The sequence below is a fragment of the Flavobacterium erigeronis genome, from assembly GCF_054075165.1.
The window spans coordinates 1-230,686 of record NZ_JBSKGP010000005.1; the positions used below are offsets into that span (position 1 = coordinate 1).

Annotated in this window: 212 protein-coding genes and 5 tRNA genes (1 of these 217 cut by a window edge); 117 read left to right on the plus strand and 100 right to left on the minus strand. The window is 33.9% G+C overall.

What is annotated here, in order from left to right:
• The 19 genes from ACWA1F_RS10890 to ACWA1F_RS10980 form a co-directional block, all read left to right on the plus strand.
• The coding region (locus ACWA1F_RS10890; RefSeq protein ID WP_456893777.1) for a T9SS type B sorting domain-containing protein at positions 1-2,596 on the plus strand (2,596 nt) is incomplete at its 5' end.
• A gap of 48 nt (positions 2,597-2,644) precedes the next feature.
• The gene (locus tag ACWA1F_RS10895; protein WP_306159703.1) at positions 2,645-3,556 is read left to right on the plus strand and encodes a PorP/SprF family type IX secretion system membrane protein; all 912 of its coding nucleotides are present in this window, start codon (positions 2,645-2,647) and stop codon (positions 3,554-3,556) included.
• An 8-nt stretch (positions 3,557-3,564) separates the two neighbouring features.
• Positions 3,565-5,577, plus strand: coding sequence for an OmpA family protein (locus tag ACWA1F_RS10900; protein WP_456893778.1), 2,013 nt, complete (start codon positions 3,565-3,567; stop codon positions 5,575-5,577).
• Positions 5,578-5,860: 283 nt separating this feature from the next.
• On the plus strand, positions 5,861-6,286 hold the full coding sequence (locus ACWA1F_RS10905; RefSeq protein WP_456893779.1) for a CBS domain-containing protein: 426 nt from the start codon (positions 5,861-5,863) through the stop codon (positions 6,284-6,286).
• 154 nt (positions 6,287-6,440) lie between these two features.
• Positions 6,441-8,732: an NADP-dependent malic enzyme gene (locus ACWA1F_RS10910; RefSeq protein ID WP_456893780.1), complete on the plus strand. Its 2,292-nt coding sequence runs from the start codon at positions 6,441-6,443 to the stop codon at positions 8,730-8,732.
• A 79-nt stretch (positions 8,733-8,811) separates the two neighbouring features.
• On the plus strand, positions 8,812-9,393 hold the full coding sequence (ruvA, locus tag ACWA1F_RS10915; protein WP_306159694.1) for a Holliday junction branch migration protein RuvA: 582 nt from the start codon (positions 8,812-8,814) through the stop codon (positions 9,391-9,393).
• Between the two features lie 25 nt (positions 9,394-9,418).
• Positions 9,419-16,618: a T9SS outer membrane translocon Sov/SprA gene (sov, locus tag ACWA1F_RS10920; RefSeq protein WP_456893781.1), complete on the plus strand. Its 7,200-nt coding sequence runs from the start codon at positions 9,419-9,421 to the stop codon at positions 16,616-16,618.
• Between the two features lie 86 nt (positions 16,619-16,704).
• Positions 16,705-17,085, plus strand: a complete 381-nt coding sequence (gcvH, locus tag ACWA1F_RS10925) for a glycine cleavage system protein GcvH (protein WP_294782401.1) — start codon at positions 16,705-16,707, stop codon at positions 17,083-17,085.
• Positions 17,078-17,461: a VanZ family protein gene (locus ACWA1F_RS10930; RefSeq protein ID WP_306159690.1), complete on the plus strand. Its 384-nt coding sequence runs from the start codon at positions 17,078-17,080 to the stop codon at positions 17,459-17,461. Before gcvH ends, ACWA1F_RS10930 begins: the two co-directional genes overlap by 8 nt.
• Positions 17,462-17,573: 112 nt before the next feature.
• Complete coding sequence (deoC, locus tag ACWA1F_RS10935; protein WP_456893782.1) at positions 17,574-18,317, plus strand: deoxyribose-phosphate aldolase; 744 nt, start codon at positions 17,574-17,576, stop codon at positions 18,315-18,317.
• 19 nt (positions 18,318-18,336) lie between these two features.
• Positions 18,337-20,460, plus strand: coding sequence for an energy transducer TonB (locus tag ACWA1F_RS10940; RefSeq protein ID WP_456893783.1), 2,124 nt, complete (start codon positions 18,337-18,339; stop codon positions 20,458-20,460).
• Between the two features lie 157 nt (positions 20,461-20,617).
• A complete protein-coding gene (gene cyoE / locus ACWA1F_RS10945; RefSeq protein ID WP_456893784.1) occupies positions 20,618-21,520 on the plus strand; it encodes a heme o synthase in 903 nt (300 codons plus the stop codon).
• A 2-nt stretch (positions 21,521-21,522) separates the two neighbouring features.
• Positions 21,523-22,107, plus strand: coding sequence for a cytochrome c oxidase subunit 3 (locus ACWA1F_RS10950; protein ID WP_456893785.1), 585 nt, complete (start codon positions 21,523-21,525; stop codon positions 22,105-22,107).
• Between the two features lie 42 nt (positions 22,108-22,149).
• The gene (locus ACWA1F_RS10955) at positions 22,150-23,133 is read left to right on the plus strand and encodes a cytochrome c oxidase subunit 3 (protein WP_095927908.1); all 984 of its coding nucleotides are present in this window, start codon (positions 22,150-22,152) and stop codon (positions 23,131-23,133) included.
• Positions 23,134-23,151: 18 nt separating this feature from the next.
• Positions 23,152-23,502: a cytochrome C oxidase subunit IV family protein gene (locus ACWA1F_RS10960; protein ID WP_306159682.1), complete on the plus strand. Its 351-nt coding sequence runs from the start codon at positions 23,152-23,154 to the stop codon at positions 23,500-23,502.
• A gap of 79 nt (positions 23,503-23,581) precedes the next feature.
• Positions 23,582-24,223 (plus strand): hypothetical protein, encoded by a 642-nt coding sequence (locus ACWA1F_RS10965; RefSeq protein WP_456893786.1) that lies wholly within the window; start codon positions 23,582-23,584, stop codon positions 24,221-24,223.
• 11 nt (positions 24,224-24,234) lie between these two features.
• Positions 24,235-24,921 carry an SCO family protein gene (locus ACWA1F_RS10970; RefSeq protein WP_456893787.1) on the plus strand — a complete coding sequence of 229 codons (687 nt, stop codon included), beginning with the start codon at positions 24,235-24,237 and terminating at the stop codon, positions 24,919-24,921.
• A 2-nt stretch (positions 24,922-24,923) separates the two neighbouring features.
• Positions 24,924-25,466, plus strand: a complete 543-nt coding sequence (locus ACWA1F_RS10975) for a DUF420 domain-containing protein (protein WP_306159676.1) — start codon at positions 24,924-24,926, stop codon at positions 25,464-25,466.
• A gap of 37 nt (positions 25,467-25,503) precedes the next feature.
• Positions 25,504-25,716: a hypothetical protein gene (locus tag ACWA1F_RS10980; RefSeq protein ID WP_306159674.1), complete on the plus strand. Its 213-nt coding sequence runs from the start codon at positions 25,504-25,506 to the stop codon at positions 25,714-25,716.
• Positions 25,717-25,737: 21 nt separating this feature from the next.
• On the opposite strand, the gene ACWA1F_RS10985 is transcribed toward ACWA1F_RS10980, so the two are convergent.
• Positions 25,738-27,144 (minus strand): DUF4403 family protein, encoded by a 1,407-nt coding sequence (locus ACWA1F_RS10985; protein ID WP_456893788.1) that lies wholly within the window; start codon positions 27,142-27,144, stop codon positions 25,738-25,740.
• Between the two features lie 178 nt (positions 27,145-27,322).
• Between ACWA1F_RS10985 and ACWA1F_RS10990 the strand changes: the two genes are divergently transcribed.
• The 7 genes from ACWA1F_RS10990 to tsaB all read left to right on the plus strand — a co-directional run bounded on the left by ACWA1F_RS10990 (position 27,323) and on the right by tsaB (position 35,290).
• Entirely contained in the window at positions 27,323-28,024 is a 702-nt protein-coding gene (locus ACWA1F_RS10990; protein WP_306159670.1) for an ABC transporter ATP-binding protein, read from the plus strand.
• Entirely contained in the window at positions 28,017-29,261 is a 1,245-nt protein-coding gene (locus tag ACWA1F_RS10995; protein ID WP_456893789.1) for an ABC transporter permease, read from the plus strand. The genes ACWA1F_RS10990 and ACWA1F_RS10995 overlap by 8 nt, the downstream gene beginning before the upstream one ends.
• A 2-nt stretch (positions 29,262-29,263) precedes the next feature.
• Positions 29,264-30,529 carry an ABC transporter permease gene (locus ACWA1F_RS11000; protein ID WP_306159666.1) on the plus strand — a complete coding sequence of 422 codons (1,266 nt, stop codon included), beginning with the start codon at positions 29,264-29,266 and terminating at the stop codon, positions 30,527-30,529.
• Positions 30,530-30,566: 37 nt separating this feature from the next.
• Positions 30,567-31,688 carry an efflux RND transporter periplasmic adaptor subunit gene (locus tag ACWA1F_RS11005; protein WP_125722708.1) on the plus strand — a complete coding sequence of 374 codons (1,122 nt, stop codon included), beginning with the start codon at positions 30,567-30,569 and terminating at the stop codon, positions 31,686-31,688.
• A gap of 85 nt (positions 31,689-31,773) precedes the next feature.
• Positions 31,774-33,225 (plus strand): TolC family protein, encoded by a 1,452-nt coding sequence (locus ACWA1F_RS11010; protein WP_456893790.1) that lies wholly within the window; start codon positions 31,774-31,776, stop codon positions 33,223-33,225.
• 6 nt (positions 33,226-33,231) lie between these two features.
• A complete protein-coding gene (locus ACWA1F_RS11015) occupies positions 33,232-34,524 on the plus strand; it encodes an efflux RND transporter periplasmic adaptor subunit (RefSeq protein ID WP_456893791.1) in 1,293 nt (430 codons plus the stop codon).
• A gap of 94 nt (positions 34,525-34,618) precedes the next feature.
• Positions 34,619-35,290, plus strand: a complete 672-nt coding sequence (gene tsaB / locus ACWA1F_RS11020; RefSeq protein ID WP_456893792.1) for a tRNA (adenosine(37)-N6)-threonylcarbamoyltransferase complex dimerization subunit type 1 TsaB — start codon at positions 34,619-34,621, stop codon at positions 35,288-35,290.
• Positions 35,291-35,465: 175 nt separating this feature from the next.
• On the opposite strand, the gene ACWA1F_RS11025 is transcribed toward tsaB, so the two are convergent.
• Together ACWA1F_RS11025 and ACWA1F_RS11030 are read right to left on the minus strand one after the other, a co-directional pair.
• The gene (locus tag ACWA1F_RS11025) at positions 35,466-36,278 is read right to left on the minus strand and encodes a mechanosensitive ion channel family protein (protein ID WP_456893793.1); all 813 of its coding nucleotides are present in this window, start codon (positions 36,276-36,278) and stop codon (positions 35,466-35,468) included.
• Between the two features lie 119 nt (positions 36,279-36,397).
• A complete protein-coding gene (locus tag ACWA1F_RS11030; protein WP_456893794.1) occupies positions 36,398-36,775 on the minus strand; it encodes a YtxH domain-containing protein in 378 nt (125 codons plus the stop codon).
• 266 nt (positions 36,776-37,041) lie between these two features.
• Here ACWA1F_RS11030 and ACWA1F_RS11035 point away from each other — a divergent pair, with 266 nt between their 5' ends.
• A complete protein-coding gene (locus ACWA1F_RS11035; RefSeq protein WP_456893795.1) occupies positions 37,042-38,415 on the plus strand; it encodes a hypothetical protein in 1,374 nt (457 codons plus the stop codon).
• Positions 38,393-38,887 (plus strand): hypothetical protein, encoded by a 495-nt coding sequence (locus ACWA1F_RS11040; RefSeq protein WP_456893796.1) that lies wholly within the window; start codon positions 38,393-38,395, stop codon positions 38,885-38,887. The genes ACWA1F_RS11035 and ACWA1F_RS11040 overlap by 23 nt, the downstream gene beginning before the upstream one ends.
• A 49-nt stretch (positions 38,888-38,936) precedes the next feature.
• Here ACWA1F_RS11040 and ACWA1F_RS11045 read toward each other — a convergent pair whose 3' ends face one another.
• The gene (locus ACWA1F_RS11045) at positions 38,937-39,836 is read right to left on the minus strand and encodes a NifU family protein (protein WP_456893797.1); all 900 of its coding nucleotides are present in this window, start codon (positions 39,834-39,836) and stop codon (positions 38,937-38,939) included.
• Positions 39,837-39,979: 143 nt separating this feature from the next.
• Here ACWA1F_RS11045 and ACWA1F_RS11050 point away from each other — a divergent pair, with 143 nt between their 5' ends.
• The gene (locus ACWA1F_RS11050; RefSeq protein ID WP_456893798.1) at positions 39,980-40,969 is read left to right on the plus strand and encodes a PorP/SprF family type IX secretion system membrane protein; all 990 of its coding nucleotides are present in this window, start codon (positions 39,980-39,982) and stop codon (positions 40,967-40,969) included.
• A gap of 10 nt (positions 40,970-40,979) precedes the next feature.
• Entirely contained in the window at positions 40,980-41,495 is a 516-nt protein-coding gene (locus ACWA1F_RS11055; protein WP_306159644.1) for a gamma carbonic anhydrase family protein, read from the plus strand.
• A 90-nt stretch (positions 41,496-41,585) separates the two neighbouring features.
• Here ACWA1F_RS11055 and ACWA1F_RS11060 read toward each other — a convergent pair whose 3' ends face one another.
• The 6 genes from ACWA1F_RS11060 to ACWA1F_RS11085 form a co-directional block, all read right to left on the minus strand.
• Positions 41,586-42,302 (minus strand): LytR/AlgR family response regulator transcription factor, encoded by a 717-nt coding sequence (locus ACWA1F_RS11060; protein WP_456893799.1) that lies wholly within the window; start codon positions 42,300-42,302, stop codon positions 41,586-41,588.
• A gap of 106 nt (positions 42,303-42,408) precedes the next feature.
• Positions 42,409-43,119 carry a dioxygenase family protein gene (locus ACWA1F_RS11065; RefSeq protein WP_456893800.1) on the minus strand — a complete coding sequence of 237 codons (711 nt, stop codon included), beginning with the start codon at positions 43,117-43,119 and terminating at the stop codon, positions 42,409-42,411.
• A gap of 12 nt (positions 43,120-43,131) precedes the next feature.
• Positions 43,132-44,262 (minus strand): sensor histidine kinase, encoded by a 1,131-nt coding sequence (locus ACWA1F_RS11070; protein WP_456893801.1) that lies wholly within the window; start codon positions 44,260-44,262, stop codon positions 43,132-43,134.
• Entirely contained in the window at positions 44,263-44,589 is a 327-nt protein-coding gene (locus tag ACWA1F_RS11075; protein WP_456893802.1) for a DUF4907 domain-containing protein, read from the minus strand.
• Complete coding sequence (locus ACWA1F_RS11080; protein ID WP_456893803.1) at positions 44,579-45,586, minus strand: Kelch repeat-containing protein; 1,008 nt, start codon at positions 45,584-45,586, stop codon at positions 44,579-44,581. The genes ACWA1F_RS11075 and ACWA1F_RS11080 overlap by 11 nt, the downstream gene beginning before the upstream one ends.
• A gap of 14 nt (positions 45,587-45,600) precedes the next feature.
• Positions 45,601-46,443 (minus strand): DUF6268 family outer membrane beta-barrel protein, encoded by an 843-nt coding sequence (locus tag ACWA1F_RS11085; RefSeq protein ID WP_456893804.1) that lies wholly within the window; start codon positions 46,441-46,443, stop codon positions 45,601-45,603.
• A gap of 231 nt (positions 46,444-46,674) precedes the next feature.
• Here ACWA1F_RS11085 and ACWA1F_RS11090 point away from each other — a divergent pair, with 231 nt between their 5' ends.
• Both ACWA1F_RS11090 and ACWA1F_RS11095 read left to right on the plus strand, forming a co-directional pair.
• Positions 46,675-48,003: a DUF4270 family protein gene (locus tag ACWA1F_RS11090; RefSeq protein ID WP_456893805.1), complete on the plus strand. Its 1,329-nt coding sequence runs from the start codon at positions 46,675-46,677 to the stop codon at positions 48,001-48,003.
• A complete protein-coding gene (locus ACWA1F_RS11095; protein ID WP_456893806.1) occupies positions 48,004-49,239 on the plus strand; it encodes an aromatic hydrocarbon degradation protein in 1,236 nt (411 codons plus the stop codon).
• A 4-nt stretch (positions 49,240-49,243) separates the two neighbouring features.
• Here the strand turns inward: ACWA1F_RS11095 and murI are convergent, their stop codons facing one another.
• The 8 genes from murI to ACWA1F_RS11135 form a co-directional block, all read right to left on the minus strand.
• The gene (gene murI, locus ACWA1F_RS11100; RefSeq protein ID WP_306159627.1) at positions 49,244-50,020 is read right to left on the minus strand and encodes a glutamate racemase; all 777 of its coding nucleotides are present in this window, start codon (positions 50,018-50,020) and stop codon (positions 49,244-49,246) included.
• Between the two features lie 148 nt (positions 50,021-50,168).
• Positions 50,169-50,672, minus strand: a complete 504-nt coding sequence (locus tag ACWA1F_RS11105; protein WP_170830271.1) for an OmpH/Skp family outer membrane protein — start codon at positions 50,670-50,672, stop codon at positions 50,169-50,171.
• Positions 50,673-50,686: 14 nt separating this feature from the next.
• The gene (locus ACWA1F_RS11110; protein WP_456893807.1) at positions 50,687-51,724 is read right to left on the minus strand and encodes an OmpH/Skp family outer membrane protein; all 1,038 of its coding nucleotides are present in this window, start codon (positions 51,722-51,724) and stop codon (positions 50,687-50,689) included.
• A gap of 42 nt (positions 51,725-51,766) precedes the next feature.
• A complete protein-coding gene (locus tag ACWA1F_RS11115) occupies positions 51,767-54,514 on the minus strand; it encodes a BamA/OMP85 family outer membrane protein (RefSeq protein ID WP_456893808.1) in 2,748 nt (915 codons plus the stop codon).
• Positions 54,447-55,187 (minus strand): isoprenyl transferase, encoded by a 741-nt coding sequence (locus ACWA1F_RS11120; protein ID WP_306159708.1) that lies wholly within the window; start codon positions 55,185-55,187, stop codon positions 54,447-54,449. Before ACWA1F_RS11120 ends, ACWA1F_RS11115 begins: the two co-directional genes overlap by 68 nt.
• A 1-nt stretch (position 55,188) precedes the next feature.
• On the minus strand, positions 55,189-55,884 hold the full coding sequence (porG, locus tag ACWA1F_RS11125) for a type IX secretion system protein PorG (RefSeq protein WP_306159622.1): 696 nt from the start codon (positions 55,882-55,884) through the stop codon (positions 55,189-55,191).
• A gap of 173 nt (positions 55,885-56,057) precedes the next feature.
• Positions 56,058-56,942, minus strand: coding sequence for an NAD kinase (locus ACWA1F_RS11130; protein WP_306159620.1), 885 nt, complete (start codon positions 56,940-56,942; stop codon positions 56,058-56,060).
• A 98-nt stretch (positions 56,943-57,040) separates the two neighbouring features.
• Positions 57,041-57,703, minus strand: a complete 663-nt coding sequence (locus ACWA1F_RS11135; RefSeq protein ID WP_306159618.1) for a CBS domain-containing protein — start codon at positions 57,701-57,703, stop codon at positions 57,041-57,043.
• 115 nt (positions 57,704-57,818) lie between these two features.
• Here ACWA1F_RS11135 and ACWA1F_RS11140 point away from each other — a divergent pair, with 115 nt between their 5' ends.
• The 3 genes from ACWA1F_RS11140 (at position 57,819) to ACWA1F_RS11150 (ending at position 61,755) form a co-directional block, all read left to right on the plus strand.
• Complete coding sequence (locus ACWA1F_RS11140; RefSeq protein WP_456893809.1) at positions 57,819-58,532, plus strand: pyridoxine 5'-phosphate synthase; 714 nt, start codon at positions 57,819-57,821, stop codon at positions 58,530-58,532.
• 78 nt (positions 58,533-58,610) lie between these two features.
• Positions 58,611-60,884, plus strand: coding sequence for a TonB-dependent receptor plug domain-containing protein (locus tag ACWA1F_RS11145; protein WP_456893810.1), 2,274 nt, complete (start codon positions 58,611-58,613; stop codon positions 60,882-60,884).
• Between the two features lie 4 nt (positions 60,885-60,888).
• Positions 60,889-61,755, plus strand: a complete 867-nt coding sequence (locus tag ACWA1F_RS11150) for a DUF4249 domain-containing protein (RefSeq protein WP_456893811.1) — start codon at positions 60,889-60,891, stop codon at positions 61,753-61,755.
• 39 nt (positions 61,756-61,794) lie between these two features.
• Here the strand turns inward: ACWA1F_RS11150 and ACWA1F_RS11155 are convergent, their stop codons facing one another.
• A complete protein-coding gene (locus ACWA1F_RS11155) occupies positions 61,795-63,156 on the minus strand; it encodes a hypothetical protein (RefSeq protein WP_456893812.1) in 1,362 nt (453 codons plus the stop codon).
• 214 nt (positions 63,157-63,370) lie between these two features.
• On the opposite strand from ACWA1F_RS11155, the gene ACWA1F_RS11160 reads away from it, so the two are divergent.
• From ACWA1F_RS11160 to ACWA1F_RS11185, 6 genes are all read left to right on the plus strand, one after another.
• Positions 63,371-64,135, plus strand: coding sequence for an alpha/beta fold hydrolase (locus ACWA1F_RS11160; protein ID WP_456893813.1), 765 nt, complete (start codon positions 63,371-63,373; stop codon positions 64,133-64,135).
• A 52-nt stretch (positions 64,136-64,187) separates the two neighbouring features.
• A complete protein-coding gene (locus ACWA1F_RS11165) occupies positions 64,188-64,532 on the plus strand; it encodes a phage holin family protein (protein ID WP_306159611.1) in 345 nt (114 codons plus the stop codon).
• Between the two features lie 112 nt (positions 64,533-64,644).
• Positions 64,645-65,967, plus strand: a complete 1,323-nt coding sequence (locus tag ACWA1F_RS11170) for a trigger factor (protein WP_306159609.1) — start codon at positions 64,645-64,647, stop codon at positions 65,965-65,967.
• A 320-nt stretch (positions 65,968-66,287) separates the two neighbouring features.
• Positions 66,288-66,962: an ATP-dependent Clp endopeptidase proteolytic subunit ClpP gene (gene clpP, locus ACWA1F_RS11175; RefSeq protein ID WP_306159607.1), complete on the plus strand. Its 675-nt coding sequence runs from the start codon at positions 66,288-66,290 to the stop codon at positions 66,960-66,962.
• 168 nt (positions 66,963-67,130) lie between these two features.
• A complete protein-coding gene (gene clpX, locus ACWA1F_RS11180; protein WP_306159605.1) occupies positions 67,131-68,363 on the plus strand; it encodes an ATP-dependent Clp protease ATP-binding subunit ClpX in 1,233 nt (410 codons plus the stop codon).
• 322 nt (positions 68,364-68,685) lie between these two features.
• A complete protein-coding gene (locus ACWA1F_RS11185) occupies positions 68,686-69,321 on the plus strand; it encodes a murein L,D-transpeptidase catalytic domain-containing protein (RefSeq protein WP_456893814.1) in 636 nt (211 codons plus the stop codon).
• 20 nt (positions 69,322-69,341) lie between these two features.
• Here ACWA1F_RS11185 and ACWA1F_RS11190 read toward each other — a convergent pair whose 3' ends face one another.
• Both ACWA1F_RS11190 and ACWA1F_RS11195 read right to left on the minus strand, forming a co-directional pair.
• Positions 69,342-69,815, minus strand: coding sequence for a hypothetical protein (locus ACWA1F_RS11190; protein WP_456893815.1), 474 nt, complete (start codon positions 69,813-69,815; stop codon positions 69,342-69,344).
• Positions 69,816-69,875: 60 nt separating this feature from the next.
• A complete protein-coding gene (locus ACWA1F_RS11195; protein WP_456893816.1) occupies positions 69,876-70,841 on the minus strand; it encodes a GlxA family transcriptional regulator in 966 nt (321 codons plus the stop codon).
• Positions 70,842-70,981: 140 nt separating this feature from the next.
• On the opposite strand from ACWA1F_RS11195, the gene ACWA1F_RS11200 reads away from it, so the two are divergent.
• The 7 genes from ACWA1F_RS11200 to serB all read left to right on the plus strand — a co-directional run bounded on the left by ACWA1F_RS11200 (position 70,982) and on the right by serB (position 75,163).
• Positions 70,982-71,395: a VOC family protein gene (locus ACWA1F_RS11200; protein ID WP_306159597.1), complete on the plus strand. Its 414-nt coding sequence runs from the start codon at positions 70,982-70,984 to the stop codon at positions 71,393-71,395.
• Entirely contained in the window at positions 71,392-71,808 is a 417-nt protein-coding gene (locus ACWA1F_RS11205; protein WP_456893817.1) for an SRPBCC domain-containing protein, read from the plus strand. The genes ACWA1F_RS11200 and ACWA1F_RS11205 overlap by 4 nt, the downstream gene beginning before the upstream one ends.
• A 14-nt stretch (positions 71,809-71,822) precedes the next feature.
• Positions 71,823-72,227, plus strand: a complete 405-nt coding sequence (locus ACWA1F_RS11210; RefSeq protein WP_456893818.1) for an SRPBCC family protein — start codon at positions 71,823-71,825, stop codon at positions 72,225-72,227.
• A gap of 214 nt (positions 72,228-72,441) precedes the next feature.
• A complete protein-coding gene (locus ACWA1F_RS11215) occupies positions 72,442-72,852 on the plus strand; it encodes a VOC family protein (protein WP_456893819.1) in 411 nt (136 codons plus the stop codon).
• Position 72,853: 1 nt separating this feature from the next.
• Positions 72,854-73,291, plus strand: coding sequence for an SRPBCC family protein (locus ACWA1F_RS11220; RefSeq protein ID WP_456893820.1), 438 nt, complete (start codon positions 72,854-72,856; stop codon positions 73,289-73,291).
• Between the two features lie 51 nt (positions 73,292-73,342).
• On the plus strand, positions 73,343-73,777 hold the full coding sequence (locus ACWA1F_RS11225) for a VOC family protein (RefSeq protein ID WP_456893821.1): 435 nt from the start codon (positions 73,343-73,345) through the stop codon (positions 73,775-73,777).
• Between the two features lie 156 nt (positions 73,778-73,933).
• The gene (gene serB / locus ACWA1F_RS11230; protein ID WP_456893822.1) at positions 73,934-75,163 is read left to right on the plus strand and encodes a phosphoserine phosphatase SerB; all 1,230 of its coding nucleotides are present in this window, start codon (positions 73,934-73,936) and stop codon (positions 75,161-75,163) included.
• Positions 75,164-75,610: 447 nt separating this feature from the next.
• On the opposite strand, the gene ACWA1F_RS11235 is transcribed toward serB, so the two are convergent.
• The 3 genes from ACWA1F_RS11235 to ACWA1F_RS11245 all read right to left on the minus strand — a co-directional run bounded on the left by ACWA1F_RS11235 (position 75,611) and on the right by ACWA1F_RS11245 (position 77,998).
• Positions 75,611-76,150 carry a hypothetical protein gene (locus tag ACWA1F_RS11235; RefSeq protein ID WP_456893823.1) on the minus strand — a complete coding sequence of 180 codons (540 nt, stop codon included), beginning with the start codon at positions 76,148-76,150 and terminating at the stop codon, positions 75,611-75,613.
• Between the two features lie 9 nt (positions 76,151-76,159).
• Positions 76,160-76,402 carry a redox-active disulfide protein 2 gene (locus ACWA1F_RS11240; RefSeq protein ID WP_456893824.1) on the minus strand — a complete coding sequence of 81 codons (243 nt, stop codon included), beginning with the start codon at positions 76,400-76,402 and terminating at the stop codon, positions 76,160-76,162.
• 84 nt (positions 76,403-76,486) lie between these two features.
• Positions 76,487-77,998, minus strand: a complete 1,512-nt coding sequence (locus ACWA1F_RS11245; protein WP_456893825.1) for a GH3 auxin-responsive promoter family protein — start codon at positions 77,996-77,998, stop codon at positions 76,487-76,489.
• Positions 77,999-78,240: 242 nt separating this feature from the next.
• On the opposite strand from ACWA1F_RS11245, the gene ACWA1F_RS11250 reads away from it, so the two are divergent.
• The gene (locus ACWA1F_RS11250) at positions 78,241-79,035 is read left to right on the plus strand and encodes a DUF2797 domain-containing protein (RefSeq protein ID WP_456893826.1); all 795 of its coding nucleotides are present in this window, start codon (positions 78,241-78,243) and stop codon (positions 79,033-79,035) included.
• Between the two features lie 254 nt (positions 79,036-79,289).
• Complete coding sequence (locus ACWA1F_RS11255; RefSeq protein ID WP_456893827.1) at positions 79,290-80,336, plus strand: glycosyltransferase family 9 protein; 1,047 nt, start codon at positions 79,290-79,292, stop codon at positions 80,334-80,336.
• Positions 80,337-80,460: 124 nt separating this feature from the next.
• On the opposite strand, the gene ACWA1F_RS11260 is transcribed toward ACWA1F_RS11255, so the two are convergent.
• The 3 genes from ACWA1F_RS11260 to sppA all read right to left on the minus strand — a co-directional run bounded on the left by ACWA1F_RS11260 (position 80,461) and on the right by sppA (position 85,949).
• A complete protein-coding gene (locus ACWA1F_RS11260; protein ID WP_456893828.1) occupies positions 80,461-83,064 on the minus strand; it encodes an AsmA family protein in 2,604 nt (867 codons plus the stop codon).
• 167 nt (positions 83,065-83,231) lie between these two features.
• Positions 83,232-84,179 (minus strand): alpha/beta hydrolase family protein, encoded by a 948-nt coding sequence (locus ACWA1F_RS11265; RefSeq protein WP_456893829.1) that lies wholly within the window; start codon positions 84,177-84,179, stop codon positions 83,232-83,234.
• Positions 84,180-84,191: 12 nt separating this feature from the next.
• On the minus strand, positions 84,192-85,949 hold the full coding sequence (gene sppA / locus ACWA1F_RS11270; protein ID WP_456893830.1) for a signal peptide peptidase SppA: 1,758 nt from the start codon (positions 85,947-85,949) through the stop codon (positions 84,192-84,194).
• Between the two features lie 138 nt (positions 85,950-86,087).
• Here sppA and folK point away from each other — a divergent pair, with 138 nt between their 5' ends.
• Positions 86,088-87,224 (plus strand): 2-amino-4-hydroxy-6-hydroxymethyldihydropteridine diphosphokinase, encoded by a 1,137-nt coding sequence (folK, locus tag ACWA1F_RS11275; RefSeq protein ID WP_456893831.1) that lies wholly within the window; start codon positions 86,088-86,090, stop codon positions 87,222-87,224.
• Between the two features lie 143 nt (positions 87,225-87,367).
• Here the strand turns inward: folK and ACWA1F_RS11280 are convergent, their stop codons facing one another.
• From ACWA1F_RS11280 to ACWA1F_RS11295, 4 genes are all read right to left on the minus strand, one after another.
• A complete protein-coding gene (locus tag ACWA1F_RS11280; RefSeq protein ID WP_456893832.1) occupies positions 87,368-87,721 on the minus strand; it encodes an MmcQ/YjbR family DNA-binding protein in 354 nt (117 codons plus the stop codon).
• Positions 87,722-87,840: 119 nt separating this feature from the next.
• The gene (locus ACWA1F_RS11285) at positions 87,841-90,846 is read right to left on the minus strand and encodes an Ig-like domain-containing protein (protein ID WP_456893833.1); all 3,006 of its coding nucleotides are present in this window, start codon (positions 90,844-90,846) and stop codon (positions 87,841-87,843) included.
• Between the two features lie 106 nt (positions 90,847-90,952).
• The gene (locus ACWA1F_RS11290; protein ID WP_306159562.1) at positions 90,953-91,495 is read right to left on the minus strand and encodes an RNA methyltransferase; all 543 of its coding nucleotides are present in this window, start codon (positions 91,493-91,495) and stop codon (positions 90,953-90,955) included.
• 74 nt (positions 91,496-91,569) lie between these two features.
• A complete protein-coding gene (locus tag ACWA1F_RS11295; protein ID WP_109191880.1) occupies positions 91,570-92,001 on the minus strand; it encodes a DUF1573 domain-containing protein in 432 nt (143 codons plus the stop codon).
• A gap of 159 nt (positions 92,002-92,160) precedes the next feature.
• On the opposite strand from ACWA1F_RS11295, the gene mutS reads away from it, so the two are divergent.
• From mutS to ACWA1F_RS11315, 4 genes are all read left to right on the plus strand, one after another.
• A complete protein-coding gene (gene mutS / locus ACWA1F_RS11300) occupies positions 92,161-94,767 on the plus strand; it encodes a DNA mismatch repair protein MutS (protein ID WP_456893834.1) in 2,607 nt (868 codons plus the stop codon).
• Between the two features lie 162 nt (positions 94,768-94,929).
• Positions 94,930-95,002, plus strand: a tRNA-Gly gene (locus tag ACWA1F_RS11305).
• Between the two features lie 15 nt (positions 95,003-95,017).
• Positions 95,018-95,103: transfer RNA gene (locus ACWA1F_RS11310), tRNA-Leu, on the plus strand.
• Between the two features lie 184 nt (positions 95,104-95,287).
• Positions 95,288-95,671 (plus strand): DUF1508 domain-containing protein, encoded by a 384-nt coding sequence (locus tag ACWA1F_RS11315; protein ID WP_456893835.1) that lies wholly within the window; start codon positions 95,288-95,290, stop codon positions 95,669-95,671.
• A 129-nt stretch (positions 95,672-95,800) separates the two neighbouring features.
• Here the strand turns inward: ACWA1F_RS11315 and ACWA1F_RS11320 are convergent, their stop codons facing one another.
• Together ACWA1F_RS11320 and ACWA1F_RS11325 are read right to left on the minus strand one after the other, a co-directional pair.
• On the minus strand, positions 95,801-96,016 hold the full coding sequence (locus tag ACWA1F_RS11320) for a PG1828 family lipoprotein (protein WP_008467260.1): 216 nt from the start codon (positions 96,014-96,016) through the stop codon (positions 95,801-95,803).
• Positions 96,017-96,353: 337 nt separating this feature from the next.
• On the minus strand, positions 96,354-97,583 hold the full coding sequence (locus ACWA1F_RS11325) for a 3-deoxy-D-manno-octulosonic acid transferase (protein WP_456893836.1): 1,230 nt from the start codon (positions 97,581-97,583) through the stop codon (positions 96,354-96,356).
• A gap of 135 nt (positions 97,584-97,718) precedes the next feature.
• Between ACWA1F_RS11325 and ACWA1F_RS11330 the strand changes: the two genes are divergently transcribed.
• The 5 genes from ACWA1F_RS11330 to ACWA1F_RS11350 all read left to right on the plus strand — a co-directional run bounded on the left by ACWA1F_RS11330 (position 97,719) and on the right by ACWA1F_RS11350 (position 101,453).
• Positions 97,719-98,849, plus strand: a complete 1,131-nt coding sequence (locus ACWA1F_RS11330) for a DegT/DnrJ/EryC1/StrS family aminotransferase (protein ID WP_456893837.1) — start codon at positions 97,719-97,721, stop codon at positions 98,847-98,849.
• Positions 98,850-98,892: 43 nt separating this feature from the next.
• Complete coding sequence (galE, locus tag ACWA1F_RS11335) at positions 98,893-99,909, plus strand: UDP-glucose 4-epimerase GalE (protein ID WP_456893838.1); 1,017 nt, start codon at positions 98,893-98,895, stop codon at positions 99,907-99,909.
• Positions 99,910-99,994: 85 nt separating this feature from the next.
• Positions 99,995-100,900, plus strand: coding sequence for a DMT family transporter (locus ACWA1F_RS11340; RefSeq protein ID WP_456893839.1), 906 nt, complete (start codon positions 99,995-99,997; stop codon positions 100,898-100,900).
• A gap of 50 nt (positions 100,901-100,950) precedes the next feature.
• Complete coding sequence (locus tag ACWA1F_RS11345; protein ID WP_456893840.1) at positions 100,951-101,148, plus strand: hypothetical protein; 198 nt, start codon at positions 100,951-100,953, stop codon at positions 101,146-101,148.
• Positions 101,136-101,453 (plus strand): hypothetical protein, encoded by a 318-nt coding sequence (locus ACWA1F_RS11350; RefSeq protein ID WP_456893841.1) that lies wholly within the window; start codon positions 101,136-101,138, stop codon positions 101,451-101,453. The genes ACWA1F_RS11345 and ACWA1F_RS11350 overlap by 13 nt, the downstream gene beginning before the upstream one ends.
• Positions 101,454-101,553: 100 nt before the next feature.
• Here ACWA1F_RS11350 and fabD read toward each other — a convergent pair whose 3' ends face one another.
• Positions 101,554-102,426, minus strand: a complete 873-nt coding sequence (fabD, locus tag ACWA1F_RS11355; protein ID WP_456893842.1) for an ACP S-malonyltransferase — start codon at positions 102,424-102,426, stop codon at positions 101,554-101,556.
• A 74-nt stretch (positions 102,427-102,500) separates the two neighbouring features.
• Entirely contained in the window at positions 102,501-102,863 is a 363-nt protein-coding gene (locus tag ACWA1F_RS11360; RefSeq protein WP_091492477.1) for a DUF983 domain-containing protein, read from the minus strand.
• Positions 102,864-103,042: 179 nt separating this feature from the next.
• On the opposite strand from ACWA1F_RS11360, the gene ACWA1F_RS11365 reads away from it, so the two are divergent.
• Positions 103,043-103,906 (plus strand): helix-turn-helix domain-containing protein, encoded by an 864-nt coding sequence (locus ACWA1F_RS11365; RefSeq protein ID WP_456893843.1) that lies wholly within the window; start codon positions 103,043-103,045, stop codon positions 103,904-103,906.
• Positions 103,907-104,045: 139 nt separating this feature from the next.
• On the opposite strand, the gene ACWA1F_RS11370 is transcribed toward ACWA1F_RS11365, so the two are convergent.
• The 4 genes from ACWA1F_RS11370 to ACWA1F_RS11385 form a co-directional block, all read right to left on the minus strand.
• Positions 104,046-104,579: a YceI family protein gene (locus ACWA1F_RS11370; protein WP_306159539.1), complete on the minus strand. Its 534-nt coding sequence runs from the start codon at positions 104,577-104,579 to the stop codon at positions 104,046-104,048.
• Positions 104,580-104,880: 301 nt separating this feature from the next.
• Positions 104,881-105,597 (minus strand): pirin family protein, encoded by a 717-nt coding sequence (locus ACWA1F_RS11375; RefSeq protein ID WP_456893844.1) that lies wholly within the window; start codon positions 105,595-105,597, stop codon positions 104,881-104,883.
• Positions 105,598-106,006: 409 nt separating this feature from the next.
• Positions 106,007-106,366: a hypothetical protein gene (locus ACWA1F_RS11380; RefSeq protein WP_456893845.1), complete on the minus strand. Its 360-nt coding sequence runs from the start codon at positions 106,364-106,366 to the stop codon at positions 106,007-106,009.
• A 6-nt stretch (positions 106,367-106,372) separates the two neighbouring features.
• Complete coding sequence (locus ACWA1F_RS11385; RefSeq protein ID WP_456893846.1) at positions 106,373-107,854, minus strand: helix-turn-helix domain-containing protein; 1,482 nt, start codon at positions 107,852-107,854, stop codon at positions 106,373-106,375.
• Between the two features lie 209 nt (positions 107,855-108,063).
• Here ACWA1F_RS11385 and aceB point away from each other — a divergent pair, with 209 nt between their 5' ends.
• Positions 108,064-109,665, plus strand: a complete 1,602-nt coding sequence (gene aceB / locus ACWA1F_RS11390; protein ID WP_456893847.1) for a malate synthase A — start codon at positions 108,064-108,066, stop codon at positions 109,663-109,665.
• A gap of 258 nt (positions 109,666-109,923) precedes the next feature.
• Positions 109,924-111,204 carry an isocitrate lyase gene (gene aceA / locus ACWA1F_RS11395; protein ID WP_456893848.1) on the plus strand — a complete coding sequence of 427 codons (1,281 nt, stop codon included), beginning with the start codon at positions 109,924-109,926 and terminating at the stop codon, positions 111,202-111,204.
• A 107-nt stretch (positions 111,205-111,311) separates the two neighbouring features.
• On the opposite strand, the gene ACWA1F_RS11400 is transcribed toward aceA, so the two are convergent.
• From ACWA1F_RS11400 to ACWA1F_RS11435, 8 genes are all read right to left on the minus strand, one after another.
• Complete coding sequence (locus ACWA1F_RS11400) at positions 111,312-111,887, minus strand: Crp/Fnr family transcriptional regulator (protein ID WP_066032734.1); 576 nt, start codon at positions 111,885-111,887, stop codon at positions 111,312-111,314.
• The gene (locus tag ACWA1F_RS11405; protein WP_456893849.1) at positions 111,887-112,207 is read right to left on the minus strand and encodes a DUF6370 family protein; all 321 of its coding nucleotides are present in this window, start codon (positions 112,205-112,207) and stop codon (positions 111,887-111,889) included. The genes ACWA1F_RS11400 and ACWA1F_RS11405 overlap by 1 nt, the downstream gene beginning before the upstream one ends.
• A 2-nt stretch (positions 112,208-112,209) precedes the next feature.
• Positions 112,210-113,370, minus strand: coding sequence for a formate-dependent phosphoribosylglycinamide formyltransferase (gene purT / locus ACWA1F_RS11410; protein ID WP_456893850.1), 1,161 nt, complete (start codon positions 113,368-113,370; stop codon positions 112,210-112,212).
• A gap of 906 nt (positions 113,371-114,276) precedes the next feature.
• Positions 114,277-116,145, minus strand: a complete 1,869-nt coding sequence (locus tag ACWA1F_RS11415; protein ID WP_456893851.1) for a peptidase U32 family protein — start codon at positions 116,143-116,145, stop codon at positions 114,277-114,279.
• A 128-nt stretch (positions 116,146-116,273) separates the two neighbouring features.
• Positions 116,274-116,873 carry a hypothetical protein gene (locus ACWA1F_RS11420; RefSeq protein WP_456893852.1) on the minus strand — a complete coding sequence of 200 codons (600 nt, stop codon included), beginning with the start codon at positions 116,871-116,873 and terminating at the stop codon, positions 116,274-116,276.
• Between the two features lie 133 nt (positions 116,874-117,006).
• Complete coding sequence (locus tag ACWA1F_RS11425) at positions 117,007-117,462, minus strand: ferritin-like domain-containing protein (RefSeq protein ID WP_456893853.1); 456 nt, start codon at positions 117,460-117,462, stop codon at positions 117,007-117,009.
• A gap of 423 nt (positions 117,463-117,885) precedes the next feature.
• A complete protein-coding gene (locus ACWA1F_RS11430; protein ID WP_012023823.1) occupies positions 117,886-119,076 on the minus strand; it encodes a pyridoxal phosphate-dependent aminotransferase in 1,191 nt (396 codons plus the stop codon).
• Positions 119,077-119,153: 77 nt separating this feature from the next.
• Positions 119,154-120,251, minus strand: a complete 1,098-nt coding sequence (locus ACWA1F_RS11435; protein WP_125722780.1) for a fatty acid desaturase family protein — start codon at positions 120,249-120,251, stop codon at positions 119,154-119,156.
• Between the two features lie 107 nt (positions 120,252-120,358).
• Between ACWA1F_RS11435 and rsmG the strand changes: the two genes are divergently transcribed.
• Positions 120,359-120,988 (plus strand): 16S rRNA (guanine(527)-N(7))-methyltransferase RsmG, encoded by a 630-nt coding sequence (rsmG, locus tag ACWA1F_RS11440; RefSeq protein ID WP_456893854.1) that lies wholly within the window; start codon positions 120,359-120,361, stop codon positions 120,986-120,988.
• Positions 120,989-121,051: 63 nt separating this feature from the next.
• Here the strand turns inward: rsmG and ACWA1F_RS11445 are convergent, their stop codons facing one another.
• The 8 genes from ACWA1F_RS11445 to map all read right to left on the minus strand — a co-directional run bounded on the left by ACWA1F_RS11445 (position 121,052) and on the right by map (position 130,903).
• Complete coding sequence (locus ACWA1F_RS11445; protein WP_456893855.1) at positions 121,052-121,783, minus strand: hypothetical protein; 732 nt, start codon at positions 121,781-121,783, stop codon at positions 121,052-121,054.
• A gap of 415 nt (positions 121,784-122,198) precedes the next feature.
• Positions 122,199-123,824, minus strand: coding sequence for an L-glutamate gamma-semialdehyde dehydrogenase (gene pruA, locus ACWA1F_RS11450; protein ID WP_456893856.1), 1,626 nt, complete (start codon positions 123,822-123,824; stop codon positions 122,199-122,201).
• 153 nt (positions 123,825-123,977) lie between these two features.
• A complete protein-coding gene (gene apaG / locus ACWA1F_RS11455; RefSeq protein WP_008467225.1) occupies positions 123,978-124,364 on the minus strand; it encodes a Co2+/Mg2+ efflux protein ApaG in 387 nt (128 codons plus the stop codon).
• Positions 124,365-124,443: 79 nt separating this feature from the next.
• The gene (locus ACWA1F_RS11460) at positions 124,444-125,697 is read right to left on the minus strand and encodes a type IX secretion system plug protein (RefSeq protein WP_456893857.1); all 1,254 of its coding nucleotides are present in this window, start codon (positions 125,695-125,697) and stop codon (positions 124,444-124,446) included.
• Between the two features lie 75 nt (positions 125,698-125,772).
• Positions 125,773-128,676: a DEAD/DEAH box helicase gene (locus ACWA1F_RS11465; RefSeq protein ID WP_456893858.1), complete on the minus strand. Its 2,904-nt coding sequence runs from the start codon at positions 128,674-128,676 to the stop codon at positions 125,773-125,775.
• Positions 128,677-128,794: 118 nt separating this feature from the next.
• Positions 128,795-129,568: a class I SAM-dependent methyltransferase gene (locus ACWA1F_RS11470; RefSeq protein WP_306161432.1), complete on the minus strand. Its 774-nt coding sequence runs from the start codon at positions 129,566-129,568 to the stop codon at positions 128,795-128,797.
• 45 nt (positions 129,569-129,613) lie between these two features.
• Positions 129,614-130,009 (minus strand): GxxExxY protein, encoded by a 396-nt coding sequence (locus ACWA1F_RS11475; protein ID WP_456893859.1) that lies wholly within the window; start codon positions 130,007-130,009, stop codon positions 129,614-129,616.
• 75 nt (positions 130,010-130,084) lie between these two features.
• A complete protein-coding gene (map, locus tag ACWA1F_RS11480) occupies positions 130,085-130,903 on the minus strand; it encodes a type I methionyl aminopeptidase (RefSeq protein WP_456893860.1) in 819 nt (272 codons plus the stop codon).
• A gap of 237 nt (positions 130,904-131,140) precedes the next feature.
• Between map and ACWA1F_RS11485 the strand changes: the two genes are divergently transcribed.
• On the plus strand, positions 131,141-132,391 hold the full coding sequence (locus ACWA1F_RS11485) for a DUF445 domain-containing protein (protein WP_456893861.1): 1,251 nt from the start codon (positions 131,141-131,143) through the stop codon (positions 132,389-132,391).
• A 271-nt stretch (positions 132,392-132,662) separates the two neighbouring features.
• Here the strand turns inward: ACWA1F_RS11485 and gpmI are convergent, their stop codons facing one another.
• Both gpmI and ACWA1F_RS11495 read right to left on the minus strand, forming a co-directional pair.
• The gene (gene gpmI, locus ACWA1F_RS11490; RefSeq protein WP_456893862.1) at positions 132,663-134,180 is read right to left on the minus strand and encodes a 2,3-bisphosphoglycerate-independent phosphoglycerate mutase; all 1,518 of its coding nucleotides are present in this window, start codon (positions 134,178-134,180) and stop codon (positions 132,663-132,665) included.
• 140 nt (positions 134,181-134,320) lie between these two features.
• A complete protein-coding gene (locus ACWA1F_RS11495; RefSeq protein ID WP_456893863.1) occupies positions 134,321-136,756 on the minus strand; it encodes a DUF5916 domain-containing protein in 2,436 nt (811 codons plus the stop codon).
• Between the two features lie 301 nt (positions 136,757-137,057).
• On the opposite strand from ACWA1F_RS11495, the gene ACWA1F_RS11500 reads away from it, so the two are divergent.
• Entirely contained in the window at positions 137,058-137,783 is a 726-nt protein-coding gene (locus ACWA1F_RS11500; RefSeq protein ID WP_456893864.1) for a murein L,D-transpeptidase catalytic domain family protein, read from the plus strand.
• Here the strand turns inward: ACWA1F_RS11500 and ACWA1F_RS11505 are convergent.
• Together ACWA1F_RS11505 and ACWA1F_RS11510 are read right to left on the minus strand one after the other, a co-directional pair.
• Positions 137,772-139,355, minus strand: coding sequence for a L,D-transpeptidase family protein (locus tag ACWA1F_RS11505; protein WP_456893865.1), 1,584 nt, complete (start codon positions 139,353-139,355; stop codon positions 137,772-137,774). The genes ACWA1F_RS11500 and ACWA1F_RS11505 overlap by 12 nt on opposite strands.
• Before the next feature lies 1 nt (position 139,356).
• Positions 139,357-139,794 carry a GNAT family N-acetyltransferase gene (locus ACWA1F_RS11510; protein WP_456893866.1) on the minus strand — a complete coding sequence of 146 codons (438 nt, stop codon included), beginning with the start codon at positions 139,792-139,794 and terminating at the stop codon, positions 139,357-139,359.
• 135 nt (positions 139,795-139,929) lie between these two features.
• On the opposite strand from ACWA1F_RS11510, the gene ACWA1F_RS11515 reads away from it, so the two are divergent.
• Together ACWA1F_RS11515 and ACWA1F_RS11520 are read left to right on the plus strand one after the other, a co-directional pair.
• Positions 139,930-140,002: transfer RNA gene (locus tag ACWA1F_RS11515), tRNA-Gly, on the plus strand.
• A 98-nt stretch (positions 140,003-140,100) separates the two neighbouring features.
• Positions 140,101-140,173 (plus strand) — tRNA-Gly (locus tag ACWA1F_RS11520).
• Positions 140,174-140,304: 131 nt separating this feature from the next.
• On the opposite strand, the gene pepE is transcribed toward ACWA1F_RS11520, so the two are convergent.
• Positions 140,305-141,012 (minus strand): dipeptidase PepE, encoded by a 708-nt coding sequence (gene pepE, locus ACWA1F_RS11525; RefSeq protein WP_456893867.1) that lies wholly within the window; start codon positions 141,010-141,012, stop codon positions 140,305-140,307.
• A gap of 197 nt (positions 141,013-141,209) precedes the next feature.
• Between pepE and ACWA1F_RS11530 the strand changes: the two genes are divergently transcribed.
• The 7 genes from ACWA1F_RS11530 (at position 141,210) to ACWA1F_RS11560 (ending at position 147,279) form a co-directional block, all read left to right on the plus strand.
• The gene (locus ACWA1F_RS11530) at positions 141,210-141,944 is read left to right on the plus strand and encodes a carboxypeptidase-like regulatory domain-containing protein (RefSeq protein WP_456893868.1); all 735 of its coding nucleotides are present in this window, start codon (positions 141,210-141,212) and stop codon (positions 141,942-141,944) included.
• Between the two features lie 22 nt (positions 141,945-141,966).
• Positions 141,967-142,659 (plus strand): carboxypeptidase-like regulatory domain-containing protein, encoded by a 693-nt coding sequence (locus tag ACWA1F_RS11535; protein WP_456893869.1) that lies wholly within the window; start codon positions 141,967-141,969, stop codon positions 142,657-142,659.
• Positions 142,649-143,404 (plus strand): hypothetical protein, encoded by a 756-nt coding sequence (locus ACWA1F_RS11540; RefSeq protein ID WP_306160915.1) that lies wholly within the window; start codon positions 142,649-142,651, stop codon positions 143,402-143,404. Before ACWA1F_RS11535 ends, ACWA1F_RS11540 begins: the two co-directional genes overlap by 11 nt.
• Complete coding sequence (locus tag ACWA1F_RS11545) at positions 143,401-143,907, plus strand: DUF6702 family protein (protein ID WP_456893870.1); 507 nt, start codon at positions 143,401-143,403, stop codon at positions 143,905-143,907. Before ACWA1F_RS11540 ends, ACWA1F_RS11545 begins: the two co-directional genes overlap by 4 nt.
• A gap of 66 nt (positions 143,908-143,973) precedes the next feature.
• Complete coding sequence (locus ACWA1F_RS11550) at positions 143,974-146,217, plus strand: M1 family metallopeptidase (protein ID WP_456893871.1); 2,244 nt, start codon at positions 143,974-143,976, stop codon at positions 146,215-146,217.
• 151 nt (positions 146,218-146,368) lie between these two features.
• Positions 146,369-146,716, plus strand: coding sequence for a Sec-independent protein translocase subunit TatA/TatB (locus tag ACWA1F_RS11555; RefSeq protein ID WP_456893872.1), 348 nt, complete (start codon positions 146,369-146,371; stop codon positions 146,714-146,716).
• Positions 146,716-147,279 (plus strand): phosphatase PAP2 family protein, encoded by a 564-nt coding sequence (locus ACWA1F_RS11560; protein WP_456893873.1) that lies wholly within the window; start codon positions 146,716-146,718, stop codon positions 147,277-147,279. The genes ACWA1F_RS11555 and ACWA1F_RS11560 overlap by 1 nt, the downstream gene beginning before the upstream one ends.
• A 266-nt stretch (positions 147,280-147,545) precedes the next feature.
• Here the strand turns inward: ACWA1F_RS11560 and ACWA1F_RS11565 are convergent, their stop codons facing one another.
• The 7 genes from ACWA1F_RS11565 to ACWA1F_RS11595 form a co-directional block, all read right to left on the minus strand.
• Positions 147,546-148,265: a phytanoyl-CoA dioxygenase family protein gene (locus tag ACWA1F_RS11565; RefSeq protein ID WP_456893874.1), complete on the minus strand. Its 720-nt coding sequence runs from the start codon at positions 148,263-148,265 to the stop codon at positions 147,546-147,548.
• A 66-nt stretch (positions 148,266-148,331) separates the two neighbouring features.
• Entirely contained in the window at positions 148,332-148,973 is a 642-nt protein-coding gene (locus ACWA1F_RS11570; protein ID WP_456893875.1) for an O-methyltransferase, read from the minus strand.
• 111 nt (positions 148,974-149,084) lie between these two features.
• Positions 149,085-149,480: a hypothetical protein gene (locus tag ACWA1F_RS11575; protein WP_306160903.1), complete on the minus strand. Its 396-nt coding sequence runs from the start codon at positions 149,478-149,480 to the stop codon at positions 149,085-149,087.
• A 177-nt stretch (positions 149,481-149,657) separates the two neighbouring features.
• The gene (locus ACWA1F_RS11580) at positions 149,658-150,209 is read right to left on the minus strand and encodes a hypothetical protein (RefSeq protein ID WP_306160901.1); all 552 of its coding nucleotides are present in this window, start codon (positions 150,207-150,209) and stop codon (positions 149,658-149,660) included.
• 5 nt (positions 150,210-150,214) lie between these two features.
• Positions 150,215-151,666 carry a hypothetical protein gene (locus ACWA1F_RS11585; protein ID WP_456893876.1) on the minus strand — a complete coding sequence of 484 codons (1,452 nt, stop codon included), beginning with the start codon at positions 151,664-151,666 and terminating at the stop codon, positions 150,215-150,217.
• A 5-nt stretch (positions 151,667-151,671) separates the two neighbouring features.
• Complete coding sequence (locus ACWA1F_RS11590) at positions 151,672-152,241, minus strand: YceI family protein (RefSeq protein WP_456893877.1); 570 nt, start codon at positions 152,239-152,241, stop codon at positions 151,672-151,674.
• A gap of 127 nt (positions 152,242-152,368) precedes the next feature.
• A complete protein-coding gene (locus ACWA1F_RS11595; RefSeq protein WP_456893878.1) occupies positions 152,369-152,965 on the minus strand; it encodes a YceI family protein in 597 nt (198 codons plus the stop codon).
• Positions 152,966-153,434: 469 nt separating this feature from the next.
• Here ACWA1F_RS11595 and rlmN point away from each other — a divergent pair, with 469 nt between their 5' ends.
• Positions 153,435-154,484 (plus strand): dual-specificity RNA methyltransferase RlmN, encoded by a 1,050-nt coding sequence (gene rlmN / locus ACWA1F_RS11600; RefSeq protein ID WP_456893879.1) that lies wholly within the window; start codon positions 153,435-153,437, stop codon positions 154,482-154,484.
• Between the two features lie 203 nt (positions 154,485-154,687).
• Here rlmN and ACWA1F_RS11605 read toward each other — a convergent pair whose 3' ends face one another.
• Positions 154,688-155,548, minus strand: coding sequence for a hypothetical protein (locus ACWA1F_RS11605; protein ID WP_456893880.1), 861 nt, complete (start codon positions 155,546-155,548; stop codon positions 154,688-154,690).
• A 160-nt stretch (positions 155,549-155,708) separates the two neighbouring features.
• Between ACWA1F_RS11605 and ACWA1F_RS11610 the strand changes: the two genes are divergently transcribed.
• The 5 genes from ACWA1F_RS11610 to dnaG all read left to right on the plus strand — a co-directional run bounded on the left by ACWA1F_RS11610 (position 155,709) and on the right by dnaG (position 161,517).
• Positions 155,709-156,686, plus strand: a complete 978-nt coding sequence (locus ACWA1F_RS11610; protein WP_306160888.1) for a polyprenyl synthetase family protein — start codon at positions 155,709-155,711, stop codon at positions 156,684-156,686.
• A 200-nt stretch (positions 156,687-156,886) separates the two neighbouring features.
• Positions 156,887-157,447: an RNA polymerase sigma factor gene (locus ACWA1F_RS11615; RefSeq protein ID WP_456893881.1), complete on the plus strand. Its 561-nt coding sequence runs from the start codon at positions 156,887-156,889 to the stop codon at positions 157,445-157,447.
• Positions 157,434-158,186 carry a hypothetical protein gene (locus ACWA1F_RS11620; RefSeq protein ID WP_456893882.1) on the plus strand — a complete coding sequence of 251 codons (753 nt, stop codon included), beginning with the start codon at positions 157,434-157,436 and terminating at the stop codon, positions 158,184-158,186. Before ACWA1F_RS11615 ends, ACWA1F_RS11620 begins: the two co-directional genes overlap by 14 nt.
• 40 nt (positions 158,187-158,226) lie before the next feature.
• Positions 158,227-159,318, plus strand: coding sequence for a hypothetical protein (locus ACWA1F_RS11625; protein WP_456893883.1), 1,092 nt, complete (start codon positions 158,227-158,229; stop codon positions 159,316-159,318).
• A 129-nt stretch (positions 159,319-159,447) separates the two neighbouring features.
• Complete coding sequence (gene dnaG, locus ACWA1F_RS11630; RefSeq protein WP_456893884.1) at positions 159,448-161,517, plus strand: DNA primase; 2,070 nt, start codon at positions 159,448-159,450, stop codon at positions 161,515-161,517.
• 95 nt (positions 161,518-161,612) lie between these two features.
• Here dnaG and ACWA1F_RS11635 read toward each other — a convergent pair whose 3' ends face one another.
• Together ACWA1F_RS11635 and nadE are read right to left on the minus strand one after the other, a co-directional pair.
• Complete coding sequence (locus ACWA1F_RS11635) at positions 161,613-162,242, minus strand: response regulator transcription factor (RefSeq protein ID WP_008467169.1); 630 nt, start codon at positions 162,240-162,242, stop codon at positions 161,613-161,615.
• A 92-nt stretch (positions 162,243-162,334) separates the two neighbouring features.
• Entirely contained in the window at positions 162,335-163,141 is an 807-nt protein-coding gene (gene nadE, locus ACWA1F_RS11640; RefSeq protein ID WP_306160878.1) for an NAD(+) synthase, read from the minus strand.
• Positions 163,142-163,240: 99 nt separating this feature from the next.
• Here nadE and gldB point away from each other — a divergent pair, with 99 nt between their 5' ends.
• Both gldB and gldC read left to right on the plus strand, forming a co-directional pair.
• Positions 163,241-164,197, plus strand: coding sequence for a gliding motility lipoprotein GldB (gldB, locus tag ACWA1F_RS11645; RefSeq protein WP_456893885.1), 957 nt, complete (start codon positions 163,241-163,243; stop codon positions 164,195-164,197).
• Positions 164,197-164,529, plus strand: a complete 333-nt coding sequence (gldC, locus tag ACWA1F_RS11650) for a gliding motility protein GldC (RefSeq protein ID WP_164515351.1) — start codon at positions 164,197-164,199, stop codon at positions 164,527-164,529. The genes gldB and gldC overlap by 1 nt, the downstream gene beginning before the upstream one ends.
• A gap of 793 nt (positions 164,530-165,322) precedes the next feature.
• Here gldC and ACWA1F_RS11655 read toward each other — a convergent pair.
• The 3 genes from ACWA1F_RS11655 to ACWA1F_RS11665 all read right to left on the minus strand — a co-directional run bounded on the left by ACWA1F_RS11655 (position 165,323) and on the right by ACWA1F_RS11665 (position 167,676).
• Entirely contained in the window at positions 165,323-165,961 is a 639-nt protein-coding gene (locus ACWA1F_RS11655) for a hypothetical protein (protein WP_456893886.1), read from the minus strand.
• 283 nt (positions 165,962-166,244) lie between these two features.
• Positions 166,245-166,865 (minus strand): ribosome biogenesis GTP-binding protein YihA/YsxC, encoded by a 621-nt coding sequence (yihA, locus tag ACWA1F_RS11660; protein WP_125723600.1) that lies wholly within the window; start codon positions 166,863-166,865, stop codon positions 166,245-166,247.
• A gap of 46 nt (positions 166,866-166,911) precedes the next feature.
• Positions 166,912-167,676: an alpha/beta fold hydrolase gene (locus ACWA1F_RS11665; protein WP_456893887.1), complete on the minus strand. Its 765-nt coding sequence runs from the start codon at positions 167,674-167,676 to the stop codon at positions 166,912-166,914.
• A 377-nt stretch (positions 167,677-168,053) separates the two neighbouring features.
• Here ACWA1F_RS11665 and ACWA1F_RS11670 point away from each other — a divergent pair, with 377 nt between their 5' ends.
• The 18 genes from ACWA1F_RS11670 to ACWA1F_RS11755 all read left to right on the plus strand — a co-directional run bounded on the left by ACWA1F_RS11670 (position 168,054) and on the right by ACWA1F_RS11755 (position 186,802).
• Entirely contained in the window at positions 168,054-168,527 is a 474-nt protein-coding gene (locus ACWA1F_RS11670) for a division/cell wall cluster transcriptional repressor MraZ (RefSeq protein WP_035691746.1), read from the plus strand.
• Positions 168,502-169,410, plus strand: coding sequence for a 16S rRNA (cytosine(1402)-N(4))-methyltransferase RsmH (gene rsmH / locus ACWA1F_RS11675; RefSeq protein ID WP_456893888.1), 909 nt, complete (start codon positions 168,502-168,504; stop codon positions 169,408-169,410). The genes ACWA1F_RS11670 and rsmH overlap by 26 nt, the downstream gene beginning before the upstream one ends.
• Positions 169,411-169,426: 16 nt before the next feature.
• Positions 169,427-169,774 carry an FtsL-like putative cell division protein gene (locus ACWA1F_RS11680; RefSeq protein WP_306160865.1) on the plus strand — a complete coding sequence of 116 codons (348 nt, stop codon included), beginning with the start codon at positions 169,427-169,429 and terminating at the stop codon, positions 169,772-169,774.
• A complete protein-coding gene (locus ACWA1F_RS11685; protein WP_456893889.1) occupies positions 169,765-171,774 on the plus strand; it encodes a penicillin-binding protein in 2,010 nt (669 codons plus the stop codon). Before ACWA1F_RS11680 ends, ACWA1F_RS11685 begins: the two co-directional genes overlap by 10 nt.
• The gene (locus tag ACWA1F_RS11690; protein ID WP_456893890.1) at positions 171,771-173,234 is read left to right on the plus strand and encodes a UDP-N-acetylmuramoyl-L-alanyl-D-glutamate--2,6-diaminopimelate ligase; all 1,464 of its coding nucleotides are present in this window, start codon (positions 171,771-171,773) and stop codon (positions 173,232-173,234) included. Before ACWA1F_RS11685 ends, ACWA1F_RS11690 begins: the two co-directional genes overlap by 4 nt.
• Before the next feature lie 83 nt (positions 173,235-173,317).
• Positions 173,318-174,550: a phospho-N-acetylmuramoyl-pentapeptide-transferase gene (gene mraY / locus ACWA1F_RS11695; protein WP_306160859.1), complete on the plus strand. Its 1,233-nt coding sequence runs from the start codon at positions 173,318-173,320 to the stop codon at positions 174,548-174,550.
• A gap of 44 nt (positions 174,551-174,594) precedes the next feature.
• On the plus strand, positions 174,595-174,951 hold the full coding sequence (locus ACWA1F_RS11700) for a four helix bundle protein (protein ID WP_456893891.1): 357 nt from the start codon (positions 174,595-174,597) through the stop codon (positions 174,949-174,951).
• Positions 174,952-175,004: 53 nt separating this feature from the next.
• Positions 175,005-176,336: a UDP-N-acetylmuramoyl-L-alanine--D-glutamate ligase gene (gene murD, locus ACWA1F_RS11705; protein WP_456893892.1), complete on the plus strand. Its 1,332-nt coding sequence runs from the start codon at positions 175,005-175,007 to the stop codon at positions 176,334-176,336.
• Positions 176,337-176,427: 91 nt separating this feature from the next.
• On the plus strand, positions 176,428-176,766 hold the full coding sequence (locus ACWA1F_RS11710; protein ID WP_456894076.1) for a four helix bundle protein: 339 nt from the start codon (positions 176,428-176,430) through the stop codon (positions 176,764-176,766).
• A gap of 58 nt (positions 176,767-176,824) precedes the next feature.
• Complete coding sequence (locus tag ACWA1F_RS11715) at positions 176,825-178,135, plus strand: FtsW/RodA/SpoVE family cell cycle protein (protein WP_456893893.1); 1,311 nt, start codon at positions 176,825-176,827, stop codon at positions 178,133-178,135.
• A gap of 44 nt (positions 178,136-178,179) precedes the next feature.
• Entirely contained in the window at positions 178,180-179,265 is a 1,086-nt protein-coding gene (gene murG / locus ACWA1F_RS11720; RefSeq protein WP_456893894.1) for an undecaprenyldiphospho-muramoylpentapeptide beta-N-acetylglucosaminyltransferase, read from the plus strand.
• A 156-nt stretch (positions 179,266-179,421) separates the two neighbouring features.
• On the plus strand, positions 179,422-180,771 hold the full coding sequence (gene murC, locus ACWA1F_RS11725; RefSeq protein ID WP_456893895.1) for a UDP-N-acetylmuramate--L-alanine ligase: 1,350 nt from the start codon (positions 179,422-179,424) through the stop codon (positions 180,769-180,771).
• Entirely contained in the window at positions 180,758-181,480 is a 723-nt protein-coding gene (locus ACWA1F_RS11730) for a cell division protein FtsQ/DivIB (protein WP_306160847.1), read from the plus strand. The genes murC and ACWA1F_RS11730 overlap by 14 nt, the downstream gene beginning before the upstream one ends.
• A gap of 6 nt (positions 181,481-181,486) precedes the next feature.
• Positions 181,487-182,890 (plus strand): cell division protein FtsA, encoded by a 1,404-nt coding sequence (gene ftsA, locus ACWA1F_RS11735; protein WP_306160846.1) that lies wholly within the window; start codon positions 181,487-181,489, stop codon positions 182,888-182,890.
• 87 nt (positions 182,891-182,977) lie between these two features.
• On the plus strand, positions 182,978-184,960 hold the full coding sequence (gene ftsZ / locus ACWA1F_RS11740; RefSeq protein WP_456893896.1) for a cell division protein FtsZ: 1,983 nt from the start codon (positions 182,978-182,980) through the stop codon (positions 184,958-184,960).
• A 227-nt stretch (positions 184,961-185,187) separates the two neighbouring features.
• Positions 185,188-185,637 carry a GatB/YqeY domain-containing protein gene (locus ACWA1F_RS11745; protein ID WP_306160842.1) on the plus strand — a complete coding sequence of 150 codons (450 nt, stop codon included), beginning with the start codon at positions 185,188-185,190 and terminating at the stop codon, positions 185,635-185,637.
• Positions 185,638-185,751: 114 nt separating this feature from the next.
• Positions 185,752-185,825, plus strand: a tRNA-Arg gene (locus tag ACWA1F_RS11750).
• A 317-nt stretch (positions 185,826-186,142) separates the two neighbouring features.
• Positions 186,143-186,802: a hypothetical protein gene (locus ACWA1F_RS11755; RefSeq protein ID WP_456893897.1), complete on the plus strand. Its 660-nt coding sequence runs from the start codon at positions 186,143-186,145 to the stop codon at positions 186,800-186,802.
• Between the two features lie 335 nt (positions 186,803-187,137).
• Here the strand turns inward: ACWA1F_RS11755 and ACWA1F_RS11760 are convergent, their stop codons facing one another.
• The 10 genes from ACWA1F_RS11760 to ACWA1F_RS11805 all read right to left on the minus strand — a co-directional run bounded on the left by ACWA1F_RS11760 (position 187,138) and on the right by ACWA1F_RS11805 (position 194,238).
• Positions 187,138-187,533: a hypothetical protein gene (locus ACWA1F_RS11760; RefSeq protein WP_306160839.1), complete on the minus strand. Its 396-nt coding sequence runs from the start codon at positions 187,531-187,533 to the stop codon at positions 187,138-187,140.
• Positions 187,530-188,090: a GNAT family N-acetyltransferase gene (locus tag ACWA1F_RS11765; RefSeq protein ID WP_456893898.1), complete on the minus strand. Its 561-nt coding sequence runs from the start codon at positions 188,088-188,090 to the stop codon at positions 187,530-187,532. Before ACWA1F_RS11765 ends, ACWA1F_RS11760 begins: the two co-directional genes overlap by 4 nt.
• Positions 188,091-188,266: 176 nt before the next feature.
• On the minus strand, positions 188,267-188,860 hold the full coding sequence (locus ACWA1F_RS11770; protein ID WP_456893899.1) for a dihydrofolate reductase family protein: 594 nt from the start codon (positions 188,858-188,860) through the stop codon (positions 188,267-188,269).
• 63 nt (positions 188,861-188,923) lie between these two features.
• Positions 188,924-189,103: a hypothetical protein gene (locus ACWA1F_RS11775; protein ID WP_456893900.1), complete on the minus strand. Its 180-nt coding sequence runs from the start codon at positions 189,101-189,103 to the stop codon at positions 188,924-188,926.
• A gap of 43 nt (positions 189,104-189,146) precedes the next feature.
• Complete coding sequence (locus ACWA1F_RS11780; RefSeq protein ID WP_456893901.1) at positions 189,147-190,007, minus strand: hypothetical protein; 861 nt, start codon at positions 190,005-190,007, stop codon at positions 189,147-189,149.
• 117 nt (positions 190,008-190,124) lie between these two features.
• On the minus strand, positions 190,125-190,634 hold the full coding sequence (locus ACWA1F_RS11785; RefSeq protein ID WP_456893902.1) for a hypothetical protein: 510 nt from the start codon (positions 190,632-190,634) through the stop codon (positions 190,125-190,127).
• 109 nt (positions 190,635-190,743) lie between these two features.
• Complete coding sequence (locus tag ACWA1F_RS11790; protein WP_456893903.1) at positions 190,744-191,208, minus strand: Mpo1 family 2-hydroxy fatty acid dioxygenase; 465 nt, start codon at positions 191,206-191,208, stop codon at positions 190,744-190,746.
• Between the two features lie 46 nt (positions 191,209-191,254).
• Positions 191,255-191,770, minus strand: coding sequence for a DUF2199 domain-containing protein (locus ACWA1F_RS11795; protein WP_456893904.1), 516 nt, complete (start codon positions 191,768-191,770; stop codon positions 191,255-191,257).
• Between the two features lie 3 nt (positions 191,771-191,773).
• The gene (locus ACWA1F_RS11800) at positions 191,774-193,021 is read right to left on the minus strand and encodes a TMEM143 family protein (protein ID WP_456893905.1); all 1,248 of its coding nucleotides are present in this window, start codon (positions 193,019-193,021) and stop codon (positions 191,774-191,776) included.
• A gap of 752 nt (positions 193,022-193,773) precedes the next feature.
• Positions 193,774-194,238: a hypothetical protein gene (locus ACWA1F_RS11805; RefSeq protein WP_456893906.1), complete on the minus strand. Its 465-nt coding sequence runs from the start codon at positions 194,236-194,238 to the stop codon at positions 193,774-193,776.
• Between the two features lie 308 nt (positions 194,239-194,546).
• On the opposite strand from ACWA1F_RS11805, the gene ACWA1F_RS11810 reads away from it, so the two are divergent.
• Both ACWA1F_RS11810 and ACWA1F_RS11815 read left to right on the plus strand, forming a co-directional pair.
• The gene (locus ACWA1F_RS11810) at positions 194,547-194,966 is read left to right on the plus strand and encodes a DoxX family protein (RefSeq protein ID WP_456893907.1); all 420 of its coding nucleotides are present in this window, start codon (positions 194,547-194,549) and stop codon (positions 194,964-194,966) included.
• A 60-nt stretch (positions 194,967-195,026) separates the two neighbouring features.
• The gene (locus tag ACWA1F_RS11815; protein WP_456893908.1) at positions 195,027-195,437 is read left to right on the plus strand and encodes a helix-turn-helix domain-containing protein; all 411 of its coding nucleotides are present in this window, start codon (positions 195,027-195,029) and stop codon (positions 195,435-195,437) included.
• Positions 195,438-195,581: 144 nt separating this feature from the next.
• On the opposite strand, the gene ACWA1F_RS11820 is transcribed toward ACWA1F_RS11815, so the two are convergent.
• Both ACWA1F_RS11820 and ACWA1F_RS11825 read right to left on the minus strand, forming a co-directional pair.
• Positions 195,582-196,295 (minus strand): LytR/AlgR family response regulator transcription factor, encoded by a 714-nt coding sequence (locus ACWA1F_RS11820; protein WP_456893909.1) that lies wholly within the window; start codon positions 196,293-196,295, stop codon positions 195,582-195,584.
• On the minus strand, positions 196,271-197,353 hold the full coding sequence (locus ACWA1F_RS11825; protein WP_456893910.1) for a sensor histidine kinase: 1,083 nt from the start codon (positions 197,351-197,353) through the stop codon (positions 196,271-196,273). Before ACWA1F_RS11825 ends, ACWA1F_RS11820 begins: the two co-directional genes overlap by 25 nt.
• 71 nt (positions 197,354-197,424) lie before the next feature.
• Here ACWA1F_RS11825 and ACWA1F_RS11830 point away from each other — a divergent pair, with 71 nt between their 5' ends.
• Together ACWA1F_RS11830 and ACWA1F_RS11835 are read left to right on the plus strand one after the other, a co-directional pair.
• Positions 197,425-197,670, plus strand: coding sequence for a hypothetical protein (locus tag ACWA1F_RS11830; protein WP_456893911.1), 246 nt, complete (start codon positions 197,425-197,427; stop codon positions 197,668-197,670).
• A 246-nt stretch (positions 197,671-197,916) separates the two neighbouring features.
• Positions 197,917-199,446, plus strand: coding sequence for a SulP family inorganic anion transporter (locus tag ACWA1F_RS11835; protein WP_456893912.1), 1,530 nt, complete (start codon positions 197,917-197,919; stop codon positions 199,444-199,446).
• Positions 199,447-199,767: 321 nt separating this feature from the next.
• On the opposite strand, the gene ACWA1F_RS11840 is transcribed toward ACWA1F_RS11835, so the two are convergent.
• The 9 genes from ACWA1F_RS11840 to miaB all read right to left on the minus strand — a co-directional run bounded on the left by ACWA1F_RS11840 (position 199,768) and on the right by miaB (position 209,774).
• The gene (locus tag ACWA1F_RS11840; protein ID WP_456893913.1) at positions 199,768-200,970 is read right to left on the minus strand and encodes an alkaline phosphatase family protein; all 1,203 of its coding nucleotides are present in this window, start codon (positions 200,968-200,970) and stop codon (positions 199,768-199,770) included.
• 309 nt (positions 200,971-201,279) lie between these two features.
• Positions 201,280-202,911 carry a chaperonin GroEL gene (gene groL / locus ACWA1F_RS11845; protein ID WP_177210785.1) on the minus strand — a complete coding sequence of 544 codons (1,632 nt, stop codon included), beginning with the start codon at positions 202,909-202,911 and terminating at the stop codon, positions 201,280-201,282.
• 75 nt (positions 202,912-202,986) lie between these two features.
• Entirely contained in the window at positions 202,987-203,262 is a 276-nt protein-coding gene (locus ACWA1F_RS11850) for a co-chaperone GroES (protein WP_008467105.1), read from the minus strand.
• A gap of 144 nt (positions 203,263-203,406) precedes the next feature.
• Entirely contained in the window at positions 203,407-203,748 is a 342-nt protein-coding gene (secG, locus tag ACWA1F_RS11855) for a preprotein translocase subunit SecG (protein ID WP_456893914.1), read from the minus strand.
• Positions 203,749-203,751: 3 nt separating this feature from the next.
• Positions 203,752-205,527, minus strand: coding sequence for a tetratricopeptide repeat protein (locus tag ACWA1F_RS11860; protein WP_456893915.1), 1,776 nt, complete (start codon positions 205,525-205,527; stop codon positions 203,752-203,754).
• Between the two features lie 70 nt (positions 205,528-205,597).
• Positions 205,598-206,116 carry an LptE family protein gene (locus tag ACWA1F_RS11865; protein WP_306160800.1) on the minus strand — a complete coding sequence of 173 codons (519 nt, stop codon included), beginning with the start codon at positions 206,114-206,116 and terminating at the stop codon, positions 205,598-205,600.
• 189 nt (positions 206,117-206,305) lie between these two features.
• Positions 206,306-207,568: a sigma-54 interaction domain-containing protein gene (locus ACWA1F_RS11870; RefSeq protein WP_456893916.1), complete on the minus strand. Its 1,263-nt coding sequence runs from the start codon at positions 207,566-207,568 to the stop codon at positions 206,306-206,308.
• A gap of 254 nt (positions 207,569-207,822) precedes the next feature.
• Positions 207,823-208,194, minus strand: a complete 372-nt coding sequence (locus ACWA1F_RS11875) for a GxxExxY protein (protein WP_456893917.1) — start codon at positions 208,192-208,194, stop codon at positions 207,823-207,825.
• 134 nt (positions 208,195-208,328) lie between these two features.
• On the minus strand, positions 208,329-209,774 hold the full coding sequence (gene miaB, locus ACWA1F_RS11880; protein WP_456893918.1) for a tRNA (N6-isopentenyl adenosine(37)-C2)-methylthiotransferase MiaB: 1,446 nt from the start codon (positions 209,772-209,774) through the stop codon (positions 208,329-208,331).
• Between the two features lie 635 nt (positions 209,775-210,409).
• On the opposite strand from miaB, the gene topA reads away from it, so the two are divergent.
• From topA to ACWA1F_RS11920, 8 genes are all read left to right on the plus strand, one after another.
• The gene (gene topA, locus ACWA1F_RS11885; protein WP_456893919.1) at positions 210,410-212,941 is read left to right on the plus strand and encodes a type I DNA topoisomerase; all 2,532 of its coding nucleotides are present in this window, start codon (positions 210,410-210,412) and stop codon (positions 212,939-212,941) included.
• Between the two features lie 5 nt (positions 212,942-212,946).
• Positions 212,947-214,098, plus strand: a complete 1,152-nt coding sequence (locus ACWA1F_RS11890) for a formimidoylglutamase (protein ID WP_456893920.1) — start codon at positions 212,947-212,949, stop codon at positions 214,096-214,098.
• A gap of 262 nt (positions 214,099-214,360) precedes the next feature.
• Positions 214,361-215,755, plus strand: a complete 1,395-nt coding sequence (porK, locus tag ACWA1F_RS11895; RefSeq protein ID WP_306158397.1) for a T9SS ring complex lipoprotein PorK/GldK — start codon at positions 214,361-214,363, stop codon at positions 215,753-215,755.
• A gap of 56 nt (positions 215,756-215,811) precedes the next feature.
• Entirely contained in the window at positions 215,812-216,456 is a 645-nt protein-coding gene (porL, locus tag ACWA1F_RS11900) for a type IX secretion system motor protein PorL/GldL (protein WP_306158399.1), read from the plus strand.
• A 51-nt stretch (positions 216,457-216,507) separates the two neighbouring features.
• On the plus strand, positions 216,508-218,049 hold the full coding sequence (porM, locus tag ACWA1F_RS11905) for a type IX secretion system motor protein PorM/GldM (RefSeq protein WP_306158401.1): 1,542 nt from the start codon (positions 216,508-216,510) through the stop codon (positions 218,047-218,049).
• Positions 218,050-218,093: 44 nt separating this feature from the next.
• The gene (gene porN, locus ACWA1F_RS11910; RefSeq protein ID WP_306158403.1) at positions 218,094-219,083 is read left to right on the plus strand and encodes a type IX secretion system ring subunit PorN/GldN; all 990 of its coding nucleotides are present in this window, start codon (positions 218,094-218,096) and stop codon (positions 219,081-219,083) included.
• A 188-nt stretch (positions 219,084-219,271) separates the two neighbouring features.
• Positions 219,272-220,261, plus strand: a complete 990-nt coding sequence (gene porN / locus ACWA1F_RS11915) for a type IX secretion system ring subunit PorN/GldN (protein WP_456894078.1) — start codon at positions 219,272-219,274, stop codon at positions 220,259-220,261.
• A 77-nt stretch (positions 220,262-220,338) separates the two neighbouring features.
• Complete coding sequence (locus tag ACWA1F_RS11920; RefSeq protein ID WP_456893921.1) at positions 220,339-221,409, plus strand: NAD(P)/FAD-dependent oxidoreductase; 1,071 nt, start codon at positions 220,339-220,341, stop codon at positions 221,407-221,409.
• Here the strand turns inward: ACWA1F_RS11920 and ACWA1F_RS11925 are convergent.
• Positions 221,390-221,773, minus strand: a complete 384-nt coding sequence (locus ACWA1F_RS11925) for a DUF983 domain-containing protein (protein WP_456893922.1) — start codon at positions 221,771-221,773, stop codon at positions 221,390-221,392. The genes ACWA1F_RS11920 and ACWA1F_RS11925 overlap by 20 nt on opposite strands.
• 65 nt (positions 221,774-221,838) lie before the next feature.
• Here ACWA1F_RS11925 and ACWA1F_RS11930 point away from each other — a divergent pair, with 65 nt between their 5' ends.
• Positions 221,839-223,755 (plus strand): ABC-F family ATP-binding cassette domain-containing protein, encoded by a 1,917-nt coding sequence (locus tag ACWA1F_RS11930; RefSeq protein ID WP_456893923.1) that lies wholly within the window; start codon positions 221,839-221,841, stop codon positions 223,753-223,755.
• A 208-nt stretch (positions 223,756-223,963) separates the two neighbouring features.
• Here ACWA1F_RS11930 and ACWA1F_RS11935 read toward each other — a convergent pair whose 3' ends face one another.
• Complete coding sequence (locus tag ACWA1F_RS11935) at positions 223,964-224,926, minus strand: App1 family protein (RefSeq protein WP_456893924.1); 963 nt, start codon at positions 224,924-224,926, stop codon at positions 223,964-223,966.
• A 61-nt stretch (positions 224,927-224,987) separates the two neighbouring features.
• On the opposite strand from ACWA1F_RS11935, the gene ACWA1F_RS11940 reads away from it, so the two are divergent.
• On the plus strand, positions 224,988-225,857 hold the full coding sequence (locus ACWA1F_RS11940) for a diacylglycerol/lipid kinase family protein (protein ID WP_306158411.1): 870 nt from the start codon (positions 224,988-224,990) through the stop codon (positions 225,855-225,857).
• Between the two features lie 226 nt (positions 225,858-226,083).
• On the opposite strand, the gene ACWA1F_RS11945 is transcribed toward ACWA1F_RS11940, so the two are convergent.
• The gene (locus ACWA1F_RS11945) at positions 226,084-227,229 is read right to left on the minus strand and encodes a GNAT family N-acetyltransferase (RefSeq protein WP_456893925.1); all 1,146 of its coding nucleotides are present in this window, start codon (positions 227,227-227,229) and stop codon (positions 226,084-226,086) included.
• 119 nt (positions 227,230-227,348) lie between these two features.
• Entirely contained in the window at positions 227,349-227,837 is a 489-nt protein-coding gene (locus ACWA1F_RS11950; protein ID WP_456893926.1) for a DUF1761 domain-containing protein, read from the minus strand.
• A 179-nt stretch (positions 227,838-228,016) separates the two neighbouring features.
• On the opposite strand from ACWA1F_RS11950, the gene ACWA1F_RS11955 reads away from it, so the two are divergent.
• Entirely contained in the window at positions 228,017-228,859 is an 843-nt protein-coding gene (locus tag ACWA1F_RS11955) for a leucine-rich repeat domain-containing protein (RefSeq protein ID WP_456893927.1), read from the plus strand.
• Between the two features lie 235 nt (positions 228,860-229,094).
• On the plus strand, positions 229,095-229,400 hold the full coding sequence (locus ACWA1F_RS11960; protein WP_306158418.1) for a hypothetical protein: 306 nt from the start codon (positions 229,095-229,097) through the stop codon (positions 229,398-229,400).
• A gap of 61 nt (positions 229,401-229,461) precedes the next feature.
• Here the strand turns inward: ACWA1F_RS11960 and ACWA1F_RS11965 are convergent, their stop codons facing one another.
• Both ACWA1F_RS11965 and ACWA1F_RS11970 read right to left on the minus strand, forming a co-directional pair.
• Entirely contained in the window at positions 229,462-230,436 is a 975-nt protein-coding gene (locus ACWA1F_RS11965) for a polyprenyl synthetase family protein (protein WP_456893928.1), read from the minus strand.
• 176 nt (positions 230,437-230,612) lie between these two features.
• On the minus strand, positions 230,613-230,686 hold the 3' portion of the coding sequence (locus tag ACWA1F_RS11970; protein ID WP_456893929.1) for an outer membrane protein assembly factor BamB family protein. The gene runs 1,126 nt beyond the window's last position; the window shows 74 of its 1,200 coding nt (coding positions 1,127-1,200); the start codon falls outside the window, past its right edge — the gene reads right to left on this strand; it ends in the stop codon at positions 230,613-230,615.

A 230,686-nucleotide genomic window follows, 5' to 3' on the forward strand; every position in this document is an offset into this window, starting at 1 on the left:
TGATTCAGTTATTATAACTGTGCCGGTAACAGCAGGAGATCTTGTAGCAAACGAAGATATTATTCCTTCAGTTTTAGGTTCAAATGTGCCTCAGACATTAGGTGAAAATGTTTTTGATAATGATACGAAAAACGGAAAGCCATTAGTGCCATCAGATGTAAATCTGAATGTGACTAAAGCTGATCCGAAAGGATATTTAAGTGTAGATGCAAACGGAAACATTGTTTTAGGCGCCAATCTGCCAGCTGGAGAATATGAGCTGACTTATGAAATTTGCGAGAAATTAAATCCAGACAACTGCAGTTCAAATACGGTTAAAGTAACGGTAGGTCTTCCTGTAATCGATGCGGTTGATGATGTGATTGGATCAATAAACGGAAATATCGGAGGAACAACCATTTCATTAATTGCAAATGATAAATTAAACGGAAATCCGATTGCAGTTGGAACAGCAACAGGAGAAGTTAAATTTGAAGTTGTTGGAACACTTCCGACAGGACTTACGTTAAATTCAGATTATACCATTACTGTTGCGCCAAACACGCCAGCTTCAGATTATAAAGTTGAGTATAAAATCTGCGAAAACAATAATCCGTTAAACTGCGATTCAGTTATTATAACTGTACCAGTAACGGCGGGAGATCTTGTTGCAAATGAAGATCTAGTACCTTCAGCAGTTGGAGTAAATGTTCCGCAAAAAGTGATTAATGTTTTTGATAATGACACTAAAAATGGAAATGCATTAGTGCCTTCAGATGTAAAACTTGATGTGACTAAAGCTGATCCAAAAGGGTATCTAACAGTAGATGCAGACGGAAATATTATACTAGCACCAAACGCACCTGCTGGAGAATATGAACTTACATATACAATTTGCGAGAAATTAAATCCAGACAACTGTAAATCAAATGTTGTAAAGGTAACGGTAACAGAACCTAAAATGTCAATAGTTGCAAATAGCTATTGTTCAAACAATGTTCCTTATGTTAATTATACTGTAACGCCAGATAATTTTACAACCAATAATTTATTGACTGTGAAATGGATTGACAGCAACAATAATGTTGTAGCAACTCAGACAGATTTACCATTGAGTGGCAATCTTTTATGGCCAGGAGCGGAAGTTGATAGTAATGGAAAAGGAATTGATTGGCCAGGATGGGTTTTAAATAATGGCGTATGGACAGAAAGTGCTGATGGATTTGAAGCTACCAGAAATGGAGTGAAAATCGAATTTTCGTTAAACCCTACAGTTACAGTTTCTGTTGCTTATCCACAAGCTACTGCAGATTGTAATGCACATCCAACATTTGCTATAAAAGCAAATAATGACGAAACTGGACCAATAAATGTGAAGAAAGGTGCAACTGCTACAGTAAATATTTTTGAAAATGATGTATTGAACGGAGCAAAAATCAATCCTTCAGATGTTGTGTTATCGGTTCCTGTAGTAAATCCGAATATTACATTGAGTGCAGACGGTTTAATTAATATTTCAGCGAATACGCCAGATGGAGTTTACGAATTGACTTATCAGGTTTGTGAAGCAGCAAATACATCAAACTGTAGTCAGGCGGTAATTAAGGTTATTGTTAATAATGTTGCAGACCCAGCGCCTCCAACATTAAATCAGATTACTTTAAATAATGACAATGATGTTAGCGCCGATGGAGTTAATGGCTCATTAGAATTTGTAAATGTTTTAGAAAATGATTTAATAAACGGACAGCCAATAAATCCTGCAGATGTTGTAGTTAAACCTGTAACAGAAAGTCCATATTTTGAATGGAATGCAGACGGAACTGTAAATGTGAAGCCAAACACACCAGGAGGAAATTATCCGTTGACTTATCAAGTTTGCGAAAAAGCAAGTTCAACAAACTGTTCTACAGCTGTCTTAAATGTTTTTGTAGAAGTTCCAGCTATTTCTGTAATCAAAACAGCCGTTTTCAATGACGAAAATAAAAGCGGTTTTGCAAATGCAGGTGAAACGATTACATACAAATTTACAGTAACCAATACAGGAAATGTGCCTCTTGTCGGAATCACGATAAACGATCCATTACCAGGAGTTGTAGTTTCAGGACAAGCAATTAATCTGGGAGTAAATGAATCTAACGAAACTAATTTTACAGCGTTTTACAAAATCACGCAAGAAGATATTAATCGAGGTAGCGTAAGTAATCAAGCAACTGTAAAAGGTAGCAGTTCAAGAGGGGTTGTAGTAGAAGACCAGTCAGACGATTCAAGCAATAGTGGAGACAGTCCTACAGTTTTAGACTTAAACGGATGTTCTATTAAAGTAATGAATGCTTTCTCTCCAAATGGAGACAGCAAGAATGCAAGATTCTACATTAGAGGAATAGAATGTTATCCAGATAATACGGTTGAAATTTACAACCGTTGGGGAGTTTTAGTTTTCAATATTGATCAGTATAACAATAATGATCGTGTTTTTGTTGGATATTCTAACGGACGCTCTACAGTGAAACAAGCGGAAGGTCTGCCAGTTGGAACGTATTTCTATATTTTGAAATACAACGACAGTTCAAAAACTTCTCACCAAGAATCTGGTTACTTATACCTTAATAAATAAAATGGATTACGGCTTAGCTAAACACTAAGCCGTTCTAAAGCTTAATAAATGAAAAAATTAATTTTAGTTTTTATGTTTTTTTCGATTGTGTCAAATGCGCAGCAAGATGCGCAGTACACACAATATATGTACAACACAATCGAAGTCAATCCAGCGTATGCAGGTTCGCGAGGAGCTTTAAGCGTTTTTGGTTTGTATCGTACACAATGGATTGGGTTAGATGGAGCGCCAGAAACAAGTACATTTTCTGTTAATACACCTTTGCCAAATAGTGATTTAGGACTTGGAGTTTCTTTGGTAAATGATAAAATCGGACCAACTGTAGAGAATACTTTATCAGCAGATTTGTCTTATACAATTCCGACTTCAGAAATGTGGAATTTATCTTTCGGAATAAAAGGAACAGCCAATCTTTTTAACATTGATATTAATAAATTAAGTTTTGAAGATCAGGATGATCCGCAGTTTCAGAATCTTAAAAACAAGTTTTCGCCAAATGTTGGAGCCGGAATCTATTACCATTCAGACAGAGCTTACATCGGATTGTCGGTTCCTAATTTTATAGAAACAAACCGTTATGATTCAGACGACGTAGCTATTTTCAAAGATAAAATCAACTATTACTTAATAGCAGGTTACGTATTTAATTTGGACCGTTTAGAATATGTAAAATTCAAACCAGCTGTTATGGCCAAAATGGTAGAAGGAGCTCCATTGCAAGTTGATGTTTCTGGAAATTTTATGTTTAACGACAAATTTGTTTTGGGACTTGCTTACCGTTGGAGTGCTTCTGTAAGTGCAATGGCAGGATTTCAAGTTACAAAAGGAATGTATATAGGTTATGGTTACGATCATGAAACGACGCGATTGAGAAAATACAATTCTGGATCTCATGAGATTTTCTTAAGATTCGAATTCTTTAATAATTACAATAAAATGATAGCCCCAAGATTCTTTTAATAAAACCTATGAAAGCTAGAAAATTAATTTTGATCTTTTTACTGTGTAGTTTTGTTTCAAATGTAAGTGCGCAAAGTCCATTTACAACTATGAACATCAAATATGCAGATAAAAAATACGAAGAGTACGCTTACGCAGATGCAATAAAAGTATACGAGAGTTTAGTAAATGATCAGACTACAAATGAAGGCGTGATTCAGCGTTTGGCAAATTCCTATTATTTTAATGGAGAATTGAAAAATGCATTAAAATGGTACGAACAATTATTTGTAATCAACCCAAACCAAGAAGCAGAATATTTATATCGCTATGGACAATCTTTAAAATCAGCAGGAGACTATCGTAAGTCTGATGAGATTTTACAGAAATTTAATCAGAAAGCAACATCAGAAAAAAGAGCTGATTTAATTAGAAGTGATAAAAATTATTTAGAGGAAATAAAAGAAAACTCAGGCCGATTTCAAATTGCCGATGCTGGAGTAAATTCGCGCTATTCAGATTACGGAAGCGTTGTTTACAACAATAAAATCGTTTTTACTTCTGCACGAGATACAGGTGGAGTTGTTAAATCCAATTTTCAATGGACAAATAGATCTTTCTCTAGACTTTACACCGCCGATTTAATGCCAGACGGAAGCATTGGAAAACCTGAACTTTTAGTAAAAAGAAAAAAAGATAAATTCAATGAGTCAAGCCCGATTTTTACAAAAGACGGACGTACTATGTATTTTACTCGAAATAATTTTACAGATGGAAAAAGAGGAAGCAATGATAAAAATGTTACTCTTTTAAAATTATACAAAGCAGAATTTATCGATAACGAATGGAAAAATGTTGCTGAACTTCCATTCAACAGCAACCAGTACAGTACGGCGCATCCAGCTTTAAGTGTAGACGAAAAAACGCTTTATTTTGCTTCAGACATGCCAGGAACTTTGGGGCAGTCTGATATTTATAAAGTAACCATCAATGAAGATGGCACATTTGGTACACCAGAAAATCTTGGGCCAGCTATTAATACAGAAGGAAGAGAAACTTTTCCGTTTATTTCTGGAGAAAACGAATTGTATTTTGCCTCTGACGGACGTCCAGGTTTAGGCGGATTGGATATTTTTGCTTCTCGTATAAAAACAAACGGAACTTACGATGACGTCTTAAATGTAGGAGAACCAGTAAACAGTAAGCAAGATGACTTTGCTTTTAGCCTTGACAGCAAAAGCAGAAGCGGTTATTTTTCTTCAAATAGAGAAAACGGACAAGGTTTAGATGATATTTACAGATTTACTGAAACCAGAAGATTAATCTGCGAACAAAACTTATCAGGAACTGTTACCGATGCAGAATCAAACGAGATTTTGGCAAACACTTCTCTGACTTTATTTAACGAAAAATTTGATCCAGTTGGAACAATCACTACAGACGAAAAAGGAAATTACGTTTTTCCAGATTTAAGATGTGGTAAAAAATACACAATCAGAACTGCTAAAAACGATTACAATGCAAAAGAAGTTGCAGTAACGATTCTTAAAGAAAAAGGAGAAACGACTCAAATGATTGCATTAAATAAAGTGTTTGTACCTCTTGCCTCAAAAACGGTAGCCATCAAAAAAGTAGCTATCAGTCCAGTGAAAATAGGTTCTATACGAGTAGGGGTAGATATTGCAAAACTGCTAAATCTTCCGATGAATTTCTTTGATTTGGGTAAAGCAACGATTAAAAAGACATCAGAACCACAATTAATGAAAGTCGTAAATCTTTTAAATGAGTATCCAGCAATGAAACTTGATATTCGCTCACATACAGACAGCCGTTCGTCTTCAGAAAGCAACCAGATTCTTTCAGATAAAAGAGCACAATCAACAAAAAACTGGCTGATTCAAAAAGGAATAAGCGAAGACAGATTAACTGCCAAAGGTTACGGCGAAACACAATTAGTGAACAAATGTGCCGATGGAGTAAAATGTACAGAAAAACAACATATGCAAAATAGACGAAGTGAGTTTATTATTGTAGCAATTTAAATAAAATGACCAACCAATGTGAAAACCCTTTTCTAGATTTTTAGAAAAGGGTTTTTTATGTTTACAAAAATAACTCCGCTAGGAGTTACTTGTTGGTTGTTAAAAAATCTAATTTTTCTCAAAAAAGCATTCTAAACAAATTCATTCTTTACACTATAATGTTGAAAATTTGGTTTTTGTGTTATTATATTTAAAATGAATTAGTTATGTTTTTAAAAAATCGATTTCGCTGTAGATTGTGTTTCTTTTTGTTATAACTTTATTGTTCTAAAAATTTTTCATTATGACTGTAGATCAAATACTTAAAGCAAAGGGAAGAAATGTATATTCGATTTTCTCCAATTTAACGGTTTATGATGCGTTAAAAGTTATGGGAGAAAAAAACATTGGGGCAATTTTGGTTATCGACGATAATAATCTAAAAGGAATATTGTCTGAAAGAGATTATGCCCGAAAAATTGTTCTAAAGGATAAATCTTCCAAAGAAACTTTTGTTCATGAGATTATGGAAAGTAATGTTTTTACAGTAAAACTTTCAAATAATATCGAAGATTGTATGGAACTTATGAGCGAAAAAAGAATCAGACACCTGCCTGTTTTGGAAGATGGAGTCGTGATTGGAATAATTTCAATCAGTGATGTGGTTAAGGCAATTATAGAAATTCAGAAAGACACAATCAACCATTTGAATTCTTATATTTCTCAATAAACGGTATCTAAAAAAGATAAATATTCAAAACAAGTCCAATTTCTATTGGACTTTTTTTATTTATACGAATAGATTTTCGGAAAAGAAAACGCTAAAAAGACGCCATTTTAAAACAAGACTTATATCTTTGTAAGCTAGAATAAAAGCTAAAAAAATGAACAAAGAGAGTAAAAAAAGAGAAGCGTTACTGTACCACGCAGAGCCAACTCCAGGAAAAATTCAGGTAGTTCCAACAAAAAAATACGCAACCCAGAGAGACTTATCATTGGCCTATTCGCCAGGAGTTGCAGAGCCATGTTTAGCAATTGCAGAAAACGTAGAAGACGTTTATAAATATACAGCAAAAGGAAATTTAGTAGCCGTAATTTCAAACGGTACAGCTGTTTTAGGACTTGGAGATATTGGTCCAGAAGCAGGAAAACCAGTAATGGAAGGAAAAGGTTTATTGTTTAAAATATTCTCTGATATTGATGTTTTTGATATCGAAATCGATACTAAAAATGTAGAAGAATTTATTCAGACTGTAAAAAATATTGCACCTACTTTTGGAGGAATTAACCTTGAAGATATCAAAGCTCCAGAATCTTTTGAAATCGAAAGAAGACTTATTGAAGAATTGGATATTCCGGTAATGCACGACGATCAGCACGGAACGGCAATTATTTCTTCTGCAGCTTTAATCAACGCACTTGAATTAGCAGGAAAAAAAGCTGAAGATGTAAAAATGGTTGTTTCAGGAGCAGGTTCGGCTGCAATCGCTTGTACCGATTTATACGTTTCTTTAGGAGTAAAAGTAGAGAACATTTTAATGTTCAATAGTAAAGGACTTTTAACTAAAGATAATCCAGCGCTTTCAGACTTACAGTTAAAATATGCTATAGATGGTGCAAAAATTTCTTTAGCAGAAGCAGTAAAAGATGCCGATGTTTTCATCGGACTATCTTCTGGTGATATTCTTTCACCAGAAATGTTATTAACAATGAAAGAAAATCCGATTGTTTTTGCAATGGCAAATCCAAACCCGGAAATCGATTATAATTTGGCCGTAGAAACGAGAGAAGACGTTATTATGGCGACAGGACGTTCAGATTTTCCTAATCAGGTAAATAACGTATTAGGGTTTCCTTACATTTTTAGAGGAGCGTTAGACGTAAGAGCGACAAAAATTAATGAAGAAATGAAAATGGCGGCTGTAAAAGCTTTAGCTATTTTGGCAAAAGAACCAGTTCCAGAACAAGTAAACGTAGCTTACGGTGCGACAAAACTTGGTTTCGGTCAAGAATATATCATTCCTAAACCATTCGATCCTAGATTGATTACAGTTGTGGCTCCTGCGGTTGCAAAAGCGGCAATGGAGTCTGGAGTGGCAAAAAATCCTATTACAGACTGGGCAGCTTATGAAGAAAAGCTTATGGAACGTATGGGTAACGATAATAAAATGGTGCGATTAATTACGAACCGCGCTAAAGTAAATCCTAAACGTGTTGTTTTTGCAGAAGCAGATCAGTTGAATGTTTTAAAAGCAGCTCAAATTGTATACGAAGACGGAATCGGATTCCCAATCTTACTTGGAAATAAAGAAGCAATTTTAGATTTGAAAAAAGAACTTGGTTTTGATGCCGATCTAGAAATTATCGATCCAAAAACGGATGAGGAAGCCGCAAGACGTGATAAGTTTGCAAAATCATTCTGGGAGACAAGAGGAAGAAGAGGCGTTTCTAAATTGGATGCTGAAAAATTCATGCGCGAAAGAAACTATTTTGCTGCAATGATGGTGAACGAAGGAGAAGCTGATGCGGTAGTTACAGGACATTCAAGAAGTTATCCTTCGGTTGTAAAACCAATGATGCAATTGATTCCAAAAGCACAGAATGCATCTTTAATTGCAACTACTAACATGATGCTTACGTCTCGCGGACCAATGTTCTTATCAGACACGGCAATCAATATTAATCCGTCTGCTCAAGACCTTGTTAATATTGCCATTATGACGGCTAAGACGGCTAAAATGTTTGGTGTTGAGCCTGTTATTGCAATGGTTTCATTCTCAAACTTTGGTTCTTCAACAAGCGAGAGCGCTTCAAAAGTTAGAGAAGCAGTAGCTTATCTGCATAAAAATCATCCAGAAATGATTGTTGACGGAGAAATTCAAGCAGATTTTGCTTTGAATCCAGAATTGCTTCAAGAGAAATTTCCATTCTCTAAATTAGCAGGAAAAAAAGTAAATACATTAGTTTTCCCTAATTTAGAATCAGCAAATATCACGTACAAATTGTTGAAAGAATTGTACAAAGTGAATTCAATTGGGCCAATTATGATGGGTATGGGCAAACCAGTACACATTTTCCAATTGGGTGCAAGCGTTGAAGAAATGGTCAATATGGCGGCAATTGCTGTAATTGATGCACAGGAAAAAGAAATTAAAAAGAATAAAATAACACAATAAACGTTCTTAACAAGGATTGAACAAATTTGTCGTAGTTTTATGTCATTTTTGTTATATTTGATACTAATAAATTAGATCTATGATAGCACATTTGCAGGGAAGATTAGTAGAAAAGAATCCTACAGAAGTTGTAATTGATTGTGGTGGAGTAGGTTACCAGGTAAATATATCGCTGCATACCTTCTCTTTAATTCCAAATTCTGAAAATATAAAATTGTATACGCATCTTCAAATTAAAGAAGATGCGCATACTTTATATGGTTTTGCCGAGAAATCGGAACGTGAAATTTTTAGAATGCTGCTTTCTGTTTCAGGAATTGGAGCGGGCATTGCGAGAACAATGCTTTCGTCAATTGAGCCAAAGCAAATTATAAATGCCATTGCATCTGGAGATGTTGGTGTAATCCAGTCTATCAAAGGGATTGGGAACAAAACAGCACAAAGGGTTATACTTGATTTAAAGGAAAAAGTTGTTAAATTGTACGATATAGATGAAGTTTTTGCTGTTCAAAACAATAGAAACCGAGATGAAGCGTTATCTGCTCTAGAAGTGTTAGGTTTTGTCCGAAAAGCTTCTGAAAAAGTAGTGGAAAAAATCGTAAAGGAAGATCCTGAAGCTACTGTTGAAACAATTATCAAAAAGGCTTTAAAAAGCTTATAAATTTCATTTTATATAAAAGAATTCTATGCGTAAAATTTGTATTTTGTTGCTGGTATTACTCTGCGGTAATGTTTTGCGGGCACAGGTCACACCGGCAGCACAAGATACAACTAAAACTCAGTTTTCTGTAGGTAAAATAGAGCTTGAAGATCCTCCAAGCGTACTCTCTGCCTATAGATACGATCCTATTACCGATCGTTATATTTACACCAATTCAGTTGATGGTTTCTCTATCAATTACCCTTTAATTTTAACTCCGCGAGAATACGAAGATCTAGTCCTAAAAGAATCCAGAAGGAATTATTTTAGACAAAAAATGGATGCCATTGACGGTAAAAAAGCCGGTGCAGAAGCAGCCAAAAAAGACCTATTGCCAAGATATTACATCAATTCTAGCTTATTCGAAAGTATTTTTGGTAGTAATACAATAGATGTAAAGCCCACAGGATCAGTTGAGATGGACTTGGGAATGCGCTACACCAAACAAGATAATCCATCATTTTCACCAAGAAACAGATCCAGCCTGACTTTTGATTTCGATCAGAGAATCAGTATGAGTTTAATGGGAAAAATTGGAACACGTTTGGAGGTTAATGCCAACTACGATACGCAATCTACATTTGCTTTTCAGAATTTATTTAAACTAGCTTACACGCCATCAGAAGACGATATTGTTCAGAAAGTTGAAGTGGGTAACGTAAGCATGCCTTTAAACAGTACCTTAATTCGAGGTGCGCAAAGTTTATTTGGGGTCAAAGCACAGTTGCAATTTGGTAAGACAACCGTTACCGGAGTTTTCTCAGAACAAAAGTCTCAAACCAAAAGTATAGTCGCAGAAGGTGGAGGAACCGTGCAAAACTTCGATTTGTTTGCATTAGATTACGATAATGACCGACATTTCTTCTTATCGCAATACTTTAGAAATAAATACGATGCTTCTCTTCGAAATTATCCATTAATTGACAGCCGTGTTCAAGTTACAAGGATTGAAGTTTGGGTAACCAATAAACAGAATAGAGTTACAACATCAAATAATAACTTAAGAAATATTATTGCGCTTCAGGATTTAGGAGAAGGACAGGTTTCTGGGGTGCCAGATAATGAAGTTGTGGTTATTACAGATCCAACAGGCTTTTTTAATAAACCAATAGATTCTCCAACTGACAATACCAATAACAAATACGATCCAGCGACAATTGGAAGAGCTGGAAGTTATTTAAATTCTAATATTAGAGAAATTGTAACAGCAAAATCTGGATTTAATAATACCAACGTAAATGAAGGTACAGATTACTCTGTTCTAGAAAATGCTAGAAAATTAACGACAAACGAGTTTACTTTTAATCCGCAGTTAGGTTATATCTCGTTGCAACAGCGTTTGGCTAATGACGAAATTTTAGCCGTTGCGTTTGAGTATACGGTTGGTGGACAAACATACCAAGTCGGAGAGTTTGGTAGTGATGGTGTAGATGCAACGGTAGTTACAGGAAACAACAATGCCAATCAGGCCATTGTAACGCAAAGTTTGGTTTTGAAAATGCTGAAAAGCAGTTTGACCAATGTGCAGAATCCAGTTTGGAACTTGATGATGAAAAACGTGTACCAAATTCCACAAGCGTATCAAATCAAACAAGAAGATTTTAGACTTAATATTCTTTATACCGATCCTTCGCCAATAAATTATATTACACCAGTGCAAGGAAGTACTTTCCCGCCAAATCCAGCACCAGACGATAAAGTAGAACAAACACCATTATTGAATGTCTTTAATCTGGATCGTTTAAATTACAATAATGACCCGCAGACTGGTGGAGATGGATTCTTTGATTATGTTCCTGGAGTAACTGTTGATGTGCAGAATGCTCGAATTATTTTTACAACAAAAGAGCCTTTTGGAGAACTTTTGTTTAGAAAATTAAACACCAATTCTGGTGAAAGCTATAATGATCCAACTACCTATAACCCGAATCAGAGGAAATATGTATTTAGAAACATGTATAGAAATACTCAGGCCGGTGCATTACAGGATAGTGATAAAAACAAATTCTTATTAAGAGGAAAATATAAATCGTCTGGAAGTAACGGTATTCCAATCGGTGCATTCAACGTGCCGCAAGGATCTGTTGTGGTAACAGCCGCAGGAAGAGTTTTAGTAGAAGGTATCGATTATAGTGTAGATTACCAATTAGGAAGAGTACAGATATTAGATCCTTCACTTCAGGCTTCTAATACTCCAATTGAAGTTTCGTTAGAAAATAATTCAATCTTTGGTCAGCAGACTAGAAGATTTATGGGATTCAATGTCGAACATAAAATTTCTGAAAAATTTGTTGTTGGTGGTACTTTCTTAAAAATGACAGAACGTCCTTTTACGCAAAAATCGAGTTATGGACAAGAATCTGTAAATAATACTATTTTCGGTTTCAACGGAAATTATGCAACAGAAGTTCCATTCTTAACAAGGTTAGCCAATAAATTGCCGAATATAGATACAGATGTTCCTTCTAATCTTTCGATTCGTGGAGAAGTAGCATTTTTAAAACCAGATGCTCCAAAAGCAAGTGATTTTGAAGGTGAAGCTACTATTTATATCGATGACTTTGAAGGTACTCAGACTACGATCGATATGAGATCGGCTTATGCGTGGAGTTTGGCTTCAACACCGTTTATCACTTCTGCTACAGACAATACTTTCAATGCCAGTTCAAATACATTAGAATATGGCTTTAAACGTGCAAAGTTGTCTTGGTATACTATTGATCCAATTTTCTACACTTCAAAACCGTCTGGAATTTCTAATGATGATTTATCTTTAAATACGACAAGAAGAATTTACAGTAGAGAGCTTTATCCAAATACAGATATTGCACAAGGACAGATTCAGGTTATTAATACGCTGGATTTAACCTATTATCCGTTAGATAGAGGGCCTTATAACAATAACCCTAATTTTGGCACCAGCAGTCCTTCATCTAATTTTGGTGGAATTATGCGTGCGCTGAACTCTACGAACTTTGAGCAAGGAAATGTTGAATACATTCAGTTCTGGGTACTGGATCCTTATGTAGGTAATGGGCAAGCTCCAGGAACGAATAGCGGAAAAATTTATTTCAATTTAGGAGAAGTTTCGGAAGACGTTCTGAAAGACGGAAGAAAACAATATGAAAATGGTTTAGGTCCAGATCAGATAATGGTAAATCCGCAGCCAATTTGGGGAGACGTGCCAGCATCTCAATCTTTAATTTATGCCTTTGATACCAATGCAGACAATCGTAAAAATCAGGATGTTGGTTTAGATGGTTTACCAGATGCAAAAGAAGGATCAATTTATACGAACTATGCCGGCGAAGAAGATCCTGCAGCAGATAATTATAAGTATTTCTTAAATACTGATGGAGGGGTTTTAAATCGTTATAAAAAATACAATGGAACAGAAGGAAACTCTGCTGTAAGTGTAGACGATCCAAATCGAGGATCTACAACGCTTCCAGATGTTGAGGACATCAATCGTGATAATACCATGAGTACAATCAATGCTTATTATGAGTACAGCATTGATGTAAGACCAGGTATGCAGGTTGGAGAAAATTATATTACAGATATTAGAGAAGTTCAAAATGTAGAACTTCCTAATGGAGGTTCAACCAATGCAAGATGGATTCAGTTTAAAATTCCTGTTTCAAAACCTCAAAATACTATTGGAAATATTAGCGATTTTAGATCAATCCGTTTCATGCGTATGTTCATGACAGGATTTAATGATCAAATGACAGTTCGTTTTGGAGCTTTAGATTTAGTAAGAGGAGAGTGGAGAAAGTACACAGGAACGCTTGATGCAAATGATACAGATCCAGATAATGACGGAACTCAATTTGATGTTGCGGCAGTAAACATTCAAGAGAACGGTACAAAATGTCCTGTAAATTATGTTATTCCGCCAGGCGTTCAAAGAGAACAACTTTACAATAACAATACAATTATTAACCAAAATGAGCAGTCGTTAGCAGTGCGAATAGGAGGTAATGGATTAGAATATCAAGATTCTAGAGCAGTTTTCAAAAATGTAAGTGTTGATATGCGTCAGTACAAAAAACTGAAAATGTTCCTTCACGCAGAATCACTTCCTAATGAAATGCCACTTTTAGATGACGAAATGATTGGATTTATTCGTTTTGGTAATGATTTTACGCAGAACTTCTATCAGATAGAAATTCCGTTAAAGGTAACAAGAACGGGCGGATCTTGTACGATTAGTCCAGATCAGGTTTGGCTTGAAGAAAATAATATAGACGTTGCTTTAGATTTGTTGACTAGAATGAAAATTTTGGGAATGAAAATTGATCCTAATGATGCCAGAAGAGATATAAATGGTATATATTATCCAGATCGAGATCCAAGTGTAGAAGGAGGAGATAAGGACAGTAAACTGACATTAGGTATAAAGGGAAATCCGAATTTTGGTTTAGTTCGAAATTTAATGGTCGGAGTAAAAAGTGCTGCAAACCATAAAGATATTATGGGAGAGGTTTGGTTTAACGAACTTCGTATGTCAGATTTAGAAAACAAAGGCGGTATGGCGGCATTGTTAAATGTCGATACCAATATGGCCGATTTGATGACATTGTCTGCTTCTGGTAAAAAGAGTACGATTGGTTTTGGTTCTTTAGAACAAGGAGCCAACGAAAGAGATCGTGAAGATATTCAGCAGTACAACATTGTAACCAATATTAATTTAGGAAAACTGCTTCCTCCAAAATGGGGTATCAATCTGCCATTTAATTATGCAATTGGAGAAGAAGTTATCACGCCAGAATACGACCCTTTTTATGAAGATATTAAATTGGATCAATTAATAGCAGAAACTACAGATCCAGCAGAAAAAGACAATATTAGAACGCGTGCAGTAGATTATACAAAGCGTAAAAGTATCAACTTTATTGGCGTAAGAAAAGATAGAGCACCAGAGCAAAAGCCGCATGTTTATGATGTAGAAAACTTCACGTTTTCTCAATCGTACAATCAGGTAGAGCGACACGATTATGAGGTGGAGAGCTATGATGATGAGCAATCTAATACTTCTGTTAATTATGCTTATACTTTCCAGCCAAAAGAAGTAGTGCCATTTAAGCAGACCAAATTCATGAAAACAAGTGATTATTGGAAACTGTTGAGTGATTTTAATATCAATTATCTTCCTTCGAATGTTTCGTTTAACACTAACATTTTAAGACAAAGCAACCGCCAGCAATACAGACAAGTTGATGTAGAAGGTATTGGTCTTGATCCGCTTTACAGAAGAAACTTTGCATTTAATTATCAATATGGTTTTGGATTTAATTTGACTAAATCATTAAAATTAAATTACACAGCTGCGTCTAACAATATCGTCAGAAACTTTTTGAACGACGATAACACGCCTAAAGAAGACTTTAATATTTGGGACGATTATTTTGATATTGGTATACCAAATCAGCATTTACAGCAATTGGTTTTAAACTATGATATTCCAATTAATAAAATTCCAATCTTTAGTTTTGTAAAAGCTACTTATTCGTATACGGCCGATTATAATTGGCAGAGATCTTCAACGGCGCTTTCTCAATACGTTGATGAAAGTGGAGTGTCTTGGGATTTAGGAAATACGGTTCAGAATGCCAATTCGAATACGCTTTCGACTACATTAAATATGAATACGCTGTATAAATATTTAGGTCTCGTTCCGGGTGGAAAACCTGCAAAAGCAAAACCAGCGGCACCGCCAAAACCGGGAGAGAAAATTGTAAATACAGCTAAGCCAGTTACAAGCAGTAATCCTTTTTATGATGGTTTGATTGGAGTTTTAACGAGCGTTAAAAATGTTCAGATTAACTATACAAAAAATAGCGGTACAGTTTTACCGGGTTATATTCCTGGAGTAGGATTCTTCGGTACGTCTAAACCTTCATTAGGATTTGTATTTGGTAGTCAGGATGATGTACGTTTTGAAGCGGCTAAAAACGGATGGCTAACCAGCTATCAAAATTTTAACCAAAACTTTACGCAAGTAAGCAACAAGCTTTTGAAAGTAACAGCAAATGTAGATTTGTTACCTGACTTAAAAATTGATTTGGCGATGGATAGAGCTTATTCTGAAAATTCATCGGAGCAATATAGTGTAGATCAAGGTACGGGTGAATATATACCATTGTCACCTTATACTTATGGAATGTTTTCTATTTCGACAGTATTGATTAAGACGGCTTTTTCAACAAGTACAGAAACGGTATCGTCAGCATTTGATGATTTCAGAAATAACCGTCTGGTTATCGCAAACCGTTTGGCTGAACAGCATTATGGAGGAGGACCAATTCCGAGATATGGAGATGCAGAAAACCCGATTCCAGCTGAGACAGATCCAAATTATAAAATTTATGTAGCCAACGAAGGTTATCCTATTGGTTTCTCAAAAAGCAATCAAGCAGTGTTGTTGCCTTCTTTCATGGCAGCGTATACGGGGGCAAATGCTTCAAGCAGTTCAACAAGTATTTTTAGAAGTTTCCCTATTCCAAACTGGAATGTAAAATATAATGGTTTAATGCGTTATAAGTATTTTAAAGATCATTTTAGACGTTTTTCATTACAGCATAATTATAGAGCTTCTTATACGATCAGTCAGTTTAGGTCTAATTTTGATTATTTAGAAAATCCGTTAGGACAGGACGTAAACACGAACTTCTTTAATAAAACGATTATGTCTAACGTTAACTTAGTAGAGCAGTTTAGTCCGCTTCTTCGAGTTGATTTTGAGCTGAAAAATTCATTCCGTTTATTAACAGAGGTTAAAAAAGACCGTGCACTGTCTATGAGTTTTGATAATAATTTATTGACAGAAGTTAGAGGAGTAGAATATGTTGTGGGAGTAGGATATCGTTTTAAAGACGTAATTATTTCGTCAAGATTGGCAGATAATCCAACTGGAATTATTAAAAGTGATATTAACATAAAAGCTGATTTTTCATATAGAAATAATGAAACGTTGGTTCGATATTTAGATTACGATAATAATCAGCTGGCAGCAGGTCAAAATATCTGGACCTTAAAATTAACAGCCGATTATGCTTTCAGTAAAAACTTGACAGCCATATTCTATTATGATCATTCGTTCTCGAAAGCAGTTATTTCGACTTCTTTCCCTTTAACGAATATCAGATCAGGTTTCACGCTTCGTTATAATTTCGGAAATTAATTTTTAGTTTCTAAACTGGATTTCATTAGAAGATTATTACATTTGTGGCTATAATTTTAAACAATCAATTTTCAAACACAACGATTATGAGCATACCAGCAAATTTAAAGTACACAAAAGATCACGAATGGGTTAGCATCGAAGGAGATGTTGCGACTGTAGGAATTACTCATTTTGCACAAAAAGAGTTAGGAGATATCGTGTATGTTGAGGTAGAAACTTTAGATCAGACACTTTCAAAAGATGAAGTTTTTGGAACTGTTGAGGCTGTAAAAACAGTTTCTGATTTATTTTTACCATTAACAGGTGAGATCATTGCTTTTAATGAAGATTTAGAAAGTGCTCCTGAAACTGTAAATTCTGATCCTTATGGAGCTGGATGGATGATTAAAATAAAAATTGCTGATGCATCAGAAATCGATTCTTTATTGTCTGATGAAGCTTATAAAGAATTAATCGGTGCCTAAACAACTCTTATTAATTTGGGCAATTATCTGCTCCGGAATCATTGCTTATTTTTGCCTGACAGATTCTAGTAATATACCAGCGGTTAGTTTTCCAAGCATTGATAAAATTGTACATTTCTGTTTTCATTTTGGATTTACAATTTCTTGGATTTTGTTTTTCAAAAAAGAATTAAAAGGAAAAGATGCAGATGATTATAAAGCGTATCTGATTTCATTTATATTTTCTGTTTTTTTTGGAATTACAATCGAAATTCTCCAAAATGCTCTGACAGTAACGCGAACTGCAGATGTTACAGATATTCTAGCAAATGCGCTTGGAGCCTTTGTAGCAGTTTTTTCTGCGATAGGATTTAAAAAGCAAATCGATAAAATATAATTGAAACCCACTTCGGTGGGTTTTTTATTACAAGAAAATCAAGCCGTTAAAAAGCTTTATTTTATCAATATAAAATGTACTTTTGTGCTGGTTTTCTGCAACTTCAAACAAAATGAATGTAAAGCAATATTTAGATTCCACGTATTTAAAAACTGCATCGCAAGCTGGACTTTCGGAAGCAGAAAATACTATTGTGGTCAAGAATGCAATTGCCGAAGCTATTCAAGAAGGCTTTAAACTGATCATGATTCGGCCAGAATATGTTGCTCTGGCAAAAAAAATGATTGTTGACGCTAATTCTGTTTTACTGGTCGGAACTGTAATTGATTTTCCAGAAGGAAAGTCAAGTCTCGAAACCAAAATTAAAGAAGCAAATGAAGCTATTGCAAATGGAGCCGACGATTTGGATTTTGTTTGTAACTATGAAGCATTCAAAAATGGCGATCTTGATTTAGTAAAAAAAGAAATCTTAATTGGAACTCAGATAGGCTTGGCAAATGATAAAACAGTAAAATGGATTATTGAAGTTGCGGCCCTAACAGATAAAGAAATTATTCAGATATCTGCTTTAATAAAACATGTTGTAGTCTCTAATTTTAAAGAAGATGATTTTGAATCTGTTTATGTAAAATCTTCTACAGGTTTTTATAAAACTGATGATAATGTCCCAAATGGAGCCACAGTTCCGTCTATAATTATGATGCTCGAAAATGCTTCGCCACTTTCTGTAAAAGCAGCCGGCGGAGTCCGTTCATTTGAAGAAGCAGCAGAAATGATTCGTTTAGGAGTAAAACGCATCGGTACTTCGGCCGCAAAAGCAATTGCAAACGGAGAAATTTCCCCAAATCAATATTAAATAAATACCCAAATCTTAAGTGAATAAGTTTTTTTTGCCCTTTGTTTTAATCTTTTCATTCTTCATTGTTTCTGCTCAGCAAAAGGGCAATTCTTCAGTTCAGCCCGGTTTTACAGCAGAAATGTTTCCCGTTTTTCCTAACTGCGAAAATTTAGAAGGCAAAAAATTAGAAAACTGTTTTTATAAAGAGGTTCAGGATTTTGTGTTTGCAAATTTTCAAGTTCCTCAAAAATTAAAAGAAAACAATTATAAGGGAGCAGTAAAATTGCTTTTTGAAGTAAATGCTGAAGGAGAATTTAAGGTAATTTATGTTTCTGCAGAAACCGAAGAGTTGTCTGAAGAAGCAAAAAGGGTATTTGGACAATTTCCAAAAATAAAACCTTCAACTTATAACGGAAAACCGACGTATTCTAAATATACTATTTCTATTGATATTCCGCTAAAAAGTGCGGCACAGCTTGAGGCTGAGGCTTTGGCGGCGGCACAAATTTTAAAACCTGTTGAAAAACCAATGACTGAACTGGATAGCATTGTGTATAAAAAATACAATAATCCAGAATTTGAAAGTCATTTAAATATCCCGTTCTCACATAGTTATTACTCGCAATTTGATGCTGAAATGAATCAAGTGGGGATAAATAATCACACGGCATCTAAGCCTTACACGTATGCTGAGGTTTCCAAATATTATAATTTAAGAGCAGTTAACGAGTCATTGCAGAAAAAAACTTCGACTTGGCTGGGCAGAAAATGGTGGAATGAAAATCTAGTGCAGATACAAGGAGAAGATTATTGGTTTGCTTTAAATCCGATTGTGGATTTGCAATTAGGAAAAGCTTCAGATATTGATGCATCTTACACTTACGTGAATACAAGAGCGTTAAATTTTAGAGGAGGTTTAGGAAAACAGATCAACTTTACGACTACATTTTTTGAAAGTCAGGGAAGATTTGCAGGATATTTTAACGATTATGCAGAATCTATTAAACCATCTGGAGGAAATCCAGCGATAATTCCAGGAGTTGGAATTGCCAAAAGATTCAAAACAGATGCTTATGATTTTCCTTTAGCAGATGCGAATATAACTTTTGCGCCGGGCAAAATTTTTGACTTTCAGTTAGGTTATGGCCGAAATTTTATTGGTGATGGTTACCGTTCTTTATTAGAAAGTGATGGAGCAAGTCCGTATCCGTATTTTAAATTGAATACCAAATTTTGGAAAATTAAATATACCAATACCTATATGTGGATGAAAGACGTTCGTCCAGAAGTAACTGCTGAAAGGACATACGCCACAAAATTTATGGCCAATCATTATTTGAGCTGGAATGTTTCTAATAGATTGAATTTAGGTTTTTTCGAATCTGTAGTTTGGACCAATACAAACAACAGAGGTTTTGATGCTAATTTTGTGAATCCGATTATTTTTTACAGAGCTGTAGAGTTTGGTTCTTCGTCTAGAAGCGGAAATGCTCTTTTAGGAATTACAGGTAAATACAAATGGAATAATAGCATAAATCTTTATTCGCAATTCTTGATTGATGAATTTTCTGTTTTTGATGTTGGAGCAGGAAATAAAAGCTGGAAGAATAAATTTGGATTTCAGCTTGGAGCAAAATATTTCAATGCGTTTAACGTAAAAGATCTTTTAGTACAGGTCGAATTGAATAGCGTGCGTCCTTATGTATACTCGCACAGTGCTGTTGTTACAAATTACGGACATAATAATCAGAGTGTTGGGCACCAGTGGGGCGGAAACTTCCAAGAGCTTATTGCTATTGCAAGATACCACAAAGGGCGTTGGCTTGCCGATGCAAAGCTGACAATGGGAACGCGAGGTTTAGATTTTGACACAGCAGAGGACTCATATAACTATGGAGGAAATATTTATAAAAGTTATGATGTGAATCGTCCGTATGATACTGGTGTGAAAATTGGACAAGGAAACAAAACCAGTGTTTTTATTGCAGATATTCAAGGAGGATATTTGATTAATCCGATGACAAATTTGAAGCTGTTTGGAAGTTTAATCTACAGAAATTTTGATCCAACGCAAGAAACAGCAACAACTTTTAAGCAAAGTACGACTTGGTTTAGCATCGGATTACGTTCAGATATTTTTAATTGGTATTTTGATTACTAGTTTTTAATAAGATTTTTCGAAATAATACTGTTAAAGAAAGCTGAGATCTTAATTTGTAAAGGGTTTATTGAAAAAAATCTAATTTTATAGGATTATATTCTACAATCTAATTTGTACATTTGCACCACTCAAAAAAAATACACAAAATACAACGGTATTGAACGCTGCAAAAAATACATTATCAATCAAATCAATATTTCTAGATTTCAAAGAGATTACTAAAGCTGGTCTGGCGATTAGTGTATTGTTTTCGTCTATTGCTGGATATTTATTAGGAGTAGACTCTGATCATCCTTTTAAATGGAGTGTTCTTGTGGTTTTGTCAATAGGAGGTTACTGTATGGTTGGAGCTTCAAATGCTTTTAATCAGGTAATCGAAAAAGATATCGATTCTTTAATGGATCGCACCAAAAAGCGTCCGGTTCCCTCTGGACGTATGTCTCCTAAAGTAGCTTTATTGGTAGCGAGTCTGCTTACTATAATTGGTATTGCACTTCTTTATACAATAAACGCGAAATCGGCAATGTTTGCTGCAATTTCTATATTTTTATATACAAGTGTTTATACGCCATTAAAAACAGTTACATCATTGTCTGTTTTTGTTGGAGCTTTTCCTGGAGCAATTCCATTTATGCTGGGCTGGGTAGCGGCTACGGGCGAATTTGGCATTGAAGCGGGAACTTTATTTTTAATTCAATTTTTTTGGCAGTTTCCGCATTTTTGGTCAATCGGATGGTTTTTGTATGAAGACTATGAGAAAGCAGGAATTTTTATGCTTCCGACAGGCAAAAAAGATAAAGGAACTGCGTTACAAATCATATTGTATACAATTTGGCTTATAATAGCGTCGTTATTACCAGTATTAGGTTTTACAGGTCAATTATTTATTTCTCCAATTGCAGCCGTTTTAGTGTTTCTATTAGGGATTTGGATGCTTTTTTATGCAGTTCGTCTGTATAAGCTAAGAACTGCAAAAGCAGCAAGAACATTAATGTTAGTGAGCGTTTCTTATATTTCGCTTTTACAAATTGTATTTATAGTAGATAAATTTTTAAGATAGTTATGGAAATGATATTGAAAACAGAAGAGCAAGTAAGAAAGTCAAAATCAGCAAAACTGATTCTGCTTTTCGCGATGGTTAGTATGACCATGATGTTTGCTGGTTTAACAAGTGCATTTGTAGTAAGTAAATCAAGAGCTGACTGGTTGAAGAATTTTGAACTTCCTTCAGCTTTCTATTGGAGTACAGCAGTAATTATTGCTTGCAGTGTTACTTTTCATCTGGCAAAAAAAGCCATTCAGAAAGACAATAGAAGCGCAGTTACAGGATTGCTTCTTGGAACTTTGGCTTTAGGGATTTTATTTGTGGTATTACAATTTCAAGGATTTGGACAAATCGTTGCGGAAGGGTATTACTTTACGGGAGAAGGTAGCTCAATTACTACAACTTTTCTTTATGTGGTAACAGTTACACACTTGTTGCACTTAGCTGGCGGATTAATTTCACTTTTAATTATAATTTATAATCATTTTAAACAAAAATACAATTCGACTCAAACTCTTGGCATAGAGCTAGGTGCGATGTATTGGCACTTTTTGGATTTATTATGGGTATATTTATTTTTATTTTTATATTTCTTTAAATAAGAAAAAAACGTAAATTTGGGAACTTTTTAACGAATATCTTTTATGGGAGCGACAGTTACTACTGCAAACAACGACGAAAAAACTTGGGGAGGCGGTCACAATGAGCCTTTAGGAGCAAGTTATGGTAAAATGATGATGTGGTTTTTTATCGTATCAGATGCCTTAACATTCTCTGGATTTCTAGGAGCTTATGGTTTTTCTAGATTCAAATTTATTGAAACTTGGCCTTTGGCTGATGAAGTGTTCACTCACTTCCCATTTATGCATGGTGTTGCGGCTCCAATGTATTATGTAGCTTTAATGACTTTTATTTTGATCTTTTCTTCTGTAACAATGGTACTAGCTGTTGATGCAGGACACCAATTGAAAAAGACAAAAGTTGCAGTTTATATGTTCTTAACTATTATTGGAGGTTTAATTTTCGTTGGTTCTCAAGCTTGGGAATGGAAAAACTTCATTAAAGGTGAGTACGGTGCAGTTGAAACAGCTGGAGGAAGTTTACTTCAGTTTGTGGATAAAGATGGTAAAAGAGTAGCTTTAGCTGATTTTGCTGTTAAATTGCCAGAACAAAGAGAAGCTTTAACAAGAAGCCATTCAACTTGGTTTATGGAAGATGCACAGTCTTTACCAACTTACACAGTTGCTGAAGTTCAAGCAGGATTTAAAGCTCATCCAGAAGTTTTAATCAGAACAGAAAAACTTACAGATAAAAAGAAAAAAACAATCTTGTCAAGAGAAGAATCTGAAAAACATTTAGCAACTGCTAAATACGTTGTAGAAGGTGCTAACTTGATCAGAAACGAGTACGGTAATAAATTATTTGCTGATTTCTTCTTCTTTATTACAGGTTTCCACGGATTCCACGTATTCTCAGGGGTTATTATCAATATCATTATTTTCTTTAATGTATTATTAGGTACTTACGAGAAGAGAAGAAGCTACGAAATGGTTGAAAAAGTTGGATTATACTGGCACTTCGTAGATTTAGTTTGGGTATTTGTATTTACAGTTTTCTACCTAGTTTAATTTTAGAATTTAATTATTATGTCACACGAGCACGTATCAAATACAAAAAGAATCTGGTTTGTTTTCGGATTACTTTCATTAGTAACTACGGTTGAAGTTATCTTAGGTATCTACAAACCTGCGTCATTAGAATTTACACATTTTGTTGGTTTGAATTTGTTAAACTGGATTTTCTATATCCTAACAATTTTCAAAGCTTATTATATTGTATGGGCATTTATGCACATGGAAGGTGAAAAAAGCAGCCTTAGATGGTCTGTAGTTTCTCCTGTTATCTTCCTAGTTTTATATTTATTGTTTATTCTGTTGACAGAAGGACATTATATTTATGGGGTTTTTAAAGATTCTACTATTAAATGGAATTTTTAACATGATATTAATTCGAAAAGAGTCCCGATAACATCGGGATTTTTTTATTTTTGTACCTCAATAACTTTCCGTTACTACAATGAAAAAAAATATAGTTCTCTTTGTACTTTTTGTATTGCCAATTGTAGCATATTTGTTTTTTGCTTCTGGCGTAAATAGTTTTACAACTCTTCCTGTAATAACATCTAAAGTGCCTGATTTTGGAGATTGGAATTCATTAAATGGAAAAAAAATCTCCCTAGATAAAAAGATTACCGTATTAGGTTTTGCCGGTACAAATATTCTGGAAAACAGAGGGAATTATTTTAATCTAAATGAAAAGATCTATAAACGTTACAACGGATTCGAAGATCTTCAGTTTGTAGTTCTTTGCCCTCTTGGGACGGAAAAAGAAGCTCAGAAAATAGTTGATGCTTTATCTCCTTTTACAGATGTTAAAAATTGGAATTTCGTATTTGCTTCAAAAGAAGAAATCCAGAAGTTTTATGATGGATTGCATTTGAAAGGTAAATTAAATGAAAATCTTGGAACTTCTAATGTTTACATTATCGATAAAGAAAGAAATCTTAGAGGAAGAAAAGAACAAAAAGATTATAAAGAGGGATATGATACCTTTCATCCGTCTGAGCTGAGTAATGAAATGCTGGATGACTTCAAAATCATTTTATACGAATACCGCGCAGCTTTAAAGAAGAATCATAACGCTACAAAGCAACTTTAAATATTTTTATAATGTTCAAAAACAAATCATATATCGGAATCTCTTTTGTCATTTTGATTTTTGGGATTTACGCCATTCCTAAAATTGTTGATCGAGTTAAAAACGGAGACGTTGTAAAAGGAAACCGTTTGGATAATGTGGGAGCCAAATCTTCAAAAGAAGCTAAACTTTTGACAATTGGGCCAGCTCCAAAATTCGAATTGACGAATCAGGATAATGTCAAAATTTCAAATGAAACCTATAAAGGAAAAGTATATGTTTTAGAATTCTTCTTTACAACTTGTCCGTCTATTTGTCCAAAGATGAATATGAGTATGCTGGAGATTGAAAAGACTTTTTTTGGAAATCCGAATTTTGGAATTGTTTCTATTACAATCGACCCAAAACACGATACACCTCAGGTTTTAAAAGATCATGCAAAATTGCTTGGTGTTAAATCTTCTAACTGGAATTTCTTGACTGGAGATAGAAACGTAATTATGGATTTGTCAAATAAAGGATTTAATCTATACGCAGGAGAAAATGATAAAGTAAGTGGCGGATTTGAGCATTCTGGTCTTTTTGCTCTTATTGATAAAGATGGAAATATTCGTTGTAGAAAAGACGAATTTGGAAATCCGAGTATCTATTATGATGGTTTAGATAAAAAAGGAGTAAGAGATATTCAGCAAGACATTAAAATTTTATTAGAAGAATAAAAATGGAAGATAATACTTTAGAGAAAAAATATAATAAATTCATTATTGCGGTTTCAATTGTAATTCCGGTTGTTGTAGCAATTTTGTTTGGAGTTAAACTTAAAGATTTTGGTTATAATGTTGAGCCATTGTCAATGTTGCCTCCAATTTATGCTACAATTAACGGTTTTACAGCTGTAGTTTTAGTTGTGGCTGTTTTGGCTATAAAGAATGGAAAACAAAAACTTCACGAACGTTTAATGACTTTGGCTATTGCATTGTCTGTTGCATTTTTGGTAATGTATGTAGCATATCACATGACTTCAGATTCTACGAAGTTTGGTGGAGAAGGCGCTATACGTTATATCTATTTCTTTATTCTTGTAACACATATTTTATTGTCAATTGCTATTATTCCTCTTGTTTTAATAACGTATGTAAGAGCGCTTGCGCAGCGTTTTGATAGACACAGAAAAATAGCTAAAATCACTTTTCCGCTTTGGCTGTATGTGGCTGTAACGGGAGTAGTGGTTTACTTAATGATTTCGCCATATTATGTACACTAAAAATAAAATCCAAAAGGCAAATTCCAAATTACAAAAGATGTTTTTTGGAATTTGTATTTTTTTAATTGGAATTTCTGCAAACGCTCAATGCGCTATGTGCCGTGCGGCTTTAGGAGGAGATTCTAATACTAAAAAAGCTGAAGCAGTAAATGATGGAATTGTTTACTTAATGGTAATTCCGTATTTACTGGTATTAATAATCGGATATTTGATTTATCGAATGTATTCTAAAAAGAAAAAAGCAGTGTAATTACACTGCTTTTTTTCTTTTTTACTTAAGTCCGTTAACCGAAACATTCACTGTCCCGTTTATTTTGATGAAAGCAATTATGGCTTGATTGGTCAATTGAATTTTATCAAACTGAATATCTTCCATTTTTCCGTTTACAAATACACCAGGCATTGGGGAGTAATTCTTTAAATAAGAAGCCATGCTTTTTTTGCCTTCTTCCAGATTGGGCTGGATTGAATAACGGCAGCTTTCTTCCATTTTTCTTAAAACATATCCTTGAGCTAGCCAGTTGGCTGTTCGCATCAATTTGCTTTTGGTGTCTAAAACGTAATCTAGTTTTTCGAAATAAATTTCTTTGGTTTGTGCGTTGTATGAAGGAAATCCATTTAAATAAAGCGTTCCGTTTATAGATCCTAAAACATCTAATGCGATAACCATTTTTCCGTCTTTATGCCAAATTGAAACATTTTTAACCGTTACTTTTTTGCTTCCTGAGCCAAATTCCTGACCTGCAAAATTCTTGGTCATAATTTTAGAAGCATCAACATAACTCGAAATCGCGGCAATATTGGCAGAAATCTGATTAGGAATTTTAGCAACGGGTTTTAGAACAATTTTGCTAGCATTGTATTTAGATTCTGGCTGTTTTCCAACGATGGTTTCCATATTGCATTTCATACCCATATCGAGCAGGAAAGAATCGTTTTTAAGTTTGGCATTTGTAGAATAAATTTCGACAGGAACAATGCGAAGCCAACTTTCAAAAGTGTCGCTCATTTGAAATGGCGTGCAGATTTTTTCGACCGCCTGAAGAACATTCGGTTTAAAATCCATTGATTTTTCTATTGCTTCGTCTATTGTCTTTTCTAGTTTATTTTTAAAAATAGAAATCGCAGGATTTATTAAATACGTAATCGGCATATTTTTGCCAAAAACGTTCATAGTCGGTGTTTCACTCCAATCGATCGATTTAAATTCAGTTTTTGTGCTGAGCTTCCAGTTGGTTAAAGCTGTTTCGCTTGATAAAGTAATAGTTCCGTTCAAATTAAATTCTCTCACATCGTACAATTCGACTCCTAATTTCTTTGTGCCGATTCTGTATTTGATATTCGCTTTAAGCGGCAAAATGGTTTTAATTCGTTTATCAGGATTAGCAGGATCGTTCTGAATTTTGATCGGCGCTTGTTTCCAGATTTTCATTTCAATATCGTCGTCTTCGATATTATTGTCCTCATAAATTAATCCGTTAAGAAAAGCATTGGTCTGATTTTCAATGTCATTTAATTTTATTGTAATAGGAAGATTGATGAACGACGGACTACTGTCATAAACTAGCGGACTCGCATCATCTGGTTCTGGTTTTAAGGTTTCTAATTTTTGTGTCGAAGAACAGCTTGTGAGTACGGCAAGCACCGAAAACATTGAAATTATAGAAGTAAGCTTCATTTAGTATGAATTTTTAAGACAAGGTAAAATTACGAAAACTATGATATTTTATTAAAAAAGTGTAACAATAAGTAAAAAAGCAAGTCTAATACAAAATAGGTAACAAAATTATTAACTTTTTATTATCATAAATTACTTAATAAAAACGTTATTATTGTCTAAAAAATTTAACAATACCATGATCGAAATTAAAGATTTACACAAATCCTATAAGATGGGAAGTTCAGAATTACACGTGTTAAAAGGAATTAATTTTAATATAGAAGAAGGAGAATTAGTTGCGATCATGGGTTCATCGGGTTCGGGTAAGTCGACACTTCTTAATATTTTAGGGATTTTGGACGAAGCCGATTCTGGAAGTTATATTTTAGATAAAACACCGATTAAAAAATTAAACGAAACAATTGCTTCAAAATATCGTAACAAATTTTTAGGCTTTGTTTTTCAGTCTTTTAACTTAATAAATTACAAAACCGCATTAGACAATGTTGCTATGCCATTGTATTATCAAGGTGTAAAAAGAAAGGAACGTTACGAGATAGCAATGAAATATTTGGAAAAAGTAGGTTTAGGAACACACGTTCATCACTTGCCAAATGAACTTTCTGGAGGTCAGAAACAGCGTGTTGCTATTGCAAGAGCATTGGCTTCGAATCCGAAAGTATTGCTTGCCGATGAGCCGACTGGAGCTTTGGATACTAAAACTTCTTATGAAGTTATGGAATTGATTCAAGGAATTAATGACGAAGGAAAAACAATTTTGATTGTGACTCACGAGCCTGATATTGCAGCAATGTGCAAAAGAAATGTAGTCCTAAAAGATGGATTAATTATCGATGATAAAAAAGTAGAACAAGTTAGAGCTTCGTCTTATGTTTAATATTGAACGCTGGCAGGAAATATTTGAGGCCATTTCTAAAAACCGTTTAAGAACATTCTTAACGGGAATTTCTGTGGCTTCGGGAATTTTTATTTTGGTAATTCTTCTCGGTGCAGGTAAAGGTCTGCAAAACGGAATTGAAAAACAATTTGAACGAGATGCCGCAGGAATCATTGAGGTCTGGTCTGGAACCACGACTAAAGAATACAAAGGATTAAACCCAGGAAGACAAATTCAATTTCGCAATAGCGATTACAATCAATCGGTACAAAAATTTGAAGATAAATTAGATTTGAGAGCTTCAACCAATAATTATTGGGGGCAGCCTTTTGCTTACGGCAAAGAGTCAGGAAGTTACCAGTTTAGAGGTGTAAATCCAGATTATGGCGGAATAGAAAACTTAACCATAGTTCAAGGCCGTTATGTAAATGCTAAGGATATAGAAAGCAATGCAAAAGTGGCGGTTATTGGAATGAAATTGAAAAACGATCTGCTGAAAGACAAAGAGGCAATCGGAGAAGAAATTCTAATAAACAACATTAATTTTAAAGTAGTTGGAGTCTTTACAGATCCGGGAGGAGAAAGAGAAGAGACTCGTGCTTATCTTCCATTAACTACAGTTCAGAAAACTTTTGGCGGAGGTGATAAGATCAGCAACTTGTTTTTTACTTTAAAAAAGACAGACAATTATGATGAAGCGCTGGCGCAGTCAGAAAAATTTACGCAAGATTTAAAAGATTTGTTAAAGAGTAAAAATGTGGTGGCTCCTGAAGATGATGGAGGTGTGGGAGTTTATAATTCTGTTAAAGATGCCAAACAATTTTACGATTTAAACTTATATATCAGAATCTTTTTCTGGTGGGTTGGTATTTGTACCATTATTGCGGGCGTGGTAGGTGTGAGTAATATCATGCTTATTATTGTAAAAGAAAGAACCAAAGAAATCGGTATTCGAAAAGCATTGGGAGCTTCACCTTTTTCGATTATTTCGATGATTCTTCACGAGTCTATTTTTATTACGACAATTGCTGGTTTTGTGGGCTTGTTAGGAAGTCTGCTTTTATTAGAATTTGTTGGGCCAATGGTAGAAAGCGAGTTTTTCAGAAATCCAGAAGTAGATTTCGGTGTGGCTTTAACCACTTTAATCCTGCTGGTATTTGCAGGAGCAATGGCAGGATTTTTTCCAGCCTACAGAGCAGCCAAAATTAAACCTATTGTAGCACTTAGAGACGAATAATTATGTTTAGTAAAGATAATTGGGACGAAATATTACAAGCTTTAACAGCAAACGTCTTCAGAACGGTTCTAACTGCTTTTGGGGTATTTTGGGGAATATTCATTTTAGTAATATTGCTTGCTGCCGGAAAAGGACTGGAAAACGGTGTGAAAAAAGGTTTTGACGGAATTGCGACAAATACCATGTTTATGTGGAGCCAGACGACATCAAAAGCGTACAAAGGTTTGCCAAAAACACGACGTTATGATTTTAGAAACAGCGATGTGGCTGCACTAAAGCAAGCGATTCCAGATTTATTGTATGTTTCTCCTAGAAATCAACTGGGAGATTTTAACGGAACCAATAATGTGGTGAGAGGAACCAAAACTTCTGCTTTTACTATTTATGGAGATTATCCAGAATTGATTAAACAACAGCCTATGGATATTATCAAAGGCCGTTTTGTTAATCAGCAGGATATTGAAGGAAGAAGAAAAGTTGCTGTAATTGGTAAAGGTGTTATTAGTGAGCTTTATGGTAAAGAAGAAGAATGTGTAGGGACTTATATCAAAATTAACGGTATCAACTTTATGGTGGTTGGAGTTTATAAATCCAAACAGCAAGGTGGAAATGCAGAACAGGATCAAAAAAATATTTTTATTCCATTTACTACCTTTCAGCAGGCTTTTAATTATGGCGATAAAGTAGGATGGATGGCTCTGACAGCAAATGATGAATCGTCTATAACGGAATTAAAACCTAAAATATTAGAAATCATTAAAGCACTGCATTCTGTGAATCCTACAGATGATCGTGCTGTAGGAAATTTCGACTTGTACGAACAATTTAATAAAGTGCAAAGTCTGTTTAATATTCTGCAAGTAATTGCTTACTTTGTTGGAACATTAGTTTTGATTTCGGGAGTAATTGGGATTTCTAATATCATGCTGATTGTAGTGAAAGAACGAACAAAAGAAATCGGAATTAGAAGAGCTTTGGGGGCGACTCCGGCAGCAATTCGCGGACAAATATTATTAGAATCTATATTTTTAACCATCATCTCAGGAATGCTCGGTATTGCTGTTGCTACAGGAATTATAGCGCTTTTAAATATGGCATTAGATTCCATGCCGCCAGGAAGCGACACTATGTTTGCGAATCCTAGCGTAGATTTGAGAGTTGTATTTGTGGCATTATTAATATTAGTAGGTTCAGGACTGCTTGCAGGTTTTATTCCGGCGCAGACCGCTATTAGTGTTAAACCTGTAGATGCATTAAGATCAGAATAAATTATCAATCAAAATAAATCGATTAAACCAAAAACAAATGAAAAAAGGAGTAACCGTAACCATTTTAATATTTATTGCAGTTGTTTTTTTTGGCGCGCTTTACTATTTGTATGCTAAAAATCAAGAATCGCCAATTGTATTTAAAACGGAAAAAGCAGAAATTAAAACCATCGTAAAAAATACTATTGCGACGGGAAATATTCAGCCTGACGAAGAGGTTTTAATCAAGCCAAATATTTCAGGTATTATTGAAGAAGTGTATATCAAAGCTGGAGAAAAAATCAAAGCTGGTGATATGATTGCCAAAATTAGAGTGGTGGCAAATGTTTCGAACGTAAGCAGCACACAAAATCAAGTGACTACAGCGAAAATTGCTTTAGACAATCAGGAAAAGCTTTATAAGAGACAAAAAACATTGTTTGAAAAAGATGTAATTTCTGCAAATGATTTTGATGCGGCTCAAGTGGCGTATAATCAAGCAAAACAAACTTATTTGGCAGCAAAGCAAAGTTTGGATATTGTTAAAACGGGAACAACTTCATCTTTAGGAAACTATGCAAATACATTGATTCGTTCTACAGTTAACGGAATGGTGCTGGATGTTCCTGTAAAAGTAGGAAACCAAGTTATCGAAAGTAATAACTTTAATGAAGGAACAACAATTGCAAGTGTTGCCGATGTTGGAAGAATGATTTTTATTGGAAAAATTGATGAATCTGAGGTTGGAAAAATTAAAGAAAAAATGCCGATTGAAATTACAATTGGTGCCATAGAAAATAAAAAGTTTGATGCTGTTTTAAATTATATTGCTCCAAAAGGAGTTACAGAAAATGGTGCAATCCAATTTGAAATAAAAGCGCAAATGGTTAACAGAGACGATACTTTTATTAGAGCAGGTTTAAGTGCTAATGCTTCCATTATTTTGGAGAAAGCAGAAAAAGTTCTGGCAATAAAAGAATCTCTGGTTCAATTTGACAAAAAAACACAAAAGCCTTATGTAGAAGTTGAAACTGCTCCACAGAAATTTCAAAGAAGAGATTTGGTTCTTGGAGTTAGTGATGGAATCTATGTTCAAGTTAAAAGCGGTGTAAATGATACAGATAAAATTAAAATCTGGAATCAAGGCTTGATTAACGAAGGAGACAAAGAAAAAAAATAATCTAATTTGAAGGTTTAAGGATCTTTTTGGTTTTAAAAATGTTAAATTTGCGTAGTTCGGTTTACTGCGCCTTCATTAAAAGTATATGAAAATAAACAAATATAATAGTCTGGTTATTGCAATGTTATTCGGTTTCGGATTAACTGGACAGGCACAATCAAAGCAATGGACTTTAGAAGAGTGTGTTAGATATGCTCTTGAAAATAATATCACTGTAAAACTATCTGAATTAGATGTAAAAAATGCTGAAATCGATAAAAGAGGTGCTTTAGGAAATTACCTTCCATCTGTAAACGGAAATGCTTCTCACTCTTGGAACATTGGTTTGAACCAGGATGTTACAACAGGTATTTTGCGTAATCAGACAACACAATATTCTTCAGTAGGATTAAATGCTGGTGTAGATATTTACAAAGGTTTGCAGAATCAAAATACAATGAGAAGGGCAAAATTAAGCATTATTGCCTCGCGATATCAGTTGCTAAAAATGCAGGAAGATATTTCTTTGAATGTTGCGAGTGCCTTTTTGCAGATTTTATCTAATAAAGAAGATTTAAAAGTTAAAAAGGAACAGTTAACAATTGATGAAAAGCGTTTTGCTAGATCTGAAGAAATGGTAAATGCAGGAACTATTCCGCGTGGAGATTTATTCGATTTAAAAGCAACTGTTGCAACAGACAAACAAAATATTGCAGTCTCTGAAAACAATTTATTGATTTCTAAATTGAGTTTAGCTCAGCTTTTACAATTAAAAGAATTTGCAGATTTTGATGTTGTGGATGATACTAAAGTGGCAGATGAAAACAATATATTGGCACAGACACCAGTAGAAATCTATAATAAGGCTAAAGAAACGAGAACAGAGTTAAAACTAGCCCAAACAAATCTGGAAATTGCAGAAAAAAACGTTGCTATCGCTAAAGGAGCCTATCAGCCAACCTTAAGTGCTTTCTACAACTTTAATACGAGAGCAAGTTATTCTGATATTATAACAGGGTCAACACCAAATACGGCAAATCCAACTTCTCAGATTGGATTTGTTGAAGGAACTAATCAAGCGGTTTTACAGAATAATTTCACGCCTGTTTTAGGAAAAGCAGATCCAATTTTTGACCAATTTAGAGATAATAAAGGACAATCTTTCGGATTTCAGCTTTCAGTGCCTATCTTCAATGGTTTCTCAGTACGAAATAATGTAGAGCGTAACAAAGTAAGTTTAGAAAAATCTAAAATAGATTTAGAGCAAAAAAGTTTAGATTTGCAACGTAACGTTTATACAGCTTTTACAGATGCTAAAGCGGCTTTAAATACGTTTGAAGCATCTACAGTAACCTTAGAAGCAAGACAGCAGGCTTACAATTACGCAAAAGAAAAATATGATGTTGGTTTAATGAATTCATTCGATTTCACACAAGCTCAAACATTATTGACAAATGCGCAGTCTGATGTTATCAGAACGAAGTACGATTACATGTTCAAAATTAAAATATTAGAGTTTTATTTCGGAATTCCAATTGTTCCAATTATTACAAAATAATCTATTATGTCAAAAAAAACAGTTTATTTCTTATTAGGCGGTGTGTTAATACTTATCATTGCTTTAGTGGCTCTTAAAAATGGTGGAATAATAGGAAGTAAAGATGAAGGAAAAGAAGTAGAAATTGCAAAAGTGACGGCTTCTACAATTGTTGAAACCGTTTCGGCGACAGGTAAAATTCAACCTGAAATCGAGGTTAAAATTTCACCTGAAGTTTCTGGAGAAATTATATTATTGAATGTAAAAGAAGGGCAAGTTGTAAAAAAAGGAGATTTATTGGTTAAAATCAATCCCGATTTATATACTTCAAGCTACAATCGTTCGGTTTCTAATTTGTCTGGATCTAAAGCTGGATTAACACAGTCTGAGGCTAGTTATAAAGAAGCAAAAGCCAATTACGAGCGTAATAAAACACTTTATGACAAAGGTGTAATTTCGAGATCGGATTGGGACAAAGCAATTGCATCTTTTGAAGTGGCAAAAGCAACGAAACAAAACTCCTATTATAACGTTCAGAGTGCTTCGGCTTCTGTTAGTGAAGCAAGAGATAACTTAGGACGTACAACAATTTATTCTCCAGCAGACGGAACTATTTCTGTATTAAACGTAGAGTTGGGAGAAAGAGTTTTGGGAACGCAACAAATGGCCGGAACAGAGCTTCTTCGTGTTGCCAACCTGAATAATATGGAGGTTGAAGTTGACGTAAACGAAAATGACATCGTAAAAATAAAAATAGGCGACGAAGCAAATGTGGAAGTTGACGCTTATTTGAAAAAGAAATTTAAAGGAATTGTAACCAGTATTTCAAATTCTGCAAGCACCACTTTGACTTCAGACCAAGTAACCAATTTTAAAGTTAAAGTTCGTATCCTGAAAGATTCATATCAAGACTTGCTAGAAGGAAAACCAAGTACTTATTCTCCTTTTAGACCTGGAATGACCGCTACGGTTGATATTATTACCACAACAAAAACAAATGTTTTGGCAGTGCCAATTAGTTCTGTTGTAGTGAAATCGGATACTACAGCTGTAAAAGATTTCAAGGTCGAAGATCCAAATGAAGATAAAAAAGCGACTCCAAAAAGCGATAAAAAATTCGAATGTGTTTTTGTTAAAGTTGGAGACAAAGCTAAAATTAGAGTCATTAAAACTGGAATTCAAGACGATACTAATATCGAAGTAATGTCTGGGTTAAAACCTGGCGATGTCGTGATTACAGGTCCATATACCACAGTTTCTAAAGAGCTAAATTCTGGAGATAAGGTAAAACTTAAGAAAGCTGAAACTCCAAAGAAATAATCATATTTTAAGCTAAAAGAAGCCGAAGCTAGTTTTAAAACCTTCGGCTTCTTTTAGTTCACAAAAAATAATTAATATTTAAAAATTACATATTTTGTCTTTTATTCTCAATATCGAAACGGCTACTAAAAATTGTTCAGTATCTATTGCAAAAGATGGCCAGACCATTGTTTGCAGCGAATTGTCAGATGAAGGATATTCGCATGCCGAAAAACTTCATGTTTTTATTGAAGAAGTAATAGCAAAAGCAGGTATTTCTGTGCATGAATTAAAAGCTGTTGCAGTTAGCCAGGGACCAGGATCGTATACCGGTTTGAGAATTGGTGTTTCGGCAGCAAAAGGTTTGTGTTATGCTTTAAATATTCCGTTAATTGCTGTAGATACCTTGCAGACTTTAGCTTCGCAGGCAGGAGTTACAGATGGGAAAATCATACCGATGTTAGACGCACGCCGTATGGAAGTTTACAGCGCTATTTTTAATTCAGATTTAACGCTTGAAAGAGCTATTAAAGCGGAGATTATTGACGAAAATTCATTTCAGGAATATACAGACAAGCTTTACTTTGTTGGCGATTGTGCCGATAAATGCAAGCCAGTTTTGACTAAAGACAACTTTGTTTTTTTAGAAAATATAAAATACCCTTCAGCTCAAGCAATGAGTAAAATCAGTTTCGATAAATACCAAAAAAGCGACACTGTAGATGTCGCTTATTTTGAACCTTATTATTTGAAAGATTTTATGATTGCTCCGCCAAAGAAACAATAATAATTTACTTAGACGAAATTGCTTTTAAACACATAGAAACATAGTTTTAGAAACTTAAATAAAGGCGTTTCACTTATTTAAATACACATAGTTGAACTATGTGAAAGAAATATTTTTCTCTTTGTTGGTCTTTGTGTTAAAATTAAATTTTCAATTTCAATAACACTGATAAGTACTATTTCTGTATAGTATACGGTTGAACTGAAATCCCAGCTTCATCCAAAGCTATTTTGCAATTTTCTAGAGTTTCAGAAAATACAGCTCCGTAATTGGCATTTTTTGCCCAAGGACGAACAGCAAAATCAATGGAACTAGCCGATAAATTTTTTACGAAAACCTCTGGCGCAGGAGTCTTTAATACTTTAGGATTTTTATCCAGAACATCCAGAAGAATTTCTTTAGCCTTTCTGATATCTGAATCATAAGAAATAGCAAAAGTCAAATCAGCTCTTCTTTCTCCCTGCATCGAGTAATTGATGATATTTCCGTTAGATAAAGAACCATTAGGAACAAATACAGTCTGATTATTTCCGGTAAGCATTTTGGTTACAAAAATCTGGATTTCAAGAACTGTTGCGATAACACCTTGCGCTTCTATTGTATCTCCCACTTTAAATGGTTTAAAAACAATAATAAGCATTCCTCCAGCAAAATTAGAAAGCGATCCTTGCAATGACAAACCAACTGCAAGACCCATAGCTCCTAAAATAGCGACGAATGAAGAAGTCTCTATTCCTAATTTGGAAATGAAGGTTACAAACAATAATATTCGTAACGCCCACAGTAAAATGTCCGATAAGAATTTTGTCAGCGTCGGATCAAGATCTCGCTTGATCATTATTTTTTTAATAATTCGATTAATCAATCTGATGGCATATAAACCAACAAATAAGATTAAAAAAGCAGAAATTAATTTTGGCGAATAATCTACCAAAATATTAATAAATCTAGTAACGTATTTACTTACTTGTTCGGGATCGAGATTCATAATTTTTAAAATAAAAAAACCTTCTCATAGGGAGAAGGTGGTGTTTGTACTGCAAATATAAATATATTTTATATTATTAGAAATATCAGTTTATGCTTTGACCTAGTTTTTATTGTTTGTTAAGCCTCTGTAATGGGTTTTTCGCTTACATCGACAACAGTTTCAGAAGAAGTAGTTTCTGCAGGTTCGTTTGCAAAAGAAGCTGTTTTTTCTTTAATAGTATCAACTGCATCATTTACCACTTTGGCGGCTTTATCGGCATATTCGTTTACCGTTTCTTGTGCTTTTTCAACATAATCTGCAGCTTGATCAATAATAGGTTCCGAAACTTCTTTTACTTTTTCAATTGTTTCTTCTGCAAAAGCTTCGGCTTTCTCGATATACGGTGCGGCAGATTCTTTAGCTTGTTCAAAAGTACTTTCGGCATTATTGGCCAATTCAGTTACAGATTCTTTGGTTGAGCCAAATAAATTTTTAAAAAATGAAGATAATCCCATGGTTGTTAATTAATTGGTTAAGAGCACAATATTAGTTAAAATTTAGAATTAACTCATTTTTTTAATGTAAATATTTGATAATTAATCTGTAATGTTCCAAAAATAGTAACTAAAAAATGCATCCGATATTTAAAAAACCGAGAAACAAGCCATGCCTTATTGTAATACAAAAATAACTTTTAGTGTTATTTTAGAATTGAGTCTTTAGTCTAAATTTATAAAAAGTAAGAAAACACTTTTGTTTTAAATTCAGAATCAGACTAATTATGAGCAGAATACGAAATGTAAAAGGTAAAATTACAGAAATAATTGGTGGCGATTATAATATCTATTCGGAAGAAAATATCATTTTTACTTCAGCGCTATCCATAACAGAAACCGGAGAAGAAAATGGAGTAACGTATGGAGAACCGCAAGATCCGCCTTTAATTAGTGGCATAAAAGAGATTGAGATAATTACTGCTCTCGATGATGGTTCTGCCAACGATTTGAGCGGAGGTCTGCAGAAAGGTTTTATCTACGGCAATACTTATGAAATCAAGGTAAAAAGTTATATCAATCATCCGCCGCAAAACAAAGACTGGATAAAATGGATGATCAAATACCATGATTTGTCTCAAAACAGCTGGGTCGAAATTCGGTTGACAGCAAAAGGAGACTATATAACTTTGACCATTAATAATAATGAATTATGCGGTCGTTTTGTTTATGTAAGAGCTTATTTAAGATACCCAGAACGAGAAGCAGAACTTAAGGTTTGGATGCATAATAGGTTTAGGTGGTTTGATAGATCTAAAATTGATGATCAGATAAAAAACCGTGTTAAAGATCCTTGGAAAATTGATCAAGGAGGCAGTTCGTTATGTGGAATGGCGGCACTCTATTATGCAATGATTAAACGCGACCCACAAGCTTATGAAAAACTTGCTAAAGAACTTTTTAGAACTGGAGAATATGCAATAGGCAGTTATGTGATAGGACCTAACGAAAAAGCTCTAAATATGTACGAGACTAAACCAACAGACTCTGATTACAAATCTATGCGCATGCAAGAAATAGACTGGATTGTTCTTGCCACAACTCGCAGCAAAGAAAGCTTAAACAGCCAGTTTGTTTACAATGGTTTTGAAAATGGAAATATTGATATGTTGAAAGCTGTAAACTGGCCTGACTTGCTTACCCGAATGTGTAAAGAAGTTGCTGGTTTTACCAATGCTAAAGCGCATGGACTAAGTTTTAATTCTATTAATAACAAAAAGAGAATTATATCCGCAAGAATTCATGACTATTTTTCAAACAACGATTTGGAAGAATTATTGGAAATAGATAGACTATATAAACTGGGAAAAATTATTTTATTGATGATAGATGCTGAAATGATAGATGATAAATCAAATTATAATTCATTTGTGAGCATTGGAAATAATTCTCACTGGATTGTTTATGAAGGAGGGTTGCAGTTTTTTGATATTAATAAACAAACAACAATTTATTTAGATAACGTAAAACATATCAAATTTAAGATATATACATGGGGAGAAAATCCATTAAAATCTCGATTTATTACAAAACCATTAGTAGATGGACTCAGTGTTAAATCCTTTAAAAGTAATTATTATGGCTATATTGAAGCACAATAGTTTATTTTCAAAATTATTGTTTTTTTTCTTTTCAATAATTTTTATCTCTTGTAAAGAAAAAATTGATTGTAATAATGATGGACAAATTAGTAATACGTTTTCCTTTCCTAGAGAAAGTAACTATTTGCCTCAAAAAGGGAATCTATATTTTTTTGAGAAAAATTCAGAAAATAAAGATTTTTTTAAAGTGGTCGATTTAAGACATGCTAACATAATAGATGGAAAACTTAATATTTTTTTTAATGATATTCCTGATCATTTAAATGTAAAATATAATTATAAGATTGTGCTCGATGATTCTTTGGTATTTGAAATTATGAATATGCAAATGAAAGTTGATACTATGGGAAGAACAATGGGGGGATGGGCAATTACTTGCAGGTTAATGTCTTTTGAAGTAAATGGTAAAAAATATAATGCTAATGAAGGCACTCTAGATTTTCCATTTAATTCTGCTAAAAAAATTAAGTAAAAAAAAGCGCCTCAAAGAGACGCTTTCTATAGTGTTTTTTAAAAAGTAATTAAGCATTAACCGCTTCTACTTTAATTGCTTCATCGTTCAGCATGCTTTTTAGCATGTTTTCGATACCGCTTTTTAAGGTAAAAGTAGATGAAGGGCAACCGCTGCAAGCACCTTGAAGCAATACTTTTACTGTTTTATCATCTTCGTTATAAGATTCAAAAGCAATGTTTCCACCATCAGCAGCTACTGCTGGTTTTACGTATTCTTCTAAGATATTGATGATTTGCTGAGAAGTAACATCTAGTTTGTCAAAAGCTTCATCCTTAGTGACTTCATTTTTTGTAGCAGTTTGGATAAGACTTTCGTCTAAAACAGTTCCTCCGTTTTCGATAAATTGTTTAATGAAAGTTCTTAATTCTAAAGTAATTTCAGACCAGTCATTGATTTCGTATTTGGTAACAGAAATATAGTTTTCGTCAATAAAAATCTCTTTCACGTAAGGGAATTTAAATAATTCCTGAGCTAGCGGAGAAGAAGCAGTCTGATCGATGTTTTTATATTCTACGGCATTACGAGTCAGCATTCTGCTTACAACAAATTTCAATGCAGAAGGATTTGGAGTAGTTTCTCCGTATACTGTAATAGGCTGTTTTTTTGTTTTAGTTTCATCAATATTGATGATAACGCCACCTTTGTCAACAAAAGCGCTGATTTGCTCTGCAACAGCATCTTTTACATCGTCCCAATCCACAATGCTGTATCTTTCGATAGCGATAAAATTTCCTGAGATATAAACGGTCTTAACAAACGGTAAATAGAACAATTGCTGAGCTAAGGGTGAAGCTTGCGCTTCGTCAATATTTTTGAACTCAAAGTTTTGATTTTGAGTAATAAAGTCTTCAAATTCAAACTTTAATATAGTTGGATTTTGGGTCTCTTTTATAGTGATTTTAGTCATGATTATATATTTTTTGCAAATTTACTAAAGTTATTTTCTACTAATGGCTATATTTGATTTTTTAATGAAATAATTAAGACTCTTTTCAAATAAATCGTGTTAAATTGCAAGAGTGAAAATAATATAGAAACAAAATTGCCTTTATGAAATTTAAAATCAAGGTTTTATTAATTTTTCTCATTACTGTTTCGTACTCTTATTCTCAAGAGGGAATACCTGTTTACTCGGATTATTTGTCTGATAATTATTACTTAATTCACCCTTCTATGGCGGGTGCAGCAAACTGCGCCAAGATTAGATTAACTGCCAGAAAACAATGGTTTGGAGAAGAAGATGCTCCAGCACTACAGACTTTAAGTTTTAACGGAAGAATTGGCGAACGTTCTGGTGCGGGAATTATTCTTTTTAATGATAAAAATGGTTATCATTCTCAAAAAGGACTAAAGCTTACTTATGCGCATCATATACTTTTTTCGAGAGATGAAATAGATTTGAACCAATTGTCGTTTGGTATCAGCGGAGGTGTAATGCAAAATCAGTTAGACGAAACAAAATTTGGGCCTACTTTAGATCCCCTTATTTCTAATTCTGTCCTTACCGATAGCTATTTTACGATGGATGTAGGCGCATCGTATAATTATTTAGATTTTTATGCACATGCAACGGTTCAGGGCTTGATACAGACTAGAAAAGACTTATATTCAGATTATGAGAATAATAATTTGAGAAAATATTTGTTGAGTGCTGGTTATGTGTTCGGTAAAAATACTAATTGGACTTGGGAGCCTTCGATTCTTTTTCAGTTGTTTGACCAAACGAAAGGAAAAACACTCGATTTGAATATGAAAGCCTATAGAAATATGGATTTTGGAAGTCTTTGGGCTGCGTTATCCTACAGAAGAGCTTTTGATGGCGCTCAATATCTTTCAGGAAATAGTGTATCAACTCAAAAACTGCAATATTTTACTCCTATTATTGGAGTAAATTTCAAGAATTTTATGTTCGCTTATACCTATTCTCAAGTTATGGGAGATGTGAAGTTTGATACAGGCGGATACCATCAAATTACTTTGGGAGTTAATTTATTCTGCAGAAAAGCACGTTACGACTGTAATTGTCCTGCAATTAACTAAATTTATTTTTATGCTGATTAAATCTGTAAACGGAAAATCACCTCTTATTCCAGAGGATTGTTATGTGGCCGAAAATGCTACTATTGTTGGAGATGTTACTTTTGGAGCCTCTTGCAGTGTTTGGTTTAATGCTGTTGTAAGGGGAGATGTTCATTTCATTAAAGTCGGAAACAAAGTAAACATACAAGATGGTGCCGTAATTCACTGTACGTACCAAAAACATCCCACAATTATAGGAAATAACGTTTCGATTGGGCATAACGCGATTGTGCACGGTTGTACAATTCACGACAATGTTTTAATCGGAATGGGGGCAATTGTAATGGATAATTGTGTTATAGAAAGCAATTCAATAATTGGTGCCGGCTCTGTGGTAACACAAAACACGGTTGTGCCTTCGGGAACAATTTATGCTGGAATTCCGGCCAAAAAAGTAAAAGACATTGACCAGTCTGATTTTGCAGGCGAAATCGAACGCATTTCGAATAATTATGTAATGTATTCGAGCTGGTTCAAAGAAGAATAGATTTTTAAAAATTCCAATAAAAAAAATCCAAATTCCAAAAGTTGCTGAGAACATTGGAATTTGGAATTTTATTTTTTTGGAATTTAAAATTTAGAGGTTGATTTTTTCGAAGAAAGTATTCTTATAGCTTTCGCTGATTGGGATTCTTTTGTCGCTTATTAAAACCTTGTTTTTCTGAATCGATTTTACGTGTTTGATATTGATAATATACGATCTGTGAATTCTCGCAAAACCTTTGCTAGAAAGTAAATTTTCCAATTTGATTAAACTGATCAAAGTCAGCGTAAACTTATTATCGGTTGTGTAAATTTTGACATAGTCTTTTAAACCTTCGATAAAAAGAATATCGGCAAAATTCAATTTTACATTTTCATATTCGGCTCGAACAAACATAAAATCTTGTTGAATTTCGGGTGTATTGTTGCTTTCTGCAACTGTTTGATTTGCCACAGAAGGCTGTAAAGCTTGCTGTGCTCTTACAACCGCTTTTAAGAATCGATGAAACGGAATTGGTTTTACCAAATAATCGACAGCGCCAAGATTAAATCCTTCGACAGCATAATCAGAATAAGCAGTCGTAAAAATAACCAAAGGCTTTTTTTCTATCGTGTTTAAAAAATCAATTCCAGAAAAATGCGGCATCTGAATATCCAGAAAAACTAGATCAACATTATTTTGATTGATAAATGAAACGGCATCAATAGCATTATTGAAAGTGTTTATCAGCTCGAGAGTATCTACTTTTTTGACAAAATCCTGCAATAATTCTACAGCTAAAGGTTCGTCATCAATAATTACACATTTCATCTTTTCTGAATTAATTTGTTAAAATTTGTTTAGCAGTCAAAAGTAATTTGAAACCAGTAAATTAAGTTTTAAAATTTTCATAAAATACTGGTTTAACTAATCAAAATTATGCGTTTACGGTTATGGTTTTAGTTAGTGTAAAACCATCCGTCAGATTGCCTGTTATGGTTGCCAGTTCATCGGCTAAGCTATCAGCAAAAACATTATCTCTCGTATTTGCAGTATCTGCTTGCCCGTGAGCAGCATAATTGGTGCTGGAATATACCTCGCTTGAAATTGTTTCTGGAAAAGCAATCTGTGTTACCAGTAAAGAATTTCCTGTGCTTGACAGAACTTCTACGTGTACGTGAGGCGCTCTTCCTTGGTACCAGCCTGGATAAATTGATAAAAAAGAAACTTCTCCGCTCGTATTGGAAGTTTGTCTTCCTCTCAAGAAATGAACCGACGTATAATCAGTCTGCTGCATTTGTGTTCCACCATATTCGGAATAATTTCCATCTTTGTCGCAATGCCAAATATCTACTAAAGCACCAGAAAGAGGTTCGCAATTGTTATTTTTGTTCTCAATTTTTAAATTAATCAATAAGGCAATTCCAACACGGTCAGATTTGATGTTTTCTAAAACCAACTGACTTGGAGTTTTGATCGGAAACGGACCTTTTGTTTCTGAAGGAGAAACGGTGCAGCTTCCGTCTCCAGAATTAGCCGAGTCAGTTTCTTCATTGTCGCTTTTAGAACAAGATTCTAAAAATTTGGTAGCTGTTGCCAATGAGGCAATGCCCAAAATACCATTTCGGATAAATTTTTTTCTGTCCATAATCAGTTTTGTTTAATGTAATGCGGTTTTAATTTCGTCTAACTTTAAATTCAAATGAACTCGGTAATATTCGTTATCCTGAGTAATGGTTAGTTCGTGTGCGTTCGGATACAGAAGATCAAGACGGCTTTGGATATTTACCAATCCAATTCCCGAATTTTCTGGATCTTTCACATAATTTTCAATGGTATTTTCGATCCAGAAATCAAGAGTGTTATCCATAATTAGAATTTTGATTTTTACATGCGCTGCGCCTTTGTAATCGGTTCCATATTTAAAGGCATTTTCGACAAAAGAAATCAATAATAGAGGCTCGATAAATTTGTTTCTCGTATCGCCGTGAACATTAATTACAATGTCTTCAATATTGTTTAATCGCAGCTTTTGCAGTTCGATATAATTCTGAATGTAATTAACTTCTTTTTCTAAAGCCACCGTTTTGTTGTCAGTCTCATACAACATATAACGCATGAGTTCAGACAAGGTGACGATGGCATCAGGGACCAAATCAGATTTTTTGTGTGCCAAAGAATAAATACTGTTTAAAGAATTAAATAAAAAGTGCGGATTGGTTTGTTTGCGCAAGTAAATTAATTCGGTATTTGTTCGATGTGTTTCGGCAATCAGTTTATTTTGCTGATTATTATAAAATTCAGTTAATGTTCTAATAATGGCAGAGATTGTAATAACAAGAATGTAAAAAAATGAAGGCCCAATTTTAAAGAAAAGCGGCTGTTTCATTTCTACTCTTTCTGTCATTCGTTCTCTAGGCATAAACTTTGGGTCAAAAAGCCCATGAGAATTATGAGGGACCAATCTGGCATGTACGATATTCTCGGGTCTTAAATGTCTAATTTCAGGAATAAAATAGTGTAGCCTGATAACCATAAATAGTGCAATTAAAACAAAAGCAAACGTAAAATAAAGCCAGTATTTTTTTTGCAGCAAATAATTTGGAACCAAATAAAAATAGTTGAAATAAAACAAAATAATTCCAGTAATCCACTGTGCATAAAAATCGTTATTGATCTTAAACGGACTTTCGTAAAACTGAATTAAAGAAGTCAAAATAAAGAAAATCCATATCGCACAATGGAATAATATTTTGTTGTAGCCTGTATTTTTAATGGTATCGATCTGCATTTACAATTTTATTTTTAATAAAATTAATTCATTTTTGGTTACCGTTGGAGATAAGTTTTGTTTGAGTTTCTGCTTAACAAGATTAGCAACTTTTAGAGCATCGGTTTCTGTTTCAAAACTTTTAGTGTCGCTTATTACAGGAATAACCGATTGTTTTATTAAAACTTTTTCTTTGTAGGCAATGGTATAGCCCCAGCCAGCATCGGTTTGAAAAGAAGCTGTTGTTAAGGTTTCTTTTTTTGCGCAAGCTGCAAAAAGAAGAATTATAAAAACGATTAAACTCTTCTGGATGTTACTCCAGAAGAATTGTTTATTCTTAATTATCATCGTCACTTTGTTCATCCAATGGTTTAAACTCCCAGGCATCATCAAAATAGGTAGAGCCAATTCGTCCTAACATGTAAAATCCACGATTATTGATGGCAAAACCAACGGCGTCTGTTCTTGTTGCGCCTTCCATTGGAGTTCTTTCTGTCCATAAATCAGTTGATGGATTGTATTCCCAAATGGTTTTGATGTTTTCACCTCCTACAACATATCCTAAACCATTCATAGAAAAACTAGAGGCATTAGAACGTACAATTGCATAATCGTCATTGTAGCTGTAATCATCGTCTGTATCTTTGTCGATATCACGTTTTCTTGTCCACACATCTGTCGACGGATCAAATTCCCAGAAATCTTCCTGATAAACGCCATTGTTTACTCCGGTTACTAAATAAGCTTTGTCTGCAATGGTAAAAACAGTCGCATTTCGTCTTTTGTTTCCACTGAAACCATTTACCAAGGTCCAAGTATTGGCCTGATCGTCATATTGATAAAAATCTTTTAAATAATTTCCATCATAACCTGTTCCAAAGTACGCTTTTCCGCCTACCTGAAAACCTACGGCAGCATAACGTGCTGTTCCTGCAAAATCTGTTTTTTGTGTCCAGCTATTTGCAATAGGATCGTACTGATAAAAATCTTTCAGTTTGTTTGTTCCGTCGTAACCAAGACCAACATAACCTTTTTCGTTTAAGGCAAAACTAGATGCAGAACTTCTTCCTACGCCTCCAAAATCTGCTTTTTGTTCCCAATAATCTCCAGTTGAGTTATAAACCCATAAATCTTTTAAATAAACATCTCCGGTATAACCGCCAACTACATAGGCAAAATCTCCGATAACGAAACTTGTTGCACTAGATCTCGCAGGGCCGTCAAAAGCAGATTTTTTAATCCAGTTTCCAATCAAATCATCGTCATCATTATCATTGCTGCAGCTTATCAAAAAGAGGCTTGAAAAAAGCGCTGTGAATAAAATTCCTTTTTTTAGATTAATCATAGTGTATTTAATATTTATTGTTTGTATTTGATCCCTATTCCTAAAACGTAGCCATTCCCGCTATTGTAGTCGTATATTTTATGGTCGCTGTTATCCAGTAAATTGTATTTTTTGTTGAAATCGTAACCCGCTTTAAAATTTAAAAACCAATTGCCTCCAACATTTCTTTCGTATTCCAGAGCCGATGTCATTTGCGATAAAACGGCTTTTTCAGCTTTATTATCAGTTTTGGTTGTTTCGTCTAAATGATAAAAATTACCATTGAAACTATTGGTCAGACTAAACTTGTTTCTGTCATTGTTTGAATAGGAGATTCTCGAATCTGGGAATCCAATTTTAAAATCGGTTTTCTCATTCATTTTATAATCAAAAGCAACAATCGGCGTAATCTTTGGCGCTCCAAAAATTGAAGTTCTACCAGCACCAACAGTCAAATTTAGTTTTGTCCCAAGATGCTGTGTAACTGACAAACTTCCTAGAACTGTCACATCCGAAAAATCCAATTTGTTTTGGAAATTTGCTGTCGGAATAATCGAAAACTGCCACTTTGTTTTTTCTGCTATTTCAGATAAATATTCGAATTTGTTTTGAACTTTGTTGAATTGATCCTGATCCGCATAAAAGTTATAGGGATTGAATTCGTAATTCACCTTCAAATTAGAATATTCTAACGTGTTTACTATTTTGCTTTTTGCTCCTAGTTTTTTTTGATAAAGAACAGCAATGTCTGTTTCGTTAAAATTTATCTTTTCTGTTGGCTCCGTTTTAAAATTTACTGAGGCGCTAAAATTTTCCTGAGCTTTTAGACCCGAAAACGAAATCAAAAAAAGAGAACAAATTAAAAACCGTACTTTCATTATTTATTTTATTGGCTCAAAATTAGATGGATGGCGCCCTAAAAAAAAAGAAGATATATATATGGCGTGTTTTGATAGACAAAATCGGCGTTTTTCCAGTCGAATTAATATTTGATAATAGAATTCAGGTTATAGATCATTTTGTGCTATTTGTAGCTTAAAAAAGCGTGGTAGTATATGTTATAGTGTGTCGCCAAAGTGCGCAATTTATATTTGCTCAAAAATAAAATTATGCACAAGTTTATATTGATACTGTTTTTTGTACTGACCTTATTTTCATGTGGTACAGATACAGATACTGGAGAATTTACTGTTGGGTCAGATTATTTGGCTTTAAGCAATAAGGTGATTATGATTGATACTGTTACGGTCGATATGTCCACTATAAATTTTGACTCTCTGGCAACTTCAAATCGCGGCAGAATTTTAATTGGAAATTATGAAGATCCTATTTTCGGAAAAGTAAAATCAGATAGTTATTTCCAGCTTTCTACAAGCATTTATGCATTATCCAGCGTTGGTTCAGATACAGAAGCTGTCAATTATGTTTTCGATTCTATTTCGATGATTCTGAAATACGACCGTTATTATTACGGAGATACAACAAAAGTGCAGACGTTTAATATTCATCGTTTACTACAAAAAGTGAAGCCAAATACCGAGGATGATAATTTTTATAATAACTCAACTTTGGCATACAGTCCAGAAAGCCTTGGTACAATATCATATAGGCCAAGACCTGTGCAAAAAGATTCTATTAATATCAAAATGAGCAAAGAGTTTGGTGAAGCCCTTTTTCAAAAAATCAAAAAAAGAGAGGTTACAGATTTTGATACTTTTACAGAATACTTGAAAGGATTGGTTTTAGTCCCCGAAACTTCAAATTCATCCAGCGCTATTGGATTTAGTGTTTCTGAAAGTAAGGTTCGAATGTATTATTCCAAATACCAAGCCGACGCAGATGAAGTGCCTTTTACAATCGATTTTCAAATTTTGGATGCCACCAAGCAGTTCAATTCTATTTCCTCAGACAAGACAGGGACTATTCTTGAAAACCTTCCCATTTCGACGGGTAAGCTTTCCAGTACACTGACCAACAATCAGGGATATATTCAATCGGGGACAGGTGTGGCCTGTAGGGTTGATTTTCCGAATATAAAGCAGTTTAAAAATATATCAACCAATGGAGCCATTGTCGATGCAGAATTGATTTTGAAACCCGTCAATAATTCTTATTCCGAAAAATATCCTTTAGCAGATTCTTTAACAGTGTATGTGGGAGATAATTTGAATAGAATTAGTTCAACGCTCGTAAATTCTGCTGGAAGCACAGTTTATGGAAAACTGAATCAAAAGAGCGATGAATTTAATGAAAATGTTGGATATTCTATTTCTATTGGGGCTTTTCTCCAGAAAGAAATGCTAAAAGCATCCGATTCGAGATCGTCACTTATTTTAACCTTGCCCGGAATAGCCCAGTCTGTTAACCGAATAGTTTTGGGCAATCAAAAACATGCCAACAATAAAATTCAGCTGAAAATTTATTACATCTCTTATTAAATGAAAAATAATATTGTTTTATGGAGCTGCTTCCTTCTACTGTCGCTGACTTCCTTTTCTCAAAGTATTTCAAGTTCTCCGTATTCGCTTTATGGCGTTGGCAGTTTGTATGATGCAGATTTTGGCTATCTGCCTTCAATTGGCGGTTCAGGTATTGCTTTGCCTTCAGATACTTTTATTAACAACCTGAATCCGGCATCGCTAGGATTTATGTATTCGAATCATTTTCTTTTTGATATTGGAGGAAAGGCTATTGCGACAACTTATCAGAGCAGTAGTCGTTCAGAAAAGCGAAATAATTTTCAATTTTCTCATTTAGCTTTTGCTTTTCCAGTTACTAAAAATTCTGGTTTTAGTTTAGCGCTTCGTCCATATTCTAGTTCGGTATTTAAAATCTCAAATTTGAAGCTTCCAATTGCTGATAGCCAGGAATACTATTATGTAACGGCACAAGGATCAGGAGGCTTGAATAATCTGGATTTTTCATACGGATATAGATTCGGTAAAAAATTGACATTGGGAGCAACAGGAACAGTGCTGTTTGGAAATACAGTTGATGATCGTGCTTTTTTAATTTCAAATGCGATTACTACAATTCATAAACAGACAGATTATAGAGGAGTTCGCGCTACTTTAGGGGCTCAGTTTAAAATAGATTCTACTTTCACAATTGGAACAACAGTGAAAGTTCCGGCGAGAATAAACGCTTCAAAAGTACAAACGGTAACAAGCATCGCAGACGAAGTAGAATCTGCAATAGAAACCGATCAAGCTACAGATACAGACGATTATTATATGCCTCTAGAAATTGGTTTTGGAGCCAGCAAAAGGTTTAAAAATAATCTGAATGTGACTTTGGATTACGAAAAGAGTTTTTGGAAAAACACAAAGCAGTCTGAACTTTATGGCGAATTTGTAAATCAGGATCGTTTTGCGCTCGGATTTACTTATAGTGCCAAAAAGAATGTCAGGAAATATTGGGATAGAGTAGGGTACGCTGCAGGTGTGAATTTTGACAATGGCTATCTAGAAATCGACAAACAGCGCGTAAACAATGCCTCTATTTCTGTTGGGTTAAATTTGCCAATAGACAATACGTTTTCTTCACTTAATATTTCTTATTCTTACGGACAGAAAGGCAGAATTGCAAATGATTTGATAAAAGAAAATTACCATAAAATATCACTCAATTTATCGTTGGACGGAATTTGGTTCGTCAAGCGAAAGTTTGAATAATATTCTAAAAGTCTTTTTTGATTACCGGATATTTATGTTCTAAAATTGACTCTAAAACTGTAGGATTTGAGTTGACATAAAATAAAGGATCATGATCTGCACTTTCAGAAAAGCCAACTTTATCGCGAAGCAGATTTTTGGTCTGGCGCGCAACAGCTTCTCCTGAATCTATTATTTTAATATGATCTGGGAGAATTTTTTTTATCTGTGGAATTAAATAAGGATAATGGCTGCATCCTAAAACCAAATAATCAATATTAGCTTCGATCATAGGCTGTAGGTATGACTCCAGTAATTGTGTCATTTCTGGCGAATACAAATTGCCATCTTCAATAAGCTGTACAAGTCCGTGCCCAACTTGTTCAATGATTTTAGTATTCTGAAACATCTCAGCAGTTTTATTAAACAATTCACTGTTAAGAGTTCCTTTTGTAGCTAGGATTCCAATTACCTGTGTCTGCGAATTGTTCGCTGCAGGTTTAATTGCAGGCTCAATTCCAACAAACGGAATATCATAATCTCTACGAAGTTCGAATATGGCATTTGTTGTTGCTGTGTTACAGGCCACAACAATTAATTTGCAATTATTCTCTAATAAAAATTCTACATTTTTTTTACTCAATGCAACAATTTCGTCCTTACTTTTTTGTCCATAAGGAGCATTTTTACTGTCAGCCAGATAAATGGTTTTTTCATTTGGAAGAAGATCATGAATAGCACTCCAGATGGAAGTTCCGCCAATACCAGAATCAAAAACGCCTATAGGATTATTGTTTGTCATAAAGCAAAAGTAGTATTTTTAAATATAAATTCGTTATTCTAAGTTAAGTCAAATCTATAAATTATGCCAAAAATTATGTTTAATTTTTTGTAAAAAAAAACTGCTCAAATTATAAATTTGAGCAGTTTAATTATAGCGATTTAATTTCTTAGAATCCTAAATCTTTTTTAACGTCAGCAGTGATGTTTGGACCATCAGCTAATAATAAAGTAGAACCGTCTAAAACGTATTGGAAACCTTTAGCTTTTCCAACTTTTTGGATAGAAGCTCTTACTTTTTCCATTAATGGTTTTACGATGTCAGTTTCTTTTTGTTGTAATTCTTTTTGAGCATTGTCTCTGTAATCAACAATTCTCTTTTGCATATCTTGAACCTCTTTAGAACGCTCACCGTTTACAGCATCAGTTACAGTTGCAGCTTCAGCTTCGTACTTTTTGATTTTTACTTGATATTCGTCAACCATCTTTTTGTATTCAGCATCATAAGTTCCACTTAATTTCTGTAATTGATTTTGAGCATCTAGCATAGCAGGCATTTTAGACATGATCTCGCTTACATCAACATGGGCTACCTTCGCTTGCGCGTTCATTGTGTTACTTGCTCCTAAAATTAAAATCGCAGCAATTAGTAAAGTTTTGATTTGTTTCATCATTTTTAAAATATTAATTAATTATTGGTCGTATTTGCTTTTTGTTGTTCGGCTTCTTTTGCTTTTTTAGCCGCTTCTCTTTCTTCTAAAATTTTCTTTCTTCTTTCTTCCAATTCTTTTTTACGCTGTTCGTAAAGTAATTGTCTTTCTTCTGCTTTTGACATTGCAGGCTGTTCTGTGGCAGGTGTTTCTCCTGTTGCCGCAGGCGTTGTTGCAGGTTTAGCAGTCGAATTTGTGTTAACAGCTCCGCTTGTAGCAGCAGGAACCGCTGTTGATGTAGCTGTTCCAGAAACCGTGCCATTTTTTTTGGCTTCTCTCTCTGCAGCTGCTGCATTTCTTCGATCTTCGTATTCTTTTCTCTTAGCTTCCTGCTCTAATTTTCGATCTTGAATTAATTTCTCTCTAGCTGCTCTTTTCTCGTCTAGTGCTTTCTGGCGATCTTGCATTGCTGGATTCTCATCAATTGCATTTTCAAGATTTTCTTTAGCTTCTTGCTGTTTCAATTCTTTTTTCGTCAGCTGTTCACGTTTTTCAGTACGGTTTAAAATTCTTAAAACCTGATCGCTGATATCAAATCTTTTATTGCTAAAAAGCATCGTAAGATCTGATGATTTATCAAAAACAAAATCATAATTTTTTGCTTCAGCTATATCTTGTACAGCAGTAAAAACCTGATCTTGTATAGGCTTTGCTAAAGCTGCTTTTTGTCTCATTAAATTACCGTCAGAACCAAATTGTTTCTGCTGATAATCCATCATTTCCTGCTCAAGAAACTTAATTTCTGTTTCCCTTTCTTCTATTAATTCTTTTGTAAGTAAAGCTTTTTCTGTTTTTAAGCTTTCTTTCAAATTATTTATATTTAATTTTTTAGCCTCAACTTCTTGTTTCCACTTTTGAGCTTTTTGCTCTAATTGTGATTTGGCTTCTTTATAATCGGAAACATTTTCTAAAATATATTCCATGTCGATGTAGCCTATTCTAGTCGTCTTACCTTGTGCCTGACTTGTATTTGCTACAATCAAGGCTAAAAATATAAATAAAAATTGTTTTCTCATAACATAACTTTATTTGATGATTTTTAACCAAACGTTATTTCACTAAAATTGTTGTCCAATGATAAAGTGTGTTTCCCATCCATTCGCTTTTGTTTGTCCTGGAAGAGCATCAAATCCGTAACCAAAGTCGATACCCAATAATCCAAATGCAGGCATGAATACACGTAAACCAGCACCAGCAGAACGGTTTAAGTCAAACGGGTTGTAATCTTTAAACGTTGGATATGATGAACCTGCTTCTAAGAATGTTAATGCAAAAATAGAAGCCGATGCTTTTAATGTAATTGGATAACGTAATTCCATAGAGAATTTATTGTAAATCGTTGCTCCAATTGCATCACCATTTATATTTACAGGAGTTAAAGAGTTATTTGGATAACCTCTCAACTGAATAGTTTCTCTACCATCCATTGAGTAGTTTGCCATACCATCACCTCCTAAGTAAAAACGTTCAAACGGAATAACACCTCTTTCTTGGTTATAAGCTCCTAAGAAACCAAACTCTGTTAGCGTTCTTAATACTAATTTTCCATAAACCTTAGTATACCAGTCTCCTTTAAATTTAACTTTATAATATTCTAACCAGTTGTATTTTTTCTGATCGACTTTTGCCACATCTGTATCAGCGCTTGAATAATCTGATCCTACACTCGCATAACCTGTTTGACCGTTTACAGTTTCTGTTTTAACATAGTCACCATTGTTAAGCGGTTTTCCGTCTATACCACTTCCTGATGTCCCTGTATATTGTGTTTTGTATTCTTTCTGGTTTTGCAAATCACCATAATCAATTCCGTTAAATAATGAATATGGAGGAGTAACTTTAGCAGAAATACTAAATTCAGAACCATACATTGGGAAGATAGGATTTGTTCCTTTATTACTTCTTGAAAGTCCTATAGTATAAGCTAAGTTTCTTGACGCACCATTACCAAACGTAAACAAACCTGTATTATAATTGTTCAAGTCGTAGTGCTGATAACTTACCGATTGTGATAATACGAAGTAATCATCTGGCACGGTTAACCTTTTAGCTAAACCAACTTGGACTGTAAAAATATTAAAACTTTTGCTTCTATCAACAGTTCGAGTAATATAATTGTTAAGAAATTGCTTACTATATGAAATAGATGAACTAAACTGTACTGGTTTCTTTCCTCCAAACCAAGGTTCTGAGAATGATAAACTATACGTTTGGAAGTATGTACTTCCTTGCAGACGAAGGGCTACTTTTTGTCCGTCTCCCATTGGTAAAGGCTTATAAGCTTCTTTGTCGAACATTTTTCGCGCAGAGAAGTTGTTAAACGAAAGTCCTAATGTACCAATGAAACCTCCACCGCCATAACCTCCTTGAAGTTCGACCTGACTAGATCCTTTTTCAACTACATTGTATTCAATATCAACAGTTCCAGCTCCAGCATCTACGTTTTTAAATTTAGGATCGATAGCCTCAGGATCAAAGAATCCTAATTGTCCAATCTCACGAATGGTTCTAACTAATTGTTCTTTACTATATTTTTCACCTGGTTTTGTTCTCAACTCTCGGTAAATAACATGGTCGTTTGTTTTGTCGTTTCCAACAACCGTAATTTTATTGAAATAAGCGATAGGACCTTCAGTAACTCTAATCTCAAAATCGATAGTGTCATTAACCGTTCTAACCTCTACAGCATTAATGTTTGAGAACAAATAACCGTTGTTTTGGTACAAGTTGGTAATGTCTTCAGCATCTGGTTTTGTTTTATCAGCAATTCTTTTTTCTAATAAAACGCCATTGTAAGTTTCTCCTTTTTTAATTCCTAAATAACGGTTTAAAAGCTGATCTGAATAAACGGTATTTCCTAAGAACTTGATGTTTCCGAAGTAATATTTGTTTCCTTCTTCTACATTAATATTAATAGAAAGTGTATTTTTTTGTTTGTTATATTTTATAGAATCGTAAATAATACGCGCATCACGATATCCTTTTTCTTTGTACGTTGCGATTACTTTTTCTAAATCAGTTTTATATTTTTCTGGAATAAATTTAGAAGCTTTAAAGACACGAATAAAATTTTTCTGTTTGGTGTCTTTCATTGCAGCACGCAATTGCGTGTCTGTAAGTTGTTTGTTTCCAGTGAAATCAATATTGCTGATTTTCACTTTGTCACCTTTATCTATTCTGACAAGCATATTAACTTGGTGCCCGTTAATAGTATCAGGAGTATTGGTAATAGTAACTTTTGTGTTATAAAAACCTTCTTTTTTATACTTGTTTTCGATGTAGTTTTTAGTGGTTGTAATTAAGTTTTCGTTGACAATTTTGTTTTTTGTCAAGTTGTTATCTTTAATTAAACCTTCGATTTTACTTTTCTTTACACCAACGATTTTAACTTCATTTAGTTTAGGAAGCTCAACAATGTCTAAATCTAAATAGATACTGTCATTTTCTACTTTATTAACATAGAACGCGATTTCATCAAAAAGCCCTAGTTTTCCTAATTTTTTAATTGCGCTACTTATTTCTTCTCCAGGTACAGTGATTTCTTGGCCTTTTTGAAGTCCTGAAAAGGTAACAACAGTCTGTTCATTGAAGCTTATTTTACCAACAACAGAAACTTTAGCTAGAATATATTTTTTTCCTTGATCAAAAGGAACTCTTTCTTGTGCTTTAATTTGTGAAAAACTACCCAAAAGTAAAAGGGTAAAGACTATTTGTATTTTTTTTTGCAACACTAAAAAATTATTTAATTTGTTCACTGGTTTTTCCAAATCTACGTTCTCTTTTTTGATAACTAATAATAGCCTCATATAAATCTTGGTCTTTAAAGTCTGGCCACAAGACATTAGTAAAATACAATTCTGCATAGGCGATCTGCCATAGCAAAAAATTACTTATTCTATGTTCTCCACTTGTTCGTATTAATAAATCTACGTCAGGTAAATTTTGCGTGTAAAGATGCTCATTTATAATTGAATCGTCAATAGTGTCTATTGAAATTATATTATTTTTAACTTTATCACTAATTGACTTTACGGCATTTACCAATTCTTCTCTAGAGCCGTAGCTTAAAGCGAGAGTAAGAGTTAAGCGTGTATTATTTTTAGTCTTTTCCATAACATCCAAAAGTTCTTTTTGGGCTGTTTTTGGCAATTTATCAAGATTTCCAATTGCATTAAGTCTGATATTGTTTTCTTGAAGGGTAACGAGTTCTTTTTTTAATGAATTGATCAATATTTTCATTAATGCCTGTACCTCAAGCTTTGGGCGGTTCCAGTTTTCTGTAGAGAAAGCATATAGCGTTAAATATTCAATTCCTAGTTTAGCTGAGGTTTTGATGATGTCTTTTACAGATTTCGTACCATTTTCGTGGCCAAATGCACGCAGAAAGCCTTGTTGTTTAGCCCAACGTCCGTTACCGTCCATAATGATGGCAAGGTGTTTTGGTAAGTTTGTGTGATCTATTGATTCTATTAAATTCATTTTATTCTGCGCAATAGCAAGGTTTTTGTCCAAAGGTATAGGTTAAAGTAATACCTGAAAAAACATACCAGTCATTATTATTTAAATTTCCAAACTTTAAAATGTTTGAACTACTTGTGTCAGGGTTGCTTCCGTCAATATTATCTGTAAAAGTATAACGTACTCCAGTTTCAAGTCCTAGTACGAAACGTGGCGTTATATTCGATTTTATACCTAATATAAAAGGTATAGCAAGAGAGCTTGAGTTTTCGGAATATATTATGTTTGGATCTGCTGGTTGGCGATATCGATACAAATTATCATACAGGAAAAAATTTAATCCTGAAAATACATAAGGAGTTATTTTTGTATGATAATCATGCAGATTAAAATCAAAGAAATTAAATTCTAAACCAGCAGAAAACTCTTTTATATCATTGTCAAAGCGATAACCTCTTCCGCTTCTTCCGCTTTCGTCAGATTTGAGGTCATTTCCACTAACATTTGACTGCGTGTAAGAGAATCTCCAAGAATGTCTAGGACTTCTATTCCATTTATACAGAATACCGAAAGCTAGTTTTTCTGGGTTGATATAAGTTGTTTTACCAACATCTCCAACAAAGTTGCTTCCACCAAGAAAAACACCAATCTCATTGATCTGAGCATTAAGTGTAATAAAGGGGAAAAAACATAACAATAAATTAAAAATTTTCTTCATTTAATTCAAAATTGCGTGCAAATATAATAATTATCAATACGAATCAAAGTTCCTTTGCTTAAATGTGCTTTTTTTTCAATTTACGTTATGATTTTGAGCCATTTAATGATGATTCACTACATGCAGAACGAGAAAATGTGGTATTATCGTATAGTGAAGAATCAGAAAAGAGTTTAATTTCTTTTATCTTCTCCCCAGAGCAGTTTGTTTCTCAAGGTCTTTAAGAAAGTTTCGCCTGGTATTTCAACCATTTTAATTTTGTAATCTGTTTTTTTAATTTTTAAAATAGACTCATTTTTCACTGAGGAAATTCTCGAATCTAAAGAAACAAGGTATTGGTCTTCTCTTCCTGTTACGCGTAGTGTAATTTCGGTGTCGTCAGGAATAACAAGAGGTCTGGCGGTTAAATTGTGAGGGGCAATTGGCGTAATAACAAGGCTTTTTACATCTGGCGTTAAAATTGGTCCGCCACAGCTTAGTGAATACCCTGTTGATCCGGTTGGCGTTGAAATGATTAATCCGTCGGCCCAATAAGAATTTAAATATTCATTGTTCAAATAAGTTTCAACCGTAATCATCGAAGTCGTGTCTTTTCTGCTCACTGTAACTTCGTTCATTGCAAAATTAAGTTCTTTAAAAGCCTCGTTATAAGGTTCACAGCTTAATCCTAACAAAGTTCTTTCAGAAGTGGTGTAATTTTGGTCTATTACATATTGTAGTAAACTTTCGATATTTTCTTTCTGAACTTTAGCAAGAAAACCTAATCGGCCTGCATTTATACCTAATAAAGGAACTCCAGAATTACGAACAAAAGCAGCGGCTCTTAAAATAGTACCGTCACCTCCAATACTAATCAGCATTTCAAAACTATTGTCTAAAGCAGTACTTGGAGAAAAAGTTTTGTATTCTTTTTTTACAAGCTGTTTTTCGTAAAGCATTTTCAGGAAATTTTCTTCAATTACCATTTCAACGTTATTGGTATTGAAAAATTTGAAAATGTCTTTTATAATAGGTTCTGTGCTATTCTGATAGTATTGTCCGTAAATGGCTATTTTCATTCTATTTAAATTAGATAATTTGTCAATGTGTCAATTAGATAATTTGCAAATGTGAAAAATGTCTAATTAACTAATTTTCTCATTGGCACATTCAAAATCTATATATTAAGGTATTTGTCTAAATAATCTGATCGCTCTTTTAAGCTGTTAATATAGGTGTCTTCCTGATGTTCGGAAATAATTTCGTAACCGTATCTTCTATAGGTCTGGATAATCTCATTAATTGCTCCTAAACCAATTTTTACCGTAATCTGAACATTGTTTTCTGTATCAGCTTCAGAAACAAAACAGCCTAAAACTTTTCCGTTATTGCTTTCTATAATTTGGGTTACCTCACTCATTGAATAATCCAAAAGACCTTTTTGTACAATAATAATAGCGCCTGGTTCTTTTAAAAATGGAGTTTCTTGAAAAAACTTCATAATGTCTACCATTTCATAATAGCCAATATAATTATTGTTTTCGTCAAGAATAGGAAGGATGTTTGTGTGGTTTTTTGCAAAGACCTCTAAGACATCAAGCCAAATCATCGATTTTCTGGCAAAAAAACGTTCTAAAGTATATTTGTAGTCAATTGCTTTTTTATCAATGTCAAACGTTTCAACATCATCAGAAGAGATGCTTCCAATGAAAGTACCGTCTTCTAAAATCGGGAAATGAGAAAAATTAACATCGATAAAAAAGTCTTGAATCGAGGCTATCGTTTCCTGACTGTCAATCGCTCTGAAATCGTTTGTGATATAGTTTGTAATTTCTGTCATAAATCAATTGAGGATATTTGATGCAAAATAATCAAAAAATACCGAAAACCGCTCTGTTTTACTTTGTATTTTTGTCGTAACAAATATAAGGTTACTAGAATTAATATCTATTTATATGACAAAATTAAGTGTAAATATCAATAAAATAGCAACGCTTCGAAATGCGCGAGGCGGAAATGTTCCTGATTTATTAAAAGTGGCTGCAGATATTCAGCGATTTGGCGGGCAAGGAATTACCATTCACCCACGTCCAGATGAGCGCCATATTCGTTATCAGGATGCGCGCGATTTAAAAGCAGTAGTTACAACAGAATATAATATTGAAGGAAATCCGCAGCACAATTTTATTGATTTGGTTTTAGAATGCAAACCAGATCAGGTAACCTTAGTTCCAGATGCAATTGGAGCTATAACTTCTTCAGCAGGTTGGGATACGATCAAAAATCAAGAATATTTGACAGAAGTGATTCAGGAATTTCAAAAAAACGGAATCAGAACTTCGATTTTTGTTGATCCAATTTTGGAGATGATTGAAGGAGCTAAAAGAACGGGTACAGATAGAATTGAATTGTACACAGAATCTTTTGCACACCAATATGATTTAGGAAACGAAAGAGGAATTGATCCTTATGTTGAAGCTGCTAAATTGGCAAATGAATTAGGTTTAGGGATCAATGCTGGACACGATTTGAGTTTGGATAATATTAAGTTTTTTAAACAAAATATTCCTGGTTTATTAGAGGTTTCTATTGGTCATGCCTTGATTTCAGAAGCGCTTTATCTTGGTTTGGATAATACAGTGAATATGTATCTAAATAAATTGAAATAATATTCCAATTAAAACAATTATAACCTGATGTAATTGGGTTATAATTGTTTATTTTCGCACTTTTCTTATTAAAATCTAGTGTCGAAAATAATTGCTTTCTTCTGTTTTTTTTGTTTTTCTTGCGTATTTGCGCAAACAAAAGCAACTCTTTCTGGTAATATAAAATCTTCTGAAAATGAAAATGTAATTGGTGCAAATATTTCTTTTACAGCAAAAGATTTTCAAGCTTTTTCTTTAGCCGATTCTTTAGGCAATTTTTCGATAAATGCTCCTTTGGGAGAAATGAAAATTAAAATTGACCAAGCAGGATATATTTCTAAAAATATTCAATTAGACTTTAAAAAAGATACTGCGGTTTCGATCGTTTTAGAAAAAGATATTGCTTATCTAAAAGAAGTTGTTGTTTCAAATAATAAAAAAAACGCCATAACGAATCTTTCAAACGGAAAGCTTTCGTTTAATGTAAAAGAATTGTCAGCCGTTCCAACTGTTTTAGGAACGACAGATATCATTAAAATTTTACAGTTAACTCCAGGTGTTCAAAATTCGGGAGATGCTAATGGTTATTTTTATGTTCGAGGCGGAGACCCAGGACATAATGCTATATTATACAATGGAACTCCAATTTATGGGATGTCTCATTTATTGGGAATTTTTCCTTTCTATAATGCAGACCATATAAAAGATGTAGAGTTTGATAAATCGAGTTCAAACGCAAAATACGGAGGAAGATTAAGTTCGACAACCTTATTAAATTCAAATAAAAAAATGCCTTCAGAATTTGGCATTCAAGGCAATTTAGGGATTCTGGCTTCTCAATTAAGTGTTGCTGTTCCGATTAACAATAAAAATGCATTTTATATTTCTGGAAGAAAAACATACATCGATGAAATAGTTGGGCCGATATTAAAATCAGGGCAAAAATACAATGATGTTCAAGATATGAAATATGGTTTTTCTGATGCTAATCTGACTTTTTTATCTCAAGTTTCTAAGAATAATTTATTTGCACTAGATGCTTTTGTTAGTGGTGATGAATTAAAAATTAAAGATGAAAATCTACAACTTCGCACAAGTTTAAAATGGAGTAATTTTACAGTATCACCATCTTTAAATACGACAATTTCTCCAAAAGTGAGCATGTCAAACGCTGTATATTTTAGCCAGTATTCTAATGATTTAAATATGGAGCAGGCTACAATTCAATTTGCGGTTTCTTCGTATGTAAAGGATTTTGGCTTTACAAACTCGGTAAAATATTCAATAAAAAATATTCCTGTAGAGTCTGGTTTGCAATATGTTTATCATAATTTACAACCGCAAAAGGTAAATGTTGAGAATTTTGCGACAATCGATAGCGAAACTCCAAAAATTATTAATGCTAATGAAGCAGCGATTTTTACTACTCTAAAACCCAAATTATCAGAAAAACTATTTGCAGATTTAGGACTTAGAATCAATTATTACACTTCGGGAGCAGATTCGTATTTGCATTTTCAGCCTCGAGTTGTTTTAAATTATGTGCCAGCAGAAAAATATTCTTTTTATGCTTCTTACAATAAACAATATCAATACTTAAGTTTGATAACTACATCGAGCGTTGGAATTCCGACCGATTTTTGGATTGCCAGTTCTGATGGAATAAAACCGCAATCTTCAAATGAATTTGCAATAGGTTCCAATCAAAATTTATCAAAAAACTGGTCGTCTTCGTGGGGAGGATTTTATCGTTTAATGAAAAATATACTGGAATATCCGTATGGAATTACACAGTTTAATGAAATTACCACTTTCAAAAACGATTTGTATGTTGGAGAAGGAAAGGCTTACGGATTTGAAGCAATGATTAAAAAAAGCAATGGGAAGTTTAGCGGTTGGTTAAGTTATACTTTAAGCTGGTCTGATCGAAATTTTGATGAGCCAAACAACGGTAAAACCTATTTTGCTAAATATGACAGACGCCATAATCTCTCGCTGGTAGGTATGTATGATTTAAATTCAAAATGGAATTTTGGCCTTACTCAAGTGTTCAGCTCTGGTAACCGATTTACAATGCCGACTTCTTGGTATTTCATTAATAATAATCCTGTTAAAGAATATTCTGGGTATAATAATGCGCAAATGCCAAATTATATTCGAACAGATATTTCTGCCAATTATTATTTTATAAAAACGGCTAAAAAGGAAAGCGCATTAAATTTTTCGATTTATAATACGTTCAATATTGGAAATCCAATTTATGTGGTTTTAGATGTTGAAGTAAATGAAAATAAGGATAAAGTAGTGGTAAAGCAGGAAGAGAAAGTCTTATATCGAATATTGCCTTCTGTTAGCTGGAGGTTTAAATTTTAAAAGCATGAAAAAGTATATATTCTTTCTATTGGGTTTGATTTTAGTAAGCTGTTCTAATGATGATTTTAGCAGTAAGAAAAGCGTAGAATCTAAAATTGTGGTCGAAGGCTGGATTGAAGAAGGCGATTTTGCCAATGTTCTTTTATCAAGCAGTATTCCGGTTACAGATGTAATCGATTCGACAAATGTTTTGAACCATGTAATTCGATCTGCAAAAATTACGGTTTCAGATGGGATAAATTCTGAAGTTTTGCGTGTTAAAAATGATAAAAACCGAATCCCGCCTTTTGTGTATTTTGGTTCTACAATAAAAGGAGAAGCGGGAAAAGAATATTCAATAAAAATAGAATATCTAAATCGTGTTATAAGTGCGGTAACCAGAATTCCAGAAAGTGTTCCGTTAAAAAGCGCGGAGTATGTAAAAACAAATCCGTCAGACACTATCGGGTATGTATTTGTAAAATTTGATGATCCGATAAATCAGAAAAATTATTATCAGTTGGCAACTAAAATTGAAGAAGAAGAGCCGATTTTTGTTCCTGCTTTTTATGGAAATTTAGATGATAAAAATTTTAAGGAGCCTTCAGTTTCGTTGCAGATTAATAGAGGTGTTTTGCTTTTTCCTAAAACTAAATTCACTCCTTATTTTGCCGATGGAGATTTGATAAACGTAAAATTAAGAACCCAAACAAGAGAATCTTTAGATTTTTGGAACAGTTGGCAGAATGAAATTGTTAATAGCCAAAATCCAATTTATCCAGCCAATATTAGTTTAAAATCAAATATAAATGGAGGAATAGGAATTTGGGCAGGGTACGGGCAAAGTACTATAGTTGTTAGAACTCCTCCTAAAATAGAAAAGCCGATTTGAACATCTTCAAATCGGCTTTATCTTTAATATGTTTAAAAATTATTGCTTGTTAAAAGCGGCAATAAAGTCATCAAATTTCGTTTGTAATTTTTCAAATCCGCTAGAGAAATAAGCACTCATTTCAACTTCAGTATTGTCGCTGAATTTTAAGTAAAGTACTTCATCATAAGATACTCTTGTAAATGGCTCTCCTTTATCATAGTTAAATTGCCAGTATTTGTATTCTGTACTCCAAGTAGGTAGTTTGAATGTATCCCAAATAGTAGCTTCTCTTTTTTCTGAATGCTCAATAATTTCAGCAATTTTAGTTCCATCCTTTTTAGAAACTAGATAAAGCTTGTAGTTTTTATTGAAATTGGCTATATCTCCTTCAGAAGCCTTTTTGTTGTAATCATTTATAGCTGTATAGTATGCTTTGTAATCAGATTTAGGGTCAGATTCATCAGGATATTTAGGGAAAACTAAACTCTTTTCAAATGCGATTTCTTCTGATCCAGCAGTAGCTAAATCCATATCTGCAATAATAACAAAATTGTCCATTAAAGTAAATAAACCGTTAGCTTTTCCTCTGTATTGAACAAGTTCATCGTTATCGATTAATTTGTCAATTTCTGTACTGCTTCCAGCGTTAAATGAAACTAGACTTTTTCCATTGTAAGTCAATGTAGCTTTAGAAATATTAGCAGTAGCTTTAGAACCGCTCATTTCCCAAACATAACCATCGTTTAAACTCATTTTGTAAGCAAACTCGTCTGGAGATTGATTTTTAGATGAATATTTAGCAGTTTGAGTAAATGTAGCTGCTTCCTTATTGTCTATTGTTAAAGTTGCATCAGATGAGCTTGGAAGAAAAAGATTGTCATATACATCTGCATCTGTAGTGCTATTATAACTGTCGTAAAATTCAACTTTTACACCAGAAGAAACTCCTTTTGAAGTAAAAACGGCATTATTTGCTGTTAGAGATTTTTTTGCAGGGAAAACGAATTTTAATTCAGTTGTTGAAGCAGTTTTATCCCAGATCTTTTTAGCATTATTCCAAGTATAAATTCCGTAAACACCAGAAATGTTTAAGATATCTTCAACTTCATTACCATTTTTTCCGTTAAAAACGTCAATGCTGTTTAAATCAAGTAGACGAGCTAAATTTTCCATTGCTTCAATAGCACTAGAGCTTTTAGATTTATCCATTTCAACAAGCATAGAATTAGCTTCTACTTCTAATTTTGCTTTTTGTTCAGTTGGAGTAAGTTTTGAATAGGGCTGTTTTACCAAATTTGCAATCTGCTCTTCTAGAGTTAATTCTGTATCTGGTTTTGTTTCTTCACCGCTTTCATCGCTTGAACAAGAAATTGCTAATTGAGAAAGCACTAGTGATGCTAGTAGGAATTTTTTAATCATAAATGTGGTATTTAATTAAGTTTTGATTTAAATCAAGTTTTTGATTTTGCAGCGAAGATACATTTCCAAACTTGACATTACTTACGGGAAACCGTAAACTGTAAACTTTTTTGTAATAAAAATGAATTGATAAAAATTTTTGCAATATGTATACCTTTAGTGATTGATTGATTAGTTTTTTACATTTGCAAAAGGAATTTATAAACAAAATAGAATGTTATACTCAAAAATAGAAGGCGAAGGAAAACCATTTGTCATCATGCACGGATTTCTCGGAATGTCAGATAACTGGAAAACTCTTGCCGGACAATATGTAGAAGCCGGATTTCAAGTTCATATTTTGGATTTAAGAAACCACGGCCGCAGTTTTCATTCAGACGAGTGGAGTTACGAAGCAATGGTTCAGGACGTTTACGAATACTGTCAGGCAAATAATCTGACACGAATTGATATTCTAGGACATTCAATGGGAGGAAAAGTTGCTATGCTATTTGCGACTACGCATCCAGAAATTGTAGATAAGTTGATTGTGGCAGATATTGGTCCGAGATTTTATAAACAGCATCATCAAGATATTTTGGAAGGATTAAACGCTATTGATTTTTCGGTAAAGCCAAGTCGAAATGACGTAGAAGCAACTTTGTCACAATATGTTCCGGATTTTGGAACACGTCAGTTTTTATTGAAAAATTTATATTGGAAAGAACCTGGGCAATTGGCTTTCAGATTCAATTTAGAAGCTTTTAATAATAATCTGGATGCGATAGGAAAACCTTTGCCAGATGGTTTAGTTTTTGACCAGCCGACATTGTTTATCCGCGGAGGAAATTCTGGTTATATTCAAGATGCAGATCTTGACGGAATCCGTCAGCATTTTCCAAACTTAAAACTAGAAACGATTCCAAACGCTGGGCATTGGCTTCATGCCGAAAATCCGAAAATGTTTTTCGAAATGACAGCTTCCTTTTTAAAAGAGTAGTTTTTGTGATAAAAATTTTAGTACATTTATTTAAAATTTAAAAGAAAAAGTTATGAAATTAATACTTAGACTTCTTGTTACAGCAGCCTTGGTTTTGTTACTGTCTAACCTTTTAACTGGTGTTCATGTGGCAAGTTTTGGAACAGCTGTAATTGTTGCTTTTGTTCTAGGATTGCTTAATTTGTTTATAAAACCAATATTGGTTATCCTGACATTACCAGTAACAGTAGTTACTCTCGGATTATTTTTATTAGTTATAAACGCCATCATTATTTTACTTTGTACAAAGATTGTAGGAGGCTTTGCAGTAGATTCGTTCTGGACAGCATTAATATTCAGTGTAATTTTGTCTATTCTGCAATCGATCACCTATAAAATACTAGGAGACGATAAATAAACATTTGGAGCAGATTAAAACTGCTTCTAATACAATAGATTAAAAACTTGGTTGGGTTGCAAAAATTTTATAATTTTGCAACCCAATTTTATTATGTAAATTAAAGAAGAAGATGGATATTAAAAGAGTAGCAATAGACGCTGTAAACGAGACAATCGTTATGAACGTTGTTCATATGGATTATAAAGGTCAAGTAGCAAAAAGAATTAACGAAAAGATGCCTTTAGCACAAGTTAAAGGATTTAGAAAAGGTGCCGTGCCTAAAGATCTTGTTGAAAAACAATACGGAAAAGCTATTAAGCAAGAAGAGATCAAAAAAGTAGTTGATTTGGCTTTAGAGCGTTATATTCAATCTGAAAGATTAAATCTTTTAGGAACTCCTCTTGCTAAAGTAAATGAAGATTTTAACTGGGATGCTGAAGAATTAACTTTCGAATACGAAATTGGTTTAGTGCCAAACTTCGAAATTGATTTAGAAGCTAAAAATGATATCGTAAAATATATCGTTACTGCTGACGATAAATTAATCGACGGACAAGTAGAGCGTATCCAAAAACAATTTGGAAAAGCAATTCCTCAAGAAGTATCTGATGAAAACTCAGACTTAACTGGAACTTTCTCAAACGAAGCTGAAGGAATCGACAATACAACTACAATTGCAGTTAGCGCTTTCAGCAAAAAAGCTGGAAAACAATTCGTAGGTAAAAAAGTTGGAGATGTTGTTACAGTAAGCACAAAAGGTTTATTTGAAGACGATCACCAATTAATGGATTACTTAAAAGTTGGTCACGAAGGTGTTCACGGTTTAGATGTTGAAGTAAACTTTACTATCAGTGCTATCAACGGTTCTGAGCCAGCTGAATTAAACCAAGAATTATTTGACAAACTTTTTGGTGAAGGAAAAGTAGCTTCTCTAGAAGATTTAAAAGCTAAAATTAAAGAAGATGCTGAAGCACAATTTGCACAGCAATCAGAACAAAAATTATTATTAGATGTTCAAGATTTCTTAATCGAAAACACAAAATTCGATTTACCAGCTGAATTCCTTAAAAAATGGTTGCAAACTGTAGGAGAGAAAAAATTAACTGCAGAAGAAGCTGAAGTTGAATACGCAAGATCTGAAAAAGGTTTACGTTTCCAATTAATCGAAGGAAAAGCTTTAGCACAAAGCAATATCCAAATTACATTTGAAGACTTAAAAGCTTTTACATCAAACGCTATCAGACAGCAAATGGCTCAATTTGGACAAACAAATCCAACTGACGAAGAAGTAGAAGGAATCGTGGCTAGAGTTTTATCTAACCAAGAAGAAGTGAAGAGACTTTCTGAGCAAGTTGTAGCATCTAAAATGTTAGATATCTTCAAAGAAAAAGCTAACCCAACAACTAAAGAGGTTACTTACGAAGAATTTATCGCTGCTTCTTACGGAGAATAATTTCTAAAATAATATTCATATTAAGAGCGTCAGGAAGTTTTTTCCCGACGCTCTTTTGTTTTAATTTATTTTTTGATTACTTTTCAGAAGCTAATTCAGCTATCCGTTGCAAGTTTTTTTATTGTCGCCTTTTTTTTGTAAGGTAAAAAAAGAGCTTCCGTTGGTCGCTTTTTTATACCAACAAAAAATAGTTGCCAATTAAAAAAAGCTTTCCACTGCTATCTGGGCTAGAAACAGGACAAATTGACATTTTTTTGAAAGAGGTACAACCTTTGATGAGAAAATAATATCATTATAACATAAACTTAGAACACTACAATATGAACTACGGTAAAGAATTCAAGAAATTTGCTACAAAGCACCAAGGAGTAAACGCAATGTATTACGATAAAATCGTGGCCGCAATGACTCCAACAAACATGACTCCATATATTATAGAAGAACGCCAGTTGAATATTTCTCAATTAGACGTTTTCTCAAGATTAATGATGGATAGAATTATCTTTTTAGGAACAGGTATTGACGATCAGATTGCTAATATTGTTCAGGCTCAGTTATTATTTTTAGAAAGCGCTGATGCTTCAAAAGATATTCAAATTTATTTAAACTCTCCAGGGGGAAGTGTTTACGCAGGTTTAGGAATTTACGATACAATGCAATACATCAAACCAGATGTAGCAACAATCTGTACAGGAATGGCAGCTTCTATGGGAGCAGTTTTATTATGTGCAGGAGCAGCAGGAAAACGTTCTGCATTGCCTCACTCAAGAGTAATGATTCACCAGCCATCTGGAGGAGCGCAAGGAGTTGCAACAGATATGGAAATCAACTTACGTGAGATGTTAAAATTGAAAGATGAATTATACAACATCATTTCACAACACTCTGGACAGTCATTCGAAAGAGTTCACAAAGACAGTGAGCGTGACTATTGGATGAAAGCTGACGAAGCAAAAGAGTACGGAATGATTGACGAAGTATTAAGAAGAGGATAATTTTCTTAAAGCTTCTAAGTTATTAAGATGCTGAGTTACTGAGGCTCTTTGTAATTTCAAAAATCATAAATAAAGTATAAGATTAAGCTGTAAAGAAGTTAAGTTTTTAAGTTTTAGGTCAAAAAGCTTAGAAACTTAGTATCTTTGCAGCTTAGTAACATAAATAGAATGGCAAAAGTAGTATTAGAATGTTCGTTTTGTGGAAGAAAGAAGCCAGAAACTAATTTATTAATTGCAGGTATCAATGCACATATTTGTGATAAATGTATTGAACAAGCACACGGAATTGTATTAGAAGAATTAAAATCTAGCGGAAGCGCAAAACTAGTTGGGGACTTAATTTTAAAGAAACCAAAAGAAATTAGAGCTTTCCTGGATCAATATGTTATTGGTCAAGATCAGACTAAAAAAGTAATGTCAGTTGCGGTTTACAATCACTACAAACGTTTAATGCAACAGCAATTGGACGACGAAGTTGAGATTGAAAAAAGTAACATCATCATGGTTGGTCAAACTGGAACAGGAAAAACATTAGTAGCAAAAACCATTGCAAAAATGTTAGACGTTCCGTTGGCAATTGTTGACGCAACAGTTTTGACAGAAGCAGGTTATGTTGGAGAAGACGTAGAAAGTATTTTAACTCGTTTACTTCAAGCTGCAGATTATGATGTGGCAAAAGCCGAAAGAGGAATCGTATTTATTGACGAAATTGATAAAATTGCCCGTAAGAGTGATAACCCGTCAATTACGCGTGACGTTTCTGGAGAAGGTGTTCAGCAGGCATTATTAAAATTATTAGAAGGAACAGTTGTAAACGTACCGCCAAAAGGAGGACGTAAACACCCAGACCAGAAATTTGTTGAGGTAAACACTCAAAATATCTTGTTTATTGCCGGTGGAGCTTTTGATGGTGTAGAACGTATTATTTCAAAACGTTTAAATCGTCAGGCAGTGGGTTACTCAACTTCTAAAAATGTTGACAATATCGACAAAGACAATTTGTTGCAATATATTATTCCAAAAGACATCAAAGACTTTGGTTTGATTCCTGAAATCATTGGCCGTTTACCGGTCTTAACGCACATGGATCCTTTGGATAAAGAAACACTTCGTGCTATTTTAACGCAACCTAAAAATGCTTTAATCAAACAATATCAGAAATTATTCTTGATGGATGATGTTGAATTTACGATTACAGATGAAGCATTAGACTTTATTGTAGATAAAGCTTTAGAATATAAATTGGGTGCTCGTGGATTGCGTTCTTTATGCGAAGCTATCCTGACAGACGCCATGTACGAACTGCCAACTTCAGACGATATCAGTCTGACAATTGACAAAGAATATGCAGAGCATACTTTAAGCAAAAACTTATTGAAGCGTATGGAAATTGCTTCTTAAATAGACTTAAATAACTTTGTCAAAGTTTTAAACTTGGACAAAGTTCAACTATAAACCTGTTCATTTATTTGAGCAGGTTTTTTTGTATTTTATCCCGTGTTATTTCTTATATTTGTTTTAGCCGATTCGTTTAATCATAAGTTTTAAATATGGATTTTGGAAGTATGGAAATTGGTTTGCTGATATGGCAAATTGTTCTTTTTGTTTTTTACGGTGCTTTTTTTGGAATTATTTTTTATACTTTGTTTTTGGTTATAAAAGCACTTAAAAAGTATTTAAGAGAATAAAAAAATAAGTTGAAACTTAATCTGGTAATTAAATTATGAAGATACTATATTGCTTCATTATTTTTTTTGCGTTGTGGTTCTGTGTCCAAAAGAAAGAGGGTAAATCACTTTTGCTTCCAAAAAAAGAAAACAAGTTATTTGAGGCGAAATCAGATTATAGTTCTCATTACAAAGAAGCTTTAGCATTTTGCAAAACCAATAATTACAATCAAAATTTCTTTTTTCTTATCGATTTAGGACTTCATTCTGGCTATAAAAGATTTTTTGTTTACGATTTTAAGCAAAACAAAATTGTAAAATCTTATATGGTGAGTCACGGCTGTGGCGATAATCAATGGGGAAGAACATCTTCTAAAGAAAAACCACAGATAAGCAATGAGTTCGACTCGCATTGTTCTTCGATTGGGAAATATGTGGTTTTGGACCGCGGTGTCAGTCAGTGGGGCATAAAAGTGAATTATGTTTTGCAGGGAAAAGACAAAACAAATTCGAATGCACGAAACCGTGCCATAGTGCTCCATTCTTGGGATGCGATTTCAGATAATGAAGTGTATCCAGAAGGAACGCCAGAAGGTTGGGGCTGTCCAGCAGTTTCAAACGAAAGCATGAAAGAAATCGATGAGCTTTTGAAAAATAATAAAAAAGTCCTGATGTGGATTGTCAAGACTTAATATGATATCGCCATCGTGGCTTACTTTGTAATCGTCAAATAAGTGGGCTTAGCAATGACTTGGTCATTAAGCCAAACATTTTTTTTGGTAGTAGAGTTTTTTGTTCTCGAATATTCAGCTTTTACAATGTCTTTGTCATTTTCATTCCATTGAATATAAGTTTCGGGAAATTTCTCTTTAGGATTGTGGTTTAAGAAGATCCTAATTGCATATCGATCTGAATTTTGGTAAATCATGAAAAAATTAGGAGAATCTAAATTGGCTTGATATTGCGGAACCAATTTCCCGTCCAATAAAAAAAGTATTTTTATTTTCTTTGGGTCGTAACTATCAGGATTGTTCGGATTCAATAAATCTTTATTTTTAGAATTAACAACACTGAAGTCTATAGAGGTATCAAGATTAAAACCTTCAATAATGTCTTCTTTAAAAGGATCAGAATCACAACCAATAGAAACCAATAGAATTAGTAAAATACCAATAGCTTTTTTCATTATTTTAGGATTTAGAAATTTCAAATAAAAATAAGAAAATTTTTAACAAAACCAACTTTTTTATTGAACCCTAAACTTCTCTCGATATTCAATAGGTTTCATTCCGACCATTTTATAAAACACTTTCCTAAAAGCTTTTGGATCGTTATACCCCGTTTTTTCGATGATTTCTGAAATCGAAAGTTGGGTTTGTTCTAAGTATTTTTTGGAGCTTTCTACTCTAATATTCTGAAGATATTCAATTGGCGGAATTCCGGTAACTTGTTTAAAACGGCGTGTCATGTTTCTTGCACTGGTCGGAATATCTTTGGTGATTTCTTCCAGTTTTTCAATTGTATGATACTGACTTTCTATTTTTTGCTGCAACATAGCAACCAAAGTGTCATTGTGTAAATGATTAGGCCTGAAAGTGCTAAAATAACTTTGCTTGTATCGATTTAAATCGATAGAAAATATTTTAGCGATTTTTACCGCCATTTCGTTACCGCAGAATTTCTGGACTAAAAGTATCAATAGGTGAAAGGTAGAGGTCGAGCCTCCGCTTGTGTATAAACTTCCGTCAGCGGTTAAAGTTTCTTCGGGTTTTAATTTTACCATCGGAAAAGCTTTTGTAAAGGCACTGCAAGCATCTACATGCGTTGTGGCTAATTTTTCGTTTAGCAAACCAGACGCTGCAAACAAAAAAGCTCCTGTACAAAAACTGGCTAATTCAGCTCCAGCTTGATGTTGTTTTTTCAGCCAGGGAATAAAATTTTTATTCTTTTTAATCATCTCGCTCATATTGTCGGTAGTAAAAGCGGGAATTAAAATTAAATCTAAAACATTATCTGAAGACTCAATAGCATTGCTTTTATATCCAAATAAATTTCCTTGATCGGCTTGTTCTTGCGATTGAAAAATCATTATTTCAAATGGTTTTTCGGCTCCCGACGTAAGTTTGTTTGCGGTTTCAAATACTTCTAATATCGCTGCTATACTTAATAATTTATAGTCGTGAGGTACGATTAAACCTAATTTCTTGCTCATGATATTTATAGTTTTTTGGAGGTTCAGTTTATACAAAAATAAGTAAATTGTCTTAAATGCCCCTAAAAATGACTTTTATTGACATTTTAACTAATCTTAATATTTTAAATTTGTTTTAATTAATTCGTAATTTTATAAAGATGAAAACAAAAATATTCTTAAATCTTGCCGTAAAAGATTTAAAACGTTCAATTGATTTTTTTACACAGTTAGGTTTTTCATTCAATGAAAAATTTACCAACGAAAAAGGAACCTGTTTAGAAATAGGAGAAAATATTAACGCTATGCTTTTGGTAGAAGAGTTTTATCAGACTTTTACAAAAAAGCAAATTTGCGACACAAAAACAACAAGCGAAGTTCTTATTGCGATTTCTGTAGAAAGTCGTGAAAAGGTGGACGAAATTATGGAGAAGGCCGTTAAGGCAGGAGGAACTGATTACAACCAGTCACAAGATTATGGCTGGATGTATCAAAGAACTTTTCTAGATATAGACGGACATCATTGGGAAGTGTTTTATATGGATGAAAATAATATTCCAAATAATCCAGAATGATTTCTGTAGAATGCACAATAAACGCGCCAATTGAAAAAGTTTGGGAGTTATGGACTTTGCCAGAGCATATTATAAAATGGAATTATCCATCAGAAGAATGGCACACAATTGCGGCAGAAAATGATTTAAAAATCAATGGTCAATTTAAATATACCATGCAGGCAAAAGATAAAAGTGCAACATTCGATTTTGAAGGAATATATACAGATGTAAAAGTTCTTTCCTTAATTGAATATCAGCTTTCTGACAAAAGAAAAGGAACTATTCGCTTTGAAGAATATAATGGCACTGTAAAACTTACCGAAATATTTGAACCTAATATTCAGGATTCAGAAGATATGCAGAAACAATGGTGTCAGACAGTAATAGATAATTTTAAGACTTATGCTGAAGATATTAAGAACAATAATTAACTAAAAAATTAAAAATGATCACAATACAAACAACCGTAAACGTAGCTCTAGATAAAGTTTGGAATTTTTGGAATACACCAGAACATATTACAAAATGGAGTTTTGCTTCTCCAGATTGGCACACACCTTATGCAGAAGCTGATTTAAGAGAAGGAGGCAAATTCAAATCGACTATGGCAGCAAAAGACGGAAGCATGAGTTTTGACTTCGAAGGCGAATTTACTCTGGTAAAACCAAACCAAGCACTTTCTTATGTTATGGCAGACGGAAGAAAAGTTGAAATTACGTTCACAGAAACTCCAAATGGTGTTGAAATAATTGAAAGCTTCGATCCAGAAACTCAAAATCCAGAAGAAATGCAGCGCGCTGGCTGGCAGGCCATTTTGGATAATTTTAAGTCTTACGTTGAGCAAAATTAGGTTCAAAGTCTTCAGAAGTTACAAAGATTTAATGCGATGCGGTAAAAGTGAAGGATTTTATCGTTAAGCAAAAAATAAAAACTTAGCGTCTTAGTGCCTTCGTGGCAAAACATACCCGCAAAGGTTCAAAGATTTACATTTAAAATTTACTTACATAACTTATATGGTTTAAAAAAAAGAAGAAAAAATATCTAACCCAACAAAAAAACAAAAAATGACAAAACAAATATGGTTGAATCTTCCTGTAAAGGACGTAGCAAAAGCGAAAGGTTTTTTCTGGAAAATAGGTTTTTCGTTTAATGAACAGCATGATACGCCAAGTTCGACGTGCATGATTGTAGGAGAAGGGCATTTTGTAGTAATGCTTTTTGAAGAAATGCTTTTTTCAAGTTTTTCTCAGCACAATCTCACCGATACAAAATCAAGTTCTGAAGTCTTGATTTCGATCGATGCAGAAAGCAGAGAAGAAGTAGATGAATTAGCAGAAAAAGTCAAAGAAGCTGGCGGAACTGTTTTTTCGCCTCCTGCAGAAAGTCAAGGATGGATGTATGGCTGCGGTTTTGCCGATTTGGATGGTCATCGTTGGAATGTTTTATTTATGGACTTTAGTAAATTACCCGGTTAATATGGAAAAATTAGTATTTAATATCGATGTAAAGGCTTCCAGAGAAAAGATTTGGAAAGTCTTATGGGACGACGCAACCTACAGAAAGTGGACAAGCTCTTTTTGTGGAGAAAGTTACGTGCAAACGAATTGGAACGAAGGCGATAAAATTTATTTTTTAGGGTCTGGCGGAGAGGGAATGAATAGTATAATTGAAACTAAAATTCCGAACGAATACATGGCGTTTAAACATATGGGCGAGCTTAAAGATTTTAAAGAAGTTCCGCCAAATGAAGAAACGAAAAAATGGATAGGTGCAATGGAAACCTACAGATTAATTCAAAAAGGAGATGTAGTTGATCTTCACGTAGAAGTTGACGTAATCGAAAAACATATAGATTTCTTCAAAGAAGCTTTTCCAAAAGGATTGGAAACGATTAAAGAGTTAGCAGAGAATTAGTTCTCAGTGTTAAGGACTAGAAACAACAAACAATAAACAATAAAAAACATCATGGCAGCAGTAAATCCATACTTAATGTTTAACGGGACATGCGAAGAAGCATTCCTATTTTATAAATCAGTTTTTGGCGGAGAATTTCCGTATATCGGAAAATTCAAAGATGCGCCTGCAGAAGAAGGAGAAGTACTTTCTGAGGAAGCACAAAATAGAATCATGCACGTATCGCTTCCAATTGGGAATACCATTTTGATGGGAAGCGACACTCATCCAAGATACGGAGATGTAGGTTTTGGGGATAATTTCTCTATTTCTATTAATGCAGAAAGCACAGAAGAAGCAGACCGAATTTTCAACGGACTTTCTGCTGGAGGACATGTAGAGATGCCACTGGCAGACACTTTCTGGGGAGCTTATTTCGGAATGTTCAAAGATAAGTTCGGCATCAACTGGATGGTCAATTTTGATAAAAATGAACCAATGAAATAATCAAAAAGTTATGTTATCTTAATAATAAAAGATAATTGTTAAATTACTCGAAAAAGCACATTGATATGTGCTTTTTCTTTTCAAAAAAACAAAGATTATTCTTTTTTATCAACTAGAGATTGCCGATTTTTGTCGCTTCAAAATCAAGAAAGAAAAATGGCAGCAGAAGATAAAGAAATAATTTTATTAAAAGTTTCAGGACACGATAAAATTGGAGTTACAGCAGGTTTAACTGCAGTTTTAGCGGCTTACGACGCTAATATATTAGATATCGGTCAAGCCGATATCCATGACACACTTTCTTTGGGAATTTTGTTCGAAATTGCTGCTGGATCTTCTTCAGCACCAGTTTTAAAAGATCTTCTGTTCAAAGCTTACGAACTGGAAATCAAAGTAAAATTTATTCCAATTTCTATAGAAGATTACGAAACTTGGGTAAAATCACAATCTAAACAACGTTACATCATCAATATTTTGGGCGAAAAACTGGCGGCTTCACAATTGGCGGCAGTAACCAAAATCATGTCAGACCAAAATCTGAATATCGATTCTATTATCCGATTAACGGGAAGAACTTCTATTGTCGATAAAGAAGAATATCCGCGTTCTTGTATTCAATTGTCTGTAACAGGCGAAATCGTGAACAAGATCATCATGACGGCCAGTTTTATGGAAATTTCTAGAACGCTAAACGTTGATATTTCTTTTCAAGAAGATAATATTTACAGAAGAAATCGCCGTTTGGTTTGCTTCGATATGGATTCGACTTTAATTCAAACCGAAGTAATCGACGAATTGGCAGAATTAAATGGAGTAGGAGATCAAGTGCGTGCCATTACAGAATCGGCTATGAACGGAGAAATTGATTTCAACGAAAGTTTCAAACAACGTATGGCTTTGCTTGAAGGTTTGAGCGAAGAAGTATTGCAAAACGTTGCTGTCAACTTGCCAATAACACAAGGAGCACATCGTTTGATGAAAGCCTTAAAATATTACGGATACAAAACGGCAATTCTTTCTGGAGGATTTACTTATTTCGGAGAATATCTTCAAAAAGAATTAGGAATAGATTACGTTCACGCCAATCAGTTAGAAATAAAAGACGGAAAACTAACCGGAAAATATATCGGCGACATTGTTGACGGTCAGAAAAAAGCCGAACACTTAAAAGCAATTGCCGAAAAAGAAGGAATTCACATTAACCAAACCATTGCAGTTGGAGACGGAGCAAACGATTTGCCAATGCTAAACTTAGCCGGTCTAGGAATCGCTTTCCACGCCAAACCAAAAGTAAAAGAAAGTGCTTCAACATCTATTTCAAGTTTAGGTCTCGACGGTGTTTTGTACCTTTTAGGGTACCACGATCGCTATATCGATATGATGTAATGCAATTGTCATTCTAAGAATTCACCATATTTTTGTCATTTCGACGAAGGAGACCCGAGCGATAGCGAACAGGCGAAGCAAATCTCCACAAGAAACTCGACAAAGATTGATGAAAACTTATAATTAAATCTTTGCGCCTCCGCGCTTTTGCGAGCAAAATGACACTCTAGTCACTTAAATTAATCTCGCAAAGACGCAAAGTCGCTAAGTTTTTCAAACTAGATATGTCATCCTGAGCGAAGTCGAAGGACGGCAATCATAATAAAAAATAAAACCTCAGTCTTTCAATAAAAAAGGCTGAGGTTTTTTATTTGGGCATGTCCCGCCAGAAAAAGGCGGGTCGGGCTATCCGTTGCAATCTTTTTGTCTCGTTAAAGAAACGAGACAAAAAGGATTTCCACTCCTATCCCTCATGCGGTTTAGTGGAATTAATGTTTTAAAGAAAAATTAAGTTTTGTTATTTATTTGTCTTTTACGATTATTGTAATTGTTCTCGTAGAAATAAAAATAACTATTAAATACTTTATTATATAAACTATTGTTGTGAATGTCAAATGAAAAAGGAGAGCTTGTACCTAATTTTTTATATATCTTTAATAGTTTTTCCGCAACAATTAAGTCGTCTTTTTTTAAACATCTTATGCCAAAAAAGAACATATCATTTTGATCTGTTGGATCTTTTTCTAAATCAAAATAAGCAAATACCTGTTCATCATTTTTTGAATGTAAAACTTCAACATCATGATTTTTTTGGTCTTTATATTTTTCGATTATGTAATCTTTTTCAAAACTTATATTTAAAAAATTAAGCAATTCAGGTATTTCCGTGCCATCAAGATTAGTGTGCCAATAAGAATTTTCAACATTTAATATTTCAAAAAAACAAGCGTAAAAATAAAACTCGACATAATCTATCATATGCGAAAGATTTGTTTTTCCGTAATGTAAGTCAATCTTTTTTCTTAATTCTATTTCATCTAAATCCATCGTTGTGTTTTATTCTCGAGATTCCAATTCTCTTTTCATTTCTTTTAAATTTCTAATATTTAAAATCAGAATTGGAAGCAATGCAATTGGAACAACATTCATAGCACTAAAACCTTTCATAAAAATAATAAACAAGTTTAGAGCAAATAACATAAACAATACAACAGCAAAAATAGTATTTACCGTTTTCAATGTCTTCTGATTTTTAATCAGTTCTTCTGTTGTCATTTCGCTGAACTTGGTGTTTTTCATATTTTTATAAAATAAATCGTTTTTAAACAGTCAACATCTTAATTTTTAATTCGTGAAAATTCGTGTAATTAGTGGCAACAAATATCAACACATTTCCTTCAACTGCTCCAAATAATCCCTCTGATTTGAAAGTCTAGGAATCTTGTGCTGTCCGCCCAATTTATCCCTTTCTTTTAACCAATCATAAAAAAGATTTTCTCGAGCAACATTAACCACCAAAGGATTCAAAGTCATATTGTTGTAGCGTTTGGCTTCGTAATCAGAATTTAAAGTTTGTAGCGTTTCGTCTAAAACTTTTTGGAAAAGGCCAACATCCGCAGGGTGTTTCTTAAATTCAATCATCCATTCGTGAGCGCCTTTTTCTTTGTCCTGCATAAAAATAGGAGCAACCGTATAATCAATCACTTCAGTTTGTGTAACCTGGCACGCTTTAGCAATAGCCTGATCGGTATTTTCGACCATTAATTCTTCTCCAAAAACATTAATATGATGTTTCGTTCTTCCTGTAACCCTAATTCTATAAGGATTCAAAGAAGTAAAACGAACCGTATCGCCAATTAAATAACGCCACAAACCAGAATTGGTAGTAATAACAATTGCGTAGTTTTTATTCAATTCGACATCAGCCAGGCGAATTACTTTTTGGTTTGGAGTTCCAAAAGTGTCCATCGGAATAAATTCGTAGAAAATTCCATAATCAAGCATCAGTAATAAATCACTTGAATTATTCAAATCCTGAATCGCAAAAAAGCCTTCAGAAGCATTGTATATTTCGTAATATCTAAAATCTTTGCTTGGCAGAATATTTTTGTATTGTTCTTTGTATGGAGAAAAACTCACACCGCCATGAAAATAAACTTCTAGGTTGGGCCAAAGTTCGAATAAATTCTGTTTTCCTGTATTTTCCAATACTCTATTCATCAACACTAGCATCCAAGACGGAACACCAGCAAAACTGGTTACGTTTTCGTTTTTAGTTTCATTGATAATAGCAGCCATTTTAGTCTCCCATTCGCTCATCAGCGAAGTTTTGCTGCTTGGCGTGCTGCTAAATTCTGCCCACATTGGCATATTTTCAATCAGAATAGCCGACAAATCGCCAAAGAAAGTATTGTTGTTTTCGTAAATTTGAGAACTTCCGCCTAAGCGAAGACTTTTTCCCAAAAACAATTCAGAATCTTCATTATTGTTTAAATAAAGACACAAAAGATCTTTACTGCCTTTATAATGGCAATCTTCAAGGGCTTCATTACTTACCGGAATAAATTTACTTTTGGCATTTGTGGTACCGCTCGATTTGGCAAACCATTTAATTGGGGTTTCCCAAAAAACATTTTGCTCCCCCAAACGAGTACGCTCAATCAGAGGCTGTAATTCTTCGTAAGTTGCAATCGGAACTCTTTCTGCAAAAGTTTGATAAGAGTTAATAGTCGAAAATTCATATTGTTTACCAATAACCGTGTTTTCAGACGCCATCAATAAGTTGTGCAATAATTCTTCCTGAACTTCATTAGGATATTTTAAAAAAAGCTCTATTTGATGAATCCTTTGTTTTAGGACCCAAGATGCAAACGAATTGATAATTGATAAAGGCATGAATCTGGTTTTTAGTTAACTGATTTTAGGTTTTTAATCTTACAATCTGTGTAAAACAAAAAAACTTAAAATTTGAATATCGAGAGACAAATAGTAACTTTGTCTTCATATCAAAAATAATGTTTTTTTGTAAAAAACAATTCGATTTGAAGTAAAGATTCTACCTAATAAGTCGAATTTTAACACAAAAAACTTTAAATCTTTTGATAAGTCTAAATCAGCAATTATAAATAAAAAAACGAATGCAATATCAAGGTGTACTGACAAAAATGCAAACTGAACTTGGAAGCCCAATTCAATACTATTTAGTTTTCGAGGATAGTTTCTTAAATGTTAATCAGTTATTAGACAAAGAAATTGAAATCAATTTTGTGGGCTGTCAATGCTTGAATTGCGGTAAAAAGAAAAAAATATACCGACAAGGTTTTTGTTACGAATGTTTTTATTCAAGTCCGGCAGTTGGAGATTGGATTATGAGACCAGAATTGAGTACAGCGCATTTAGGAATTGCAGATCGAGATTTAGAATATGAATCGAAAGCACAGTTACAGCCACACATTGTATATTTGGCTTCGGCATGCGAAATAAAAGTTGGAGTAACCCGCAAAACGCAAGTCCCAACTCGTTGGATCGATCAAGGTGCTTCTCAGGCAATTGCAATAGTTGAGGTTCCGAATAGATATTTGGCAGGAATAACAGAGGTGGCCTTAAAAGATCATTATACAGACAAAACTAACTGGAGAAAAATGCTCCAGAATTCGGTTGAAACTTTTGATTTAATCGCAGAAAAAGCAAAAATAGAAAGTTTGATTCCAGCAGAAGTTAGAGATTACTTTTATGCACAAAAGAATGATCTTTACGAACTCCAATATCCAGTTTTAAATTATCCGGCAAAAGTGAATAGTTTAAATCTAGATAAAACGCCTTCTTTTACAGGAAAATTGACTGGAATAAAAGGGCAGTATTTATTATTTGAAAACGGAACAGTTTTCAATATTCGAGGTTCAGAAGGTTACGTGGTTACAATAGACGTCTAGAGTTATAGCCCATTCGTCTATTTTTGGCCTATAATGGTATAATTATAATCTTAAATTTAAAATAAAGGTTATACTTTGGCAACTTTCTAGAATAAATGATGTGAATTTTGATATTATAATTTACAATTCTATAATATTTACTTTATTCAAATAATTTATTTTTAAGAAAAATTTAACTTATATTTGGTTTGGTGTACACATTCACAAACCGAATATGGTTAAAGTTTTTTAATTCAAAAAAAACAAATTATTAAATGAGTAACTTAAAGAAAGTTAATGTTTTTAGGCGTTCATTAATGCGAAATCTAACTAAGAATATAGGAAATTCTGGAGTTAGTAATGCAGGGCCTATAGATAAGAGCAAAATTAAAAAAGTCTTGATCTGCAGACCTAATGGACGATTAGGGAATATGCTTTTAATTACGCCTCTAGTTCAGGAAGTGAGTAAAATTTTTCCAGATTGTAAAATCGATGTGTTCGTAAAAGGAATGCTGGCGCCAATTGTTTTTGAAGAATACGAAAACATCGATAAGATTATCCATCTGCCTAAAAAACCTTTTAAAGAATTGGTAAAATACTTTAAGGTTTGGACGCTCATTAGAAATCAAAATTATGATATTGCTATAAATGTCGATCAGAATTCTTCTTCGGGAAGGCTCGGAGTAAAGTTTTCTACAGCAAAATATAAGTTTTTCGGAAATCTTCCAGAAGGCGTTACCTTAGAATATCCAGATTACGACCATATTGCAAAATACCCAGTTTACAATTTTAGATATTTTTTAAGTCAAGTAGGAATTGAAGATAAAAATGAGCCCATTGCACTTTTGGATTTAAAATTATCAGAAGCTGAAATTGCAAACGGAAAACAGATTTTAGATAAAATTATTGATCCAGCCAAAAGAACCATTGCTATTTTTACTTATGCAACTGGAGAAAAATGCTACTGCGTTTCTTGGTGGGAAGAATTTTATACAGCTTTGAAAAAAGAATTTCCAAACGATAATATTTTTGAAGTTCTACCAGTAGAAAATGTCTCTCAAATAAACTTCGAAGCTCCAACTTTTTATAGTAAAGATGTTAGAGAAATAGGTTCTGTATTGGCCAATGTAGATGTTTTTGTTGGTGCAGACAGCGGAATTATGCATTTGTCAAGTGCCTCAAAAGCTCCAACAGTAGGTTTTTTTTCGGTTTCTAATTTGAAGAAATACGAACCCTACGGAAACGGAAGTGTAGGTTTGGATACCAATTCTTTAGCCGTTCCAGATTTTATAAAAGCAATGCACAAAATATTAGATAAATAAAAAAAAGAAAAACCTGTTTTTTAAAACAGGTTTTTCTTTTTAAGGGACTAAGCTTCTAAGGTGCTGAGCTTCTAAGTTTTTAGCTTAGCACCTTAGTAGCTCAGAGCCTTAGCACCTTTTTTTATCACGGATTCTTCTTCTTAAACAATCCATTCAATAAATCACTTGCTTTTTTAGTTACTTCTTGAGTTTTTTGCTCTTTTTCAGTTTTAGCTGCTTGGGTCGTATCTTTTGCTTTTGTGTTTTTATTGATCAAATCTGTAAGCGCAGAAGTTCCTTTTTGAGTCAGTTTTTCTTTTTGCTGGTTCACCAATTGTGTAGTCAAATTGCTCACCGCCGCTTTCATGTCTGTACTGATTTTAGGATTTGAAAAGTTACCTGTTAAAGAAGCATTAATTGGAATATTGTCCAGTTTTGCAGCATCGGCAGGAGATAGTTTTGCAATTAAATTATTAGCTTCAGTACCTAAATATTTAGCAGGAACATCAAATTTAAGCGTGTAATTCATAGTTTGGTCAAAACCGTGCGTTCCGCCAATGGTAGCTTTAATATCTTGATATTTAATGTCAAATGGTTTTACATTTACTTTTCCGTTATCGAAAGTCAATGCCATTTTCAAATCGTTTAGATTCAATTTATTTAAATCAAGAAACTTAACATTTGAAGTCAACGAATTTAAAACAGTTGAGTTTTTTGCATTTACAGTAGTCGACAACAATTGACCTAACAAATCTCCTGAAATAGATTTTAAATCTGGAGTCAGTTCTTTTGCATCCAAATTACCATTTAATTTGATGGTCGAATTCAATTTTCCGTTAATGATTCCCGCGATTGGAGCGATTTTTTTCATCATGTCCAATTGCGTAAAAGTTTGTGCGATATCAACTTGATTGAACCCTAAATTCATATCAAAAGTCGGCACTTTTTCTTTTGTAGAAACAGCTCCGTTTAGACCGATAGATCCTCCGAAAATATTGGTTTTAAAGTTTTCAAGAGTCGCTTTTTCATCTTTAATAAGCAATCTTCCAGAAACGTCTTTTAGTTTTAAATTATCATATAAAACTGTTGTTGCTTTTGCATTTAAAGTACAGTTTAAGAACGCAGGAATCTTCATTGCTTCAGCAGGTTTTGCTGGAGTTTTTGTTTCTGTTTTCGCAGGTTCGCCAGAAGTCATGAAATCATCAACAGCTAATTGGTTTGAACTCATATTAAAGTTTCCTTTAAGCTCTTGTTTTTTAAACATAAAACCATAGAAATTCTCTAGAACTCCGTTAATGCTGATATCACTTTTTCCAGTTGTAGCATCAAATTGTTTTAAGTTGATTGTACTTGTATTAAATTGAACTAATGCAGTACTAATGTTCATCGATTTGTTGTTTTCGTCAGTATATTTAAATCCTGACAAACTCATTGTACCAGCATTTTTGATGTTTTGGTATTGGCTTTTTTCTACAGAAGCCATATCAAAATTAGTGGTAACATCAGCTTTTAAAATACCCGCCAAAGGTTTATCCATCTTGATAGGATACGCTTTTGAAAGATTCGCCAAATTGATTGTTCCTTTTAAAGCCGCATCAATAATTGGATTTACAGTGATGTTTTTGATATTCGCTTTAGCGTTAAAAACATCTTGATCAATTCTAAAAGATAACTTATCTAGATTTACATAAGTATCATTTAAAATTCCAGTTTCGTTGATTATTTTGGTATCAATTACAATATTCTGAACCGATTTTGGAAGGTTTGGATATTGAAAAGAAGCATTGTTGGATGCAATTTCGATATTGAATTTAGGAACAGTGGTATCTGTAAGTTCTCCTTTTGCAAAACCATTTACAGTAAAATCTCCAGTTGTTTTTACGCCTTCTAAGCTAGAAGAATAGGCAGAAGGAATTAAACCTAAGAAATTGGTAAACGATGAAGTAGGCGTTTTAAACTTTAAATCGTAAATCTGAGCTTTTTCGGCCATCTGGATGAATCCGTCAAACTCTAAAGGCAATTGGTTGATTAAAGCTTTGTTTTCTTTGAAAGTATATTTGCTCTTTTCTAAATCAATACCAAGAACAGCGTCTAGCGTTAGTTTCACATTTTTCATGTAATTCATCTTATCCATGTCCAATGAAACTTTCGCAGTAGATTTTGTAGTTAAATCTAATTTAGAATTGGTAAAATCTCCAGTTCCTTCGTGGTTTAAACTGTCAATTACCATTTTAATTTTAGAACCTTGATCGATGTATCTAAAAGTAAAATTCTCAATTTTATAGTTCTGAATTTTTAAAGCAAGCGGTTTACTTTCCTCGCTTTTTGTTTCTTCTTTTTTATCTTTTAATGCGATATCAAAGTTTCCGACACCATCTTTATTAAAAATGATATTCACTAATCCGTTTGTAGAGCTAATTCCCTGAATGTTTAAAGGTTCTTCTTTTCCTTTGAAAAGTTCTTTAATGCTCATTTTTAAGTTCAGCTCTCCCAGAGATACTAATGTATCGCCTTCAAAAGGAGCTTTGTTTATGATAACTAATTTCTCGATTCCAACAGTAGCATTTGGAAAATTCTTGAATAAACTTAAATCGGCATCTGTAAAACTTACTTTGGCATCAACGCTTTCGTTAATGGCCTCGACAATTTTAGATTTGATTTGGTCTTTAAACAAAAACGGAATGGCAAATAATGCCGCAACAAATACCACAAGTACTATGGCACTTATTTTTAAAACTTTTTTTAGCATATTAATAGATTTGAGGGTTTACATAAATCGACTCCACAAAAATAGTTTTTTTTGCAAGAGTCCAAAATAAAGTTTTCTTAAAAATGTAAGAATTAACTTTATTTTAAAGAATTAAAAAAATCCGCTCTGATATTAGATCAAAACGGATTTTTTAAGGTGTTATTTTATTATTTCTGAATAAATGAAACTATTTTCTCGACTAATGCTTCAGAAATAGGAAGAGTTTCGTTATTGTAGCTCGCTATATTGTCTTCCAGATTGCCATCAATAATTTTCATAATATGATTCATCTTATCAATAATCTGCAATTCAGCATTTTTATTGGCCTGTTTTAAATTTTCGGCATCTTTAACTGCAATCTGTAGATCATTGTTTCCTTGTGCGATTAAAACCGGAATAGTGAGTTTTTGTATTTCGGTTTGCGGATTGTATTTGAACCAAGAAATCAAATAGGGCTGAATACTTGGTCTGAAAAGAGAATTCAGCATTGGATCTACTTTTTTTACTTCAAATCCATTTTTTAAACTATCGATAATAGGAAAAGTCAAGTCGTTAAGCTGTTTCATGGATTTTGCTCCAATCTGCGTTTTCAAGATTTTATCAGCTGGCTCGCCTGCGCCTGCAATCGAAACAAATTTATCGGCTTTTGCACTCGCAACCATTCCAATCAGAGAACCTTCGCTATGTCCAATTATGATTATTTTAGAAAAACGTTTGTCTAGTTTTAGGTAATTAATCCAGCTTTTTGCGTCTTGAATATAGTTTTCAAAAACAAGACTGCTTTCAGATCCGCCTGCCGCTTTGCTTTCTCCAATAGCTCTTTTATCGTAGCGTAATGATGCAATTCCGTTTTTTGCTAGCGCTTCAGCCAGCATTTTTAACGAATTGTTTTTCATCATCGGATTATTTCCGTTTCGGTCCGTTGGGCCAGAACCAGCAATGATTAAAGCAACTGGATATTTTTTGGTCAAATCTGGAGTTGTCAGCGTGCCGAAAATCTGATCGGTATTTATTTTTAATACAGCTGGCGTTTCCTTAAAAGTGATTTCTTTTTTGTCTTGAGCATTTATAAAACTCCAAAACAAAACCGTTAAAAAAAGAATTACTTTATTCATTTTTCAATTCAATTAATAAATATTGATTCCGTAAGGCAATATCGCTTGAACTCCTTTTTGTTTTTGGAATTTCTTAACCTGCTCGATAAGAAGGTAGTTTTCTTCGCCGATTTCTTCTTTGATGAAAGCTTCTTTAGATTTTGCAAAAGGAAGTCCCGAAATAAGATCGTTTAGCGTTTTTTCGTATTCAGGATAATTCTGAGTGCTGTACTTTTTTATTTTAGCTATTTTCGCAGCTTCAGCAATTGCATCATTCAATCCGCCGATTTTGTCAACTAAACCAATTTTCAACGCTTCCGATCCAGACCAAACTCTTCCTTGCGCAATAGAATCAACTTGTGCAAAAGTCATTTTACGGCCTTCAGCCACATGAGTTACAAAAGTGTTATAGATTTTTTCGACTCCTTCTAAAGTGAACGCTTTGAATTTTTCGTCAACTGGTACAAACGGACTGTAGTTTGCCGAATTCTCATGCGTTTTTACTTGCTCAGAATTGATTCCTAATTTATTGGCTAATGGGCTAAAGTTGGGCAACATTCCGAAAACACCAATTGATCCTGTAATGGTATTGTTTTCAGCAAAAATTTTATTGGCGTTGCAAGCAATATAATAACCGCCAGATGCAGCGTAATTACCCATAGAAACTACAACTGGTTTTACTTTTTTGGTAATTTCAATTTCTCTCCAAATTAAATCAGAAGTTAGCGCGCTACCGCCTGGACTGTCAATTCTCAAAACGATAGCTTTTACGTCATCATTTTTTCTGGCTTCTTGCAGAGAGCGTCGCATCGAACCTTCGCCAATAGTGTTGACATCTCCTTCGCCACTACCAATTTCGCCTTGCGCGTAAATAATAGCAATCTGATCTGTTGCGGTATTAGCCAAAGCAGTCGTTACATAATTTTGAGTATAATCTGCAATCGAAATTTTATTGTAATCTTCGTCTTTGTCCACTTTTAGCGCTTTTCTGATAGCGTCGTGGTAAACATCTTCATAAGCGACAATATCTACTAAATGTTGCTCTTTTGCCATTTCTGGAGTTCGTGCCAAAAGACCATTGGCAATTTCGTTTAATTTAGGAAGCGGAATATTTCTGCTTTTTGCAATATCGCTAGAAACCGTAGCCCAAATAGAGTTTAAAAGCGCTGTTATCTGTTCTCTATTGGCATCGCTCATTTTATTTTCTAAGAAAGGCTCAACGGCACTTTTGTATTTTCCGTGACGGATAACTTCCATACGGATTCCCGATTTGTCTTGGAAATCTTTGAAAAACATTACTTCAGAAGAAAGGCCTTTAAAGTCTAAATCTCCCGCAGGATTTATATAAATAGTATTGGCAACAGAATTTAGATAATATTCTTTTTGAGAATACGTATTGGCGTAAGCCCAAACAAATTTTCCTGATTTTTTAAAGCTTTCCAAAGCATTTCTTAAATCTTTATATTGAGCAAGACCAAGAGAAGATTCATCATTTAAGATCGAAATTCCTTTGATGTTGTCATCGGTTTTAGCAGCTTCAATCGCGTTAATGACATCCGTCAAACCAATGCCTTTTTGCTCAGAAAAACGAGTTACCCAAGGATCTTTATATTTTCCGGCGTAGTCGTTTTTGATTTCTTTTAAATTCAATTCAATAACCGAATCCGATTTAAGAGAAACGGTGTCGTCTCCTCCAAAAATAACTCCAAGAAAGATTACTCCAAAGAAGAAGAGCATGATAAAAACAAAAATACCAATAACTGTGGCAATTACATTTCCTAAAAACTTCATATGTATATTTTTTTTATAAGTAGCAAAAAAGAGCAAATTGTTACAAACGAGACATCTAAATTATTGATTGGATTTGAGACGTCGTTTCACAAATATATTGGTTAATTCTAAAATAGTTTTAGTTAATTTGCATTAATTATGAAATTACAGCATCAAGTCGTTTTATCGATAGGCAGCAACCAAGGCAGCAGACTAGAAAACATTCAAAATTGTATTGATTTACTACATCAAAATGTTGGTACTGTTATCCAAGTTTCCAAACTTTATGAAACTCCTGCTTGGGGTTTTGAAAGTGATGCTTTTTATAATTGTGCATTGCTTCTGCATACCAATTTATCTGCTCATAAAATACTCAATCAAATTTTAAAGGTCGAAAAAGAATTAGGGAGAATCCGCTTAAATCAAGAAGGATACCAGTCTAGAATTATTGATGTTGATTTGATTGCTTTTGATGATGAAATAATTGAGACCGATAAGCTTCAGGTTCCGCATCCGCTAATGCAAAACAGAAATTTTGTGCTCCTTCCGATGCAGGATTTAAAGTTACATTGGAAACATCCAATTTTGCAGAAAACAATTCCCGAATTGATTGCAGTTACTCCCGATGAAAGTATTTGTACGGTTGTTCAAAGCTTAGAAAGTCCGATTGATAAAATTCCGCTCAACCGATTTAATTATGTTTCTTTTGAAGGGAATATTGGCGCAGGAAAAACTACTTTAGTACATAAAATTGCGGAAGATTTTAATGGAAAAACTGTTTTAGAAAGATTTGCAGATAATCCGTTTTTGCCAAAGTTTTACAAAGATCAGAATCGATATGCGTTTCCTTTAGAAATGTCCTTTTTAGCCGACCGTTACCAACAATTATCTGATGATTTGGCACAATTTGATTTGTTTAAAGATTTTATAGTTGCCGATTATCATATTTTTAAATCGCTGATTTTTGCAAAAATAACCCTTGCGGAAGATGAATATCGTTTGTACAGAAATCTATTCGATATCATTTACAAAGAAATGCCAAAACCAGATTTGTATATTTATTTGTATCAGAATACAGATCGGCTTCTTCAAAACATCAAAAAACGCGGACGTGTTTATGAACAGAATATTGAGGCTACGTATTTAGAAAAAATCAATACAGGTTATCTGGAATACATAAAATCTCAAACCGATTTGAATGTTTTAATCATTGATGTTTCGGATCGCGATTTTGTAAAAAAACACGAAGATTATCTTTATATTTTGGATGAAATTCAGAAGAAGTTAATTAGTTAATGTGTCAATTTGATAATTAGTAAATTAGATAATTTTCTTAGTTTGTCGCAAATTAACTAACTTATATTTTGCCTCATAATATAATCGATACATTTTTTTCCATTATCAAATTTGTCAAATTATCTCATTTTCTAATTGACAAATTAGCTAATTATCCCAAGCTGTTTTCTCAGTTTTACAGATAATTTTTCCTGAACAAGATTATAAGACTGCTGAATGTATTTTTCCCATTCAGACTTTTTCATTCGTGTAATATCATCAATTAAAACCCATTTGTATTTTGCAACATAAGGCGCTGGTTTAAATCCAGGTTTATTGCTCATTTCTTCAAATTCTTCGTCCAAAACTTTAAACGAAGCCGATGTAGGATTTTGATCCAATCCTACCACGCAATACATTTTAGTGCCAACTGAAAACACAAGATCGTGTTCCCATTTAATATCTTCGGTTGTGCCAGTCAATTTTTGGCAGATTTCTCGAATGGTTTCTATATTCATTTTATGCTTTTAGTAATTTTTAGAATTAGATGATTCGGCAATGTGTCAATTAGATAATTTAAGCAGAAAATCCAAAGTATTATCTAATTTTCTAATTGACACATTATATAATTGATAAACTATCTTTTTAAAGTAAAATGTCCTCTTAAAACCGGCATCGAATCATCGACTTTTAATGCATACCAATAATCGGAAGCAGGAAGCGGAATTTGATTTAAAGTGCCATCCCAACTCATTTTGAAACGGCTTAATTGCGCTACTAGTTTTCCGTAGCGATCAAAAATGGTAACAACTGCCTGAGGGTAATTTTCCATTCCGGTTACTTCCCAGATGTCGTTGTAAGTGTCATTATTTGGTGTGAAAAATGGAGGGAAAACTAGTACTACAAATTGTTTTTCAGCTTCTCCGCATCTGCTTTTTTCTCGCGCATAAGCGGTCTGAAGTCCTCCAGGAACATCATAAAATACATTAGAATCTTGATAATTGACACCGTCTACAGAATATTCAAAATAATCTTCTGCTTTTACAAGATAAATGATTGCTCTAGTACCTTCAACGTCTATACGGGCAATCTGCGGAACTTTGCGCTCTTCGACAATAATCGTTTTTGTACTCGTACAATTTTCAGGACTTGTAACATCTACAGTATATGTTCCGCCTTCAGTAACATCTATAGTTTGAGTAGTTTTGCCATTAGACCATAAATAACTCATGCCAGCAATTCCTGCGTCTAATGTTCTGCTTTGAAACTGGCATAATGGCAAAGTTTCATTTGTAACAGCTGGAGGTGTATAAATGACAATGTTTATTGGAATTCTATTCGTATTTATACATCCGCTATTTGAAGCCTCAGCGTAATAAGTTGTATTTGATGAAATTGTTGGAGTTGTAAAAGCTGGTCCAGTAAAAAGACTTGTTGTTGCAGTTGCCGAATCATACCATTTAATAGAACCAACATTTGAAGTTGCTTTAATGGTTAAGCTTCCAGGGCCGCAATTAGTATAGGTGTCTTTTTCTGCAATCGGATCTGATGGAGTTATATTTATAGTTGCCGTTACTGATTTACGATTCGATTCACAGCCAGCATCAACATAATAAGTTGTAGTTGCAGTTATTGTTGGAGTAGTGTAGCTTGGGCCAGTCGCCAATAAATTTCCGCCAACAGCTGCATCAAACCATCTTATCGTTGCTCCAGCAGTTGTTGTCGAATTCAAAGTAAAACTTCCAGAATCGCAAACTGCACTAGGAATTAGAGGTTGTGTTGCTACAGGAATAGTAATTTTAGTACTCGCAGCAATTTCTAACGGAGCTTCACCCGGCATTCCGCCATATTCTACAATATATCCTTTTGGCTGATAGTTATCACCCGGAGTTAAAGAACCGGTATTAGATAAATCATTCCAAGAACCTCTTATTCCAACGCCTGGTTGTGTGATGTGCGCATAATCTTCCTCGCCTTGCTGGTTGGGTTCGCCATTGTTCCAAAAAGCAAAATTTGGTGTTGAGCCATTGGCGTTTCCATTCCAAAAAACAGTTCCATTTTCTGGTCCAGTAACCCATTTCCAAACACCTTCTGTTTCGGCATCACTTCCGCCAATCCATCCCGTTCCAGAGGCTTGTTCGCCAATTAATTTGGCTTCATCAGCAGATAAAATTGTGGCTAAATATCCTTGAAGCCCATAATAAGTGCGTGCCGCTGCTGCATCTCGCGCCGCCGTCCATGTGATGCCAATACTTGAAACATATTCGTAATAATGCTGTGTAGAGGGCAAATAATTTGCTTTACCCATTGTAATAGAAAATGTTCTAATTCCAGAAGCCGTTGCAGAAGAATTTGTAAAAACAACATCTTTAATGGCTGCAACAAAATCTGAATATAAAACATCTGCTCCTGTAGGACTTGATAAGGTTAGTTTTCCAGCTGTTGCATCCCAGCTTGTGCTAATAGTTGGGTGTGAAGCAGGATTTGAAAGTTCCAGTTTGTCAAAACCACTCGAATATCCAGAAGAAATTTGAATGTAAACGGCTTCAGTTCCTGTGTCTGATGGATCATTGTCTATTGTAACATCTTCTACAATTTTAATAGTGCCTTGAGGACAGTATAATTGGTCTCCTATAGCTTTGATAGAAGGAGGCGCAGTAGCTACGACCCTACTGCAATCAGTAGAATATCTAGCTGTATTGTCTCTGTAAGAAGACCAGTTGGCATTAGAATAATTTTCGTTATCTACGAGAATGCACGTCAGAGCTGGATTGTTTTTAAAATCAACAGCAGTAAGGTTTGAGTTTTGCCCATTTTTTACATTCAGATAAGTCAATTGGTTATTATCACACCAAAAATTTATTAGACTACGATTGGTAGAAATGTCCAGACTGGTTAATTGATTGAAACGACAATTTAGAACGAACAATTTTGTGTTTTGTGTAACATTTAGCGAGGTCAAACGATTGGAAAGGATATTGAAATAACTAAGGTCAACATTAGAAGAAACATCAATGCTTGAAAGGTTGTTAGAAGCACAGCTTAAATCTCGTAATAAAATATTTTTAGACAAATCTAAAGAGCTTATTTGATTTGCAGTACAATTTAAACCTATTAAGGCTAGATTTTTGCCAACGTCTAAAGTAGTTAGAAGATTATTAGGGCAAAAAAGCGTTTGTAAAAGCAAGTTTTGAGATACGTCTAAACTGCTTATTTTATTGTGATCTACAAATAAAGTTTCTAAAGCCGTATTTTTTGCAATATCAAGAGTGGTTAGCTCATTGTAACCGCAATCTAAATGTCTAAGCAGTAAATTTTTTGAAAGATCTAAAGAAGTAATTCTGTTATTGGTGTAGGGATTATTATTGTCTGATAATCCCAAGTCTAATTGTTCTAAATTTGTAAAAGCTTCAATTCCAGATAAATTAGAAATGCTTCTGCCGGGAATTACTAGCATTTTTACATTGACAACATTGGCGGTAAGAACTTGATTGTCAATAATACCATTATCAATATTCAAATCGATTAAAGCTTGTTCAAAATTAGGATCAGGAATTTGAGTATATTGTTGTGCAAATCCAATAAAACTGGACAGCAGTAAAGGGAATAAAAAAGACGCTTTTAAAAAGTAATGTTTTTTCATTTTATAAAAGTATCACTTTTATAATAACAAAAAAATATTTTTACATTTCTAACATTTTAAGTCTAAAAAATATTTTAAAATCACATTTTTTTAATAAAAATGCGCATTAGTTTTTATTTGGCCAATTCATTTTTTGAAACAAATCCCAAACCACAATTCCAGCGCTTACAGAAATGTTAAGAGAGTGTTTGGTTCCAAGCTGCGGAATTTCAATACATCCATCACAGATAGCAACAGCCTCTTGCGATACGCCGTAAACTTCATTTCCGAAAACTAAAGCATATTTCTGGTCTTTTTCGATTTTAAAATCTTGAAGAAAAATAGAACTTTCCACTTGCTCAATCGCCATTGTAAGTACGTTTTCTTTCTTTAAGTTTTCTATGACTTCCAAAACATTTTCATGATGTTCCCAAGCAACAGTTTCGGTAGCGCCAAGAGCGGTTTTATGAATTTCTTTGTTTGGAGGAGTTGCAGTAATACCGCATAAAATTATTTTTTCAATCAAAAACGCATCAGCAGTTCTAAATACAGAACCAATATTATGCAGACTTCTAATATCGTCTAAAACTAATATTAAAGGGGTTTTCTCTGATTTTTTGAAATCTTCAATTGATTTGCGGTCTAGTTCGCTGTTTTCGAGTTTTCTCATTGTGTTTAATTCAAGTCATAAAAAAAGCTTCCAAAGATAAGGAAGCTTTTTGATTATTTTAAATGTTTCTCAGATTAGCTTTTTACTGGATCTGGTAAAACTGTACCTTTAATAGTAAGGATTTTTGTTGGCTGTCCTTCTGCGTTAGAAGTTACTGTTACCGTTTTTGTGAAAGCACCAACTCTGTCAGTAGCATATTTTACACCAATAACACCTTTAGCTCCTGGGGCAATTGGTTCTTTTGGAGTTGTTGGAACAGTACATCCACAAGATCCTTGAGTGTTAGTAATGATTAATGGTTTTGTTCCGTTGTTAACAAAAACAAACTCACGTTTACCATCAGCATTGTGAGCGATAGTTCCGTAATCAATAGTTTCTGTTTCGAAAAGCATACCTGCTCCTTCAACTTTTGCAACTTTAGTAGCTTTAGCTTTTTTAGTTGTTTGTGCATTTGTTGCTGTGATACCAGCTACAGCCAACATAGCGAATAAAATTATTTTTTTCATCTTTAAGGGTCTTTTTTTAAATGATAAACAAAGCTATGTAAAATTCTCCAACCGTAAACTAAAAAAATCTTAAAATATTTTAATTTTTGAAGCTTTCGATATGCCGTTAAAAAATCATAAATTCGCTGTCTTAATTTTTTCATTTTAAAACATTACAATTTGGCAGCTAAAGAAAAAGTGGTGAAGGAAACACCTTTAATGAAACAGTACAACGAGATCAAGGCTAAATATCCTGATGCCTGTCTGCTTTTCAGAGTAGGAGATTTTTATGAAACATTTGGAGAAGATGCCATTAGAGCTTCAAAGATTTTAGGAATTACATTAACTAAAAGAGGAGCAGGATCTGATACTGAAACGGCGCTAGCTGGGTTTCCGCATCATTCTGTAAACACTTATTTGCCAAAGTTGGTAAAGGCGGGACTTCGTGTAGCGATCTGTGATCAGCTGGAAGATCCGAAAATGACAAAAACTATTGTAAAAAGAGGAGTAACTGAACTTGTGACTCCAGGGGTTTCTTTGAACGATGAGGTTTTACAGTCAAAATCAAACAACTTCTTAGCATCGGTTTATTTTGCTAATAAAAATATCGGAATTTCATTTTTAGATGTTTCTACAGGTGAGTTTTTAACGGCTCAAGGAAATGCAGAATACATCGATAAATTATTACAGAACTTCAATCCGAGTGAGGTTTTAGTTCCTAAGAATAATAAGAATGATTTTAAAACTGCTTTTGGAGAAGATTTTCATAGTTTCTATTTAGAAGATTGGATTTATAAAGAAGATTATGCTCTTGAAACGCTGACCAAACATTTTCAGACTAATTCCTTAAAAGGATTTGGTGTTGAAGAATTGAAAGAAGGAATAATTGCTTCTGGAGCAATTTTATATTATTTGTCAGAAACGCAACATAACCGCGTACAGCATATTACGGCGATTCAGCGTATTGCGGAAGACGCATACGTTTGGATGGATCGTTTTACCATTCGAAACTTAGAATTATACCATAGCTATAATCCAAATGCGGTTACACTTTTGGATGTGATCGATAAAACGCTTTCGCCAATGGGAGGGCGTTTATTGAAACGCTGGCTGGCATTGCCTTTAAAGGATGCAAACAAAGTAAAAAGCCGACACGAAGTTGTGGCGTATTTAAAATCGAATCCTGAAATTCTGCATAACATTCAATATCAGATTAAGCAGATTTCAGATCTAGAGCGTTTGATTTCTAAAATTGCTGCAGGAAAAGTTTCGCCAAGAGAAATTGTTTATTTAAAGGAATCTTTAGATGCTATTATTCCAATTAAAACATTGGCGCTTGAAAGTCCACAAGAAGCGGTAAAAGTAATCGGAGATAGTTTGCATGCTTGTGATTTGCTTCGCGAAAAAATCAAAACGACTTTAAATCAAGATGCTCCTGTTGCTATTTCAAAAGGAAATGCGATTGCAAAAGGGATTAATGAAGAGTTGGATGAATTGCGTGCGATTTCGACTTCTGGAAAAGAATTTTTAGAAGCAATTGAAAAAAGAGAATCAGAACGCACAGGAATTTCTTCATTGAAAATTTCATTCAATAATGTTTTCGGATATTACATCGAAGTTCGAAATACACATAAAGATAAAGTTCCGGAAGAATGGATTCGTAAACAGACTTTGGTAAATGCAGAACGCTACATTACTGAAGAATTAAAAGAATACGAAACTAAAATTTTAGGAGCTGAAGAAAAAATCTATAAAATAGAAAGCGAACTTTTTGAACAATTAGTAGCGTGGATTGGAACTTATATTAAACCAGTTCAAATGAATGCGTATTTAATTGCGCAATTAGATTGTTTATGTTCGTTTACTCAAATGGCTGTTGAAAACCAATATGTATGTCCAGAAATCGATGATACTTTCGAATTGGATATCAAAAACGGAAGACACCCTGTAATCGAAAAACAATTGCCAGTTGGAACGCCTTATATTGCCAACGATGTCTTTTTAGATAGAGAAACACAGCAGATTATTATGATTACCGGTCCTAACATGTCGGGTAAGTCTGCAATTTTAAGGCAAACCGCTTTAATTGTGCTTTTGGCTCAAATGGGAAGTTTTGTCCCTGCTGATAGTGTTAGAATGGGAATTGTAGATAAGATATTTACCAGAGTTGGAGCTTCAGACAACATCTCGATGGGCGAATCTACATTTATGGTCGAAATGAACGAAACAGCTTCTATTTTGAATAATATTTCAGATAGGAGTTTGGTATTGCTTGATGAGATCGGAAGAGGAACAAGTACCTACGACGGAATCTCGATTGCTTGGGCGATTGCTGAATTCTTGCACGAACATCCGGGAAGAGCAAAAACGCTTTTTGCAACGCATTATCATGAGCTGAATGAAATGACAGAATCGATGCCGAGAATTCAGAATTTCAATGTGGCGGTAAAAGAGCTAAAAGATACCGTTCTGTTTGTTAGAAAACTGGTAAAAGGGGGAAGTGCGCACAGTTTCGGAATTCATGTGGCTAAAATGGCCGGAATGCCTCAATTGGTTATTTCGAAAGCACAAAAACTTTTAAAGAAATTAGAAAAGAATCATTCGAGCGATGCTCTAAACGGAATAAAATCGGCAAATGAAGAAATGCAGATGAGTTTCTTTAATTTGGATGATCCTTTGTTGGAAGAGATAAAAGAAGAAATTCTGAATCTCGATATTAATGCAATTACACCTGTAGAAGCGTTAATGAAACTAAATGAGATTAAAAGAATGTTGGTTAAAAAATAATTTTAAATAATTTTCAAATTTAAAGTTTAGGTTATCAGAAAGTTATAAAATAAGTCGATTTTTTTTTGAAAAAACGCTTGTGTAATTGAATAAATGTCCTAAATTTGCACTCGCAATACGAAACAAATCAAGTGTTGCAGTTCTTAGTAAAATTTGAAAAATGCGAAAATAGCTCAGTTGGTAGAGCGCGACCTTGCCAAGGTCGAGGTCGCGGGTTCGAGCCCCGTTTTTCGCTCAAAAACCATACAATGCTCGGATGGTGAAATTGGTAGACACGCTGGACTTAAAATCCAGTGAACAGCAATGTTCGTGCGGGTTCAAGTCCCGCTCTGAGTACTAAAGCCTCTTCTTTTGAAGAGGCTTTTTTGTTTCTAGGCTACGCTGGAGGTTCTGAGGTGCTAAGATTCTGAGGTTCTAAGGTTTTTAGGATTTGAGAATTTTTGGTACTAGGTAAGCTTAGGAACTTAGGGGCTTAGTAGCTCAGTATCTTAAAAAAAAATCAACAATCTAAAATTTCTAAATGGGTGCTTTTGTAATTAGCAAGCGATTTAATGATGAATATAAATTTACGTTTACTTCGAGAAGAGGGAAAGTGATTTTTACGAGCCTGAGTTATGAGTTGAGATTTGAATGTGAGGAGGATATTGAAAAGTTTAAGGCGAATGTCGATCAGGCTAAGTTTTTAAAATTTAAAGGTTCTGGAGGAAAGTATTTTTTCAAATTGATGTTGGGAGAGGTACACTTTGCTACGAGCCGTAAATATAGTACGGAATTGCTTTTGCAGAAAGGAATAAAAGAAATTGTAACCTATTCTTCTAGATCGGAAATTTTAGATTTCTCTTCAAGTGAATCAATTTTTGGAGATGAAGAGTCTGAAGAAGAAGAGGAAGAGGCTGCTGAATAATAATAAAAAAAGCGTCTGCAATTGCGGACGCTTTTTTTTTTTTGTGTTTAATAGTGATTATCGAAAAATTAATCACAAAAAAAAACCATCTAAAAGATGGTTTTAAAATCGTTAGAACTTAGGTTCTAATTATTTTTTTACTTCTTCTACTTTAGCAGCAGCAGAATCAACTTTAGCAGCAGCAGAATCAACAGTTGCAGCAGCAGAATCAACTACAGCAGCAGCTGAATCAACAGCAACAGCAGTAGAATCTACAGCAGGAGCTTCAGCAGCAGCGTCAGCTTTTTTACAAGATACAACAGTTAATACAGCAACAACAGCTAAACTTAAAAATACTTTTTTCATCTTACTTTATTATAAAAGGTTAATTATTAATTCGTGGCAAAGATATAAATTTTTTAATATGTAAAATATTTTTTCACTTTTTTTTTAAAATATTTTCCTTACTCACGATTATCTTATTTATCAAATAATATGCCAAAATTATAAAAATTTCTTAAATTATTTAATTTATCGCGTAAATAATTTTTTATTAAATATTCTTTATAAAAACAGGTCGTTTTATTTCTCTGGCTTACGGTTTGTTTTGTTTTTTAAGAGTATTTATTCAAGTGCTTTTCAAGAAAAATACCTTTGATTTTACTCTTTTTCTGAAATAAATGTCTGCTGTGAGCACTCAGAGCTACGAAATGAGTTTTATAATCGTATCAGTTGCTCCTTTATTATCTTGAATAAATGATCTGCAGATTTCACTTTTTTCTTTTAGAAAGCTTGGGTCGTTTAATAATCGGTCAAAAATTTCTTTTAATTCTTTGCTTGTTGTTATTGGTGTGCAGCCACCAATTTCAACTAAAGCAATTGCTTCTGCAAAATTGGAATAATTAGGTCCAATTACAATCGGAATTCCAAATGTGGCCGGTTCCAGAATATTGTGTATTCCAGGATTTCCAAATCCGCCTCCTACATAAGCGATCGTTCCATAACTATAAATCTTAGTCAAGATTCCGACAATATCAATTATAAAGATATTATAAACAGATAAATCTTTGTTTTCTTTCTCTGAAAATAAAATAGTCGGTTTTGTAATTTTTGATTGGAGATCTGAAATCTGATCTGGTTTAATGTTGTGCGGAGCAATAATGAACTTTACATTTTCAGGCGCTTGATTGATATATTCTGCGATTAAAACTTCGTCTTTTGGCCATGAGCTTCCTATAACAATCGTAGGCTGATTATTTTTGAAATTTTCAATATAATCCAGACGGTTGTCTCTTTCTAAAATGGCGTTTACACGATCAAAACGGGTATCGCCAGAAACAATTACATTTTTAAAGCCAAGGCTTTCTATTTTTTGCTTCGATTTTTCATTCTGAACAAAGAAATAAGTAAAAGCGTTTAAGGCTTTTCTATAAAATCCGCCGTACCATTTAAAGAACATTTGGTTGTCTCTAAAAATTCCAGAAATTAAATAAGTTGGAGTCTTATGGTTTTCAAGTTCTTTTAAATAATTCAGCCAAAATTCATATTTAATGAAAAAAGCTTTTTCAGGATGAACTATTTTAATGAATTTTTCCGCATTGCTTTTACTGTCCAAAGGAAGGTAAACAGTGGCATCTGCGACTGTGTTATTTTTACGCACTTCGTATCCAGAAGGTGAAAAAAAGGTAACAACAATTTTGTGAGCTGGATATTTTTCTTTGATTTTTTCTATAACAGGAAGTCCTTGCTCGTATTCGCCCAACGATGCAGAATGAAACCAAATGGTCTTGTCTTCAGGTTGTATTTTTTCTTGTAGCGTATCAAAAACATTTTTTCGGCCCTCTACAAAAAGCTTAATTTTCGGACTAAACAAGGCTATGATTCTTAAGAAAAATCCTGCGATGTGGATGGCTAAATTGTATAAAAAAAGCATGTAATTTTTTTTGCAGCTAAATTACATTTCTTTCGACTATTTTCATTGGTTTGAAGCTATTAATAACTATTTTTGTTCCTCCTTTTAGAGATTTCTGTCTAAAAACAGCGTCTTTAATTTTTAAATACATTTAAAATGAAAAAAATACAAATGGTTGACTTGAAGAGTCAATACGAAAAAATAAAATCTACTGTCGATGCTTCAATTCAGGAAGTTTTAGATACAAATACTTATATTAACGGTCCTTTAGTTCATCAGTTTCAAAAGAATCTTGAAGATTATTTAGGAGCAAAACACGTTATTCCATGCGCAAACGGAACAGATGCTTTGCAGATTGCCATGATGGGATTAGGTCTTCAGCCAGGAGACGAAGTAATTACTGCCGATTTTACTTTTGCAGCAACTGTTGAGGTTATCGCTTTGTTGCAATTAACTCCAGTTTTGGTAGATGTTGATATGGTAAATATGAATATTGATATCGATGCGCTTAAAAAAGCAATTACGCCAAAAACAAAAGCAATTGTTCCTGTTCATTTATTTGGACGCGCTGCCAATATGGATGCGATTATGGAAATTGCATCTCAATACAATTTATATGTAATCGAAGACAATGCTCAAGCAATTGGAGCAGATTATGTTTCTAAATCGGGTTCTAAAGCTAAGGTTGGAACAATCGGTCACGTTGCAGCGACTTCTTTCTTTCCATCTAAAAACTTAGGATGTTACGGAGATGGAGGAGCAATTTTTACAAATGATGATAAACTAGCGCACATCATCCGCGGAATTGTAAATCATGGAATGTACGAGCGTTACCACCATGATGTTGTGGGGGTAAATTCACGTTTGGACAGTATTCAGGCAGGAGTTTTAAATGCAAAATTGCCTTTATTGGATGAATATAATAAAGCGCGCCGTTTAGCAGCGACTAAATACAATGCGGCTTTTGCTGGAAATGCAAAAATCATTACGCCAGAATTTGATGCAAACGAAAATGATCACGTTTTTCATCAGTATGTTTTAAGAATTATCGATGCAGATCGTAATGCTTTAATGCAACATTTATTAGATAAAGGAATTCCATGTGCAATTTACTATCCAATTCCGCTTCACTCTCAAAAAGCGTATTTAGATCCTCGTTATAAAGAAGAACAATTTCCTGTAACAAATCAGTTAGTTCAGGAAGTAATTGCGCTTCCAATGCACACAGAATTGGATGACGAGCAGATTAAATTTATTACAGACAGTGTAATAGAATTTTTAAAATAAGAAACTATTATTAGCCGAAAATATAACCACAAACAACCACAAAATGAAAGTATTAGTAACAGGAGGATTAGGATTTATCGGATCGCACACTGTAGTCGAATTGCAAAATGAAGGCTTTGAAGTCGTGATTATTGATAATCTTTCCAATTCTTCAGAAGATGTTTTAAAAGGAATTACAGCGATTACAGGTAAAACGCCTTTATTCGAAAAATTAGATTTAAGAGAAAAAAGTGCTGTTCGGGATTTCTTTAAAAAACACGATGATGTTACTGGAGTCATTCATTTTGCAGCTTCAAAAGCAGTTGGAGAAAGTGTTGAGCAACCATTGTTGTATTATGAAAACAACATTAGCAGTTTAATTTACCTTTTACAGGAATTACAGCAAAAACCAGAGGCAAGTTTTATTTTCAGCTCTTCTTGTACGGTTTACGGTCAAGCCGAAAAAATGCCAATTACAGAAGATGCTCCAGTCCAAACAGCAATGTCTCCTTACGGAAATACCAAACAAATTGGAGAAGAAATTATTACTGATACTGCAAAGGTTACCAATATCAGCGCTATTTTATTGCGTTATTTTAACCCAGTTGGGGCGCATGAATCAGTAGAAATTGGAGAATTGCCATTAGGAGTTCCTCAGAATTTGGTTCCATTTATTACGCAGACAGGAGTAGGCTTACGTCAGGAATTATCGGTTTTCGGAAACGATTATCCAACGCCAGACGGAACTGCAGTTCGCGATTATATTCATGTTGTTGATTTAGCAAAAGCGCACGTAATTGCGTTACAGCGTTTGTTGAATAAAAAGAATTTAGCAAAAGTGGAAACTTTTAATTTAGGAACTGGAAAAGGAAGTTCTGTTTTGGAGGTCATTCACAGTTTTGAAAAGGTCAGCGATAAAAAATTGCCATACAAAATGATGCCACGCCGTGAAGGAGATATTACCGAAGCGTATGCAAATACAGATAAGGCAAATAATGTGCTAGGATGGAAGGCTGAACTAAGTTTAGACGAAGCTATGGCGAGCGCCTGGAAATGGGAACAAAAAGTGAGGAATAAATAAATTTCTTATCAATTAAAATTATAAAATTTTAAGATCCCAAATTATAGCAGTATAGTTTGGGATTTTTTTTAGCGTATTGAGTGTCATGAAACAAACTATAGATTATAAATTAATATTTGCCTTAATGGCGGTTGGCATTATTTGGGGAACCACCTTTTTAGGAATCAGAGTTGCGGTCGAAACTATTCCGCCTTGGTTTGTAACATCAATTCGTCAAGGATTGGCAGGAATAATTATGATGGTTATTTTGCTGTTCAAAAAAGAATTAAAATGGATTGGCTGGGAAAATTTAAAGCATCAGCTGGTTGCATCGGTTTCGATGCTTGTCATTGCAAATGGTTTTACGACAATTGCAGAACAAACTTTGCCAAGCGGATTAGCTTCTGTTATTAGCGCTTTAGCACCGATACTTATTTTTCTGGGCAGTATTTTGTTCGGATTGCAAAAAATGAGTTTCAAAGGATTTATGGGGGTGGTTATCGGTTTCTCGGGAGTTGTTTTAATATTTAAAGACGGACTCGCCTCTTTTTTGGACGAAGATTACAGAACCGGAATGATATTCATGGGATTTGCAATCACAGCGTGGGCAGCAGGAACCATTTATACCAAAATTCACGGAAGTAAATCCAAGAATATTATCTTGAATTTATTTTACCAATTTTCAATGGCTTCTTGCATTCAATTGGTTTTGGCTTCTATTTTTTCTCCAAATCCAGATGTAAGTTCATGGAGTTTGACCAGTATAGGTGCAGCTTTGTACTTGTCAATTTTCGGATCAGTAATTGCTTTTTTTAGTTATAATTATGCCTTGAAACACGTTACGCCGGTACAGGTTTCTATTCTGGCATATATCAATACGATTATTGCGGTATTCTTAGGCTGGCTTCTTTTGAATGAGAGAATAACAGTTGAGTTTATAATTGCAACAATTCTAATTATTTTAGGAGTTTTTATTATTAATTATAAAAAGAAAGAAAAAACTTTCAAATAAATTCATGTTCGATCTTTTTGTTGTAAATTTGAAGAATTAAGAAAGTGATTATGGATGCAAAAAAAGAAAACGAGAAAAACAACAAGTTCGAAGAACCTGCAGTTGATTATAAGCCGATAAGACCAAAATTTAAAGGCATAGATCATGAGACTTTTGATTTTGATGCTGAGTTTGCTAAGGGATTAACACCAGAGGAATTTAAAACTGAAATGTCCAAAAGAATAAAAGCTTATCCTTGGAAAAAATAATTTTAACAGATGCTGTTCTAAAGTATTTCGACATTTTAGTTTTTAATCTTTTTGAAGAAGAATATTTTGGTTTTTTTGAATCTGCGGAAAATTATGTTCATAAAATTGTAGATTTTGTTTTATCGAGTATTTCAAATTTTCCTCATAAAAAAACTCCCAATTCAATTAAACATTTAGGAGTAAACTACATTTTCTACAAAACAAATTCTAGAACGACTTGGTATATATTTTTTGAAAAAAGAGGACAAAATTATTTGATAACAGGAATCATAAATAATAATTCTATTGAAGCTAAAGACCTTTAAAAATAAAAATCCCGAACTCATAAATAAATGAATTCGGGATTTTAAATTTATATTTTAACTGATCACTAAAAAAAAAACTGACCACTGATCACTTTAAAAATTAAGCATTAGCAGTAGCAGCTTCTTTATCAATTTTGTTAATTAATCCAGCTAAAACTTTTCCAGGACCAACTTCAGTAAATAAAGTTGCGCCGTCAGCGATCATTTGTTGTACAGATTGTGTCCATTTTACAGGAGCTGTTAATTGAATGATTAAGTTCTTTTTAATTTCGTTAGCATCAGAAACTGCGTTTGCAGTAACGTTTTGATACACTGGACAAATTGGAGTTGAGAAAGTAGTTGCTTCAATTGCAGCAGCCAATTCTTCTCTTGCAGGTTCCATCATTGGTGAGTGGAAAGCACCTCCAACAGGCAGAATCAAAGCACGTTTTGCTCCGGCAGCTTTCATAGCTTCACAAGCTTTTTCAACAGCAGTAGTTTCTCCAGAAATTACCAATTGACCAGGGCAGTTATAGTTTGCAGCCACTACGACACCATCGATAGAAGCGCAAACTTCTTCAACAACATTATCAGCTAAACCTAAAACCGCGGCCATTGTAGACGGAGTGATTTCGCAAGCTTTCTGCATTGCTTGAGCACGCTGAGAAACTAATTTTAATCCGTCTTCAAAAGATAAAGTTCCGTTCGCAACTAAAGCTGAAAATTCTCCCAATGAGTGACCCGCAACCATTTCCGGTTTAAAATCTTCCAAAGTTTTAGCTAAAATAACAGAGTGTAAAAATACAGCTGGTTGAGTCACTTTCGTTTCTTTTAGTTCTTCGGCAGTACCTTCGAACATAATATCTGTAATTCTGAAACCTAGAATTTCATTTGCTTTTTCGAATAATTCTTTGGCTAAAGCCGAATTTTCATAAAGGTCTTTACCCATTCCTGTGAACTGTGCACCTTGACCCGGAAATACGTATGCTTTCATTTGTCTAATTTAATTTTTTATTTTTTTTTAAAATTGAAAATTAGTTTCAATTGGAAGGCAAAAGTACTATTTTTTTAACTTGTATAACCCTTAAACATGTAAATCCATGCTAATCTTGAAAATCGGAGATTAAAAGGAGTAAGTAAAGTAATCACGACTGCAATGATCGGAAGGATTCTTAAATCGAAGTTAGTTTCGAAGAAATATTGCGCAATACAATACGTTGCAATACCCTGAGCTACCGTTAAGCCATAGTTTACGTACATGGCGCCAAAGAAATAACCAGGCTCTTTTTGGAATTTATAATGGCAATGACTACAATATTCGTTCATTTTCGGAAAACTGAAATTCAGAAAAATATTCTTGTCTGTAAAAACTTTTCCTTTGTGACAAACAGGACATTCGTTTTTTAAAATATGAGTTAATGCGCTTGACATGATTTTGTTAATTTTTGTTTGTACAAAGGTAATTTGTAATGACTTAAAAGTCTTTTTTATATCTTCGCTTATTATAGCACAAAAAAGACATTTTTGACTAAATTTTCAAAATCTAAATTCCAAATTCCAAATCGATCAATAGCATTCTGTAATCAGAAATCAATAAAAATTTTTTGTGTATGAAAAGATATCCCGTTTATAGCGTTCAAAATTTCAGCTGTAACGACATTCACCGTGATTTTTATGTCAATACTTTTAAAGAACATTTAAAAAGCCACAGTTTTGTCGAAGAACCGCATCGTCATGATTCGTATTTAATGGTTTTTTTTACCAAAGGTTCAGGATTGCATGAAGTCGATTTTGATCAGTTTGAAATAAAAAGAGGGAGTCTTTTTGTTTTACAGCCTGGACAGATGCATCATTGGAACTTATCTGAAGACATAGAAGGTTTCGTAATCATCTTTTCGCAGGAATTGTACAATTTGTATTTTGGACAAAAAAAAATCAACGATTATAATTTTTATCATTCCATTCATAACCGACCAGAAATGGTTTTTGAAGAAAATGAGATTCCTAAAATCCTGCCTTTTTTCAATTTATTGATTCAGGAAAACACTCAAAACAACAAATATCAATTAGATAAATTACTGAATTTATTAGATTGCATTCATATCGAAGTGTCTAGAAAATATAGCGAAACCTATTCGCATCAAACACATTCGTACAATATCAAAATCAATACTTTCGAATCACTTTTAGAAGAATATTTCAGAACCGAAAAGTTGCCTTCTTTTTATGCAGAAAAACTCAATATTACATTAAAACACCTAAATAGAATCTGTAACGAAATTCTTCAAAAAACAGCAACAGAAGTCATAACAGACCGCGTAATCTTAGAAATCAAAAGAATGCTGATTGATAAACAATTAGCCGTAAACGAAGTCGCATTCAAAGTCGGTTACGAAGATTATTCCTATTTCTCCCGCTTCTTCAAAAAACAAACTGGAATGTCTCCCACAGAATTTAGAAATACAGTGCGATAGTTTTTTCCGCCACGAATTCACGAATTTTTTTATGCGCAAAGATGATAAAAATAATTCGTGAATTCGTGGCTATAAAAAAAGCCCTGCACTTCATAGCACAGAGCTTTTAACCAACCAATTTTAATCTAAAACCAAAAGATTAAGCTTGTTTTACGAATTGTAATTCGATATTTAATTTTACTTCTTCACCAACTAAAACTCCTCCAGTTTCAAGAGCAGAGTTCCAGTTTAAGCCCCAATCTTTACGATTGATTTTTCCCTCTATGCTTAAACCAACTTTAGTATTTCCCCAAGGATCAGTCATGATTCCGCTGAATTCAACTGGGAATTTTACTGTTTTAGAAACACCTTTAATGTTTAAATCTCCAGTTAATTCAAATTCACCATCGTTGATTTTTTTGAAAGCAGAAGATTTGAAAGTTAATTTTGGATGATTCTCAGCGTCAAAGAAATCACCGCTTCTTAAATGTCCGTCACGGTCAGCATTTGCAGTGTCAACAGAAGCGATATCAGCAGAAAAACTGAAATCTGCATTGTCAAAACTTTCGCCCTCTGTAATTGCAGAAGCTTCATAAGTTCCAAATTTTCCTGAAACATTAGTAAACATCATGTGTTTAACTTTAAAACCAATTTCTGAGTGAGTTGGGTCAATTGACCATTTTGTAGTTGCCATAATTTTATTTTTTAAATAATTAATTTGTTTCATTTTGATAGGACAAAGTTACGGTGACAGTTGTCCTGAAGCACTTAACCTAGATTAAGAAATGAAAATTGAGATTTATTTATAAGCCACAGATTTTTTGTTTGCCACGAATTACACGAATCCTCACGAATTTTATTTGTTTTTAATTTGTGTAATTAGTGAAATTCGTGGCTTAAACTTTAGTAAATTACAAAAAAAAGAAACGGCAACAATCTGATTTATAGATTTATTGCCGTTTCCAAGTACAGGTATTTAATTGTTTTTGTTTGAATTAATAATTCATCGGAACATCCATTAATAAAAATTCAGCATCTGTGTTGGCTTGAATCTTAAGAGTGTTAGTTCCTGAAATTCCAACGGCATCACGGCTGTTCAATTCCTGACCGTTGATGGTTACATTTCCTTTCAAAACGAAAGCGTAAACTCCGTTTCCTTCTTTTTTGATTTTATATTCCGCAGAAACTCCAGAATCGAAATTCCCCATATTGAACCAAGCGTCTTGGTGAATCCAAACCCCTTCATCGTCTGCATTTGGAGATAAAACCTGAGACAATTTATTATGTCTGTCGGCAACATCCAAAGTAATCTGCTGGTAACGTGGCGTAACGTTTCTTTTGTTTGGAAACAGCCAAATCTGCAATAATTTAGTCTGCTGATCTGCATTTGGATTAAATTCGCTATGCTGAATTCCAGTTCCAGCGCTCATCACCTGAATGTCTCCGTTTTTGATCACCTCAGTATTTCCCATACTGTCTTTGTGAGCCAAATCTCCTTCAAGCGGAATCGTAATGATTTCCATATTATCGTGTGGATGCGTTCCAAAACCCATTCCGGCAGCAATCGTATCATCGTTTAAAACTCTCAAAGCTCCAAACTGAATTCTATCTGGATTGTACCAGCTCGCAAAACTAAAACTGTGATAAGCATTTAACCAACCGTGATTTGCATTTCCTCTTGATTCTGCTTTATGTACTACTATATTTTCCATGACTTTGTCGTTTTGTTATTTTTATAGTACAAAGATACCACCATGGTAAAGGAAAAGCACTTAATCTAGGTTAAGTTCTTAAGCAGCTAAGATTTTAAGCTACTAAGGGGCTAAGTTTTTTTGGAAGCAGAAATTTTATTTTTCAAAAGAAGTCTAGTCCCGCTATCCGTTTCAATCTTTTGTGCCGAACCCCGTCACAAAAGGATTTCCACCTCTATCGGGGCTAATTTAGAAGTTTTTGTTTTCAGGGGTATTATAGACAAGATTAACCGTTTAGTTTGTCATTCCGAGGAACGAGGAATCTTCGCAAGTAGCTCCGCAAAGTGAATTGCTAATCTTTGTCGAGTTTCTAACGGAGATTCCTCGTTCCTCGGAATGACAAAAATCACGTGGAAAGAAAGAAAATCAACTATTTTATCCTAATCAATCTCCCTTTTCCAGTCACTTCATCAAGATAATTCGCAGCAGAACTATTCTTATCATGCATATAAAATTCAATAGTATCTTTTTGAATCTGATCTTTTGGAATAGTTATAACTAAGCTAGTATTTATGAAGTTTTCCAACAATACTGCTTTGCCATAAGAAACCTTTCCTTTTGGCATGTATTTATTATCAAAAACGAACACACTATCCTTAAAAGTAATTTTATCTTTTTGGATATAAGAATTATCGTCTTCTATTAAATAATTATAACGGCCATTAAGCTTATCTGTTTTCTGATTGAAATTAAAAGAAAGCAGAATTATAATTAAAGATAAATATTTCATAAGATTCTAGCTGTATTGATTAATAAACTGCTGCACAACAGCATCGGTATTCTCATGACGTTTTTTCTTTTCCAAAACAATTGGTGGTGCGGCTCTTTCTAGGCAGTTTTCAACAGCACAAGTTTCGCAGGTAACGCCCACAATTCGTTTTACCAAAGGCTTTCCATCAATAAATTTGAATTTCTTTTTCATGGTCGGATTAATTAAAATCCCAACTGATATACTTCTAATATAATTTTCAGCAAAAGGATCTTTTGTAGCCGAAGAGAAAACCAAATATTCATTTCCGCTATTGGCATAACTCGAAATCTGTGCATCAAAAAAATGAGGTTTATTTTGACGAATTGCTTCATCAATAGTTTTAACCGAAACCCATCTTCTGCAATAATGCTCGTTGGTTTCGTTGGCGTGCGGTTCCTGCTGGTGCGTAATGTGTAATTCTTTGTTGATCTGATAAAAATCAGAATCTATCCTATGTGATAATCTCAGAAAGAAAAGGTTCTTCAGTTGAAAATCTTTTGGCAACAAATTTGTCAATCGCTGATAAAATGATTCGGGTGAAACCTGAAAACTTTCAATTAGCGAAACAAATTCTTCTGGTTTTGGATTTTCATTTTCTAGAAAAAGATTGATTTTATCTACAACCAATTTTCTCGGCAAAAGCAAAGCACCGGCAAAATAAGAAGCATAGAAATTATTCAGAACCTGATCAAAATTTTCAAACTTAATCCAGCTAAACGTCAATAAACGATCAGATATTTTGAGATAATTATAAGCAATTTCTTTGGCTAAAATAAAAGCTTTTTGTGGATCATCCAATTCGGTTGAAAGCAATAATGTTCTGCTCTTCGGAACATAAATCGAACGCAAATCGCCCAAAGCTTCCTGATCGGTAAAAGCAATTTCTTCAATTTTATACTCGTATTCTTCTTTGAGAATCGCTTCCAATTCTTCAACACTAATTTTAGAATCTAAATTAATCTGAAAAGACTTCGAAAAAGCAATTACTTTTTCTTCCAGATCTTCAAAATAATTGCTGTGCGCTTCCTGATACGAACGCAATGCAGCCAAAAAGAAACTTTCACGACTCAGATTATAATGCTGTGCAATTTCGATAATCGTACTAATAAACGCATTGACTTTTGCTGGAGCATTTGCAATAATATCAATTAAATCCGCTTCTTGAATTCCAAAAAGTTCCAGTGGAATCTCTTTTAAAATTCCAGATTTAAGGATTTCGCCAATCGGAGCGAGGTTATTATCGAGTTTTAAAGACACCATTTGGTCATAAGGCACGTCCAAATGTTCGCATAAAAGCAAAATTTTATCTGTTTTGGGATATTTTTTTCCCTTTTCAATCTCGTTTAAATACGATTTTGAAAGATTGGTCAGTTTGGCCAAACCAAAAAGGGAGAGATTCTTTTGTGAGCGAACCTGCTTCATTTTTAGCCCAAAAATCAGCTTTATATAGTCTTTTTCGATATCCATAAATCAAATGTAAACAATCTAAAAATAATCGCCAAAAAAATATTTTTTAAATTTAGCGAACGTTCGCTTGTTTTGTAAAAAACTTTTTTATAACATTGTATCGTTGAAACTTGTTAATTATGAATTAGTTATGATTTAGTGATTTTCGGCAAAACCAAAATATTGAAGAGACAATCTCTTTAATGACTTAAAAATTAAAATCTGCAGCTATGAAAAACCAATTAGAGATTACTGAAATGGCTTTAGAAATTCTGGCCGACAAAAAGCTTGCTTATCCAAAAATCTGGACAGAAGAAGCAACTGCTTTTATTATCGAATTACACAAAAGATTCGATTCGCAGCGAAAATTGTTATTGTTACAGCGTGAGCAAAAACAAACTGCTTTTGATAATGGAGTCATGCCGACTTTTATTCCAGAAACAAAAAGCGTCAGAGAAGGCAATTGGACAGCTGGAGAAACTCCGAAAGATTTATTGGATCGCCGAGTTGAAATTACTGGACCGGTTGACCGCAAAATGATTATCAATGCGTTGAATTCAGGAGCGAAAACTTTTATGGCCGATTTTGAAGACAGCACTTCACCGACTTGGCAAAATTTGATGGACGGTCAAATAAATTTAATCGATGCGGTAAACAAAACCATTACCTATACCGATTTGGTGAAACAGAAATCGTATCATTTAAAAGAGAAAACAGCTGTTTTGATTGTTCGTCCTAGAGGTCTGCATCTTCCAGAAAAACACATTTTGATTGAAGGAAATGAAGCTTCGGGATCTTTGATCGATTTTGGTTTATACGTTTTTCACAATCATAAAAGATTAATCGAAAATAATTCCGGACCGTATTTTTACATTCCGAAATTAGAACATTACTTAGAAGCGCGCTGGTGGAATTCGGTAATTGATTTTACTGAAGATTATTTGAAACTAAAAAGAGGAACGATAAAAGTGACGGTTTTAATTGAAACTATTACGGCAAGTTTTCAGCTCGACGAAATTATTTATGAATTGAAAGAACATATCGTTGGCTTAAACTGCGGACGTTGGGATTATATTTTCTCGTACATTAAAAAGTTCAGAAAAAATCCAAAATTTATTGTTCCAGATCGTGATCAGGTGACTATGACTTCGCCTTTTATGAATGCGTATTCTAATTTGGTTATTCAAAGATGTCATAAACGCGGCATTCATGCGATTGGCGGAATGGCAGCGCAGATTCCGATTAGAAATAATGAAGAAGCTAATGCCATCGCTTTCGCGAAAGTGAGAGCCGATAAAGAGCGTGAAGTTCGAAACGGACATGACGGAACTTGGGTAGCGCATCCGGATTTGGTTTCGATTGCCAAAGAAATTTTTGATAAAGGAATGCCGACGCCAAATCAGATTCATGTAAAAAGAGAAAACAGAAAAATTACAGAAGAAGATTTGATTGAACCACCAATTGGTTTGATTACCGAAAACGGTGTTCGAAAAAATATCAATGTAGGAGTTTTATATCTGGCCTCATGGCTAAACGGACAAGGAGCAGCGGCGTTGCATAATTTGATGGAAGATGCTGCCACAGCCGAAATTTCGAGATCACAGTTGTGGCAATGGCTTCAGAATAAAGTGGTTTTGGATAACGGCCGAAAATTAGATCTAGCTTATTATCACGAATTGGCTTTAGATGAATTCCAAAAAATCAAAACCGAATTGGGCGAAGAAAAACACGAAGAACAGCAATTTCCATTAGCTGAAAAAGTTTTGGAACGATTGGTTGTAAATCCTGATTTCGTTGACTTTTTGACGATTCCTTGCTACAAATATTTGTAGAAATGTTTCATCGAATACTCCTGCAAGGTTTGCGAAACCTTGTAGGTGTAATTCTTAATAAATATGGTGATACCTACAAGGTTTTGGAAACCTTGCAGGAAAGTCTAAAAAAAATCTGCAAAATCTGCGGGCGTATAATTTTTTTTCACGCAGATTTAGCAGATCAAGCAGATTAGAATGTGAATGAATAGATTTTCGCAGATTTTCTCTCAGTTTAAAACTGACCACTATTACTAACCACTCTTAACTATAACATTTATGAAAACAACAGAAGACAGAATTCAGGAATTGATTAACGATTGGATTACGAACCCAAGATGGAAAGGCGTTGAACGTCCTTATACTGCTGCAGAAGTAGTTACGCTTCAGGGTTCGTATCAAATAGAGCATTCTATTGCCAAAATAGGAGCGCAGAAATTATGGAAAAAGTTAAAAAGTCAGGATTATGTTGCCGGGTTGGGCGCTTTAACTGGAAATCAGGCGATTCAGGAAGTCGATGCTGGTTTAGAAGCGATTTATTTAAGTGGATGGCAGGTTGCTGCTGATGCGAACTTGGCGGGCGAAATGTATCCGGATCAGTCGCTTTACCCTGTAAACAGCGTTCCGATGGTAGTTAAAAAAATTAATAATGCCTTATTGCGCGCTGATCAGATTCAGACCGTGAATAATATTGAAGATAAAAAAGATTATTTAGTTCCGATTGTAGCCGATGCCGAAGCTGGTTTTGGAGGAAATTTAAATGCTTTCGAATTAATGAAATCGATGATTGAAGCTGGAGCTTCTGGAGTTCATTTTGAGGATCAATTAAGTTCAGCTAAAAAATGCGGACACTTAGGCGGGAAAGTTTTGGTGCCGACACAAGAAGCAATTAATAAACTGATTGCTGCTCGACTGGCTTCTGACGTTATGGGCGTTCCGACTTTAATTGTTGCCAGAACAGATGCCGATGCAGCCAATTTATTAACCAGCGACGCAGATCCAAGAGACCGAAAATTTATAACGGGCGAAAAAACCAGCGAAGGTTTCTTCTATGTAAACAACGGAATCGAGCAGGGAATTGCCCGCGGATTAAGTTACGCACCGTATGCTGATTTGATTTGGATGGAAACCAGTAATCCGGATTTAGATTACGCGAGAAAGTTTGCAAAGGCAATGAAAAAAGAATTCCCAGATAAAATGTTGGCATACAATTGTTCGCCATCTTTCAATTGGGCAGCGAAATTATCTGTTGCTGAAATGGAAACGTTTAGAGAAGATTTGGCTGCAATGGGTTATGCATTCCAATTCATTACGTTGGCGGGATTCCATGCTTTGAATACCAGTATGTTCGAATTGTCAAGAGCCTACAAAGAACGTGGAATGGCGGGTTATTCTGAATTGCAGGAAAGAGAATTCGCTTTTCAAAAAAACGGATTCAGAGCTGTAAAACATCAGGCTTTTGTGGGAACTTCTTATTTTGATGCCGTTCAAAATACGGTTATGCTTGGAAAATCAACTATAACTGCAATGGAACATTCTACAGAGGTGGAGCAATTTTAATTTTTTTTCCGCCACGAATTCACGAATTTTTATTCTCAATGATTGTCAAAAAATAATTCGTGAATTACTTCGTCGATTCGCTATCGCTCGGGTCGTGGCGGAAAACTTTATTTTTTCAAAAGGCGCGCTTTCATTTTACTGAAAAATTCTGGTGTTACGCCAATAAAAGAAGCGATTTGTTTTTGAGGTACTTTATGAACCAGCGTTCCGTATTTTTTAGTGAATTTCTCAAAGCGTTCTTCTGCAGGCAAACTTAAATTGTCCATTAATCTTTGCTGATTCGCAACTAAAGAATTCTCAATCAAAATTCTGAAAAAACGTTCCAGTTTTGGAATCTCCAAATACAATTGTTCCTGATTTTCTTTCGATAAAGAAACTACTTCGGCTTCTTCTAAAACTTCGATAAAAAGCTGTCCTGGTTTTTGCGAAAAATAACTGTACATATCACTCATCCACCAGCCTTCACACGCAAAAGAAAGAACATGTTCTACGATATTATCGTTGATGTTGAAACTTCTTAAAATTCCGGAATTCACAAAATACGAATGTTTACAAACTTCGCCAGCATTAAGTAAAAGTGTTTTGGCTTTGTAAGTGTTCGTTTCTAGTTTAGATAAAAAAAGCGCCTGTTCTTCTGGAGTCAGCGAAACGTGTTTGGCAATGTTTTCAAGAATTAATGCCATTATTTTTTATCGTCTATTAAAGTGAATGAAGTCGCTTTAAAACGATTTCCTTTTATTTCTCCCGTTACTAAAGCTTTACTGATGGCATTGCAAAATCCTTTTTCAGAATGTGCATCACCATGATCGTGAATGGTTGTTCCGTCAACAAAATAGCTTTTTCCGTCAATGCGAACGGCTAAATCGCAGCTATTGCCTTTCATTCCAAATTGGCATTCTCCGCATGAAGCTTCTACGATTGTTGGTTTGTCAAATTTCTTTTTGTCTTGTGCGTTTACAGCAATTCCGATAAATAGAAAAGCGGCTAGAAGTATATTTTTCATAGTTAAGAATTTACAGTTATTAATTTCGCGGTCGCTTTGGCACGCTCTGTTACTTCTTCGATTGGAGTTGCTAAAGAATCAGAACTTAAAACAACGCCCATTCTGCGATACGGTCTAGAAGTTGGTTTTCCAAAAATCCTGAAATCGGTTTTAGGCAACGCTGCTACTTTTTCGATTCCCGTAAAAGTTGGATTTGTCGAATCTTCAGATGCTAAAATTACAGCACTAGCTCCGGCTTTTTCTAAAGTAATTTCGAAAATTGGAAGACTTAAAATGGCTCTTAAATGCAATTCGAATTCGTTGAAATTCTGCGTTCCCGCCAAAGTTACCATTCCCGTATCATGCGGACGCGGCGAAAGTTCTGAGAAATAAACTCCCTCATTCGTTAAGAAAAATTCAACACCAAATAGCCCTGCACCGCCAAGCGCCTCGGTGATTTTTTCGGCCATATCCTGCGCCTCGTATAAATCTTTATCTGAAACCAAAGCCGGTTGCCAGCTTTCCTGATAATCACCTCTTTCTTGTCTGTGGCCAATTGGCGCACAAAAAAGTGTCGGATTATTATTTTGAGTAATAGTTAAAAGCGTGATTTCTGAATTGAAATTTACAAATGCTTCTACGATAACCTCGATTACATCACCACGTGAACCTGCAACGGCATATTCCCACGCTTTTAGAATATCTTCTTGGGTTTTAATTGTCGATTGTCCTTTTCCAGAAGAAGACATCAAAGGTTTTACCACACACGGAATTCCAACTTCCTGAACGGCTTTTTGCAATTCTTCTGCCGATGTTGCGTATTGATATTTGGCAGTTTTTAAGCCTAATTCTTTTGCTGCTAAATCACGAATAGCTTTACGATTCATAGTAAAGTTTGCTGCTTTCGCTGAAGGAACAACCGTAATACCTTGTTTTTCGTAATCATAAAAACGTTCGGTACGAATGGCTTCTATTTCTGGAACAATAAAATCGGGATTATGTTTGGCTACGATTCTGTCTAGCGCTTCACCGTCGAGCATATTGATTACTTCAAATCCGTGTGCGACTTGCATTGCGGGTGCGTTTTCGTAACTGTCAACTGCGATTATAGTTTGTCCGATTCGTTGTGCGGCGATAGTGAATTCTTTGCCTAATTCGCCTGAACCCAGGAGTAGTATTTTCATTTTATTGAATTTAAAGTTTGGGAGTTTTGACTCAGTTTTACAATTATTAAGCTGCTTAAAAATGTTAGAATCATTAATATAAATGATAGAAAAAGAATCATTAATAACGAAAATAATATCATGTCATAAATTTGTATTCGCAATACAACTGATATTCCGTTTATAAATTTTTCAACGATATAAATTATAAAAAGAGCTATGATTAATTTTGAACTTACTGCAAAAGAGAATTGCGAGCAAGCTTTAAAATAAGAGATTTGATTTAATGAAGTACTGATCTTTTTTGCTGATCGCCAGAAAAGAAAAACTAAAAATAAGGGAAATAATATTCCCCAAAAGATTGGATTCCAAAATAGACCGAAATCACAAATTTGGACGCATAAATCAACAAAATAGCTTTCTGAAAAGATTAATAATGGAAAAATAGAACACACCAAAAATCCTGTAATAATGGAGTATTTTATAATGCTGTTTTTGGATTCCATTGAAATTGATTTTAAAAAGTAAAGATAAATAAAATGAGAATTATTCTCACGCAGATTTTGCAGATTCAGCAGATTTAATTTTTAATAATTGAAGATTGATTTGATTTGCCTCCAGCTTTAGCTGGAGGAATAAATTGTAGAATGTAGGGCTTTAGCCAAACTTATTTTTTGGCTAAAGCCGAATTACAGATGTCTTTTGAAAACCTCCAGCTAAAGCTAGAGGCAATTGATATTATTGAAGTTTACTTTTGAAAATGAATTCTACTCGTTTTACAGTTTGCGTGAGGGATAGAAGTGGAAAGCCCGGAGCCTGACGAAGGAAGTGCGAGGACTTGTAACGGATAGCCCGACCCGCCTTTTTCTGGCGGGGCACGCCCAAAATAAAAAACCGATATTTCTTTTGAAAGTATCGGTTTGTATATTAATGATATTGATCTTCTTCAATCTCAAATTCAGCATCTTTTTCCCAGATTTCCATTTCGCAGGGTTTGCAGTTGAATTTTAGTTTGTATTCTAACTCGCCTTGTTTTAAAACTAATGGTTCTTTTACTTTAACGCCCACGATATCTTTTTGGTGAATTGGGCATTTTTTTAATTCGTATTTGATGCAATATTTTGTCGTCATTACACGAGATTTTCCTGGATCCCATTGTAATTCGAATGCTTTTTCGATTTCGGTAACACCGTGGCGTTCGTAGAATTTACGAGCAGTTTTGTTCGAAACGTTGTACATAAAATCCAATTTTGTTTCTGGATAAGGATGTGATGTTTTTACTAATTGATGTTCTTCGCGTTTGTAATTTGCCAAACGAATTTCAGACAACTGATCGAAAACATTTCTTCTCATTTCGTTGATTTTTGAAATAGGAAGGAACCAGTTTTGCGAAAATACAACATCAATTTCATCAGCGCTGTAAGGTGTAAAACCTGTTTTTGCCAATTGTGTTTTGATGTTTTCTGCGATAGATTCGCCAGTTTTAGTTTGTTCTTTAGCGTGTTCTAAAGTTACTGTGCTAATGTTTCCGTCTTCGTCGGTTGCGATTAATTCGAAACCTTTTTCGTTTTCAGTAAACAATAAAGTAGTTCCGATTTTACGGATGGCACTATCTTCTCTTTCAACAATTTTGATGAAAGCAATATCATTATTACGGTAAATAAAAGTTCCGTCTTTGATTTCTTTTAAAACGTTTGGATATACTTTTCCGTTTTCGGCTTTGTTTACATAAATTCCGTCGGCTTCATTGTTTTCGTTGATAAAACAAAGTCCGTCGCCGTTGTTTAGTAATTCGCCGTTTTCAATTTCGTAAGCGTCTCCGATAGTTCGGATTAATTTACCAATATATTGTCCTTTTGATTTTGGACTTTCCCAAGAACCAATGCTTTTATCTCTGTCATTAACGAAATAATCGGTATAACCGCGATTGAAAGTTCTGCTTAAAGAAGAATCAAAAGTGTAGGTGCATTTTCCAGAAGAAGCTTTAATGTATTTATCGCTTCCTTCTAAATAACGGTCTAATTTCTGACGAAGATAAGATACGTTATTTTTAACGTAAGCCACATCTTTAAGACGGCCTTCGATTTTGAAAGAAACAATCCCAGCTTCAATCAAATTCGGAATCTGGTCTGAAACATCTAAATCTTTTATAGAAAGCAAGTGACTGTTTTTGATTAAAGTATCTCCGTTTCCGTCGATTAAGTTGTATGGTAAACGACAGTTTTGAGCACAAGAACCACGGTTGGCGCTTCTTTCTCCGTTTGCCACACTCATATAACAGTTTCCGCTGAAAGAAACACAAAGTGCTCCAGTAACGAAAAATTCTAGCTCTACATCGGCATGGTCGTAGATTGTTTTAATTTGATGCAAGTTCAATTCACGCGCTAAAACCACACGTTTGATTCCGGCATCTTTTAAGAATTTGATTTTATCAGCATCACGATTGTTAGCTTGTGTACTGGCATGAAGAACGATAGGAGGCAAGTCCATTTCCATAATCGCCATGTCCTGAATAATCAAGGCATCAACACCAATGCCGTATAGTTCCCAAATCATAGCACGACACGTATCTAATTCGTTGTCGTACAAAATGGTATTCATTACAACAAAAACTTGAGCGTTAAATAAGTGTGCATATTTTACCAATGCCGCAACATCTTCAATAGAATTGTTCGCATTAGATCGTGCTCCAAATTGTGGTGCACCAATATATACAGCATCGGCACCGCTGTTTATGGCAGCCATTCCGCCAATTAAATCTCTAGCTGGAGCTAATATTTCAATTTTCTTCTTCATTTCTAAAACTTTAGCCTTTTGTGGTATTCACGGAAAAAAGTGTGCAAAGGTCTAATAAATTATTTGAGTTTGCTAGAGATGAGGCGATTTTTTTGAAATTGTTAACTTAATTATTCAATGAGGTATTTTTACAAATAATCTGTGTCGTTATTTAAGTTGTTATAATTCCTTGCAAAATTAAGTTGAGCTTCCCAATAACTTTCTTCTTTTAAATTTTGATATTGATTTAATAATGGAAGGATTATTTTATGAAACTGTCCTTTTATTAATTTAAATTGATTTACATTTTCAATATAAAATCGGTATTTAAATTTTTCTCCGTTTTCGATGAAATTGATTGTGTTTTCAAACCCATTATAAGAAGATCTATTATTTCGTGAAGATAATCTTCCGTTGTAAGCATAGATATTTATTTCAATTTCTTCCAGATTGTTCCATCGATATATTGTAGATTCCTGATTTTTGCTTATTTCAATACCGTTTTCAGAAAAACTGATTAGTATATCTTTTTGTATAATTCCTGAAGGAAGAAATTTATTTTTTGTGATAGTATTAAAGATTCTAAATCCAATAAATCCAACAATCATGCTAAGGCAATAAATAGGTTGCTTAGTGTTTATTCCATAAATAAAAGGCACGAAGATTATTAAAGTTAAAAGAATAGCAACGAAAGCTTCTGCTATACTGGGCTTTTGATAAATGGCAACTGGAAATTTTTGCTTGTCCATCTTTTTTAACTTATTTAATATTTGATTGAATCAAGCCAAATTTATTAAATTTTAGTTTATGGAATATAGCTAAAAAAAACCACCCAACCCGAAGGTTAAAGTGGTTTTCAAAAAAAAAGCATGAATCGATCGATTAATTTGCTCTCATTTTAATTTGTGATAAAGTATTTTGAATACTATTCAATTGTTTTGAAACGATGTAAATCTGATCGTGTTCTAAATGGTTTTCTTCGAGTGCCATTTTGTATTTTTCAATCGCGGCCTCTTCACCAGTAACGCAGGCATTTATAATGGCTTCTGTATCGCCTCCTGTGAAAGCAGATTTGATATCAATCCAAGTTCTGTGTAATGCGCCAAGCGGTCCTCCACCTGAGTTGTCTGTCGATTTTCCTAGTTTATTGATTTGATTTTGAAGTTCTACAATAAATAAGGCTCTTTCGCGGGCATATTCAAGAAAATCACTTCTCATTGCAGCGTTTTCTACGTGTTCTGCCGCATTTGTATATCCTAGTTTTCCATCTTCAAGAATAGAAATTAATCCTTCTAGTGTTTTAATTGTTTCTGTTGTGGTTTCATCTGCATGTATCATAACATATAATTTTTTGAAATTAATATGTTACAAAGTTTGCAATTATAAAACGCTTTGTTTTACAGGATTACACTTGATATTTTACAATATTGTAGAATGGGAATTTTGAAAGATGATTTTTTTAGCCACGACTCGAGAGATAGCGAACTGGCGAAGTAAATTCACGAATTATGCAAATTATTCGATTGAGAGTTTAAATAGCAAATTGCACCAATTTTAGATGCGTACAGTTTTTTGAAAATGACACTTCTAATATACCGTTTTGCGTGAGGGATAGGAGCGATATCCTTTTATGGCGGGGTTCGCCATAAAAGATATAGCGGATAGCCCGGCCCTTGGGACACGCCCATAAAAAAACAGCTTAAAGTATAAAAGTGATGAAACTTTTGAACCTTAAGCCGTTTAGTAAAACTTAGAATATTGTTATGCAGTCAAAGCTTCTTTGATTCTGCGTAATGCTTCTTTTAAAATATCGTTGCTTGTTGCGTAAGAGAAACGAATACAGTTTGGATTTCCAAAAGCGTCTCCTGTTACAGTTGCTACGTTTGCTTCTGCTAAAAGATACATCGAAACGTCGTTTGCATCTTTAATTTCGTGTCCTTTTAATGTTTTTCCGAAGAAAGAAGAAACGTCTGGGAATACGTAGAATGCACCTTCTGGAACGTTGATTTTTACTCCAGGGATTTCTTTTAATAACCCAACTACTAAATCTCTACGACCGTGGAAAGCTTGAACCATTTCGTTCAAAACGCTTGGATCTGCATCTACAGCTGTAATAGTAGCTCTTTGTGCTACAGAGTTTGCTCCAGATGTTACTTGTCCTTGAATTTTTGTACACGCTTTAGCGATAAATTCTGGAGCTCCGATATAACCGATTCTGTATCCTGTCATAGCAAATGCTTTTGCCACTCCGTTTACAGTGATTGTTTTTTCTAACATTCCTGGGATAGAACCAATACTGCAGAAAGTTCCAGAGAAATTAATGTGCTCATAGATTTCGTCTGCAACTACGTAAATGTTTGGGTGTTTTTCTAATACTTTAGCTAAAGCTGTTAATTCTTCTCTGCTGTAAACAGATCCAGATGGATTACATGGAGAAGAGAACCACATCATTTTTGTTTTTGGCGTGATTGCAGCTTCTAATTGCTCTGGAGTAATTTTAAAATCTGTTTCAACAGAAGTCGGAACTTCAACAGGAACTCCGCCTGAAAGTTTTACGATTTCGAAATAAGAAACCCAGTATGGTGCTGGTAAAATAACCTCGTCACCATCGTTTAACATTACTTGCGCAATGTTGTATAAAGATTGTTTTGCTCCTGTAGAAACTACGATTTGAGATGGTTTGTACTCTAAATCATTGTCTCTTTTGAATTTTCTGCAGATAGCCTCTTTTAAATCTTGGTATCCGTCAACAGGAGAATATGTACTGTAATTATCGTCGATTGCTTTTTTTGCAGCTTCTTTAATAAAGTCAGGTGTATTAAAATCTGGCTCACCTAAACTTAAGCTGATAATGTCTTTTCCTTGTGCTTTCAATTCGCGTGCTAAAGCCGCCATTGCTAATGTTTGCGAAGTCGCTAAGTTGTTGATTCTGTCCGAAAGAATATGATTCATTATAAAATTTTTGAATGTCCTTAAATTGCTGTGTTGTTTTAAGGAAGGTTAATTATTAATAGATTTTCTTTTAGTTTTTAGACTGATAATTCTGGTTTCATACCCAAATCACGTAAATGCTTAAAGTGAGCGATAACAGCACTTCGCATTGTTTTGTATTCGTAGTAAGGCAAATTGCATTCCTTTGCAGTTTCTTTTACGATTTTTGCAATTTTACCATAATGAATGTGACTGATATTTGGGAAAATGTGATGCTCGATCTGATGGTTTAATCCGCCGGTGTACCAGTTTACGATTGCATTTTTTGGTGCAAAATTGGTCGTTGTGTACAATTGGTGAATAGCCCATGTATTGTCCATTTCTCCTAATTCATTTGGAGTTGGATTTGTAGTATGATCTACAACGTGTGCTAATTGAAATACTACACTTAAGATTAATCCTGCAGTATAATGCATTACAAAAAATCCTAAAAGTACTTTCCACCATGTAATTCCAATTGCCATTGGTAAAACAATCCAAATCGAAAGGTAAATGATTTTTGTAATTACTAAAGTTGTCCAAAGAATTTTCGGGCTTTTTGGTTCTCCGTAAGATAATTTTCTTTTCAGGTAATTACGCATCTGTTTAAAATCGGTAGTAATAGCCCAGTTAAAAGTTAATAAACCGTATAAGAAAACAGAGTAGTAATGTTGAAAACGGTGAAAACGGTGCCATTCAGCATGTTCTGTAAAACGAATAATTCGTCCTGCATCAAGATCTTCGTCATGACCAGGAATATTAGTATAAGTATGGTGCAAAACATTATGCTGTACTTGCCAGTTGTAAACATTTCCTGCTAGAACGTAAATTGTTCCGCCCATGAATTTATTGATCCAGTTTTTAGTTGAATAGGATCCGTGATTTCCGTCATGCATCACATTCATTCCTACACCCGCCATTCCAATTCCGATTACGATCGATAAAAGGAGCATTACCCAAAACGGCATCTCAAGCGTAAGGATTAAAAAGTATGGAGTTAAAAAAACAGCAAAAAGAATAACAGCTTTTAAATGCAACTGCCAATTTCCGGTTTTCTTTATATTATTTTCTTTAAAGTAATTGTTAACGCGAGAGTTAAGCGTTCTAAAAAACTTTAAATTGTCTTGCCTTGCAAAAGTTGGAGCAGTGTTATTCATAATTAATTTAAATAGTTTTCAAAGGTAATTATTATAAATTTTCAATTTGCAAAATTGAGTTAAATATTTCAATCGTAAAGTAGTACTTTTGTTAAAAAATTAGAGCAATGGATGAGATATTGAAATATTTTCCAAATTTGACCGATCTTCAAATAGAACAATTTCAAAAATTAGACTTTTTATACCACGATTGGAATGAAAAAATCAATGTTATTTCGCGTAAAGACATCGATTCATTATATACAAAACACATTTTGCATTCATTAGGAATTGCTAAGGTTATGAAATTCGAACCTGGAACAACAGTTTTAGATGTTGGAACAGGCGGAGGTTTTCCTGGAATTCCGTTAGCGATTCTTTTTCCTGAAACCCGTTTTTATTTGATTGATGTTATTGCCAAAAAAATAAAAGTAGTTCAAGGTGTTGTTGATGCATTAGAATTAAAGAACGTAAAAGCAGAGCAAAAGCGTGCCGAACTGGTAAAAGGCGATTTCGATTTTATTGTAAGCCGTGCAGTAACCAATATGCCAGATTTTGTTTCTTGGATAAAAGATAAAATTAAGAAACAGCACAAGCATAAACTTAAAAATGGAATTCTATATTTAAAAGGCGGTGATTTGGCGGAAGAATTAAAAGATTTTCCTAATGCCACACTATACGATCTAGCTGATTTTTTTGAGGATGAATTTTTTGAAACAAAAAAAGTGGTTCACCTTCCTTTAAAATTTAAGCCTTAAATCAAATAACCCGATTAGATTTTTAATCGGGTTATTTTTTTGAACTAAAAACCAACCGTTAAATTAGGAAGCCTTTTTTGTGAAATCTAAAAAGCTATTCGCTTTAAGGTTTAAATTGTCAATGAAACCATGAATTGCATCTTCTGCAGCTTCGACAGAATATTCAAAATTCTCATCAAAGAAAAATTCTCTGCAAATTAAAGGTTCGTGTGATGAATCGTAAACAGCCTCATCGCTTTCGTCTAAGTTGTCATTTCTGTATGGGTTAGGGTGAGAATGAGTTAAACTGACAACAGTCTGCGCAAACCAATTGTCGAATTTTTTCTTTTTTGGTGTGATGTGACGCGCTAACAATACCAATCCGATAAGGTCATTTTGTAAAAAATAAGAACCTTTTCGATATCTAACATCTATCATTCTTACGTTCATTAGTGCAATCCATAATGCGCCGTTTACGCAACCAGCAGCAGGCACTTCAAAATCGGTATCAAATAATAGCGGATTAGTCTGTTCGCGATTATTTATAGAACACCAAAGAGCCTCAATGCGTTTTTGTGTGTCATTTACGATTTGGCTGTAACCCGTAAAACGCCAGTAAATCCATTCTAATAAGGCTGCAGTCAAACCAATTGAGCCTTTATGATTGATCTGCATTAAGGTATATTCAAGATCTTCGTTTCCTTCAATAGGATCCAAAAGGTTATTGATTTTCTTTTTCGTCCATTTATAATCAATAGCATGGCCGATACTCTTGCATTCCATTATGATTTTAGGAACATTATTTAAATTTCTCATACGTATGTAGTTAGTTTTTATTAAATCTTTTAATGTTGTTTAATATTGAAACAAATTTATACGGATGAGTTTTTTTTGAAAGCAACAAGAAGTTTTTAAAATATCAGAATAAGGTATTTGCGGCTTTTAAAGTATTGATTCTCAAAAGAATAAGAAAAGTATTACAAATAGTATATTTGAAATATTCTTGTAAGATTATATATTTTTATGCAATTAAAAATTTTTCTTATTTAAGAATCTTATTTATAGTGTTTTAGGTTTTTAAATGTTATTCTATTACTTATTAATTTTTCATTCAATAAAAAGGTCTTACCATTATTTTAAAAAATGAAAAAGCAAAAGCCGAAATCTTCAATAGAAGTTCCGGCTTTTTATATAATTTAAAATCTGAATTCTAAAATCTAAAATCAGAATATTAACCTAAGAAAGGATATCTGTAATCTTCTGGGGTTACAAAAGTTTCTTTGATAGTTCTTGGAGAAGCCCAACGTAACAAGTTCAATGCAGAACCCGCTTTATCATTAGTTCCAGAAGCTCTTGCTCCACCAAATGGCTGCATTCCTACAACCGCTCCAGTTGGTTTGTCGTTAATATAGAAGTTACCTGCAGCGTTTTGCAATTTAGTTGTAGCAACTTCAATAGCATAACGGTCTTGGCTAAATACAGCTCCTGTTAAAGCATACTCAGAAGTAGTATCAACTAGTTCAAGAGTTTCTTCCCATTTTGCATCTTCATAAACATAAATAGTGATAACTGGTCCGAACAACTCAGTTTCCATTGTAGTGTATTTTGGATTTGTAGTTACAATAACGGTTGGCTCAATAAAGTAACCTACAGATTTATCGTAATTTCCTCCAATGATGATTTCTGCATCAGCATCTTTTTTAGCCTGATCGATATAACTAGCTAATTTGTCAAAAGAACCTTCGTGAATAACTGCTGTAATGAAATTTCCAAAATCTTCTGGAGAACCCATTTTCATAGATTTTACATCAGCAATTAATTGCTCTTTTACGGCTGGCCATAAACTTTGTGGAATATAAGCTCTAGAAGCTGCAGAACATTTTTGTCCTTGGAATTCAAATGCTCCACGAGTGATTCCTGTAACCACTTGTTTTACGTTTGCGCTTGGGTGAGCAATGATAAAATCTTTACCTCCAGTTTCACCAACAATTCTTGGATATGTTTTATAATTGTGAATGTTTGCTCCAATTTTAGCCCAAATATCTTTAAATACATGAGTTGATCCAGTAAAGTGAACACCAGCAAAATCACGGCTAGCTAAAACAGTATCTGTAATCATTAAAGCATCTCCGAAAACTACGTTGATAACTCCGTCTGGAACTCCAGCTTCTTTGAAAACGTCAAGAATAATTTTTGTTGAAAACACTTGGCTATCACTTGGTTTCCAGATTACAACGTTACCCATCATAGCAGCACTTGCAGGAAGATTTGCAGCGATAGCAGTAAAGTTAAATGGAGTAATTGCGTAAACAAAACCTTCTAAAGGTCTGTATTCAACACGGTTCCAAACTGTAGAATCTGATTTTGGCTGATCGTTGTAGATTTGAGTCATAAACTCAACATTGTAACGTAAAAAGTCGATTAGCTCACAAGAAGCATCGATTTCTGCCTGGTGGATATTTTTAGACTGACCAATCATTGTAGCAGCGTTAATACGAGCTCTGTATGGTCCTGCGATAAGTTCAGCAGCTTTTAAGAAAATAGCAGCACGCTGTTCCCATGCCATGTTTGCCCATGCTTTTCTTGATTCAAGTGCATTAGCAATTGCTTTTTCAATATGTTGTTTTTCAGCTAGATGATATTTTCCAACTACGTGCTGGTGATCATGAGGAGCTGTAATGTTTCTTGTGTTTCCAGTTCTAATTTCTTCGCTTCCAATATGTAAAGGAACGTCAATTTGAGAATTCCACATTGTGGTATAAGCAGCCTGAACAGCAGCTTTTTCTGGTGAGTTTGGTGCGTAGCTTTTTACAGGCTCGTTTACCGCTTTTGGTACATGAAAAAATCCTTTAAGCATGTTATTTAAAATTTGTGAATTAGACAATTTAAAGTCAGACGATTTGTTTTGTTACGAATAATCTAACGTTGCACAAAAGTACAAAGGATAAATTAATAAATTGACAAATTTATGATTAAGATAACGATAAAAGCTATAGATGTAAACTATATCTTAATTTAATGCAAAAGGAGCACACATTCTAAAAGTAGGAACAATAACTTTGAATGTTTTTGTTGTAGTAAAATTGATCATATTAAAATGACCTTTCATGGCTCCGTAAGGAGATGATAATAAACAGCCAGAACTGTAAGTGTGGTTTTCGCCAGGTTTTAAAACTGGTTTTTTACCAATTACGCCTTCACCATCTACAACTTCTAAATCATTTAAAGAATCAAAAATTTCCCAGTGGCGAGAAGTCAACTGAACAGAATCTTTACTGTGATTTTCGATGGTAACTACGTAGCTAAAAGCAAAATGAATCTTGTAGTTTTTGAAGTATGTACCTTCAAAACTAGTCAAAACAGATATTTTTATGCCTCGTGTAATTTGAGAAACCATACTAACGCCGTATATATGTGAGTGTTATAGTGGCAAAGCTACAAAAAAAAATCGTTTAAACTAAAACCTTAACATTGTTTTAATTGACTATATTGATAGAGTTTGCATTTCCTTTTCCAATTACACGCTGATAACGGTCGGTTGCTTCTTTATAATAAACCAAGATGGTGTACTCGTTTTCAGTTTGATAAAAGTTTCCATCAATAGCATTTTCAAAATCAATAACTCCTTTTTTGTCTGCAACCGTGTATTGGAAATTGGTAAAACCTTGCTTGATCATAATCGCTTTTTCAAAAACGCCTTTGTCATTGTTATAGTCCATTTTATATTCTGGCGAAAGACTGTAATTATTAAACATTCCAGTAATATAAATGTCTTTATTGATTCTAAAAGCAGGAGCAGAAAGACTAAAATAAACCCAAGCATAATCAGCTTCGATATCATTATTAGAACCGTTAATATTCTTCACAACAAAGTTTCCGTTTACATCTTCATACAACGTATAAATCTGGTTTCCTCTTGCGGCATTCGTGTATAAAAACGCATTGTAGATATCATTGTTAGATCCTATTTTGGCAACATTATTACTCGCAGCCCGAATGTCTTTGTTTTCAAAATACAAAAACTCGTTTCCACCCCAAAATTGGGTTTCTTTGTCATATTTATAAATCAGCTGATTGCCGATTGTATATTGAGGAACAATGTTTTTTATCTCGGTATGAAAGTTTCCATTTTGAAGCAAAAGTACTTTTACATTCTGTAACGGAGTTTGAAAAGCAATATCGTTAGATAAAATTGTAAAATCAAGATTCTGTTTGTAATCGATGTTGCTAAGGTTTCGGCTTCGTTTTACCTGTGCTCCAACGGTACAATGATTTTCAAACAAAATAAATTTTCTCGAAAAAACAACTTCTCTGTCTTCGTTCAGAATTTTAAGCATGTAATTTCCTGAAAGGCGTAATTGCTGCGTAAACTGATTAGGAAAAGAAAGTCGGTAATGCGTATAAACTTGCAAGGTATTAAACGAATTAGAAAAATCAGTAATTCTCTGATTGTCCATACCTAATACATAATCTGTTTTTGGAATCTCTGTCGGAATCCAGTTGTAATCGCAATGAACAATTTCGAAATAATAATTGGCTTCGTTACCAAACAAATCATCAAATTGAAATGTAAATGAAGAACCCAATTCGAAAATTGGAGTGACATTGCTGCCATTCTGAATAAAAGATACGGTCTTAATATTATATGGAGGATCGATTTCTTTTTCTTGAGCTTTCGCTAAAGTGAAAATAAAAAGGAAAATAAAGCTTGTATATAAAAATTTTGGCATCGTATTTCGTTGTAAGATTTGTAAATATAACAATTTTATACAACGAAAAAGATGCCAATCTATTGGGTTTAACAATTAAGAACCCAAAATATACTCGAGGTTTCCTTCTATTTCATCATTAATATAACTTTCTTCCAAAAGAGAGTCAGATAATAATTTTTTGTTTTCCTGCAGTTTGATGATTTTTTCCTCAACAGTATTTTTAGAAATAAATCGGATTACGTTTACTTTGTTCATTTGCCCAATTCTATGCGCACGCCCGACTCCTTGTTTTTCTGCAAAAGGATTCCACCAAGGATCTAAGAATAAAACGTAAGAGGCTTTTGTAATATTCAAACCAACTCCACCGGCTTTTAACGAAATAAAGAATAACAGTGGATTTTCTTTTTCTTGAAATACTTTTACCTGCTGTTCTCTTTTGTCTGAAGGCGTTTCGCCGGTGATTTCACAAAAAGCTATTTTGTTGTCCTTACACCAATCGGTGTAGAAATTCAAATTGGTCACAAACGAGCTGAAAATGATTACTTTCTGTTTTGCTTTAACTAAATTTTCAAGATAATTCGTTACCGCAATAAATTTTCCAGAATCAATTTCAGATTCCTGATCCACCATTTTTGGGTGATTACTCAACTGGCGCAGCTTCATCAAAGTGTTGATAATGCTGATTTTATCTGGAGATCCATCGGTTTTAAGCAAGAAATTACGAGCTTTAGATTTTTCTTTCTCATACAATTTTTCCTGTTCAGGATCCATATCGCAGTAATAAATCTGCTCTGTCAGTTCTGGCAAATCTTTTAGAACCTGTTCTTTGGTTCGTCGTAAAATATAAGGCTGGATGAGGTTTTTTAATTCAGTTAAAACTTCTTCGTTCTGCTTTTTCTCAATCGGATTTTTGAAATTTTCCATAAAGAAAGCATAACTTCCTAAAATCTCTGGATTAATAAACTGCATTTGTGACCATAAATCGTCAAGCGAATTTTCAATAGGCGTTCCGCTCAAGGCAATTTTATGTCCCGTACTAATTTTATTGATGGCTTTAAAAATCTTAGAATTTTTGTTTTTGATGTATTGACTTTCGTCCAAAATCAAATAACGGAAATCGTATTTTTCTAAAATAGAAATATCGCGGTGAATGATGCTGTAGCTTGTAAAAATTAAATCGGTTGAATTGATTCTGCTTGCTAAAGATTTTCTGTCGTTGCCAACATACTGCATTTTCGAAAAGTGTGGCGTAAACTTTCCAGCTTCATTAAACCAGTTAAAAACCAGAGAAGAAGGCAAAACGATCAAAGCTTTTAGCGGTTCTCTTTCAATAGTGGTTTCGTTCGAAAACAAATCGAAATTGGTTGTTTTGGTTGTAAAGCCTAACTGTTCTTGAACAGAAACGAGAACCGATAAAGTCTGCAATGTTTTTCCAAGTCCCATATCGTCGGCAAGACACGCGCCCATGTTAGAATTAAAATGCCCTAAAAGCCATTTTACACCATCAATTTGATAAGGTCTTAAAGTTGCTTTTATCAAATCTGAAGCAGTAAATTCAGCTTGATGAATTTGATCTAAATCATTGTCAATTTCCGAAATTCCGCCTAAAGCAGTAAAGTTGCTTTTTCGCAAAAGCAAAAACCCATTTTCTGTTTTGGCCAGTTTTGCTAATGAACCATATTTGCTGAACCATTCTAACGGAATCAAAAAGTAGTTTCCATCAGGCAAAGGGAAAAGTCTTTCTTTACTTTTTATGTTTGGAATAATTTCGCTGAAATTGATTTTATAATTTCCAACAGTAATGATGATTTTAATGTCAAACCAATCTCCAGTTGTTTCTTTAGAAGCAGAAATCGTATGATTTCCAGTAATGATTTCTTTGCTTTCCAGTTTTAAATTTTCAATTGTAAAACCTAACTCTTTCAGTTTTTCTCTATGGTCAATAATGAATTGAATATTGATATAAGGATCTGAATTTTCGACATCAGAATTCAATCCGAATAATTCGTTTTTGATCTTTATTAAACCAATTTCGTTCAATTTATCGATATATGAATTTTCATTGGTACTGCGTTTAAACTGAATAATTCGAGGTTCATTGGCAACGCTGAAATCGACAAAAGAATGTATTTTTTTTGTTTTGCTTCCGTCAAAAACATAGCCATTATAATCAAAATAAAGATTGAGATAATAACAGTTTTTAAAGAAATCAAATATTGGCTGAATCGTGCAGGAATGGATTTGATCACGAAGTTCGATTTCAAAACCATTAGCTTCAATGTCAATTTTTTTAGCAATTTCGGGAATGAAATTTTTAAAATAATCATCAACCAATTTCGAAGGAATTTCGATTGATTTTTTCTTTAAAAACGGTGTTAGTTTTTTGCCGTTTAACTCTTTTAATTGCCCTAGTTTTTTATTGACAATCAGCCAGCCTGGCTCATCAGAAAGAATATCAACTTTATTGTCCTTTGGCAGAAATGTCTTTTCATTTTCTTTTAATGAAAGGGTATAGGTGATGCCTTCTGAATGTTTATCAAATTGAATTTGCGGTTCAAAATCCAGTGGATCGATGCTGACTCTCGAACGATAAAAATCCTTTTCTGGACCTAAATCAATAGATAAAGGATATTGCTCTTTTACAATCAGATCGTAAAACGGACTTAAATTGATTTTTAAATGCTGGCGAATAGCAAAATCAATTTTGGAATCTTTCTGTAAATCGGCAATTGTTTTAGCTGATTTTACTTTTGCGCTGAATTTTTTAAATACAAATTCAGGTTTTAAAGATTCGCAGATTGTAAGAATCTTTTTTGAATTGGGATCTAAAGTTTCATAATCGATACCAAAACTTTCCACTACGCCTTTTGTTGCTTTTTTATCCAGATATTTGATTTCGCTGGTATTTTCAACAATATACGCTGTTGGGATATAGGCATTCAGATTTTTTTCAAAACTGATGTCAAAACAGAACTGAAATGGTTTTGTAGGTTCCAAGATTTAGGGATTTGGTTAGGCTTATAGTTTGGAATTGGGCAAAAAAAGAAAGAGTTTTCAAAATATCAATAATTTGAAAACTCTTTTTAATGAACTTATATCACTTATCTGTGAAAAATTAGTTTTCCTGTTTAAAGCAAAGCGGAATAATTTCGCCTTTTGCCAAACAGTATTTTTCTACCAATTCGGGTGCAATTTTGTTTGTATAATCTTCTTCGATAACAATAAAACCAATGCTTCTTAATTTATCGAAATAATCGCGTCCGTAAATACGAACGTGATCGTACTGGCCAAATATTCTGGCGCGTTCTTTTTGATCTGTAATAGAATCGTCTGCGAAAGTCACGTCACGGTTCAAATCCTGCGGTATTTGCAGAACAGCCATTCCGCCTGGTTTTAAAACACGATACAATTCCTGCATCGCTTTTGTGTCATCTGGAATGTGCTCTAAAACGTGATTACATAAAATCACATCGTATTCGTTGTCTTTGAAAGGTAAATTACAGATGTCTGCTTTTACATCGGCCAAAGGCGAAAGTAGATCGGTTGTAGTGTAGTCAAGGTTTTTCTGCTTGCGGAATCTTTTATAAAAAGCTTGTTCCGGAGCAAAATGCAATACTTTTTTAGGCGCTGTAAAAAAATCAGTCTGATCGTTTAAATACAGCCAAAGCAAACGGTGTCTTTCTAACGAGAGTGTACTTGGCGAAAGCACATTGTTACGCTGTTTTCCGTATCCGTAAGGCAGAAACGATTTAAAACTTTTGCCATCAATAGGATCTGTAAATTTATCTCCTCTTAAAGAGAATGCTAAAATAGGACGAGCCACATAACTCAAACGAATTAATAATGGTCTTGGGATTGTATTTAAAACTAATTTAAAAAGTTTTTTCATGTGGGGTTGTTTCGCAGAGTTGCACAAAGTGAGCACAGAGTTTCGCTAAGTGTTTATAAATCTTTTTATGTTGTTTTTTAAAATTTTTGAATGAAAATTAATAAGCAAACCCAAAGGGTATTCACCAAGTTTTAAATAAGTTAATATCTGTGCAAAATGTACATCTGTAAAAGCTTCTACAGTTTTTAGTTCAATTACAATTTTGTTTTCAATTAACAGATCAATTCTATAACCATGATCCAGTTTAATATCCTTATAAATTATAGGCAAAATTTTTTGCCTTTCTACAGCTAATCCAGCATTTACAATTTCGTAATATAAACATTCTTGGTACGCAGATTCTAATAAACCAGGTCCTAGTTGTTTGTGAACTTCAATTGCTAAACCTATAATTTTATATGAGATAGTATTTAGTTCGTCTTGCGATACTTCATTTTCCAAATACATTTTTCAAAAGGCGTATAAAATAATTTTTGTGTATCTCAGCGTATATCTTTGTGAATCTTTGTGGAATTCTTACAGTACTAAAGGCACTTTTCTGAATTCATCTTCTTCGTTGCTTTCGATTCCTAAAGCTTTGTAGATGTATTGGAAAGTAGATAGTAATTCTGGTTTTCCATCAATCAAAGCAACATCGTGTTCAAAATGCGCACTTGGTTTTCCGTCAGCAGTCAAGATTGTCCAGCCGTCTTTAAGTTGTTTGATGTTTCTAGTTCCCATGTTGATCATAGGTTCGATTGCCACAACCATTCCTTCTACAAAAAGTTTTCCGCGCCCGCGTTTTCCGTAGTTTGGCATTTCTGGCTCTTCGTGCATTTTTTGTCCAACACCATGTCCAACCAATTCACGAACTACTCCGTAACCGTGAGCTTCAGTATATTTTTGAATCGCATTTCCAACATCTTCAACGCGATTTCCTGCTTTAAATTCTCTAATTCCAACGTAAAGAGATTCTTTAGTAACTCTCAAAAGTTTTTTTACTTCTGGAGCAACTTCTCCAATTTCGAAACTGTAAGCGTGATCTCCATGATAACCATTTTTGAAAGCACCACAGTCAACCGAAATTACGTCACCACTTTTAAGAGGCATATTGTTAGGAATACCGTGAACAACTTGAGCATTTGGACTCATGCAAAGCGAATTCGGGAAATCGTACAAGCCAAGGAAACTTGGAACCGCACCGTGATCGCGAATAAATTCTTCGGCCAATTTGTCAAGATATAATGTTGTTACTCCTTCTTTAATTTCAGAAGCAATCATTCCTAATGTTTTTGATACGATTAAAGCACTTTCGCGCATTAATTCGATTTCCTCTCTAGTTTTTTGGATGATCATATTTTTTCCATTTTTCAGTTCGCAAAAGTACAATTTTTATCTCACTTTTTGAGTAATTTTTTTTCGCCACGAATTCACGAATTATCTCAAATCAAAAACATTAAAAATCGAATTTCACCAACCTCATTATTAAGAAATTTAAAGATGAAGTTGTAATATAATTCGTGAATTCGTGGCTAATAAAATCTTATATTCTCAGCAAAAAGCCTTAAATTAGTAGTAGAAACGCTTATAATTATGGAAACTATTACAGATCGAGATATAGAAAAGGTAAAGGCTCTTAAAAGAATGAAGAATAACGCTTTGGGGCTTTTGGGTATTGCTGTATTGCTATTTTTAATTGCCATTTATTTTAAAATCCCAATACTACAGGCTTTTAGTGAAGCAGCAATGGTGGGCGGAATTGCAGATTGGTTTGCTGTTGTGGCATTGTTTCGTCACCCCATGGGAATTCCGATTTGGCATACGGCTATTATTCCGACAAAGAAAAATGAGATCGGAGAAAATCTAGGAAATTTTGTTTCAGAGGAATTTCTAGACCGAGAAAAAATGGAGATGAAGCTGGATGAATTTAATTTTGCGGTTAAAGCTTCAGAGTGGATTTCAGACGAAGAAAATGCCAATAAAATTGCTGATGTTGTCGCTGTAAATATTATTCCTGGAATTTTACGAACTATTAAAGATGAAGATGTCAAAAGATTTATTCAGGTTCAGTTTAGGGAAAAAATAGAAGGAATTAATTTTGGAGATTGGGTGGCTGTGGCATTAGAACCGCTTCAAAAAGGAGATTTAAAAAATCAGATGCTGACGAATCTTCTCGAAGTTATGAGCGGCGAATTGACGAATAATAAAGACTTAATCAGACAGAAAGTAAAAGCTTCGACTCCGCTTCTAAGTTTTGGATTGGCAGATAAAAGCATTACAGAGGGGGTTTTTAATGGTTTGCAGGATTTCTTAAATGAAGCTAAAAAACCAGAAAGCGCCGTACGTTTAAAAATTGACGAATACATTTTCAACTTCTTAGAAAAGGTGAAAAACTCAGAAGAAATGAGAATTAAAATCAGTGATATGATTTTAGGCTTCATCGGAAAAAAAGAAGTGCAGGATTATATCAACGGAATTTGGGATGAAATAAAATTATCCATAACAAACGATTTGGAAAAAGGTGATGATTCTTCTATTAAAAATAGTATTGCTGGTTTGATTCAGACTTTTGGAAACGGAATTAAAGAAGATCAGATCATGATTGATAAAATCAACAATTTCATTAAAAATGATTTGGTTTCCGTTCTTTTAAATAACAAAAAAGTAATTGGAGATTTAATTTCATCAACCGTAAAAAGCTGGGACGGAAAAGAGGTTTCAGAAAAATTAGAATTAGAAATTGGAAAAGATCTTCAATACATTAGAATAAATGGGACATTAGTCGGCGGTTTTATTGGACTTGTTATTTATGGTGTGGAGCAACTGTATCATTTTATTTTTTAAACCATATAAGTTATATAAGTAAATGTAAAAAGCTTTGTCTATAATGAAGGTCATTTAAGTAGAATATTTATTAAATGAACTTATAAAATAGAAAATATGCCGCTCCGCTGGAGCTTTTTCTAGGGAGGAATATTGTTTTTCTATAAATATATACTCCTCCGGAGTATGGTGGAGATATATAAAAATAAAAGAGGCGAATTCTTTAGAATTCGCCTCTTTTCGTCAGTTCTTTTTAAATGAACTTATATCACTTATATGGTTTCAAAATTTTTTACAACAACGAATGACAAGTCATTGCGTTTGGCTGTTGAACGCCCATCAGTTCTAAAATAGTAGGAGCAATATCACCTAAAACACCATCTTGAATGCTTTTTAGCTCTTTGTCAACTAAAATAATCGGCACTGGGTTTGTTGTGTGAGCCGTATTAGGACTTCCGTCAGGGTTAATCATCGTTTCGCAGTTTCCGTGATCAGCAATTACAATTGTTGTGTAATCGTTAGCAAGAGCCGCTTCGATAACTTGTTTGGCGCAAGCGTCGACAGCTTCACAGGCCTTAATTGCAGCTTCCATAATTCCGGTATGGCCAACCATATCTCCGTTTGCAAAGTTTAAACAAACAAAATCAACTTCACCTTTGTTCAATTCAGGAACAAGAGCATCTGTCAATTCATAAGCGCTCATTTCTGGTTTTAAATCGTAAGTCGCTACTTTTGGAGAATTTCTCAAGATTCTTGTTTCTCCTTCAAAAGGAACTTCTCTTCCTCCAGAAAAGAAGAAAGTAACGTGCGGATATTTCTCCGTTTCAGCAATTCTGATCTGTTTTTTGCCCGCTTTTTCTAAAACTTCACCTAGAGTTTCTGTAATATTATCTTTATTGTAAACCACTTTTACGTTTTGGTACGTTTCGTCGTAGTTAGTCAACGTTACATAATATAGGTTTAGTTTGTGCATGTTTTGCTCGTGGAAATCTTGCTGAGAAAGCGCCTCAGTAAGTTCACGTCCTCTATCTGTTCTAAAGTTGAAGAAGATAACAACATCACCTTCTACAATTGTAGCAAGCGGTTTTGCATTTTCGTCAACAATAACAACTGGTTCGATAAATTCGTCAGTTACGTCTTTTGCATAGCTGTCTAAAACACTTGCAACAGCATTTGTTGATGGAGTTCCGACTCCGTTAACCACAAGATCGTAAGCTAATTTTACACGCTCCCAACGTTTGTCACGGTCCATTGCGTAGTAACGCCCGATGATAGAAGCAATTTTTACTGGAGTATCTTTAATATAATCTTCTAAATCGTGAATATATTTTCCTCCAGATTTAGGGTCAACATCACGTCCATCTGTAAAAGCGTGAACATAAACCTGATCTAAACCGTATTCTTGAGAGGCATCGATTAATCCGCGAAGGTGTGAAGTATGTGAGTGAACACCACCATCTGAAACTAATCCTAAAAAGTGTACTTTTTTATTGTTGTTTTTAGCATAAGTAAAAGCGTCAACTAAAACCTGCTCTTTTGCTAAAGTTTTGTGTTCTACAGCTAAATTTATTTTGGCTAAATCTTGATATACAATTCTTCCTGCACCAAGATTCATGTGTCCAACTTCGCTATTTCCCATTTGGCCTTCTGGCAAACCAACATTTAATCCGTCAGTTCTAAGTTGTGCGCTTGGGTAATTTTGGTATAGACTGTTTATAAAAGGAACATTTGCATTGTCTATTGCAGATACTTTAGGGTCAGGAGATTTTCCCCAACCATCTAAAATCATAAGGATAACTTTTTTGTTCATTACTTTTTGTTTTCTACAAAGATAAGTCATTTCTAAAATTAGCAAGAAAGCTTTGTTGCATTTTATATTTAATAAAAAGAAGGCAGACAAAAAATATTAATTTAATTACAGAAGCCTTTATTTTTTAAAATTAATTCACGCTAAGCTCTCTTTCTGACTTTATTTTTGACTGCATTATAGTCAATAAAATATTTCACACTGATAGAAAAGATGTGGTTTAATGCGTCATTGTTTAGTAATTCTGTAACATTGTGCTTGAAATCTTTATGGATAATGCGTTCAAAATTAGAAGCATTATTTCGGTATAAAGCAGAAAGTTGGCTTCCGGGAGCAAACCACCAAGAATAGGATAAATCGGCATTCCAAGAATAAAAACTTGAATTTTTGTTCTCCGTATATTGCGGATATGGATCCAAAGTCCCATCGGAATCAAGTTTAAGAATGTCTTTGTTTTCTGCCGAAGACCAATATTGTCGTATTGCCAAATTTAAAGTCATAGCACTGTTGATTGCATACTTTCCGCTTATAGTGTTCGCATACGTAATAACATCGCGATTAGCAAATACAATAGTTTCAGCTGTGTTTTCATTGTCGTCGTCATCTAAACTATCTATAAAACCTTTGTTATTGTTTCTTTTGAGAAAGCTAAAAGTATAAGTCAGCAGTAATTTATCGCTAAATCGGTATCGAGGCCCAATGTCTACGCCGTATGCCGCGCGGCCACGCTCATCTGCAATTGATACTGACGGATTCAAGTCTAAAGCAAACTTATGATTATAATTGGTAGAAATGCTTCCCCAAAAATCTATTTTTCGCGGTATAATTACATAACGGTTTGCCGCTCTTGGTTCATAATAATCGTGAGATTCTAATGGAGAAGCAGTAAAACCAGCGCCATAATAATTATTTCTGATGGTACTAAGATTTACTTCAGCTGCGATTTTATTGTCCTGGACTTTTCCTGATTCGTTATTAAACTCAGCATACATTTCATAGTCAATTCTAAAGCTATTGAAACGCTTAGTCGGATTTAAGATGCGGTAATTTGCGTTCCCGTAAATATTATAGTAGTTCGTATAAAAATTAATTCCCAAATCATTTGGATCAAAATCTTTAGACACAAAATCGGTTCCTACGCTGTATCTATATTTCCCACTTGTTTCTGCCAAACTTACTGTCGAAAAAACGCCATTTTTGTCTTTAGTATCATTTATTGAACTGTATTTTACATTTCCAAACAAACTATATGTATTGGCTTTCGTGTTTAAATCCCAAGCCAGACCCGTTACGTTTGCATCTCTAAAATGCCCGTTGCGAGTAACGTTGGTATTAATAAAAGTAACCGACGAATTTTTTCTGAAACGCTGATCTAAAACCAACACATTATAATTTGTCAAAGGTTCAACAACGGTGCGCCTAGTTTCTCCAGATATTGTATCTTTTATGGTAGCAAAAGTTTTTTCTGTAACGGCATTTAAAATGCCAATTCCAAGTCCGTCTTTTGTTCTTCCTGATAATTTTAAAGCATTAACCAGATTTACGGCAGCGGGTAGTTCTGTAATTTCTTCATTTTCATTTAAAGAAGGATCGACTGATGGCGCGCCACCAATTCTTCGCGAATAAAATATATTTCCTTTACTAAACAAATCCGTTCCTTCTGTAAAAAAAGCTCTATTTTCATTAAACTGCTGTTCAAAAGGACCAAGATTTAAAATCTGATCGTCATATTTGGTCTGTCCAAAGTCTGGTACTAAAATGGCATCAATCGTAAAAGCATCTGTTATTCCGTATTTAATATCCATTCCGCCTTTAACGGTTCCGTATGTTTTTTGTCCGTCTGAGGCATTTAAATAATACGAGGCATAAGGCATGAAAAACAATCGAGTAGGAGGTTTTATGTTTTCAATTCCTTCTAGAGTTCCTGCCTGTTGCGTAAAAGTTCCAATCTTTCTGTCAACAAAATTCCAAGTATATTTAAAGCGCTCACGTTTAATTTCTCTAAAGAAATTGATTCCCCAAGTCTGTCTGTTTTCTGCAGAAAAACGCAGTGCAGAGTATGGAATTTTCATCTCAACAATCCATCCATTTTCTGCCAAAGACGCTTTGCTAATCCAAACGGCATCCCAAGAATAATCTTCGCCATTTGCGTCGGTCATAATACAATCGCCCTGCACATCGGCAGCAGAAACATAAAACATAAAATCCTGCTGTCCGTCATTAAAACCATTTATAAAAACACCAAAAAGATCTGCGGTTCCAAAATTATCACGTTGCGAAATTTCTTTTAAAATTTTAGAAGGCTCATTGTCGTACATCATGGCGCCAATATAAATCGCATCATTATTATATACGACCTTAACTTCGGTACGTTTTTCATGCGGAATAGCTTTTCCATTGTCTGGTTCCAGCATAATAAAGTCTGTAGCAATTGGTACATTTTCCCACGCAGTTTCATCGAGTTTTCCATCAATAGTAATAGCAAGTGGAGTTACTTGCGCCTGAATAGATTTTTTCTGATTCTGGCCGTAACTGCTCAAAACGGATAAAAGAAAACCGAAAAAAATGATTTTTTTCATTGAATTTTTGTGGGAATTGATAAGCAAAAGTACTTTAATATAGGGATAATAGACTTCATTTTGTTTCACTTGTTACAGTTTAAGTTTCAAAATTTTCATTTTGTTCGCATTTTTTTAAGAAAATAGAGCAAAATGTTAGCATTTTTAGCATAAGATAAAATCTTACAGAAATAGCGTTTTTATGTTAATAATGTTAAAGTTTAAGCAAAAAATGCCTGAAAATCAGGCTCGTATTTTGCAAGGAGTGATTTTTTTATACTTTTGCCATACCCAAATTTTTTGTTTAACCTAAAGAAACTCAATGATTTACAAAATTTATCCGTTATTTGTGTTTTTGCTATTATCTTTTGGAAAAGATTCAAAGAACACAGCCGATCTTAAAAAAAATGCTACTGTAAAGACGATTGCCAAAGTCGAAAAAGTTACAGTTGATTCTAAAATCGAGAGCGTTTATAACTCGTTAAATTCCAACAATTTTAAAATGCCTGAACTTAAAACTTTTTCGGAAGCTTTAAAGGGATTTTATTTGCTGAAAGAAAGAGGAGTGATCAAGAAAAATATTCTAACACTAATTGATTTTAGTTTGTCATCAAACACTAAACGTTTGTGGGTGATTGATTTAACTAGCAATACAATTTTGTTTAATTCGCTTGTTGCTCACGGAAGAAATACTGGAGAAGAATTTGCTTCAGCATTTTCAAATCTTAATTCATCATTTAAAAGCAGTTTAGGATTTTATGCAACTGGCGAAATTTACCAAGGAAAACACGGCGCTTCTTTGCGTTTAGATGGTTTAGAAAATGGCGTAAATGACAATGCTCGCGAAAGAGGCGTTGTAATGCACGGTGCAGATTACGTATCTGAGTCTTTCATCAGAAATCATAAAAGATTAGGCAGAAGCCAAGGCTGTCCTGCAGTTCCAGTTGAAATGACGAATGATATTATTCAATTAATAAAAGACAAATCGTGTTTATATATCTATCATCCATCAAGAAGCTTTGAGATGGAAGAGAGGCTAATTTCTTAATTGCGCATATAAATCCGAATCTAAATCATAAATATCAGCTCTGAATAGGAGCTGATTTTTTTTGCTCCAAGCTGTCCAATACCATTGGTACAGAGCATACTTTTTGGTAATCTTAAAGCTCATTGTTATTTTACGTGCAATAATAGTGTCAATTCTGTCTTGAGGCCAATTCCCGTCAACATCTAATATATGCTGGGCCAATTCTAACGGATTTTCAACACGCACGCATCCAGAACTCATGGAGCGGTTATTTCGTCCAAAAACATTACGATGATTTGTATCGTGGAGGTATACGCTGTGGTGATTTGGAAATAAGATTTTCATTAATCCTAATGAATTATCAGAACCAGGACTTTGTACGTAACGATAGTTGTTCGGTTTGTTTTCATTCCATGCCACTGGAGACACAACATTTCCAGAAGTGTCGTAAATCGTAATATTTTTCTTTGCCAGATAATTTCGATTTCTTTTCATAGCAGGAACCACATCTTCTTTTAAAATAGTAGGAGGAACAGTCCAAGTCGGATTAAAAACAACCGTTTTTAAATACGAAGTAATAATAGGTGTTCTTCTTTTGCTGGTTCCTACAACAACATTCCTAACTAAAGTAGTGTCTTGGTTTTCGACAACATTTAAACTGTAATCAGGAATATTAATAATAAAGTAATTTTCTGCCAATTCTGACGGATACCATCTCCAACGCTCCAAATTGGCGATTATCTGTTTTTTTCTGCTTTCTTTAGAATAATTTAAAGCACGAATAGTTCCAACTCCGATAACTCCATCTGCAGCTAAGCCGTGTCTCTCTTGAAATTTCTTAACCGATTCAAAAGTCTTTTTATCGTAAATTTTAGTAAGACTGTCTTTTCCAGTCATATCGTTCCAGTACAAAAGCCTTTTTTTGATGTTAATTAAAGCAGGATTGGTGTCGTTCAAAACAATTTTATCGACAGATTCAATCGTGCTTATATTCTCATCTGGAAATGTATTGATGATTTCAAGTGCTTTTAGAAGCTCTTTGTAGGTTTGTGTTTTAGGCTGAATGTTTTCAACTATGCTATCTAGTTTGTTGTTGTTGAAACCTTTAACAAGAACAGAATTTACATCAAATGTTTTTTCGTTGAGGTCCCAATTCGTGTATAGTTTTTTAGGATCCAGTTTTCCCTTATAAAGATGATTAAGGTATTTTTCAAAATTATAAGTCAATAAAATATCATACGTAGCCAAGTCACGATCGTTTAACGAACCGATTTTGCTTTCAAATTTTTTTAGTTGCGATATTTTGTAATCTTCTGGTTCTAAGCCTAATTCGTCTGATTTTTCTAATTGCGATAAAACAAAAGTCCTTTTTTTGAGATTTCCCCAAACCGTTTGATTTTCAGATGCAATGTAAAATTGTTTTAAGGTTTCGCTTTTAAAAGTGCCTATTATTGCGGTGTCTATTTCAACTTTTCTCTCATCAGTAAGTATAATGGCTGGTACCTTTTTTTTGACAATAGGTGTAGGTTTTGGTTCTTCTTTTTTACAGCCAATAAAAATGCATATTACTATTAGAGAGTAAAGTTTTTTCATATTATAATTTTTTAAACATCAAATAATGTTCGCCAACATCTTTAATATCAAATGATTCACCTAGGGGTTGGTAATTCAGTTTTTGATAAAAGCCAACGGCAGCTGTTCGGGCATTAAACCAAATCAAATCAACTTTGTTTTTATTGCAGTAGGTTTCACAATGTTTAACTAAAGCTTCGCCAAATCCTTTCTTTTGATGGGTTTCTAAAACGGCCATGCCTCGAATTTGGGCTTGATTTTGTGCCGCAAATATAGTGTTGATTTTATTAAATAAGGAAATAATTCCTATTAAATTTTTATCATCAAATAATCCAAAATGATGTGTAGACTCTAAATCGTCGCCTTCAAACACACAGCTTTCTATAGGTTTTCCTTTTCTTAAAACAGGTTGGCGAACAGCATAAGTCTCTTGTGACGAAATTTCTTTGATTGTAATCATGATTTTTTTTAAAAATATTGCATTTATAACTTTTTAATTTTAAATAAGTTATAAATAATTGTTGTTTTTTATTAAATTTTTTTGCCCAAAAGCTTGTTTTTAACTGAACTTTCTTTCTATCTTTGCCGAACCAATGCGAAAGTAGCTCAGTTGGTAGAGCTCCAGCCTTCCAAGCTGGTTGTCGCGAGTTCGAGCCTCGTCTTTCGCTCTAGAAAACAAACTTTTTAGTTTTGTTTTTGTGAAAATAAAATTTTTAATTTTTATTTGTTTTTAAAATTAAACTTTTTAAATTTGCACCCGGTTAATGCGAAAGTAGCTCAGTTGGTAGAGCTCCAGCCTTCCAAGCTGGTTGTCGCGAGTTCGAGCCTCGTCTTTCGCTCTTCAAAAGCCTCAAACATTGTTTGAGGCTTTTTTGTTTTTTTTTGTTTTTTTTAAACCATATAAGTAATATAAGAAATTTAAGTTTAGCTTTTAAAATTGAACTTATATTACTTATATGGTTCAAAAAAGTTATTTCAGGTGGCTCAAGTCGCTTTCTGTTTCTAATTCTGTCGGATCTTGATTTTGTCTGAACAAGCGAGCTTTCAAGTCTCCTTTCAAGGTGATTTTTTCTCCTTTTACTTCTAACCAACTTCCTTCTCTTAAACCTAAAACTGGAATTGCGTTGAATGCGTGAAATTCTTTAATTCTTGTTTCGCGAGTTTCTCCCATGTGTTTGGATTGTAAATCGGCATCTAAATAATGCGGATTCAGGTTGAATGGAATTAATCCTAAAGTTTGAAAACTCGGAGGATAGACAATAGGCATATCGTTTGTAGTTTGCATTGATAGACCGCAAATATTGCTTCCTGCACTTGATCCTAAATAAGGCGTTCCATTTTTTACAGTTTCAGAAAGTAACTGCATAACGTTGTTTTTGTAAAGCTGTGTAACTAGCAAAAAAGTATTTCCTCCGCCAGTAAAAATTCCTTCCGCATTTTTTACCGCGTCCTGCGGATTTTCAAATTCGTGAATTCCTTTGACAGCAATGTTGATTGTAGCAAATGCTTCAGTGGCTTTTTTCGTGTACTCCTCGTGCGAAATTCCACCAGGGCGCGCATAAGGAATAAATAATATCGTTTGGCAGTTTTTGAAATGGGTTTTTAAAGTAGGTAAAATATATTCTAAGTAGTTGCCTCCGTGCAAAGTAGAAGTACTTGCAATAATAATGCTTTTCATGATTTTTAAACTCAAATTTTTGTTTGTTAAAGGTATTAAAAACTCTGATTTTGTTTAAGTTTTTAAGATTTTAATTAACATATTTTTACCAACTCATTAGTATTAAATTTGGAACTACTTGAGATATTTTTACCGTTTTAAGAATATTTTTAATTTATTTCATTTTGCTGCATAAAATTACTTGTTTTTTAATTGTTATGGCGGGACAGGTTGGCTGGTCTCAGAGTCAGGATCGTTCTGTTTTTAATGGTTCGGTAGTTTCCAATGCATCAGATTTGGAAGGTATTTATGTAATTAATGCGCAAACCGAAGAAACGGTAACTACAAATGCCTCTGGATCTTTTTCTATTTTGGCAAAAGCAGACGACGTTCTGGTTTTTTCTTCGATAAGTTTTAAAGAAAAAAGGGTTTTACTAAAACAAGAAGATTTCTCCAATCTCAATTTTACTGTCAATCTTACTATGATTATGTATCAGTTGCAAGAAGTTGTGGTAAAGCGATATGATAATATTAACGCCGAAAGTTTGGGTGTAATCCCATCTGGGCAAAAAAAATACACTGCAGCAGAACGCAAACTGCAAACAGCGACTGCACTGAATGCTACAGCAAACGGAGGAACAATGGCAGGAGGTTCTGTTTCTGCAGATCCGTTGCTTAATTTTTTCTCAGGACGAACAGCGATGCTTAAAAAAGAAGTTGCCGTTGAGAAAAAGGAATTTTTTATGAGGCTTCTGGAAAATATGTTTAGTCTGGATCATTTTATTGACCGATTGAAGATTCCGGCAGATTATGTAAAAGGTTTTGAATATTATGCAATAGAAAATGATAAGTTTACTGCAATTTTGAATTCTAAAAATAAAACTTCTACAGAATTTCTTTTAGGAGAATTAGCTGTAAAATATAAAGAAATGATTGCTGGTGAAAAAAAATAAAATCATATCAATTTTTGTTTTTTTGTTTTTCGTTCAAATTAGTTTTGGACAAAAAAACGATGCCAAACAATTAGTCGGGAAAGTGCTGGAACATTCTACTCCAATTGAAGGAGTGAATATCATTAATAATAATACTCAAGTAGCGACAGTTTCAGATTCTGAGGGTAATTTTTTAATTACGGCCAAAGAAGGAGATGTTTTGGTTTTTTCTGCTGTCAATTTGGAGCCTCTAAAAAGGAGAGTCGTGCCTGAAGATCTGTATCCGAATACTTTAGTGGTGAAAATGACTGCAAAAGAAGTCGAATTGAAAGAGGTTATTGTAAATGAAAACGCGAATATAACGGCTGAAAATTTAGGAATTATTCCGTACGGACAGAAAAAATACACACCCGCAGAACGAAAAGTTTATACGGCTACTTCAACATCAATTGATAAGCTTTTAAATGGTATTTCGGGGCGAACTGCGATGCTGAAAAAAGAAGTGAATGTAGAGAAAAAGGAAGCTCTTTTTAGAAAGCTGGAATATCTTTTTGAGGAGAATTATTATACGGAAAGATTGAAAATACCTGTAGATTATATAAAAGGATTTCAATTATTTTGTGTGGATGATGCTGAATTTGCTGTATCTTTGAATACAAAGAACAAAACAATGAGTATGTTTTTGATCACAGATTTAGCAAGGAAATATCTAACAATTCTCGAAAATGAAAAATAAATTAGGAGTACTCGTTGTATGCTTATTTTGTCAATTTGTATTAGGGCAAAACGGTTTTAGGAAACCATTACACGGTCAGGTTATAAATGATTTTTTAGCCATAGAAAGTGGCTACGTAATGAATATTAATGCAAATGTCAGAACATTTATTGGTTCTGGCGGTTTATTTGATATTATGGCACAGCCAAAAGATACTTTACTTTTTTCTGGCCTTACATTTCAATCAAAAAAAATAGTTTTAACTGAAAAAGACTGTGCTGAGGTTTTGTTAAAAGTAAAGCTGGATTTGGTAAATAATCAGCTTAAAGAAGTTGTAGTTAAGAAAGATTTGAAGGTTAAATCGCTTGAGGGCGGTTCTCAGAAATTTGTAGACATGCAATTTGAAGATGATAATCAGTCTACAGCAAAAAATACTGCAATGCTCTCAGATCAGACTATAAAATATGGAACTGATTTTGTTCGAATCTTTAAAGATGTCAAAAAGCTTTTAAGTAAAAAAGAAGACGTAAAAGAGGAAGAAGTTACCGATATTGCTTTTGTAGAATATGCTAAAGATAATTTTACGAAAGATTTCTACACCAAGACGCTGAATCTTAAGCCCGATGAAATAGAGCTTTTCTTAATGTACTGCTCCAACGATCCGCATTCTAAGCAAATGGTAGATCCAGATCAGAAGTTTCAGCTGATGGATTTCATGATTAATAAGAATAAAGAATTTAAGAAAGCTTCTGCTGTTCAAAAATGAAAAAAAAGTTAGTTTATCCTTTGTTGGGTATTTTGTTTGTATTGTCTTCAGCATTTGCTTTTCATAAATTTTATGTTGGTGTTTTTCAGGTAAATTATGCGGCAGAAAAGAAAATGTTGCAGATTACTTCCCGCATTTTTATTGATGATTTGAATAATGCAATGGAGAAGAAGTATCACAAAAAAACATTTGTGGGCACAAGCAAAGAAACTCCAGCAGATGTTGAATTACTTAAAAAATACCTTTCTGAACATTTTTTAATCAAAGTAAATGGACAGTCAAAAGCAATAACTTTTTTATCTAAAGAAGTTGAAGCTGATGATGTTCTAGTCTGTTATTCGAGAATTAAGGATGTGGATAAATTTAAAACTCTTGAAATTTCTAATACTATTTTGGTAGATTGGAACTCTGAACAACAAAACATTACACATATTTCAGCATTTGATACAAAAAGAAGTGTGCTTTTTACAGAATCTTCAAGGAAAGAATTGTTAAAATATTAATGTATTGGTAATATTAATGTTATAATTACTATTTTCACAGCCTAAAGAAATTACCATTAAATTTTTATGAAAAAACTTTCATTATTATTACTTTTTCCTGCAATGTTAGTGGCGCAGGATAAAGCAACAACCGCACCTGCTAGGCAACAAGGAAAGTACGATACGAATAAGTTTAGCCAAATGTATGATCTTCTGGCAACTCCAAATATGTTTCGTACAGCTTCTGGAGCTCCAGGGCCGGCTTATTACCAGCAGCAGGCAGATTACAAAATTGATGTTGAATTGGATGATAAAAATTCAAGATTAAGCGGATCTGAAACTATTACCTACACTAATAATTCGCCAGATGTTTTGGAATATTTATGGGTACAGTTAGATCAGAATCAGGCAAAAGCAAATACGCAGACTTCATTAGCTGAAAGTGATAAAATTAGTCAGGTTTTGCCGCTTGATGGTTTTTCTTCTAAATATTTGAAAAAAGATTTAGAGCGCGGTTTTAATATCGAACAAGTTAAAGATGCTAAAGGAAGCGCAATGTCATATACCATCAACGAAACCATGATGCGTATCAATTTGACTTCGCCTTTAAAACCAGGAGAAAAAATTTCTTTCTCAATCAAATGGTGGTACAATATCAATAATTATAGAAAAGAAGGCGGTCGTTCAGGATATGAACTATTCGAGAAAGACGGCAACAAATTATATGTAATTGCTCAGTTCTATCCAAGAATGGCAGTTTACAACGATGTTGAAGGATGGCAAAACATGCAATTCTGGGGAAGCGGAGAGTTTGCTCTTCCTTTCGGAAACTTCGATGTAAACATTACAGTCCCTTCAGATCACGTGATTGATGCAACTGGGGAATTAATGAATAGAAGCGAAGTCTTTACAGCAGAACAAGTAAAAAGATACGAACAGGCTCAAAAATCATTTGATAAACCTGTAGTTATTGTGACGCAAGCGGAAGCTGAAGCGGCTGAAAAAGGTTTCTCTGAAAAGAAAAAAACGTGGAAATTCAGTGCTAAAAATGTTCGTGATTTCGGAATTGCTTCTTCAAGAAAATTCATTTACGATGCAATGGCTGTTAAGATGGGTAACAGAACTGTTATGGCAGAATCTGTTTATCCAAAAGAAGCAAATCCACTTTGGGGAGAAACTTCTACAATGGTTGTAGCACATACTTTAAAAAGCTATTCTTCTCATACATTCGAATATCCATATCCAAAAGCAGTTTCAGTTTCTGCAGAAGATCAAGGAATGGAATATCCTATGATTTGCTGGAATTACGGTCGTCCAGATGAAAATGGTGTGACTAGCAAAGAAGTTAAAAACGGAATGATTGGTGTAATTATTCACGAAGTTGGACATACTTTCTTTCCAATGATCGTGAATTCAGATGAGCGCCAATGGACTTGGATGGATGAAGGTTTGAATTCATTTTTAGAATATTTAGCTGAGCAGGAATTAGATCCAAATTTCCCTTCAAGAAGAGGACCTGCAAAAAATATTGTTCCGTACATGAGCGGTGACCAAAAGTTCTTAGAGCCGATTATGTCAAACTCAGAAACGATTCACCAATTTGGAAACAACGCTTACGGAAAACCGGCTACAGGTCTTAATATTTTAAGAGAAGTAGTTATGGGAAGAGAATTATTCGATCATGCATTTAGAACTTATGCAAACAGATGGAAGTTTAAGCATCCAACTCCAGAAGATTTCTTTAGAACTATGGAAGATGCTTCGGCAGTAGATTTGGATTGGTTCTGGAGAGGATGGTTCTACTCAACAGATTTTGTTGATATCGGAATTAGCGATGTAAAACAATATTACGTTTCAGATACTCCAACGACTGATCTTAAGAATGTTAAAGTAAGAAAAGGCCGTTTCGGATTTGAAAAAGGGCCTTTTGTTTACTTGGTTTCTGGAGATAATGCAGAAGTAAGCGATTCTAAGAAAAAAGCTTTAAAAGTTGAAGATTTTAAGCCTTTGGCAGATTATGTAGATCAGACATTTACGGCTGAAGAAAAAGCAAGCATTAAATCTCCTAAATATTTCTACGAAGTAGAATTTAATAAGCCAGGCGGAATGATCATGCCTATCTTAGTTGAGATTACTTACGAAGACGGTTCTAAAGACAATTACAAATATCCAGCACAAATCTGGAGAAAAAGTAATGAGACAGCTAGAAAAGTTTACGCTACAACAAAAGCAATTAAGAGTATTCAGATTGATCCGCAATTGCTAACAGCAGATATTGATGTGACCAATAACTCTTGGCCAAAAGTAGAAACAAAGTCAAAATTTGACTAAATAAATAAAATTTAGGATAAAAAGTTCATCAGGTTGAAAAGCTTGATGGACTTTTTTCTTTTTTGAAAGTATTTTAAAGGACTTTTTAAGTTAATTTTAAAACACTAAGCGTTCAAAATTTAATATCTTTGCGACAACAAAAATAAAAGTTATGTTTGGTATAGGAGGAGGAGAATTAGTTTTCATACTGTTTATCGTGTTAATGCTTTTTGGTTCAGACAAAGTGCCGGAAATTGCGCGTACAATGGGGAAAGCAATGGCTCAATTAAAAAATGCAACTAATGATATTAAAAGTGAAATCCAGAAAGGAGCAGAGGCTAATGGTCTTGATTCAAAATCCTTAAGTGATATTACAGGAAATATCAATGCAGAAATTAATAGTGCAAAATCTAATTTACTAGGAGATACAGGAAATCTTTTAGGAGATACTGCTAATGAAATCGAAAAAGTAAAAGAAGATATTGATGCTGTTTCTGGACCTATAAAACGCCAAAGATAATGCTTGAAAAAATACAGGAATTAGATAAAGATCTTTTAATCTACCTAAACGGATTAGGTTCTGAAACATACGATAAATTATGGCTTATTATTACCAGCCAATTAAACTGGACGCCATTTTTCTTATTATTGTTCTATCTTATTTATAAAAAAATAGGAGGAAAACAAACCCTGTATATTTTACTTTTTATATCAATTCTGCTTGCTTTTACAGATCAAACCTGCAATTTATTCAAACATACTTTTCAGCGCTTACGACCATGTAATGATCCTGAAGTGAACTCAATCATCAGAGTGGTTCAGGTTAGAAAATCGTTTAGCTTTTTCTCTGGACATGCGGCCAATACAATGGCAGTTGCAACTTTCTTATTTTGGGTTTTAAGACGCTATTTCAAATACATCGGTTTCTTATTCTTATGGCCATTGATTTTCGCTTATAGCCGAATTTATTTAGGTTTGCATTTCCCAGGAGATATCCTAGCAGGCTATTTCTTCGGAGCTCTTTTCGGATCGCTTCTATATTTGGTTTATAGAAAGCTGAAACCGCAGTATTTTCCAGGATAGGTTTTTTTAAAGCTTCTAAGGTGCTGAGATGCTAAGCTTCTAAGTTTCCCTAAAAAAATAAACTTATTTTTTAAAAAATATATTTTATCTATAGCCTTCAGCTTTAGCTGAAGGTTTTTTTGTGCCCAAAAAGAAAAGGCTTTAGCCAAACATTTAATGTTTTGGCTAAAGCCTTTCTCTTTATTTTTAGCCCACCAGCTAAAGCTGGAGGCAATTCATGTTTTTTTAATCTTAGAGTCTTAGCACCTTAGCGCCTTTAAAAAAAACTAATTCAAAACCATTTTCTCACTCCATTCCAATCCGCTTGGAAGTTGTTGTTTGCTAAATTCAATATGAATAACTCTTCTGCGTTCGTTGTTTGTGGTTTTATTTGAGGCATGAAATAATAAAGGTTTCATAATCATGATTCCACCTTTTTCGACTTCGCAGATTGTTTCCTTTTCTTTTTCGAAATCAAGGTTTTCAATTCTCAAAATTCCTTTTGAATGGGAGTTATTTATAACTTTTAAAGCGCCATTGTCTTTAGTGGTTTTATCAATATGAATTCTGATTGTGAAATTGTTTTCTAATATTTCTGCTGGAGGCTGTACAGCAAATTGATTTTGTTTTACAGTCCAGTTTTCAAAATTTTTAACCTCAATTTTTTGATCAACCGAAATTGTTAAATCTTGATGATAAGCCACAAACCAATTCGATTTTTCTGGTTTGTCAAAATAAATGGACTTCGTTATAAAAAAGCCTTCGCCAAAAGTGTTCTCAATAATTTCCTGCAGTTTTTCATTAAAAATAACTGGAAGAGTTTCTGGAATTTCTTTGTGAAATTGCCTAATAGCAAACAAATCTTGAGACTTTCTGAAAGTAGCATTTTCTTGATTGGCAGCAGTTTTGTTTTCAATTAATGAAATTATATTTTCAATTTCATTTTCTGAAAAAACATTATTTATTATTGAAAAACCTTCGTTATCTACCTGATTAGAGTAAGTCATTTTAATTTTTTTAAATAGAAAGAAAACTTTAGCACCTTAGTCTCTCAGAAGCTTAGAACCTTCTGATTAAAGAACTCTCGAAACCGTCAATCCATCACGAATTGGCAATAAAACCGTTTCTACTCTTGGATCGTCTTTTAAAAGCTGATTATATTCTAAAAGTACTTTTGTGCTTACATCATTTGGATGAACTGGATCCAGAATTTTTCCGCTCCATAAAACATTATCAGACAAAATAATGCCGCCTTTATTAATTTTTGGGACAATCATTTCCCAGTAATTCAGATAGTTTTCTTTGTCAGCATCAATAAAAACCAAATCAAATTTTAGATCTAAATCAGGAATGATGTTTACAGCTTCACCTAAATGCTGAAAAATTTGGTTTCCCCAAGGTGACATATCAAAGTATTTTCGCTGAAAATCAACCAATTCTTCTTTGATATCTATAGTGTGCAATTGTCCGTTTTCCTGCATTCCTTCACATAAACACAAAGCCGCATAACCAGTATAAGTTCCAATTTCTAGAATATTTACAGGACGAATCAATTTGGAAAGCATGCTTAAAACACGACCTTGAAAATGACCGCTTAGCATTCTTGGCAATAATATTTTCTGGTAGGTTTCTTTATTTAGTTTCGCCAACAATTCTGGTTCTTTTTCAGAATGCTGTTCGATATAATCTTCTAATTCTTGAGAGATAAAATGCATGTTGTAGTATCTTGTAATTTAGCGACAAAAATACAAAATTATACACTTAGTATCGGGCATAAAAAAACCATTCGTTTTGCGAATGGTTTCTGTTTAGGATTTAGATGAATTTTATTTTTTCAAAGCTTCATTTACATCTTTAGCTGTTTTTACAGTTCCATCTTTAGCAGCTTTAGCGGCATTTTCCACTTTTTCAGCGCCTTTTTTAGTAGCGTCTTTTACATCATTTGCTGTTTTCTTAGCTGCATTTTCGACATCATTTGCAGCTTTTTTAGTAGCGTCTTTAACATCGTTTGCTGCATTTTCAGTAGCATCTTTAGCTTTTGCAGCAGCGTTTTCGGCTTTGATTACAGCACTGTCTTTTACTTCTTCGATATCTGTTGTAAGAGAATCAACTTTGTTTCCAAGAGTTAATTCATCTTCTGCAGTTTTTTCTTTTTTCTCGCATGATTGAACAGCGAAAGCTAATAAAGCAATTACAGCTAAACTCAAAATTTGTTTTTTCATAATTTAATTTTTTTTTAGGTTGATAAAACTTAAAGGTTAAATGGCTGAAAAATAAAAGTACAAATTTTAAAATGATTGAGCTCTTTGTAAGATTATTTTTCTTTTAAGAGCAAAACAATTCTTGTGCCAAATTTTGGATTTTTTTGTAATAGCGTTTTAAATTTTAATGCGAAAAAATTATTTTTTGTATAAGCTGAAATTAATCACAATGTCATCTTTGACTTTAATCAATCCGGCCATCTTTACGGGGGCTTCCAATTCAATATCAGAGAATTTTAAATTAAGAGTTCCTTGAATTTTATCGTCGGTATTGTATAAGATAAAATCTTTGTATTTCAATGTTTTATCGGTAATGAAAAAGTTTAATCTGCATTTGTAATTTTTTCCGACAGGTTTTATGTCGCTAATCGAAACAGTGCTGTTCGGAAATTTTTTAGCCTTTACAGTTCCTTGCAAATCTTTGGTCATTATCTTATTGCCACAATCAAATTCTGACATTTTGATCTCTGTATTAAAAGTGTTCTTTTTAACTGAATTTACAAAAACAGTATCTTTTATAGTAAAGGTGTTAGAGCAATTGTATTTACCAACAGTTGATAATCCTGTGATTTCTATTTTAATTTTATTTATTACCACAGCAGTATCTTCTGGGAAAAAAGTGGGTTTAGCACTTCCTAAGAAAAAGAAAGCTACTAAACCCATAATTAAGATTAAAAATCTTGTTTTCATTTTTTTTAGAATGAAATTGTAGCTTCGAATACTAAACCATCAAATTTACCTCCGTAAAAGTTGTTTAAATTTCCAGTAGCTGGATCTCCTGTAAATTGAACGTAATTTTTATAGTTTTGATTAACGTAGTTTAATTTAGCTAAAATGTTTTTAGTCATAAACCAGCCAGCACTTGCTTCAAATTTATCTACAGTAACCTTTTGAGCATCAGCATTAGATAATTTTCCAGATACAGTATTGTATTTTCCTCCTATATAGAATTGTTCTGTTTTTCCAAATCTGTAAATAAGCTCTGATGCATATTGATTAGCAGTACGTTTGTCGTCGGTTCCTGCTTTGTCTCCTCCAGAAGCCAATTCGATTGTTCCGAAGAATTCAAGTCCTTTGTATTTTACAAAAGGGTTAATCATGTAGGTAGTAGCCCAATTTTTGAAATTAGGGTTGAACGTTGCCTCTGGAGTAGATGTTTTACTGAAACTAGTAGGAACATCGGTAGTAGTTGTAGAAATAACATTTCCATTAGCATCTGTTTTAGTGATGGTATTTTTATAAGCGTTATTGTTCAATATACCCCAATAACCAAATCCTGATCTATTAGCAGAATATATGTTTGCATTTCCAAGATTTGCATTATGGTAATAAGAACCCGTTAATCTTACCCTTAAATCTTTATTAAGCTGTTTGTCATAACCTAGTTTAGCTAAGATTGAAGGACTATGTGTCGTGTTAGCGTTCGGACCAGCGGGATAAAACACTTCTTCATTACTTTGATTTAAATTACCATTTGTAACACCTAACATGCTTACCAATCCGTTTCTGTTGTAGTACACCTCCATACCCATTTCTGTAGTGAAAGAATACATGATGTTGTTGCCAACAAATGCATTTCTGATGGTGTTACCATTATCTGAACCTCTGAAATGAGCATCACCAAAATTATTTTCCATTTGTCCAATTTTAATGGTAGCATACTTCATTACATCAGCCAAGAAATCTTTTTTGATGAAGTCTAACTTGTCAATTTGCAAGTATCCGCCTTTTACATAAGAATCATTGTGGTGTCTTGAAGCCAAATAAATATCTAAATTTACTCGTACTCCGTCAAACAATTGAGCGCCAAGATACATATCAGCTCCAGGAAGCGTAAAATTGTTTTCAGTATTCATTAAACGGTATCCAGTAATTGTTCTAACAGTAGTCCCGGTAGCTGTAGTAGTCGTAGTTGTAACTGTGTTAGGTTGATCGTTGAATGAATTTGTTGCTTGAAAATCCATGTTGAAAGCACCGCCAAGATCAATACTAAGACCTTTAAATTCTCGATCGTCTTTTTGAACGTCAAAAACGTTGATACCGTTCTTATCTCTTGAAATTTGGTTTTGCATGTTTCCAAAACTAACTTGTGCATTTACAGCAAGCGTACTTATTAATGTAATAAATAGTATATAAATCTTCTTCATGACGCTTATAAATTAAAGGTTAAATTAAATTTTAGGGTTAAGTCTTGCCCTGTTTTTATGGTTCCGAGCATTGCCGTTGGAGACTTCATTCCGAATTCTGTGAAAGTGATTTTATTAGATCCCTGAAGGTTTAAACCATCTTTTGTAACCGCTGTTTTTACAGATGTTTTGTAAACTTTACTAACTCCAGCAATGGTGTAAGTTCCTGTTAGTTCCCAAGTATTCTCATTAACTTTTTCAGCAGATTTCAGAACATATTTTATGGTTTTGTTTTTATCTGTTTTTAAAGTTTCGTACGCTACTTTGTCCATGCTTTTTTTCTCGCTTTTAATACTTTCGGCTAAAAGAGTAACTGTCAAAGCTTCTATATCGGTTAATTTTCCATTAGCAATATTTAAAGAAGCCGTTCCAGTTCCAGAAGCCGATTTCATTTCCCAGTCGTGAAGTGTAGAGGTTCCCGCAACAGAAAAAGTAGATTTGTTGTCCAAAGTGTAAGATTTCTGCGCTGCTGCGAATGTTGTCATTCCGAAGAATGCAATTACAAGTGCAATTAATTTTATTGAATTGGTTTTCATCTTGTCATGTTTATTAAGTTGATAATTATTTTTTTTAGTACTAAAATAAGGGTGCGATTTACCTCAAACACTCGGCAGAAAGCCTGTTTGCTAAGCAATAAATCAGAATAAAAATTGTTGTGAATCCCTAATTGATCACCAGGGTATTATCGTTTTTTGCGTAGTCGGTTAGCGTAATATTAAAAAGAATAGTCAAGTCCTTTCCAGCTTTAACAACACCAAGAGCCGCTTTTGGAGGAGCCATTTCAAAATCGGCAAAAGTGACTTGATTTGCACCCTGTAAAATAAAATTTCCGTTGCTGGCTGTTATATTTACTTGTGTTTTGTATTCTTTACTCACACCAGCAATAGTGTAAGATCCAGTAAATTCCCAAGAAGTTTCACTTAGTTTTTGTGCAGATTTTAAAAGGTATTCAATAGTTTTATTATTCTTGGTGTCCAAAGCTTCATAAGCAACGTTGTCCATACTGGTTTTGCTACTTTTTAAGCTTTCTGCAGGCAGTATAACAGTAAGGCTGTTTATGGCATTCAGCTTGTTGTCTTTTATGTTAAAAACAGCAGTGCCATTTCCTTCAGTAGATCTCATAACCCAATCATGAACTGTAGAAGTTCCTGCTACTTCAAAAGTTGATTTTGAGTCTACGCTATATTTTTTTTGTGCATTTAGTTGTAAAGTGAAAAAAGTAACTACAACGATCAGAAAAATTGATTTGAGAGTTTTCATGAGAATGTGGTATTTGGGTTATTCATTTTAGTCTTAAAGTTCTTTACTAAAGAAACTAACCGACTAGTATATTTTTCTTGTATCAAATGTATTATGTATGCATAGAATCGCACATGATAAAAATCATTGTTAAAATTTTATTAAAAACCTATAATAAAAAGAGCGCTGATTTTTAGGATAGTAAAGTAGTTTTATTTTGAAAAAGGAAACAGGTTTAAATTGTTGTAAATCAGAAGTTTGTTTTGGTTTTAGTTGGGGGAAATCAAAAGAGAGCCACTCCTGTATTTGATCAAAAAAGTGGCGTAAAATATTATTTTAGGACAAAAAAATAAAAAGCGAGTGTTTACAGCCTTTAAGCTTCAATAAAACGTTTGAAATTTTGAAGAAATTTTTTTTGAGTTTTTTGAATTTTAAATAAGAATGACATCAAAAAACAAAAAAAAATAACAAAAGTGCTTAACTTTGCAGCATGCAAATGGAGAAAAAAGACATACGAGCCTTATCAAAAGAACAGCTTCGCGATTTTTTTGTTGAAAATGGAGACAAAGCTTTTCGCGGAAATCAGGTTTACGAATGGTTGTGGAGTAAAGGAGCACATAGTTTTGATGACATGACAAACGTGGCAAAAGCTACGAGATCAATGCTTGAAAACAGCTTTGTAATCAACCACATCAAAGTTGATACGATGCAGAAAAGCAGTGACGGAACAGTAAAAAATGCCGTACGCCTTCATGACGGTCTTGTCGTAGAATCTGTTTTAATTCCGACTGATACTAGAACAACAGCCTGTGTTTCTAGTCAGGTTGGTTGCAGTTTAGATTGTAACTTCTGCGCAACAGCTAGATTAAAAAGAATGCGTAATCTAGAACCAGGCGAAATCTACGATCAGGTTTTAGCTATTGATAAAGAAAGCCGCCTGTATTACAATCATCCGCTTTCGAATATCGTTTTCATGGGAATGGGCGAACCTTTAATGAATTATAATAATGTCATTAAAGCCATCGATATGATTACCTCAGAAGAAGGTTTAGGAATGTCTCCAAAACGAATCATGGTTTCGACTTCGGGAATTCCGAAAATGATCAAAAAAATGGCAGACGACGATGTGAAGTTTAAACTGGCAGTTTCTCTGCATTCAGCAATAGACGAAACGCGCGCGCGTATTATGCCATTCAGCAAAAACTTTCCTTTAAAAGATTTAAGAGAAGCATTAGAATATTGGTACAGAAAAACAAAAAGCAAAGTTTCTTACGAATATGTAGTTTGGAAAGGAATAAACGATGATAAAGCTTCGGTTGACGCGTTGGTTAAATTCTGTAAATATGTACCGTGCAAAGTCAATTTGATAGAATATAACCCAATTGACGATGGCGAATTTCAGCAAGCTTCAGAAGAATCGATTATGGCATACATAAAAGCGTTAGAGAATATCGGCGTAGTGGTAAAGGTGAGACGCAGTAGAGGAAAAGACATCGACGCCGCGTGTGGTCAGTTAGCCAATAAAGAAGCAGAAATATAATCCGCTAGGATTATCCGTTCACTAAAAAAAATAAGCTATTCCAAAATATAATCCGCTAGGATTATCTCGTCGGTAGAAAAATAATAATTAATCCGATATTAGAATATGTCCCATCGGGACATTTGAATAGAGGTTATATAAAAAGAAGCATTAAAAACGATTCATCGTCTTAATGCTTCTTTTTTTTGGACAAAAAGGATGCTTTATTTTTTCAAATCTACTTCTTCTGTAACTCCGTCTTTTGTTACTGTTGCAAGTGTATCGCATTCTCCGTTTCCATAATCAATAGTTGCCGTAGCACCATTTTTAGTTATAGAAACAATTCCTTTAACTGCAAAAGATTTTCTGCAGGCTGCATTAAACTCTAAAGGAGTAGTAATTTCTGCCGAAAAAGTATCTCCGTTAGGAAAAGTTGTAGAACCGCTTCCGGTAACTACAAATACATTATCCTCCCAATCAAACCAGGTGTCATAACCAGAAGTCATTTCTTTTATCAAAGTTCCTTTTCTAGTATACACTTTTCCATCGTCAAAAGTAATAGTCAAATCTATAGAAGCTGTAGAAACAGGGTGTGGTGTTACCAATAGGCTAGTTTCTTTAATCGTTCTTACAATGCTTTTGCTTCCCTGAAGTTTTTTGCCATTATGATAAAAACCTTCAAAAGTGTAGCTGATCGTTTGTGTAGAAGAAGTAAAATCGTTAGAAAAAGAAACAACCATTTTTCCTTTTACTGTATTTCCGTTGTTAAGAGTACAGCCTTCAGCACCAAAATCTACTGTTTTTGTCCAAGTGTTGTTGGTTAAAATGGTTGTAATTGTGGCACAGCTCGGAAGATAATTTTTTATTGGTCCGCTTGGTTTTGCATTCACATTAAGCTGAGAACTAAATTGGTCTTCAGCAATATTAGTAACATCCTCAACAGAGGCATCGATTTTAGAATTGGTTATAATTTCTTCGTTGGTAATCGCTGCGGCTGTTCCGTCATTTGTTTTTTCATCAGAATTACAGCTGATAAAAAAAGACATTGTAATACAAGTGCTAATTAATAAAAATTTTGTTTTCATAAATAAATAGTTTTTTGTTCTTCTTTTAGTTAATGAATTCAAATCAGTATTAGTTAGATCTATTTTTGGTGTTTTTTTTCAGGTTAGCGCATAAATTATTTAAATCCTAACCTAAAATACACAACGTATTTTTATTTAAAATAGTATATTTGGAGTCTAAATGAATATCACGTCTCAAATAAAGCAGCCTATTTTTAACGAGATGGAACTTTTCGAAAAAAAGTTTCATGAGTCGATGTCCTCTAAGGTTGCCTTACTAAACAGAATCACTTATTATATCGTAAACCGTAAAGGAAAACAAATGCGTCCAATGTTTGTTTTTCTTACCGCAAAAATGGTTTCTGGCGGTACGGTAAACGAAAGAACGTACCGTGGAGCTTCGGTAATTGAGCTTATTCATACTGCAACTTTGGTACACGACGATGTGGTTGACGACAGTAATCGTCGCCGCGGATTTTTCTCTATCAATGCGCTTTGGAAAAATAAAATTGCCGTTCTGGTGGGAGATTATTTATTGTCTAAAGGTTTATTGCTTTCAATTGACAATGGCGATTTCGATTTATTGAGAATTATTTCTGTTGCCGTTCGCGAAATGAGCGAAGGAGAATTGCTTCAAATCGAAAAAGCGCGAAGATTGGATATTACCGAAGATGTGTATTACGAAATCATCCGTAAAAAAACTGCAACACTTATTGCTGCTTGTTGTGCGCTTGGCGCGAAAGCCGTAATCGAAGACGATATTCAGGTAGAAAACATGCGTAAATTCGGCGAACTGATCGGAATGGCTTTCCAAATCAAAGACGATTTATTCGATTACAGCGAAGAAGCCATCGGAAAACCAACCGGAATCGATATTAAAGAGCAAAAAATGACATTGCCTTTAATTCACGTTTTAAATACTTGTACTCCGCAAGAAAAAAAGTGGCTGATAAACTCCATCAAAAACCACAACAAAGACAAAAAACGCGTCAAAGAAGTGATTGCCTTTGTGAAAAATAATAACGGTTTGGCTTACGCCGAAAACAAAATGGTCGAATTCCAGCAAGAAGCACTTTCTTTACTTCAAAACTTCGAAGATTCAGAATACAAAGATGCTTTGACTTTGATGGTGAACTACGTTATTGAAAGAAAAAAATAGTCTCTTTAAATTAGATAATTAGAAAATTTGTCAATTAGATAATTGTTTTACTTTGTTGTAAATCAGTTGTCTATTTTTATTTTGTTGGGATTTGGAATTGTTTTATTGAAATTTTTAATACTTCATGCAACCATTTCAAATCGACAATCGTCTATGCTAATAGAAGTCTGTTTCTAAAACCAAAACCGAACCGCTTATTAATGAAAATTATTTCGTTACATCAAGAAGAATCTAAAATCATAAAGCTCGCTGTCGAAAATAATCGTCAGGCGCAGCAGCAGATTTATAGTAAGTTTTCTTCTAAAATGTTAAGCGTATGCCGACAATATATAAAAGACATTCAGCTGGCAGAAGATGTAATGATTACGGCTTTCATGAAAGCATTTACCAATCTGAAAAACTTCGAGCACAAAGGCAGTTTTGAAGGTTGGATTCGCCGAATTATGGTTAACGAATGCATATCATATTTACGAGTTCAGAAAAAAGTAAAATTTGCTGAAGATGAGTTTTTTGTAGAAGAAAGCTTTAACGAAATCGACAGCCAGTTTACTGTAGAACAGATTCAGTATTTAATTGATGCTTTGCCGGATGGGTATAAAATGGTTTTCAATTTATATGCTATAGAAGGGTACAAACACAATGAAATTGCGAAGATGTTAGGAATAAATGAAGGAACGTCAAAATCGCAATTATCGCACGCTAGAAAAATGCTCCAAACACAAATTACTATTTTAAAAAATCAAGATAATGGAACCGAATAATTTTGAAAAGGATTTCCGTGACAAACTAAACGAGCGCAAGATTGAACCAAGCAGCAAAGCTTGGGATCGATTGGATGCGATGCTGACCGTGGCTGAAGAGAAAGAGCCAGTTAAATTGGATTCAAAAAAATCAAAAAGAAAATGGTTGTATATCGCGGCCAGCTTTATCGGGTTTTTATTGGTTGGGACTTTATTTTTCAATCAGAATAAAAATGGAGTTAAAACGCCAGAAACGGTAGTTGTGGAAAAAGAAAACGAAACTGAAACTCAAAAAGAATCAGTAACAGAACCTATTTTAAATACTATTGATGCAGCGAAAACGGAAACTGCAATTGCAGAAAAAACTTCGGAAGAAAGAGCAAACAAAAATGGAAAAAACAATTCCGAAGCTTCGGGACAAATTTCAGATAAAAACAATCAAAATGAATCAAATCAAATAGCGGAGTCTTCAATCATCATCAAAAACAATCAAGAAAAACAATCAACAACCAATCAAGCTTTAATTGCAGAAACTTCAAAAAATGAAAACGTAGATCAACTATTAGAAACGGCAGAAAATAAAATTCTGGCAGAAAATGCGTCTAAATCAAAATCTAAAGTAAAAATCAATTCTAACGATCTATTGGATCAGGTAGATGGGGAATTGGAGCTTTCTTTTAGAGAAAAACTGATTACCAAAATAAATAGAAGTTATCACACGGTTAAAGTTGCGGTAGAAAACCGTAATGTTAAAAAGTAATTTACAATCATCAATCAAAATCAATCAAAAAAAAACAGTCATGAAAAATTTTACCATTTATTTATTTCTCTTAGTTTTCCTATTTGTTACTAAAATGGTCGGACAAGAAACTTTTGAGAACAAAGCAAAAGAGATCGCAATTGCAATCGAGAAAATTACAAAAGAAGAAAAAGCAGAACTTAAAAAAGAAGTTGACGATGTTAACACACAATTAGTCGAAGGAACAATTTCTAAGGAAGAAGCAGACAAAAGAAAAAAGGAATTTGCAGAAAAGAGAGCGCGTAATATCGAAAACAGAGTTGCCGTTGAACAAGAAAAATTACAGGAGCTGGTTCAGGAAAAAGTGGACGGGAAGTTAAATTATGAGAAAGCAAAAGGCGGAACAATATTAGTAATTGGCGGAAACAATGACTCCATCAGAGCGAATCAAACAGAAATAAAAATTCCTGCAATGAAAGTATACGACGGTAAGGATGATAAAATTAAAAGAGAATCTAAAAGAACAACTTCTCAATTTGTATTTGCAATGGGGTTGAATAGTACTATGGTAGACGGTAAACTTCAAGATTCGAATTACGACTTTATCGGGTCGCATTTTTACGAATGGGGTTTGACATTTAATTCTAGAATTCTAAACGAAAATAATTTATTGCATGCCAAATACGGTCTTTCATTGATGTATAATAATCTTCGTCCGACAGATAATCGCAGTTTTGTGGTAAACGGCCAACAAACGGACTTAGTTACAAATCCGATACATCTAAAGGAATCTCGTTTTAGAAATGTCTATTTAGTGGCTCCCGTTCATTTAGAATTTGATTTTTCGAAAGATGGAAATCATGACGGGAAAACCTATTTTAGAACACACAAAGGATTCAGAATGGGGTTTGGAGGATATGCTGGAATCAATGTAAAATCGAAACAGATTTTAAAATTTGAAGACAATGACTATAAAACAACACAAAAAACAAAAGGCGATTATAATGTCAATAATTTTATTTACGGACTAAGTTCTTATGTGGGCTATAAAGAAATAAGCTTGTATTTGAAATATGACTTAAATCCAGTTTTTAAAAACAATTTAGTTGATGAGAATAATATTTCATTGGGTATTCGCTTCGATTTCAATTAAGAAAATTAAGTTTAGTTAGTAAAGAGCATCTCTATTTGGAGGTGCTTTTTTTGTTTAAAAAATCATTTAAAATTTCACCAAGATTTACGTATTTTTGCTAGCTATCCACTTAAAAAAATAATTTAGATTTTGATTTCACAAAGCACCATAGATTCTGTTTTTGAAACTGCTCGAGTAGAGGAGGTTATCGGCGATTTTGTGAATTTGAAACGCGCAGGAAGTAACTTTAAAGGATTGAGTCCGTTCTCAGACGAGCGTTCGCCTTCGTTCATGGTATCACCCGCAAAAGGAATCTGGAAAGACTTTAGTACAGGAAAAGGAGGGAATTCTGTTAAGTTTTTAATGGAGCATTCGCAGTTTACCTATCCAGAAGCTATTCGATATTTAGCCAAAAAATACAATATCGAAATCGAAGAAACGGAACAGACAGAAGCGGAAAAAGCAAATACAGATCTTCGTGAAAGTATGTATCTGGTTTCGGAGTTTGCTTCTAAATATTTTCATGATGTCTTATTGAATTCTGAAGAAGGAAAAGCTATCGGTTTATCGTATTTTAAAGAAAGAGGTTTTACTAACGAAACCATTAAGAAATTTAATTTAGGATATTCTCCAGAAACTTGGGATGCTTTGACAAAAGAAGCCTTAGGAAAAGGGTATAAATTAGAATTTCTAGAAAGTACAGGTTTAACAATTCCGAGAGAAGACCGTCCGTTTGACCGATTTAAAGGACGCGTAATGTTCCCGATTCAAAGTATGTCAGGACGTGTTTTAGGTTTTGGAGGACGTATCTTAACCAATGATAAAAAAGCCGCAAAATACCTGAATTCGCCAGAAAGTGATATTTACCATAAAAGTAAAGTCCTCTACGGAATTTACCACGCCAAGCAATCCATTGCCAAACAAAACAATTGTTATTTGGTAGAAGGCTATACCGATGTAATTCAGTTTAATCAGGCTGGAATAGAAAATGTTGTGGCTTCTTCTGGAACCGCTTTAACGCCAGATCAGATTCGTTTGATCAATCGTCTGACGCGAAATATCACCGTTCTTTTTGATGGAGATGCGGCAGGTTTGCGAGCTGCAATTCGAGGAATCGATTTGATTCTGGAAGAAGGAATGAATGTTCGTGTTTGTTCTTTTCCTCAGGGAGAAGATCCAGATAGTTTTGCGCGTGCCAATTCACACGACGATTTAGTTGCTTATCTAGAAAATAACAGTAAAGATTTTATACAGTTTAAAGCTTCGATCTTAATGGATGAAGCCAAAAACGATCCTATTAAAAAAGCCGATCTGATTCGCGATATGGTTACGAGTATTTCTAAAATTCCAGACCGTATTCAGCGCGAAGTTTATATTCAGGAATGTGCCAGAATTATGGATATTTCGGAGCAGGTTCTAACGAGTACTTTAGCACAGCTGATTCAGAAAGATATCGCTGATGCGAATAAAAAGCAGAAACAGGAACAAAAACCTTTTGAAGTAGTTAGAAACCAGCCTCCACAAGGCGGCACGTTTTCAGGAGGAGATCCAGAAGATCCAAGAACAGGACCGCCAGATGATTATCCAGGCGATCCAGGATATTATCCGCAAGAACAGGCTCAAAAAGTAGATATTTTATACAATTTTGAAAAGAAAGTAATTGAAATTTTACTATTGTACGGAAGTGTAGTAGAAAGTTTTGAAGATGTTTACTTGAAAGCTGATGAAGAAGGAAATGTCAAAGAAGTTTCGGAAAGGAGAGAATATAAAGTATTTCAAAAAATATATTTAAGTCTGCAGGAAGATGAAATAGAATTGTCAAATACCTTGTTTCAAAATATTTACAATAACATTATTGATTTCTATAATCAGAATGAAACTTTTAGTCTCGATAAATATTTAATGCATCTAGAGCCCGATTTTGCTCAGGAAGTAACGAATATATTAATGGAAGATGAAAGATTAACTATTCACAATTGGGAAGGACAGAATATTTTTCCAAAACAGAAAAGCGAAACTATTGAGCAGAATGTTTCTGAGACCATATTTGCTATGAGATGGTATTTGGTGTCTGGAATTATTGCCGAATTAAAGAACTCGCTTTTAACCAATCCGCAGGAAGACAATTCAGAGGTTTTGGGTATGGTGATCGATTATTCTAAATTGCTAAATAACTTTTCAAAAAAATTAGGACGAGTAGTTGTTCCTTATCATAGTTAAAAAGAAAAAACTCTATCTAATTTGATAAATCAAAATAGATAGAGTTTTATAATTTTTTTCGATTCTCTTAAAAGGTTAAGATTTTCGACTTGTGATTAAATAATTTCTAAAGTCTTAGCTTTGTTTACTAAGTCAACTAAATTAGTAACATTCAATTTAGTCAATAATCTTAGTTTGTAAGTACTGATCGTTTTTTCGTTCAGATTTAAGATTTTAGAGATTTCGTTGTTTTTCTTACCATCACTTAAATAACGTAAAACCTCGATCTCACGGTTAGAAAGTTTTCTGTAGAGACGCTCACTTTTGCTTTGTTTAGCAATAAGTGCCATGTTTTTACGTACTGTTTCGTTGATGATAATTTTTCCTTCGTGTACTTTAATAATAGAATGACCTAATGTTTCAAGTTTTTCTGTTTTGTGCACATACCCAGAAACTCCTGCCTTAATTGCATTTGGAGCATACATTTGCTCAGCAAGATCACTGAAAATAACAATTTTTGTTTTTGGGAAATTTTTCAAGATAGATTTAATCTCAAAGATACTTGAAAGTCCTTCTAACTCTAAATCTAAGATTAGAATATCGATTTCCTTCGTTTGAAGGATATCTCTAACCATTGAAAAATTGCCTACGTTGGCAACAATTGAAATTTGATCGTGGTCTTTGAAATAAGACTTAACGCCAAAGTGCGTCACAGGATGATTGTCTGCTAGACATACTTTAATCATAATTTTTACCTTTTTTAGAATTGTTCATGTTTTTGGAACGGTAAAATTAATAAATAAATTCTGTAATAACTCGCAGAGAATGTTAAAATGTATTATTTTAACGTTTTTGGGATCAAACAAACCGGAATTGGATCCATTTTATGCTTGTTGCTGGTGTTTAATCGTTTATAAATTTCAAAGACAGATTTTTCTCTCCCTTCGAAGTCAGATGCCGTCTTTCCTGACTCCGCGGCTAACATGGCCCATTCTAGTTCGTCATAACTTGCCCCTAATTGGTCTTCGTCGGTACGATTGTCTCCAAATAATCCATCTGTAGGAGCGGCTGTTAAAATTGACTGCGGAATCTGTAAAAATTCTCCTAAAGCATATACATCAGATTTCATTAAATCAGCAATTGGACTTAAATCGACTCCGCCGTCTCCATATTTAGTGTAAAAACCTACACCAAAATCTTCTACTTTATTTCCAGTTCCGGCAACAAGCAGACCGTGAATTCCTGCTAAATAATATAAAGAAGTCATTCTGATGCGGGCACGAGTATTAGCTAGAGCTAAATTTACTTTTGCTGCATCTTCAGTTGAAGGTACGGCACTTTTAAAAGATTCAAAAGTTTCCGTCAGATCAGTCTTAACATCAGAAACATTTGGGAAACGTTTTTTAAGTTGCTCAATATGTTCTCTTCCTCTAGAAACTTGGCTTTCTGCCTGATGAATCGGCATTTCTACACATAAAACTTTCAGTCCTGTCTGTGCGCATAAAGTTGAAGTTACTGCAGAATCTACACCTCCCGAGATTCCAATTACAAAACCGTTTACTTTTGCATTAGTAGCGTAATTTTTTAACCACTCTACAATGTGCGTATTTACTTTTTCTGTCTGAATTGTGCTTTTTTTAGCCATAATAGTTTAAGTTTTAAGATGCAGGGATGTATATTTGCAGAATTATTTTGAGTATGCAACTGCTTAAAATTCTGATAACACAAATCTAATTAAAATAAAATGAAAATTTATCGCTTTGCAGTGGTTCTATGCCTGTTTTTTTTGTCTTGCAACCAAAAGAGTAAGGTTGAAAAAGAAGTAGAAGAAATCCCTGTTGATATTAAAGTAGAACGATTTGATAAAGTGTTTTTTGAAACTAAACCGCAAGATCTGGCAAAAGTAAAAAAACAATATCCTTTTTTCTTTCCTGGTAACGACGATAATGTCTGGATTCAGAAAATGAATGATCCGATCTGGAGAGAAGTTTATCAAGAAGTTCAGAAAAAATACAGTAATTTCGAGCCCGTTCGCAAAGAGTTTAATGAACTTTTTCAGCATATAAAGTATTATTTTCCTAAAACTAAAATCCCGAAGGTAATTACGGTTATTGGAGAAATGGACTATAATGCAAAATCAATTTATGCTGATAGTCTTGTTGTAGTTGCTTTAGAATTGTATTTGGGAAAAGAGCATAAGTTTTATGAATTTCCAAACTATTTAAAAGAGAATTTTGAAGAAAGACAAATTATGCCAGACGTGGTTTCTAGTTTTTCTTATCGAAATATTCAAAATTCGATAGACAAGAGTTTGGTGTCTCAAATGGTTTTTGAAGGAAAACAGCTTTATGCAAAAGATTTACTGCTTCCTGAATATACAGATGCTGAAAAAATGGGATATACGCCTGAGCAGATAAAATGGTGTGAAGAAAACGAAGCTTATATGTGGCGTTATTTTATAGAAAATGAAATGCTCTACAGTGATGATCCGAAATTGAATGCACGATTTATAGCTCCAGCACCTTTTTCTAAATTCTTTTTAGAAATAGATAACGATTCTCCAGGGCGAGTGGGAGCTTGGATTGGCTGGCAGATGGTACGTTCTTACATGAAAAATAATAGTGATGTTTCTTTGGCCGAATTATTTAAGTTACAGCCAAAAGAAATCTTCGAAAAATCAAAATATAAACCTAAGAAATAATGGCAAATATAAATTCAGAGATTAGATTTAATATAGAATTGGACGAAAACCGTGTTCCAGAAAAATTGACATGGAGTGCACAAGATGGTGGAGTTCAAGCCGAAGAGGCAAAAGCAATAATGCTGTCAATTTGGGACAGTAAAGCAAAAGAAACGATGCGTATTGATTTGTGGACTAAAGATATGCCGGTAGACGAAATGAAGATTTTCTTCCACCAGACTTTAGTAGCAATGTCAGATACTTTCAAACGTGCTACAGACGACGAAAAGATGTCTGATACCATGAAAGATTTTTGTGATTACTTTGCAGAAAAACTAGAACTTACGAAATAAACGTAGGCTTAAATTTCAATACAAAAATTCCAAATTCCAATTAATATTGGGTTTGGGATTTTTTATTTTGTAAATTGTCTGAGCAAATCCAATTATATGCTGTTTCCTTTTCTAGTGAGTCTTATCGGATTGTTTTTTTTACTGGTAAACAGTATTTTATTTTGCAAGACGCGAAAAAACAAAAATGCACATTATTATATACTAATAGTATATTTGATTGGTTTGTTTGTCAATGAATTGCTTTGTAACATTATTGGGTTTTATGCTCCAGGATCTAATTTTTTTCTTTCGCATTATTACTTCATTTTTCAATTTATTATTTTAAGCATCTTTTTTCGAGGCTTATTTTCAAATGCTGTTTTAAAGAAAGCAATTCTTATTTTACTGGTATTGGTTTTGATTCTGTTAGCAATTCAGTATTCAAGAACTCCGGAACTTTATTGGCAATTTAACTTATTTGAAATTGGCGTAACTTCGGCTTTATTGGTTTTATATGCTTTAATTTACTTGACACAAAATTTTGAGAACGTTAAATCCAATTACATGTATTTCTCTAACGGATTGATTATCTATTTAGTCAGCAGTTCGACTATTTTTTTAAGTGGTAATTCCGATTCCGTTATTTTTACAGAACCATTTTTACTGGACTTTTGGTTTTTTAACTCTTTATTTTATATCCTATATCAGTTTTTGATATTTAGAGAATGGAAAATTTTAAATAAGAAGTTTCGATAAAATAAAAATTTCAAACTCCATTTGATATTGGAATTTAAATTTTGGAATTTGAATTATTTTAATTCACAGATCTTTTCTCTAGATCTTTAAGAATACGTTTCAAAGCACCAATCATTAAGGCATTCGAGTTTTTGTACAATGTTACATTATCTAAAAGTTTATCCGATTTTTCGGTTTCCCACATTGACTGTTTATTTGCTTTGTTGGTTATGCCGACAACATTTTGCGAATAAATGATCTGCTGTAAATTCAAATCATAAATCTCTAAAATGACCGAGGCTTCATTTTTTCCTGAAGAATAATCATCTTCATAAAGTTCGATAGAGCCTAAATCACTTTTGCTTTTGTGTGTTGAGATATTAATGAAAAAGTCAAAGCCAGTACCTTCTTTTAGTTCTTTTAATTTTATACTATTCGGATTTAAATTGATTTTTCTTGGAACAAGTAATCCATTAACATCCTGTATATAAAATACTCGATCTCCTAACTTTTTTCTAAAGAATTTTAAAGTCTCGTCGGTTAATTTTTGTTTGGAGTTTTTTGGGCAGTCTAATTCGTTTAAAAGCCATCTTCCAGAAGAGAAATCAACCCCGGTGCGCTGTCCGGTCATTAGCATATAATGGGAAGACTGACAAGAGAAGCAAAGGAACAGAAAGGAAATGTAAAGAATAAAACGAATGGATTTCAAATTAGTCATTGATTGTTTTTGGTTTGCGCCAAATATAACATAAAAATATATTCATTAGGATTTTTCTGTAAAATAAAAAATTCTAATCGGTATGATTGGAGTTTTTATATTGTAGAAAAAAGATTTACGGTTTTAATTCGACCCCATCGGGGTCGTACTGCATCAGGAAATATTTTTGCTATAAACATTTAAATCCTTCGGATTCTGATTTATCAATTGTTAAAGCATAAAAAATCCCAAACTCCATTTTTCAATTGGAATTTGGGATTTTCAATATTGTATATTTTAATTTTTAAAATTCAGAATTGTTTTTAAAAACTTCCTGATTCACTTCGTCGATATAAGAAAGCAATTCTTCTTTTCCAATTGATTCTGTAGATGAGGTTACAAAATACTGTGGCATTTCGGCCCAATTGTTGGCAAACATTTGTTTTTTGTAAGCCGCAATATGCGAATCTATTTTTCCTTTGCTGATTTTATCTGCTTTTGTGAAAATTATGCAGAACGGAATTTCGCTTTCGCCCATATAAGACATAAACTCAACGTCAATATTTTGAGCTTCGTGGCGAATATCAATTAAAACAAAAGCGCAAACCAATTGTTCTCTCGTTTCAAAATAATCAGTAATAAATTGCTGAAAAACAGATTTTGTTTTCTTTGAAACTTTAGCATAACCGTAACCAGGTAAATCGACCAAAAACCAGTTGTTGTTAATCTTAAAATGATTAATTAACTGTGTTTTTCCCGGTTTCCCAGAAGTTTTGGCTAAGTTTTTATTATTGGTAAGCATGTTAATCAACGATGACTTACCTACGTTTGATCTTCCAATAAAAGCATATTCTGGCAAAAAGTCTTTCGGACATTTTGATGCATCAGAATTGCTGACAATAAATTCGGCGGTATTAATTTTCATATTCCTTCGCGTTTTAAAACCTCCTAAAAAAATAATTTTCTGATGGCTATAATTTCTTTTCAGTAAGCCATTTTTCAAGAACTTCGTTAAATTCCTGAGGGTGTTCCATCATTGCTGCGTGTCCGCATTTGTCAATCCAATACAAATCAGAATTTGGCAGTAATTTGTGGAATTCTTCTGCTACATTTGGAGGTGTTACAGAGTCATTTTTACCCCAAATAATACAAGTTTCAACAGTCATTTTTGGCAAATCTTTAGCCATATTATGACGAATTGCGCTCTTTGCAATAGTTAGGGTTTTAATTAATTTGATGCGGTCGTTAGCAGTAGCGTATACTTCATCAATCAATTCTGGGGTTGCAATTTTTGGGTCATAAAATACATCTTCAGCTTTCTTTTTAATGTATTCATAATCGCCTCTTCTTGGGTAACTGTCTCCCATTGCGCTTTCGTAAAGACCAGAACTTCCAGTAATTACAAGGCCTGCAACTTTTTCAGGATACAGTTTTGTGTGATATAAAGCAATATGTCCTCCTAGAGAATTTCCTAGAAGAATAACTTTGTCAAACCCTTTAAAAGTGATAAAATCTTTTACGTATTTCGCAAAACTTTTTACGTTCGTTTTTAAAATGCTTTGGGTGTATATTGGCAAATCTGGGATAACAACTTTATATCCTTTTGTTGGGAAATATTGTGCTACACCATCAAAGTTACTTAGACCTCCCATTAAACCATGCAGAATAACGATCGGAGTTCCTTCTCCAGCTTCAAAATAGCTGTATTTGCCTTCTTTTTTATAGTGTTTGTCCATCTAATCTAATGCCAATTTCAATTTCGACAAATATAGGGTTAATTACACAAAAATGAATTTTTGACGCCATTTTTTAACTAGATAATTTGAGTAGAATATGTAAAACATTAAAAATCAGTAATTAAACGAGTTTTTGCTAAAATCTTCAAATGTTAAGAAAAGTGCATAATAATCAATTTTTTAAGAAAATTAGTCCATTATTTTTTCGAATGAATAACAGAATTAAAAATCTGTTAATTAATAGTTAAGGTATTGATTGAATGAGAATTATAGAAAGTGGTGGCAAAGTGGTTAAACTTATTAACAAAGTGGTATAAAGTGGTAAAATGTGGTAAAATTTTTTATATTTTTGCTGTATAACATGTTAACTAGTTTTTTTGAACACAATTGTTGGAACATATGAATGTAAAGTCGATGCTAAAGGAAGGCTAATGATGCCTGCACCTTTAAAAAAGCAATTGACTGCTTCTCTTCAAGACGGATTCGTTTTGAAGCGTTCTGTTTTTCAGCCGTGTTTAGAGTTGTATCCGATGGTAGAGTGGGATGCGATGATGAAAAAAATCAACAAGCTTAATCGCTTTGTAAAAAAGAACAACGATTTCATTAGAAGGTTTACTGCTGGTGTTAAAGTGGTTGAGGTTGATGCATTGGGGAGATTGCTTGTTCCAAAAGATTTGGTAACGTTTGCAAGTATTTCTAAAGATGTGGTTTTTTCATCTGCGGTTAATATTGTGGAGATTTGGGATAAAGATTTATACGAAAAATCAATAAGCGGCGAAGATATGGATTTTGCAGATTTAGCCGAAGAAGTAATGGGAAATATTAATGACGACGAAGATGGAATATCATAATCCGGTTTTGCTTCATCCAACAGTTGATGGTTTAGATATTAAACCAGACGGAGTGTATGTAGATGTTACGTTTGGAGGCGGTGGTCATTCAAAAGAGATTTTAAGAAGATTAGGGCCAAACGGAAGGCTGTTTGCATTTGACCAAGACGAAGATGCGCTTGCCAATGCATTGCCAGATGAAAGGTTTACCTTGATTAATGAAAACTTTAGATTCATAAAAAGGTTTCTACGTTTTCACGGAGTAAAACAAGTTGACGGAATTTTAGCCGACTTAGGAGTTTCATCACATCAGTTTGATGTTCCAGAAAGAGGTTTTTCAACAAGATTTGATGCCGAGTTAGATATGCGGATGAGTCAAAAAAATGATTTAAATGCTTATCGGGTGGTTAACGAATATGAAGAACAGGATTTGCGTCGTGTTTTTTTTGATTATGGGGAGTTGAAGAACGCACCAGTTTTGGCAAGAACAATTGTGGAAGCGAGAAAAGATTATCCGATCAAAACGACAGACGAATTAAAAGAGGTTCTGAAAAAGTATTTGCCAGAGAAAGTTCGAAACAAAATTCTGGCTCAGATTTATCAGGCAATCAGAATTGAGGTAAATCAGGAAATGGACGTTCTAAAAGAATTTATTGAGCAGTCATTGGAGATTTTAAAACCAGGCGGAAGATTTTCAGTAATCTCATATCATTCCTTAGAAGATCGATTGGTAAAAAGATTCATCAAAAATGGAATGTTTGAAGGAGAGCCAGAAAGAGATTTTTACGGAAACTTTTCAGTCCCGTTTAAAACTATCGGAAAACTGATTGTTCCAAACGACGAAGAAATTAAAATTAATAATAGAGCTAGAAGTGCTAAATTAAGAATTGCTGAAAAGATATAATATATATAGGTAGAAAATGAAAGGTGGAGTATTTAGCATATTAAAAGCAAGATTTCTGATTCATGAAGATGCAGTAAAAAACTGGAGATTCATCGTTTTTATAATTCTGCTTGCTATTTTGATGATTGCCAATACACAGCGATACGAACAAAAGGTTTTTGAAATTGCAAAATTAAATAATGAAGTAAAAGAATTGAGATCGGAATTTGTAGATCGACGTTCAGAATTGATGAAGTTGAAAATGGAGTCAACGATATCGGATAAAATGTTAGAAAAACAAATTTTTCCGTCGACAGTTCCTCCAGTAAAAATAGAAGTTAAAAAAGAAGAAGAAAAAAGTTTCTTTAAAAGAATATGGCAGTAGACGATAAACATATATCCTACAGAATTTACCTCGTAGCAGTTTTCATCTTTGTGATGGCAATTGCTATTGTCGTTAAATTAACCAATATTCAGTGGGTTGATGGAGATTATTACAGAAAACTGGCTAAACAGCGTACAGTTAGAAACTTTGTAATTCCGGCCAACAAAGGAAATATTTATTCTGCTGACGGAAGTTTATTGGCAACATCGATCCCGAATTATGAAATTCGTTTTGATGCAAAAGCGCCAAAAAAAGAAACGTTTGAGAAATATGTAAAACAATTGTCAGATTCTCTTGATACTGTTTTAGATAAACCAAGCGGTTATTTTCAGAAAGAATTGCGAAAAGCGCGTGAGAATAAAAATCGTTATTATTTGATTGCCCGTAATTTAAGTTATACCGAATATGTGAAAATTAAAGGTTTTCCATTATTCAATTTAGGCGCTTTCAAAGGCGGAATTATTGTAGAACAGGAAACGGTTAGAAAACATCCAATCGGGAAAATTGCAGAAAGAACAATTGGTTACGACCGTATTGATCCTGCAACTGGAATTGAAGTAGGAAAAGGAATTGAATGGGCTTTTAAAAGTTACTTGAACGGAAAAGACGGTAAAATTTTAAAACAAAAAATTGCAAAAGGCCAATGGAAACCTATTCGTGATGTTAACGAAGTAGATCCAATTGACGGTTACGATGTGATTTCCACTATAGATGTTTTCATTCAAGATATTGCGCATCATGCTTTATTGAAACAGTTGGAAGATTACGAAGCAGATCACGGTTGTGTGGTGGTAATGGAAACAGAAACGGGGCATGTAAAAGCAATTTCAAATTTAGGAAGAGCAGAAGATGGATCGTATTATGAAACTACTAATTACGCAATTGCTGAATCTCACGAACCGGGTTCGACTTTTAAATTAGTTGATTTAATGGCAATTTTAGAAGATAAAGTAGCCGATACAAGTACGGTTTATGATAGTCACAAAGGAGTGGTGAAATATTATGGGCGCTCTGTTCGTGATTCGCACAATGGCGGTTACGGTAAAGTGTCTTTGGCCCGTGGATTTGAGCTTTCATCAAACACAGTAATGGTGCAGGCAGTTTATGATAATTACAAAAGTAATCCGTCAAAATTTGTAAATCATATCAAAAGTTGGGGATTAGATAAGACATTAGGCTTGCATTTTAAAGGAGAGGGAAGACCTTATATTCCGCAGCCCGGAGATAAACATTGGTCAGGAACTACGCTTCCGTGGATGGCTTTCGGCTATAATGTTTCGATAACACCAATGCAAACACTTGCGTTTTACAATTCAGTTGCGAATAATGGTGTGATGGTAAAACCACAGTTTGTATCAGAAATTAAAGAATGGAATAAAACGATTAAAAAGTTTGATGTTGAAGTTCTTAATCCGAAGGTTTGTTCACCTGAAACGCTAAAAAAAATAAGAGCAGTTTTATTGAATGTGGTTAAAAAAGGTACAGGTTCTAAATTGTATTCGAAAGATTTTTCGATGGCAGGAAAAACGGGAACCGCTCAGATGAATTATGGAGGAAAAGAAGGAAAGTCAGCTTTGTATTATGCTTCCTCTTTTGTGGGATATTTTCCAGCAGATCATCCAAAATATTCTTGTATTGTAGTGGTTCATAAACCGAATACATCTAAGAATAATTATTACGGAGCAGACGTTGCAGGACCAGTTTTTAAAAGAATTGCGCAAAAGATTTTTACAGATGCACCTTCGACAAATAAAATAAAAAAATTAGATACTAGAATTCCTAAACAGGATGCTAGTTATGATAAATACACTGCAGAAGCAAATAAAAAAATCAATCAGATTCCGAATTTAAAAGGAATGCCTGGGATGGACGCAATTGCTTTACTCGAAAATTTAGGTTTGAAAGTAAAAGTAAATGGAATGGGGAAAGTCAAAAATCAATCGATTCAGGCCGGAACCAGTATTAGCAGAAACACAACAATTGTATTAGAATTATCGTGAAAGTATTAAAAGACATATTATATAAAGTAGCTATTGAGTCTGTGAAAGGTTCGACAGATGTTGCTATTCAGAAAATTGAATTTGATTCACGTAAAGTAGAAGCAAATGATGTTTTTGTAGCAATTCGCGGTTCGCTTTCAGATGGGCATGATTATATCGAAAAAGCAGTTCAGCTTGGAGCAAAAGCGATCATTTGTGATACGCTTCCGGCAAATACTGCAGCTGATGTAACTTATATTCAGGTAAAAGACACCAATACGGCTTTAGCTTTTATGGCAGCTAATTATTTTGAAGATCCGTCTTCAAAACTAAAATTAGTTGGTGTAACAGGAACAAATGGTAAAACTACAATTGCTTCCTTATTATTTCAGCTATTTCAAAAAGCAGGTTTTAAAGTTGGATTATTATCAACTGTAAAAATCGTAGTTGACGAAACAGAATATCCTGCAACGCATACAACGCCAGATTCTTTGACAATTAATCATTATTTAAATGAAATGGTCGAAGCTGGAGTTACACATTGTTTTATGGAAGTAAGTTCGCACGGAATTCATCAGAAACGTACAGAAGCTTTGCATTTTGTAGGCGGAATTTTTACCAATCTTTCTCACGATCATTTAGATTATCACCCAACATTTGCGGAATACAGAGATGTGAAAAAGTCATTTTTTGATTCACTTCCGAAATCAGCTTTTGTTTTAACAAATATTGACGATAAGAATGGAGCGGTTATGCTTCAAAATACAGTTGCCAAAAAACTGACTTATGCTTTAAAATCTTATGCAGATTATAGAGCGCAGATTTTAGAAAGCCAATTGTCTGGTTTATTGTTAAAAGTAAATGATAATGAAGTTTGGGTAAAGCTGATTGGTACTTTCAACGCATACAATGTTTTAGCGATTTATGGAACGGCAGTAGAGCTTGGAATTGATAGTCTTGAAGCGTTGCGTTTACTGTCTGATTTAGAAAGTGTTTCGGGGCGTTTCCAATATATTGTGTCCAACGAAAAGATTACGGCAGTTGTAGATTATGCGCACACGCCAGATGCATTGGAGAATGTTTTGAAAACAATAAATGACATTCGCACCAAAAATGAACAGTTAATTACTGTTGTGGGCTGCGGAGGGAATCGTGATAAAACAAAACGTCCGATCATGGCAAAGATTGCATCAGATTTAAGCGATAAAGCAGTGCTGACTTCTGATAATCCAAGAAATGAAGACCCGGAAGTGATTTTGGACGAAATGGAGCAAGGGGTTGAGCCTCAGAATTATAAAAAAATGCTGCGAATTACAGATAGAAAACAGGCAATTAAAACAGCTTGTCAATTGGCTCAGCCAAACGATATCATTCTAATTGCAGGAAAAGGACACGAAACGTATCAGGAAATAAATGGTGTTCGCCATCATTTTGATGATATGGAAACCGTAAAAGAGATTTTAGAGCAACTGAATAAATAATAAAAAGGAAATTCCAAAATTTAAAATTCGACTAGCATTGGAATTTGGGATTTAAAAATTGGAATTAAAAAAAACAGAAAAATATGCTGTACTACTTATTCGAATATTTTGATAAAACATTGGACATTCCTGGGACAGGAGTTTTCCAGTACATCACATTTAGGTCAGCTTTGGCATTTATGCTTTCGTTGCTTTTGTCTACAATTTATGGTAAAAGAGTAATTAACTTTTTACGCCGTCAGCAAGTTGGAGAAACAGTGCGTGAGCTTGGTCTTGCAGGTCAGAATGAGAAAGCGGGAACGCCAACAATGGGTGGGCTTATCATCATTTTTGCGACTCTTTTGCCTGTTTTATTATTTGCTAGACTGCACAACATCTACATTGTTTTGCTGATTGTAACGACCTTATGGATGGGAACAATTGGTTTTGTGGATGATTATATCAAAATATTTAAAAAAGATAAGCAAGGTTTAAAAGGAATTTTTAAAGTTATTGGTCAAGTTGGTCTTGGAATCATCGTTGGTGCAGTGCTTTATTTTAATCCTGCAGTTACAGTAAGAACTGATACTGGTCGTGCAGATATTTTTAAGACCGCTACAAATTCAACAGTGATTATGCCTGCAGGTGTTGAAGAAAAATCTACAGCAACAACAATTCCTTTCGTAAAAAACAACGAATTTGATTATGCTGAAGTATTGTCTTTTATGGGAGATGGATATGAGAAATGGGCGTGGTTAATATTTATTCCAGTTGTAATTTTCATTATTACAGCAGTGTCAAATGGAGCGAATCTAACAGACGGAATTGATGGTCTCGCGGCCGGAACCTCTGCGATATCCGTCCTCGCGCTCGGAATATTTACGTTCGTTTCTGGTAATATCATTTTTTCGAACTATCTGAATATTATGTATATCCCAAATTCGGGAGAAATGACGGTCTTTATTTCGGCATTTGTTGGAGCACTGATAGGATTTCTTTGGTACAACTCTTATCCCGCATCGGTATTTATGGGAGATACAGGAAGTTTGACTATTGGAGGAATCATTGCAGTTTTGGCAATTGCAGTTCGTAAAGAAATATTGATTGTTTTGTTCTGCGGAATTTTCTTAGCAGAAAGTGCTTCAGTAATTATTCAGGTAACTTATTTTAAATATACGAAGAAGCGTTTTGGCGAAGGCCGAAGGATTTTCCTGATGTCGCCTTTGCATCATCATTATCAGAAAAAGGGATATCACGAAAGTAAAATCGTAACCCGTTTCTGGATTGTTGCCGTAATGTTAGCGATTTTATCAATCATAACCTTAAAATTAAGATAGAGCTCAATTAAAAATTAGAAATTAAAAATTAAAAATTTTTAAGAATGAAGGAGAATGTTATTCAGGATAAATCATTTCAATTTGCAGTTAGAATTGTGAATTTATACAAATATTTATCTGAGAATAAAAAGGAGTTTGTGTTGAGTAAACAGGTTTTGAGATCTGGAACTTCAATTGGAGCAAATATCGAAGAATCAATTGGAGGGCGATCAGATAAAGAGTTCTTATTTAAGCTTGAGATTTCTTATAAAGAAGCAAGAGAAACTATTTATTGGTTGAAATTATTAAAAGCTACAGATTATATTTCTGTAAGTGAATTTGAAAGTATACATATTGAAGCAGAAGAAATCTGTAAAATATTGGCGAAAATTATAATAACCTTAAAAGGGAAAGTCAATTAAGGTCTAATGTTAGATTTTTAATTTTTAATTCTCAATTTTTAATTGTGTAAAGTATGAGGTTAGTAGTTTTAGGTGGAGGAGAAAGCGGTGTAGGAACCGCGATCCTCGGTAAGAAACAAGGATATGAAGTTTTTGTTTCTGATTTCGGAAAAATAAAAGAGAGTTACAAAGAAGTTCTTATCATTAATAAAATTGCTTGGGAAGAAGAACAGCATACAGAAGATTTGATTCTGAATGCAGATGTGGTAATGAAGAGCCCAGGAATTCCAGAAAAGTCTCCGATAGTAAAAAAGCTGATTGCGGTGGGAGTAAAAGTGATTTCGGAAATTGAATTTGCGATTCCTTATACAGATGCAATGACGATTGGGATTACGGGAAGCAATGGTAAAACTACCACGACAATGCTGACACATCATTTGCTAAAATATGCAGGGTTGAATGTTGGATTGGGAGGGAATATCGGAAAGAGCTTCGCCTGGCAGGTAGCAGAAAATAAGTACGATGCCTATGTTTTGGAATTGAGCAGTTTTCAGCTGGACGGAATAATAGATTACAGGCCAGATATTGCAATTATAACCAATATAAGTCCGGATCATTTAGATCGATATGAATATAAATATGAAAATTATATCAATTCGAAGTTCCGAATAACAATGAACCAGACTGAAAATGACTACCTCATTTATGATGCAGATGATGAAGCAAGTACAGAATGGTTAAAAAAGAACAAAACAAAAGCGAAATTAATTCCTTTTTCATTGACGAAAAAATTTGATGAAGGGGCTTCTATAAATAACAACAAAATGGAAATAAAGATCAACCAAGAAGAGTTTACAATGGATACAGAACACATTGCGTTAGAAGGAAAACATAATATGAAAAATGCAATGGCAGCAAGCTCTGTGGCGAAATTGATGCAAATTAGAAATGCAACAATCCGCGAAAGTTTATCTAATTTCCAAGGTGTTGAGCACCGTTTAGAAAAAGTATTAAAAATACAAAACGTTCAATATATCAACGATTCGAAGGCTACAAATGTTAACGCTACTTTCTTTGCTTTAGACAGTATGAATGTTCCAACCGTTTGGATTGTAGGAGGTGTAGACAAAGGAAATGATTACAACGAATTGATGTCATTAGTTCGCGAAAAAGTAAAAGCAATTATTTGTCTTGGTGTTGATAACCGTAAAATTATTGATGCTTTCGGAAACGTTGTTGATATTATGGTTGAAGTAAATAATATGAACGATGCAGTAAAAACTGCTCAAAGATTAACAGAAAAAGGTGATGCCGTTTTATTGTCTCCAGCTTGCGCAAGTTTCGATTTATTCGAAAACTACGAAGATCGTGGAAAGCAATTTAAACAAGCAGTGCATAATTTATAATTTTAGATTTCTGATTTTAGATTTTAGATTGATTGCTAGACTTTAAAATCACAAACAAGTTCTTTTGGGTATGACGACGAATGAAATGAAGATGAGAACTAAGAAGTTTTCTTTGATGATAATTGATTTAGCTGAAAAGCTGCCGAATACAAATGTAATCAGATCAATTACAAGTCAAATAGTAAGAAGCGGAAAATCAGTCAGAGCAAATTATCGGGCAGTATGTAGAGCGAGAAGTGATAAAGAATTTGTTGCTAAAATGAATATAGTTTTGGAAGAAGCTGACGAAACTTTATTCTGGATTGAAATTATAAAAGAAAAAATGTGGCTTGCCAAAGAAGAATTGGAAATCGCTTTGAAAGAAGCAAACGAATTAACAGCAATTTTTGTAAGCAGTCTAAAGACGGTAAACAACAGAATCAATAAATAAAAAAATCAAAACCGAAGGTTTAAAAATAATCTAAAATCTAAAATCAGAAATCTAAAATATGAAAGAACTAGTAAACAAATTAAAAGGAGATAGAGTAATATGGTCATTCGTGGCTTTATTGGCTTTGTTTTCGTTTATGCCTGTTTTTAGTGCGAGTAGTAATTTGGCTTATATCGGGCATGGTACGGGGAATACTTTAGGGTATTTGGTAAAACATTTGGCCCATATCTGTATTGGTTTTCTAATCATTTATTGGGTACATCGAGTGCCGTATCATTATTTTAGAGCGATTTCTAAAATTGCGCTTCCAGTGGTTTGGATTTTATTGGTCTATACACTTTTAAAAGGAACTGTAATTGCGGGAGCAAATGCGAGCCGTTGGATTCAGGTTCCTTTTATCGGAATCACATTCCAAACTTCGACATTGGCATCTATTGTTTTGTTTATTTATGTGGCACGTTATTTATCCAAAACTAAAGAAGAAAATGAGCCTTTTCAGACTTCATTAATTCAGCTTTGGGTTCCCGTATTTATAACATTGGCGTTGATATTGCCAGCAAACTTTTCGACCACAGCGTTGATTTTTTCAATGGTTTTAATGCTGACATTTATTGGAAAATATCCATTAAAATATCTTGCTTTTATTGTAGGTTCCGGAATTGCTATGTTAGCATTTTTCCTTTTGGTTGCAAAAGCTTTTCCAGATTCAAGATTTTTCAGCAGGGTTTCCACTTGGGAAAGTCGTATTATGAACTTTACGACAGATAAACCAGATGAAGACGATTATCAGATTGAAAAAGCAAAAATTGCCATTGCCTCAGGAAAATTAGGAGGATTGGGACCAGGAAAAAGTGTACAGAAGAATTTTTTACCGCAATCTTCTTCCGATTTTATTTATGCCATTATTGTAGAAGAATATGGTTTGGTTGGTGGTGTAGCGATAGTGGTTTTGTATTTGTTGCTTTTATTCCGATTTGTAGTTGCCTCTCATAAAGCACCTACTTTATTTGGGAAATTAGTCGTCGTCGGGGTCGGGTTTCCGATGATATTCCAAGCAATGATTAATATGGCGGTTGCAGTAGAGTTATTGCCCGTTACAGGACAAACACTTCCATTGATAAGTAGTGGAGGAAGTTCAATCTGGATGACTTGCCTTGGATTAGGAATCATAATTAGTGTGACTAAAAAAGAGGATGAAATCGCTGAGGAAAAATTAGAAAAAGAAAAACGTAAAGAAGCTTTACAGCGATTGATTGATAAAGAATTGGCAGAAGATGATGTGGTTCCTCAAGAAATATATGATGAAGAGCCAGCTTATTCGATAGAAGATAATTCAAGAAACCCAATGAATGCGGTTTTAAACAAATAATTAAAAAGAGAATAAATTTTAAAACGTTGTAATTTTTGAAAGAGATGACAAAGTATAAATTCATACTTAGCGGAGGAGGAACAGGGGGACATATCTATCCTGCGATTGCAATTGCAAACGAATTAAAATTACAATTTCCTGATGCGGAATTTCTTTTTGTGGGTGCCAGAGATAAAATGGAAATGCAGAAAGTGCCTCAGGCAGGTTATGAAATAAAAGGTCTTTGGATAGCAGGTTTACAACGAAAACTGACTTTACAGAATATGATGTTTCCTCTTAAACTGGCAAGCAGTTTATTGGAATCAAAAAGAATAATTAAAAAGTTTAAGCCAAATGTAGTAATCGGAACGGGAGGTTTTGCTAGCGGACCTTTGTTGCAAGCGGCTGGTTCTGCAGGAATTCCAACAGTGGTTCAAGAGCAGAATTCTTATCCAGGAATTACAAACAAATTGTTGAGCAAAAAAGCAAATGCAATTTGTGTGGCGTATCAAAATTTAGAGCGCTTTTTTCCAAAAGAGAAAATCGTTTTAACGGGAAATCCAGTGCGTCAGGATTTAATTGACATTGAAAGCAAACGTGAAGAAGCGATTGCATTCTACGGTTTAGATCCGAATAAAAAAACGTTATTGGTTCTTGGAGGAAGTTTGGGAGCGAGAAGAATTAATCAGTTAATCGAAAAAGAACTGCAAAATTTTCTTTCTCAAGACGTACAGGTAATCTGGCAATGTGGGAAACTATATTTTGAAGATTATAAAAAGCACAATCAGCCAAATGTAAAAGTGGTCGATTTTATTGAAAGAATGGATTTTGTTTACGCAGCGGCAGATGTCATAATTTCACGCGCAGGAGCTTCTTCAGTGTCAGAATTGTGCATTGTTGGAAAACCAGTGATTTTTATTCCGTCGCCTAATGTAGCTGAGGATCACCAGACTAAAAATGCGCAAGCAATTGTAGACGAAAAAGGTGCGATTTTGTTGAAAGAATCTGAGCTTGACAGTCAGTTTAGCATCGTTTTTGAAGCGCTGCTGAAAGATTCTGGAAAACAGAAACAATTAAGCGATAATATAAAAAAACTAGCTCGTCCAGATGCTACAAAGCAAATTGTAGAGCAGATAAAAAAGTTGTTATAATATAATTTTTAAGGAAAATTATACAACATCAAAAATAAATTTGAACGCTATTTTAGGCAATTTAGGTCTTTTGGTAGCGTAAAAACATAAAGGTTTAATAGCTAGTTTTTTACTAAAATAAAGAATTGGTAAAGATCTGAAAAACAACAATTAAAAATGAATTTAAATCAAATACAAAACGTTTATTTTATTGGTATCGGAGGAATCGGAATGAGTGCTCTGGCTCGTTATTTCAAGTTTATTGGAAAACAAGTTTCAGGCTACGATAAAACACCTTCGATGCTAACTAATGAATTGATTGAAAGCGGTATCGATATTCATTTTGAAGATAATATCAGTTTAATTCCAACTGATTATTATGTGGAGAATACACTGGTGATTTACACGCCAGCGGTTCCGAAAACACATTCAGAGTGGAATTATTTTATTGAAAGACATTATGAGGTTAAAAAACGTGCTGAAGTTCTTGGAATTATAAGTAAAGATACTTTCTGTTTTGCAGTTGCAGGAACACACGGAAAAACCACAACGTCAAGTATTTTGGGGCATATTCTGTTCCAAAGTGGTGCAGATGTTACGGCTTTTATTGGTGGAATTGTGGAAAATTATAATTCGAATTTAATTGGAAGCGGAAAAACGGTAACGGTTGTAGAAGCAGATGAATTTGACAGATCGTTTTTGCATTTGCGTCCAGATATTGCCTGTGTGACTTCTATGGATGCTGATCATTTGGATATCTACGGAACTAGCGATGCAATTCAAGATTCATTTAGAGAATTTGCTTCTAAAGTAGAAGATAAAAATAATCTCTTTATAACCAAAGAATTGCCTTTAGACGGTGTTCAATGTGCTATAAATGAAGATGCTGTATATAAGGCTTATAATGTTCGAATCGAAGATGGGGCTTATGTTTTTGATGTGCAGACGCCATCAGAAATTATAAAAGATCTGCGTTTTGGATTGCCTGGCAAACACAATTTAATGAATGGATTGATGGCTATTGCAATGGCTAAGACTTATGGCACCCCGACCGATTCTATTGCAAAAGCCATTGCTTCATTCAGCGGAATAAGAAGACGTTTTTCATATCAGATTAAGACTGAAAAATTAGTATATATTGATGATTATGCACATCATCCAACAGAAATAAATGCTGTTCATCAAGCAGTTAGAGAGTTATATCCAGGGCGTAAAGTTTTGGCGATTTTCCAACCGCATCTATTTAGCAGAACAAGAGATTTTGTTGACGGATTTGCTGAAAGCTTATCGCAGTTTGATGAAGTGTTTTTGATGGATATTTACCCTGCAAGAGAGCTTCCGATGGAAGGAGTGACTTCTGAGTGGCTTTTGGGTAAAATGACCAATACGAACAAAAAAATTGTTGCAAAAGAAGATTTATTAGGGGCAATTAAGGCCAGTGATGCACCTATTATTGTAACAATTGGAGCTGGTGATCTGGGAGAGATGGTTCCGTCAATTAAAAAGATTTTAAATGAAAGTATTTAATTGGGCAAATATTAGATTAGTACTTATTTTCGGACTGGTTTTGTTTCTATATTCTTTCGCTCAACATCGAAATGGAGATCGAAAACTGAAAAAATCTATGGTCGTTTTTGTAGGAGAAAATACGCTTTTTGTGAAGCCAGAAACGGTTAATAAATTGTTGATAGAAAATAAAAGAGACGCTTCCAGTATTAGAAAAGATGAACTAGATTTGAATAAGATAGAGAAAACCCTTGATACGCAAGACATGATTGAGAAGTCAAATGTTTTTGTAAGTATCGATGGAGTTCTAAAAGCAGTAGTAAAACAGAAGACGCCCATAGCAAGAGTTTATGACGGCGGCGCTTCTTTTTATATTGACTATGAGGGGGATAAAATGCCTTTATCAGACAATTTCACTGCACGAGTTCCTCTTGTTTCAGGGGCAATAAATGAAAAAAATAACGAAGATTTAGCAGCTTTATTTCGCACAATTTATGACGATGCGTTTTTGAAAAAAAACATCATTGCTATAGAGATTATGCCGAATGGAAGCTTAAAAATGTTTAATCGTAACTATGATTACTTCATAGATTTTGGAAGAACGATGAATGTTGATAAGAAATTTAGAAACTATAAAGCGTTTTTTCAAAAAGCAGTTTTAGATAGTTCGTTATACAAATACAAAAAAATTGACCTTAGGTTTACGGAACAAGTAGTTTGCACTAAATAATAGAAAATGGAAAAAGATAACATTGCAGTAGGTCTAGATATTGGAACAACCAAAATCGTTGCCATGATCGGCAAAAAAAATGAATATGGTAAGTTGGAGATTTTGGGCATTGGTAAATCCAAAAGTTTGGGTGTTGCCAGAGGAGTAGTAAACAACATTACGCAGACGATTCAGTCTATACAGCAGGCTATAATCGAAGCAGAAAATAATTCTGGATATAAAATTAAAGATGTGGTTGTGGGTATTGCCGGACAGCACATCAGAAGTATTCAGCATACAGATTACATCAGCAGAAATAATCCGGAAGAAGTAATTGGCGAAAAAGATATTCAGCTTTTAATCGATCAGGTTAATAAACTGGCCATGCTTCCAGGAGAAGAAATTATTCACGTTTTACCGCAAGAATTTAAAATCGACGGACAATCTGAAATTAAAGAACCAATTGGTATGTATGGTGGAAGATTGGAGTCTAGTTTTCACGTTGTGGTAGGGCAAGCGTCTTCAATCAGAAACGTGGGAAGATGTATTCAGAGTTCAGGAATTGAATTGTCTGGATTAACGTTAGAACCATTAGCTTCTGCAGATGCTGTTTTAAGTCAGGAAGAAAAAGAAGCTGGTGTTGCGCTTATCGATATTGGAGGCGGAACAACAGATTTGGCTATTTTCAAAGATGGTATTATTCGCCATACTGCTGTAATTCCGTTTGGAGGGAATGTAATTACAGATGATATTAAAGAAGGCTGTTCGATTATCGAAAAACAGGCTGAACTTTTAAAAGTAAAATTCGGATCGGCTTGGCCAGGAGAAAATAAAGATAACGAGATTGTTTCGATTCCAGGTTTAAGAGGAAGAGAACCGAAAGAAATTTCGCTTAAAAACTTATCTAAAATTATCCATGCGAGAGTAGTGGAAATTGTAGAACAGGTTTTTGCAGAAATCAAAGCATACGGACACGAAGATCCTCGTAAAAAACTAATCGCAGGAATTGTTTTAACAGGTGGTGGCGCACAGCTGCAGCACATAAAACAATTGGTAGAATATATTACAGGAATGGATACTAGAATTGGTTATCCGAACGAGCATTTGGCAGGTAACTCTAGTGAAGAAATCTCTAGTCCGTTATTTGCAACTGCAGTAGGATTAGTAATGAACAGTATCGAAAACAGTTCGCAAAGTGCTGTTAGAATGGAATTAGTTCAAGAACAGCCAAAAGTGGTTTATAGAACGGCTCCGCCAGTGCAGCGATACGAAGTTGAAGAAAACTACGTTGAGAAAGTAGAAACTATTGAAGATACTAGAGAAGCGGTAAGCCAAAAGGTATCTAACGAATCTACAGAAACAAAAATAAGAAGATCATTTTTTGATCGATATGTCGACAAAATCAAAGAATTTTTAGACAACGCAGAATAAATTAGAATAAAAAGAGAAGGATTACTTTCTGGCCCCAAGTCATGAAGTAAAAAATGTACTTAATAAGAATTTCAAAAAACCAAAAAGATGATGAGCAACTCAGAATTTGGAAGTATTTCATTTGATTTACCAAAAAATCAATCAAATGTAATCAAAGTAATAGGTGTAGGTGGAGGCGGAAGTAACGCAATTAACCACATGTTCAAACAAGGTATTAAAGGCGTAGATTTTATCGTTTGTAATACCGATTCGCAAGCGCTTCAAAATAGTTCAGTACCTAATAAGATTCAGTTAGGAGTTAATTTAACAGAAGGGTTAGGAGCGGGAGCAAACCCAGACGTTGGACAGCAGTCGGCTATCGAAAGTATTTCGGACATTGAAAAAATGTTGGATAGAAATACTAAGATGGTATTTATTACGGCTGGTATGGGTGGAGGAACTGGAACTGGTGCAGCTCCGGTAATTGCTCAATTGGCTAAAGAGAGAGAAATATTAACAGTTGGTATCGTGACTATTCCATTTCAATTTGAAGGGAAAGTGCGTCAGGAACAGGCAATTCTTGGAATCGAGAAATTGCGTAAGCAAGTCGATTCTTTAATTGTAATCAATAACAACAAATTAAGAGAAGTATACGGAAATCTTGGTTTTAAAGCAGGATTCTCTAAAGCGGATGAAGTTTTGGCAACAGCCTCTAGAGGTATTGCCGAAGTAATTACGCACCACTATACTCAAAATATCGATTTACGTGATGCAAAAACTGTTTTGTCAAACAGTGGAACTGCGATCATGGGATCTTCTGTAGCAGAAGGTGAAAACAGAGCAAAAGAAGCGATTGTTTCGGCTTTAGATTCTCCGTTGTTAAACGACAATAAAATTACGGGTGCCAAAAACGTATTGTTGCTTATCGTTTCTGGAGCTCACGAGATTACTCTTGACGAAATTGGAGAAATCAATGATCACATTCAAGCAGAAGCAGGTTACAATGCCAATATCATCATGGGAGTTGGTGAAGACGAAACTCTTGGTGAAGCTATTGCTGTAACTATTATTGCTACAGGTTTTGATGTAGAACAGCAAAACGAAATTGTAAATACAGAACCAAAGAAAATCATTCATACGTTAGAAGATGAACAAAGAAGTGTTCATAATTTAACAAACAGACCACTTACATCTTTTGATTTAACAACGGATACTCCTACTGCAAAAGTAGAAGATAAAGTTGTTTTCGAATTGGTAGATGAAGATGAAACATTTGCACCGACTCCAACTCCTGTACAGGCTGTTGCTCCAGCTATCAATCAGGAAGAGTTAGTGGTAATGTCTGAGTTTATCAAAAACTTAGATGTAACTTTCGAAATTGTTTCGCCAATTACAGATATCGATTTTACAATTTCAGCTCCTGAAACACCAATTCAGCAAATACAGCAGCCGCCAGTTCAGCAGCAAAGAGTTTTTGAAAGAGAAGAACAAACAACTTTCTCTTTTGATCTTCCTTTGTTCAAACAAGAGCCTGTAAAAAGAGAGCCAGTTGTTGAAGATAATAGAGTGTTGTTTGAATTGACCAATGAAACTCGCGAAATTAAAGTAAACGATCCAGTACAATTTGTACCAGTAACTGAAGTTTCAGACAACGGTATCATCAAATATTCTCTAGAGGAATATATGGAAGTTGAAAATGATTTATTGGCTTCTAAACCAGTTGAAAAAGTAGTTGAAGATACTATTCCAGAGGAATTAAACATCACATTGAAGCCAAGAGTTGATTTTGCTAGCCAGCCAGATTTCTCTACAACTTCTGAAGTTTCTCCTTTAGAATTGACTATCGAAGAAACATTGCGTTTAAGAGCTGAAGAAAGAAGAAAGAAACTAAAAGAATTTAACTACAAATTCCATAACAATGTTTCTAGAATTGATGAGTTGGAAAAAGAACCAGCTTACAAAAGATTGGGAATAGATTTGTCTAATTCGCAATCTAATAATACAAATTCTAGAATTTCTGTTGGAACAGACAGTAACAATGATTTACAATTGCGTTCAAACAATTCATTTTTGCACGACAACGTAGATTAATTTTAGAATCATAATATTGGGTAACCCGAAAATTGGATTTAATTTTCGGGTTATTTTTTTTATCTTCGCACAGAATTTCAAAATTTGACTTATTTACTAAACTTTTTAAGTTAATTCTTTTGTCAGTTCGAGCCCTTCGGCTTCGCTCAGGATGAACAAGTCGAGAACAAATTTCAAAATAACATATCAATTAATGGGCTTTGGCTTATTTTAAATAAAACATAAACATGAGTTTACAAACACAAATCATGGACGAAATTAAAAACGCCATGAAAGCAAAAGATACTGTAGCTTTAGAAGCATTAAGAGCTGTTAAATCAGAATTATTATTGGCTTCAACTGCTTCAGGATCTAAAGAAGATTTATCAGAGGAAGAAGAGATTAAATTACTTCAGAGATTGGTTAAAACTCGTAAAGAAAGCGCAAGAATCTTTACAGAGCAAAACCGTCCAGATTTAGCAGAACCAGAATTGGCTCAAGTTGCTGTAATCGAGAAGTTTTTACCAGCTCAATTAAGCGAAGAAGAAGTAGAAGCTGTAATTGCAAAAATTATTGCTGAAACAGGAGCTTCTGGAATTGCTTCAATGGGTAAAGTAATGGGATTAGCATCTGCTCAATTAGGTGGAACTGCTGAAGGGAAAACCATTTCGACAATCGTTAAAAAACTGTTGTCTTAAAAATTCCAATAAATAAATTCCAAATTCCAAATTTGGATCACTCAATATAAAACTCCAAATTCCAAGCTTAAAATTGGAATTTGGAATTTAAAAAATTGAAGATTTAAAAATCTTGACCTCGTAGTTCAACTGGATAGAATATCAGATTTCGGCTCTGAGGGTTGGGGGTTCGAACCCCTCCGGGGTCACTATAAAAATTAAAAGCCTGCAAAGTGTATATTTTGCAGGCTTTTTTTGATTCAAAAATTATTATCTAATTTTTACAACATCAGTGTTTACGGCAAATTTTGGTTCGAACTCCGTCAAGTCTCTAAAATTCTGGAGTAACTTTTTATTTGCATATTGAAAACAAAGTTATTAAGTTCACTTTATCATATTAGCTTTTACAAGATTGACTTGTCGTGTAAATTGACTTTATTTTTCAATAAAAATTAAATGTAAAAGAGTTTTCTAAAAAAAACTTGACAGATTGCTACAATTTATATATTTGAATTTCTAAAAAAAAATGACAGAGCAAAGTAAATATATAGAAATAGGAAGGGGTGCGGAACTCATACCAATGGAATATTGGCATCAATATGTACTTGGTATTGACCTGACGGAAGAATTAAATTTTCTGGTTGTCAGTGAAGTTGGTAAAAATGAAATTATATACCAGAAGCGAATTTCACTCTTCGAAATTCAGAATCCAGAATGGAGTAAACTTTTAGAAATTTCTAAAACCAAAGCTTTTATTGATAAACTAATTGAAATTAGCTCTGACAAAAAAATGGTGTTAAACGAATTGAATAAAATTTCAAAAAGTATTTACGATACTATGTTATTATTAAATGGAAATTGGATTTCAGAGAATAAATATAGTGGTTTAAACTACAATTCAAATTTTAGCAATTGGATTGACGCTATTGAAATAAAAGGTCATCTAAAATTTACTTTGGATTTGCAAATTGATAACAAAAGAAATTGTCATGTAGAAATCCCCGTAAATTACTTAAGTGGCGGTGATGGTTATTTTTCAATAAAAATGGGAAGGTTTGAATTATCAAAGAATCAAATTTTGATCTGGCAAAACGATACTTTTCCAAGTAATATTAAATACGAATTATCTGAAAATGAATTGATTTTAGACCTGTTCGAACATCAAATTAAGTTCATTAGAATATAACATCAAATTAGTTTAGAGCCGGCACATGAAAACAAAATCACTCAATATTAATGGCTATTAGATATTTTTAATGAATCTAAAAAGTATATGATATTAGTCAAACGTAGGCATACTTAACAGGGCTAGTTCAATGATGAAAATGTCTTGGTATAATGACATACAAGCCATGAACCTACTCACAGCACAACAGATAAATTAAAGATGAGTTTCATTCAAAATCTTTAAATCTTCCGCTAAATGGTTCGAATTCTGTACCGTCAAGGTCACTATAAATTTTAAAAGCCTGAGAATGTAGATTCTCAGGCTTTTTTTTAGCTGTTATGAGTAGGTAGTTTTTATTCTAGATTTTTCCAACCTGAAACATTTTTAGATCTTAATTGAAGTAAAGCATATAAAAGTATTACTCCTGCTAATCCAAAAAGAGATGTAATTATTTCTACACCAACATATAAATTAAGCAGAAAGGTTAAAATACTAATTGTGAAAGTTCCCCAAAAAGCCCATTTTTTCCATTTAAAAAGGAAAAATGTAAACAACAAATCTAGTATTGTAAAGATGACATAAAAATAATTTAATTTTTCGCTAAGATCGATTAAATCATTATTCGGGTTTGAATCTAAAATTGTTTTCAAAGTATAGAAATCGGCTATTAGAAATATTGAGAGTAAAATGGTAAGTATTATATTTCTTTTTTTAGAATTTTCTATATCGTTTTGATTTATAGTAATCATTTATTTCTGTTTTCTGTTTGATTATTTCTCAAAGTATAAGTTACCAGATTTTTTATATTCTCATGCTTATTATTATATTTTTTATGCTCCAATTCAAAGTTTAATTTTTTTAATATTGATACAGAATTAATATTGTCAGAAGACGGAAAAGCAGTTATTATTTTTGCTTTTATTTTTTCAAACGTATATTCTATAATTTTTTTGATTGCTTCGGTCATTATGCCTTTACCTTGAAATTCGCTCAACATTTCATATCCTATTTCTACAATTTCATTTTCAACATCAAAATTCCATAAACAAATGGAACCAATTAGATCGTTATTTCCTTTCTCTGTTATAACCCAATAAATGCATTCATTTTTCGCTACTAAATTTTGTATTTTAATGATGTATTCTTCTGCTTTTTTTAAGTTTGATGAATTCTCTCTTCCAACGAAAGCATTTACCATAACATCAGAATGTAATTTATGAATTAAAACAACATCAGTGTTTTCAATATTTCTTAGTAGCAATCTTTCAGTAATTAGTTTAGGAAAATCTTTAAAATTCAATTCCATTCTATAATTTTTTTGGATTATTTTTTATGATAAATTTTGGCTTTTGCCTTAGATTAATTGGTGTAAATCTTTGAGAGCATGAGAATAGTAACGTCAAATGTGGTATATCTGTCTGACGTCAAAGTTTTTATTTTCAAAATAGAATTTTATTTCATAAATCACCAAACAGACTTAAATTAAACAATAGTATTTCCAGTTTTGACTTCTCCATCTCGTTTGTAATTGGCTAAAATTACTCCGGTTGAAGTAATGGTACTATCTGTCAAAATAAAAGATGACGGATTTGCATTATCATCAAAAAGCTTTTTTCCTTTTCCTAGCAGTAAGGGATGAATTTTTAATCGAAGTTCGTCAACCAAATCATTTTTTAATAAAAGATGAATAAGTTGGCTGCTTCCCCAAACGTGAATGTCTTTGCCTTCAGAATTTTTAAGTTTCTTTATTTCATCAAGGCTTTCGATAAAAATAGAATTTTTCCAGTCTGATTTTTCTCGGGTTTTAGAAAGAACATATTTGTTTCCATCATTAATACTCGGCCAAAATTCGGCATGATCAGGCCAGTAATTTTCCCAAATTTCAAATGTTTTTCTTCCCAAAAGATAATCTGCGGGCTGCAATTCTTTTTGTACAGCTTTATCATAGATTTCATCACCATAAGGCACAGTCCATCCTCCAAATTTGAAACCTTGAGATTGGTCTTCTTCAGGTCCTCCAGGAGCTTGCATTACTCCATCTAATGACAACATCGATAAAACAATTATTTTTCTCATATCATAAAGGGTTTAGTAGTTGTTTTTATAATTCAATGTGACGAAATTCGAATCTTATTCGATCTACTTTTTAGAATTTTTAATGATGTAATAAACTGAAAACACAAACACCACAATATAGATAACTGCCAATGCAGGATTTTCAAATTTTAAACTTTTAAAATCAAATTGCTTAAATAAGACTACGCCCAAAATGATTGCGATAATCCAAAAAACAAATGTAATCGGTTTTTTATTTTCCATGATTTTAGTATTAATAGTTAATTAAAAATTTCGATTTAGTTATTTACACTTTATTCTGTTCTGCTCTTAAAACATCAATAATATTCTCGTTCTTAAAGTTTTCCATAAACAAATGAACCAAAGGAGCAGTAGCACTTTTGGGATGTTTTTTTAGAAAACGGTTAAACTCCTGAATGTTCTCTGGATAAATGTAGCTTTCTTCTGTTGCTCGTTCTCTAGTTGGCGTATTATCCTGACCTATTAGATAATCCATTTGATAATTTTTGTATTCTTCTTTTACAGATGGATTTAATTTCGAATTCGGATATTTAGCCATAAAATTTTCCCAAGAAATTATTCTGTCGCCCAAATCTTTAAAAGATATAGCAAGTCCCGCATCTGCTGAATAGAGTGTTTTGTTTTCTTCACTCTTTAATTGCAAATAGTCCTTATAATCGTCTGTCACATAATCTTTAAAAATCTTGTAATAGAAATCGGGTAGGGGCTCAATTTCAACATATCCTTCTCCAATTTCCCAATAACGCAATTGATGTTTAGAAAGGTTTTCGCCTAGAAGTTGTACTGCTTTTTTGTCGGCTTCGTCTTCATTATAGAATTTTTCTAATATTCCAATTTCTTTTCCAGCGATTTGCTGTAATAAATTGCCGTTTTCTTCAAAATATTTTTCATATAACGCGTTTGCAGCTTCTTTATTAGGCAATGATTTTAATTGAAGCACAACTTCATTTTTCCTTTTAGTAAATAATTGAAGCAAGTCAGAGTCTGATGATGCTGTTTGTACAGAATTTTGAATTTTAGTACTGTCTTTCTTTACTTCTGTTTTGTCGGCAATACTTTTATTCTCCGTTTGTTTGCAAGAAGAAAGTAAAATTAGAGCCGTAATTGTAATAATGGATTTTCTCATTTATAGATTAAATTTATAAGCTGCTTCAAAATGTTTTTTAAAATAATAAAGGACAAAAAAGATAAAAATCTTCATTTGTCCTTATATTTTATACTACTGACTTTAAAGAAAAGAAAGTTAAAACGAAGTTCGTTTAAATTCTTTCATTCCTTCAAATTCTTTATATTCTTGATATAGATCAATTCCAAGAATGCTCCATCTTTTAGTTCCTCCAACATGATACTGAAAAACACCTTTCTTTTCTGTTTTATTGATATCGATGTATAATGTAGACCATTCTGTTCCACTTAGAAAACCAGTTCTTCTAATTAATGCTGAACGTACATTTTCGCCATCAGTAATTGCATTCAATTTAAATTTGCTGCACACATCATCTTCAAGAATAATGTCTGAAATAAACGTGTCACGATTTAAAGACTGCGTTTTTGTCTCTCTGTTTTCAAATTCAAATTTTTTATCTTTTTCTTCATTCTTCGGTCTCGTAACAAAAGATAAAGCAAAAAAAGAAAAAAGAATTGCAACAGGTAAGCCTACTTTTTGACGAATCTCTGCTGCTTTTTTTGCAGAAAAAACAAAGAGCCCTAAAAACAATGTAACGTTTAGTATTCCCCAGATTAACTGTATCATAAATTTAGTTTTGGTAAATCAAAAATACATTTTTATTTTAAAAAATAAGAGAATCCTTATTTTAATTGTTCGTCAAGACTGGACAAAATTTTTTTTGGAGTGAAACCATTTATTTCTTCGAAAACAAATTCTCAACAACCCAAGCTGGGCCAATCAATAAAAACTGAAGATCTTTTAAGAATGAAGGTTTTTTTCCTTCAATATTATGGCCGTAAAATTGTCCGATCCAAGCCAATGCAAAAATGCCAAGCGAGAAAATCCATAACGGAACAAATTGCGAGATGTAATAATTGACAATTAAACAGAGAATAGAAAAAATAGCAATTTTAATAGCCATCGAAATAGATAATCGAATGTAGAAAATAAGAACAAAAAGCAAAACTAAAAAAGCCCAGTTTTCTATTATAGGAGCGTTTAATTGAAGTGTGTTAGAAATTATCGCACTCGGAATACTCATAAGTAAACCAACGATCGAAAAGTAAATTGCAGGTACACAAATATAATGTATCGCTTTGTTTTTGGGGTTCTGATGACTTACGGCATATTCTGCAAACCATTGGTCTAATGTTCTCATTTTTTGTGGTTTTAAGGTTAGTTGCGTAAATCTAATGAAATTTCTTTTAGGTTTTACCGTGCTGTATTTTCATTATTTCATCAACAATAGCAATGGCTTTTTCGAGTGTAATTCCGTTTTCCTGATCTATCGTTAGCGGGTGATTTTCTTCAATCATTTTTATTTCAGGAATTAAGTCTAAACCTTGTTCAATTGCCATTGATTTTAAAGATAAAGTTTCGCCATAAGTGGGAACATTGGTCTGCATCCAGCCAAAATAAGGTTCCTGATTTACTCGGTTTGGATCTTCCCATAAATCCATTCGCAGACAGAAATTATCTTCGCTTATGGTAGTCCATACATTAAAAACCAAATCTTCGTGGTAATCTATAATCGGAATCGTTAATCTGCCACGATGAAAAAAATGTTCTTCATCGACATAACACCAACTTCCACCGTATTCAATTCTCTGTTCTCTTTCTTCTGGGGGAATGGTAAAATAATAAGCAGGAAATTCATTGCCAAAACACAATGGCATCTGGTCAAAAACTTCTCCACAGCAAGAACATTTGTAAGTATACATTATTTAATATTTTAAAGAATTGGCTTTCTGACTGTATTGAAAAACATTATCCCATAATTCATCAATGGCAACAAGCGCGTCATCAAGCGGGACAACATTCCATTTTCCATCAGTTTCTGTGCCTAAACCTATGCTTTTTAGTTTTAATAAAGCGTCGTTTACATCAAAATCCAAATCGGCATTTAATTTTGTTTTAAACCAAGATTCTATTTGATGGTCTAGTTCGTCTGCGGTTAAAGATTTTTCACTTTCGTGTAAAAAAGTATAAGCCAGAATAGTTTCTTTTAAAGCTTCTTCTTCAGAAGAATTTAGAAGAGAATAAAACGCACCACTGTTGTTTCCGACATTCTTAAAATACAAACTGTCTGAAAGCGTTTTAGAATAGCGAATTTTTTTGTTTATGAAATTATTGTATTGGCGAAAGCAGTACGCTCCTAAGATTCCCAACGCAATTAAACCCTGATTTAAGGAAGTTTTACTGTTTAATAAATCGATGGTTTCGCCAGTTTGATACGCTTCATACATATTAATCAAAGCCGGAATCACTTTGGCACTTAATAACGAAAGTCCACCAAAAACACCGGGAACCCAAAGCAGTAATTTATCCTTGAGGGACATTTTCGGAATGGCATTTGGAAAAACCGTTTCGAGATCGTTTTTAGGAACGCGCTTAAAAATTTTTAAAGCTATAGAACCTGGGTCGATTGGCATTTTTCCTAATTTGACTTTCTTCTGCTTAAAATAATCGGCTTCGCTATAATTCAGGTAAATCAGAACTCGGTCATAATATTCAATTTCAACTTCTTTGGTCCAGAAAAAGTACTTTTTGACTTTTTCTTTTGCTTTATGATGCCCGCGCGCGTAAAGTTCGTAATCTTTAAAAGCATTAAAATCGATAGAAAGATGCAGTCCGACCAAATCAGATTCATGGAAGGCTTCGTTTAAAGCTTCTTGGTTGATTCTGTAATAATTGCCACGTTCCAAAACTTTCAGCAAAGTTTCCTTAAAAACAGGAAAATCGCTTTTATTGATAAACTGCTCCCGTTCTTTTTCGCTTAAATCTGGATCGTAGAGCGCATAATGCTGTTTTAGATTTCGATTAAGATTAAAAGATTCGTAATGATAATAATGTTCGATAATTTCGAATAGCTTCTTAAAATCAGTAACCTTTTTAGGATTTTCAGCAAAAGCAGCAATTTGCTGTTCCAGTAAAAATTCTTTGTTAAACGGAATATAATGTTCTCTAGTCATTTGGACTTTTATTTCGTGGCTTTTATGAGAAGCAAAAATACTCTTTGAAATTGATTATCGAAAAGTTTTTTTAACCGCTAAGCACGCAAAGAATTACGCAAAGTGCGCTAAGAATTTTTTATGCGAGGCTTACAAACTGCAAAAGTTCGCAAAGCTTTGTGGTAAAATAGTTTCCCGCAGATTTTGCAGATTAAGCAGATAAAATAAAATCTGTTAGATCTGCTAAATCTGCGAGAGAAAAACTTTGCGAACTTTGCGTAATTCTTTGCGTGCTTAGCGGTTAGAGAAAATACAAAAGTTCGCAAAGCTTTGTGGTAAAATGGTTTCTCGCAGATTTTGCAGATTAAGGAGATAAAAATAAAATCTGTTAGATCTGCTAAATCTGCGAGAAGAAAACTTAGCGTTCTTAGCGGTTAGAAAAAATGTAAAAGTTCATTATCGACAAAGCTTTGCGAACTTAATATCTAGATATCGCTCGCGCTCCAAACAGAAATATCTTAGCGTGCTTTGCGTTAAAAAAAAGCGGTCAGACCATAAAAAAAAGTGAAATTTCCAATCGGTACCAGCGACTTGAAATTCCACTTTCTGTTCCAAAAAAAAAGTGACAAAAAATTAAGAAGTTCTCAACAAGAAAACTTTTTAGAAACAAAAATTATTCACTACAATATTACCACTAAATAAAATGGTGGCTATAGGTGTTTTTACCTGTTTTTGTAGATGGCTGAAGAATTTTAGTAGTCGATTTGCAAATGCTATTGTACTACCGTTTTCTTTAGTTCGATTACGCCTTGAATGTATTTTATTAATTCTTGCCTAGTTACAGCAAAAGAAGCTTTTTCAGCTTCGGACTCTAAGTACAAATTGGCAATACTTTCTGCATCTAGATTTTGAGTGAAGTGATGATGTTCAGCGTATTGTATAAGATGATCGACAAAAAGTTCGCGTTGTTTTCCTTTTTCAACAGTTTCGTGATCGCCTTCTTTTATTTTTTCGATTACAGATTCTGGCAAATCGATGGTGAGGTACATACAGTCGACAGCGACTTTAGAAAGCAATTCTTTGGGGACTCTTCCCGTTGCATCGCAATAGGCGCATGGTGCAGGAACCCATTTTAATTGTCGGTTTAAACGGCGAATATCATCCCAATCAACAAATCTTTTTCCAAGACATCTGGGGCATTTTATATTAGATCTTCTAAAGAAATTAAAAAGGGTCATTGGGTTTAATGGCTTAGTGGTTTGGTTAAGCGGCGAATTTAAATAATTAAGTAGGAAAAATTGCTTAGTTCGTCGTTTTTTTTAAGAAAAGAATTAACAAAATCGTGAATTTGGATAGTTTGAGAGGGGTCTAAACGTAGAAAAAATGGTTTCTGATAAGCAAAATCTCTGATGACTAAAATGAAATATTTTTTTGTTTATACTAAAATTTGATATGGATATTAAATAAAAATGCTGTTAAGAATATACAAAAATCTCACTTTATTTCCTGTAAATTTGATGAAACTTATTTAAAAAAGCCTTTACATATGGAATATATAAAAACTTCAAAGCTTCAAAACTTTATTCGAATATTTTTGGGATTGTTTATGATAACAGCTGCCATCGGACATTTTACTTTTCAGAGAACAGATTTTCAAGCGCAGGTTCCCAATTGGGTTCCTTTAGACAAAGATTTGGTGGTGATACTTTCTGGAATTGTCGAAATTATTTTAGGTTTGGCAATGGTATTTTTAACCCAATATAAAGTGAAAGTTGGAATAGCGCTGGCACTATTTTACGTTCTAGTTTTCCCTGGAAATATAGCACAATATCTAAACGGAACTTCTGCCTTCGGACTCGACACCGATCAGGCGCGTTTAATACGATTGTTTTTTCAGCCTGTTTTAATTTTTCTGGCTTTATGGTCAACTGGAGTACTTGCTGTGTTGTTTAGAAGTAAAAAATGATGAGGATATTTTGATTTTTTGAAACTAAAAACTTTAAAGAATTTTAAATATCTTTGAATTATGAGCACAGCAACAAAACCAAAACACATTGGCAGAAATATTAGCCGAATTAGAGAGCTTAGAGGTATGAAACAAGAAGCACTAGCTATTGCCATTGGTGTTAGCCAGCAATCTGTTTCTAATATTGAAGGAAGCGAAACCATAGACGACGAAAAACTAAATGTAATCGCAGAAGTTTTAGGCGTTTCTGCAGAAGCGATTAAGAATTTTTCTGAGGAAGCTGTGTTCAACATAATTGGAAATACAGTTAACAATCATGATTATTCTTCTTTTTTCCAATATCAACCAACTTTTAATCCAATCGAAAAGTTGATTGAATCTTATGATGAAAATAAAAAGCTTTATGAGCGATTGTTAGAATCCGAAAAAGAGAAGATTTCTTATTTGGAAAAGTTGCTTAATGGGAAATAACGTTTTTACGATATCATAAAAATGGAAACAAGAGACTTTTATGAAGTCTCTTTTTTTTTGTATCCTGTTTTTAGCTTATGCGCGTCATTTTACAACTCCATAGAAAACAAAAAGCCTAATCAAAAAAGTTGAGCTTTTCAAGAATTATCTAATTATCAAATTATTTAATAAAATCTGATATTTCCTTCCCACAGGAATGATTTCGTTATTGCACATGGTTAATGTTTTCGAAGTTACACTTGCTATTTTTTCTGTATTTACAATATACGAGCGATGTACTTGTACGAAATTAGCAGCGTCAATTTCTGAAGTAATACTCGAGAGCGAACCGTAAATAATATGCGGTAAATTGAGTTTGGTGCTGTACAGTTTCATGTAGTTGCCAAGGCTTTCGATATAGAGAATATCGCAAAGAGGCATATCTATATTTTGTCCGTTTAAGCGGTACGAAAAGATTTTTGCGTTGGTTGGAGCTTCTTTTTTCAGACTGTTTCCAGAAAAATAGGTTTTGGCTTTTTCTATCGCTTTGGCAAATTTATCTGGAGAAATCGGTTTTAACAGATAATCGATCGCATCATTTTGATAAGCCGAAAGCGCATAGTCAGAATAAGCGGTTGTAACAATCGTAAGCGGACGGTTGGGCTGAAGTTCCATTAATTCTACACCCGAAATTACGGGCATATTAATGTCGAGGAAAATAATATCGTATTGGTTTTCGTTAAGCAATTTTATGGCTTCCATACCATTAAAAGCACTGCCAGAATGTTCTAGTTCGTCAAATTTGGAGATGTGCGAAATCAGGGCTTTATGCGCCGGCGATTCGTCATCAATTATCAGACAGCGGTAGGTAAGTGCCATATACTCAGTTTTACGATAAACATGTTTTTTTCTTTTTTACAGCTCAAATTGTGTCTTAAACCGTAAACTTCCAAACGTCTTTTTAGGTTTTCAATTCCGATTCCTGTGCTCGAAAGCCTTGATTCTGTATCGAGGCAATTGTTTTTTAAAGTAAAGCACAAACTTCGGCAACTTACTTTCAAATCCAGATTAATAAAAGGTTCAGTTGTCTCGGCAGAAAACTTTACCGCATTTTCTACCAAAGGCAGAAAGAACAAAGGCGGAATCTCGATTTGATCATGAACGCCTTCAATATTTTGTGTTACGTTCAGTCTTTCATTTCTAAAGGTGTAATATTCAATATATTTTTTGATAAACGCAATTTCTTCCTGCATTAAAACATAATCTTTTTTAGAAGCTTCAATCTGATAACGCAACATATCCGAAAGATTCAGAATTCGATCGGGAACTTTGTCGGGTTCTGCCAAAGCTTCTCCGTAAAGATTGTTCATGGCATTCAATAAAAAATGCGGATTCAGCTGCTGTTTTAAAAACGAAAGTTCCGATTTAAAATTCATAATATCTTTATCGACCTGACTCATTTTTTTGGTGATAACGATATGCAGAAAATAAAAGAAACAGCCGTTTATGATAAGCGATACAATTTGAAGAGTTTTTAAATTTCCTAATCCGACAAGCGGGAAAAACCAATTCATAAAAAAGTAAAAACCAGTCCAATAGATTGCCAAAAGCGTGAAAAAGATTTTAAACTTTTTATGAAATAAAAACGGATTGATAATGCAGATGTTGAAAACCGTAATCCAAACAATACAAGGAAAATAGCCAACTGCAATTTTGCTGAGAATATAAGACCAGCTGTGTCCCTCGAGTTTTATTTCGTCATAAATGCAGGCCAAAATGACCAAATAAACTAGTGTATTTACAATTAAGTTTCGTAGAAAAAAATTCTGGTAGATTTTTGCAATTGTCATAGCGGCAAAAATAATATAATCGTATAGTTTGTAAGCATTTATCAAGAATAATTTATACCAACGCCATTCGTATAAATCATACGCCATTGGTATAAAAGTACTGTTACAATAGGAGTTTGTGGTTTATTTTTGAACTAGCTTTTTAATAAAAAATAAAAATGTACCAGTTTAAAGAATTACAAGAAGCAGAGAGGATTGTGGAAATTTTTAAAACAAATATCCAGAAAGAATCGGATCGAGATTATGTTATAGCAGTTATGCAAAATCAGTTTCCTGAGTATCAAATTAATTTTGATCTGGAAGACTGCGATAAAATATTAAGAGTAGAAGGTGTTGATTTGCAATATGATACTGTTATGAATGAGGTCTGCGGTTTAGGTTATACTTGCGAACGCTTGGAATAATTTTATGTCTTTTGGATTAAATCAGGTGTAAATACGCTACCGTATTTGTATTATTTGTAAGTATTTTGTGTAATATTGTAACTTCAAAACTAAAAACAGAAATGATAGATTTCATTCTTTCCATTATTCTTCTTCTTCTCGAACAGCTAAGCTAATTAAGCTGTTTATTCCTTTAGAGGTTTCTTCCGCTTTTTATCATATAAAAGGTTTGTTCTTTTTTGCGTATTATTTTTCTAATTTTGCGCCATGAAAAAAAAGTTCCAACTCTTCGATTTTAGCCAAAAAGTCAATTATAAAAACGAAATTTTAGCAGGTTTAACTGTGGCAATGACCATGATTCCAGAATCGCTGTCGTTTGCTATTTTAGCAGGATTCCCGCCTTTGGTTGGATTGTATGCCGCTTTTATCGCCGGATTGGTTACAGCTATTTTTGGAGGAAGACCTGGAATGATTTCGGGCGGGGCAGGAGCAACCGTGATTGTTTTAATCGCCCTGATGAAGTCGCACGGAATAGAATATGTTTTTGCTGCCGTCGCACTTGGCGGTGTTGTCCAAATCTGCATCGGACTTTTTAAACTGGGTAAATTTATTAGACTTGTTCCACAGCCCGTTATGTTCGGTTTTGTAAACGGTTTGGCAGTTGTGATTTTTATGTCGCAATTGGAGCAGTTTAAAACGGTTGTAAATGGTCAGGTTTCTTGGCTTCAGGGAACTCCGTTATACATTATGCTGGGATTGGTGGCGCTGACAATTGCGATTGTTTTAGTTTTTCCAAAGATTACAAAAGCCGTTCCCGCTTCTTTGGTTGCTATTATGGTGGTTTTTGCTTTGGTAATTGTTTTTAATATCGAAACCAAAACGGTAGAAGATATCGCTTCAGTTCAAGGCGGATTTCCTCCATTTCATATTCCAAATATTCCATTTTCTTTCGAAACTTTTAAAATTATATTTCCGTATTCGGTAATTGTTGCTGCGGTTGGTTTGACTGAAGGTTTGCTTACGCTAAATCTAGTCGACGAAATCACTGGAACACGTGGAAACAGTAACAGAGAATGTATCGCGCAGGGAAGTTCGAATATTTTAAATGGCTTTTTCTACGGAATGGGTGGCTGCCCAATGATTGCACAGACTTTAGTTAATCTTGGTGCAGGTTCGAGAGCCAGACTTTCGGGAATTATCGGTGCTTTGACTATTTTATTGATTATTCTTTTTGGAGCGCCTGTAATTGGAAAATTGCCAATGGCAGCTTTAGTTGGTGTAATGATGATGGTGGCAATTACCACTTTTGAATGGGCAAGTTTCAGGATTATTAATAAAATGCCGCGACATGATATTTTTGTTGGAATTCTAGTTGCTCTTATTACCATTGTACTGCACAATCTTGCTTTGGCGGTTCTAATTGGGGTAATTATCTCCGCTTTGGTTTTTGCTTGGGAAAGTGCCAAAAGAATTCGCGCAAGACATTATATTGATGAAAATGGAATAAAGCATTACGAAATTTATGGTCCGTTATTCTTTGGTTCGACTGCTGCTTTTTTTGAAAAATTTGATATTCAGAACGATCCGAATCATATTATAATCGATTTTAAAGAAAGCCGTGTTTCTGATATGTCAGCCATCGAAGCTTTAAATAATCTGACGAAAAAATACAATGAGCTTAATAAAAAAGTGGAGCTAAAACATTTAAGCGAAGACTGTAGACAATTGCTGAAAAATGCTGATGCTGTTATTAAAGTAAATGTGATTGAAGATCCGACTTATAAAGTGGTTTCTTGAATTAATTAGATAATTAGAAAATTTGTCAATTAGATAATACACCATGTATATCTGTAGAGACGCACCGTAGTGCGTCTAACGCAACGTAACCGCACAGAAGATACAACAAGCTTGTCACCCTGAGCGGAGTCGAAGGGCGCTCCAATTGGAACGTGGGCTTCGACTCCGCTCAGCCTGACACATACAAGTTGCGTTAAGCAATACGTTTTGTACGTATATCAAATATTGCGGTTACGATACGTTAGACGCACTGCGGTGCGTCTCTACGGACATGCTTTGTGAAAATTATCTAATTATCAAATTGCCACATTATCTAATTATCTAATTAGCAAGCATTGCCTCAACATCACTCAATTTACCATCAATCTCACCAATTTGCAAACCTAAAATATGTGCTATTAAAGGATAAACCGAAACATTCTGAAATGTTTTTACTCTTTTATTTACTTTAAATGCAGGGCCTTTTGCGTAAAAAATAGCGTGCATGTCTTTTTCGTTATTATCGTATCCGTGAGTTCCGCCTTTTATATGCGTGCTTTCTTTGGTTACTAAACTCCAGCCTTTTTCGGCTTCAATAACAAAATCATGTACACGCGGATTTGTGCCGTAGTGCAATCTTTTTGGAACTTCTGTAGATTTCCAGAATTTGATATGCGGTACTTTTTTCAAAGCATTAGCAATCGAATCCTGATAGCCCGCTTTTGCCTGTAAACTCATAATCGGATTAATTACATCTTTGTAACCTAGCCATTCAGGTTTTAAATAATCTAAAACGGCTACTTTTTTATCATTGCTAATATTTGCCATTCCGTGATCTGAAACGATGATTAAATTGATTTGTTTTCCGATAGGCAATTGATCTAATCTTCTCGATATTTCGCCCATTATAGAATCCATTTTGATTACCGTCTTTTTAGTTTCAGGAGAAAGCGGACCAAAGTTATGTCCTGTGTGATCGGGTTCGTCAAAATATAAAGTAACCAAGTGAGGTCTTTGCTTTTCTGGAAGCTGCAGCCATTTCATAACCGTATCTATTCTCGCTCCATACGGAATTTTACCATCATAATTTTTAAAATAACTCGGATTTCTTTTGTCAATATCAGAGCCTGGCCAAAAGAAAGAAGCTGTTTTTACGCCTTGTTCTTCAGCTAAATTCCAAATCGGATTTCCGCCATAAAATCTGGAATCGTTTTTTGCCTTGCTTGATAAGGAGAAAGATTCGTCTAAAGAAGCATCATAAAAAACATTATTGATGATTCCGTGATGATCGGGATAAAGTCCCGTTACAATCGAATAATGATTTGGGAAAGTTTTACTTGGGTAAGACGGTTTCATCGATTTGGCATGAACGCCTTCTTTTTCAATCTGTTTTAAATTAGGAAGATTGAATTGCTTGCCGTAATCCCAACGAAATCCATCCATTGAAATTAAAACAACATAATTGTCTTTGCTGTTTTGGGCATTTGAAAAGCTGGAAAGAATTGCGAATGCTAAAAATAATAGGCGAGTAGTGAATTTTCTCATTATGTAATTTTAAAAACACAAAGTTAACGTTAAAGCATTTTTTAAAGAAAAAGAGAATGTTAAATAAAAGATAGCCACGAATTCACGAATTATTTTTTTCTAATCTTTGTGTTTAAAATAGTTGTCATTAATTACACGAATGCTTTGTATGAAAAAAGCTCGACACAGATTATAATTCTTTTAATCTGTGCAATTTGTGGCAAATAAAAAATATACGTAAAGATTAGAAAAAAATAATTCGTGAATTCGTGGCTAACAAAAAAAGCGCCAGATAAATCCAGCGCTTTTAAGTTTTAAGAAGAGAACGAATTACATCATTCCTGGCATACCGCCACCCATTGGCATTCCGCCTCCGGCATTTTCTTCTTTAATATCAATTAATGCACATTCTGTAGTTAAGATCATTCCAGAAACAGATGCAGCATTTTCAAGAGCCACACGAGTTACTTTCTTAGGATCGATAATTCCAGCAGTAAGCATATCTACATATTCGTCAGTTTTTGCGTTGTATCCAAAATCACCTGAACCTTCAGAAACTTTAGCCACAACCACAGAACCTTCAAGACCAGCGTTTTCAACGATAGTTCTCAATGGAGATTCAACAGCGCGAGAAACGATTTGGATTCCTGTAGCCTCGTCAGCGTTATCAGCTTTTAAGTCAGCTAAAGCAAGTTTAGCTCTTAATAAAGCTACACCACCACCAGCAACGATTCCTTCTTCTACAGCAGCACGAGTTGCGTGAAGAGCATCATCTACTCTGTCTTTTTTCTCTTTCATTTCAACTTCAGAAGCAGCACCAACATAAAGAACTGCAACACCTCCAGCTAATTTAGCCAAACGCTCTTGTAATTTTTCTTTATCGTAATCAGATGTAGTAGTTTCCATCTGACCTTTAATTTGGTTCACACGGTTTTTGATGATATCTGCCTCACCAGCACCACTTACGATAGTTGTATTGTCTTTATCGATAGAAACTCTTTTTGCGTTTCCTAACATTTCGATAGTTGTATTTTCTAAAGTATAACCTCTTTCTTCAGAAATTACAGTTCCGCCAGTTAAGATTGCGATATCTTCTAACATAGCTTTTCTTCTGTCTCCGAAACCTGGAGCTTTTACAGCAGCAATTTTAAGAGCACCTCTTAATTTGTTTACTACTAATGTAGAAAGCGCTTCACCATCAACATCTTCAGCGATAATCAATAATGGTTTTCCTGATTGAGCGACTGGCTCTAAAACTGGAAGTAATTCTTTAAGAGAAGATACTTTTTTGTCGTATAATAAGATGTATGGAGAGTCTAATTCAACTTCCATTTTCTCAGGATTTGTTACGAAGTAAGGAGAAAGGTATCCTCTGTCAAACTGCATACCTTCAACAACATCTACGAAAGTGTCAGTTCCTTTAGCTTCTTCAACAGTGATAACACCTTCTTTTCCAACTTTAGCGAAAGCTGTAGCGATTAATTCACCAATAACTTCGTCATTGTTAGCAGAGATAGAAGCAATTTGTTTGATTTTATCAGAGTCGCTTCCAACTACTTTAGCTTGTTTAGCTAAGTCAGCCACGATAGTTTCAACAGCTTTGTCGATACCACGTTTCAAGTCCATTGGATTTGCTCCAGCAGCAACGTTTTTCAAACCTTCTTTTACGATAGCTTGAGCTAAAACTGTAGCCGTTGTAGTACCGTCTCCAGCTAAATCATTGGTTTTAGAAGCAACTTCTTTTACCATTTGCGCACCCATGTTTTCTAATGCGTCTTTTAATTCGATTTCTTTTGCAACAGAAACACCATCTTTAGTAACAGTTGGTCCACCAAATGATTTTCCGATAATTACGTTACGACCTTTTGGTCCAAGAGTTACTTTTACAGCATTTGCTAATGCATCAACACCACGTTTTAAACCGTCACGTGCTTCAATATCAAATTTTATATCTTTTGCCATTTTAATTTTTGTTTAAAGTTTGATTTGTTTCAAGTTAAATGAAGTTTTTAATCTCCGTACTTAATACAATATTTTTTAGATAATCGCTAAAATATCATCCTCGCGCATGATTAGATAATCAGTGCCTTCCAGTTTTAATTCTGTTCCTGCGTATTTGCCATAAAGAACAGTGTCTCCAACTTTTACAGTCATTGTATGATCTTTAGTTCCGTTTCCTACTGCAACTACAGTTCCTTTTTGTGGTTTCTCTTTGGCAGTATCAGGAATAAAAATACCTGAGGCAGTTTTGGTTTCAGCTGCAACAGGCTCAATAAGTACGCGGTCTGAAAGCGGTTTAATGTTTAAAGCCATGATTTTATATTATTATAAGTTATACGTTTTTTTCTTGTTCTATAAACTTTCAGAAACTATGCCATGCTAGAAAAACTGACATTATTTCTTAAAAAAAATGCCAGCTTTGACAGGCTGGCATTAGATTTTTATATCGAGCTAAAATTATTTAGTAGCTGGTGCTGCTGGAGCAGGAGTAGTTCCTTGCGCTGGAGCTGCAGGTGCATTTGCAGGAGCTTCAGTTTTATCAATGATTTTAGATTCAGTATCGCTTAAAGATCCAGAGAAGCTTAAGCTTGAAAGTAAAATTAGCACAATTAAAACAGTAGCCAAAGTCCAAGTACTTTTATCTAAAAAGTCAGTTGTTTTTTGTACTCCACCTAACATCTGCGTTCCGCTGATAGTAGAAGACAATCCGCCTCCTTTAGGGTTTTGTACCATGATAACTACGATCAATAGAAAACAAACTATTGTAATTAAAACTAAAAAAATTGAAAATGTGCTCATTACTTAATTATTGTTATTGTTATTTTGTTGTAAAATCTTTATATCCGATATGCGGTCTGCAAAGAAAGTAATTTTTTCTGGATATTTCAAAATTAATATTTCATATGCCTGAATTGCCTTTGTATATTTCTTTTGTTCCAGATAAACTCTAGCCAAAGTCTCGGTCATTAGGTATGAATTGTCTTCAGAATTGCTTTCAATTTGTACCGCTGGAGCATTGCTGTTAGGTTTTATTGGAGAAATTTTCGGGTTGTTTTCGATAAACTTATCGATAATTTCAGCCTTCTTTTGTCTTTCTTCTTCTAGTTTTGCTTTTTCAGCAGCTTCTTTTTCTGCTTTTTCTTCTGGCGAAAGATCGTTTGAACGGTCAATAGGCTCTGTTCTAGATAATTGCAACCATTCTTGGAAGGAGTGTTTTTCGTTTAAAGAAAAATCCAAAGGTTTTCCAATTTCTAAATGTTCAGCAGCTGTTCTAGCAGGTTCATTTTCTTCTTCTTCCTCGATTATTTCTTCAATCAGTTCTTCATTTTCCTCTTGAATTTCTTCTTCTTCATCCTCAGTTTCAAATGCAGCTTCTTCAATCGCTACTTTTGGTTCTTCAGGAGCTTTTGTTTCAGATTCTCTAATAGAAGAAAGAATAGATCGTTCAACAGTATTCATTTTGAATTCAGGAATAATCATTTCTTCAATAACGCTGTCATCTTCCTCTTCTTCAGCCGAATTTAAAACAGGTTCTTCTATAATAGAATCCGCTTTTGCTTCTTCTGTTTTTTCAGATTGTTCAGCAGTTGCAGCTTCAGCTTCTTTAATAGAACTTAAAATAGAGTGTTCGACACGGTCATTTTTAGGTTCTTCTATTTTTATTGGTTCTGGTACAGAAGGTGTTTCAGAAACTTTGATAGAACTTAAAATAGAATTTTCTATACGATCAATTTTAGGTTCTTCAATTGGTGTAGAATCTGTTAACGGAGCTGTTTCTGTTTCCTCGACTTCCTCTACAATAGTATCTTCAATAGAATCCGTTTTCTGTCCTACTTCTTCTATTGCGGGTTTTTCAAAAGTTACCGATTGTGCTTCTTTTATGGCTTTAAAAATAGATAAATCTATTTCTGGAAGCGGTTTAAGCTCTTCTTCTTTTATTGCGGGTTTCTCAAAAGTTATTGTCTGAGCCTCTTTTATTGCCAAGAATATAGACGGGTCTATTTCTGGCATTTTTCTAGGCTCTTCGGCAATTACGGGTTCTTCCGTTTTTATTGATTCTTCAACTTTTACCGATTCATCAACCTTTGCAATCTCTTCAACTTTTATAGATTCTTCAACTTTTATAGATTCTTCAGTTTTTACAGATTCTGCAATTGAAGGTTTTTCAACAGAAGATATTTGAACTTCTTTTATTGGCTCTGAAACAGGCTGTTCTTCAATGTCAGCTTTTATCTCAATAGCTTTCTGAATCTGTTCTGGCGAAATTATTTCGCTGTCAAAAACAGTAATCTCCAAAAGATCTCTCAGTTTTTGTTCGTAAAAATCATTCTGAATAGAAGTAAAAGCCTCAGAAGTTATAAAATCAAATAAAACAGAACGGTCAGAAGTATACGCAGCCGTAACTTTCAAAGCATAATTATACTTAAAACTGTTTTGGTTATAAAGTCCCTTCAATCGCAATGCGCGTGCACTTTGAAAATACGGAAATTCATTCAAAACACTGCCTAATGCATCCGCCTGCTTTTCTGTAATAGCATCGGGTTTGTTCATTAAGTAGGTATAATCGCTAACGTTCATTTTTTGGTTTTAATCGTTTAATTATTTATTAATAGTATTTTGTTTTACTTGCTTATTTAAGCAAGCAAACTTACCATTTAGCCAATGATTCATTAAAGATATCTTGGGTAATTCTTTCAAAAATAACCCTTATAGCTTCGCTCAAAACTGATCCAGTAGGTAATTCTTGTCCTGGAAAGTCATAATAAAACTCAAATGATTTTTCAAAGTCATCAGTTTCTTTCTTTTTATTTGCGAATCTTACCTGAACACGAATTGACAAACGGTTTTGTGCCGCTCCCGCAGTTCCGTCTGTTGATACAGCTGTTGCAGTCATTGGAGTAATACGGTAATCAGTAATTTCACCTTCGTAAGTTAATTCGCCTCCAGTACTTACCAAGTTTAAGTTGGTCTGGTTCATGATCAAATCTTGTAAAGTCAAGGTGAAAGTTCTGTCGATTCCAGGCTCAACCAGATCTGCATTATTCTGAAAGAAGTTGACTTGAAATGTTTTAGCATCGATTGGTTTTGCTCCTGTAAAGTTGTAAACTCCACAGCCACTCAACATAAAAAGGCTTAATAAGGCGAAAAGAGAATATATTTTTTTCATAATTTTTTTAGTCAAATTCCAATGTTCACCATTATAGTGAAATATCAAATTCCAAATTTCGCCAAATATACTAATTTGGACTCGAGCGATAGCGAACAGGCGAAGCAATTTGGAATTTATTTTTGGAGTTTATTATATTTTGAAGATCCAATCTTGGAATTTGGAATTTAAAAGATTGGAATTTGTTTTTTATAAATCGAATTGTTTGATTTTACGGTATAAAGTTCTTTCAGAAATTCCTAATTCGTCTGCAGCAGCCTTACGTTTTCCTTTGTTTTTTTCTAACGATTTTTTGATCATTTCTATTTCTTTTTGTTCCAAACGTAAAATTTCTTCTTCTTCAATCGTTTCTGCATCAAGATAATTGTTGTCATCTTGTATGCGATAACTTTCTTCACGAACAGCAGGCGTTGTCATAACAGCAGTTCTTGGTTCTTCTTCAAAATCTATTTCGCTGTCATTTTGCTGATTTCCGTATATTTTTTGAATTAAATTCGGATTAATATCCTGTACTTTTGAACTTCCGTTTTTCATTAGTTCCAAAGTCAGCTTTTTCAAATCGTTCAGATCGCTTCTCATATCAAAAAGCACTTTGTACAAAATGTCTCTTTCTGTACTAAAATCGCTTTCTTTTTTGCTGTCGCTAATAACTGAAGGCAGATTGCTTCCTTCGGCTGGCAAATAAGATTGTAAAGTAGCAAGGGTGATATCGCGATTGGTTTCTAAAACAGAAATCTGTTCTGCCACATTTCGAAGCTGGCGAATGTTTCCGCTCCATCTGAATTTCTGCAAAAGCTGAACCGCATCATCATCCAATCTTAGAGGTGGCATTTTATATTTATGGGCAAAATCCGCAACAAACTTTCTGAATAACAAGTGAATGTCGTCGTTTCTCTCGCGTAAAGGTGGCAATGTAATTTCAACCGTACTTAAACGATAGTACAAATCTTCACGGAATTTCCCTTTTTCAATTGCATTAAATAAATTCACGTTAGTCGCAGCAACGATACGAACATTTGTTTTTTGAACCTGAGACGAACCTACTTTAATAAATTCACCATTTTCAAGTACACGTAACAAACGAACTTGAGTTGTTAGAGGTAACTCTCCAACTTCATCAAGAAAAATTGTTCCACCGTCGGCTACTTCAAAATAACCTTCACGTGTACTTGTTGCGCCTGTAAAAGCGCCTTTTTCGTGACCAAAAAGTTCACTGTCAATTGTTCCCTCAGGAATTGCACCGCAGTTTACGGCAATATATTTACCATGCTTTCTGTGCGAAAGCGAATGTATAATTCTAGGAATATTTTCTTTACCAACACCACTTTCCCCAGTTACCATAACCGAAATATCAGTAGGAGCAACCTGAATGGCTTTTTCGATAGCACGATTTAATTTCGGATCATTTCCGATAATCTCAAATCGCTGTTTTATTGCTTGAACTGTTTCCATATGTTTTGTTTCAAGTTTTGTTTGTTTTAGGTTTTTCTATGCCTAAAACTTTGGCTTATATTTTTTTTTCTTTAGCCACGAATTTCTCGAATTTCACTAATTTTTGAAATGGGTTGCTAAATTATCTTTATGCTGTAAAATTTCTTTAGCCACGAATTTCTCGAATTTCGCTAATTTTTGAAATGGGTTGCTGAATTATTTTTATGCTGTAAATTTTCTTTTAGCCACTAATTTCTCGAATTTCTGAAATGTGGTTAATGAATGACTCTTTTATGCTGTAATGTTTTTTTATTAAAATTAACGATAATTCCTAAATCGCTATCAGCTAATCTTAAATAATTTATTGTTTGGGCTGTATGTTCGTCGACAATATCTTTTGATGCTTTTACTTCCAAAATAATTTCATCATAAACGACAAAATCGGCATAGAATTTATGTGCTAAAACAATTTCTTTGTATTGAATGTTGAATTCTTTTTCGCGTTCAAAAGGGATGTTATGTTTCTTAAATTCATATTCTAATGCATCTTTATAAACAATTTCCAAAAGTCCACCACCAAGTATTCTATGAACTTCCATGCAAATCCCAACTATCCTATAATATTCCTCTTTTCTATATAATTCCATATTTTGTTTTTATACAAAACTAAAAAATATAATAAAGAAAAATACTACTTTTTAATTTAAGGTTTACAATTTCAAATTTACCATACCAATTAGAAAATTAGTGAAATTCGAGAAATTCGTGGCTAAAAAAAAAATCAATTCATGCTACTCAACCCCACAGCTTCACCTTTTAAAGTTCCACTAGTACAGCTTGTGATTTTTACGTTTACGAAATCTCCAATTTTATAATTCTCTTTTGGAAAAACTACCGTAATACTCTGAGAGTTTCTTCCAGAGAATTCGTCTTTCGATTTTTTAGAAACCTTCTCCACTAAAACTTCAACCGTTTTTCCAACAAATTCCTCGCTTCTAAACCAAGCATGTTTTTGCTGTAGATCCACAATTTCCTGTAATCTTCTCGCTTTAGTTTCTTCCTCCACATCATCTTCCATTTTTCTTCCAGCCAAAGTCCCAGGACGTTCAGAATACGAATACATATAACCGAAATTATATTTTACATATTCCATCAAACTCATCGTATCTTGGTGATCTTCTTCAGTTTCTGTTGGGAAACCAGCAATCATATCTTGCGAAATCGAAGCATCTGGAACAATTGCTCTAATTTTGTCAATCAAAGCCATATATTCTTCACGCGAATGCAGACGATTCATTTCTTTCAAAATTCGGTTACTTCCAGACTGAACTGGTAAATGAATATGTTTACAGATATTCGGATATTTAGCAATAACATGTAAAATGCTTTCGTGCATATCCTGCGGATTTGAAGTCGAAAAACGAATACGCATTTTAGGAAAACCAGCCGCAACCATTTCTAATAATTGATCAAAATCTACAGCTGTTGCTTTTTGCATTTCGGAAGCGTTTACAAAATCCTTTTTCAAACCGCCACCGTACCAAAGGTAACTGTCAACGTTCTGACCCAAAAGCGTAACTTCTTTATAGCCTTTACTCCACAAATCCTGAATTTCAGCCATAATACTTTGCGGTTCACGGCTACGCTCGCGTCCGCGCGTAAAAGGCACAACGCAGAAAGTACACATATTATCACATCCACGGGTAATCGAAACTAAAGCAGTGATTCCATTACTCATCAAACGAACAGGCGAAATATCTCCGTACGTTTCTTCTTTTGATAAAATGACATTGATCGCGTCACGTCCTTCTTCAACTTCAGCCAATAAATTCGGAAGATCTTTATAGGCATCAGGCCCCACAACAAGGTCAACAATCTTTTCTTCTTCCAAAAACTGACTTTTCAAACGTTCCGCCATACAGCCCAAAACGCCCACTTTCATTTTCGGATTCGTACGTTTTACCGCATTGTATTTTTCCAGACGTTTACGAATCGTTTGCTCTGCTTTGTCACGAATCGAACAAGTGTTTACCAAAACCAAATCGGCTTCTTCCAAAACCGAAGTAGTGTTGTAGCCACCGTCAGATAAAATCGAAGCTACGACTTCACTGTCCGAAAAATTCATCGCACAGCCATAACTTTCTATAAAGAGTTTTTTAGTATTCTCAGGTTTATTTTCCAAAACAAGACTTTCGCCCTGTTTGCTTTCTTCAATAATCTTTTCCATTGTAAAAATTCAAAGTGCAAAGATAGGGCAAAAGCTATAAAATATGACAAGATGGCAGAAAAGAATTTTAGATTTCTGATTTTAGATTTTAGAATAGAAATTCCAATTTTTGAAATCCCAAATTCCAAAAAAAGAGCGCAACGATTTTTTTGGAAAAATCTAAAATCTAAAATCTAAAATCTAAAATTGTTTATAAGGAGCTATTTCCAGCTTTCCGCTACAAGTCCTCATAAAAAAAAACAAAGTTTCTACTGTTTTAAAAAGAGCTTCCGTTGGTCGCTTTTTTAAAACAAGAAACTTTTGCATTTTTTACTCCGGGCTTTTCGCTCCAATCTGGGCTAGGGCAGTCGGTTTCAACAGTGATTATAGGTTTCAGATTTAAGATTTTGATTACAGACTATGATTTGAAAGTCGCAATCTAAAATTCTAAATCATTCATCAATCTAAAATCTAAACTCTTAAATCTAAAATATCCAAGGTCATTTTCGGGTAAAAGTTATACCTATATATATAATCAAGATTATTACAGATAAATCTGCAATTTTAAGTTTCATAATATCAAAATACCTCAAAAATGCATTCGTAAGGTTAATATTTAAAAAAAATAAATACTTTTGTTGCAGAAAAATAGAGCAATGGCAAAGAATTTAGTAATAGTGGAGTCACCTGCAAAGGCGAAAACGATAGAGAAATTTCTCGGAAGTGATTTTCAGGTGGAGTCAAGTTATGGTCACATAGCCGACTTACCATCAAAGGAAATAGGAGTAGATGTAGAAAACGGTTTTAAACCTAAATATGAAGTTTCTCCAGATAAAAAAGCCTTGGTAACGAAACTAAAATCACTTTCTAAGAATGCCGAAACGGTTTGGTTAGCAAGCGATGAGGACCGCGAGGGAGAGGCTATTTCATGGCACTTGGCGGAAGAATTAAAACTTGATACAAAAAAGACCAAACGAATTGTTTTTCACGAGATTACAAAATCTGCGATTCTAAAAGCAATTGACAATCCAAGAGAAATAGATTATAACTTAGTAAATGCTCAGCAAGCAAGAAGAGTTTTAGATCGTTTAGTAGGTTACGAATTGTCTCCAGTTTTATGGAGAAAAATTAAAGGCGGACTTTCAGCTGGACGTGTACAATCGGTTTCTGTTCGTTTAATTGTAGAGAGAGAACGCGAAATCCAGAATTTTAATGCAGTTGCAACTTATTCAATCGTTGCAGAATTTGTAAACGAAGCAGGAAAAGCTTTCAAAGCAAAATTGCCAAAGAACTTCAATACTAAAAAAGAAGCCGAAGATTTCTTAAATCAAAACATCGGTTCTAAATATAAGGTAGGAGATTTAGAAACTAAACCTACCAAAAAATCTCCAACAGCACCTTTTACAACTTCTACGTTGCAACAGGAAGCAGCAAGAAAATTGTATTTGCCAGTTGGAATCACCATGCAGTTAGCACAGCGTTTGTATGAGGCCGGACTTATTACCTATATGAGAACCGACTCTGTAAATCTTTCGCAAGAAGCGATGGCTGCCGCAGAAGCTGAAATCATTAAATCTTACGGAAAAGAATTCTCAAAACCGAGAGTTTTTGCCAATAAAAATAAAGGAGCACAAGAAGCGCACGAAGCAATTCGTCCGACAGATATGTCTCGTCACACCGTAAATATTGACCGTGATCAGGCTCGTTTGTACGATTTGATCTGGAAAAGAACTTTGGCATCTCAAATGAGCGATGCGCAATTGGAAAGAACAAACGTAAAAATCGAAGCCGATAATCACGACGAAATTTTTACAGCTTCTGGAGAAGTATTGCTTTTTGAAGGTTTCTTAAAAGTATACTTAGAAGGTCACGATGACGATGAAGAAGAACAAGAAGGAATGCTTCCTGCCTTAAAAGTAAACGAAAAACTGGCTAATAACTATATTACAGCCACAGAACGATATTCAAGACCGCCTGCACGTTACACTGAGGCATCTTTAGTTAAAAAACTAGAGGAACTTGGAATCGGGCGTCCGTCTACTTATGCACCGACAATTTCAACTATTATCAATAGAAATTATGTTGAAAAAGGAACTCTTGAAGGTGTAGAACGTAACTATACACAACTTACTTTGCAAAATAGTAAAGTAGGTGAAAAAGTTTTAAAAGAAAATACAGGTTCTGATAAAGGGAAATTGGTTCCTACAGATATTGGAACTATTGTTACGGATTTCTTAGTGAAGAATTTCGGAAACATTTTAGATTATAATTTCACTGCAAAAGTAGAACAGGATTTTGACGAAATTGCCGAAGGAAATATCGATTGGGCAAAAATGATGCAAGATTTCTACAATCAGTTTCATCCAAATGTAAAAGAAGTTGAAGCAAATGCTGAACGTGAAAGCGGTGAAAGAATCTTAGGAAAAGATGCAGACGGAAGACAAGTTTCTGTTCGTTTAGGAAAATTTGGCCCAATGGCGCAGATTGGAGAAGCAGATGATGAAGATAAAAAGTTTGCCAGCTTAATGGCAGATCAAAATATTGGAAACATTACACTTGAAGAAGCTTTGAATTTATTCTTGCTTCCAAAAAGTTTAGGTGAATATAAAGGAGAAGAAGTAGAGGTAAATAATGGCCGTTATGGCCCTTACGTTCGTCATGGAAGCGTTTTTATTTCATTGCCAAGAGGAGAAGATCCGCTTGGGGTTTCAAAAGAAAGAGCTCAAGAACTAATTGACGAAAAAGCACTTGCTGATGCGCCAATTGCCACTTATAAAGGAGAGGCTGTTCAAAAAGGAGTGGGGCGTTTTGGTCCATTCATCAAATGGAACGGGCTTTTTGTAAACGTAAGCAAAAAATACAATTTTGATAATTTATCACAGGCAGATGTTGAAGAGCTGATCGAAGATAAACTTCAAAAGAATATAGATAAAGTTATTCATAACTGGGAAGAAGAAGGAATTGTAGTGGAGAAAGCTCGTTGGGGACGTTCTGTGATCCTAAAAGGAAAAATCAAAATTGAGTTGAGTAAAGATGTTGATGCTACAAAACTAACATTAGCACAAGTTCAAGAAATGATTGCTGCAAAAACTCCAGCAAAGAAAACGGCAGCTAAAAAGACAACAGCAGCCAAAAAAACAACAACGGCTAAAAAAGCTCCAGCTAAAACAGCTGCTAAAAAGAAATAATATAGATGGAATTTGATTTTCTAGAACCAGTTAATGATGCAATTGTAAAATTCGTCGGCGCACTGTCTTCACAAGAGCTTGGGAGTAAAGTTGTCTTTCATACCCAAGATCAGTTTCCTGATATTGAACAGGTTAATATTGCTATAATCGGTGTTTTAGAAGACCGTACAAACATCAATATGATTAACGAAGTTAATCTTTCGAATCTGCGCAAAAAGCTTTATAGCATGTTTCCAGGTAACTGGGATGCTTCAATTGCAGACTTAGGAGATATACTGGCGGGTGATTCTGTAGAAGATACTTATTTTGCCGTTAAGAAAGTTACTGCATCATTAATTAAAAGAAAAGTTATTCCTATAGTCCTAGGAGGTTCTCAAGATTTGACCTATGCTTTGTATCGTGCTTATGATGATTTGGAGCAAATGGTAAATCTGGTTGCAGTTGATAATAAATTTGATTTTGGTAAAGAAAATGAATTGGTTTCGGCTAATTCGTATCTGACAAAAATTATTATTGATGAACCAAATAACCTTTTCAACTACTGTAATATAGGGTATCAAACCTATTATAATTCACAAGAAGAAATCGATTTGATCGAAAAGCTGTTTTTTGATGCTTATCGATTAGGCGAAATTTCGAATAAAATTACATTGGCCGAACCTGTTTTTAGAGATGCAGACTTAGTTAGTATAGATTTAAATTCTGTAAAATCTTCTGCTTCAGCAAATATGGTAACTTTTGAGCCAAACGGATTTAACGGAAAAGAGATTTGTGCTTTGGCAAGATACGCAGGTATAAGTGATAAAGTTTCTTCTTTTGGTGTATTTAATCATAACAGCACATTGGCCGAATCGGTTATCATTGCTCAGATCGTATGGTATTTTATAGAAGGTTACCACTATCGTTCAAAAGAATATCCATTTGGAAGCAGAGCAAACTATTTAAAATATATAGTTCCGCTAGATGATGAAGAATTGATATTTTACAAAAGTGATAAAACAGACCGTTGGTGGATCGAAATTCCATTCGAATCTAATGGCAACAATAAATTAAAAAGAAATACGTTATTACCATGTTCTTACGACGAATATTTGTCGGCTTGCAATCAAGAATTGCCAGAAAGATGGTGGAAAGCGCAACGAAAAAATGCTTTGTAGAACGAAAATTTAAGTGAAATCTTAAATTTTTAAAAGTTGTTGAAAATAGTTAAATTAAATTAGTAGGAAAATAATTATAATATATAAAAATTAACGTTTTACATCGATTTTTTAGAACAGTTTATCGATAAAATATTTTTTTTTTATTTTATTTAACATTATTTTTGAACGGTAAAATAAATTCGCAAGTAGTATTGTTTTTTAGATAAATAATAAATACGTTTACGGACTTTTAATAATGAATAGATAATCCCAAATTTATATGAAGAAGTTTATTGCATTTGCAGCAATGTTAACACTAGTAATCGGCTGTGGTAAGTCAGGTGACAAAGGTGAATTAGTTGGTGTTACAGGAGGGAAATGGCATCCTGAAAAACCTTATGGAATGACTTTGGTTCCAGGCGGATCTTTTATTATGGGTAAATCAGATGCTGATTTAGCTAACGTAGAAGATGCTCCAACTAAAACTGTAACAGTTCGTTCATTTTACATGGATGAAACTGAAATTACAAACAGTGAGTATCGCCAATTTGTGGAATGGGTAAAAGATTCTACAATGAGAGTTCGTTTAGCAATCTTAGCTGACGAAACAGGACAAAAACCTGCTGACGGAAAAGGAAGCAAAGGCGGAAGTATTGCTGACTATGCTTTTAACGATTCTGATCCAGAAAAAATGACAGCTTACGATAAATATATGTATGACAACTATTATAGTGTTGGTACAAAAGATGATCCGTATGCTGGAAGAAAATTAAACAGAAAAGTTAAGTTAATTAAAGATACAAAAGCATATCCAGATGAGTATTACGCTGAAGTAATGGATTCTATGTATTTGCCAATTGAAGAATCTTACAATGGTTTAAGAACAATTGACGTAAATAAATTGAAATTCCGTTATTCTTGGATGGATATTCAAGCTGCTGCAAAAGCAAAAGTTGGAAAAAGAAGTGACTTCGTAAAAACAGAGCAAGTAAATGTTTACCCAGATACTGCAGTTTGGATTAAAGATTTCGCTTATTCATATAATGAGCCAATGCATAACGATTATTTCTGGCACAAAGCTTATGGAGATTATCCTGTAGTAGGTGTGACTTGGAAACAAGCTAAAGCATTCTGTGCTTGGAGAACATTAAACAAAAACAGTTACATTAAATCTAAGAAAAAAGGGCGTGACTTAGTTAACTCATTCAGATTACCTACTGAAGCTGAATGGGAGTACGCTGCTAGAGGAGGTCTGGAGTCTGCTACTTACCCTTGGGGAGGTCCTTATACTAAGAGTGATAGAGGTTGTTTCTTAGCAAACTTTAAACCAAGTAGAGGAGATTATGCAGCTGACGAAGCTCTTTATACTGTTGAAGCAAAATCATACGATGTTAATGGTTACGGATTATACAACATGGCTGGAAACGTTTCTGAGTGGACAGATTCAGCTTACAATCCAAACGCTTACGAGTATGTATCTACAATGAATCCAAACGTAATTGATGGTAAGAACCAAAGAAAAGTAGTTCGCGGTGGTTCTTGGAAAGACGTTGCTTATTTCCTACAGGTAAGTACACGTGACCACGAATATGCTGATTCTGCTAGAAGCTACATCGGATTCAGAACTGTACAAGATTACATGGGTACTCAAGTAACAGGTAACAGAAAAAAGTAATTTATAATTAAATCAATATCCAACAAATCTATTTTAAAACCTAAAAAAAAAGTATTATGGCATTATTAAGTAAAAAAGCAATGAATTTCGCTTATGGTATGGGAGCGGCAGTGGTAATCGTTGGAGCTTTATTCAAAATTACTCACTTTGAGATTGGACCATTAACAGGTACAGTTATGCTTTCAGTAGGATTGGTGACTGAGGCGTTAATTTTTGCGCTTTCTGCTTTCGAACCAGTTGAAGAAGAATTAGATTGGACTTTAGTTTACCCAGAGTTAGCTAACGGTCAAGCTAGAAAAAAAGAAGTTAAAGCTGAGTCAACTGACGCACAAGGATTATTATCTCAAAAATTAGATGCTATGTTGAAAGAAGCTAAAGTTGACGGTGAGTTAATGGCTAGCTTAGGAAACAGCATCAAAAACTTCGAAGGAGCTGCTAAAGCAATTTCTCCAACAGTAGATTCTATTGCAGGACAAAAGAAATATGCTGAAGAAATGTCTATTGCTGCTGCTCAAATGGAATCATTAAACAGTTTATATAAAGTACAATTAGAAAGCGCTTCTAGAAATACTGAGGCGAACAAAGAAATCGCTGAAAACGCTTCTAAATTAAAAGAACAAATGGCTTCTATGACTGCAAACATTGCTTCATTAAACAGTGTTTACGGTGGAATGCTTTCTGCAATGAGTAACAAAGGATAATTAGTTTTTAACTAGATATTACATTTATTAATAAGAACTAATTAGAAAAAAATGGCAGGAGGAAAATTAACCCCTAGACAGAAGATGATCAACCTGATGTATCTGGTTTTCATCGCAATGTTAGCAATGAACGTATCGAAAGAAGTTATTTCTGCTTTTGGTTTGATGAACGAAAAATTCGAAAGTGCAAATACGACTTCTACAGAAACAAATACAGGTTTATTAACAGCTTTAGATCAAAAAGCAGCTGAGGCAAAAGGAGAATTTGCTATTGCTGCTGAAACTGCTCACAAAGTTGAAGCAATTACAAAAGATTTTTATGATTATATAGCTACTCTAAAAGCTCAGGCTGTAAAAGGTTTTGAAGTTGATAAAGCAACTGGAAAAATGCCTTACGAGTCTATGGATAGAGGAGATAATATCGACGACTGGTTTACAGGAGACGGTTACACTAAAAAAGGTAACGAAATTATTTCTAAAATCGAAAAATACAAAGCTGATATCAAAGCAGCTTTAGGTACAGATAAAAAATACGCTGGAATCATTTCTGAGGTTGAGAAAAAATTTGATGTTTCTGATGTGAAAAACAAAGAAGGTATCAAAGAAAAATACTTAGCTTACCACTTTAAAGGATTTCCTGCAATTGCTTCAGCTGCAAAGCTTTCAGCTTGGCAAAATGACGTTAAAAAAGTTGAAGCAGACGTTTATAACAGTGCTTTAGGTAAAGCTGCAGTTGCTGCTGCTTCTTACAGCAACTACCAAGCAATTGTTGTTTTAGATAAAAATGCTTACTTCCAAGGTGAAAAAGTAACGGGTAAAGTAGTTTTAGGTCGTTATGACGAAAATACAAAACCTACTTCATTCCAAGGTCCTGGACAAATTGTTAACGGACAAGCTGTTATCTCTTTAACTGCTGGTGGAGTTGGAGAACAAGACATCAACGGACAATTTACATTCTTAGAGGATGGAAAAAACATTCCTTTGAAATTCTCTGGAAAATATGTTGTAGTTCCAAGACCAAACTCTGCTACAATTTCTGCAGATAAAATGAACGTAGTATATAGAGGAGTTGTTAACCCAATCTCTGTATCTTTTGCTGGTGTAGATGCTAACAAAATTGTTGCAAGCGCTCCAGGTTTAGCTTCTGCTGGAAAACCAGGAAAATATAACATGAGCCCAGGTCAAGGTACTGAAACTACAATTTCTGTAACTGGTACATTGCCAAACGGTGATAAAGTAACAGATAAGAAAACATTCAGAATTAAAGGTATTCCTGGTCCAACAGGAACAATTAGAGGTGAAATGGGAGTTGTTAAAGGTCCTAAATCTAACCTAGAAATTGCTACTATTGGAGCTAAACTTCTTGATTTTGATTTTGAAGTTGGTTTAGATGTTGTTGGATTCAATATGAAAATTGCTGGACAACCTACTGTTGTTGTTTCAGGAAACAAAATGAATGCACAATGTAAACAAGTACTTTCAAGAGCAGGTAAAGGAGACCAAGTTACTATTTCTGAAATTAAAACTAAACTTGTTGGAGCTGGTAGCTATTTATTACCAAGAACTGCTCCTGTAATTTACGAAATACAATAATAAAGTAGTGTAAACTACATTCAATATCTTATAACGATACCACGATGAAAGTAAGAAATTTTTTAATAGCAATTGTTTCTATCGCTGGAGGTTTTGCTTCTTATGCGCAATCTAATTTGCTTAATGCAAAAACACCAGATCAGATTGGACTTAAAACTCCTGCTCAATTAATATCTGATAACGATAAGCCGTTGGCTTATGGTTATGTAGATGATAGAGATATCTTGATGGGGAAAACAACTTGGGAAATCATTGATTTGAATGAAAAAATCAACTTTCCATTATACTTTCCAGTAGATACAGCTAATATTGGTCCTAATAGACGTTCTCTTTATGACGTTTTAACTAAAGCTATTAAAGGTGGAAAAGTAACTGAAGTTTATACTGATAGTTATTTCAATACTAAAAAATCTATGAAAGACATCGAAGGATCATTATCTCGTATTGATACAACTGATGCTGGTAGAGAGTTAATTAACCAATACCCAGATGACTACAAATCACGTGTAGTGAAGAAAAAAGTAGTTTCTGGTAAAGGTAAAAATAAGTCTGTTTCTTATGTTGAAGAAACGGTTGGGCCAACAAGAACGGTTCCTGCTGAATATATCTTAAAACAAGACCTTACTGCAGCAGATGTTACTCAGTATAAAATTAAAGGATACTGGTATTTTGACAAACGTCAAAGTGAATTGAAATATCGTTTACTAGGAATTTGTCCAGTAACTCCAGACGTTTATACAATGAATAGTGACGAAAAGGATTATATTGAATTGTTTTGGGTATTTTTCCCAAATGCCAGAGAAGCACTGCATGAAGCAAAAGCTTTCAATGACAACAACTCAGCACTTCCAATCTCATTTGATCAGATTTTAAATTCAAGACGTTTTAATGCTGTTGTTTACAAAGAGGAAAACCTTTACGGAGACAGAGCAATTAGCGATTACATGAAAGACAACGCACAAAATCAGTTGTTAGAATCTGAAAGAGTAAAAGAGAAAATTCGCAATTTCGAACAAGATATGTGGAACTACTAAGTTGATACATAGTACAATAATGAAAAACTCTTACTACATTTGTAGTAAGAGTTTTTTTTATATAGATAATTCAGATACTCCTTTTTAAAAGAAAAGGGAATGCTAAAATGTATAATTTTTTATTTATGTAAGAAAAATAACAATATTTAAAATAAAACTTCGTTTAATGTCTTGTAAAAATGATTATGATGAAACTAAGAAATTTTTTAATTGTTATTTTGACTGTAACTACGAGCTTTTTGTCTTTAGCACAGTCTAATTTGCTTAATGCTAAAACTGTTGATGAAATTGGTGTTAAGACGGCCGCTCAAATGATTGCCGATAATGATAAGCCATTAGCTTACGGCTATGTAGATGACAGAGATATTTTGATGGGTAAAACCGTTTGGGAAATTATTGATTTAAATGAAAAAATCAATTTCCCGTTGTATTTTCCTGTAGATACTGCTAATATTGGCCGTGATAGGCGTTCGCTTTATGATGTTTTGACCAAAGGAATTAAAAGTGGAAAGATAACAGAAGTTTATACAGACAGTTACTTTACTACTAAAAAATCAATGAAAGATGTCGAGGGAGCATTATCTCGTGTGGATACTACTGATGCTGGACGAGAGCTCATTAATCAATATCCGGATGATTATAGAACACGTGTTGTGAAAAAGAAAGTAATAACCGGTACTGGAAAAAACAAAAAAGTGACTTATGTTGACCAAACTGTTGGCCCAACTAGAACAGTTCCTGCTGAATATATTTTGAAACAAGATCTTACTGCTGCAGATGTAAGTCAATACAAAATTAAAGGGTTTTGGTATTTTGATAAGAGACAAAGCGATTTAAAATATCGTCTGCTCGGAATTTGTCCTGTCACTCCTGATGTTTACACAATGAACAGTGACGAAAAGGATTATATCGAGCTGTTTTGGGTTTTCTTCCCAAATGCTCGCGATGTACTTCATGAAGCCAAAGCTTTCAATGACAACAATTCAGCACTTCCAATTTCGTTTGATCAAATCTTAAATTCGCGACGATTTAATTCGGTTATTTACAAAGAAGAAAATGTATATGGCGATCGTGAGATTAAAGACTACATGAAAGACAATGCACAAAATCAGTTGTTAGAAGCTGAAAGAGTAAAAGAAAAAATTCGCAACTTTGAACAAGATATGTGGAATTACTAAGTCCATTAATAACTTAATAATCAAAAAACTCTTGCTACCTTTGCAGTAAGAGTTTTTTTATTTTATCTATTTTACCAATGCTTGATTATTTAATCGTCGGATCTGGGCTTGCTGGAATTTCCTTCGCAGAAATCGCCCTAAAAAACAATAAATCTATTTTAGTTATTGATGACAAGTCGCAGAATTCTTCTAGAATTGCGGGCGGTTTGTATAATCCGGTGATTTTAAAGCGTTTCAGCGAAGTTTGGAATGCAAAAGATCATTTGGTTTTAATGAATGAATTCTATGATCAGGTAGAAGAAAAGCTAAATGAAAAATTCAATTATAAAATGCCAATTCTTAGAAAATTCTTTTCTATTGAAGAACAGAACAATTGGTTTGCAGCATCGGATAAAATTAACTTGGCTCCTTTTCTTTCGACAAAACTGATAACTAAAAAATACCAGAGCATTGATTCGCCTCACGATTATGGAGAAGTTTTGCATACAGGCTACGTTAAAACCGGACAATTATTAGAAAGCTATAGAGAATACTTAAAAGAAAACAATTTACTGTTGGAAGAATCTTTTCACAGCTCTTTTTTAGAGTTTCTTGATTCTGGAATTCAGTATAAAAATATCAAAGCCCGCCACATTATATTTGCAGAAGGTTTTGGACTGCATAAAAATCCTTACTTTAACTATCTTCCTTTAGATGGAACAAAAGGAGAGTTGTTTTTAATAAAAGCTCCTGATTTAAAACTGGATGTTATTGTCAATACAAGTGTTTTTATTTTGCCAATAGGTGGTAACTTGTTTAAAGTTGGCGCGACTTACAATTGGCATGACAAGACAGATCTGCCAACCGAAGAAGGTAAAAAAGAACTTTTAGATCGTATTAAAGAAATTATTACGTGCGATTTTGAGATAGTGAAACATTTTGCAGGCGTTCGTCCAACGGTTGCCGACAGAAGACCTATTATAGGAACTCATGAAGCCTATAAGTCTATCCACCTCCTGAACGGATTAGGAACGCGTGGTGTTATGCTCGGGCCGGCTTTGGCTAAAATGTTATTTGAGCATATCGAAAACGGGACTCCAATTGACAAAGAAGCCGATATTAAGCGTTTCCACAAAAGATATCTTAGATCTATTTCCGACCGGCATTAGGATCGTAGGAAACAAACATATTAATGTAAAGGTTTCTAGAAAGTCGTAATACAAAAGGAAACAAAACAACCAGTGTCAAGATAATTGCAATAAAAGACTGCTCGATAGTTGCTTCAAAAAAGACAAACGAAACAATAAAAGCAGCAATTCCGACCGCAACATTCAATCCGTAGCTAACATACATAGCACCATAAAAAAACGAAGGTTCAATCTGGTATTTGAATCCGCAGTGGCTACAATGCTCATTCATTTTGAGAACTTTACTCAAATGAAGCGGATTTTTGTCTTCATACATGCTTTCTTTTTGGCATTTTGGACAACTTCCTGTTAAAATGCTATTTAGTTTGGATCCTTTTTTTAACATTTGCAAAAATTTTATCAAAGGTACATTTTTGCGCCTTTATTTCTTGTAACAACAGTCACAAAATTATGCTTAATATACACAATCTTTCCGTTTCTTTTGGAGGAACCTATTTATTTGAAGAAGTTACTTTTCGTCTAGGCGCTGGCGACCGCGTAGGTCTTGTCGGTAAAAACGGAGCGGGTAAATCTACAATGCTAAAAATGTTGGCAGGAGATTTCAAACCAGATTCAGGAGTTATTTCTCAAGAGAAAGATATCAGAATGGGATTCTTGCGTCAGGATATCGATTTTGAGCAAGGAAGAACCGTTTTAGAAGAAGCATACGAGGCTTTTACCGAAATTAAAGTTGTAGAAAAAAAGCTGGAAGAAATCAACCATCAATTGGTTACCAGAACCGATTATGAAAGCGAAGAATACGGACAAATCATTGAAGATCTTTCTGATTATACACATCGTTTTGAACTTCTTGGAGGATATAATTATGTTGGAGATACAGAAAAAATCCTTTTAGGACTTGGTTTTAAAAGAGAAGTTTTCAATAACCAAACCGAAACATTTTCTGGAGGTTGGAGAATGCGTATCGAATTGGCTAAATTACTATTGCAATCTAATGATGTATTGCTTCTGGATGAGCCAACCAACCACTTAGATATCGAAAGTATCATTTGGTTAGAGAATTTCCTTCGCAATTATCCTGGAGTTGTAGTCATTGTATCGCACGATAAAATGTTTTTGGATAATGTGACCAACAGAACAATCGAAATCTCTTTAGGAAAAGCCTACGATTTCAATAAACCATATTCTCAATATTTAGAGCTGCGTCACGAAATTCGCGAAAAGCAATTGGCGACTCAAAAGAATCAGCAGAAGAAAATTGAAGAAACAGAAAAATTAATCGAGAAATTCCGTGCAAAAGCGTCAAAAGCTTCAATGGCGCAATCGCTGATTAAAAAATTAGATAAAGTAGAAAGAATTGAAGTTGATGAAGACGACAATTCTGTAATGAATATTTCGTTTCCCGTTTCTAAAGAACCAGGAAAAGTAGTAATCGAAGCTGAACATGTAACAAAAGCTTACGGCGACAAAACGATTCTAAAGGACATCAGTTTATTAGTAGAAAGAGGAAGTAAAATTGCCTTTGTTGGTCAAAACGGACAAGGAAAATCGACTTTCATTAAAGCTTTGGTAAATGAATTCGAATACGATGGAAACATCAAGTTAGGGCACAATGTACAATTAGGATATTTTGCTCAAAATCAAGCCGAATATTTAGATGGTGAAATCACTTTGCTTCAAACAATGGAAGACGCGGCGACTGACACCAATCGTATGAAAGTGCGTGATATGTTAGGTTCATTTTTATTTCGCGGAGACGATGTGGAGAAAAAAGTAAAAGTACTTTCTGGAGGCGAGCGTAACCGTTTGGCGCTTTGTAAATTGCTGTTACAGCCAATCAATGTATTGTTAATGGATGAGCCTACGAACCACTTAGATATCAAATCTAAAAATGTTCTGAAAGCAGCACTTCAAAAATTTGGTGGAACTCTATTATTAGTTTCTCACGACAGGGATTTCCTTCAGGGAATGTCAAACATCGTTTACGAATTTAAAGACCAGAAAATTAAAGAATATCTGGGAGATATCAACTTTTTCTTAGAACAGCGTAATCTTGAAAACATGCGCGAAGTCGAGAAAAAAGATGTTGTAAAAACAGCTGCTCCAGTAAAAGAAGCGAGCAAAGTTTCTTACGAAGACCAGAAGAAAACAAAAGCGCTTCAGAACAGATTAAGCAAAATCGAAAGCCAGATTCAGCAGTTAGAAAAAGACATTCAGCATGACGATAAAATGTTAGAAACAAATTACGACAAACATGTTGAAGACGCTTCTTTCTTTACCGCTTACAACAAAAAGAAAGCCGATTTAGATCAATTGCTTATTGACTGGGAGGTAGTTCAAGAAGAGATTGATAATTTTAACGGATAATATTTTCAGGAGCTGATCCAGCTTTCCGTTACAAGTCCTCACTATAAACCCTCATTTTTCTAAGCCATAAAACGAGCTTCCTTCGGTCGCTGTTTTCAGGCAAGAAAAATGAGGGTTTATAGTTCCGGGCTTTCCACTTCAATCTGGGCTAAAAAAAGTTTCATGTTTCAAGTTTCAGGTTCAACACGAACATGAAACATGAAACAAACTATTCAATAATCCCAATCGATCTAGAATGCTCAATCGCTTTGCTGCTTTCTTTAAAATAGCAAACAGCAACATTTAAGCTTTCTAAATTCTTCAAGATTTTTTTTACTTCTGTTTTCTGGGTTTTGCCAGTCTGTCTTATGTAAACCGCAACGACTGTTACTGGAAATATTTTGCAGATTCTCTCATACAGTATCGGATCGTGCTGCGAATCATCGCCCATTAAAACATATTTTAAAGTGGGGTAAAACTCTACCACATGTTTTATTTTTTCAAATTTATGATCATGACTTCCTCTTCCGCTCATAAAAAAATCGGTAATTCCTCTTTTAATATCTTTAAGGAGGAAAACCGCTTTTGGGAGTTTGTGTATTCGTGTGAACTTTGCAATAAAACGATACAAATTCCACTCACTGCTAGAAATGTAGAAAAAAGCATTTACTTCTTCGGTGCTCGTTCTGCCAGCCGAACTTAATGCTTGGTAATGAGGTACAACATCCTTAAAAACCTTACGGTCATTTACGTTTTTAAAAAGTAAGATATAAAGTTTCCGGAAGAAATTATTAGTGTGCGAAATCAGAAAAGTGTCGTCAATATCTGAAATAATTCCTAATTTTCCTTTATGAGGTCTAATAAAACTGCCTTTACACACCACCGTTTTATCATTATATTGAAGACTTACTTGGTAAGGCATCCAGCCAAATTGAGTTTCTTTGTCCAACGGAATGCAAAATTTAAAATAACCGTCGTCTAGAGTTTTCGTGTGAATTATTTGCTCATTGTAATGAAGGTAAACGTCAAAATTTTGAATGGTCTTTATTCGGAACAATTTAAGAATTGAAGTAGCATTTTTTAATTTCCTTTTTTCAAAATCATAATTATGCTCTCTTTTAAAAACGTGCCCCATTACAATTAATTCTTGCTCATTTGCATAACCTCGATATAATTGTAAAATTGGTTTCATTAATTACGTATATTTATGTAACTGTAATTTACTTAATATAATTGGTTTTAAAAATAAAATTTTGAAAAAGAACGTCATCTTTGTCGTAAATCCTATCTCTGGCGATCTCGACAAATCAGATTTAATAGAAGCTGTTCAGGAATTTGCAGCCACAAATCATTTTGATCTGGAAGTGTATGAAACAACCGGAAAGAATGATGTGAAAGAAATTCAAAAATTATACGATCAGTATATTCCCGAAAGAATTGTAGTGGCCGGCGGTGACGGAACCATTAAAATGGTGGCCGAAGCTATGGAAGAACACGATATTATTATCGGAATTCTGCCCGCTGGTTCTGCCAACGGACTTTCGGTAGACTTGAATCTTCCAGTAGGAATAGAGGAGAACCTTAAAATAGCGTTTTTGCACCATTATATCGAAATGGATATGATTTGCATCAACGGAAAAAAAAGCATTCACTTAAGTGACCTTGGTTTGAATGCCAATCTGGTTAAAAATTACGAACAAAGTGATGTTCGCGGCTTTTGGGGTTATGCATTGCAAGCTTTTACAACGCTCAAAGAATCGGAAGAACCATTTGTGGCTACCATTACGGCAAACAATAAAGTGGTAGAGCATGTTGCAAGAATGATCGTAATAGCCAACTCGCAAAAGTACGGAACGGGTGTAATCATCAATCCGAATGGTACTATGAACGACGGAAAGTTTGAATTGGTAATTCTAAAAAGCCTAGATCTGCTCTTAATTGGAAAAATAATTACAGGAAATATGCCAATCGATTCTGATGATATTGTAATTATTTCGACAGATAAAGCGCAAATCAAAACCGATTATCCCGTTAATTTCCAGATCGATGGAGAATATTGTGGCGCGCAGACTTCGTTAGAAATTCATATTCTTCATAAACAGATGAAATTGGCAGTGCCTTAGATTTTTTTCTGAAGAATGGTTTGTGTATGTGTCGCCCCGCTGGGGCTTTAAAGAATTTTTACTCAACAATTTCTATAAATATTAAGCTCCTCCGGAGCTATTTTATACGATTTTTGTTGAATTGATTTTTAAAAGCATTGGTCAAAGAGCTCCGGAGGAGCTTAATATTTATAGCAATTATTCCAGCCTAAGAGTTTCAAAAGCTCCAGCGGAGCGACATCTTTTTTTACTTGAAAGGATTACGTTCCTGCCATTCTGTTTTTGGTTCCAGATAATTAAAAAATCTTGAAATGTTATGGTTTATCAATGCATTGCTATGCGTGATTAAGCCATACATTTTAACTGGTTTTGCACCTACCGAGCTTTTGATTTCGAGAGCCGTTCTGGCAAAAACAATTTCTCGAAAACCTTTCTTGATAGAATACGCAATCATATCGTAAAGCATGTTTAAATACAGCATTTTTTCGCGTTGGACACTTTCGTCATAACCTAAAAAGTACGTATCCATTACGTTTCCGTTTTTGATTAAAGTGTTGAAACCGATGAGTTTTTCGTCTAGGAAATAACCATAAAGCAGAAAGTTTTCACCCATTATTTCCTTAAAAAAACTAAAATGATTCCTTGCCAGAAAAAAGGTGTTGAAAGGTGCATTTTTGGCAACATGAAAATACAAATCGTAAATAACATCTTCATATTGTTTAATCGCAGAAAGCGACAATTGCTGTTTTGTAATTCCTTCCGATTTTTTGCGTGCGCGTTTGTATTGATCGCGGTATTTTTTGGATAAAGCGTCGATGTAATCTTGTTCTGTTTTCCAGTTTTCATGGATTTCGAAAATCATATTTGGCTGTGTCGAAAACGTATAATTGTTTTTGAATTCAGCCTGAAGCGGTTCAATCTCCTTTGCCGTAAAATCTTTTATGCTCGTAATATGAACTTTTTTTCCGTTTTCTTTCAACTCTTTTTTGAGCTGATTAATAGCTTTATGAAGTGTTTTAATAGCTTTTGATTCTTTGATATTTTTATCAAAGACAAAAGCATTCTGACCCGTAAGCATATTGTTTCCTACGAATAAAACGTGCGAAGCAAAATTTTTTAAAGCAAAATTGCGGACAGAAGTTTTTAAGCATTTATCGCGTTCTCCAAAAGATTCTAGTTTCTCTGCAAATAAGAATTGCGTTAGAACAATTCCGATTAGCTTTTTTTCTTCAAAAAGACCAATAAAATGGCAAGTCATATTTACTGGAGAAGAATTTTCCAGCACTTCGAGATATTCTCGTGTCAAAAAAATATTATTTGATGCGAGCGAATTCCATTCTAAAGGCAATAAAGATGCGCTTTTGTAAATCTGGAAAGAATAGGTTGTATTCAAAAGAGTCGACTAATTTCTTCAAAATTAGATAATATTTACAATAACTAATGGGGTTTAAGTTATTATTAAGAAAAACCCGTTTGAGATCAATTCTTCAAACGGGTTTTTGTATGTTTTATTTAAGCAAATCCACAAATGATTCCGCCCATAAGAGTCAGGGTAAGAATCCAGTATCCGCTATGGATGAAGATATATTTCCAAGATTTTCTTTCGAACAATCCATTAATTCCGATTAGAGGAAATGCAAAAAATAATCCCGACATAAAACCGTGAAGCGCTCCATGTTTAAAAGTTCTGTAAGCCATTCCATAATCTGTCATAAATGCAGCAAAAGAAGGTTTTGCGCTATCTAGCATCGGCGGTCCACCAACCATTCCGACTGCACCAGATTGGTGAATAGTTAGCGACATTAAAGTCATTGTAATCATTAAAGAAAAAATGTACGTTAATCCGAAGATTTTGAGCATATTTCCTTTTTTTAACTCTTCTGGAGTAAGATTATTTTCTCTCATCCAGATCGTTCCGAATACTTTTGGGTTGTACCAGATAAATCCAGTTACTAATGAAACAATTGCTGCAAGAAATAATGCGATGAAGTTAATTTGCATAATATGAGGTTTTTAGAATTAGTTAGTCAAATGTAATCAAAAAATATAGATTTTGGGAAACAATTAAATTAGAGGTTAAATCTTACAAATTAAATTTTTATCAACAGTTTGCCGATGTATAGTGTATTATAACTATGAATTATATAATTTAGTCGCATATTAAATTCCCCAAATCTAATATGAAAAATCTACTCGCTTTTCTTTTTGCGTGGCTGTTTTCGCTAAGTGTTTTGGCAGATACTGTCTCGGATAAAGAAAAAGAAGCGCTTATAAAATTGTACCACGCAACAAATGGCTTGCAATGGAAAAACAAGTGGGACTTAAGTCTGTCTGTTTCTACTTGGTACGGTGTTAAAGCCGAAAATGGAAAAGTCGTTGCGCTGAATCTGCCAGATAATAATCTGCAGGGAGAATTGCCAGAAGCTTTTTATGATCTTGTAAATTTAGAATCGCTAAATTTGGAAAACAATAAAATTGAAGGGAGCTTGTCTTCGTCAATTTTTAATTTGAAAGAATTGGAAGTGCTTAATATTGCCGATAATAAGTTATCTGGTGCAATTCCAGCTTCGATTTGTCAATTAGGAAAATTGAAAGATTTAGAGCTTTTTAGAAATCAGATTTCAGGAGAAATTCCGTCAGAAATTGGAAAATTGAATCAGTTGGAAATTTTAGCTGTTTTTAATAATGAAATTCAAGGAAAACTGCCTGTTTCGATTTATAAAATCGCTGGGTTGAAAGTGCTGCTTTTGAATCATAACAAACTGTCTGGAAATTTGACAAATGAAATTATTAATTGGAACGCGCTTCAAAATCTCAGTTTGTTTGATAACGATTTTACAGGTGCAATTCCGCAGGAAATTGAAAAGTTGGCTAATTTGGCAGAATTGAATCTTTCGTACAATAAATTTACAGGAGAAGTTTCAAAAGATATAGCACTTTTAGACGCTTTGAATATGACAATGATGGATGAGAACGGAAATCCATTTTTATTAGAAATAAACCAAGAAAATAAATTACAATAGTTTACCCAAAAATGATCGCTGCTTATGAATGAATTTTACATTTAGTTAATTGTTAAAACCGTAATTTCTTACGGTTTTCGTTTTTTTAGGCTTAAAGCTTTCTTGAAAAAAATAACATATAATTTAGAAAGGATTTTTTATGTTTGTCTAAAATTTTTATAACTTTAATAGAAGTAACCAGAGAACCAAAAACCGATTAATAAGCGGTATTACTAATCAATAATAAGAAGAAATCATGACACTGCAATATCAGGGAGAGCAACACGGAAAATCGACAACTTTTACAATTAGAATTATTGGTAATAACTTATCAAAAAGCAGTTCTAACTATCAGATTGATCTTTTGGTAGGAGATAAAAAACTGCCAACTTTTACAAGTGAAATCCACCAGAGTCTTTCTAATTGTCTGAAAGAAATTTATTTGTTTAGAAAACATAACGGAATCAAATTTGATGAATCGACAGAGAAAATAGTTTCGCTTTATGTTCCTTATGATAAAGTTTTGTACAACCATAATAAATATGCTTTGTTTAGAGCATAATTTTTCTCAAAATAAATAGCAAAAAAGACCATTTGAAAGTGGTCTTTTTTTATTCTCTAAGCTAAATTCTTCTATTCATTAATTCTTTTCCGAGGTCTTTCAGTAGCTTTTTTTTGCTTTCTGGTATGTTGATCTTGTCTAAAGATTCGAAAGCTTTGAAAGTGTATTTTTGAATTTCTTTTTGAGTTATATCTACAATACCCGAAGCTAAATACAATTTTTTAACCGTTTTTATTTTTTCTGTATTATCGTCAAGGCGAACGCCAAACAGTTTTAGCAATTTTTCTTTGTCGGTTTCGTTTAAAAGCTCAAGTGTTTTCAGGTATAAATAAGTTTTTTTGTTCGAAATAATATCGCCGTACAATCGTCTGCCAAAAGTAGGAGTGTCTCCATAAATATCAAGATAATCGTCTTGAAGCTGAAATGCTAATCCCAAATTAAGTCCGAAATCATAAATTAGATCACAGTTTTCCTGAGAAGCCTGCGCAATAATGGCGCCCACTTTTAAAGAGGTGGCTATAAGCGAACCAGTTTTATATTCTATCATTTTTAGGTATTCCGAGACAGAAACGTTTTGTCTGCTTTCAAAATCAACATCCAATTGCTGTCCTTCGCAGATGTCTAAGGCCATTTTGTTAATTGCTTTAATCAATTGCAAAGCTAGGTTAGGGGCGTATTTTTCTAAGTGCTTGTAGGTTAAGATAATCATTGCATCTCCAGAAAGAATGGCTGTATTGGTGTTCCACTTTTTATGCACAGTTGGTTTTCCTCTTCTGATAGGATCGTCATCTATAATGTCATCATGAATTAAAGACGAATTATGAAATGTTTCTATAGCTAGAGCAGCAGGAAGTGCCAGATTAAAATTGGAGCCAAAAATTTCTGCTGCAATTAAGGTAAGAACAGGGCGCAGACGTTTTCCTCCTAGCAACATCATGTATGAAATGGAATTGTATAGATTTTTAGGATTTTTTTCTATGTTTTGGCTTTCTAAATAGCGAATAAAAAAATCTGTGTATTGCGGTATCGTATACATGAAAACTTAATATTTTGGATTTTAAATATCTAATATACAGTTTTTTATGATTTTTTGTTTGAGTTTTTGGCAATAAGATATTTATAGAAATAGCTGTATTTCTGTATTTTTAAAGTTATCTAATTTGCTTGCTTCAAAAAAAAAGAAGCTTCTTCAATTTGAAAAAGCTTCTTTTTTTATCTGATTATCTTTATATAAGCGCTATAAGGATCGTCTTTAAGCGAGGTTCGCATATAATATACGTTTTCGT

Bases quoted from the DNA above. Each gene is read 5' to 3' on its own strand.
- ACWA1F_RS11565 (WP_456893874.1), bottom strand. From the start codon at position 148,265: ATGACTTACTCTAATCAGGTAGATAACGAAGGTTTTTCAATAATAAAT.
- aceB (WP_456893847.1), top strand. From the start codon at position 108,064: ATGAAAAACCAATTAGAGATTACTGAAATGGCTTTAGAAATTCTGGCC.
- map (WP_456893860.1), bottom strand. From the start codon at position 130,903: ATGATCATCCAAAAAACTAGAGAGGAAATCGAATTAATGCGCGAAAGT.
- ACWA1F_RS11500 (WP_456893864.1), top strand. From the start codon at position 137,058: ATGATTTACAAAATTTATCCGTTATTTGTGTTTTTGCTATTATCTTTT.
- gldC (WP_164515351.1), top strand. From the start codon at position 164,197: ATGGCAAATATAAATTCAGAGATTAGATTTAATATAGAATTGGACGAA.
- ACWA1F_RS11545 (WP_456893870.1), top strand. From the start codon at position 143,401: ATGAAAAAAAAGTTAGTTTATCCTTTGTTGGGTATTTTGTTTGTATTG.
- ACWA1F_RS11960 (WP_306158418.1), top strand. From the start codon at position 229,095: ATGACACTGCAATATCAGGGAGAGCAACACGGAAAATCGACAACTTTT.
- ACWA1F_RS11935 (WP_456893924.1), bottom strand. From the start codon at position 224,926: ATGAAACCAATTTTACAATTATATCGAGGTTATGCAAATGAGCAAGAA.
- ACWA1F_RS11115 (WP_456893808.1), bottom strand. From the start codon at position 54,514: ATGAGGCTATTATTAGTTATCAAAAAAGAGAACGTAGATTTGGAAAAA.
- ACWA1F_RS11070 (WP_456893801.1), bottom strand. From the start codon at position 44,262: ATGCAGATCGATACCATTAAAAATACAGGCTACAACAAAATATTATTC.
- ACWA1F_RS11035 (WP_456893795.1), top strand. From the start codon at position 37,042: ATGAGCAGAATACGAAATGTAAAAGGTAAAATTACAGAAATAATTGGT.
- ACWA1F_RS11810 (WP_456893907.1), top strand. From the start codon at position 194,547: ATGGAATATATAAAAACTTCAAAGCTTCAAAACTTTATTCGAATATTT.
- ACWA1F_RS10910 (WP_456893780.1), top strand. From the start codon at position 6,441: ATGAACAAAGAGAGTAAAAAAAGAGAAGCGTTACTGTACCACGCAGAG.
- ACWA1F_RS11325 (WP_456893836.1), bottom strand. From the start codon at position 97,583: ATGCTTTTTTTATACAATTTAGCCATCCACATCGCAGGATTTTTCTTA.
- purT (WP_456893850.1), bottom strand. From the start codon at position 113,370: ATGAAAATACTACTCCTGGGTTCAGGCGAATTAGGCAAAGAATTCACT.
- ACWA1F_RS11210 (WP_456893818.1), top strand. From the start codon at position 71,823: ATGATCACAATACAAACAACCGTAAACGTAGCTCTAGATAAAGTTTGG.
- ACWA1F_RS11760 (WP_306160839.1), bottom strand. From the start codon at position 187,533: ATGATTACTATAAATCAAAACGATATAGAAAATTCTAAAAAAAGAAAT.
- deoC (WP_456893782.1), top strand. From the start codon at position 17,574: ATGAATGTAAAGCAATATTTAGATTCCACGTATTTAAAAACTGCATCG.
- ACWA1F_RS11875 (WP_456893917.1), bottom strand. From the start codon at position 208,194: ATGGAATTATATAGAAAAGAGGAATATTATAGGATAGTTGGGATTTGC.
- ACWA1F_RS10960 (WP_306159682.1), top strand. From the start codon at position 23,152: ATGTCACACGAGCACGTATCAAATACAAAAAGAATCTGGTTTGTTTTC.
- ACWA1F_RS11950 (WP_456893926.1), bottom strand. From the start codon at position 227,837: ATGCAAATTAACTTCATCGCATTATTTCTTGCAGCAATTGTTTCATTA.
- ACWA1F_RS11920 (WP_456893921.1), top strand. From the start codon at position 220,339: ATGCTTGATTATTTAATCGTCGGATCTGGGCTTGCTGGAATTTCCTTC.
- ACWA1F_RS11130 (WP_306159620.1), bottom strand. From the start codon at position 56,942: ATGAAAATAGCCATTTACGGACAATACTATCAGAATAGCACAGAACCT.
- ACWA1F_RS11425 (WP_456893853.1), bottom strand. From the start codon at position 117,462: ATGATACATGCAGATGAAACCACAACAGAAACAATTAAAACACTAGAA.
- ACWA1F_RS11865 (WP_306160800.1), bottom strand. From the start codon at position 206,116: ATGAAAAAAATATATTCTCTTTTCGCCTTATTAAGCCTTTTTATGTTG.
- ACWA1F_RS11790 (WP_456893903.1), bottom strand. From the start codon at position 191,208: ATGAGAACATTAGACCAATGGTTTGCAGAATATGCCGTAAGTCATCAG.
- ACWA1F_RS11375 (WP_456893844.1), bottom strand. From the start codon at position 105,597: ATGGAAAATATAGTAGTACATAAAGCAGAATCAAGAGGAAATGCAAAT.
- ACWA1F_RS11370 (WP_306159539.1), bottom strand. From the start codon at position 104,579: ATGGCAACTACAAAATGGTCAATTGACCCAACTCACTCAGAAATTGGT.
- ACWA1F_RS11250 (WP_456893826.1), top strand. From the start codon at position 78,241: ATGCAATATCAAGGTGTACTGACAAAAATGCAAACTGAACTTGGAAGC.
- serB (WP_456893822.1), top strand. From the start codon at position 73,934: ATGGCAGCAGAAGATAAAGAAATAATTTTATTAAAAGTTTCAGGACAC.
- ACWA1F_RS11170 (WP_306159609.1), top strand. From the start codon at position 64,645: ATGGATATTAAAAGAGTAGCAATAGACGCTGTAAACGAGACAATCGTT.
- murG (WP_456893894.1), top strand. From the start codon at position 178,180: ATGACAAAGTATAAATTCATACTTAGCGGAGGAGGAACAGGGGGACAT.
- ACWA1F_RS11435 (WP_125722780.1), bottom strand. From the start codon at position 120,251: ATGAATAACACTGCTCCAACTTTTGCAAGGCAAGACAATTTAAAGTTT.
- ACWA1F_RS11345 (WP_456893840.1), top strand. From the start codon at position 100,951: ATGGATGCAAAAAAAGAAAACGAGAAAAACAACAAGTTCGAAGAACCT.
- ACWA1F_RS11965 (WP_456893928.1), bottom strand. From the start codon at position 230,436: ATGTATACGATACCGCAATACACAGATTTTTTTATTCGCTATTTAGAA.
- ACWA1F_RS11080 (WP_456893803.1), bottom strand. From the start codon at position 45,586: ATGATTAATCTAAAAAAAGGAATTTTATTCACAGCGCTTTTTTCAAGC.
- topA (WP_456893919.1), top strand. From the start codon at position 210,410: ATGGCAAAGAATTTAGTAATAGTGGAGTCACCTGCAAAGGCGAAAACG.
- ACWA1F_RS11850 (WP_008467105.1), bottom strand. From the start codon at position 203,262: ATGGCTTTAAACATTAAACCGCTTTCAGACCGCGTACTTATTGAGCCT.
- rsmG (WP_456893854.1), top strand. From the start codon at position 120,359: ATGGATGAGATATTGAAATATTTTCCAAATTTGACCGATCTTCAAATA.
- ACWA1F_RS11715 (WP_456893893.1), top strand. From the start codon at position 176,825: ATGAAAGAACTAGTAAACAAATTAAAAGGAGATAGAGTAATATGGTCA.
- murI (WP_306159627.1), bottom strand. From the start codon at position 50,020: ATGACAAACAATAATCCTATAGGCGTTTTTGATTCTGGTATTGGCGGA.
- sppA (WP_456893830.1), bottom strand. From the start codon at position 85,949: ATGAAGTTTTTAGGAAATGTAATTGCCACAGTTATTGGTATTTTTGTT.
- ACWA1F_RS10970 (WP_456893787.1), top strand. From the start codon at position 24,235: ATGTTCAAAAACAAATCATATATCGGAATCTCTTTTGTCATTTTGATT.
- ACWA1F_RS11320 (WP_008467260.1), bottom strand. From the start codon at position 96,016: ATGAAAAAAGTATTTTTAAGTTTAGCTGTTGTTGCTGTATTAACTGTT.
- ACWA1F_RS11105 (WP_170830271.1), bottom strand. From the start codon at position 50,672: ATGATGAAACAAATCAAAACTTTACTAATTGCTGCGATTTTAATTTTA.
- gcvH (WP_294782401.1), top strand. From the start codon at position 16,705: ATGAGCATACCAGCAAATTTAAAGTACACAAAAGATCACGAATGGGTT.
- yihA (WP_125723600.1), bottom strand. From the start codon at position 166,865: ATGAAAATTAATACCGCCGAATTTATTGTCAGCAATTCTGATGCATCA.
- ACWA1F_RS11255 (WP_456893827.1), top strand. From the start codon at position 79,290: ATGAGTAACTTAAAGAAAGTTAATGTTTTTAGGCGTTCATTAATGCGA.
- ACWA1F_RS11190 (WP_456893815.1), bottom strand. From the start codon at position 69,815: ATGAAAAAAGCTATTGGTATTTTACTAATTCTATTGGTTTCTATTGGT.
- clpX (WP_306159605.1), top strand. From the start codon at position 67,131: ATGGCAAAAGTAGTATTAGAATGTTCGTTTTGTGGAAGAAAGAAGCCA.
- ACWA1F_RS11365 (WP_456893843.1), top strand. From the start codon at position 103,043: ATGAAAAGATATCCCGTTTATAGCGTTCAAAATTTCAGCTGTAACGAC.
- ACWA1F_RS11400 (WP_066032734.1), bottom strand. From the start codon at position 111,887: ATGGCATTAATTCTTGAAAACATTGCCAAACACGTTTCGCTGACTCCA.
- porN (WP_306158403.1), top strand. From the start codon at position 218,094: ATGAAAGTAAGAAATTTTTTAATAGCAATTGTTTCTATCGCTGGAGGT.
- ACWA1F_RS11955 (WP_456893927.1), top strand. From the start codon at position 228,017: ATGAAAAATCTACTCGCTTTTCTTTTTGCGTGGCTGTTTTCGCTAAGT.
- ACWA1F_RS11870 (WP_456893916.1), bottom strand. From the start codon at position 207,568: ATGGAAACAGTTCAAGCAATAAAACAGCGATTTGAGATTATCGGAAAT.
- ftsZ (WP_456893896.1), top strand. From the start codon at position 182,978: ATGATGAGCAACTCAGAATTTGGAAGTATTTCATTTGATTTACCAAAA.
- rlmN (WP_456893879.1), top strand. From the start codon at position 153,435: ATGCAAATGGAGAAAAAAGACATACGAGCCTTATCAAAAGAACAGCTT.
- ACWA1F_RS11030 (WP_456893794.1), bottom strand. From the start codon at position 36,775: ATGGGATTATCTTCATTTTTTAAAAATTTATTTGGCTCAACCAAAGAA.
- ACWA1F_RS11065 (WP_456893800.1), bottom strand. From the start codon at position 43,119: ATGGACAGAAAAAAATTTATCCGAAATGGTATTTTGGGCATTGCCTCA.
- ACWA1F_RS11315 (WP_456893835.1), top strand. From the start codon at position 95,288: ATGGGTGCTTTTGTAATTAGCAAGCGATTTAATGATGAATATAAATTT.
- ACWA1F_RS11235 (WP_456893823.1), bottom strand. From the start codon at position 76,150: ATGGATTTAGATGAAATAGAATTAAGAAAAAAGATTGACTTACATTAC.
- ACWA1F_RS11495 (WP_456893863.1), bottom strand. From the start codon at position 136,756: ATGAAAAAAATCATTTTTTTCGGTTTTCTTTTATCCGTTTTGAGCAGT.
- ACWA1F_RS11090 (WP_456893805.1), top strand. From the start codon at position 46,675: ATGCACAAGTTTATATTGATACTGTTTTTTGTACTGACCTTATTTTCA.
- ACWA1F_RS10950 (WP_456893785.1), top strand. From the start codon at position 21,523: ATGGAAATGATATTGAAAACAGAAGAGCAAGTAAGAAAGTCAAAATCA.
- porN (WP_456894078.1), top strand. From the start codon at position 219,272: ATGAAACTAAGAAATTTTTTAATTGTTATTTTGACTGTAACTACGAGC.
- ACWA1F_RS11615 (WP_456893881.1), top strand. From the start codon at position 156,887: ATGAAAATTATTTCGTTACATCAAGAAGAATCTAAAATCATAAAGCTC.
- porM (WP_306158401.1), top strand. From the start codon at position 216,508: ATGGCAGGAGGAAAATTAACCCCTAGACAGAAGATGATCAACCTGATG.
- ACWA1F_RS10900 (WP_456893778.1), top strand. From the start codon at position 3,565: ATGAAAGCTAGAAAATTAATTTTGATCTTTTTACTGTGTAGTTTTGTT.
- ACWA1F_RS11160 (WP_456893813.1), top strand. From the start codon at position 63,371: ATGTTATACTCAAAAATAGAAGGCGAAGGAAAACCATTTGTCATCATG.
- ACWA1F_RS11925 (WP_456893922.1), bottom strand. From the start codon at position 221,773: ATGTTAAAAAAAGGATCCAAACTAAATAGCATTTTAACAGGAAGTTGT.
- ACWA1F_RS11530 (WP_456893868.1), top strand. From the start codon at position 141,210: ATGGCGGGACAGGTTGGCTGGTCTCAGAGTCAGGATCGTTCTGTTTTT.
- ACWA1F_RS11665 (WP_456893887.1), bottom strand. From the start codon at position 167,676: ATGGACAAACACTATAAAAAAGAAGGCAAATACAGCTATTTTGAAGCT.
- ACWA1F_RS10965 (WP_456893786.1), top strand. From the start codon at position 23,582: ATGAAAAAAAATATAGTTCTCTTTGTACTTTTTGTATTGCCAATTGTA.
- ACWA1F_RS11930 (WP_456893923.1), top strand. From the start codon at position 221,839: ATGCTTAATATACACAATCTTTCCGTTTCTTTTGGAGGAACCTATTTA.
- ACWA1F_RS11815 (WP_456893908.1), top strand. From the start codon at position 195,027: ATGAGCACAGCAACAAAACCAAAACACATTGGCAGAAATATTAGCCGA.
- ACWA1F_RS11280 (WP_456893832.1), bottom strand. From the start codon at position 87,721: ATGAATATAGAAACCATTCGAGAAATCTGCCAAAAATTGACTGGCACA.
- fabD (WP_456893842.1), bottom strand. From the start codon at position 102,426: ATGAAAGCATACGTATTTCCGGGTCAAGGTGCACAGTTCACAGGAATG.
- ACWA1F_RS11800 (WP_456893905.1), bottom strand. From the start codon at position 193,021: ATGACTAGAGAACATTATATTCCGTTTAACAAAGAATTTTTACTGGAA.
- ACWA1F_RS11025 (WP_456893793.1), bottom strand. From the start codon at position 36,278: ATGAATCTCGATCCCGAACAAGTAAGTAAATACGTTACTAGATTTATT.
- ACWA1F_RS11780 (WP_456893901.1), bottom strand. From the start codon at position 190,007: ATGAGAAAATCCATTATTACAATTACGGCTCTAATTTTACTTTCTTCT.
- gpmI (WP_456893862.1), bottom strand. From the start codon at position 134,180: ATGAACAAAAAAGTTATCCTTATGATTTTAGATGGTTGGGGAAAATCT.
- ACWA1F_RS11225 (WP_456893821.1), top strand. From the start codon at position 73,343: ATGGCAGCAGTAAATCCATACTTAATGTTTAACGGGACATGCGAAGAA.
- ACWA1F_RS10975 (WP_306159676.1), top strand. From the start codon at position 24,924: ATGGAAGATAATACTTTAGAGAAAAAATATAATAAATTCATTATTGCG.
- ACWA1F_RS10995 (WP_456893789.1), top strand. From the start codon at position 28,017: ATGTTTAATATTGAACGCTGGCAGGAAATATTTGAGGCCATTTCTAAA.
- miaB (WP_456893918.1), bottom strand. From the start codon at position 209,774: ATGGAAAAGATTATTGAAGAAAGCAAACAGGGCGAAAGTCTTGTTTTG.
- murC (WP_456893895.1), top strand. From the start codon at position 179,422: ATGAATTTAAATCAAATACAAAACGTTTATTTTATTGGTATCGGAGGA.
- ACWA1F_RS11805 (WP_456893906.1), bottom strand. From the start codon at position 194,238: ATGACCCTTTTTAATTTCTTTAGAAGATCTAATATAAAATGCCCCAGA.
- ACWA1F_RS11710 (WP_456894076.1), top strand. From the start codon at position 176,428: ATGAGAACTAAGAAGTTTTCTTTGATGATAATTGATTTAGCTGAAAAG.
- murD (WP_456893892.1), top strand. From the start codon at position 175,005: ATGAGGTTAGTAGTTTTAGGTGGAGGAGAAAGCGGTGTAGGAACCGCG.
- ACWA1F_RS11540 (WP_306160915.1), top strand. From the start codon at position 142,649: ATGAAAAATAAATTAGGAGTACTCGTTGTATGCTTATTTTGTCAATTT.
- ACWA1F_RS11150 (WP_456893811.1), top strand. From the start codon at position 60,889: ATGAAAAAGTATATATTCTTTCTATTGGGTTTGATTTTAGTAAGCTGT.
- porG (WP_306159622.1), bottom strand. From the start codon at position 55,884: ATGAAGAAAATTTTTAATTTATTGTTATGTTTTTTCCCCTTTATTACA.
- ACWA1F_RS11010 (WP_456893790.1), top strand. From the start codon at position 31,774: ATGAAAATAAACAAATATAATAGTCTGGTTATTGCAATGTTATTCGGT.
- ACWA1F_RS11700 (WP_456893891.1), top strand. From the start codon at position 174,595: ATGAAGGAGAATGTTATTCAGGATAAATCATTTCAATTTGCAGTTAGA.
- ACWA1F_RS11825 (WP_456893910.1), bottom strand. From the start codon at position 197,353: ATGGCGTATGATTTATACGAATGGCGTTGGTATAAATTATTCTTGATA.
- ACWA1F_RS11095 (WP_456893806.1), top strand. From the start codon at position 48,004: ATGAAAAATAATATTGTTTTATGGAGCTGCTTCCTTCTACTGTCGCTG.
- sov (WP_456893781.1), top strand. From the start codon at position 9,419: ATGCGTAAAATTTGTATTTTGTTGCTGGTATTACTCTGCGGTAATGTT.
- ACWA1F_RS11260 (WP_456893828.1), bottom strand. From the start codon at position 83,064: ATGCTAAAAAAAGTTTTAAAAATAAGTGCCATAGTACTTGTGGTATTT.
- ACWA1F_RS11050 (WP_456893798.1), top strand. From the start codon at position 39,980: ATGAAATTTAAAATCAAGGTTTTATTAATTTTTCTCATTACTGTTTCG.
- ACWA1F_RS11765 (WP_456893898.1), bottom strand. From the start codon at position 188,090: ATGGAATTGAATTTTAAAGATTTTCCTAAACTAATTACTGAAAGATTG.
- ACWA1F_RS11015 (WP_456893791.1), top strand. From the start codon at position 33,232: ATGTCAAAAAAAACAGTTTATTTCTTATTAGGCGGTGTGTTAATACTT.
- ACWA1F_RS11430 (WP_012023823.1), bottom strand. From the start codon at position 119,076: ATGAATCATATTCTTTCGGACAGAATCAACAACTTAGCGACTTCGCAA.
- pepE (WP_456893867.1), bottom strand. From the start codon at position 141,012: ATGAAAAGCATTATTATTGCAAGTACTTCTACTTTGCACGGAGGCAAC.
- ACWA1F_RS11285 (WP_456893833.1), bottom strand. From the start codon at position 90,846: ATGAAAAAACATTACTTTTTAAAAGCGTCTTTTTTATTCCCTTTACTG.
- ACWA1F_RS11575 (WP_306160903.1), bottom strand. From the start codon at position 149,480: ATGAAAAAACAAATTTTGAGTTTAGCTGTAATTGCTTTATTAGCTTTC.
- ftsA (WP_306160846.1), top strand. From the start codon at position 181,487: ATGGAAAAAGATAACATTGCAGTAGGTCTAGATATTGGAACAACCAAA.
- ACWA1F_RS11460 (WP_456893857.1), bottom strand. From the start codon at position 125,697: ATGCCAAAATTTTTATATACAAGCTTTATTTTCCTTTTTATTTTCACT.
- ACWA1F_RS11215 (WP_456893819.1), top strand. From the start codon at position 72,442: ATGACAAAACAAATATGGTTGAATCTTCCTGTAAAGGACGTAGCAAAA.
- ACWA1F_RS11135 (WP_306159618.1), bottom strand. From the start codon at position 57,703: ATGACAGAAATTACAAACTATATCACAAACGATTTCAGAGCGATTGAC.
- ACWA1F_RS11840 (WP_456893913.1), bottom strand. From the start codon at position 200,970: ATGAGAAAATTCACTACTCGCCTATTATTTTTAGCATTCGCAATTCTT.
- ACWA1F_RS11360 (WP_091492477.1), bottom strand. From the start codon at position 102,863: ATGTCAAGCGCATTAACTCATATTTTAAAAAACGAATGTCCTGTTTGT.
- pruA (WP_456893856.1), bottom strand. From the start codon at position 123,824: ATGCTTAAAGGATTTTTTCATGTACCAAAAGCGGTAAACGAGCCTGTA.
- ACWA1F_RS11755 (WP_456893897.1), top strand. From the start codon at position 186,143: ATGACAGAGCAAAGTAAATATATAGAAATAGGAAGGGGTGCGGAACTC.
- ACWA1F_RS11730 (WP_306160847.1), top strand. From the start codon at position 180,758: ATGAAAGTATTTAATTGGGCAAATATTAGATTAGTACTTATTTTCGGA.
- ACWA1F_RS11185 (WP_456893814.1), top strand. From the start codon at position 68,686: ATGAAGATACTATATTGCTTCATTATTTTTTTTGCGTTGTGGTTCTGT.
- ACWA1F_RS11330 (WP_456893837.1), top strand. From the start codon at position 97,719: ATGAAAAAAATACAAATGGTTGACTTGAAGAGTCAATACGAAAAAATA.
- ACWA1F_RS11860 (WP_456893915.1), bottom strand. From the start codon at position 205,527: ATGAACGTTAGCGATTATACCTACTTAATGAACAAACCCGATGCTATT.
- folK (WP_456893831.1), top strand. From the start codon at position 86,088: ATGAAATTACAGCATCAAGTCGTTTTATCGATAGGCAGCAACCAAGGC.
- ACWA1F_RS11415 (WP_456893851.1), bottom strand. From the start codon at position 116,145: ATGAAGAAGAAAATTGAAATATTAGCTCCAGCTAGAGATTTAATTGGC.
- galE (WP_456893838.1), top strand. From the start codon at position 98,893: ATGAAAGTATTAGTAACAGGAGGATTAGGATTTATCGGATCGCACACT.
- ACWA1F_RS11485 (WP_456893861.1), top strand. From the start codon at position 131,141: ATGGAAACTATTACAGATCGAGATATAGAAAAGGTAAAGGCTCTTAAA.
- ACWA1F_RS11200 (WP_306159597.1), top strand. From the start codon at position 70,982: ATGAAAACAAAAATATTCTTAAATCTTGCCGTAAAAGATTTAAAACGT.
- ACWA1F_RS11605 (WP_456893880.1), bottom strand. From the start codon at position 155,548: ATGAAAACAAAATTTTTATTAATTAGCACTTGTATTACAATGTCTTTT.
- ACWA1F_RS11685 (WP_456893889.1), top strand. From the start codon at position 169,765: ATGGCAGTAGACGATAAACATATATCCTACAGAATTTACCTCGTAGCA.
- ACWA1F_RS11385 (WP_456893846.1), bottom strand. From the start codon at position 107,854: ATGGATATCGAAAAAGACTATATAAAGCTGATTTTTGGGCTAAAAATG.
- ACWA1F_RS11165 (WP_306159611.1), top strand. From the start codon at position 64,188: ATGAAATTAATACTTAGACTTCTTGTTACAGCAGCCTTGGTTTTGTTA.
- ACWA1F_RS11585 (WP_456893876.1), bottom strand. From the start codon at position 151,666: ATGAAGAAGATTTATATACTATTTATTACATTAATAAGTACGCTTGCT.
- ACWA1F_RS11510 (WP_456893866.1), bottom strand. From the start codon at position 139,794: ATGATTACAATCAAAGAAATTTCGTCACAAGAGACTTATGCTGTTCGC.
- ACWA1F_RS11595 (WP_456893878.1), bottom strand. From the start codon at position 152,965: ATGAAAACTCTCAAATCAATTTTTCTGATCGTTGTAGTTACTTTTTTC.
- ACWA1F_RS11775 (WP_456893900.1), bottom strand. From the start codon at position 189,103: ATGGAAAATAAAAAACCGATTACATTTGTTTTTTGGATTATCGCAATC.
- ACWA1F_RS10905 (WP_456893779.1), top strand. From the start codon at position 5,861: ATGACTGTAGATCAAATACTTAAAGCAAAGGGAAGAAATGTATATTCG.
- ACWA1F_RS11195 (WP_456893816.1), bottom strand. From the start codon at position 70,841: ATGAGCAAGAAATTAGGTTTAATCGTACCTCACGACTATAAATTATTA.
- aceA (WP_456893848.1), top strand. From the start codon at position 109,924: ATGAAAACAACAGAAGACAGAATTCAGGAATTGATTAACGATTGGATT.
- ACWA1F_RS11045 (WP_456893797.1), bottom strand. From the start codon at position 39,836: ATGACTAAAATCACTATAAAAGAGACCCAAAATCCAACTATATTAAAG.
- ACWA1F_RS11835 (WP_456893912.1), top strand. From the start codon at position 197,917: ATGAAAAAAAAGTTCCAACTCTTCGATTTTAGCCAAAAAGTCAATTAT.
- ACWA1F_RS11155 (WP_456893812.1), bottom strand. From the start codon at position 63,156: ATGATTAAAAAATTCCTACTAGCATCACTAGTGCTTTCTCAATTAGCA.
- ACWA1F_RS11240 (WP_456893824.1), bottom strand. From the start codon at position 76,402: ATGAAAAACACCAAGTTCAGCGAAATGACAACAGAAGAACTGATTAAA.
- ACWA1F_RS11420 (WP_456893852.1), bottom strand. From the start codon at position 116,873: ATGGACAAGCAAAAATTTCCAGTTGCCATTTATCAAAAGCCCAGTATA.
- ACWA1F_RS10955 (WP_095927908.1), top strand. From the start codon at position 22,150: ATGGGAGCGACAGTTACTACTGCAAACAACGACGAAAAAACTTGGGGA.
- ACWA1F_RS11005 (WP_125722708.1), top strand. From the start codon at position 30,567: ATGAAAAAAGGAGTAACCGTAACCATTTTAATATTTATTGCAGTTGTT.
- ACWA1F_RS11295 (WP_109191880.1), bottom strand. From the start codon at position 92,001: ATGAAAAAAATAATTTTATTCGCTATGTTGGCTGTAGCTGGTATCACA.
- ACWA1F_RS11085 (WP_456893804.1), bottom strand. From the start codon at position 46,443: ATGAAAGTACGGTTTTTAATTTGTTCTCTTTTTTTGATTTCGTTTTCG.
- ACWA1F_RS11770 (WP_456893899.1), bottom strand. From the start codon at position 188,860: ATGAGAAAAATAATTGTTTTATCGATGTTGTCATTAGATGGAGTAATG.
- ACWA1F_RS11245 (WP_456893825.1), bottom strand. From the start codon at position 77,998: ATGCCTTTATCAATTATCAATTCGTTTGCATCTTGGGTCCTAAAACAA.
- ACWA1F_RS11340 (WP_456893839.1), top strand. From the start codon at position 99,995: ATGAAACAAACTATAGATTATAAATTAATATTTGCCTTAATGGCGGTT.
- ACWA1F_RS11265 (WP_456893829.1), bottom strand. From the start codon at position 84,179: ATGAATAAAGTAATTCTTTTTTTAACGGTTTTGTTTTGGAGTTTTATA.
- ACWA1F_RS11635 (WP_008467169.1), bottom strand. From the start codon at position 162,242: ATGATTAAAGTATGTCTAGCAGACAATCATCCTGTGACGCACTTTGGC.
- ACWA1F_RS10980 (WP_306159674.1), top strand. From the start codon at position 25,504: ATGTTTTTTGGAATTTGTATTTTTTTAATTGGAATTTCTGCAAACGCT.
- ACWA1F_RS11000 (WP_306159666.1), top strand. From the start codon at position 29,264: ATGTTTAGTAAAGATAATTGGGACGAAATATTACAAGCTTTAACAGCA.
- apaG (WP_008467225.1), bottom strand. From the start codon at position 124,364: ATGGTTTCTCAAATTACACGAGGCATAAAAATATCTGTTTTGACTAGT.
- ACWA1F_RS10985 (WP_456893788.1), bottom strand. From the start codon at position 27,144: ATGAAGCTTACTTCTATAATTTCAATGTTTTCGGTGCTTGCCGTACTC.
- porL (WP_306158399.1), top strand. From the start codon at position 215,812: ATGGCATTATTAAGTAAAAAAGCAATGAATTTCGCTTATGGTATGGGA.
- secG (WP_456893914.1), bottom strand. From the start codon at position 203,748: ATGAGCACATTTTCAATTTTTTTAGTTTTAATTACAATAGTTTGTTTT.
- ACWA1F_RS11610 (WP_306160888.1), top strand. From the start codon at position 155,709: ATGAATATCACGTCTCAAATAAAGCAGCCTATTTTTAACGAGATGGAA.
- ACWA1F_RS11620 (WP_456893882.1), top strand. From the start codon at position 157,434: ATGGAACCGAATAATTTTGAAAAGGATTTCCGTGACAAACTAAACGAG.
- ACWA1F_RS10990 (WP_306159670.1), top strand. From the start codon at position 27,323: ATGATCGAAATTAAAGATTTACACAAATCCTATAAGATGGGAAGTTCA.
- ACWA1F_RS11590 (WP_456893877.1), bottom strand. From the start codon at position 152,241: ATGAAAACCAATTCAATAAAATTAATTGCACTTGTAATTGCATTCTTC.
- ACWA1F_RS11205 (WP_456893817.1), top strand. From the start codon at position 71,392: ATGATTTCTGTAGAATGCACAATAAACGCGCCAATTGAAAAAGTTTGG.
- porK (WP_306158397.1), top strand. From the start codon at position 214,361: ATGAAGAAGTTTATTGCATTTGCAGCAATGTTAACACTAGTAATCGGC.
- ACWA1F_RS11890 (WP_456893920.1), top strand. From the start codon at position 212,947: ATGGAATTTGATTTTCTAGAACCAGTTAATGATGCAATTGTAAAATTC.
- ACWA1F_RS11505 (WP_456893865.1), bottom strand. From the start codon at position 139,355: ATGAAAAAACTTTACTCTCTAATAGTAATATGCATTTTTATTGGCTGT.
- ACWA1F_RS11470 (WP_306161432.1), bottom strand. From the start codon at position 129,568: ATGAAAAAACTTTTTAAATTAGTTTTAAATACAATCCCAAGACCATTA.
- ACWA1F_RS10895 (WP_306159703.1), top strand. From the start codon at position 2,645: ATGAAAAAATTAATTTTAGTTTTTATGTTTTTTTCGATTGTGTCAAAT.
- ACWA1F_RS11550 (WP_456893871.1), top strand. From the start codon at position 143,974: ATGAAAAAACTTTCATTATTATTACTTTTTCCTGCAATGTTAGTGGCG.
- ACWA1F_RS11655 (WP_456893886.1), bottom strand. From the start codon at position 165,961: ATGACTAATTTGAAATCCATTCGTTTTATTCTTTACATTTCCTTTCTG.
- ACWA1F_RS11570 (WP_456893875.1), bottom strand. From the start codon at position 148,973: ATGCATTTTATCTCTCAAGAATTAGAAGATTATATCGAACAGCATTCT.
- ACWA1F_RS11290 (WP_306159562.1), bottom strand. From the start codon at position 91,495: ATGAGAAAACTCGAAAACAGCGAACTAGACCGCAAATCAATTGAAGAT.
- ACWA1F_RS11580 (WP_306160901.1), bottom strand. From the start codon at position 150,209: ATGAAAACAAGATTTTTAATCTTAATTATGGGTTTAGTAGCTTTCTTT.
- ruvA (WP_306159694.1), top strand. From the start codon at position 8,812: ATGATAGCACATTTGCAGGGAAGATTAGTAGAAAAGAATCCTACAGAA.
- ACWA1F_RS11625 (WP_456893883.1), top strand. From the start codon at position 158,227: ATGAAAAATTTTACCATTTATTTATTTCTCTTAGTTTTCCTATTTGTT.
- ACWA1F_RS11680 (WP_306160865.1), top strand. From the start codon at position 169,427: ATGAAAGGTGGAGTATTTAGCATATTAAAAGCAAGATTTCTGATTCAT.
- groL (WP_177210785.1), bottom strand. From the start codon at position 202,911: ATGGCAAAAGATATAAAATTTGATATTGAAGCACGTGACGGTTTAAAA.
- ACWA1F_RS11220 (WP_456893820.1), top strand. From the start codon at position 72,854: ATGGAAAAATTAGTATTTAATATCGATGTAAAGGCTTCCAGAGAAAAG.
- nadE (WP_306160878.1), bottom strand. From the start codon at position 163,141: ATGGCTAAAAAAAGCACAATTCAGACAGAAAAAGTAAATACGCACATT.
- ACWA1F_RS11075 (WP_456893802.1), bottom strand. From the start codon at position 44,589: ATGATAATTAAGAATAAACAATTCTTCTGGAGTAACATCCAGAAGAGT.
- ACWA1F_RS11060 (WP_456893799.1), bottom strand. From the start codon at position 42,302: ATGAAATGTGTAATTATTGATGACGAACCTTTAGCTGTAGAATTATTG.
- ACWA1F_RS11110 (WP_456893807.1), bottom strand. From the start codon at position 51,724: ATGAGAAAACAATTTTTATTTATATTTTTAGCCTTGATTGTAGCAAAT.
- ACWA1F_RS11405 (WP_456893849.1), bottom strand. From the start codon at position 112,207: ATGAAAAATATACTTCTAGCCGCTTTTCTATTTATCGGAATTGCTGTA.
- ACWA1F_RS11785 (WP_456893902.1), bottom strand. From the start codon at position 190,634: ATGATACAGTTAATCTGGGGAATACTAAACGTTACATTGTTTTTAGGG.
- ACWA1F_RS11555 (WP_456893872.1), top strand. From the start codon at position 146,369: ATGTTTGGTATAGGAGGAGGAGAATTAGTTTTCATACTGTTTATCGTG.
- ACWA1F_RS11560 (WP_456893873.1), top strand. From the start codon at position 146,716: ATGCTTGAAAAAATACAGGAATTAGATAAAGATCTTTTAATCTACCTA.
- ACWA1F_RS11140 (WP_456893809.1), top strand. From the start codon at position 57,819: ATGACAAAATTAAGTGTAAATATCAATAAAATAGCAACGCTTCGAAAT.
- gldB (WP_456893885.1), top strand. From the start codon at position 163,241: ATGAAAATTTATCGCTTTGCAGTGGTTCTATGCCTGTTTTTTTTGTCT.
- ACWA1F_RS11795 (WP_456893904.1), bottom strand. From the start codon at position 191,770: ATGTATACTTACAAATGTTCTTGCTGTGGAGAAGTTTTTGACCAGATG.
- ACWA1F_RS11120 (WP_306159708.1), bottom strand. From the start codon at position 55,187: ATGAATTTAATAGAATCAATAGATCACACAAACTTACCAAAACACCTT.
- rsmH (WP_456893888.1), top strand. From the start codon at position 168,502: ATGACGACGAAGATGGAATATCATAATCCGGTTTTGCTTCATCCAACA.
- ACWA1F_RS11445 (WP_456893855.1), bottom strand. From the start codon at position 121,783: ATGAGAAATTTAAATAATGTTCCTAAAATCATAATGGAATGCAAGAGT.
- ACWA1F_RS11830 (WP_456893911.1), top strand. From the start codon at position 197,425: ATGTACCAGTTTAAAGAATTACAAGAAGCAGAGAGGATTGTGGAAATT.
- ACWA1F_RS11820 (WP_456893909.1), bottom strand. From the start codon at position 196,295: ATGGCACTTACCTACCGCTGTCTGATAATTGATGACGAATCGCCGGCG.
- ACWA1F_RS11055 (WP_306159644.1), top strand. From the start codon at position 40,980: ATGCTGATTAAATCTGTAAACGGAAAATCACCTCTTATTCCAGAGGAT.
- ACWA1F_RS11040 (WP_456893796.1), top strand. From the start codon at position 38,393: ATGGCTATATTGAAGCACAATAGTTTATTTTCAAAATTATTGTTTTTT.
- mraY (WP_306160859.1), top strand. From the start codon at position 173,318: ATGCTGTACTACTTATTCGAATATTTTGATAAAACATTGGACATTCCT.
- ACWA1F_RS11745 (WP_306160842.1), top strand. From the start codon at position 185,188: ATGAGTTTACAAACACAAATCATGGACGAAATTAAAAACGCCATGAAA.
- ACWA1F_RS11380 (WP_456893845.1), bottom strand. From the start codon at position 106,366: ATGAAATATTTATCTTTAATTATAATTCTGCTTTCTTTTAATTTCAAT.
- clpP (WP_306159607.1), top strand. From the start codon at position 66,288: ATGAACTACGGTAAAGAATTCAAGAAATTTGCTACAAAGCACCAAGGA.